The sequence below is a fragment of the Rheinheimera sp. 1928-s genome, assembly GCF_029269265.1.
Taxonomy (GTDB): Bacteria; Pseudomonadota; Gammaproteobacteria; order Enterobacterales; family Alteromonadaceae; genus Pararheinheimera.
This window is the reverse complement of the sequence record NZ_JARIXP010000005.1, coordinates 1-230,686: the sequence shown is the minus strand read 5'-3', so window position 1 is coordinate 230,686 and position 230,686 is coordinate 1. Positions and strand designations below refer to the sequence as shown.

Here is a 230,686-nt window from a genome sequence, read left to right as displayed (position 1 = left end):
GATATTTTCTCTGACCGTGGTTTCTAAAAACTCCAAAGCTTCACCTAAGCTGTAACCTGGTGCCAGATTGGCTGTGATAGTGATACTGCGCATCCTGTTATAACGGTTCAGGCTGGATGTCGTTGCCGCTTCTTTTAATGTCACTAAGTTATCCAGCGGAACCAACTGGCCAGACTGGGCAGAACGCACATACACATTGCTGATACTGCCTGGTTGCGCAAAATCTTTGTCTTCACCTTCCAGTATCACATCATATTCTTTGCCTCTGTCGAGGAAAGTTGTGACCCTGCGGCCGCCCAGCATAGCTTCCAGCGCCTGACCCACAGCACCCACAGAGATACCTAAATCGGCAGCCCGTTCGCTGTTAATTTCGACCAGCACCTGAGGCACTGTTTCTTTGTAGTCATGATCCAGCATTTGCAGATTTGGATTGTCTGCGGCTTTGGTCAGTACTATGTCACGCCACTCTACAAGTTCCTGATAGGTATTGCCCTGAATAACAAACTGCACAGGACGACCACCACCACGACCGCCACCTAAGCCGCTGCGCATAAAGGTAAAAGCTTTGACGTCTGGCAATTCATTCAGCTTACCGCTGACTTCCTGCATCAGCTCTGAGGTCCGTCTTTTGCCGTTGGTCCAGTTTTCGGTGCCGACAATAGCCACACCTCCAGAATTGCCCCAGCCAGGAACCCTGATCAACAAGCGGTTAAACTCACCTGTTTCGTAGTAGGGCATCAGCAAATCTTCTATCAGCCGCATATTCCGGCTGTTGTTGCCATAGCTTGCGCCTTCTGCACCACTCATATTGACAAAAAAGGTTCCTCTGTCTTCTTGTGGCGCCAGTTCAGACGGAATGAGTTTCAGCAGCAGCAGAGTCGCGACAAAGCTCAGCACTAACACAGCGAGCGTAGGCCAACGATAATTCATCACGCCATTCAGTTGATTACGATACCCGGTTTCCAGCTTCGCAAAGCCTTTGTGCATAGCAGCGCTGAAACGGGATTCGCGTTTTTTGTGGGTCAGTAATTTACTGGCCAGCATAGGGGACAGTGTCAGAGCTGTAATGCCTGAGAACACCACAGCCGCTGCTACAGCTAACGCAAACTCAGTAAAGAGTTTCCCGAGCTCACCTTGCATAAACACCAGAGGTACAAAGACTGAAATTAATACAAGAGTAGTGGCCACTACCGCAAAACCAACTTCACGGGCTCCACGATACGAGGCTAAAAGCGGATGTTCGCCTTCTTCAATACGGCGATAGATGTTTTCTAAAACAACAATGGAGTCATCTACGACTAAACCTATCGCCAGCACCATAGCCAGCAAGGTTAATAAGTTGATGGAAAAATCCAAAGCATACAGCACAGTCACTGCGGCAACTAAAGCCACAGGCACAGTCACTGCCGGAATAAAGGTGGCGCGCAAATTCCCCAGGAACAGGAAGATCACCAGCACCACCATACCCATGGCAATACCGAGCGTGTTGTATACCTCTTTGATAGACTCTGCGATAAACAAAGAGGAATCGTAGCCGGGCTCTATCGTAGTGCCTGCAGGTAAAGTGGCTTTTACTTTTTCCATTTCAGCACGGGCATTTTTCACTACATCCAGCGTATTGGCTTTGGACTGTTTGATAATGCCAATCCCCAGCAGATTTTTACCGTCGCCACGGAATTCGTTTTCTTCGTCTTCCGAACTTAAAATCACCTGAGCCACTTCGCCTAAACGCACCAGATAATTGTCTGCCCCCCGTTTAATGGCTAAACGGTTAAAGTCTTGTTGGGTTTTATAGGTACGTACCACCCGAACGGTAAAATTGCGGTCTTCAGATTTGATGTTACMGGCGGGCAGCTCAACGTTCTCTGCGCGCAGCACAGTTTCAATATCCTGCACTGTGACACCACGGGCGGCCATCGCATCTTTGTCCAGCCACAAACGCATGGCATAACGGCGTTCGCCGCCAATTTGAATACGGGCCACACCATCTACTACTGAAAAACGTTCGACGATGTAACGGTCGGCGTAGTCGGATAATTCCAGGTTGGTCATGGTTTCGCTGTTCAGTACAAACCAGGCAATAGTGTCATCGTCTCCGTCTGCTTTAAATACTTCAGGCGGGAAAGCCTGATCCGGCAGGTTATCCAGAATTCGGGATACGCGTTCGCGCACGTCGTTGGCTGCTGCGTCTATATCGCGGTTCACGTTAAATTCGATAGTGACGTTAGAACGGCCATCACGGCTGTTGGAACTGATGTTTTTGATGCCCTCAATACCCGAGATGCGATCTTCAATCGGCTGAGTGATTTTCGTCTCAACAATCTCTGCTGAAGCACCAGGGTAATCCGTGCTGACGGTCACTATAGGCGCATCAATATCCGGGAATTCGCGCAGTGGCAGCATAGTGAAACAGACAATACCGAAAATCAGTAAGATCAGATTCACTACTGTGGCAAAAACCGGCCTTTTGACCGAAACGTCTGAAAGCCACATGTTTATTGCCCCACTTTAGTGATCAATGAACCAGAACGGATTTTGGTGGTGCCTTCAATCACCACTTCATCACCTGAGCTCAGACCAGACACTATCTCCACCAGACCCGGCATACGCTGGCCTAACTGAACTTCGGTTTGTGTCACACTGTTGTCTTTGTTCACCACAAACACATAATGCTTATTCTGTAACGGCACAATAGCCTTTTCAGAAATTTGCAGCGCTTGCAGCTCATCCAATGTCACCCCCACATTCAGCAACATGCCTGGACGTAACTCCAGTTGCTCGTTAGGCACTAAAGCATGCACTTTCACAGAGCGGGTGACAGGGTCTAAACGGGTATCAATGGCCTTGATCTGACCAGTAAATACTTTGCCAGGGTAAGCAACACTGCTGGAGTTAACGGCCATGCCAGGTTTTAACTGAGCCAGATAATATTCAGCCACACTAAATTCCAGTCGAATGAGGTTTAAATCATCCAGCGTGGTCAGCACTGTGCCAGAAGTTAAATAAGCTCCTTCACTGACCTGACGTAAACCCAGCACACCACTAAAAGGGGCGCGAATGGTCATTTCATTCAAACGTGCTTTTACCGCGTCGAGCTGAGCCTGGGTGGTATTTACTCTGGTTTGTTGTTCGTCTAGTAAAGACTGAGCTGTGGCCTGAGTTTTCGCCAGATTTTTCACCCTGTCTAGCTGACGTTTTTGATCCAGCAAAGAGGCAGACAATTCAGCAACACGGGCACGTTCTTCCACATCATTTAACTGTGCAATTAATTGGCCTTTTTCAACACGCTGACCTTCATTGATATGCAAGGCGGTCAGGTAGTCACTGGTGTTCGTCACGATTTGCACTGACTCATTCGCAAGAGCAGTACCGAGGCTGGTTACCTGACGTACTAAGACAGAAGGGCTGACCACTTGAGTCGTCACTAAAGTGGCTGCGTTTGTCGCTTTTTGTTCTTCTGCAGGTGATTGATTTTGAAGAAAAAGGTAGACAACAAATGCGGACATGCCAATTAGTAAAACCCATATCAGGCGCGAATTTTTTTGCGTCACGGTAACTCCAGTCTGGTACTCTTTAAATAATGGGCTTTATTGTAGGGAATATTAGCCAACACAGTGCACTGGTTATCGCAATGACTCAGGTGTTGGTCGTATCGGAGGAGCGAATGTCGGAACAAAAGTGTGAGTTTTGCCACAATATGCGCTTTTACATTGTCTGGGTTGTGCTGATGGCGGCTTTTTATTTTTGGTATATGGATTAATGGAAAAACTCCAGTACAGAGCAGCTACAGCCAGAGGTGGCGTCAAAACCCTGTTGTTCAGCAGTGCAGCTTTGCTGTTATGGCTGTTGTTGTTGCTGCTGATCCCCGATCTGCTGCACAGCACGGCCTGGGTGTTATTGCTGATTTGTTGTCTGTTAGGCCTGTTCGCTGGCTATGCCAAACTGACAGAACCTTTGTATGTGATAGAGCTAGATCAACAAGGTTTTGCTTATGTGCATCATAAAGGCCGCTGGTTTGTGCCGTGGCAGGGCTTGTCTTTTATCGCCATTCCCGAGCTTGCGGGAGAAGAATTAGCTTATGTAGGTGTGAAACTGCGTGACTATGATGAGTTCTTGCTACAACTGCAGCCTCGTCTGGCTGTTAATCTGATGGTGGAACAGCGCCACCTGCTTATCGCTGCCTTAGGCCGCAATTGCCCGACCGGTACTTGCCCTTCAGATCTGTTAATTGAAGTCGGTGAATACAGGACTGCAGTACGCAGCTACAAAGGGGCTATTGCAATGTTTGCCCGACGCATGCAATTATTGCGGCAATTAACCGGCTTTGATCTGTTTATTCCAATAACTTCTATAGGCACTGAACCTGCTGATTTTTGCCGCAAAGTGAATCAAATCCGGTTACAATGTTTAAACAATACAGTCACCTAGACACTTGATGTGCGTCTGTATCATAATGGCGCTATAAAATAAAATTAAAAACGGTATTTCAGTTATGAATAATTACGAAAAAGCATTTTTAGTCAGTGGACGTAATACCTTGATCCACAAACAGAAAAAAGTGGATTTAGTTATTGTTAATGATACTGGTGATCCGGTTATTGTGGCGACTCGCCATGGTGTGAAAATATTTACCGAAGAAGTTCCTTCCAGCAAAGTGGACGCTAAAGCTCGTTATCTGGAGTTGGTAGATATTGCCAGTTCAGACGTATTCAGCGAAAACAAGACCTTGTTATTTATTCAGGCGCTGAATAATAAAGAGTACAAAGTAGATTACAGCAAAGCGGGAACAGATTTATTTATCCGTATCCACCAAGAGAACTATATTTAAATAGTTATTAGGCACAAATCCTGAATCCGGGCGTAGATAGTTCTCATGCCTGATGAATTTGTTGTAGTGGCGGCTTGCTCTATAAAGTGGTAATTGCTTGTGACAGTAAACGTGTTAGCGTGTCAATTCAGCCTCAAAGACGATTTAGTCTTTATTCACATGCCCGTCACTCAGACAAATCTGACTGCTGACTTATTAAAATCGCAATTGCAGCAAGCGGGCTATGGCCGTTGTTTGTTGCTGCAGGACCAGGTCAAAAATCTGTTGCTGGAATACCAGCAAATCCAGCAAAAAATCAAACAACAGCTGCAGGCCGAAGGCCATGTTTTAAAATACAAAGTTGCTGAACGTATACACGCCCAATTAAAAGTAGAGATCAGCAGCGATGCTATGCTCGCTACAGCGGAAATCACAGCTGCATACGGCGGTAATCCTGTTTCTGCCAACGAGGCCGTCAAGGCCGGACAAGAAGCCGGTATAGTTTTTGGTTTCCAGAAAGAACAAATTCTTCAGTTAGTGGCTCAGGCCAGCCGGGCAGAACCTGGTAGCAAAATCAGCGCCGAAATAGCGGCAGGCAAATTACCGACACCAGGCCGTGATTCTGTATTCGAGCTATTAATCCGCGACATGTCCAACCGCAGCAAACAACCTATAGCCCGTTCTGAGGGCAAGGTGGATTTACGCGACTTTGGCGCTATTGCTTCAGTGAAAACCGGTGAAGCGCTGATGCGTCGTCATCCGCCAACAAAAGGCAAAGAGGGGATGACTGTTACTGGCACTCGGTTGTCTGCGCTTGATGGTCAACAATTACCCTGGGGCACTGCAGAAGGTTCTGCTGTGTCTGCTGATAACCCTGATTTATTAGTAGCCAGTCGTGATGGCATGCCACGTTTACTGGATAACTGCGTTGCCGTGGACGAAGTTTTTGTCATTAGTAAAGTAGATGCGGGTTCGGGTCATATTATTTTTAAAGGCGCTGTGGTCATTAACGGCGACGTCGCAGAAGCGATGAAAGTGATTGCTGGCGGCAATGTGTTTGTCAAAGGTATCTTTGAAGGTGAACTGATTGAGTCTGGTGGTGATATCACCATAGGCGGTGCCATCATTGGCCATCAGGTCAGCGAAGTGGGTGCAGATACTGTGCTGAGTACGCAAGTACGAGCCAAAGGCAACGTGCACTGCACTTTGGCGCAATATGCCAGCATCAAATGCGAAGGTCGTCTGACGGTTGCCAAACAATTACTGCATTGTCAGGTTGAAGCGGATTCGGTATTGGCTGGTACTGAAGAAAAAGCCAATGGGAAAATTGTTGGTGGCCGCTATTATCTGGGAAATGGCTTGCGCTGTGGTAATCTTGGGGCTCCCTCCGGCAGTTTGTTACAGATAACACTGAACAAGCAAATGGACCCATTGATCGAAAAACAAAATGTGTTACGCACTAGTTTAGTGGGTTTAAAAGCTGAAATGGAACTGGTGAAGCAGCATGTAGACCAGCTCAAACAGATGGATAAATCGCCGGCAGTACAAGAACAAATGGCTGCTATGGTCGAAGAGTTTGAAGAACATCGCAGTATTGCTTCGGCTTTTATTGCGGACATTAAACAGCTGGAAGAGCAAAGACGGCAGTTATTGTTGTCTGTTTGTATCGAGGTGACACAGCAACTTTTTGCCGGTGTGGAAAGCAGTTTTGGCAATGAAGTGTTAAGAACTAAAAAAGAGTACGGAGCGTCCCGCATACGGTTGTCCGAACAAGGTGTGGTCGTCGAGTCCCTGTAACGGCCAGCTCCTGATACCAGTCCTGTCGCTTTTTCCTGCAAAACTGGCCTGCCTTTTGCTTTGTTTTCTCCGAATGACTTCTGACGTCAAATTTTTGTTGCGAAGGGCGCTGACTGGCAGCGTCATCGCTGCATGCGATGGAATAAACACAATGATCCGAACACAACGATGGTTTATTTTACTTTTGCTGAGCACTGCGTTGCTAGGATGTGGCGGTGGTGGCGGTGATGATTCAAACACAGGTGGTTCGGCTTCCAGCGTGAATGCCGGAGTTGATCAGACTGTTGATGAAACCAACAGCTTTACATTAAATGCGTTGGGAGACCCCGTAGGAGGGACTTTTGCCTGGCGTCAATTATCCGGAATTACCGTCACTGGTATACCTGCAACTACAGCCTCTGTGACCCTGACGGCACCTGCAGTAAAAGCTGACAGCATTTTAGTATTTCAGGTCACTTACACTACACCCGCGGGGCAAAATCTGACCGACGAAGTACAGGTTAGAGTCATGGCGAAAAATCAGGCGCCTGTTGCCGTACTGCAAATTACTCAACCCGCTATATTGCCCGTCGCTCAGGGCTTAACCGCAATCGTAAGTGCGGCATCATCTTATGATTTAGATGCGGATGGTCGTATTGCTACCTATTTGTGGACTCAGGCCGCAGGCCCTGCAGTAGCGCTTAGTGGAGTCAATACAGCCACAGTCAGTTTTGTCGCCCCTCTGGTTGCCAGCCAAACTGATGTAGAGCTTATGCTGACTATTACCGATGATGAAGGTGCAACAGGAGAGGGCAGTATCAAAGTGCCGGTCAGAGCCAGCACTCAGCAAATTGTTGCCGACGCCGGACCTGACCAACAGGTACGTGAATTTGCCGAAGTGCAACTGGATGGCAGTGGCACCCGCACAGTGACAGGCAGCTTCAGTTGCCGTTGGAGCCAGTTAAAAGGCCAGGCCTTGGTTTTGATCAATCCAACCTCCTGCCAGGCTTCTTTTATTGCGCCTGATATTTCGGGCACCAGTCAGCTTGAATTGCAATTAACGGTAACTGACAGTAACAACCAAACAGCCACTGACACTATGTTGGTGACTGTCAGCAATGCCGTATTGGGTGATTTACCTGATACTGGCGTGTTGAACTGCTATGACATTTCCGGCGTGATCCCCTGTGGTGATGAGACTTACCCACGCCAGGACGCTGATGGTGGTCGCGACAGCGTAGTGCAGTATTTACGCAAAATTGGTAAAGGTGAAAAGGCCTTTGATTTTACCAAGCTGGACCAGTTTGGCGACGAACTGGCAGATACGGCAAATGATTTTTCCTGTATTCGTGACAATGTCACAGGCTTGATTTGGGAATTAAAAGAACCTGTGATTGCAGTACCTCCGGCCAGTACCTTAAGAGCTGCCAATAACAGATACAGTTTTGTAAATAGCAATGCTGGCAATGGTGACGAAGCAGGAGTGCCTGCACCGGCTTTAAGTTCTTGCCCCAGTGCAGAAAATTGCGGCTTAGAGGTCTATGTTGAAGAGGTGAATGAAACCGCCTATTGCGGTGGTGCAAACTGGCGTTTACCTACCTTGGAAGAATTGATGTCTATCGCCGATTTCGGTCGTGTTGGCGAAAACCACTTATTAGACCCGGCGTTTTTCCGTTTTGAACCAGATTCTGCGGTGCAGAACAATATGTTCTACTGGACGACTCAAAGTAGCGCAGAAGGTGGTGGCGGGGTTTCAGCCTGGGTATTTGATATCCGTAATGGCAATGACAATACCTTGCCTAAACAGCAAAATCAGTTAGGTTATGTGCGCCTTGTGCGCTCGCCATAAGGGAATTTTATGTCAAAATATTTCTGCTTTATGCTGATGGTTGCTTTGCCTGTTCAGGCAGCGCAGGTGTGCTATAGCGACATCTCGACCACCAAACCTATCAGCAGCTTTCAGCTCAATACAGACGGTACTGTGTTGGATACTACGACTAAGTTGATGTGGTCCCGTTGTCTGGTTGGGCAAAGCTGGGACAGTTCCAGCCGCAGTTGCACTGGCACAGCCCAGCAACTCGACTGGTCTGAAGCGTTAACCGAGTCTAAACGCAGTGCTTTGGCCGGATTCAGCACCTGGCGTTTACCTAATGCCAAAGAGGTACTGACCTTAATTGAACGCAGCTGTGTAGACCCTGCAATTAATCTGACGGCATTTCCGGCCAGTAACAGTGAAAATATGTGGACCGGCACTACTGTGGTGAATGAGCCCGATCGAGCCTGGGCCATTGCCATGTATAGCGGCAAAAACAATACAAAAGAAAAAATTGTGCGTTTGTATGTACGTTTAGTGCGGTTTAGTGACGAGTAAAAAGGTTTTTTGGTCAAACTGGACCTGAGTTGCCGGACGGCAAAACAGCAGCGGCGTGGTTTATCCACGCCGTCTTGCTGTTTAAATCAGTACCGAAGCCAGCCTTGTTCTGCAAAAGTTGGCTGTTGACCATGCTTTGGTTTCAGAGCTTTTCGATGAAAGACCACCGCAATGCGTTACTTCCTGATGATCTGATTGTGTTTTTCACCTAAGCTAGCCTCAATTGCCTTGAGCATTGTCCCGAATGAGAGTTGATACTTTGCGTTTTATTCTGATCCTGTTACTTATGTGCTGCAGTTGGCCGGGCTTTACAAACCAGTGCAATATGGCATTTCGCCATGGTATTTTAATTTCTCCAGAGCAAATTCGTATTCAGACCACCAACCGCACTGTATTTCAGATTAATAATGATCAGGACTTATTTATTCGTGGTGAATGGATCACCTTAAACCCGGCAGAGCAGGAACTGGTACGCCAGTATGCTCAAGGCTTGCGCAAATTTGTGCCTGAGCTGGTCAGCATAGCCGWAGATAGTGTGGAACTTGGTTTAACAGCTATAGAAAATATGCTGGTGGGTATTGGCAATAGTTCTCAGCAGCAGGAATGGCAGGCACTGATCCGCGAAACCACCTATCAGCTGACTTCACGTTTTGTCCGAAGCGGCGAACATTTTTATCTTGCCCCTCAAAGCCTGAACGAGCTGGACGCCTTTTTACATGGTGAATTAAAGACGCAACTGAAGGATCTTGCCAAATACACTGTAGGCGCCGTATGGGACGCGCTGCGTGATGCTCTGCGCCAGAGCGAAGATAATTTTGAGCGTACTGAAAGCCAAAACTGGCAACCCGCTGATGAATTATTGGCAAAAATTAACACTGGCCTGGATTTAAAAGCCGACGAGCTTGAGCAAAAATCAGTGTTGTTTTGCCAGCGACTGACCGAGCTTGATCAAATCGAAACCCAGTTACAACAACGTGTGCCGCAACTGCTGGCGTACGATGTGGTCACTATGAAGTAAGCTGTTTTAACTCCCATCTAGTCTAAAAGTATCTCAATCAAAGGCTTGTCTATGAAACACTGGTTATTTTTAGCAACAGCCATAGTGGCTGAAACCATCGCCACTTCATCGCTTAAAGCCAGTGAAGGTTTTACCAGGTTCTGGCCTTCAGTGCTGGTAGTCGTGGGTTTTGTTGTAGCCTTTTATTTCCTTTCACTCACCTTAAAAGTGATACCTGTAGGCATAGCCTACGCTGTGTGGTCTGGTGTAGGTATCGTATTGATCACCACCATATCCTGGTTTTTATTCGACCAGAAACTCGACCTTCCCGCTTTAATAGGCATTGTACTGATCATTGCTGGAGTCGTAGTTATGCAAGTGTTTTCTAAAGCAGTGAGTCATTAACCGCTAGAGGTTGCTGACCTTCATTTGAGTGATGTCAGAAAAACCTGTTGAAATAGTGTTGCATCGACAGGAGTTTGGGCCAGGTAAACTGCATCAAAGAAAACAAACCCTTTCACTCATCTGCCAGCAAACAGCATTGGCCAGAACGCCAACCCCTATGGATCCTTGTGCTAAATTAGGATAAAAATAGTGCTCCGCTTCATGAGGATTAATTATGGCATTGATTACTTTAATCTATGTAAGCTCAGCAGTCAGGTCGGTCACCTATTCGGATATACAAGACATTTTAAGACAGAGTCGTGAAGCCAACGGGAAAAAAGGCATTACGGGGCTGCTGCTTTTTAAAGACGGAAACTTTATGCAGGTCCTGGAAGGTGATGCTGAGCTTGTGGATGAATTGCATCAAAAAATATCAAATGACCCAAGACACGGTGGAATCATTACCTTATTCAGGGAACCGATACTGCAACGCAGTTTTAGTGATTGGAAAATGGGGTTTAAGGATATCGGCCATCTTACGGAAGACGAAAAGGCCGGGCGCAGTGATTATCTGGATCGGCCGCTAAATGATGCTTTGTATATTTCCAACCCGAATGAGGCCTTTATTCTTCTACAAGCCTTCCGGAATACGGTTCGTTAGTAGTCACACTGTTTGTTCTAAGAGCATAAAAGAGCTGACAGTATTAATGCTGCTGAACGGATGATAAAGTGATTTGTCTTGTGCGCTACATCTGAAAAAGGGAGTTTATATGGATAGTCCTACAGTGATTGCTTTGTTGGGTTTTGTCTTATGGACACTGTTTTTACTTATCGTGATGGAAGTGATGCGTGTGTGGTGGGTTTTGGCGAAGAAGTTTCCTGCCAACGAATTTAAGCCTGATAACTCCAATCTATCGCCATTTTTGCAGCGACTGGCACGAGCTCATGCGAATTGTATTGAAGGTATTCCGGTTTTTGGTGGCTTGTTTATCGTCGCCTTGCTCACTGAGCAGACGGCGGTGACGGATCCGCTGGCTTATTTATTTTTGGCAGCCCGAATAGCTCAATCCTTAGCACATCTGCTCTCACTTCATGTGATGGCGGTTAATCTTCGATTTGTGTTTTTTAGCGTTCAATTGGTTCTTGGTTTTTATTGGGCAGTCAAACTTATCTCAGCACTGGTGCAATAAGGCCGGCTTATTTCAGGTTTGCTTAGATTTTTGGAACATCAACCACTGTCCGGCCATAACAGGGAGGTAAAAATTACCTGGATCTGTATTCATCTATGAAATTAATTCCGCTGACGCTAGTACAAAGCACCAGATTTTGTGATGGCGCTATACGAGTTTTATTTTTAATTATGTAAACTAATTCAATGCTTTAGTTCTTATCTTTTTGTATTTTCCTCCTTATTGTTCAGCCTGGCCTGTAACCTGCACCTGTTTAATTGTCCTGTTGCCCGGACGAGTTCATCCCCCGGTTGACCACAAGGTCACCGTTACTGTTTTTACTTATCAAGGAGAACCTTACTATGGCACAGTTAAATACACCTCAAGTGAATCATGCAGCCGATATTATTCAGGTACTAAACAGCGGCATTGAATTTTACACTGATGCGAAAGTGCACGTTCGTGATCCACGGCTGGTGCAGTTGTTTGACCGTATGCTCACGGCGCGTCGCATGGTAAAAGAGCGTTTACAACCCTTTGCCGTACTGGAAGATGGTAAACGCGAAGAGGGTTCGGCTTTTTCTGTTGAAGTCAGAAAAGTCTACACCAAAGTAATAGGCGCTCTATCTTCAGATACGGATCACGCTTATATCAGCCAATTGGAAGAGGTTGAAGATAAAACATTGGAAGAGTTACGTATAGCGCTGAAAGATAACCAACCACCGCAGTATGAAGCTGCACTGCTGCAATCACTGGCAACCATGCAGGACTGCCATGATGAAATGCGGGCACTAAAACGCAGCATCAGCCTGTAAGCTTCATTCTGACAACTATCTTCTGCCAGTCAGTTCACTCATAGGTGCATCAGTTGCTTTGCCGCTGATGCACCTGCTTTAATCAGCTGTCCATAACCTCTTGTCCCAACTATTCTACCTTTGATCCCAGCACTGCGCCGCACCTCGCTTTAATAGGGTGTAGTCATCTGAAACAAGGAGGACATATGACTAAATTATGCTTGGCTGGTTTCTGCTTTTTGTTCATTGCAAATGCTGGCGCTGCGCAGCTGAAAGTACTATCGGCCGAAGAGTTAAAAGCCAAGGTCGTTGAAATTACCACAGCACAAAATCAGGTGATGTTAAAAGGTTCTGCCCAAGCCGATGTGGATAAACTTTTTGCGCTTTATAGCGACGATTTTGTCTATCGCCACGATGCTTATGGCGGCAACTACAGCAAAGAGCAACTGTATGCCAACACGCTTAGACTGTTAGCTATGGGCAAGTACGATAAAACCGGACCACGTTATCGTATTCTCAGCCAAATTCCTGGCTATAACGCTGTCGCAGTAGAGCGGCAGGAAGTACATAAAGGTGTGGTGAAAAACCATCTGGCGGTATTTGAGTTTCGGCAAGACAAAGTGACAACAATCATTGAATACTGGAAGTAGGGCCGTTTGCCGTTAAATTTTGCCAGAAAATAGCAGTCTTGTGCTCATCCATGTAGAATGCGCGCTTATAAGCTTGACCAGTACATATCTGTAGGAATTTTGATGAGAAAGACAATAGCGTTAACCCACCCTAAACTGCAACCTGCTCGTTTGGTGGACTCCATTAAGTATGATATTAAAAAATACCTGAACAGAGAGCGTCGTAAGACCCTGCCTGCTGGTATGGATTATTGGACTTTCGATTGTCGCTTTGGTGCCTCAGTGGATGTCGCTGAAAAGATTTTTACTTCTGAAATTAATAAACATATTGATGCTGCTGTGGCGCAAGAGCTGGAGAGCTTCTATGTAGAAATTCTTGCTCGTGCCTGTAAACATAAGCCACGTGAACTTGGCTTTGACATCGACGAAGCTGACGAAGGTTAATACTATGGATGCTTGTCGCAGCAGATAAGCATTTCACTTTTTAATCCAAAGCGACCTGACTTAGTCGCCTAACATTACAGAAAAACTGCGTAAAATTCATTCAATCACAAAGAATTGTCTCTTCTACCGCTAAAATACTGTATATTCTGCCCTCATTTTTTACTGTAGCTATTCTACAGAGGAACTCTTATGCAATTTTCATCTTTAGATTTAGCCCCGGATTTACTCCGCGCCCTTGTAGAATGTGGCTACAGTGATATGACTCCGGTACAAGAACAGGCCATAGTGCCTGCGCGTCGTGGTAAGGATTTGCAGGTTACAGCGCAAACCGGCACAGGTAAAACTGCTGCTTTTGCTATTCCTGTATTGCAACGCATGCTGGATAAGCCAAAAGAGACAGCAGCGCAGCGACCACGCGCCTTGATCCTGACGCCAACCCGCGAATTAGCTGAACAAATAGCTGAAGCTATTACTGCTTATGCTAAGTTCGTCGCTATCAGCGTGACTGCATTGTACGGTGGCGTGAAAATGGGCGGTCAGGCCAATAAATTAAAAGCTGGTGTGGATATTCTGATCAGCACGCCAGGCCGTCTGATAGAACATATGGCCCTTGGCAATGTGATCTTAAGTGATGTTGAATTTGTGGTGTTGGATGAAGCTGACCGTATGCTGGATATGGGCTTTGTCACAGACGTAACGAAGCTGATGCAAATGACAGCGACTACACGCCAAACCATGCTGTTTTCGGCAACCACTTCACCCGCTGTGAATGAACTGTCGCATAAAATTCTGAAAAATCATCAGCAAATCCGTGTGGCGAAAACCAACAGTACAGCGGATACAGTCCACCATGTGGTTTATCCGGTCGAAGAAAATCGCAAAATCGAATTATTTGAGCAATTGCTGGCAGAGAAAAACTGGTTCCAGGTGTTGGTCTTTACCAGTACCAAAGAGCAGGCTGACCGCTTGTTAGCAGGATTGCAACAGCGCAAAATTGAAGCTGCAGTCTGTCATGGCGATAAAAGCCAGGGCGCTCGACGCCGTGCTATCGCTGATTTTAAATCCGCTAAATTACAGGTATTGATTGCGACCGAAGTGGCTGCCCGTGGTCTGGATATTCAAGGTCTGGATTATGTAGTGAATTTTAACTTGCCGTATTTGCCGGAAGATTATGTCCACCGTATAGGTCGTACCGGCCGTGCTGGTGCTGAAGGTCAGGCAATTTCATTTGTCAGTCGTGAAGAAGAACAAACTTTAGAGCGTATTCAAAAGTTGATTGGCAGCACTATCCAACGTGTGATCACCCCTGGATTTGAAGTCAGCAACCGCCAATCCCTGTTAAAAAGTATTTCGCGCAAAGTATTGTCAGGCCGTTCAAACAAGGCCAGTGCAACCCAAATTGATTTGGATAGCGCCAATAAAGTGAAACCAAAAGCCAAGCCTAAAGCTAAACCTCGCACCGCTAAATAATCTTGTGTTCTCAAACCAGTCAAAGCCGCTGTGCTTTGACTGGTTCTTTTTTACCTACAATTCCTTACCTGCTTTGTTTATCCAGTTTGCTTACATATAAGCCTTGGCAAAAGCCTCCTTCGACTGCTTGATGTAGCTACGTGCTTTTTGTGCGTGTTGCTCCCATGCCGCTTTATCTTTGGCGTCAGTAAAGGGGTTTTGATCCGGAGCTACAGAACGCTCAAACTTGTCGTAAAAGGTAATGGCCGACGAGGTGATCTGGTTAAAGCGTTCTTTAAATTCTTGCATACCTTCGAGTTGCTCTGAGGTTTTCAGCATGTACTGAATAAGCTGCGTATTGTTGTTGGCAGCCAGATAACCCTGGGCTTTATTGGTAACGTTTTCGCCCACCTCGCTAATCACCAGCGCACGAATAGATTCTTCTTTGCTCATCACCCGACTGTAATTTTCCTGAGTACGGGCAAGGCCAGCGTGCTGAAGATAGTCACGCAGGTGTTTGTCTAAATCTTTGCGGAATACTTCAACATTTTTCAGCATGTTCTGTAAGTCATTTTCCAGCGTAGACACCTGCACAAGTTCACGTTCCAGTTCTGTTAAAAATTTCTCGGCCTGCTCGTAAATTTTTAAACCATTTTCCTCGGCAAATTTACGGTCTTTGCGGTTTAAATCGGCATTTTCGTAATTGGATTTATCAAAAGCAGTGGCCAGAAAGGACTTAAATGGCTCAGCAAAAGCGGCATATAAACCACCGCTAACCACAGTTAAAGTGGCAGTGGTTAAATCACCAAAAGGTTTGACCATTGAATTGAGTCGGGCTTGTTGCAGAGGGGAGGCCACTCTTTTTGTGTCAGCTAAAATAGTGCGGAACGACGAATAGGCCATAGGGTTCGACATTTTATTGCGCTCAGAACTTGCCAGCGCAAAAGTGATGGTCGAATAAATAGCGTTGGCGTATTCCAGATACTGACGTTGGCTTTCCAGCTGCGCCGCATAGTTCTTACCTATGGTGCGGAACGACTCGCTTTGCAGCTCATAGTTTTTATTGGTCTGCAGCTTATCCAGAATACCTGTGATAATTTTTTGCTCGTTTTTTTGCAGCGCTGTATCCAGCAAAATGCGATCTAATACTACATCATCCAGCGCGACACCACCGTGCAGGCTTTCAATATCCAACCGCAGGTACTTGCGACCCGGATCATCAATGGATATACGGTGTGCCATATAGTTTTCAGTGCCTGGCGGTGCTTCTACCAGACCCACCTGTTGCCACTGCGCGTCTAAAGCCACAGAAGAAGAGGTTAAAATATTAATACGGTAACTGGTAAAGGCTGACTGAGGCTTCACCCAAAATTCCAGTAAGCCTAGTTCTGACACCGGATAACGGCTGACCAAAGAGCTGCTGCCATCCTGACAAAACAAGCTGCTGACGCCAGTTCTGGCCATTTCAGAACTGCGCTGGCAACCGGCCAGAATGTTCCATTGATGAGCGTCCTTTTCAAAGTCGCTGGAAAACACCAGTTCACCGGGTTTAGCCACAGCAAAACCACTGAATAAACAAAGCAAAGCAACAGAAAAGCGACGCATACAATCCTCAGGTTAAATTGGGTTGGCCCCATAGAGTCGAGGCTGACAGAACGAAGATTTATGGTAGCTGAATTTGCCAGCCAAAACATCGCAATTTTTTGTTTTCCAATCAAAGGCTTTTACGACAAATAGCTGTCGCCACAACACTTGCTCTAACAGCGGGTTGCCCAGTATGCTCTGCGCTTACAAAAAGTGCCTCACAAGGGGCCAATCACAGAGACACATTTGATGAAATCACAGGGATTGAATTTTTACCATCCAGTAGCCTTCTGGTTAGGCTGCATTGGCATCACCTTGGGTGTGCTGGCGCATGTGCCCATGTTTATGCACGCGTCCCATATGAATTATCAGATGGTGGGTATGCCAATGGACAGCAATATGCTGATTGGCATGGGGCTTATTCCACTTGGCTTAGTGCTCGCCATGTATGGCCTGATGCCACGGCTGGACCAGCTGCGTAGCAACGACAACAGCAGACTGCATTTTCATGTGGCCGATCAGTTACCGCTGAATAAAGAACACTGGACCTTAGTGATGGTGCTGATGGCCGCCGTGATAGTGGATGTGATGAAACCCGCCACTTTAGGTTTTGTGATGCCGGGTATGAAGGCTGAATATGGCATCAGCTCAAAAGAAGCCGGGGTACTGGCGCTGGTGGCGTTGACTGGTACCACTATAGGCTCAGTGATCTGGGGCATGATGGCTGATTTATTTGGCCGAAGGGCTGCAATTTTATTGTCGGCATTGATGTTTATCGGCACTGCAATTTGTGGCGCTATGCCATCTTTTGAGTGGAATCTGGTGATGTGCTTTTTAATGGGCATGTCGGCAGGGGGCTTATTGCCTATTACTTTTACGCTGATGGCAGAGACTATACCAGCAGCCCACCGCGGTTGGTTATTGGTCGCTTTAGGTGGTTTTGGCACTGCGGCAGGTTATCTGGCCGCCTCAGGGTCTGCAGCTATACTGGAGCCATTGTTTAGCTGGCGTATTTTATGGATGCTGGGTTTACCTACAGGTTTGTTGGTGATTTTTTTAAACCGTTATATTCCGGAGTCACCACGTTATCTGGCCAGCAAAGGCTTAACCAGCGAAGCACGTTTAGTGTTGCAGCGGTTTAGCGGTGTGCAGGCGCAGGATCAAAGCAGCATAGTGGTTGAAGAAGAGCCGGCTGTGCAGCACTCAGGATTTAAACAGTTGTTACAAGGGCATTACGCCGGTATTACCATAGGTTTAGTGGCAGCAGGTGTTGCATGGGGCCTGGTTAATTTTGGCTTTATGTTATGGCTGCCGACTAACTTAGGTGAAATGGGGTTAGCGGGGCAGGCCAGTGCCATTATCACTAAATCGGCCTTTTTTGCCTTGCCAGGTGTGGCTTTAGTGATCTGGCTTTATCATAGCTGGAACAGTATCAAAACCTTGCTGTTATTTATTCTGCTTACTGCTCTGTCTTTATTCAGTTTTTGTATTTTTGACTGGCTGGATAGCCGTTCTGTAACTTTGCTTTCAGTGTCTATCGCTTTGCTGCTGGTGAGCTCCAGCGGAGTTATTGCAATGTTGATCCCTTACGCTGCTGAAATATATCCAGTGCATTTACGTGGCACAGGGTCAGGCATAGTGGCTGCCAGTTCAAAATTTGGTGGTATTTTAGGTGCTTTGCTTGGCGTGATGGGCTTATTTGATCAAATGGCATTATCTGGACTGGTGATTATTGCCGCTTTAGTGACAGCTGCTTTTTTACTGCAGCGCCATGGTATTGATACCAGAGGAATAAGGCTGGAAGATATGCATGCGGCACTGCAACAGAAGTCTGAGCGTTAAAGAAAAGCCCACACTGAGGTGGGCTGAGCTATAGGTTATTTGAACGAGCTTAAAGCGCAGCTTTAAGCTCTGCTGCCAACTCATAGTTTTGTGCTACGGCTTTATCCAGCAGCAATTGTCCTTCAACTTTATCGCCCTGCAGAATTTTACGTACACCAGACCAGGTCTGTACTTGTGGGTCGTTATTCAGCAGCAGGTAATTTTCCCATTGTGGTGAGAATGCGGCCAGTTGACGTTGTGCGTCCAGGCTGCCGTTTTTAGCGGCCATGTTCCACCAGTAATGACCACTATGCAACTGGGACAGGGTGATCACCGGTTCTACAACAGCGACTTTACCCGGATCGGCCCATAGTTTGTAATGACCATGACTGGCGTCTTCATCCAGCTCTTTGCCAACTAACAATGCAGAGGCTTGTTGCAACTCCATTTTGTCGGACGAGACAACACGAGTGATGACACCTTTCTCATTGGTGTTCACTTCAGCACTGCCATAGAAACCTTCTATCCTTGTTTTAAACGATGAGTTACGGTTAAAAAATTGTTCAGGTAACTCTTTGCTCACTTCCACTGGCAGGTCTTTGTCTACATTCACGTGATAGTTGGCATTGGTCGCCAGAAGATCCATCATGGTACCCAGCATGTATTGATGCTGTGGAGAGCCTGCAAGTGCGTATTCAACCAATTGATGTTTCTGCATAAATTGGGTTACTTTGTGTTTTGAAAGCGGCCCTAAGCTATAGTGCAGTGCTACTTTACCCTGATGCTTTTGCCCCGTTGCTGCATATTTCCAGGATTGAATTGCTCTGATGGACGCTTTATCAAAGGTTTTGGCCGGAAAAGAGCCCAACACTTCCACTGCAGACACATTGCCTTGTTCATCAATGACAAATCTCAGCACGTTGTAGCCAAACAGTCCTTTGTGGGCAGCGTCTTTTGGATAAGCAGGTGCTTTGCGGCTTACCACCTCGGGAAAATTGACGCGGTTTGAATTATCTTCTTCCAGCGTTTTTACCAGCACCTGTTCAAGCAACAGGTACGACTGTTCATCTGCCTGTTGCAGTTCTGTGGCAGATAATTGTTTCGAGATGGAACTGATCACTCCGGCAGCTCTGGTATCGCCAAGTTCGGCTGCCAGTTGAAAATAAGCCAGAGCTTTGACCGGATCTGCGGCTGTACCTTCACCTTTATAAAACATCACCGCCAGATTAAAAGCTGCAACCTCGTTACCAAGTGGCAGTAACTGCGTAAATTCAGCAGTGGCTTTAGGATAGTCTTTTCGCTCGTAGTGCTGTAATGCATCCAGTAAGTCGGCTTGCGCCAAAGTGCTGAGCAGCAGGCTCGCTGCCAATAATGATTTGCGCATGGTTGCGTCCCTGTAATAGCGTTTAATGTCAGAGGCAGGTTAACATTGATGCAACAGTAGCAGCAAGCTGAAGATATCAGTGAACTAAAAAATAACGGGCTGAATTGAGTGAAAAAAATGGCCCACTAAAGGGCCATTCGCAAAACTTCAGAGTGGTATTAAGCAGCTTTTACGCTGTCTACCCAGTTCTGTACACGTTTTTCCAGTACTTGCAGAGGTAATGCACCGCCACCTAAGATGGTGTCGTGGAAACCACGGATATCGAACTTGTCGCCTAACTGTTCTTTGGCTTTAGCACGGATTTCCAGAATTTTTAACATACCAATTTTGTAGGCTGTTGCCTGGCCTGGCCATACTAAATAACGACGAACTTCAGAGGTAACTGCGCCTTCAGCAACAGGAGTTTTTTCTTTGAAGTACTCAATACCTTGTTGTTCAGTCCAGCCTTTGCTGTGCATACCTGTATCGACCACTAAACGAACGGCACGCCACATTTCTGTGATTAAGCGGCCGAAGTCTGAGTAGTCATTCTGGTAGGCACCCATTTCTTTGGCCAGTAATTCAGAGTACAAACCCCAACCTTCAATGTAAGCGGTAAAACCAGCCTGAGTGCGGAAGGTTGGAACTGAAGTCAGTTCCTGCGCAATAGAAATTTGCATATGGTGACCAGGGCTGCCCTCATGGTAGGCAATAGCTTCCATTTCATTTTTAGGCATTTGTTTCATATCAGACAAATGCGCGTAGTAAATACCCGGACGTTTGCCATCCGGCGTGCCAGGATAATAATGCTGAGCTGCACCTGGTTGTTCACGGAAAGCTTCTACCCGTTTTACCACTAAAGGCGCTTTTGGCAGAATACCGAAGTACTCAGGCAGTTTTTTCTCGATAAAGGCTAAGTAGGCTTCTGAGTCTGTGATGTAGCCCTGACGGCCTTCATCTGTATCCGGATAAAAGAACTGCGAGTCGGTTTTGATAAAAGTGAAGAACTCTTTTAATGAACCTTTAAAGCCTACCTTATCTTTGATCGCAGTCATTTCTTTGGTCAGGCGGTCTACTTCATTTAAACCAATCTGGTGAATTTCGTCTGCAGTTAAGGCTGTAGTGGTGGACTGAGCTAAGCGATGGTTGTAGTACGCCACGCCATTCGGCTGAGTAGACACACCCGTCACGTTGACCTGAGTTTTATCCAGCTCGCTGGTTAAAAATGCAGATAAGGCTTCGTAAGATGGCTGGAACTGAGTGGTTAAGGCAGATTTAGCGTCGGCCAGTAACTGTTCAGCTTTTTTGTCATCCAGTTTATCGGCTTTTTTCAGTGCTTCCACTTTGGTTTTAGCATCGGCCCATAAAGGCGCGTCTTTATCGCTTTCTTTAAATGGTGCGCCATCTAACAGATTATTGACCTGTTCCAGTACACCTTCGTAAGCAAAACGTGGTGGGCGTACACCTGCTTCGGCGTATTTGGCGGCTCGTTGCTGTAAATCAGCAATAGCTTTAGCTATGCCACCAATACGTTTGACGTAGGCTTCCATATCAACCACTTCGTCTACTTTATGGAAGTTCATCAGCAATTGTGGCAACAAGGCATGTATGCCCTGCATCTGGTTAAACACGTAGTTGTTTACACGAAATGCTGCGGCGTCACGGCTTTGTTCGTACTGGTAAATCCATAGGTCATAAGAGGTTTTGGCTTCAGTATCTAACTTGGTGTAATCAAACTGAGATTTTAACTCTTCAACAGAAGCAGCAGCCCAGGCCAATTGTTTGTCTTCGGCTTCTTCTGTGACGTCGTCAATTTGATCCTGCTTATCTTTGCGGCCTAAAAAGGTCATTTGCAGCGGGCTCATTTGCAGCTGCTCTTCGTATTTGGTTTCAAACCACTGGTTCAGACGCTCGGATTCAGATAAAGCCGCTTTGGTTTCTGCCGCCGTGGTCGTTTCAGCTGTGGTTGTGGTGGTGGTTGATGTGTCCTGGGCCGGACTGCAGCCTGCCAGTAATGCGGCAATGCTAAGAGCTAATAATGAATGGCGCACTGTGCGTTTTCCTTTTAGTTATTGATTATGGAGCATCATCAGGTTCAAACAACATAGCTGATAATGCAGATACCAGACTAACCTGATTTACCCTAAGAGTCGAAACTCAATTGTAAGTTTATCTTTCAAAAAGGCCTGTCAAAGACAAGCCTTGGCCAACACCAACCGCAGTCTGACTTATTGTTTAGGCATCAGGTCCAGCAACGCCACAACTGTGGCTTCTACACCCGCTTTGATTGCAGGTTCAGGTGCAATTTTAAAAAGCGGACTATGATGGCTTGGCACCGGAGCTCCGCCTTGTTTTTCCCGTTCAAAGTCTTCCTTAGGTGTGCCGCCTATCTGGAAATACACACTCTGAATGGTCGGGTTCATAATTAAAAACGGGTAGTCTTCAGCGCCCATGCCTAAACGTTTATAGTTCTGATCCAGAATATCTGCACCAAAGTGACTAACCCAGCGCTGCTTCAAACGTTGGGTCAGCGGAATATCGTTGACTGTGGGTGGCGTTGTTTGTGGATCCACTGTCACTTCAGGCAATTTATCTTCAGGCAAACCCGCTACCCGGCCCATATTGGTCGCCACTCTTTTAATAGCGCTAATCAGCTGTTCACGGGTTTCCAGAGTGTCGTTCCGTACTGTCAGCTGCAAATGCGCAGAGTCTGGAATGATGTTGTGTTTCGATCCCGCATGAAAAGACCCGACGGTAATCACGCTGGGCTCTTTCGGGGCGATTTCACGGCTGACAATGGTTTGCAGCGCCAAGACAATTTGTGAGCCTAACACTATAGGATCTTTCCCACGGTGGGGGCTGGCGCCATGTGCACCTACACCATGAATATGGATATCGACTGAATCCACACCAGAGTAGGGCGAGCCTTCAACGGCGACAATTTTACCCGCTTCAATTTCACTGGATACGTGTAAAGCCATGGCGTAATCCGGAGTGCCAAAGCGTTCCCAGATTTTGTCGTCACGCATGCTTTGAGCGCCGCCCACATATTCTTCAGCGGGTTGGCCTAACAGCATCAGCGTGCCTTGCCATTGATCTTTAATCTTCACCATTTGCCGTGCTGTACCCACTAAGCTGGTGATATGCATATCGTGACCACAGGCATGCATCACTGACACTTCGTTGCCGTTCCAGTCTTTGCTTTTTACTTTGGACGCATAAGGCAAACCACTTTTTTCTTCTACCGGCAAGGCATCCATATCAGCACGCATCATCACTAACGGGCCTTTACCATTTTTCAGAATGGCGACCACCCCTGTTTTCCCGACACCAGTAGTGACCTCAAAACCTGCAGCTTTAAGCTCTTTGGCTAAACGTTCGGCCGTTTTGAACTCCATAAAAGACAGTTCCGGGTTTTGATGGAAATGCTTAAACAGCGGCTCAAGGTGCTGTTGGTAATCGGTATGAATAGTGCCAGCTAAGTCTTTTGGTGCAGCCAGACTGCTGGTGCTGATAAAAGCTGAGCTGATTAAGCAGGCGAGGGGAAGCAGGCGCATTCTGAAATCCTTTTTGTTATGTTACGAGTCTGTGGTCAGCCAAAACATCACAGCATAAAAAAGCAACAAAGAACAAGGGCCTTACCTCATTATGCGCTCAAAACCAGTCAGCGAAAGATAACTGGCGCTTGCAATCAGGCATAGCCTGAGGTGTGGCAGCTCTAAACAAATACAGCCTATTTATTAGTCTAAGCTTATGTTTTTAAATTATTTTTCCTGTTTCGCTATTATGGGTTGAAATTCTGTTGCTGGAAAACCATAGATAGGGGTAATTTAGTCATTAGTTAATGCTTGTCCGATGTTATGATCGGCAGGCTTGTATCAGTACTTCATGCCCGCAGGCTTTTTGATTTGGATAAGTTCAGGGTATTCGGATGAAGCTCTTAGGTTTAATTGCATTGTTTTTTTATCTGGGGTCCTTGTTTGTGGCCTCAGACTCTTCTGCTGCCCGGAATTTGCTGGAAGCAGTGCAAGCAAATCAGCTGCATGGATTATCGCAACTGACCTCTGTTGCTCAACCCGTCAAACATGCTGATCTATCTGCTGACCCTGACAAGGCTGCAGTGTTATGGCAGCAGTTTGAGTATGTTGCCGCAACGTGTTCTGCAAACCAGAAGTTAACTTCCAACTATGCAGCGGCCAGCATCAGGCGTTTTTCCGCCAGGGCACCTCCTTTGTCTGCAGCTTAGTTCATACTTGCAGTGATGCAGACTGCGCCTTTTGAAAATGGAGGTGGGGCTGCAAAACGATCTTCTTTGTGGGCACAGCCCGCAGCTTTAGTGATGAGAGAACCAATCTATGTTTGTGATTGATCAAATTATTTTATTAGCCGCGATTTTAATTATCTTCGGTATTGTTTCCAGTAAATTGTCGGCCAGACTGGGTTTGCCTGTACTGGTGTTGTTTCTTATGGTGGGGATGCTGGCAGGGGAAGACGGCCCAGGCGGTGTTGTCTTTGATAATGCTGAAATTGCACATGCACTGGGGTCGCTGGCCTTAGCCATTATTTTGTTTGATGGTGGTTTGCAAACGCCAATGGCCTCTATTAAGCAGGTATGGAAACCTGCTTCTGTGCTGGCCACTTTTGGGGTGTTAGTCACAGCCGTTATTACTGGTATTGCCGCCGCTTATATTCTTGATGTGTCTCTGTTTTATGGCTTACTGATCGGCGCTATTGTTGGGTCTACTGACGCTGCAGCTGTATTTTCATTGTTACGTAACGCTGGTATTCATATTAACCCACGCCTGAAAGCAACCCTGGAAATTGAAAGTGCGACGAACGACCCTATGGCAATATTTTTAACTGTAGGCTTGTTGGAAGTACTGGTCAAAAGCTTAGAACCAGGCACGGGCTTGCTGATGTTGTTTGTGCAGCAAATGGGCATAGGTTCAGTGGTAGGTTTGGCTGCTGGCTGGTTGTCCGTGCGTATTATTAACCGTATTCATCTGACGACTTCGGGTTTATACCCTGTGATGGTGGCGGCTTTTGGTTTACTGGCCTTTGGCGTTGCGGCCAATTTGGGGGGCAGTGGCTTTTTAGCCATCTTTATTGCAGGGGTCGTGATAGGCAACAGCAGGTTTGTGTTTCAGCGCAGCACCTTCTTATTTCACGACGGTTTGGCCTGGTTGGGCCAAATTATTATGTTTGTGATCTTAGGCTTACTGATTAACCCTTCTACCTTGCTGGATGTCTGGTTTGAAGGTTTGCTGATTGCACTGGTGTTGACCCTATTGGCACGACCTTTGTCCGTGCTGCCGGTGCTGAAGTTATTTGGTTTTAGTATGAAAGAAATCACCTTAGTGTCCTGGGTTGGCTTAAGGGGATCAGTGCCTATTATTCTGGCTATTTATCCGCTGATGTATGGGTTGCCCGGCGCCGAACTGATTTTTAGTGTGGTGTTTTTCGTAGTGCTGATTTCGGCCACTGTGCAGGGGTCTACCTTGCCCTTCATGGCCCGGGCTTTAGGATTAACAGAACCAGCTCCTGTGACTCCAGCTGCGACGCTGGAAATTACCGCTTTAGGTGATGTGGATGCCGATATAGTGGAGTATCAGCTGGGCGACAGTTCGCGTGCTTCGGGCCGTCGTTTATCCCAAATGGCCTTGCCTGACGGCACTGTGGTGGCGATGATCACCAGAGGCAATGAGGTGATCCCGCCACGGGGTTCCACTTTCCTGCACGCAGGCGATCATTTATTTATTGTGATGAAACCCGATGTTCGTGATTTTGTTGATCTGGTCTGTTCTGGAATTGCCAAAAGCGATCATCTGGAATTACCAGCAGCAGAGCTGAAACTAAAGGGCTACACCAAAGTAGAAGACTTATCACATTCTTATGGCATCAAGCTTTCCGCGGATGGGCATTTGTCATTGGATGAGGTGTTACGTCAGGCTTTAGCAGAGGCTCCTGCTGWGGGGGATAGTCAACACTTTGGCGCAGTCACCCTTTATGTTCGTGAAATGGTAGGCCAACGTATTACCACAGTGGGTATAGCGCCTGCCGTAAACGTCAACTAAAGATAGCAACGCAGGTCAGACTGATAGTTCTGACCTGCACTATCAAACCACGCCCAGAACGGGCGGCATGGCGGCATCGACTTCGTCGCTGATGGCATCCAGGGTTTTTTCTGCTTCATCCAAAGAGCTGACTTCGGCGATGTGAAACAAGGCTTCGCCTTCGTTCACCAGAGGTAAGTTATTTCGTCCTATCACTATGCCGTTAAAACTGGCTTCTACGGCTACTTCAAAGTCGGAGTAGGGGCTGTAGATATGGGCCAGCACATCTCCTTGTTGTACGGTTTGGCCAAGTCCAACGTAATAGCGGGCTATGCCATCGTGCTCAGCTCTAATCCAGCTACTTTTTTTGCTGAATAAAGAGCCTGTTTTGACGGTTTTTTTGCTGGGGCTGAACATGCCTAAATCCTGCATCACGTTCATAATGCCGCGCACACCCACTTTGATCGATTGCTCATCAAAACGCAGTGCTTCACCTGCTTCGTACAAAATAATAGGAATGCCTAAACTGTTGGCTGTACCCCGCATTGTGCCTTCACGGCTGGCGGCCTTGATAATAATAGGGGCGTTAAAAATTTCGGCCATTTGCAACGCCACTTTGTCTTTCGCACTGGCCCGTACCTGAGGCAAGTTGCTGCGATGAATAGCGCCTGTATGTAAATCAATCACATGAGTGCATTGTTTTAAAATGCGTTCGGTAAACTGAAAGGCCATACGGCTGCCCAATGAGCCTTTTTCGCTGCCTGGAAAGCTGCGGTTTAAGTCGCGTCTGTCGGGTAGATAGCGGGATTGCTGCACAAAACCATAAGTGTTGACGATAGGAACCACTACTAAAGTACCTTTAAGCTGATTCAGCTTGGGCAACTTCAGCAAGCGGCGGCAAATTTCGACGCCGTTAATTTCATCGCCATGCAAAGCAGAGGTAATCAAAAGTACAGGCCCTGGTCTTTTGCCATGCACCACATGAGCGCCTATATTCAGCTCGGTGTGGGTGTACAGTTTGCCAAAAGGAATATCAACCACAGCCCGCTCACCGGGCTCGATCACAGTGCCACCTAAAGTAAAAGCCTGTCTTTTTTCCGTAAGCATGGAGTTGCCTTCTGTTGTCGAAACTTACTTTGTTGCCAGCTTTTTCTGCTGCGCTTTTTGCAACGCTTTTTGTTCCATACGAGCCTGATGCAAAGGCACCTGTTTTTCCAGATGCTGGATCATAAGCGCTGCTACATCAATGTCGGTTGCACCTTCTATGCCCTCCAAACCCGGAGAGCTGTTCACTTCCATCACCACAGGACCGTGGTTAGAGCGCAGAATATCTACACCTGCCACTTGCAAGCCCATAGTTTTAGCGGCAGCCAAAGCAGTGCGTTTTTCATCTGCGCTGAGTTTTACAATAGAGGCGGTGCCGCCTCTGTGTAAGTTGGAACGAAACTCACCGGCTTTGGCCTGACGTTTCATTGAGGCGACAATTTTAGTGCCAATAATAAAGCAGCGGATATCAGCGCCATTGGCTTCTTTAATGTATTCCTGCACCAGAATATTGGCGTTCAGGCCCATAAAAGCTTCAATCACACTTTCGGCTGCGGTGCGGGTTTCAGCTAATACTACGCCAATGCCCTGAGTACCTTCTAAAAGCTTAATGACCAGCGGAGCGCCGCCGACCATATCTATTAAATCGGGGATATCACCTGGTTTATCGGCAAAGCCGGTAATAGGCAAACCTATACCTTCACGGGCTAATAATTGCAGGGAACAGAGTTTATCGCGGGCGCGGCTGATGGCGCTGGATTCATTCAGCGCATAAACGCCCATCATTTCAAACTGACGTAGTACAGCAGTGCCATAAAAAGTAATGGAAGCACCTACACGGGGGATCACGGCATCAAAATGCTCCAGCACTTCACCTTTGTAGTGAATGCCGGATTTGGTTTTGTTGATGTTCATATAACACATCAGCGGGTCTATCACCTCGATTTGATGACCCCGCTCTTCCGCCGCCTCAACCAGGCGGCGGGTAGAATACAACTCACTATTGCGCGATAAGACCGCAATTTTCATAACAACACCATCATCAGGCTCTGAATTTATCTGTTGAGACTATTCTAGTGTGGTTTGAGTGCCAAGTATCTGTAAAAAATCAAAAAATTTACATCAAAGCCTTACCGCCTTAAAGTAAGAACAGTGAACCTAAACCGAGGAAGGCAAAAAAACCTATCACATCTGTCACTGTGGTTAAAATGACAGAACCAGACAGGGCAGGGTCTATTTTCATTTTTTCCAGCCAGACCGGGATCACCACACCACTAAAGGCCGCCACACAAATATTGATGACGATGGCAAAACTAATCACGCTGGCGATAATCCAGTCGCCAAACCAAAGGTAAGTGATACCTGCAATGACTAAAGCCCAGATCACACCGTTAATAGCTCCTATGCTCAGTTCTTTGCGCATTAGGGTCCAATAGGTTTGAGGGGTAATTTGGCCAAGTGCTAAACCCCGGATAATCAGGGTTAAGGTTTGGCTGCCTGCAATGCCGCCCATAGAGGCCACTATAGGCATCAATACCGCCAAAGCCACTACTTGCTGCAAAGTCGCTTCAAATAAACCAATGGTCCAGGCGGCTAAAAAGGCGGTCAATAAGTTAATACCCAACCATAAAGCACGGCGTTTGGCGCTGTTGATGATGGGGGCGAATAAGTCTTCCTCTTCGTCTAAACCCGCAGTGTGCATAAACTGGCCTTCAAGGCTGCGCCGCACGTTTTCCAGCGCTTCACCTATAGATAACCGGCCTAAGAGTTTGCCTTCGCTATCCACCACCGCCAAAGCGCTGTAGCCAGAACGTGCTACTAAATCTGAGCCTGTATCGAGCTCCATATCACCTTGTACTACAGGGGCTTCTGCGTCGATAAACTCCACCACTGGCATATGATTCGGCTGGCCTAATAAACGAATGCCCTGCAATAGCCCCACATAACGGCCTGTGCGGTCGACGACAAACAAAGCTTCCTGATATTCGGCATCTTCGGTCAGCTTTTTAAACAGCCGCACTGCGTCCCGCACTTTGGCGTTTTTACTAACAATTAATACATCGTGATCGGCATAACGGCCACATTGCTCGTCATCGTAAGTTAAGGCCTGATCTAACCAGCGCTTTTCGCTTTGATCCATGCGCGAACAAGCGTATTGATAAATAGCGTCCGGTAATTCGTCGAGCAGCTCAATTAAGTCGTCTACATCAATTTCTTCAACCAGCTCATGCAGCTGCGCTGTTTCCAGTTGTTTGAAAATATTGCTACGGGCATCAACCCTCATGTAAGTCAATGAAGCAATTTGCTGTTCTTTTTCCAGCGTCAGCCAGGTGCTGACCCGTTGTTCCAACGGCATGGCTTCAAGCGCAATAGCAATCTCTTCCGGCTCTAATTGGTCCAGTTTTTCTGCCAGTTGCTCAGTTTCGTTTTCATCAAAACTGTCCCGGACTATTTCTTCAATATCCAGTGGGGTATTTTCAACCATTAAACCGCTCCTGCTGTCTGCTCAATTGCTACAGCTTTACCACCAACGGCGGATTTTAAATAAGGCTAACAGGCCCAAAGCTAATCCAAGCATCAGGCCCCAGGTAATATAGTAGCCGAAAGGATTTTCCAGCTCCGGCATATACTTAAAATTCATGCCGTATACACCAACAATAAAGGTCAGTGGAATAAACACAGCACTGAGCATAGTCAGCACTTTCATTTTTTCATTAATCTGGTGCGACGAAGTTGACATATAGCCATCCACCAAATCACTTAACTGGTCATAATACATCTGCGTCATACTGTGCAGGCGCTCAAACTTCTCGTAAAAATCGCGCAATTCTATCGGCTCGAAATGACGTTTAAATGGATGACTGGCGTCTTCTTCGTACAATAGATCGGAAAACATTTCTTTTTGGTAGGCCAGATTACGGTCAATTTTCCGAAATACCGAACGGTACTTCATAATTTGCGCCATTTTCTGATCGTTGCCATTGCTTTGCATACTGTCTTCCAGCTCACCCAACTCATCTTCAAATTGCAGTAACTTTTCAAGATAAGTGCCTGATATAGCGTGGATATATTTTTTAATCCAGTCTTTAAATTTTTCAATGCCGACCAATGAGGAGAAGGGTAAGTCAATTTTGCTGTCATCCAGTGGACTATGGTACTTCACCAAAATCACCTGTTCGTTAAACAACACCGAAATCTGACTATGGCCCGGATAGTCACTGAAATCGGGTGCAGAAAAACCACGCAAAATCAGCAAGCTAAAACTGTCGCTGAATTCCATTTTAGGCGGATGGCGTTCACGCAGAAAATCTTCGGCAATCACAGGATGAATACGGAAAAACTCCAGCACCTGACGTTGTTCCTGTTGATCGGCAGCTGTTAAGTTGATCCAGATTTTAGTGTCTGATAACAAAGGGTAACGCAGTGCTTTAAAATCGCTGATCTGCCATTGTTGTTGCTCTGGACAATACTGGTGAAGTTCTATCATAACGTCGGCCTTTTGTGTGCTTTTGGCAGCATAAGCAAAAAGGCAACACGAATGCAAATGCTGTTGTGGATCTTGGACTTAGATTAAAGAGTTTGGTGGAAAACTGAGCAGGTTTGAGAGCTGCGATGTTTCGAATGTCTATGTGCCAACGCTTGCGTTGACCAGCTTTCGATATCCTGACGCGATTCCAAGCACACTGCTAGGATGCCAACAGACGGCTCCAGCCTACTCATGGGTTGTTTTCTTTAATATTACTTCTTTCATGTGATGAATTCTTTTTTGCAAGATAGGTTCTGGGATGCTTTCGCGCAGGCTTTGGAAGTGGGCATCAGTCGTGAACAATTTATCAGCATAGCTTACATAGATTGAGTGTAAGCAATCAAACCAAACTCCTCTTGGAAATTTTTTTGTTGTCGCTTGGGAAATCATCATTGTCGCCATGACTAAGAATGGCCCTCTGTGCACTAAAATTGGAAGCTCGTTGACCACATAAGTCAACCTACATAGAATATTTTCCAACCCCAATTTCTCCCAAAACTGCTTTATTGGTTCGTTCTCTAGAAAAATTTCCGAGCATAAAAACGTTAGGATAAAATACAGGGAAACCTTATGTGTCAATTCTTGACTTTTGTTTAACGTTCTACCCTCCTTAACAAATGGTAATTCCTTTAAGTAGTCACTAAGTATGCTGTCTAACTCTGCAACCGATTTCTCACTAGTTGTTGTGTCGGCGGAATGTTTGACCATAGCGTGTACCATTTTCGTTATATCTTGGATCCCTCTTGAAGAATCCAGTATATGTTTATGATCAAGTTGGAACTCTCTGCTGGTATCATCGACCAATTCTCGCCAGACCTCTGCAAAACGTGATCCTGATATCAGCTCACGATGGTTCTCTACACGCGGCATTCCTTGGCGAATATAGTCGATTATAATCTCCGGTGGTGAAGGTAGTAGCTCCCTTCCAAAAAGGTGTTGGCAAAAATATATTAGGTTTTCTCGTCTTTCCACATCTGCGGTCATCAGAATTTCTTGCAGTGTGACGGATGATATACGCCAGTCACGCCCCATTTTTAGCTGAAGGGCCTTCGTTGCTATCGCATCTTCGACCGTCATATGGTCCATAAGATAATTAGCTGCTGAGGTTTCGAAGTACCAGATTTCCATTTCCCCTCCAAACGTAGCTTTTTTCGTGATCATTCTACCTCTGGGCAGGTGTTGCGTTTTGCCATTTAAATCAAAAGGCAAGGCCTGACACCGAAGATTTTTCTGTATGAGGATTTTTTTCATGTAATCAATTGAAATTACTTACATTTTCATATCCAGTAGATTGAAGGAAACCGAACTGTGACTTCGGATCAACGCAGAATACGGACTTTGTCTTTATTCCATTTTAATAAGACGTGCTCACGAAACCAGGCTGGCTTTACCTGATTGTATTCTTTGTCTTTGATATCAAGAAATCCATTGGAATTTACTTCGGCAAATGGCAATAACAAGTCGGTATTATCAAAAAAATAGACTCTGTGGCATTGCATGGACATCTCATAGAGCTGTTTAAGGCTATTGATGTAACGGCTTCTGATTTTTTCTATGGGCACCGGATGCCCGCCCAATTGTACCCTTTCATCTACCCGGTCCACGTTAATGTCCGGATCTGCAATGCAGACGTAATACAAGTAACACTTGAAGCCAAGCAGGTTCGCTTTTTTGATGTATTCAAGATGGCTTGGATGGCTCATCACTGATTCGTAGCTATGAGATACCAGCATTTGCAGCCATTGTTCCCGTTGGCCGGTGGCTATAGTTTGCGCGAGTTGAGAGCGTTTTTTCGGGTCAGGCTCATGCTCGTGCAAAGTTAACTCAATTTCATCTGGGTTGACGTATTGCCCGAGCGGAACTTCATATTTGTGTCGCAACTCGTTGGTTAATGTTGTTTTACCTGAACCATTAGGTCCGGCAATCAGCCTTAGTCGCGGCATAAATCCTGTTCAAGCGTAGGAAAATCATTGTTGTTAGCCATAGGGCGAATAATTTCAGTACGACCATCCGGATGGCGGCGCTTGATCATCCCGTTCTGAGCAAAGGTAAAGCTCACTCCATTTTCTAACGCTCTTTCACGCGCAGCCTTTGATGCCTGTCTGCCAACTGTTGCAAGACTGGCAAAATCAATCAGGGGATCTTTACGTTTTGCTTGTGAGACTTTTTTAACAACCGCACTCATAGCGTTCTCCAGTTCCTGCGTTACTGGCATTGTAGTCAGTACTTTAGGCTCTAGCAACAAGCCAAATGCTCGTTAGATTTCAGCGGCCATTATCCATTCAATAAACGAGCGCCCGCAAGGGGCGCCCCTACAAAATATCCAGAACCACTGCGCCGTTTTTCATTACTATTTTTCACCGTCAGCCCCACCACAACCCAGCCTAAATCGTGTTGTAGTGTGACCAACTCGCCTTGTCGAATCTCTGTATCTCTGTGCTTTGCATGACATTAAGGTTGACCCTGTGGCAAACCCAAGCATTTAGTTCGCCATAAAAACATAAAACAAAAAAGTATCAACAGACAGGGGTTAGACAATGCATAAACGTAACGCACTTTCGCTTGCGATAGCGATGGCATGCGCTTTTTCTGCCGTCGCGCAGCAAGCGGATGTTAACAACGGCACCGAAACGACCACAGCACAAACCGCCACCAATGACACCGAGCTGGAAGTTATTTCCGTCACGGCTACCAAACGCAAAACCAAACTGATGGAAACACCAGTGGCTATTTCAGCCCTGAGTGAAACCCAGCTGCAGCAACATGGCGTCAACAGCGTAAAAGACATCGCTGATTTAGTGCCAGGCCTCGACATTGCCGTTGCTTCAGAGCAGGCAGCTCCTGTTATTACCATGCGTGGTATTCGTTCTACCAACATTACCGAATTAGGTGACCCAGCAGTTGGCGTGCACTTAGATGGTATTTACTCACCTCGTATGCAGGGCGCGCTGGCTTTAATGTATGACGTAGAGCGTGTAGAAGCTTTGCGTGGCCCGCAAGGTACCTTGTTTGGCCGTAACTCCACTGTGGGTAGCATTAACGTGCTGACGGCAAAACCAGAATTTGACAGTACATATGGCAACGTCAATACCGAGTTAGGCCGCTTTAACGCAATCAGCACTGGCGGTGTATTTAACCTGCCTATTTCAGATGAATTTGCCGTCCGTTTTTCTGGCAAAACCTTAAAACGTGATTCCTATGTCGAAGGCTATTGGGATCCAAACCAGTACGACACCCGTTATTTACCACAAGGCGTGTTGAACGCTGAAGTGATTTCAGAAGACTCTTATCAGGGCATTGGTCAGACGCTGACTCAGCGCGAAAACTGGTGGATAGATGCTGCTGGCACCGACCCTGAAGCGCAAAAAGTGCGTGCTTTAACACCGGCAGATAAAGGTGACTTTTACAACAACGCCAACGAGCATTCGTTCCGCGTAAGCACCTTGTGGGAGCCTTCTGCTGGCCGTTTTTCTAACCACACTGTGTTCCAGTACTACAAAAACGACAGCGCAGGTTCTGTCGAAATGGTGAACTGCGAAAAACTGCGTGGCAGACCCGCTGAGTTTGGTGGCGACTGTTCTACATTTTTACCAAGCGACAATACCTATCAGGCGGTAGTCAACGTACCAGGCAAGTTGGAGCTGGATATTACCTATCTGCGTAACACCTTGAACTACGAACTGACTGATGAGCTTGATCTGGTGTGGTTAACGGGTTTCGAAGATATGAAAAGGCAGTCGGCGCAGGATACAGAAATCGGCCTGGACGTGTGGGATGGCGCTATGTTCTTCCTCGATGGCACTGGTGCCCGTTCTTACTCGACTGAACTGCAGCTGCAGTCTGACGAGCTTGGTGATTTAGTCTGGATAGCAGGTGTCAATCTGTTCCATGAAAAAACCACTACTGTAGGCTATTACGACAACCCAATGGACGATAAGGCCTTTTGGGATCAACCCGACCGTTCTACTGACGCTTTTGCTGCTTTTGGTCAGGCCACTTATAACCTGAGTGAAGATTTGCACCTGACGTTGGGCTATCGCTTCAGTGATGAAACCAAAGAAGACGTGGGTGGGCGAACCTTGCGTTGCTCCAATGCCGACGGTTGTGCTCCAGGCTGGTTTAACCGCACTATTTTGTCTGAATTACCGACCAATGCCTTTGAAAACCCGGCCATTTATCAGTCTTCTTTTGCTAACGACAACAAAGGCAGCTGGCAAAACAGTGATTTCCGTCTTGGTTTAGACTACGACTTCAGCGAAAACACTATGGTATACGGCTATGTGGCATCGGGCTTTAAAGCAGGTGGCATAGGTGATGTGTTTGAAGTCGTCAATGACAGAACAGGCCAGGTGCAGCGTTTTGAAACCCAGTTTGACCCTGAGCAAGTGCTGACCTATGAGTTGGGTACAAAAACCAGCTTGTTAGACAACTCACTGAATTTACAAGCTGTATTCTTTTATACCGATTATCAGGATATGCAATATGCCTCAGTCGGCTCTATCGGCAATGTGGAGCGTCTGGCGGCGATAGAGAATCCGGATGGCAGCCCTGTACTGGATGAAAATGGTCAGCCTGTGCTGGATTACCGCAATATGCCGGTGATTGCTTATTACACGCAAAACGTGCCGGGTTCGACCATCAAAGGTATTGAGCTGGAATTTGACTGGAAACCTTATCCAAGTGGCCGTGTTACCGGTTATGTTACCTGGACTGATGCCCGCATTACGGATGACTGGATCACCAAATGGGACTACGACCCAGAGTACTTGTTTAACTTGTCGTATGAAGAGTCAATTGATCCGGAAAACACCTTACTGACCACCAATCTGAAAGGGAATCAGCTGGCCATGGTGCCTGAATACACGGCCAATTTAAGTTACACCCATAGCTTTGATTTAGCTGACTACGGCTACATTCACGGCTGGTTTAATGTCAATTGGAAGGATAAGTCTTACAACACCATTTGGAACCTGGACAAGCATCTGGACGATATGGAATTTGCAGTTCCTGATGAAGCTTTGGCTTATGTTGACGATAGCCGTGATTCATACACATCAGTCAATGCGTCACTTAAATATGAGCCTAAAGATCAAGTTTGGTTTGCGGAACTGTTTGTCAGCAATGCCACCAACGAAATAGTGCAGCAATGGAGTAACACAGGCAAAGGTTTCCCGAAAGGCAGCTTTGGTATGCCACGTTATTACGGTGTTCGTGCAGGCTTTAATTTTTAATCTAGACTGCCTTTATAGAAACCGCTCAGCTGTTGTGAGCGGTTTCTTTTTATCAGGTACTTAACACCTGGTTYGCCATGCCGCTGAGATGACTGCGAAGGAATATTTTTTATGATCAGAACCGGGTTCAACACAACCCCCACTAAAACCATCAACAAAAAGCAAAGCCTCGCGCTGAGCTTGCTGCTTGTGACTGTTGCGGCTCAAGCCGTAGCTGCTGATACCCAAAGCAACGCGAAGGCAGAAATACAACCTCAAAGCACAGCTGTAGAGTGGCCTTATGTCAATACGGGTTTAAAACGTGATCCACAGCTGGAAAAAGCACTGGACCAGATATTGGAGCGGATGACACTGGCGCAAAAAGTTGCGCAGATGATCCAGCCGGAAATCGGTTATTTGTCTTTAGCACAAATGCGCAAGTACGGCTTTGGCTCTTACCTCAATGGCGGTAATACAGCGCCTTATGGTCAAAAACAAGCTTCTGCAGAGGTTTGGTTAAAATACGCTGACGAAATGTATGAGGCCTCTGTCGATGCCAAAGAAGATGGCAGCCGTATTCCAACCATGTGGGGCACAGACGCTATGCACGGCCACAGCAATGTCTATGGCGCCACTTTGTTTCCACACAATATAGGTTTGGGTGCAGCCAATGATCCAGAGCTTATCCACCGTATTGGCGTGGCGACCGCTAAAGAAGTTGCGGTCACTGGTATTGAATGGAGCTTTGCACCTACAGTCGCAGTAGTACGTGACGACCGCTGGGGCCGCACTTATGAAAGTTACTCTGAAGATCCAGCCATAGTCAAAGCTTATGCCGGCCAAATGGTGTCGGGTTTGCAGGGCACTTTGGGCAAAGATTTTCTGCAGGGTTTTGGCCGTATTGCCACAGCCAAGCACTTTGTGGGTGATGGTGGCACTGAAAAAGGCATAGACCGCGGTGATACCCTGGTTGATGAGCAAGGCCTGCGTGATATTCACGCCGCAGGTTATATGACAGCTATTCAGGCTGGTGTGCAGTCGGTGATGGTGTCTTTTAACAGCTGGAATGGTGTGCGCTTGCATGGCCATAAATATCTGCTGACCGACGTACTGAAAAACCAAATGGGGTTTGATGGTTTTGTGGTCACTGACTGGAACGGCCATAAGTTTGTAGAGGGTTGCGATCTGGAACAGTGCGCCGGTGCTATTAATGCTGGTGTTGACGTGCTGATGGTACCTGAGCACTTTGAAGCTTTTTACCACAACACCATTCGTCAGGTGGAGCAGGGTATTATCCCGATGACGCGGATAGACGATGCAGTGCGGCGCTTTTTACGGGCGAAAATTCGCTGGGGCCTGCTGGAACGTGGCAAACCGTCCAGCCGGGTTGAATCTGCGCAAATGGCGGTATTTAACAGTCAGGAGCATAAAGAATTAGCGCGGGAAGCGGTGCGAAAATCTTTAGTGCTGTTAAAAAACAACCAAAAAGTACTGCCGTTATCAGCGAAAAGCCGGGTGCTGGTGGCTGGCGATGGTGCAGATAACATTGCCAAACAAGCAGGTGGCTGGAGCGTGTCCTGGCAGGGTACAGACAACACCAACGCTGATTTCCCCAATGCCACTTCTGTTTATCAGGGCATACGTCAACAAGTTGAAGCTGCCGGCGGCAAAGTAGAGCTGGCGGTAGATGGTAACTACAGTCAAAAACCTGATGTTGCGCTGGTGGTGATAGGTGAAAACCCTTATGCCGAATGGTTTGGCGATATTCAGCAGCTGGAATACCAGCACGGCGATAAGAGCGATTTAGCCTTAATTAAAAAGCTAAAACAGCAGGGTATTCCAGTGGTCACGGTATTTTTAACGGGCCGGCCGCTGTGGACCAATAAAGAACTGAACGCTTCCGACGCTTTTGTTGTGGCCTGGTTACCAGGTTCGGAAGGTCAGGGCGTAGCTGATGTGCTGCTGGCTGATAGTCAGGGCAAAGCGCGTTATGATTTCCAGGGTAAACTGAGTTTTTCCTGGCCACGTTACGATCATCAGTTTGTGCTAAACAAAGGCGATGCCAACTATGACCCGCTGTTTGCTTATGGTTATGGTTTAACTTATACCGGGCACACAGAACTTGGCCCTTTGTCTGAGCAGGTATCAGCAACAGCAGCAAGCAGTTCGGATCAAGGCATTCAGCCGTTGTTTTTACGCAACTTATCTGCAGATATGGCCTGGGTGTTATCGGACAGCAGCGTTGCGCAAAACAAAGAAGCTCTGATTACCACGCCTTATGGTGTCAGTGCTGACGGTAAAAGTTTGGCCATGCAGTCGGTGAACTTGTCCTATCAGGAAGATGGCCGACAGTTACGCTGGAATACAGCAGCCAAAGCATCAGCCAGCTTGCGTTATATCAAACCGGTTGCTGCATCCAAATACAAAACAGCCAAGGCATTGCGTTTTAGCTTGCGCTTTGACCAGCACCTACCAGCAGAACTAAGCCTGGCTGTGCTTTGTGATCAGCAAAGACTTTGTCAGCGTCAGTTGTCACTGACTGAGCCACTTGCGCACTTAAAGCCTGGTGTATGGCATACTGTAGAAGTAGCACTGGATTGTGCTGACGCCTCTGCCGTAAAACGCATTTCAGATGCGTTGGTGTTTAGCTCAAGCGGACAGCATAGTTTGGCGGTGGCAGATATGGTGCTTTCTGCACAAAAAAGTACAGAAGCGGCTCAAGGCACTGTACTGATAGGCTGCGCTAATTAGCCAAGCTGATCACTACTAAAGAACGAACAGTGGTGCTTTTCATAGCAACGCTGTTCGTTTTTTTTAATTGGAATTGAATGGTGTTGCAATCTTTAAGTCGTAATCAACTATTCTGGCTCTGTCAAAGCGGTGGCTGGGCTGTGTATGCTGTACTGACAGCGCTGATGATTAAAATTCCCAGTCAGGAACCCTGGCAGCTAGGGTTGCCTCATCTGCTGCTGGATACTAGCTTTGGCTTTATGCTTACCCTGTTATTGCGGGCCTGGTACCGTAATGTTAGCGCCCAACATACCCGCTCAAAAATTCTCTGGCATTTACTGATGATTTTGCTCAGTTGTCTGGTGTGGACTCAGTGGAAGTGGCAGACCTTGCAGTGGCTGTATGGCCAGATATGGCAATCTATGACCTGGTTCGACTTCGGCACCTGGAACTCTGCTTCTTTAACTATTTTACTCACCTGGACCGCTTTGTATTACGCCTCCAAAGCCACCTTCGAAACCATGGAGCAGCGGCAAAAGGCAGCCGAAGCTATTCATCTGGCCAAAGAGGCCCAGTTAAAAATGCTGCGCTATCAGCTCAATCCGCATTTTATGTTTAACAGCATTAACGCCATTTGCACCTTAATTTTAAAGCAGGAGAATCAGCATGCGGTGTCTATGCTGGAAAAACTCTGCGATTTGCTGCGTTACAGCCTGTACACAGACCCTTTAGCCAAAGTGACAGTGGCAGAGGAAATACTGATCTTACAAACTTACTTCGATGTGGAGCAGTGCCGTTTCAGAAATAAGCTGAATGTATCTATTGTGGCCGACGATGACGTCAAAGGTTTGCTGATGCCCTCTTTGTTATTGCAACCTCTGGCCGAAAACGCGCTGAAACATGGCATGCGTATGTCGCAACAAAGTTATGCCATTACCGTGAGCTTTAGTCAGCAAAATGGCCAGTTGCAGATCCGAATGCTGGACAATGGTAGTGGTTTTGCTGAGCAAGCTGAGACTGGATCTACCGGCCCATCTACTGGTATAGGCCTGCACAATTGTGAAGAGCGTATAGCGCTGATTTACCCTGGTCAAAGTTCTTTTAGTTTTGGCAACAGAGCGGAAGAGGGCGCCTGGATCCAAATTAACATACCTCAAGAACGACCAGGTCTGCCTCAGGGGTGAACAAGATGACGATAGTAAAGACTCTGATCGTAGACGACGAACCCGCAGCCATCGAAGGCCTGCGATTGCGACTGGAAGCCTTCCCGCACATTCAGGTAATAGGTGAAGCCAACAGCGTAGCTGAAGCTATAGCTTTGATTAATACTCAGACGCCCGATCTGATTTTTCTGGATATTGAAATGCCGGAGCAAAGCGGCTTTGAGCTGATCCGGCAACTTCAACCCGAGCATTGTCCGGCCATAGTCTTTGTCACCGCCTTTCATCAACACGCGGTAAAAGCCTTTGAAGTACGAGCCCTTGATTACTTACTAAAACCAGTGAAACTGGAACGTTTAGCTGAAGCTATAGCCAGAGTGAGTGAGTTGACGAGCAACAGAGCCGACAAAGCACAACTGCTTTCTGCTGTTGCCGAAATAACCAAAGATCAGCAGGGGGGCAACGCCGGGAGCAGTAAAGAGCGCAGTGCTGAGGAGAGTGCAGAAGCCGCCGAGCCACAATATTGTATAGAACGGCAAAAACTGGTGATCCAGGACGGACGCAACCCCATTCAGTTGATCTCCTATCAGGACATTATCTGGATTGACGCCGCCGGAGACTATATGTGTGTGCACACCCAGGCTGAGACTTATGTGATGCGGGCCAGGCTAAAAAGCCTGATTGATGAGCGTTTACCTGACGTCTTTGTCCGTATTCATAAATCAACAGTGGTGAATCTGACGTACATCGAAAAACTGCAACCGCTCTGTAACTCGGAATACAACGCCGTCTTGCTAAATCAAAAAGTGCTGAAGGTCAGCCGCACTTACGCCAAAGCCTTGAAGCAGAGGTTGCTGGGGTAGGGATGTCTTAGTTTTTCGAGGCTCAGCTCTAGTTAGCAATTGCTAACATCGAAAGCCGAAGCTGAACTAAGGTGATTGGCTGCAAAAAGAGATTTCCAGTCATTTAGCACTGGAATACGAGAAAACGAATGTCAGATTTGCGTTAGTTGCGAACGTTCGTTTTTTCGATAACTGATAAATACGATCATGCACGTTAATGGCTATTAACGTGCATGATTAATTCACTATGAGTGAATTACGGACATTAAGGTTCGAGCTAACCTGCCCGCGGAGGCAGGCGGCGTCAGGTTGAGCGAGATGTTAGGCCTCGCTTGCTTTTGCTTGAGCACGCTACTCATCTCTAGGTAGCTCTCGAATCTCGACGGTGCCGCCAGCGTCGTAGATCGGGTTTCCGAGCAGAAATGCCTTCGCTTTGACAATATTCTCGGCGCGGACGCGAATAAAGCCGTTGATATCAGTCGCGGATGGCGTCTCCGAATGTCCTTGCCTAAATCTCGTCCCCAATCCGACGGAACTGCCGCCTTCAAAGCCACTGGAGGCTCGAAGTTTTGAGAAGTAGGCTCCCCACTTTTCGTCGTCCTCTGCAATGGTCTTGTTAACGGCATCGTCGAACATCAGAATGATGAAGTCTTTCATGATTTTCTCCGCGAGCAATGGTTGATAGCAGCAGTGCCTGTTTATTTCCGAGTATTCGCGGGGCGCACGAATGGCGACTGTAGGCCTAACTATTAGCGCACGCGCGCGAACCTTGGTGAGCGTCGCTGCGGCCGAAGGCCGTAAAGTGCCGCGCTTTGTTATACATCATTGTTACCCTTATATGATGGCGGTGGTGCCGGCACTTTAGGCAATTTCCTTGGTGGTTTAACCTTCAATAACTCAGATAAACTATATTTTTGAAAGTTTCCGCAAAAGACAATCGCACTCCTGGCTTTGTCTGGTGAGTTGTGACTAATTATCACATTAATGTTGTTTTCGTAGCTTGGATTTATAGCAAAGTATGCGATGTAATAATCGCCCTCATATTCGAGTGATTTACGGAAATCTAAACTGATATTAAATGATGCGGCGAGCTGTATTTCTGCATCACTAAAAAACATATCTCCAGACTTTACAGGAATAAAAAGCTCATAGCGCCTGAGCTTATCCCCTTCATCTTGCATTTCACTGACGACTGCAAATGACGGTATATTTTTGGAGCCCAAATCACATGAATAAACATATGAACAGAAAAAATATATGCATAGAAACAATGTTAGCTTCATAGATTAGCTCACCGTATAACGCTTTGCTAATTGGCTGCCGCAGCGCAGCTTAGGCAGTCCAGTGGAGGCCATGTGGCCGGAACGAAATTAAGCAACTTGTTAGGTGCCATAGTCAACAATTTAAGGGGTGTAAAAATAACCCACTTGTTTTTTCAAAACGCATTTTCGGTAACGTTATCTCTTGGCCATTTACTATAACTCTTATACTTTCAACTTCTATTTGCTCTACTGAATCTGTCGGTAAATTAACCGACTGAAAATAGCTCTCAGCCTCCTTTTTTGTATCGTTTTTTAAAAGAGTGCCAAGTGGATAGCTTGCAGTCTTAAAGTCATCACCATAACTTACTATTTTCTCGAATGAGTCGAACGATAACTCAGTTTTTCCAAGCTCGGTTTTAACTGTAATTACTTGCGTCGGCCAAATTACGGACGAACCTGTCGAAATTTCGAATGTTGCACCAAAGCTCAGTGGCGCGCCGAATTTACGAACAGAGAAAATGGCTCTTACACCGTCCCAATCAAATGCTAGTTTGTTGTCTGCACCAACCTTCCCTCTGCATGAATCTTTTTGAACGCTTCCTCCATTAGCTGATGGGAAATAGTATTCTTCTTTCATTACGATGCACGACTGAAGCATCAGCGCCATGAAAATGTAAATTATATGTTTAATAGCGTACTCCTTGACACCTAACAATCCGTTTTCAAAGGCAGCTTGCCCGCAAGTCGAACATTTTTAAGCCTTCTTTCTTTCCTGAATTTAATTCATACTAAACTAATGCTGATGTACCTCTATTTCAACAGATTTTTCTGACATCAGTAAATTTGCGTCTGGCAAAATTTATACATCCAGTACGCTAGTTGTTCTTGAATTTACTCAAGGTGGACACTTGGGAATTTATCCAGCGGTTTGTTCTAGCAAAAGAAGTGATGATCATGCATTTACCACAACGCCCAATTTCCGCTTCTGGCACAAAACTAAGTATCTTAGGATGCATTCTAATAATTATTAACGTGCATTGTTGAATTCGGTCGCAAGATCCGCTCACACCGAAGGCTGTTAGCTCAGCTTTTAAGCGCCTAAGTTCAGCTGCAGTTATTCCCGAATAATTAGCGCATTACAGCGCTCTGCCATCGTCACCATGACAGACGGGCGACTATTCGTTTTTCATCAGCGAGCAGCGAAAAAGACCAGCCATTGCGCTCACATAGCCGTTGCACTATACCCAGCCCCAGGCCGTATCCGTGAGACGACTCGGTTGGTGTATATAGTCCTTCAGCGTGGCGGTGCAGTTGATTGGTAATCAGTAGCTCGTGCTCTTTGATGAGAATCGAGATCGGCCCTTGTCCGGTGTAGGTATGCTCGAACGCATTTCGCACCAGATTATTGACGGCTATAGAAAAAGCCTGTTGATGACCGCAGACGCAAGGGTTTTCGTGATGGTCGATTTCAACATCGACGAACTTGCAGCTCAGCAAGTGGCGCTGCAGATCCACCGCCTGCCTGACCAGCGGCGTCACGAAAAATTGCTCTTCGTATAAACCGTCATCCTTTTCGCGAGCGAGGCACAGGAACATTTCAATAGTGCTTTTCATGTCGAGTGTCGCTCGCCGTACTCGATCGAGTGCCTTCACATCGGCCTCTGCCAGATCACTCTGTTCCAGCAGCTCAAGCGCGCCGGTGATTACAGTAATTGGAGTGCGTAACTCATGGCTGGCTGAACTGGTAAAGTCTCGCTCCCTTGTCACAAAGGCGCTGATGCGCTCAAGCGTTTTCTCAATAGCTCCAGCGAGCACGCCAACCTCGTCATCACCAAAGCGGCCAGACTCTATACGTTTGTAATCTTCGGCCGATAGGTGCTCAAGGTCGATGTCCGCAACAGCTTTGGCCAGTTGCGCCACAGGGGCTACAGCTCTGCGCATTACCACAACGCCCAACCCAAAACCAAGAACACCCAATGTTCCCACCACACCAGTGATCACCAGCAGCAACCACCAATCTTCAGAGGATGCAGCCTCAATACCAGCAACGTCGAAAACCACAAAGGCATTTGGCTGTTCGTTGCTGGTAGGCTGCTTTTCATTGGTGATAGAGAGCACCGCAACATGTAACTCTTCGGCTTCGAATTCGTATATTCCTGGCGCGGGATTAGTCTGCGCCCATTCCCTCAATGGTTCCGGCAAGCTGGCCACTTTGTCGTAGCCGCGAAGGTTCATCGTCAGAGAGGGATAGCTTTTGGCGGCAACCTCCAGCTGTTGCGTCAGCACCCGGTCTTCGCTCAACCTGATCGCAGCCAAGAAAGCGAATCCCCAGGCCACACTGAGTACAGCAACACAGATAGCAAATGCAAAGGCAACACGCTGGCGTAAACTGCGACGGTACATTGCTAAGCATCCTCGGCAATTCGGTAGCCTACGCGATGTACAGTATGAATGAGCGGGCTATCAAAGGGCCTGTCGATAGCTTGCCGCAGCTTGTACATGTGCGATCGAAGCGCATCCCCATCGGGATGCTCGTCAGCCCACAACAAGGTTTCAAGAGCATCGCGATCTACAACAGCCGGCGCCTCTTCCATCAATCGTTGCAGCAGTTTCATACCTGTAGGATTGAGATCGACGCGCCTCCCGGCGCGATGAACTTGCAGTGTGGATCTGTTCAACGTTAGCTCACCCACAGTGAGCAGGTTGTCGGTTTTGCCGTGACTACGCTTGTAAAGCGCTTGCAGTCGCGCATGCAGCTCTTGTAATGCAAATGGCTTAACCAAATAGTCATCGGCTCCCGCCGCAAACCCCTTCAGTTTATCGTCAAGCGTGTCTCTCGCCGTGAGCATAATCACGGGTTTATCTATGTTGGCATCAGTGCGTAGCTTTTTGCAGAAACTCAGGCCATCCATTCCTGGCAGCATCAGGTCCAGTACAATCACGTCGAACGGGTTCGTCAACGCCAGGTGCATCGCGCTTATACCGTCATAGGCAAAATCCAGAATATAGCTATGGTTTTCGAGATAGGCGGCAATGTTTGCACAAATGTCGCGGTTATCTTCGACAATCAACACTCTAATCGGCGTTTCGCCAAGTTTGCGTATCATCTGCTTCCCCTTTACCAAGCGTAATCCAGTCGAAGGCCAATCAGTGGTTCGGCTTCGCTATCGTCTTTCACTTCGACGCCCCGGCGGTAGTCAAACTCGGTGTCGTCGCTTGACGACGCAGACGTGACGTTGATCACATCGAGAAAGGCGGTTACATCTATCGGGCCAAATGCGCGTCTATAGTCAACGCGAAGGTTTAGCAAGCCTGAACCACTTTTACGACCGACATTAGGCTCCGTGATCTCTTTCGAGTAGCGCAGAGGTTGTCCTGCTCCCAACACGTCTGAGTGAATAATAAAGTTTTGGTCCGGCCTGCCGGAAAGATATTTGTAGCGCCCGGCCACCTTCCAGCGGTCACTGATTTCCCAGGTCAGGCCGAGGGTTGCAACATGCTCGCGGCTGAAGTCGGCAGCTACCTTACCGCGGCCATCTTTGTTGTCGACTACTGCATCGTTATAAGAATAGGTTGCGGTAGTGTAAAGTCCTTCACGAATTGTACCCATGACGACAATATCGATGCCGTACGATGTGCCGTCACCCATGTTGGCAAAGGTACCACTTGTCCTATCCAGGTCTACCACCAGGTCATCGAGGTTTTGGTAATAGGCCTCAGTTAACACCGACCAATTGGTGTTCGGGAAGTACTTGAAACCTATACTAGTATGGGTGATTTTTTCGTTTTTAAGGTCGTTTGACCCGTTCGCGGCCAGTTCTAAATACCGTGGCGACTGATGAAAAAGTCCTGCGGTCGCAAAATATCTGACCTTACCCGCAGGCTGCCAGTTAAGGCTGAACCTGGGCGACACGAGGCTTTCGTCGGCAAAGCCGTCCCGCTCGAGCCGTAAGCCAGTGCCAAAATCCCAATCACCGAGTTCAAAAACCTGATCGACGTAGCCAGCATAGCTGGTTTCTTTCTGACGTAGTGAAGAATTGATGTTCTGAGGCGTCAGCACAATAAAACGCTGTTCGGGGTTTGGTCTGAAATCATCGCTATCGTAAATAAATCGGTTCCAGTCACCATCTAACACCGTGTTGTAGTTCAGTTCAATTTGCGTTACCTGGCTACCTGCACTAAACCGCCCCCACTGATTTATGGTCTCAAAATCACTTCGCCAGCCAGTCTCTGTTTCAGCTTCACCTATGGTAATAATGTTCTCCCGCACCGGAAAATCAGAGGCGGGCGATCCTGCTGGTACGAGATCAGGAAAGGCTTCGCCCTCTGAGCTTATCTTGTCGCTTTTGCGGTAGTAAAGCTTATTGGTCCAAACAGCTTCTTCACCGATCAATGATCGCAACGTCAGACCATACAAATCGCTATCTTGCTTGAAGTCCAGCAGCGCAGCATCTTCGAAATTGGGTGACGCAAAAACATGAGTCACATCGCGAATATAATCTTCGTGGGTATCCATCAGTAGAATTTCAAAGCTGTGATTCTGATTGATGGGGATGACCGACTTGAGGATGATATCTCTTAATACAGGCTCGCCAATATCCAGTTCTTCAATAGTTTCAAACAAAGCGCCGAAATCAAGTCGCCGGGCAGAAAACAGCATAGTAGAGTCATCCGTGATACCGGTCGGGCCGTCATAACCCACTTCATAGCCCGCAAGGTCGTAGCGAAAACTTGCTGACGGGCTTGGATTGCCATCGGCGACGTCTAATTTGAGCAGCGATGCTGCACGGCCACCATAAGCCGGACCCCAGCCACCGGGCGAGAACTCTGCGCCACTGATCACGTTCGGTGCAAAAATCGAGAAACGGCCACCGCCGCCTACATCTTCCTCTTCCCCCAGTGTTGCATCAAAATGAACTGCTTTATCAAAGGGAAAGTCATCAACGAATATCAAGTTATCTCTTGGACCTCGGCCACGTACGCTAAAGCTGGCGAATTCACTGGCGGATGCCAGACCTGGTAATCCGTCCAACGACAGCAGCGGATCTGCGCCACCACCCACTGAGCTCAGCAAGGCTTCTCTGTCGAGAAAGGTGCTGGAGCTTGAGGCAAATGCATCAGATCGTCGTGCCCGAACCTCCACTACCTCAATCTCCTCTTCTCTAAGTAGTTTGAATTCAATCTGTATATTTTTGCGCGTCACCACCCGCACGCTTGGCTCATACAATAAAGCGAAGCCACTTTTGGCCAGGTTCACCGAGTAAAGACCTGGGTCGAGCTGCTCAACGACAATGCGACCTTGTTCGTCGGTTTCTAAAGTTTGTGTGGAAGAGGTTTCCCGTTTCTTGATGGTGATTTGCACGCTTGAGAGTGGTCGTTCAGTATTTTGATCTTTGACTATCACAGTCAGCGCTCCGGGCGCCTCTGCTGCATGGCTAAAAAGTGGCAAGCCAAGCAGCAGCACCCACAGAGTCAACCATGATACTTGTCTGTATTGCCTGCTCATAATGTCATCCCTCTAAGAGTTAACCAGGTTACCTTTTTAAAGTGCGTACTCATCTTACTAACCTCCAAAAATCGACCGTATTTATTTGAAGAAAGGCTTGGAGACTAGCAGAGCTAATGTGACTAAAAAGTCGTCGAACTATGAAAGTTACGTCAGACTCAAGTTGCCTGCAGCCTTATCAACTCGCGGAAAATACCGGTAACAGCTTGTTTAACGCGGAGGAAAGATGACTAGGACTTCATATCTGCACAACATATGAAGTTGCCTATGGGTAGGCAAAAATTGCATAGATGGTAAATGACAGGATGTGCGGAACTTAAGGAAAAAAGTAAGCGGAAATCCAGTCTGTTGCTCTGTTTATAAAAAGGTTTCAACAGCGCAGTAGCGAGCACGCCATGCTGAAGATGGCTATGCCGCTTATGGTTTAGACAAAGAGCGACAGCCTGTAGGGATATAAAATGCGGTGCACTGTGATCGCTTTATTAGGATCTCACTTATAACTCAGTGCGATCAGTGTACAGGGGCTGCCAGCCGTCTCACTTAAGTCGGAAATAGGATTTATATGAAAAAACTTAACTACTTATTGTTCATCATTTTCATCCATAGCTTTCTCTTTCCAGCAGCACTGGCGCAGGAAACTGCAAAAGCGCTGGTCCCTTTGCCGTCGGTTGACGACTTCTCAAGAGGCGAGGATGGCTGGAGCTTAGGACTTGGCTTAGGTGTTGAATATGAAACAGCCTACGAAGGGTCAGACGAATTTGGGTTAGAGATCCAACCCGCTGGAGCATTGCAATGGCGTAGTGGTGACGATGTTTTCTTTTTTGCCGGTGAAGCTCTCGGCTGGCGTGGTGTTCGTGCTAACACTTGGTTGCTCGAGGCACTCGTAGGCTTCGATGAGGGACGTAAAGAAAGTGATTCCGACGACGGTAGGTTGTTTGGGCTCGGTGAGCAAGATGAGGGCGCTGAACTGGTGCTGCAAGCGCGTCGCGCTTTCGATTCCGATTGGCGCTATTGGCTGGTTGGCCGTGTCGTGACAGGTGGTGATGGAAACCTTGGTTTATTTGGAGTAGGGCGCCGCTTCGGCGACCAAATCGACGGCACAGGTTCTGAACTTAACTTTGTTGTGGTTGTTCACGACAGCGAATACGCCAACAAAGGTTTCGGCATAGACTCAGCCCAAGCGACTCTATCCGGTTTAAATGAAACCAGGCTGAGTGGTGGATTACGCTCAATAGGAATAGATTACAACTTACGCCATTACGTCCATCAGAATTGGCAGATTTATGGCGAAGCACTTTTTGAGTACTTTAGTAGTGAGGTTCGGGATAGCCCAATAGCTCGCAGTAACTATGAGGCTGAAATAGGCATCGGCTTTATTTACCTCTTTTAGGATCTGTGCGTTTGAAGCCAGCTCGAGCCACAACTTGGTTCTGCCAATTATGATGTGGTCGGTAAAGATATCGGCAGCTCCCGTATAGGTAAAAGCCGTAAAACGATCGTCAGTATCCATGGCGACATTGAGATTGAAACTCTGAGTGAGCCATAGGCTTACTCAGAGCCACTGCCGATAAAACGCACGCCCAGCAGCGGCGCCTTTAAGCGCTGGCTGGTGCTGTGCATCCGTTTAACGCGTGATTTTTGCTGCCCAATCGCGGCTGGCGATTTGTTCATTGTACGGAAAGTTCGGCATGGCTAAGGTGCCTTCACTATCCGCAGTCATCGAAACCGATTTTTGCCATTGACCATTGATTGGATCAAACCATTTCAGGGTATAGGTTTTACCTGGAGTGAAGCCTTTTAACTTTGGCAGGACAGCTTTATTTTCAAAATAAAGCAGCGCGAAATCTTTTTCCGCTGTGCGCATCATATAAGACCAACCATCGAGCCCATCCTCTGGGCTGCCCGGCGCTTTGCGCACAGACATCTGATCTGACGCTAACAATAAATCCTGATAGCGGCGGCCTTCCGACAGCACAAAGGCCTGCAGATGCTGCATGTAGGTGGCGGATTGGTAATTCAATGCATCCCAGATATGCGGCCTCGCACCTGCGGGTTCTCCTGTCGAGGTCAGGTCATAGGCAGCTGTGCCGTGAACATGACCAGACAAGCCGCCCGAAAGCACAGAGCCATACATTTGTGCGCGTGCAAAATAATTATCCCGTGCAGAATTTGACGGCGGTTCTTCGCCTGCGGGTTTGTTGATCTCGTGCAGCCAGCCGGTGTAATAGGGCTCGAAATTAATAGTTGGATAGGCTGGCGTCAGTTTGAATTGGGTTTCTAATGCGGAACTTACGCGATGATCGCGCGGTTTGTTGCCCACGCTGTGCATGTTAAGCCAGGGCACTTGCTCAGCATGACCAAAGGCTTCATAGGTAGAGCGATCAATAAGCACAGTCACAGGTTGGCTAAAGGGCGGTGGGCCATATTTTTTTAAGTGATAGGTCAGGGCTTCATTAAATTGTGCAGCACTCAGGCTGAAATCTTGTGGGATCCAATCTAAATGAATACCGCTAAAGACGATATTGGTGGCACCATAACGCGCAATTAAATACTGAGTGTAACGGGCAAAAGTTTCATTGAAATCAAAATAGGCATGCCATGAAGGTCCCACATCGCGCCGCACAGTTTCCAGCAGCGGCACAAAGCCCTGTTGCGACAAATAATCCATTTTGCGATCGAGGCTTTTGAAATAGGCCGGGTTGATGCGGGTAAAATCTGACACATCTTTATGCTCGGCAGACATGGCGAATGGCAAGTGGCCGTATTCATCGCGCATACTTTTTGCGGTGAATGAACCCCAATAACTGACGCCGCCCGATGCATCAGTACCTGTTCCGCTCGCAACGTCGTAACCAAATTTTTCCCACGCATTTCGCAAGTAAATGCCATTTTCATCTGCATGGGTACTGGGGTTTAAATCGGCATCCCAATTGGGAAAAGCGGCGATCATACTGACAGAGTTAAAGCCCTGCTTCTTGCGAAAAGCCACTGCATCTTCAAAACCAATGCCTGGGCCTGGTTGGTAATTATCTGAGGTGGGCGCATTACGAAACGGCAAGCGCCAGGTTGTGCCTGCCAGCCAAGTGTCACCTACCATAAAGAAGGGCGTGCCATCGGCATATTCAAGGGCGCGGCCATTTTGTGAGACACGGACAAAACCTTGCCGGTTAGGGTTCTGCTTTTTTTCAGCAGCAGACCATTCAATGGCCGTGAAGGAACCTGTGTGACCATTCAAACCAGGATCATCAGGATGGTTGGATGCACTTTGCCATGTCCATTCGCCCGACTTGGTGGCCACCACACGCACGACAAAGCGCTTGTCGCCATCCCAGAACCCATAGACGCGTTTATCAAAGCCTGGCCCTTTTAGTTGAACCCACATATCTACATCGGTGTAATAATTTTGGTACGACTTTTCTGCATGCAGCACAATCTCTTGCATCTGCCAGGTATAGATTTGATTTTGCTGCGCGTTTTGAGTTGATGGCGCGACACAACTGATAAGGCCCATTGCAGCGCCTAGCAGGAGCAACCAAAGTATGGAGAGCTGTTTAAAAGATGGATTCATTCTTCACCTCTTGATAAATAAGGTTTTGCAGTATGCTGGCAGATACAAGTGTGAGCTCGCATTGACGGGTTACTGAGCAGCAGTGCTGAAATGTAATCTGGGGGCTTGGCTGCCATCGCCGTGCTCAGAGTCGTAGAACGACACTTCAAGCGCACCTAGAGGTTGCAGCAAAATTCCACGCGTGGTGCCATCGAGTAGGCGTTGCAATACCGGGCGGGGAATAGTCACCAGGGTTTTACCTTGAGCTTGAGCAACCTCTGTATCAAAAATCATTTGGCCGTTGATGGTCGATTGCAGATCTTTTCCCTGGGTAAAGTTTGCGAAGGTGACGGTCTGTTGTTGCCAGTTTGCATCGCCGCCGAAAATTTCAAACAGCCGCACCTTATCGAACTCGATACCAAAATCTTCACCCAAAGCGCCTACGTAGTCGCCACCTTTTGCACCGACTGCGTGGTTAGCTCCAATACACCCGCAGCATTGGCTTTTTGGCCACGAAAGCTTTGTAAGTCCCAGCGCAGCAAAGGGTATTGCCCCGCGCTCACAGTGAAAACCCGGGCATTGTCGGATGTCCAGTTATTGAAATTCACTAAAGGGAATGCCGAGTTAATGCTTGCATCCTGTTTTACCTTCAGATGCTGTGTGAAGCTTTCAAGTGCAGGGATAGGAGGATGATAAACAAGAGGTTCGCCTAGATCGGGTTTTGCATTTTTCACTTGAACCACTTCAGCGCGAAAATAATCCACATCTAAGTAGTATTGGTCTGGGCCCCAATCGGTCACTCCAAGTTGGATATTCACTTGATCACCAGGAGCAGCATCCAGGTTGCGCGTCGTCATACTGATCACTTGCCACTCAGACGTTTGCCCCAGATCATACTCACGTAAGTGCTCGTGATAATCCGTGGTGCGCTGTGTATTGATCATAAAATTAACCCGGCGCGGCGAATGGCTGGGGCGTACGCGAGCTTCTACGCGTAATTCGTAATCTGGGCTTTTCAGCTTTTCCATATCCAGGGACTTGGCAATATCGCGTTTGATAATGGTCCAATAAATATTGTGTTGATCTTTCGTTGCATCGATGTGCATACGAGCAAAACCATCCATGGGTAAAAGTTTCAACTGCGCATTGCCATCACCGGTCAAGGTTTGCCAGCCCGCTACTGATTTAGTCGTAAAGTCGTCAATAAAATCGGCGTGAGAAAGAGGGGTGAAAATGAATAGCCCGCCTAAAACTGTGGTTTTTATAGTTCCCATGATGAATGTCTCTTGATTGGTTGATTTACAGCGGCCCCATATGACGCGGATTTATTGAGGAGCCTGGCAGAGCATCTGAAAACGGGCGCCCAAAAGGGACGCCCTTAGAGTAACGACTTCGTGAATCCACAAGAGGCGGCCAGATTAGTCGTCTGGCTTTTAGGCTTTAGGCTTCATCATGCCGTGCATCTTTAGCCAGCTACTAAAAGCATTGAACCAGCCTGTGCTTGTAGTGTCTTTGGGGTACATGCCAAAGCCGTGACCGCCTTGCTCATAAAAGTGAAACTCAACCGGCTTCTTGGCGAGATGCCAGCTTTTGATCAAACCAAAGTCACCATTGGCGAAAAAAGGATCGTCTGCGGCGAGTGCAACAAATAGCGGCGGCGCATCGGCTGGCACTGTGACTTCAGCCAAGGGACCGTAGATATTGGCAATAAAGGCTGGCTTAGCGTCTTTACCTGACTCTTTACCTACCAGCGTTGTTGCCATAGTCAGCATGGCACCGGCTGAAAAACCTATCATGCCAATACGGTCCGGATCGATTTTCCATTCGGTGGCGCGTTTGCGAATAAGTGCAAAGGCTGCGCTTGAGTCTTCAAGCTGCGGTGCCAGGCGAGTCGCCATTTCGGCCGGATCAGGGCGGGGCGGGCGACGGGCAGTACCAGAAAACATCTGCGCCATTTCTTGTTGAAAGGCCGCCATATCGGCTGGTGTTTGGTTTAATCTGTATTTCAGCACAAAGGCGGCAATGCCTTGCTTCGCCAAAGCGCGTGCTACATCCCAGCCTTCGTTGTCCATCGACAAGGTGCGAAAACCGCCACCAGGCGCAACTATTACAGCAGCACCGCTGGCTATATTTGCATCGGGCAGAAAAGGTGTCAGGGTAGCGACAGTGACGTTACGCGCAAATCTGCTGCCATACTGCGAATGCCATGATTCTTGCGCTTTAGCATCCGGCAGTGGGCCTGTGCCAAGTTCTATCGCATTGCTTTGATCGGGTGCTGCTATTGGCGTCATCACATCGTTGGCCTGCGCCACCGTTTGTGCCGTCCATAAACATGCGGCCAGCAACAGGCTCTGCCTGAACAGGTTAAAGTGTGAGGAGCTGCGATTTATAAAGTTGGTTTTCATCTCATTCCTTTCCTTGTTGTGTCTTTTGAATAAACAGATGGTTCTGGCTATTTCTTTGAAGTCCGGGCGATCTCTTAGACGTCCGGGCTATCTCTTAGACGTTCGCACTATTTTTTGGACGTTCTCACTATGGGTTTAATAGTGCCGTCTTTATTGAAATAGACTCTGTCGAGGCTAACTGAACGGCGGTAATTACCTCCTCCCGGCAGGTCAGCGCTGTGATAGGCGAGATAGGTGTTGCCTTTAAAATCAAACATCGCCGGGTGGATGGTGGTGGTGTTAGGCAGAGGTTCCATAATGATGCCCTGGTACTTCCAGGGGCCTGTGGCGGATGAGCTGGTGGCATAAGCCAGGCTCTCCGGAAAACCCGCCGCATAGACCAAATAATAGATGCCGTTGTGCTTGGACAGGTAAGGGCCTTCCTCGAAATTAGGCAAAGTATCGACAGCATGGATTTTCACCTTGCTGGTATCGCGGTTTTGCATCTTGCCTTGGGCATCCAGGCTGTAGCTTTCGCCTTTCAAATGCACTAAATCGGCTTCAAGCTCAACCCACCACAACTGCTGATTGCCCCAATACAGGTAGGCTTTGCCATCGTCATCAATAAAGACGGCTGGGTCTATATTGCGCCAGGTGTGATCTTTGTCCTTTGCGGTATCTTCCAGCAAAATCATTGGCATACCGCGTGCGTCTTTAAATGGGCCTTCAGGGCTATCTGATACGGCCACGCCAATAGAAAAACCAAATTTTCCTTCGGTTTGGCCACCTTCCACTGCGGCATAAAAATAATATTTGGACTTGCCTGACTGATCTTTACGGTGGATCACGTGGTGGGCGTAAGCGTTGCCAGTTTTTTGGTCTCCTCTGGCCCAGATAAAGTCAGAGTAACGAAAGACTGCGCCTTTGTTTTGCCAGGTCACTAAGTCTTTACTGGTCCAAAGCCGGTAGTCGTACATCCGATAATCTTTGCCATCCGGCAACGCCTCATCGTGCGTGCTGTACAAATATAAAGTGTCATCAAGTACCAAAGCGGCCGGATCTGCAGTGTAGATCAGTTCGCCCACTTTATTGGTTGGGTCTTTGGTATCGTATTTAATAATAGGGTTGTCGAAGCGGGAGGGCGCTGTCTCTGCCCGTGCCGTGCCGCAGGCCAGGATCCCTGAAAAAGATAAAGCCAGGCACAGCTGCGCTAAGGGTTTTCTATTTGTAATGAAGGTTTTAACGGTAAACATTGAAGCGTATCCTTAAGCCACAATAATGGGATAAGGCACAGTGTGTATAAATTTTCGACATAACGGAACGTCAAAGCTGTTACGAATCCGTTTAATAGCTTTACCTTATTTGATCAATAGCTGGGTTTGAAAAATAGTCGCGTTGGGCGTTTCTGGGGGATTTCTGCAGCTGACTTGCAGCGTAAAAACGGGCGCCCATATGGGACGCCTCTGAACTACATAACTGCAGCAAAATACAACTTTAAGCTTTGGCTTTTTTCGCAGTTCCAGCATTTTGCTCATCACTACTTCATCGTAACCGTCTGAAATACATCTGTGTCTCTTCGTTCTGCACTGTGATAATAAATACCTTGTGCAGACAGATCAAAATGCGGACTATCGGAGCGCACCACAGGGGCAGGCTGTTTGTGTTCTGGTCCCATTTTATATAGCTGATACCTGTCGTTGTCCCACTGTTGCCAATACCAATACTTCCCCAGTTTTCTGACATTAAAATTCCGACCTGTCATGATCTCTGGCTTGTGAAGCTGAAACGTTTCCGCTGGCTCAGCAGCGGCACCTGTGTACAAATTGTTTTGCTGATCGACCCACAAGGTATTAGCTGCATCGGCATCAAATCGGACATACTGCCATTTGTGATCCATACCTGAGACTTGATCAGTGAGTGTGTTGTATTGTTTTACTAACCACTGGCCGTCTTGTTTAACACTGTAATAAATAGTGTGCTCATCTTTAAAAGATAGAGCGCGTATCTCCGTCTGAGGTATTGTCAGCACACGGCTCTGGTTTGTGTTCATATCAATCAAATGGATTTCGTTTAAAGTTAATCCAGCAAGGGTTGCTCCATTTGTCGACCACTTTAAATCCAGATAGTGTCGTTGATCATTAAATCTGGTCAACTGGCGTTGATTTGATCCATAGCTATCTGCTATCCATATTTCTTCTGTGCCAGTTGCTAGCCCTATGTAGGCTACTTTATCTTGTTGGGGGCTAACGACTGCCAACCTGTCATCCACAGATGTAGTGGTGATCTGCGTTATATCGCGTGAGGTAAAGCTGTAAAAATTGATATCAAGATTGTTTCTGCCTGCCGGAAACAAATAATCTCTTCCGTTGGCGTGTCGTTCCGGCGCATATAATTGCTGAGACCCAGCATAAAGTACCTGCCTGTCTTTCCCTTGCAAATCGTAGCTAATAAGTTGCACCGCTGGGTGTTCGCCCATCAATACCACACGTTTGCCTGAGTGATCCCAAATACCGCAACAGATATAGCTATCGAGCTTAAACAATAGTTTCAGTTCATCTGTATCAAGGTTAATGGCATAAAACCCCTCCCACATTTGTTCGTCTACAGAGGATACAAGCAACTTGTTTTGGGTCGGATGCAAATCAAAAGAGGCATTGCCGCCCAGTATCAAAGCAGGCTGGTTAAGTCTGCGCTTCTGGCCTGTGGTCAGGTCAAATCCAAATAACACATAGGGCGAATCAGTTGCGGTGCGTTCGGTAAAAATTAAAAAATCATCTGAATGTGAAAACGCGATTTTTCCGTAGCTACCTGCAGGACAATTGTGGATCAGCTGCGGTTCGCCAATCTTCATCGCTGCAAAGGACCTGATGTAATAGCGGCAGTAATCCTTGGTTGCGACCAGGTAAACCAACTTATTACCGCTTGAGTTCCAACTGGCAGGCCCAACCCAGGCTTGTGGGTCGTCTGAGTACATCACTTCTACCGTGCTTCCATCAGATAGCTGTTTGATAAACAGTTGCATTTTGTTGGCAACAATTGCTGTATAGGTCAGGTACTGCTGATCAGGAGAAATTCGTGGCTGCCATTCTTGACCACCGGAGCGGGTGAGGGGTTTTGCCATAGTTAATAGCGTTGAGGTATCGCTGTTTGGTTTAAACCAGAACAACACAATAAAAACACTGATGATGGCAAGGACGATATAAAAAGCCTGTCTGGGATGCCCTTTGGAATTGGGGGTGGTTGTTTGCTCAGAGCTTTGCTTTTGCAGCAGGCTATTTGGTTGATCCGACATAGATTTATCGGCTGATGCAATAAACTTGTAACCTTTTTTAGGAAAAGTTGCGATAAAGCGGGGGACTTTTGGATCATCACCAAGACATCGCCTCAACTTGGTGATGGCTCTGTTCACTGCACTATCGGTTACTGTGCGACCTAGCCATACTACTTCCACCAGTTCATCCCTGCTGATGATTCTATCTGGGTGGTTGCAAAAATAGGACAGTAATTCAACAAGGATCGGTTCTAACTGCTGCACTTTGGCATTATGGGTTAACGACTGTTGCTGATCACAAAAAATAAAACCTTCAATTTGCCAACGCATAACTTCTTGCTTCCTTCCCTTTGGAGGCCGAAAACTATCATATTCACCCAGTCAGGTCATTAAAGGTCATAAAAAGTCATAGAAATATCATGCCCATAATTCGTCTTTCAGAAATCCTAACAGCTCTTATATTTGAGCTTCGCTATAGAGGAAAGTATGAAAAAGTTTGGATTAGTGGTACTCGCTGCAAGCGCCTGTTTTGTGCAGGCTAAATCTGGTGTTGAACAGGAACAGAGCACCACTGAACTGCAAGCCTCAGTTGAAAAAGCTTTGCTTCTGCCAGTTCAATTCAGCAAGGAAAAACTGAAAACCTTTACGGTAAATGAACGACTTTCACATCATAAAGTGCCGGCTATCAGTTTTGCCCTGATCCACAAAGGGGAACTGTCATGGGCCAGCGGCTATGGTGCTATCTCGGCATCATCAGATCAGGCTATAACGGCAAGCACTGTATTTCAGGCCGCCTCTATTGCAAAACCTGTAACAGCTTTTGCTGTGATGAGAATGCAGGATCAAGGTATTTTAGATATTGATGTCAGTATTGAGAACTATCTAAAGTCATTGACCTTAGCCCAAGGTAAACAGACGGCTGAGGCTCCAGTTACCTTTAAAAACATCCTGGATCACAGTTCAGGACTGACTGCAGGAGGCTATCTGGGTTATGAAAAAGGCACCGAAATACCGTCGGATCGTCAAGTTTTTAACGGTGTAAAACCTGCAACTTCCAAAGCTGCTAGCGTTGAAGCCACGCCCGGAACTATGGTGCGCTATTCAGGCGCGGGATATACCCTGGCTGAAATAACCTTGAGTGACATGTTCGGACAACCTTTTGAGCGAGTTATGGATGATTGGGTTTTGTCGAAACTTGGCATGAACCATAGCTCATTTGCCATGGATTATCCGCAAAAACAGGGCGTTCAAATTGCCTTGGGCCATGATAGTTCAGGTAAGACCCTTACAGGCGGATGGCGGGTGCATCCTGAACAAGCTGCTGCAGGATTGTGGTCTACGCCAACAGACTTAGCAAAGCTTACAATCGAACTGAGCAGGGCATACAAGGGAAAAAGTAAGCTTCTATCACAAGCCTCTGCCAAAAAAATGTTAGCGCCTGTTATGCCAGATAAAGATCTGTCAGCCGAGTTTGGTGGGCAACCCGCTATGACATTGATAGTAGCTGGTGCAGCTGAGCAGTTTTTATTTCAGCACGGTGGTGGCAACATAGGATACAGATGCTTACTGGTGATGTATCCGGAGACTGGGGATGGCGCAGTCTTTATGACAAACTCCGATGCAGGATATAGTGTGGGGCTTGAAATGATCAGGGCCGCTTCATTTGTTTACAACTGGCCTGGTTTTAAGCCAAAAGCTGTCGATAAGCGCAAAGTTAATCTGAAAGAGCAGACGCTCTTTGTTGGTGAATATCATTTTGACTCTGGTTGGCAGGCCGACATTGTTCAAACAGCGCAAGCCGACGGTATTGCTGTCAAATTTCCAAATGGTGATATTTATCCACTGACTGCAGTTCAGGGGGAAAATACCTACCTGCATGAAGATACTGGTGTTGGCGTCAGTTTTAGCATCACCGCAGGTCAACCGAAAATTCTTTTGTACAATCAGACTGCATACAAAAAGCACTAGGTTTCAATTGCAAAGGATACTTTCTTTTGGCGAAGTAAAAGAAAGTCTCGGAAGTTAAACAAGAACAGCCAGATTAGAAAGACTTCATCATAAAAAAGGGCGCCCACAAGGGGCGCCCCTACAGTATCAATAGGGTCAACACCAGTTAAGCTGCAGCTTTAGCCGCCTGAATATACTGATCCACTAACTGCTCCAGCACGTCCAGTGGCACTGCGCCGTTTTTCAGCACTACGTCGTGGAATTGGCGGATGTCGAATTTATCGCCCAGCGCTGTTTTGGCTTTTTCACGCAGTTCCAGCATTTTCAGCATGCCGACAGTGTAAGCCGTGGCCTGGCCAGGCATAACGATGTAACGCTCTATAGCATTTACCGCTTCACCTTTTGAGTTTGGTGTCGTGTCTACCAAATATTGAATGGCCTGTTCGCGGGTCCATTTTTTATTGTGTAAACCAGTGTCGACCACCAAACGGCAGGCGCGCCATAGTTCCATGGCTAAACGGCCGAAGTCGGAGTAGGGATCCTGATACATGCCAATCTCTTTGGGCAGGAACTCAGTGTATAAACCCCAGCCTTCGATATAAGCGGTATAACCACCAAACTTACGGAACTTAGGCACATTGTCCAGCTCTTGCGCTATAGCAATTTGCATATGATGGCCCGGAATACCTTCATGATAAGCCAAAGCTTCCATTTGATACTTTGGCATACCACTCATGCGGTACAGGTTGGCGTAATAAATACCAGGACGGCTGCCATCCATAGAAGGTTGCTCGTAAAAGGCTTTACCCGCTGATTGCTCACGGAAAGGCTCAACCGCTTTTACCACCATATCGGCTTTAGGTTTAACGATAAAGAGCTCATCCAAGCGCGATTTCATGGTATCGATCAGACGAGTGGCTTCGGCTAAATACTCTGCTTTGCCTTCGGCTGTATCTGGGTAATAAAACTGTGGATCGTCGCGCATAAAGGCAAAAAACTGCTGTAAGTCGCCTTTAAAGCCGACTTTTTTCATAATGCCTTTCATTTCTTCGTGAATACGGGCAACTTCAGACAAACCCAACTGATGGATTTTGTCTGCGCTGTAATCTGTGGTGGTGATGCGGGCTAAACGGGTAGCGTAATAGGAGTCGCCATCTTTAAAGCGCCATACGCCATCTTCAGTACCGGCTTTTTCTTCTAAGGTGGTCAGCAATTTGATCAGGTTTTCATAGGCAGGTTTTACACTGCCCACCAAAGCCAGTTCAGCTTCTTTGATCAGCAAGTCTTTTTCAGCCTGTTCCAGCTTCAGTTCTTGTACCTTGCCGCGGAAATCGGCCAATAAAGTGCTGTCGTTGCCACCGTCAAAAGGTGCACCGCTGATGATATTACGGCTGGCACCTATCACGTGGCCAAATACAAATTTAGGCGGCAATATGCCTATATCGGCGCGGGCCTGCAGTTGTTGTTCCAGTTGCTTGAAATAGGTGGTCACGCCTTTTAAGCGGCCAATGTAAGCTTTGGCATCTGATTCATCGCTGATGCTGTGCTGGTTAATCAGTAAAGAAGGCACATTGGAGTGGGTGCCAAACATTTGATTCACTGGGTAGCTGTACAAGTCCCACTTGGCATCATCTAAACGGGCCTGCAAACGCGCTGTTAACAGCTTTACACTCAATTGGCGGCCAGTGTCGAGGCTTTGCATATTCAAGGCTTGCACCTGCGCCAGTTGTTCTTTGGCTTGTTCCAGCTCTTTTTGCGTTTGAGCTTCAGATAAATCATCCCACTGATCGTAATTGGTTTTTAAACCTAAAGCGGTTTGTGTTTCCGGACTGTTATCGACAGACTGCTGGAAAACTTTCTCGAACAGCGCGTCGGCTTTTTGGTTTTCCGTCAGAACCACAGTAGCTTCAATGATTTTGCTTTGATCGATCGGAGTTGGGGCTGGTTTACAACCTGCAACTGTCGCCAGGCTTACTGCAAGCGCCAGTGCTGAATAACGTAAATACATATATGGACCTTTGTTTTATGAATGGTTAGTCAATGAATAAGGACAGCAAATCATTCAGGTAACGTGCGCCTTTTGGACTGATTTGCCAGTGTAATTCTGTGCTGTTAATTAACCCCAGTTGCTCTGCTTTGGCAAGTGCATCTTCCACAGATGTGACGGGCAAGCCGGTATAAGCGCTGAAATCCTGTTTAGGGCACGCTTCGAGTAAACGAAAGCGGTTCATAAAAAACTCAAAAGCTCTATCTTCAGGCGCCACTTCAGTGCTCTCATCCAGATAGCCTTTGCTGATATCCATATAGCCTTTGGGGTGCTTAATTTTTACCGGCCGGATAATTTTGCCAGTACCTGGCACTGTGATTTTGCCATGAGCGCCACAGCCAATACCTAAGTAGTCGCCATAACGCCAATAGTTCAGGTTGTGTCTGCACTGCAAGCCGCTTTGGCTATAGGCTGAGATTTCGTACTGAGTGTAGCCATGTTGTTGTAATAGCTGATGGCCTTGCTCCTGAATATCCCACAAGGCTTCGTCTTCCGGCAGCACAGGAGGGCGCGACGCAAAGGCGGTATTAGGTTCTATCGTTAGCTGATACCAGGATAAATGCGGTGGTTTTAAATCTATAGCTTGTTGTAAATCGGCCAAAGCACCTGCAACATCCTGATTGGGCAAACCATGCATTAAATCCAGGTTAAAACTTTGCAGTGGTAAGGTGGCGGCCAGTTGTGCTGCTTTAATGGCTTCATCGCAATCATGAATACGGCCTAAGGCTTTCAGTTGTTCGGTTTGAAAACTTTGTACGCCAATAGAAAAACGGGTCACGCCAGCGGCCACATAAGCGGCAAAACGCGCTGCTTCCACTGTACCTGGATTGGCTTCCATAGTGATTTCGCAGTCGTCTGTTAACTGCAACTCTTTGCGCACGCCATCTAAAATAGCCTGAATGCCTTCGCCACTAAAAGTACTGGGTGTGCCACCACCAATAAATATCGAGCTGATTTTACGGCCTTGCACATAGCTTAAATCCTGGCGTAAATCGGCCAACAAATGGCTGATATATTCCTGCTCTGGAATACCTTGTTTCACCGCATGCGAGTTAAAGTCGCAGTAAGGGCACTTTTGAATACACCAGGGAATATGGATATAAAGCGCCAGCGGCGGCAGTTGCAGCTGTGTGGTTGATGCCAGGCTCATCAGGCGTGTTCGCCTTTTAATAAAGACACCAATAAGCGCAGAGCTTTGCCTCTGTGGCTGATAGCTTTTTTCTGCTCTGAGCTTAATTCAGCAGCAGTACACTGTGTTGATGCTGCGCTTTGGACATCGTCAGGCTTGCAGTCATCAGGAATAAATATAGGGTCGTAACCAAAACCACCTGAACCTGCCGCTTCAAAGGCAATCTGGCCATGCCAAATACCATGAGCTATCACAGGTACAGGATCGTCGGCATGACGCACAAAAGCCAACACACAGTGAAACTGGGCGGCACGCTCGCCTTGTGGTACATCTTTTAAATCCAGCAGCAATTGCTGCAGATTTTTTAAATCATTGCCATGTTCACCGGCATAACGGGCTGAATAAATACCAGGTGCGCCACCTAAAGCATCCACAGCCAAGCCTGAGTCGTCGGCAATAGCGGGCAAACCAGTTAAACGGCTGGCATGACGGGCTTTAATCAGCGCGTTTTCAATAAAACTTAAGCCATCTTCAATAGCGTCCGGCACCTGAAAATCGGACTGCGGCACGACCTGCCAGTCAAAAGGTGCAAGCAGGGCAGATAATTCGGCTAATTTGCCTTTATTACCGGTGGCTAAAACAAGTTTATTCATGAGGGAAACCTTTGAAACAAAAAGGCTCAGTGGATACTGAGCCAGATAAACAGGGGATTATTCGGTATAAAACATCTGGGAGAACTCAAGCTTCTGGTTTTCTGTGCCTTGCCAGATATCCAGTTTAAAGTTCAGATGTTTTTGGTCGTGCACCGGCACTTGTGCCAGATAATAAATGGCATCGCCTTCTTTTACTTCACGAAAGCTGAGTTCGATCTGCTTTTGCGTTAGATCTGTCGCAGTGCCGGAAATGCGTACTTGTTGTGCTTTTTGGTCTGCACTGTTCAGTACTGAAATATTCAGCACAGCCTGATATTTACTGCGCTGCAGCTGATAACTTTGTGCTATTTTGGCATCAATAATAGTGCTGTCAAAAGCGATGTAATGCACATCCCATGGCCCCAGTACTTTCTTTTGTTCAGCCTGAAGTGGATTCATAAAAAAGGCCAGAACCAGGCTTGCTGCCAGCAAATAGTTTTTCATCAGGACTCCAGATAAGGTTGTAAGGCGTCGGGAACAGAGCAGGGCGCCAGAATTCGCCATTTTTTCTGCCGGCTTAGTTCGCCCTTTTCCAGCAGCACCTGACGTTTGGCGACGTCAAAACTTTGTGCCAGAAACTGTTGTAAATGAGCATTGGCTTTGCCATCAACAGGTGGGGCTTTAATCGCCACTTTGATGGCATCACCATGCAAACCTAAAAACTGATCACGGCTGGCTCCAGGCTGCACATGCAGTTGCAATAAGATATCGCCATTGGCCAGTCGGGTTAACATTTAGAAACCGCGTAACATATTGGTCAATAAAATCTGGATAAACTGAATGCCCAAAAGCACCACCAGTAAAGATAAATCCAGACCACCCATTACAGGAATGACTCTGCGTACCGGGCGTAATAAGGGTTCGGTTAACTGATGCATCACCAGCTCAACCGGGTTACGGCCTTGGCTGAACCAGCTCAGTAAAGCGCGGATCACTAATATCCAGAATGCCAGTTGCAAGGCTTCGGTGATCAGCAACACCAAGGCACTTAATGGCAAATACATGTAAAGCACCTGACCTAATTGCAGCAGTTGTACTATCACCACATGCAGCACACAAATGGCAAAAGCAAAGATCCAACTGGCGGTGTCGACCGGGCCCATGCTTGGCAGAAAACGACGCAGCGGAATAATAGCCGGATTGGTGGCTTTAACGACAAACTGGCTGAATGGATTGTAAAAATCGGCTTTGGCGCTTTGCAGCCAGATACGCAGCAGCACCACCATCAAATAAAGTTTGATCAGGCTGCTTAACAGAAAAAAGAATGCTTCGGTCATTATGAGTCCTTAAAGAGTTTTTGCCATTTCTTCAGCACGGCGTATAGCTGCATACATGGCGTCTTTGACCATGCTTTCAAGCTTATGTTGTTTAAAAGTTTCAATGGCTTCGTGTGTGGTGCCGCCTTTGGAGGTCACCTGAGCACGCAGCGCTTCAAAAGATAAGTCTGACTGACTGGCCATAGTAGCTGCACCTAGAGCCGTTTGGGCCACCATAGCTTTGGCCTGAGTTTCATCAAACCCCAGTTCCTGTGCCACTTGCTGCATGGCCTGCATAAAGTAGAAAAAATAGGCCGGTGCGCTGCCAGTGACCGCAATAATAGCGTTAATGTCCTGCTCTTTTTCCAGCCAGACCGTTTTGCCTGTGCCAGCAAAAAGTTTTTCGGTAAAAGACTGCTCGTAGACAGAGCAGCGGCTTGGGAATAAACCTGTGACGCCTAAACCCACCAAAGCCGGAGTGTTTGGCATAGCGCGAATAATACGCACCTGGCCTAACATTTGCTCAAAACGCTCGACAGAAATACCTGCTGCGACAGAAATAAACAGTTTTTCCTGACATTCAGGGGCCTGTTCTATCAGTTGCTGACAGACTTCAGCCATCATCTGAGGTTTCACCGCCAGTACTATGACATCAGCTTTAGTCACTGCGTCGATATTGTCTGTAGTGGTTGCAATCTTGTACTGGCTTTTCAAGGCCTTTAACTTTTCCGCATTACGGTTGGCAGCAATGATATTTTCAGCCGGATAACCCTGCTTAATCATGCCGCCGATAATGCACTGTGCCATATTGCCGGCACCGATAAATGCCACTGTATTGTCAATCATGCGAATTTGTTTCCATGGCTGCGGACATGATCATGCCCCATCGTATTAATGCACTGTGCCATATTGCCGGCACCGATAAATGCCACTGTATTGTCAATCATGCGAATTTGTTTCCCTGGCTCCGAAAATGGCCGTGCCTAATCTTATCATAGTAGAACCAAAGCGCAGAGCGTCTTGCCAGTCATCTGACATGCCCATCGAAAGTTCTTTTGCATCAGGATGTTGCTGTTGCAATTGCAGTGACAGCTTTTGCATTTGCTCAAAAGCTTCAGCGCCTTTACCCGGTTCTGGAATGGCCATCAACCCTTTGAGTGTAAGCTGCGGTAATTTGGCGACAGTGTCGGCCAGCTGCAACAGCTCGTCGGGTTTGATCCCTGATTTAGACTCCTCGCCACTGATATTGACCTGCAGCAGCACCTGCAGTGGAGCTTTATCCAAAGGGCGTTGTGCTGATAAACGTTCAGCAATTTTTAATCGCTCTATGCTGTGCACCCAGTCGGCGTATTGCGCTATGTCTTTGGTTTTATTCGACTGAATAGGGCCAATAAAATGCCATTCAATACCATTAAGGTGACTTAGTTCTGTCGCTTTACTGACCAGTTCCTGCACATAGTTTTCACCAAAAGCGCGTTGACCTGCCTGATAAGCGGTAGTGACAGAGGAGGCTGGTTTGGTTTTACTGACAGCAATCAGACGGCTTTGCGGCGTTAATTGCTGTTTTATCTGAAATTCTGTGATGGCGTTGTAGGCTGATTTCAACGCTTCTGCTATGTTGTTTGTCATATCAACTCTGTTTCTGGCCCTTGCTTTGGAGTGCTTTTCACCATGGATATTACCGAATTACTCGCCTTTAGTGTGCAACATAAAGCCTCGGATCTACATTTATCAGCCGGTGTGCCGCCACTTATCCGGGTGGATGGCGATGTACGACGTTTAAATATTCCGGCTTTAGACCACAAAGCGGTGCACTCTTTGGTGTACGACATTATGAATGACCGTCAGCGTAAAGAATACGAAGAAAAGCTCGAATCCGACTTTTCTTTTGAAGTGCCGGGTTTAGCGCGTTTTCGTGTCAATGCTTTTGTGCAAAACCGCGGCGCTGCTGCTGTATTTCGTACCATCCCAAGTGACGTGTTAAGCCTGGAAGACTTAAATGCCCCTGATGTGTTTCGTAGTATTTCTGACAATCCTCGTGGGCTGGTGCTGGTGACTGGTCCTACAGGTTCGGGGAAATCCACTACCCTAGCGGCTATGATTGACTATATCAACAGCACCAAAAATCACCATATTCTGACGATAGAAGACCCTATTGAATTTGTGCACCAGAACAAACTGAGTTTAATTAACCAGCGTGAAGTGCACCGTGATACCCATAGTTTTAGCAATGCCTTGCGCTCCGCCCTGCGTGAAGACCCTGATGTGATACTGGTCGGTGAACTGCGTGATTTGGAAACCATTCGTCTGGCGATGACCGCAGCTGAAACAGGCCATTTAGTGTTTGGTACCTTGCACACCACCTCAGCGCCAAAAACCATAGACAGGATTATTGACGTATTCCCAGGTGAAGAAAAAGCCATGGTGCGCTCTATGTTGTCTGAATCGCTACGGGCTGTTATTTCACAAACGCTACTGAAGAAAAACGGCGGTGGCCGGGTTGCAGCCCACGAAATTATGTTGGGGGTTCCGGCTATTCGTAACCTTATTCGCGAAGATAAAATTGCCCAGATGTACTCAGTGATCCAAACAGGTGCCGCTCATGGTATGCAGACCATGGATCAATGTCTGATTAATCTGGTCAGCCGTGGTGTGATCAATCAAAAAGATGCGTTGGCAAAAGCTCAGGATAAAAACTCCTTTAACAGCATGGGCTCTATGGGCCGGATGGGGTAACAGCAATGGGCTTAATCGACTATTTACACAAAATGGTAGCTGCTGGTGCTTCGGATTTATTTATCACTGCGGGGTTAGCAGCTTCGGCGAAAATTAACGGTGAAATGCAGCCTATAGCAGAACAAGTGCTGAACCCTGAGCAATCGCTGGCGTTGGTGTTATCGGCCATGACAGCAAAGCAACAAGCCCAGTTTCAGCAGGACAAAGAATGTAACTTCGCTATTGCCAATGAGGCAGGGCGCTTTCGGGTGTCAGCATTTTGGCAACGGGACCAGGCCGGTATGGTGGTACGTCGTATTGTCACCACTATCCCTAAAGCCGATGACTTAGGTCTGCCCGCTGTACTCAAAGACATTATTATGTCCAAACGTGGTTTGGTGCTCTTTGTTGGTGGTACGGGCGCTGGTAAATCCACCTCGCTGGCGGCATTACTGGGCTATCGCAATCAAAATGCCCGTGGCCATATTTTAACTATCGAAGATCCTATTGAATTTGTGCACGATCACCAAAAAAGCCTGGTGACGCAACGTGAAGTGGGGATTGATACCGAGTCGTTTGAAGCGGCGCTGAAAAGCTCATTGCGTCAGGCTCCGGATGTCATTCTGATCGGTGAAATCCGTAGTCAGGACACCATGGAATACGCCTTGTCTTTTGCCGAAACTGGTCACTTATGTATTGCAACTTTGCACGCCAACAACGCCAATCAGGGCATAGACCGCATTATGCATTTGGTGCCCAAAGAAAAACACGGCAAGCTGCTGTTTGATTTATCACTGAATTTACGCGCCATAGTGGCCCAGCAACTGGTGCCTACTGTGGATGGTAAAAAACGGGTGGCCGCTATTGAAGTGTTGCTCAATTCACCGCTTATAGCTGATTTAATTAAACGCGGCGAGATAGGTGAAATCAAAGCGGTGATGAGTAAATCCCGTGAACTGGGCATGCAAACCTTTGACCAGGCGCTGTACGATTTATACAAAGCAGGCCAAATCAGCCACGCTGACGCGCTGCACTATGCTGATTCACCAAACGATTTACGTTTGATGATGAAACTAAAAGAAGGCACAACGGGCTCAGGTTTATTGTCTGGCGTGACTGTGGCGGGTTTAACGGATAATGATTAAGTCGTAACTCGTCGCAGTTGTTTTTAGGTTGTAGGGACGGGGTTTATCCCTGTCCGCTAGCCTGCTTAAATTATCTTATAAAAACGCTTTCGCCGTTGGCGAGATACTTTCTTTTGCGTCGCCAAAAGAAAGTATCCAAAGAAAAGGCGACCCTGGCCGCTGCGAAAGCCCGCTCAAAAAAGTGCGTCCAAGGCGACTCGGCAACTCGTTCGTCGCTACCGCTCCTCGCTCAAACACTCCTCGTCTTAAAACCTTGGCCACCCATTTTTGAACGGCTTGCGGCTAAGGGGATGGATGCCAAATCAAATGATGACTTAGCTTAATAGTTATCTACAATCTCGTTTTTGGATGTAATTCGTAAAATGAGCCGCTCCTGTCAGATCAGGAAACAGGGTTAACGAGCTAATGTTCATTTTGTCTAATGAGTCCAAGGCGAAAATGCGTTCTGATTTTGGAATTAGTATTTTAGCCAGCACGACATAAGGCTTGTCAGCGATACTATTTGCGTAGGTTTCTACACATTCCATATTAGGTGTGCGTACAAATAATCCTTTTTGGTTTATCAGTCTGGCATTTTCATCAATATTTAGATCAAGAAATTGCAATTTATCTAAATTTTCATCGTTGTTAATTTCTTTATCGACAGATTTTGATAGCGCCCAAACGACAACATTTTCAGTATCGGAATTGTCAGAGTGAAATGCAAAAAACGCGGCTACATAAGGCGAATCAGTCCAATCGAGTAGAGGGGTATTAAGTCCATAATGTTGGCCTAGAGCCCAATACTCGTTATCTTCCAGTTGCCTTGGATTAAGCCCTCTGCGGCCTATGCAATATTTTTTAAAACGCGTCAGAACATCTGTTTCAATTTGAGTTAGTTGTGACACATCATCCGATTGGATCTGACGCTTTAAGGTCGATTTCAAGTCCCATGTTTCAGAAGATTGTCCTCTGAAACAGTACCCTTGGTTGTTTCGTAGTGTTTTTTCATCATGAAGAAATTCAATAAAACCAAGCCAATTCTGGCATTCAACAAGAGAAACGCCTTCAACTTTTGGACTTTCACGCCACCCATTTCCACTACGTATAAAGTTTGAATTTATTTCCATTCTGATACCAACCGCAGTTGTTCATCCTGATTTAATGTCATAACAAAATTCCCTGTTCGGCAATCTGATGAATGGGCTGGATTGCAATATTTGGAGCTTTTAGCAGTACATCTATTTTTTGGTCGCCCAGAGTCATAATGATCTCCGCTTCAATTCGTGCTGCTGTCATGGCGGGATTATCAATAGCTACTGGACTTTGTACCAAAAGGTCAATATCGCCTCCTGATTTGGTATCGTCGGTTCGGGAGCCAAATAAACTGACTGTTGCATCAGCCCCAAGGACTTTTTTTACGCAAGCCTTGATGCTTTTTATTTCATATGGAGTCAGTCGCACACTAAAAGTCCGATTAATTCATTGATTAATAGAGAGTATAGCGCTCTGTGGATAGCAGGACCAGACTTGCCTTGGATTGTTGCTGAGTGTTGTGTTTCTACAGCTGGTAAAATTTACCCCAGCGGCCCTGGTCTGCCAAATAAATAGCCCTGAGCTTTATCACAGCCAATGTCTTTTAAAGTTTGGTATTGAGCCTGGGTTTCGACTCCTTCGGCAATAATGACTAATTCCAAAGCTTTACCTAAAGCACAGATGGCCCGGACTATCTCAGCACTGCTGCGATCCTTGCCAAGACTAATCACAAAGGCTTTGTCTATTTTTAAGCAATCTATAGGCAACTCACGCAAGCGGCTTAAGGATGAATAGCCAGTACCAAAATCATCGACGGAAATTCGGGCACCCAGGCGACGTAATTGGTCAAGTGTGTTCAACAAGCTGTGGCTTTGGCTTAGGGCTGTTTCGGTAATTTCAAAATAAATCAAAGATAAGGTGACGTTGAACCTTGCAGCTAACAACCTGATTTTATCTGCCAACTGCTGATCCTCTAACTGCCGCACCGACAGATTGATGGATAGAGTAATGTCCTTACCATAGCGTCGGATCAATTCCGCTATATCTTTGAATACCTGCTGCAGTACCCAGTCACCTACTTCGTTAATCAGATTGCTTTGTTCTGCTATTTTTATAAAACGGTCTGGTGGAATAAAACCCATAGTGGGGTGATCCCAGCGGATCAGTGCTTCAAAACCTCTTAATTCCTGATCGCTGATCCTTACTATGGGTTGGTAGTACATGATGAGTTCACCGGTTTTACACAAAGCGGTTTTGAGGTCTTTTTCGATTTGTACCCTTTGTCTGGTTTTCTCTGCCATTAACGGATTAAAAAAAGAAAATCTGTTTCTGCCATCATCTTTGGCGGCAAACATCGCCAAATCAGCGCATTTAAGCAGCTCCTCATAACTGGTCGCATCGTCCGGGTAGCAGGCAATACCTATGCTGGCTGATACATTCACAATATTGTCTTGCAGTGAAATATCCTGGCCAATAATGAGTAATATTTTTTCGGCAATACGCAGGCAGTCAGTAGGATGATGGATATCAGGCACCACCAGTACAAACTCATCTCCTCCTACCCGGGTGGCTACGTCTCCGGCTCTTGTAAGCTGGCTGATCCGTTTCGCTACCTCCTGCAACAATAAATCGCCTGCATGATGGCCTAATGTGTCATTCACCAGCTTAAAGCCATCCAAATCCAGATACAAAATACCTAACATACTTTGATTTCTGTTCGCCCTGATCAGCTCAGTTCGCAACATTTTCTCAAGTTTTACCCTATTCCCAAGCCCGGTCAGGTGGTCGCTGAAGGCCAGGGTTGCCAAATGCTCTTCGGCGCGTCGTAATGCTGAGATATCTGAGAACATCACTACATAATGGCTGATAGCTCCCTGAGTCATAGGCGCACGCACTTTACACAAGTGCTGCCAGGCAGGGAAAAAAGAGCCGTCTTTGCGTTTACATTCGACTTCTCCACTCCAGTGGCTGGAACTAAGCTCTTGTAATCGCGCAGAGACAGGAAAGCTTTGTTGTTGGTACAAAAAGTTGTCCGGTTTCATACCTCTGACTTCTGCTTCGCTGTAGCCAGTGACCAGACTAAAAGCCGGGTTCACTGAGATCACTTCACCAGCGTCATCCAAGACTAAAATAGCTTCGGAGGTGGTTTTAAATACCGTATTGGCCTGACGTAGTTGGAGTTCTTCTTTTTGTTTACTGGTCACATCACGCAGTATGCCGCTGATCAGATGCTGATTTTGTGACGTCTGAAAATGGCCAAATAGTTCAAGGTATTGCAGCGGCTTTTTTCGGGCGGCGGTAAAGACGGTATTAAAATCCCTTTTGCGGGCGAAAAGTTGCGACAAGCGTTGATGCTCATCGCCAGCCAGTATAGCTTTTAACTGTGAGAGTCCGCCTTCTGTGTTGTCAGGGCGTTGCAAATTGTCGTAAAAACTATCATCAGTGGTCAGTTGATCTGTGGTTAAGTTCAACTGCCAATGACTCATTTTTGCTGCGTTTAATGTCTGTTGCAGTCGCTGCTCCGAGTTGCGTACTTTCAGCTCAGCCTGGTGCCGGATCACCGCCATACGAATACTGGCTTCCAGTTCTCTGCGGTCAAAAGGTTTAATCAGATAACCATGTGGGAAGGATTTTTCTGCTTGCTCCAAAACATTTTCATCGCAGTACGCGGTCAGAAAAATGACAGGAACGTCCATTTGTTTTTTTAACTGCTCAGCTGCTTCAGTACCACGCATTTTATCTGACAGCTGAATATCCATCAGCACCAAATCCGGCGGGAACTCCAGCGCTTTAGCCACCACATCTTCGCCTCTGGCTATAGTGCCTGTGACTCTGTGGCCCAAGTCTTCCAGTGTATTTTTTAAGTCCAGAGAGACGATATACTCGTCTTCAACAATCAGAATATTAGTCTGCATAACCTTATTCCCTGGTTGATGAAAAATGAATGGAATAGAGGGTGCCCTGATGGCGGTTGAGCTCTATTTGCGCACCTAGTTGTGCAATAAAAGCCGGGATCAATTGCATACCCAAAGAGTTTCCCTGACCCAATTCAACACTCTCAGGCAAGCCAATACCATCGTCGCCAATTTCTAATGTTATTCTGTTTCCTGTCTGAGCCAGTGCCAGTTTTACCTGACCTTGCTGCTGTCCGGGAAAAGCGTGTTTGATGCTGTTCGTCAGAATTTCGGTGGCTAACAAACCACATGGAATAGCCTGTTCCAGCGCCAGAACAATGTCATCGTCTATTTGAGCAAAGTCAAAGCTGATAAAGTCAGTATTGGTAAGGGTTTGCCTGACCAACTGGCAGAGTTGTCTTAAATAATTAGCCAGAGGTACCGAGGAAAAATCCCGTTTTTCATACAGTAACTGGTGAGTCAGTGCCATGGTGCGAACCCGCAACTGACTCTCCAGCAGTACTTGCTTTAATTCTGGTGTGGCGCCCCGAGAGCGTAAACTCAGCAGACTGGAGACAATCTGCAGGTTGTTTTTCACTCTGTGGTGAACTTCGTTTAACAATAAAGTACGCTCCGCCAGCAAGGTTGTTTTTTCATCAATAATACCTTGCAGGTGTTGTTGTGCGGCTTTAGCCGCCGACACATCGGTGATCGTCGCTAGCACTGCTGCCTTTTTGTCGCCTTCGAGGTAAGTTAAACCTATTTCAACCGGAAACTCGGTGTTGTCTTTACGTTTTGCATATAACTCGCGGTGTTGTCCCATGGGCCTGGTGGTGGGCGCTAACATAAAGCCCTGACGCAATGCAGGATGATGCTTCTGATAACGCTCTGGCAGCAGAATTTCTATAGGCTTACCCGTCAACTGGCCCGCTTCATAACCAAACATCTGTAAGGCTCTGGTATTAGCTAAGGTGATAAGGCCCTGGCCATCAATAGAAACAAGACCATCAGCCGTGCTGTCGAACACACGGCGAAATCGGGTTTCGCTGTCCTGTAATTCTTGCTCGCTACGTTTTCTGCTGGTGATTTCGATGCCGGAAGGTACCAAAAAGCTCAGTTGTTGATGATCGTCGTACACCGGAGCCAGCATAAAATCGATGATCACAATGTCATCTTTCATTTGGGCAGTGATATCAAAGCGGCTGATGATCCCGGCTCTGGCATCCGACACGGCTTTTTCTATGCGTTTGGCTGACGCCGCATCATGTTGCMACCAGAAGCAGTCCCAGAATTTTTTATGACGGACTTGCTCCAGTGTGATGCCTGCCAGTTCCAGTGGCGGTTTGTTTGCGTCTAATAAAGTGCCATCCGGTGTAWGAATTCCGACAAAGCTGAACATATTGTCGAGAATTTTCCGCAAGCGTTCTAAATCGTCTTTACGCGTTTGTTGTACAAACCAATCCATGGTGCTGTTCAGCGCAACCACAGCTATACCGCAAAACTGTTGTTCTGAATTAAACAGTGGAATGTACGAGCCAGACCATTGTGACTGCTCTGAGTGATTGCTGTGATCCCCGAGCACGCTGAAGTTTAACAAGGCTTTGCCTGTATCCCGCACTTGCTCCAACAGAGGCATAATGGTATCGGCCATCGCAGGCAATACCTCCGCTACTGTCCGACCTAAATGCTGATCTATAGCAACGCCGTTAAATTCGGCCAAAATAGAGTTGATGCTGATATAACGAAAAGACCTGTCCAACACAGCAATGCCGGTCGGCAGGGAATGACTGAGCGCATCCAGCGCCAGAGCTTTTAGTTCAGAACTTGATTCCATGTCAGTACGCCTTGAATTCCATGTTTTCAACTTAGACACAAGTGGTTGTTTTATCAAGGCGGTAATGAAAAACAAAAAAGCCCCGGGGTCGGAGCTAAGCTGCTATAGACGGCTTAGGTGATCCAAACCCAGACAGATCAGAGGAGAGGGGGCAATGCAGGTAAAACGCCCAATTCAGCAGGAGCTTGTTCAGAGACAAAACTAAAACGTGGTACCAGTTCGCCAGCCACTTCGACATTGCTGGTAAACATTTCCAGTGGCCTTACCCATAAGCCAAAGTCGCCATATAAAGCACGGTACAGCACCAGTTCTTCATCCGTTTCACTGTGATGTACCAGCGCAAGCACCTGATATAGAGGGCCTTTGTAGTGGCGGTAGAAGCCGGTTTTAATCGCCATAAGCGCCACCATTTTCAAACCAGCTTTCTAAAATCAGTTTGGCTGACAGGCTATCGACCAACTCTTTACTAAGTTTTTTAAAACCACCTTCAGCAAACAGCTGCGAACGGGCGTCTACTGTGGTTAAACGCTCATCCTGAGTTTTTACCTGCAGACCATAACGGCCGTGTAGGCGATTAACAAACTTGTGCACACGGGCGGTGAAAGGTTGCTCTGTACCATCCATGTTTAACGGCAAACCCACCACCAGCAGTTTAGGTTGCCATTCTTTGATTAAGGCTTCAATTAAGTCCCAGTTCGGAATGCCGTCCTGAGCTTTTAAGGCTTTGAGCATAGTGGCTGTGCCTGTCATGCTTTGACCTACAGCTACGCCGATACTTTTTAAACCATAGTCAAACGCTAATACGGTGACGCTACTACTCATCAGGCATGACCTGCTTCTGGGCTTAATTGCCAGACTTCGATGCCCATAGCGTGAGCTGCACCTTGCCATTTTTCAGCATGGCTCATTTCAAAAATAATGCTGTTGTCGGCTGGTATCATCAGCCAGCTGTTTTCTGCCATTTCTTTTTCCAGTTGGCCAGCACTCCAGCCTGCATAACCTAAAGCCAGAATAAATTTGTCCGGCGCCTCTTCTGTGGTGAGCTTTTCTAAAATATCTCGTGATGTGGTCACCATCAGATCCTTATTCAGCCGCATACTGCTGGTGTAACCTTCTTTTGGCGTGTGCAGTACAAAACCTCTGTCACTTTGCACAGGGCCACCAGCACAAACCTGGGCTTTTGCTGCGTGGCTTTCCTCATCATGTTCAATCTGCAGTTGGCTTAACAGCTCTGTCACTTTGACTGGCATAGGGTGATTAATCACAATCCCCATAGCACCTTCAGCATTATGCTCACAGATGTAAGTCACGCTGCGTTTAAACATCGGGTCATCAAGACCCGGCATGGCAATCAATAAATGATTCTGAAAATTGTCCATATAACCGCCTTAGGACCCAGTCTGATTTTGTTTAACTAATTGGTTCTGCTTTAACAGTAGTTCAATCTGGTCAAATAACATGCCGGTAATATTCACTGGAAACGCGGCTTCAATTTCACGGATGCAGGTTGGGCTTGTGACGTTTATTTCAGTCAGTCGGTCACCGATAATATCCAGGCCTACAAAAATCAAGCCTTTTGCTTTCAGAGTAGGGCCAACGGCACGGGCAATGGCCCAGTCGCTTTCAGTTAAAGGACGAGCCTCACCACGACCACCAGCCGCTAAATTACCACGGGTTTCACCACTGGCCGGAATACGGGCTAAGCAATAAGGCACAGGTTCGCCATTCACCACCAAAATACGTTTATCACCGTCTTTAATTTCAGGAATAAAGCGTTGTGCCATGGCATAGCGACTGCCATGTTCTGTCAGGGTTTCAATAATGACGCTGACGTTGGCATCGTCCGGTTTTAAACGGAAAATCGAAGCACCACCCATACCATCCAGAGGTTTTAAGATCACATCCTGCTCTTGCTGGTAAAAGGCCTTTAAACGCGCTGCGTCGCGGGTCACCAAAGTTTTTGGTGTATGTTCAGCAAACCAGGCGGTATAGAGCTTTTCGTTGGCATCCCGCAGGCTCTGTGGTTTATTTACAATCAAGGTGCCTTGGTCTTCAGCTCGTTCCAGAATGTAGGTGGCGTAAATAAATTCAGTATCAAAAGGCGGATCTTTACGCATCAAAATCACATCTAAATCGGATAAAGGGATGTCTTGTGCGCCACCAAAGTCATACCAATGTTCACCGTTTTGCTGCACAGATAACAAACGGGTACGGGCACGGGCCTGACCTTCAATTAAATACAGGTCATTCATTTCCATGTAATGCAGCTGATAACCACGGGATTGTGCCTGCAACAACATGGCAAAACTGGAGTCTTTTTTGATATTGATGTCCGCAATAGGGTCCATCACTATGCCTAATTTAATCATCTTCACTCCTGTTTGGATCTGCTTTAGGCCAGATCACCAAATTGTAACTGTAATGCGCTGATGGCGGTTAACGCCGCCGTTTCGGTACGTAATACGCGTGGGCCTAAACGAACGGCCATAAAACCAGCGTCTTTGGTTTGTGTCACTTCAGTGTCGGTAAAACCACCTTCAGGGCCTATGACTAAACGAATAGTATGACTACCTGTTATGGTCTTAATGGAGTCGCTGGTCCATGGATCCAAGGTTAGCTTTAAATCTTTTGTCTCTTGAGCCAGCCATTTATGCAGCTGCAGGGCTGTATGTACCAGCGGTACCACACTACGACCCGACTGTTCACAGGCGGCTATTGCAATTTTTTGCCATTGTTCGGTACGTTTAGCCAGACGTTCTGCATCCAGCTTTACGCCACAACGTTCTGTAAACAATGGAGTGATTTCAGTGACACCCAGCTCGACTGCTTTTTGAATGACAAAATCCATGCGGTCACCACGGGAAATGCCCTGACCTAAATGCAGTTTGAGAGGGGACTCCACCGGGTTTTCGCTTGAACTGATGGCTTTAACCAGCAGTTGTTTTTTTTCAACTGCGGTAATTACCGTCTGATAATTCAAACCGTCGCCATTAAATAAACAGAGCTCGTCGCCAGCCTGCATCCGCAACACTCTGCCTATATGATTGGCGCCATCTTCGGCTAAGGCAAAGTCCTGCTGCAGTGCAATAGCACCAGGCTGATAAATTCTGGGAATACGCATAAACATAATTTCTTAAGCACTTGAGAGAGTGCCTATGGTAGCAGGCAAAAGCGGGGCTGGGTATGGCTTGTGACGCAACTTCTGCGTCACAAGCCTGATGTCATCTGCAGAAAAGCAATTAAGGGGCAGGGTAGACGTAACTTGCGCCAATACCTAAAGGAATACCCAGCATCCAGAACAGAATTAAAAAGCTGGTCCAGCATACCAACAAGGTAATGGAATAAGGCAACATCAGAGCCACCAAAGTACCTATACCTGTCGATTTCACATACTTCTGGCAAAACACCACGATCAGCGGGAAGTAAGGCATTAAAGGTGTGATGATATTGGTGGAGGAGTCACCAACACGATAAGCGGCTTGTGTTAGATCAGGAGATACACCCAGCTGCATTAACATGGGAACCAAAATGGCTCCAATCAGTGCCCATTTTGCTGAGGCCGAACCTATCACCAGGTTTACTACTGCGGTCAGTAACACCAGACCAACCAGGTTTACAGCCATAGGAAAGGCCATAGCCTGCAGATAGTTCGCTCCTTTTATCGCAAGCAAAGCACCTAAATTTGACTGACCAAAAGCAAAAATAAACTGAGCACAGAAAAATGCCATCACAATGTAATAGCCCATACCGCTCATGGCTTTACTCATGCCTTGCACTACATCTCTGTGGGTTTTGACTTTGCCTGAGACATAACCATAAACGATGCCTGGGATCAGGAAGAATACAAAAATCAGCCCAACAATAGACTGCATCAAAGGAGCCGAAGCTGCTGTCAATTCACCAGTGCCAGAGCGCCACGCTGAATTTTCCGGCCATACTGCTGCCACTAATACTGCGGCCGCGACCAGCATAGACAGCAGAGCAAAACGCAAACCTTTGCGCTCGCTATCATCTAATGGCTCCATTGAGGGCAACTGCTCCGGGTCTCCATCGACTTTGGTTTGTTGCAAACGTGGTTCAACAAATTTATCTGTCAGTACCCAGCCGACAATGACAATCAACACCACAGAAGCAGTCGTGAAGTAGTAGTTATTCAGTGGATTAATCACCAGACTGGCGGCTGCAGGGTCGGCAGATAAACGGGCGGAGGCCTGAGTTAAACCTGCCAGTAAAGGATCTAAGCTGGAGGGCACAAATAAAGTGGCAGCAAAACCACCGGACACACCAGCAAAAGCTGCGGCTATACCAGCTAAAGGATGACGGCCTGCGGCATAAAAAATCACCGCGCCTAATGGAATAACCAAGACATAACCGGCATCTACTGCGACATGGCTTAACACACCAACTGCAATCAGTACAGGGGTCAGTAAATGCTTTGACGTCACAGCTAAGATGCTACGCAAACCAGCGTTGATAAAGCCGGTGTACTCAGCCACACCTAAACCTAACATGGCGACCAGTACTACACCCAAAGGCGGGAAGTTGACAAAGGTACTGACCATTTTTGACATGAAATCAGCAAAAGCTGCACCTTCCAACAAGTTTTTTACCTGAAAAGGCTGACCTGTGCGTGGGTCTATATCTGTGAACGTAACGCCTGATAAAGCCCAGGACAAGCCCCAGACAACAAACATCAATAAAGCAAATAAGATAGCAGGGTCTGGTAGTTTGTTACCAATACGTTCTATGGCATTGAGGCTGCGATTCAGCCAGGAGGTTTTTACGGCACTGGACGTCATGGATACTCCGTGTTGTTTTAGCGTCATCTGCTGTGACTGTTTTTATTGGTTTTACCTTATCTTGCTTTGATAAAACCGTAAATTAAAAAAATCGTCAGGAACGATTTTTAACAATGCGAAGCATTGGCCCAAAGGGTAAGCGCCATGGACGGCGGCGCATAAAAAATCGTCAGGAACGATTTTTAACGATGCGAAGCATTGGCCCAACGGGTAAGCGCCATGGATGGCGGCGAATAAAAAGGAGAGCAATGCTCTCCTTTTTGATTTTCGGCCCTAAACCACCTACTGAAGTAGGTGGTTATCATCCAAAAGGCTTTGCCTGAAACTCTGTTTGTATTTTTCTTATGAGCTATACCAAGCTGGGATTAGGCATCAAGTTCTTTGGCACAGACTAAATAAAAAAGTAACGGACGCTGCAGTTGCTCAGTTACTCGACAAAGGGCCCCTTTTAGGGGCTTAACACAAAGCCACCTTCTTCAGAAGGTGGATTCTTTACTAGGTTCTGTCCGTTAAAACAAAAACTTAGATCTTTGCTTCAGAGCGCAGGATTTCTGCTTTGTCGGTATTTTCCCACGGGAATTCGTTACGACCGAAGTGACCGTAAGCCGCAGTAGCGCGGTAAATCGGACGCTCTAACTGCAACATTTGGATCAGACCGTAAGGGCGTAAATCGAAGTGACGGCGGATTAGAGCGATCAGTTGATCTTCGCTTAATTTACTGGTGCCAAAAGTCTCAACGCTGATTGATGTAGGTTCTGCCACGCCTATAGCGTAAGACACCTGAATTTCACAACGTTCTGCTAAACCTGCTGCGACTATGTTTTTTGCCACATAACGAGCGGCGTAAGCAGCTGAGCGGTCAACTTTAGATGGATCTTTACCAGAGAAAGCACCACCACCGTGACGCGCCATACCACCGTAACTGTCTACGATAATTTTACGGCCAGTTAAACCACAGTCACCCATAGGACCACCGATCACAAAACGACCCGTTGGATTAATAAAGAACTTGGTTTTGTTGCTCAACCATTCTGTTGGTAACACTGGTTTGATGATATGTTCCATCACTGCTTCACGCAGGTCAGCCGTAGAAATAGTGTCACAGTGTTGAGTGGACAACACCACTGCATCTATACCAACCGGCTTGCCGTTTTCGTAGACAAAGCTCAGCTGAGATTTTGCATCAGGACGTAACCAGCTCAAGGTGCCATCTTTACGCACTTTGGCTTGTTGTTGCACCAAGCGGTGGGAGTAAGTAATAGGAGCCGGCATTAACACGTCAGTTTCATTGCTGGCATAACCAAACATTAACCCCTGATCGCCTGCACCTTGTTCACTAGGATCTTCATCTTTCTTATCCACACCCTGGTTGATATCAGGAGATTGTTTACCAATGGCGCTTAACACAGCACAGGAATTGGCGTCAAAACCCATATCTGAATGCACGTAACCAATGTCACGAATAGTGCTGCGAGTGAGTTCTTCGATGTCGACCCAGGCTGAGGTAGTGATTTCGCCACCTACTAACACCATGCCTGTTTTTACGAAGGTTTCGCAAGCAACACGGGCTTTTGGATCTTGTTCTAAAATGGCATCCAATACCGCGTCAGAGATCTGGTCAGCGATTTTATCCGGATGTCCTTCAGAGACAGATTCAGAGGTAAAAATGTGTTGTGCCATTTACGTATTCCACATGTTGGTTGTTATCGCGCCTGGGCGCTGTAATTTGGGGCGGCTATTTTAGTGAAAGCAGCAGGTCATTGCCAGAACTTTCTGCCGCCCGGACGTCTTTAATGCTAAAGCTTGAAAATGTATCGGCTCAAGCCAGTAAAACTTTGCTTTGGTGTGGATTAAAATTTGCGATTTGGTCGATGCTCTGTGAAAATGAGCCCAACTTTGCCGTATCCATGTAAAAACAGCGTTCACCCGCTTAGCCGCCAATCCAATAAAGACAGAAAAGAGCAGTGCATACGGGTAACCCCACCCCTTGGATCAAAGTCATTTATAAAGTCAATAAAGCAGGAGAGAAGATGCCATCTCGTAAACAACTCGCTAACGCCATTCGTGCTTTGAGCATGGATGCAGTGCAAAAAGCGAAATCAGGTCACCCGGGCGCCCCTATGGGCATGGCAGATATTGCTGAAGTATTGTGGCGCGATTATTTAATTCACAACCCACAAGACCCAAGCTGGGCCAACCGCGACCGCTTTGTGTTGTCTAATGGCCACGGCTCTATGCTGTTGTATTCTCTGTTACATCTCTCTGGCTATGATTTAGGCATTGAAGATTTAAAACAATTCCGTCAGTTGCATTCCAGAACTCCAGGCCACCCTGAATATGGTTATGCACCTGGGGTTGAAACCACCACTGGACCTTTAGGTCAGGGCATTACCAATGCTGTGGGTATGGCTATCGCTGAAAAGGCATTAGCTGCCCAGTTTAACCAGCCTGGCCATGATGTAGTTGATCATTACACTTACACCTTTTTAGGTGACGGTTGTTTAATGGAAGGTGTATCACACGAAGCCTGTTCATTAGCCGGTACTTTAGGTTTAGGTAAATTAATTGCCTTCTGGGATGACAACGGTATTTCTATCGATGGTCATGTTGAGGGCTGGTTCACCGACAATACGCCTGCACGTTTTGAAGCTTATGGCTGGCATGTGATTGCCGGTGTAGACGGACACGACTCCGCAGCTATTAAAGCGGCTATTGAACAAGCACGTGCTGTGTCAGACAAACCAACCTTAATCTGCTGCAAAACTATTATTGGTTACGGCTCGCCAAATAAATCCGGTTCACACGACTGCCACGGCGCGCCCTTGGGTGATGCTGAAATCGCAGCAGCCCGCGAGTATTTAGACTGGCAGCATGCGCCTTTTGTCATTCCTCAGGATATCTATCAAGAGTGGGATGGCAAAGCCAAAGGTTTATCCGCTCAGCAAAGCTGGAATGATAAATTTGCCGCTTATGCCAAGGTCTATCCTGAACTGGCCGCTGAATTTACACGTCGTATGGCAGGTGATTTGCCAGCAGATTGGGCAGAAAAATCAGCTGCTTACATTCAGCATTTGCAAGACAACCCACAGTCGATTGCCACCCGTAAAGCTTCTCAGAACAGCTTAAATGCCTTTGGTCCTTTATTGCCTGAGTTGTTAGGTGGTTCAGCCGATTTAGCAGGTTCTAACCTGACGATTTGGTCTGGCTCGAAAGGGGTCACGGCAGAAGATGCCAGCGGTAACTACCTGTATTACGGCGTACGTGAGTTTGGTATGTCCGCCATGATGAACGGTATAGCTCTGCACGGCGGTTTTATCCCGTACGGTGCTACTTTCCTGATGTTTATGGAATATGCCCGTAACGCCGTGCGTATGGCCGCTCTGATGAAGCAGCGTGTTATTTTTGTCTACACTCACGATTCTATTGGTTTAGGCGAAGATGGCCCAACGCACCAACCTGTTGAACAGTTAGCATCACTGCGCGTGACGCCAAACCTGATGAACTGGCGTCCTTGTGATGCAGTGGAATCAGCAGTCGCATGGCAGGCTGCTATTGAGCGCACCGAAGGCCCAAGCACTTTAATTTTCACCCGTCAGAATTTAGTACAGCAACCTCGTACAGCGCAGCAACTGGCTGATGTACGTAAAGGTGGTTATGTATTGTTAGATTCTGTTGGCACACCTGAATTGATTCTGATTGCCACAGGCTCTGAAGTAGAGCTGGCAGTGCAGGCTTACCATCAATTAACTGCTGCTGGTCGTAAAGTTCGGGTTGTCTCTGTACCTTCAACCGATGTGTTTGAAGCTCAAAGCGCGCAGTACCGTGAATCTGTATTGCCTGCGGCAGTGACTAAACGTGTCGCGGTCGAAGCAGGCATTAAAGACAGCTGGTACAAATATGTGGGTCTGACAGGTAAAATCATTGGTATGGACAGCTTTGGTGAATCGGCTCCGGCTGAACAGCTGTTTGAACATTTTGGCATTACTACGGCCGCAGTGGTTGCAGCGGCCAACGAGTTGTTCGCGTAATAATGAAAAGGGGCCTTGTGGCCCCTCTTTTTGATCCGTAAATGTGTGAAGATTGAGTAGCAATGACCATTAAAGTGGCAATTAACGGCTTTGGCCGTATAGGTCGGAATATTCTGCGTGCCGTATACGAGTGCGGTTTAACAGAACAAGTCAAGGTGGTCGCTATTAATGAGTTGGCCGATGCCAAAGGTATAGCTCACTTATTAAAATACGATACCTCACATGGTCGTTTTGGTTTTCCTGTTGAGTTAACTGCACAGGGCTTGCTGGTCAATGGCGATGCTATCGCATTATTTGGTCAGGCCGATCCCGCCCAGTTACCCTGGAACGAATTAGACGTCGATGTAGTACTTGAATGCACAGGCGTGTTTCATAGTCGCGCCGATGCACAACTGCATTTAGATGCAGGGGCAAAAAAAGTATTGTTTTCCCATCCGGCCGACGCTGATATTGATGCCACTGTGATTTACGGCATTAATCAGCATTTGCTGACTGATGAGATGACCGTAGTGTCGGCAGGTTCCTGCACCACCAACTGCATAGTGCCGGTGATCCAGGTGTTGGATCAGCATTTTGGTGTCGAAAGTGGCACTATTACCACTATTCACGCCTCGATGAATGATCAGCAGGTGATAGATGCTTATCATACTGACTTACGCCGCACCAGGGCTGCCAGTCAATCTATTATTCCGGTTGATACCAAATTAGCCCGTGGTATAGAGCGTATTTTGCCGCACTTGGCTGGTCGTTTTGAAGCTATTGCAGTGCGTGTGCCGACCGTAAACGTCACTGCTATGGATTTAAGCGTGACTTTGCATCAGGACGTCGATTTAAAGCAGATCAATCAGGTCTTGCAACGTGCAAGGGCAGGGGAGCTGGCTGGTATTCTGGATTACACCGAAGAGCCGCTGGTTTCAGTAGATTTTAATCATGATGCGCATTCATGCATTGTTGACGGTTCACAAACCCGGGTCAGCCATAAACGTTTAGTCAAATGTTTAGTCTGGTGTGACAACGAATGGGGCTTTGCGAACAGAATGATCGACACAACCCGCGCTATGATGCGTTTTGTTTGAAGCTTCATTTAAATTAGTACTAAAAAATTAATCAAATCACAGGAGTCTGGTATGTCAGTTATTAAGATGGCGGATGTAGATTTAACAGGGAAGCGGGTACTGATCCGTGAAGATTTAAACGTACCGGTGAAAAATGGCAAAGTGAGCTCCGATGCGCGTTTAAAAGCTGCTATCCCTACTATTGAGCTGGCGCTGAAAAAAGGCGGAAAAGTGATGGTGTGTTCTCACTTAGGCCGTCCAGAGGAAGGTGTGTACACTGACGAATTCTCTATGGCTCCAGTGGTCGACTACTTAAACACGACTTTATCTGTACCTGTACGTTTAGTGAAAGACTATCTGGACGGCGTTGAAGTGAACGCTGGCGAAGTGGTTGTGTTTGAAAACGTACGCTTTAACAAAGGCGAAGGTAAAAACGACGAAACCTTGTCGAAAAAGCTGGCTGCTTTATGCGACGTGTTTGTGATGGATGCTTTTGGCACCGCACACCGTGCTCAGGCTACCACTCATGGTGTGGCAAAGTTTGCACCTGTTGCCTGTGCTGGTCCTTTACTGGCTGCTGAGTTAGATGCATTAGCAGCAGCGCTGAAAAATCCTAAACGTCCTTTGGTCGCCATTGTTGGCGGGTCTAAAGTGTCCACTAAACTGACTGTACTGGAATCTTTATCCGGTATTGTTGACCAATTGATCGTCGGCGGCGGCATTGCTAATACCTTTATTGCCGCTCAGGGCTATCAGGTAGGGAAGTCTCTGGTCGAAACCGACCTTATTCCTGAAGCCAAGCGTTTAATGGCACAAGCCAAAGCCAATGGCGGCTCTATCCCTGTGCCTACAGACGTAGTGACAGGCAAAGCTTTTGCTGAAGACACGCCTGCTACTACTAAATCTGTTGCCGATATCAGCAGCGACGACATGGTATTTGATATTGGACCTGACAGCAGTGCTGCGCTGGTCGATATTCTGAAAAATGCCGGCACCATCGTCTGGAATGGCCCTGTAGGTGTATTTGAATTCGCCTCTTTTGAACAAGGCACTAAAGCCTTAGCTCTGGCCATTGCCGACAGCAAGGCGTTTTCTATAGCAGGTGGTGGTGATACCTTAGCTGCTATTGATAAATATGAATTAGCAGACAAAATTTCTTATATCTCGACCGGTGGTGGTGCTTTTCTGGAATTTCTCGAAGGTAAAACCTTACCAGCAGTGGAAATATTAGAACAACGCGCGAACACCACAGCCTAAAGCTGCTAAATTACCAATAATTACAAAAATCTAAAAGAAAGTGACCGCTGGCTCCGTACTACTAAAGATCACCTCAGGTGACGGCAGAGCCAGCAGTTTTAAAACACAACCCTTACCCTACAAAAGAGAGAGGATCTCATGGCTCTGATTTCAATGCGTCAAATGCTGGACCACGCCGCCGAGTTTGGTTATGCAGTACCAGCTTTTAACGTCAATAACTTAGAACAAATGCGTGCCATTATGCTAGCGGCAGATGCCACAGACAGCCCTGTAATAGTGCAGGCTTCTGCCGGTGCGCGTAAATATGCCGGCGCCCCTTTTTTGCGTCATCTTATTCTGGCTGCTGTTGAGGAATTTCCACATATTCCGGTGGTGATGCATCAGGATCACGGCACCTCAGCCGCTATCTGCCAGCAAGCTATTCAGCTTGGTTTTTCGTCTGTGATGATGGATGGTTCTTTAGGTACTGATGGTAAAACACCAATGGATTATGACTACAATGCCGATATAACGCGTCGAGTTGTAGATATGGCGCATGCTTGTGGTGTTTCAGTCGAGGGCGAATTAGGTTGTTTAGGCTCGCTTGAAACTGGCGCGGCAGGCGAAGAAGATGGCATAGGTGCAGATTGCATCTTAAGTCATGACCAAATGTTGACGGATCCTGAAGAAGCTGCTCAGTTTGTCAAAGCGACAGGTGTAGACGCTTTAGCTATAGCTTGCGGTACCTCACACGGCGCTTATAAGTTCAGTCGTCCGCCTACAGGCGATATACTGGCGATTGATCGCATTAAAGATATTCATGCCCGCATCCCGGATACCCATCTGGTTATGCATGGTTCGTCGTCAGTACCTCAGGAATGGCTTGCTATTATTAATGAATACGGTGGCGCTATCCCTGAAACTTATGGCGTGCCGGTTGAACAAATTCAGGAAGGGATCAAGTTTGGCGTACGTAAAATCAATATAGATACTGACTTACGTTTAGCCTCGACAGGTGCTATTCGCCGCTATATGGCGAAAAACCCTGCGGAATTTGATCCGCGTAAGTATTTGCAGGAATCAGTCAAAGCTATGACTGAAATTTGTAAAGATCGTTATCAGGCATTTGGCACTGCTGGTAATGCATCGAAGATAAAAGCCATTTCTCTCGAGCAAATGGTGAAGTTGTATGAGTCGGGAAAACTAACACCGAACATTAAATAAGCAAAAAATTTAATGAATTATTAATACAGGAAAGCTCCTGATTTTGCTTAAGTTTAAAAGGGTATAAGCCGTCTTTAAATTGCAACAAAACTGTCATCGTTGACAGGCGTTGTTATATTGACAATCCGCGAGTTTGCTGCAATGATGCGGGCGGTTTACCCTTTAACCGGGTTATTTTTTGTTACAAAAAATAGCCTTTCAAAAACAGGTTACGTTAATCAGCAATTATTGGTTGGGAACTATGTCTAACAATAACATTCGTAAGAGTCTGGTTGCTTCTGCTCTGTTTGGAGCATTCGCATTGGCCAGCACTTCAGTAGCAGCAAATCAACTGTCTGAAATTCAAAAAGTGGGTCAGCAAAATATCCGCGCCTCAGTACAGTCTCAGGAAAAGATCAACAATATTTTTGACCAAAGCCAGGAATTATTGGCCGAGTACCGTCAATTAGTTGAGCAAACTGAAAACTTAAAAGTTTACAACGATCACGTTGCTAAGTTGGTTGCCGATCAAAACTCGCAGTTAGCCTCTTTTGATAAGCAAATTGGTACTATCGAAGGTACCAAGCAAGGTATCGTTCCTCTGATGTATCGTATGGTTGATACTTTAGAAGCCTTTATCAAAGCCGATATGCCAATCGATCTGACGAACCGTTTAGCTCGTGTTGACCGTTTACGTGCTGTATTAGGTAACTCAGCAGTTAACACTTCTGAAATGTACCGTTTAGTGATCGAAGCCTACCAAATCGAAAAAGATTTAGGTACAGCTTTAGTGACTTACACTGACAAACTGGCAGTGGGTGGCGGCGAAATTACCGTGAACTACGTATACGTAGGTCGGGTTGCTTTACTGGCTCAATCTCTGGATGAAAAACAAGCCTGGATGTTTAACAAAACTACAGGTCAGTGGGAAGAACTGGGTCAGGAATATATCGAATCAACCAGATTCGCTATTCGTGTTGCGGGTAAACAAGCTGCCCCAGAATTGTTAAAACTTCCAGTGTTAGCAGCGGAGTAAGCATAAATGAAGAAAGTTTTTAAAGGTTTAGTAATTGCAGCTACTGTCACTTTGTCTGCAGGCGTGTGTTTAAACGCAGCAGCTGATACTGCCAAGCTGGATCAATTATTAGAGCAGGTTAAACAAGCTCGCACTGCTGAAGGTCGTATCAACCAACAGCGTGAAAAAGAATTCTTAGCTGACCGTGCTGACAAGCAAGCCCTGTTAAACAGAGCAAAAGCTGAATTTACTGCTGAAGAAGCACGTGGCCGTTCTTTAACTCAGCAGTTTGCTGATAATGAAGGCAAGTTAGCTGCTAAAGAAGCTGAATTAATCGCAGCTCAAGGTACTTTAGGTGAGATGTTTGGTATTGTTCGTGGTGCTGCAACCGAGACTATCGGTGGTATCGCTATGTCTAATATCAGTGCTCAGTACAAAGGCCGTGAACAACTGCTGCAAAAGCTGGCTGAAGCCAAAGAAATTCCAGAGATTAAAGAACTGGAAGAGCTGTGGATTGCTTTGCAAACTGAAATGACTGAGTCTGCCAAAGTTTCTAAGTTTGAAGGTAATGTTGTAGGCTTAGACGGTAATGCTGCTACTGCAAGCGTCACTCGTGTTGGTGCTTTCAACCTTATTTCTGACGGTGGCTACTTAGTATTCAACGCTGATACTCAGGAAATGCAACCTTTGGTTAAACAACCAGAGTCTTACATTGTTTCTGATGCTGAAGCGTTTAAAAATGCTGCTGCCGGTGAAGTAAAACCAGTTTATATTGACCCTACTGGCGGTAACTTACTGCGTCTGAAAACTCAGGAAGCTACATTAACAGAACAGTATCACCAAGGTGGTACACCAGGTTACGTAATTACGGCTTTATTGCTGATCGGTTTACTGATTGGTGCTATCCGTTTCGTATCTCTGACTGCAGCCTCTGCTGGCGTAAAAGCTCAGCTGAAAAACCTGAATAATCCTTCAGAGAAAAACGCTTTAGGCCGTATTCTGAAAGTTTATCACGACAACAAATCTGTTGACGTTGAAACTTTAGAACTGAAACTGGACGAAGCCATTATGCGTGAAACGCCAGATATCGAAAAAGGTATCGGTATTATCAAGCTGATCGCTGCTGTTGGTCCTTTATTAGGTCTGTTAGGTACAGTTATCGGTATGATCGGTGCGTTCCAGGTTATTACCCTACACGGTACTGGCGACCCGAAAATCATGGCTGGTCAGATTTCAATGGCGTTAGTAACAACTGTTCAAGGTCTGTTATGTGCTCTGCCATTATTGTTTATCCACTCTTTGTTACAAAGTAAATCAAACTCAGTCCTGCATGTTCTGGATGAGCAAAGCGCTGGTATCATCGCTGCTCATGCGGAGAAGGAGAAAGCGTAATGCATAGCCTGATAGAGCTTTGGGAATCTGTCAGGGATTTTATCGCGACCGGCGGTGATGTGTTGTATATCGTCGCCCTAGTGCTCTTCATCATGTGGGTATTGATCATAGAGCGCTTCTGGTTTATCAACCGAGAGTATCCAGTACTGCGTGATAAAATCATTGCAGACTGGAATGCCCGGGTTGATACAACCTCATGGTATGCGCATAAAATTCGTGATGCGTGGGTGTCTGAGGCATCTACCAAACTGCGTGAGCGGATCGGAGTAATCAAAACCTTGGTTGCTATCTGTCCTATGGTTGGTTTGTTAGGTACTGTCACCGGTATGATCGCTGTATTTGAAATTATGGCGGTGCAAGGTACCGGTAACCCAAGACTGATGGCAGCTGGTATATCTATGGCAACAATCCCAACTATGGCTGGTATGGTTGCTTGTTTATCAGGTGTATTTGTAACGTCTAAACTGGAAGGTAAGGTGAAATCAGCAGTTCATGAATTAGCTGATAACATGCCTCATCATTGATAGAGAGTAATTTATGGCACGTAAAATTAGACGTGAAGCCGAAGAGGCAGCAGTAGATTTAACGCCGATGTTGGACGTTGTATTCATCATGCTGATCTTCTTTATCGTAACGACTTCATTCGTTAAAGAAGCTGGTATAGATGTACTTCGCCCTAAAGCGACAAAAGCGATACAGAAGCCGTCAGCCACTATCTTTATCGCTATCCGTGCAAACGGTGAAATCTGGATGGATAAACGTGCTGTAGACGTTGAGCGTGTTGGTGCAACAGTTGAAAAACTGTTAGCTGAATCGCCAACTGATACAGTCATTATTCAGGCAGATAAAGAAGCTAAGCATGGTGTTGTGGTTTCAGTAATGGATCAGATCAAGCTGGCTGGTATCGATAAGATTTCGATCGCTGCGGAGAACAAGTAATATGGTAAGGTTATTACTATCACTGGTTGTTGGTGCGGTAATAACGTTTTTCCTGTATGTGTTGATGGCATTCCTTATAGGTGGGGATGATACGTTCACCAATGCTAAAAAGGAACAAATCGTTATTGAAATAAACTCGACACCGCCTGAGTCAAAAGCTCAGACTCGTGTTCGGGTACCGCCACCACCACCACCGCCGCCACCAGAGCCGCCAAAAGCTCCGGTTGCTGAACCCGCTTCGACAGACACAGGTGGAACCATTGGGTTTAACATGCCGTCTGTTGACGTAGGTGGTGCAAGTTCAGGATTGGGCGATCCATCTTCAGCAATGATGCGTGATGGCGATGCTACTCCGATAGTTCGTATCGAACCAAAATACCCGGTACAGGCAGCTCGTGATGGCCTGCAGGGTTGGGTGAAAATGCGTTTTACTATTCTGGAAGATGGCAGCGTTGGCGAAGTTACTGTTGTAGAAGCTGAACCTAAACGTGTATTTGACCGTGAAGCAATTCGTGCTCTGAAACGTTGGAAATATTCACCAAAAGTGGTCGATGGTAAGGCAGTACAGCAACCAGGTATTATGGTTCAGCTGGACTTCTCTTTAGACCAGGGGGGTTAACACTATGAAGAAAATGACTACTCTAACTTCTGCGTTGATCGTACTAGCCAGTTTTGGTGCAACGACTCTGAGTTCCTATGCTGTAGCGGCTCCGGATCCGAAAAAGATTGAAGAACGGAAAAACCGCAAATCAAGCGCTGTAGGTGAGAAAGTAGGTAAAGCTATAGCTAAAGCCTACGAACTTTATAGTGCTGAACAGTTAAACGAAGCTATTGCTACATTGCAGGGTGTTGAGTCCAGCAATGAGTTTGACATGGCGTATTTGAATCGTTTTTTAGGCAACATGTGGGCCGCTAAAGACGAGAAGAAAGCCATTGACTACTTACGCAAAGCAATGAAGCCAGATGTGTTAAGTTTTGCAGATCAGGCTGCAGGTACTCGTTTACTTGCTGACTTATTGTTAAGTGATAAGCAATATAATGAAGCGATCAAAACTTATTACCAGTGGATGGATTTCACTGGTGAGAAAGATGCGAACGTTTATCTGCGTATTGCCAGTGCTTACATGGAAACAAAGCAGTATCAAAAGGTCATTGAACCTGCTGATATGGCTATTGCTATGCAAGACAAAGCTAAGCCAAACGCTGGTCCTTATACGTTGAAGTTTTCAGCTTATTACGAGATGAAAAACAACAAAAAAGTGATCGAAGTGTTAGAGACCACAGTGCAAATTTTCCCTTCGGATAAACGCTGGTGGACTTATCTGGCTCAGTTTTACAGTATTGACGAGCAATATGAAAAAGCTTTAGTTACCTTAGAAGTTGCTGCTAGGCAAGGTATGTTGGAAACAGCGAACGAGTATAAATTATTGTCTCAGCTGTATTCAAACTCCAATGTCCCATACAAAGCGGGCGCGACTCTGGAAAAACATATTAAGTCTGGTTTAATCACTAAAGATAAAACTATGCTGAACAGTATGGCCGGTTCGTTCCAGGCAGCGCGTGAAATGGAGAAAGCCGCTCAGTATTACGGTGAGTCAGCTCAGTTAGACAATGATGCCGATGCCTATCGTCGTCAGGGTTCTTCACTGATCCTTGCTGAAAAATACTCTGCTGCTGTAGTGGCTCTGAATAAATCATTGGATGCTGGCGTAAAAGTCAAAGGTCCTGTGTATTTGGCTCTGGTTGAAGCTTACTTCTATCAGAACAAATTCAGAGACGCTTACCAGGCAGTGCAAAAAGCTAAGGCCGATCCCAAGTATGCCCGTCAGGCTGCAAGTTGGGAAAGCTACATTAAAGAACGCGCCAGTAAGAAAAACATAACGCTTTAATTGTTTAAAAAACCCTGCTCCGGCAGGGTTTTTTCTTTTATACCCTTTCCGTATTTAATTCGTAGTTTTCCTGTTTGTATCTGTTGTATTCCAAGCTGACGCTTTATTGACTGCGTTATCTCGCTTCAGTCACATGATCCTGACGACTCACCGGCTTGCCGCTTCCCCGCAACTCCATGTTACCCGGGGAGAGCATCAGTTGGTCTGTATTTTTGTGGTATCAGTGACAGAGTAGACTAGGGGGCTATGTTATTTATTTTCCTGCAATTTGCTGCTTGAATCGTCACTTAGTTTAAAAAATATGCGAACAGTTAAGGCTTTCTAAAAAACTGTTGACACCTTTGGCCTCGGCCCCTAGAATTCGCCTCGTCTTGTAGGGGATTGCTTAGCAACCTCTGCAATTGGTGTGGGGCTATAGCTCAGCTGGGAGAGCGCTTGCATGGCATGCAAGAGGTCAGCGGTTCGATCCCGCTTAGCTCCACCAAAGATTTTGTTCCAGTGTCCCTTTCGTCTAGAGGCCTAGGACACCGCCCTTTCACGGCGGTAACAGGGGTTCGAATCCCCTAAGGGACGCCAACAAAATCTGACAAACTGACTGTAGTGTCCCTTTCGTCTAGAGGCCTAGGACACCGCCCTTTCACGGCGGTAACAGGGGTTCGAATCCCCTAAGGGACGCCAATTAGTCAGTACAATTAGTGATGTTTATGCGCCTGTCCCTTTCGTCTAGAGGCCTAGGACACCGCCCTTTCACGGCGGTAACAGGGGTTCGAATCCCCTAAGGGACGCCAACATCATATGAAGATCTATCCAGTGTCCCTTTCGTCTAGAGGCCTAGGACACCGCCCTTTCACGGCGGTAACAGGGGTTCGAATCCCCTAAGGGACGCCACTTCAGCGTTATATCTGCAAGTGGGGCTATAGCTCAGCTGGGAGAGCGCTTGCATGGCATGCAAGAGGTCAGCGGTTCGATCCCGCTTAGCTCCACCAATTTCTACAGCTCCACTCAATCCTTAGCTCCATCCAACTCACTAGTTATGCCTATTTATTGTTGCAGTCTGACTACACTCCAGAATTCTTCACATTTTATCTTTAGCCTTTAAAGCAAAAAAAGCGACTTTACAGCCGCTTCCTGACATTCCTCAAATTTCGTTACATTTTCACTCTAGACCTAAAACCAAAGGTAGCATTAAATCTGCGATAACAGGTTGTGCTTCCAGGTTCGGATGCAGTCCATCCGCTTGCATCCAATGCTGTTTTAACGCTATGGTCTCCATAAAGAAAGGCCAAAGTGGTATTTGCTGCTCTTCTGCGACTTTTGGATATAAATTGGTAAATTGTGTGGTGTAACGTGGGCCATAGTTCGGCGGAATACGTATTTGCATTAATACAGCTTCGCTTTCCTGTTGCCTGATATGCTGCACCATCGCATTGAGATTAGTCTCAAGCTGTGGCACAGGAAAACCACGCAGGCCATCATTGGCTCCTAGCTCAATCAACACATAATCGGGTTTGTGTTGTTCGAGTAAGGCGGGCAAGCGTGCCAGGCCACCAGCAGAAGTCTCGCCGCTGATGCTGGCATTGACCAGGGTCCAGCCGCTGTCTTGTTGCTTCAGCTTTTGCTGTAGCAGATAGACCCAACTTTGTTGTTGGCTTAAACCATAACCGGCGCTCAGACTATCGCCCAGAATTAACAGCGTTTTGGCCTGCACTGCAGCTGCAGTGAACGACAGGACCAAAAGCATAACGTAGATCAATCGAATCATGAAAACACCTATACCTCATATTGTTGCAAAAGATGTTGTAAAAACAGTTCAGCTCACCGGATCTGAGCTTACCATACTGCAAGATATCCACCTCACGATCAATCAGGGCGCGACAGTTGCCATTGTTGGTGCTTCAGGTTCAGGCAAATCCACTCTGTTGGGTATACTGGCAGGTTTGGATTTGGCTTCATCCGGTGAAGTGTATCTGGCTGGCCAGCCGCTGCATAAATTGTCTGAAGATGAACGCGCTGAATTAAGAGCCCGTTCTGTTGGTTTTGTGTTTCAGTCTTTTTTACTCTTACCCAGCCTGACTGCGCTGGAAAATGTCACGTTGCCTGCTGAACTGGCAGGCATGCCAGATGCACGAGCTCGTGGTCTTGAGTTACTGGCACAGGTTGGGTTAAGTCACAGAGCCGATTTTTTCCCTAATCAAATGAGCGGTGGTGAGCAGCAGCGAGTTGCGATAGCCCGGGCTTTTATTACCAAACCTGCGGTACTTTTTGCAGATGAACCTTCGGCGAACCTGGACAGCGCGACAGGTGAAAAAATCGAAGATCTGTTATTTGAACTGAACGAGCAACAAGGCACAACCTTAGTGCTGGTGACCCACAACCATGAACTGGCGCAACGTTGCCAATACAGATTCCAGATGCATGCTGGCCATTTAGCTGCTGATTTAACTCAGACTACAGAGGACAAACGCCATGTGGGGTAAAATCGCCTGGCGACTGTTCTGGCGCGAATTAAGCCGAGGCGAGTTATGGGTGATCGCCTTTTCACTATTTCTGGCGGTATTAACAGTAGTGAGTTTGTCTGGTATCACTGAATCTGTGCGTTCTGCTTTGTATCAGCGCAGCGCCAACTTTGTAGCCGCAGATAAAATTTTGCGTTCCAGCATAGGTTTTAATGAACAGGTTCAACAACAAGCAGATCAGCTGCAACTGAAATCATCTCGTCAGGTGCAGTTTAATTCCATGTTGTTTGCCAAAGATCAGATGCAGCTGGTGTCTGTTAAAGCAGTATCAGCAGCTTATCCATTAAGAGGCGAGTTAAAATTAAGTCCCTCCCTGAGCGATACCACTGCGCTTGCATCGTTGCAGCCGAATCAGTTGTATCTGGAAAGTCGGCTTTATAGTTTGCTGAATATCAAGGTAGGCGACAGCCTTGAGCTGGGTGAAAAAGTATTTACCGCAGCAGGCGTGATAGTGGCTGAACCAGATGCGCCACTGTCAGTATTTGGCAGTTCACCTCGCATTTTGATGCATCTGGATGATGTGGCCGCTACGGCTATTATTCAGCCTGGCAGCAGAATTAATTATCGCTTAATGTTTGCCGGTTCTCAGCAAGACCTTGAATTGCTGGAGACTCAAAGTAAAGAATTGCTGGGTCCACAGGACAGATGGCAACAAATGGACAGAGAATCCGCCATAGGAGGCGCTCTGGACAGATCTGAGCGGTTCTTATTGTTATCAGGTCTGTTGGGTATAGTGCTGGCCGCTTGTGCCGCTGCTGTGGCCGCTAACAGGTATAGTCAGCGTCATGCCCGTTCAGTGGCTGTGATGAAAGCTCTGGGGGCCACTACGACCTTAAGCCGGAAAATTTATGGTAGTCATCTGTTGTTTGTGGTGATTTTCAGTGTTGGTTTTGGTTTGCTGGCCGGTCAGCTGTTAGTGCAGTTAAGCCAATGGGGCGTTGCTTTCTGGATGCCTGAGTATCTGGCTGAATTCAGTTTCAGGCCTTTAGGTCTTGGTGTACTGACGGCCGCAATTTGTGCCGTACTGTTTTCAGCCCGGCCTTTATGGCGTCTGGCTGCAGTACCTGCACTTAATGTGCTGCGCGAGAAGCCGGATCAAATGAAATTTGACCCGGTGCATTTAATCAGTGGCTCTGTGGCTATCTGGTTATTGATGTGGCTATTTAGCGGCGATTTATGGATCAGCAGCTGGTTATTTGTGTTGTGTCTGGTATTCGCTTCTCTGCTGATGGGTTTTGCCGCCGTTATGGTCCGGGTGGCTAAACCTATGGCCGCTGGACAAAGCAGCGCTTTACGGCTGGCACTGGCGAATTTACGCCGCAGATTATGGCCAAATGCCTTTCAGTTGATCACTTTTAGTCTGGCGTTGTTTTTAACTCTGCTGTTGTATTTTTTACGCTCTGAGTTACTGGATCAATGGCAACAACAAGTGCCAGAAGGGGCACCGAATCAGTTTCTGGTGAATTTAACGGAGCAGGACAAAACTTCACTGCAACAACTGGCAGTTCAGCACAACTTAGAGCTGACCGAATTTTATCCTATGGTGAATGGTCGGGTACTGGCGGTGAACGGTGAAAACTTTGCCGATGAAGCAACCAAAGAGAAACCTGAACAACGTCAGGGGGTTGGGCGCGAGCTGAACTTAACCTGGTTAAATGAAATGCCTGACAACAATGAACTGGAAAGCGGCCAATGGTTTAGCGCCCAATCCAAAGCTGAAGTGTCGGTCGAGTCGCAAATGGCAGAGCGATTGGCATTAAAACTGGGTGACAAGCTGCAATTTTCAGTCGGAGGGCAACTGTTTGAAGCGACGATCAGCAGTATTCGTAAAGTCGACTGGAACAGTTTACAGCCGAACTTCTATATGGTGTTGTCACCTGATCTGATGCAGGGCTTTCCGGCTACTTACATTACCGCCTTTTACTTACCTATGTCAGAGCAGGAGTTGTTGAATCAAATAGTGCGGCAATTCCCAACAGTCAGCCTGATTTCTGTCGATACCATTTTAAAGCAGGTCAACGACATTATCAGTCAGGTCTCAGTGGCTTTAACCTTTATTCTGATTTTAGTGTTTGCATCCGCTGTTTTGGTACTGGTCGCGCAGGTGCAGGCCACGCTGGAACAGAGGGAGCAGGAGCTGGCTATTTTACGGACCTTAGGCGCTAAATCGGCTTTTCTAAAAGCAGCGCTTTTGTATGAGTTTGCCGCTTTGGGGGCTTTAGCCGGGCTTTTTGCCACTATTCTGGCAGAGGTTCTGCTGGCCGTAGTGCAACAGCAATTCTTTGATTTGCCTTACCAGCCGCACTGGAATTTGTGGTGGCTTGGCCCTGTATTGGGTGTCGCTTTAGTCACAGTGCTCGGTGCATGGCAGGTCAGGCAGTTACTTAAGATGTCAGGCAGTACCTTATTACGGCGCGCCCTTCAAAATTGAAGGGCGTTTAAGGCGTCTTTTAAATGGCTGTGGTTAAACTGAAAACCATTGTCCAGTAAACGTTTTGGTTGCACGTTCTGACCAAACAAAAGTAAATCAGCCATTTCACCAAAAGCTAAACGTAATACAAAACCAGGCACTGTAAAAGGTGCCTTTTTGCCAAAACGTTCAGCCAGCAGCTGGCTGAATTGTTTGTTGCTGACAGGGCGGGGGGCTGTTGCATTAAAAGGCCCGCTTAAATCATCCCGTTGCAGTAAAAAATAAATGATCCGCAGCATATCTTCCAGATGGATCCAGGACATAAACTGTTTACCATCCCCTATAGGGCCGCCTAAACCCAATTTAAACAACGGCAGCATTTTTGCTAAAGCTCCGCCTTGACTACTCAGTACTATGCCTGTGCGTAGCAAGCAGACTCTTGTCTGTGGACTTGCAGCACGTTGAGCCAGGTTTTCCCAGCGGGCACAAATATCATGGCTGAATTCAGGGTAAAAGGAACTCTGTTCTTCCGTCACTATTTCACTGCCCTGACGACCATAAAAACCTATAGCTGAGCCGCTAATCAATACCTTAGGTGGGGTGGTAGAGTGCTGGATTTTTTCTGCCAGTGCTTCTGTTAATTGCCAGCGGCTTTGGCAGATTTTTTGTTTTTGCGATTCACTCCAGCGTTTATCTGCTATGGGCTCACCGGCCAGATTGATCACTGCATCTATCTGGTTGAAGTCGATATCGTCAAGAGAGTGTTGATAATCAGCCTCAACACCAAGGATTTGCCTGGCGTTGACTGATGATCGGCTAAGGATTATAAGTTGATGCTGGCCTTGCCATCCTGCAATGAGCGCACGGCCTATCAGTCCGGTTGCACCGGTGATCAGGATCTTCATTGTTAAAAGCCTCCACAACTAAAGTATTGAATACAGCCAAGTATAAGCGTATTAATACGGTTGTGAGGCTTATTGTGGTTTAGTATGAACTTGCTTTAATAATTCGATACGTTGCTTGATATGGTACAACTGGCATTGTTTGTAGTATGCACTGGCAGTTTTGCTATCGGGTAATTGGCCAATAAACTGCCAGCGGCAGTCCTGTTCAGCGTACAGAGCAAAGGTTTGACGGGATTTATTAAAGAGTTTTAAGCCATCCTGACGGCCCGTACTGTTTGCTTGCTCTTCCAGTTTGAATAAATGGTTGTTTTCCCAAGTGGTTAATTCCCGTCTGCTCTGTTCAAGCTGCTGATCCAGACATTGCATATACTCTACTTTAGATAATGTTTTTTGATCACAGGCTTCTGTGGCAGCAAGCGAAAATGCACTGAAAGTGGTTGCGAGCAGCATTAGTTTGATCATTTTAGTCCTGACTCCGGAAAACGAATGACAAAACGGGCCCCACCCAAAGGGCTTTGGGACACCTGCAGTTCACCTGAGTAGGATTTCACCAGCTCAGAGACAATAGAAAGACCCACGCCATGCCCTTCTTTGTAAGTATCGAGTCGGGTACCACGCTGAAATAATTCTTCCCTTTTATCCTGCGGAATACCTGGACCATCATCTTCAATATCCAGTTGCAACGGTTTGCCAAAGGCGCTGATTTTGACACGTCCATTACAAGCTTTGCAGGCATTGTCGAGCAGGTTGCCTAATATTTCCATCAGATCGGTTTCATCACCGCGAAACACGACCTGATCGGTACACTGAATTTCGATCATACAGCCTTTGTCGTGATAAATTTTGCTTAAAGCTTGTTCCAGTTTATCAATCAGTGGTTTCACTTTAATTTGTTTATGCCACAAATCCTGGCCTGAACTTGAAGCCCTTTTTAACTGATGCTCTATCATGCCAGTAATACGGTCAAGCTGTTCGCGCAGTTCGGGTTGTTCGGACAGCTTCGAGGTGCGTAATACAGCTATAGGCGTTTTTAATGCATGAGCCAAATCACTTAAATGATGACGGTAGCGTTGCTTTTGCCTGTTCTGATTTGCCAGCAACAAGTTTAGGTCTTCTTTGATTTTGTTCAGTTCAGAAGGGTAGTCGTGCAACAGTTGTTCCTGTTGACCACTTTCGAGCTTATGAATTTCTTTATCTAAAGAGGTTAAAGGCTTAGTGATCCAATAATAGGCTAACAAAGTTAACCCTATCAGCACCAAAGCTATGCCAATAAACCACTGACTCAGGGTTTTTCTGAAGGTGTCGAGTGGCTCCTGCAACAGTTGATCATTTTGCACTACATGAATGGTCAAAGGCAGGGTGTTATCACCTAAGTCAAACAGCACTGAAAAAGACAGTACCCAGTATTTCTGCTGGTACTGTTCCATCAATACAAACTCATGCGAGGCTGGCAAAATCTGATGGGTAGGGGGATCAAATTGCTGATTAATAGAAGAATCGGACTGCCATAACAGTTCGTTTTCACTGGTAATAAAAGCGGCTAAACCTGAATCTGGCCGGTAGAAATCCGGCGGCAGCAGGTTGTTACTCAGCTCCACTTTGCCGTCATTAGGATGTACTTCCGCCAAAATGGAGTACATATGTACTTCAAGTTTCTGCTCAGTACTGGTCAGCAGTTGGGTGTAAAAAGCCTGTTCTATCGCAAAAAATGAACTCGGTAATAAAAAGAACAGCAAAAACAGGCTGATAATACCCTGACGAACCTTGAGCGATAACTGCATTTAGCTGACAACCATGGTAAAACGGTAACCGCGGCCACGCAGAGTTTCTATAGGTTTTAGCTCGCCGTCCGGGTCCAGTTTTTTCCGCAGACGCAGCACAAAGACTTCAATGACATTACTGTCCAAATCGAAATCCTGATCGTAAATATGTTCTGTCAGCTCAGTTTTGGAAATCACTTTATTTGGGTTGTGCATAAAGTACTCCAGTACTTTGTACTCATATGCCGTCAGACTGACTTCGTCCTCGCCAAGCCAGACTTGCTGGGTTCTGCTGTTGAGCTTCACAGGGCCTGAATGCAACATTGGATCCGGCTGACCAGCAGCACGGCGTATCAAAGCATTAATACGGGCCAACAGCTCTTCAGTATGAAAAGGTTTAGTCAGGTAGTCATCTGCTCCGGCATCCAAACCTTCAACCTTTTCCTGCCAGCTGCCACGGGCTGTTAATACAATAACAGGAGTTTTAATATCATTTTGGCGGGCTTTACGAATAAGACTCAGACCATCCATTTTAGGCAGGCCTATATCGATAATGGCCAAATCATAAGGGTATTCGCTTAACTTAAACCAGCCGTCCGCTCCATCATGGGCTACGTCTACGCTAAATTGCTGTTGCACTAAATGCTCGCGGATTTGTTCCGCCAATAAAGTCTCGTCTTCAACAACTAATAAACGCATGTGGCTTCCTTTTTAAACTGGCATAAACAAAGTGGGGTTATGCTAAAACACTCTGTCAGTGTCGGCAATCCTTAACATCAGACAAATCGTTGAAAGTATAAGAACTAAGGTCTGAATTGCTGCTGAACACCTTTACCCGTCGTACTTGAAACCGCAGCTTTGTTGGCTGCGCGCTCTCACCCCAGTCACATAAGACAACTATGCTCCAGGGGCCTCGCTTGCCGCCTCGCTGCAACTCCAATTACTTAGTTTTGTTTTGTTTTAAATATGTAAAAATATTGATGCAAAAAGTTGTATTTTGGCTATCTTTATTGACGAGGTTGCAACTCAAAGTGGTTCTTTTGTCTCTGCTTACCGGATTGTAGTTGCTGGCAACAACCTTCAGTAACACAGTGAAGAGGCAAGGAACTGTTAAAAGGAGAGAACTGTGATGAAAATCGCACTCGTTGCAGCAGTCATGGCCAGTCTGGCCTGTGCAGTTAACTTAACCGTAGCACAAGAAATGGCGAAAGCCCCTTTGTCTGTGCCGGCGGCAGCAAAAGTCGCTGATAAAGCCAAGCTGAATATTAATCAGGCTTCTGTAGAGCAATTAGACGCATTACCTGGTATTGGTGAGAAAAAAGCTCAGGCCATTAAAGACTACATCAGTGCCAATGGCCCTATTAAAGATCAAAAGCAACTGACAGAAGTCAAAGGCATTGGTGAGAAACTGGCGGCGCAGGTCGCGGAGCACGTCAGCTTTTAAACTGTCAGCAGCCCTTAACTAGGCGCTCGTCAGCTGTCGCCGAGCGCTTTCATTTGTTCATTCGCCCACTGAACTGCAGTGTGATACGCATCAGGCACAGCTTTAGTGTCGAGTTTCAGGGATTGGATCAATGCGTTCGCATCGTCCCAGGCCGCTTGTTCATAAAATTTAATTAATTGCAGAAATTGCGCCATAGGGCCAACACCATCGATCAGTGCATCTTTAATATCTTTGGACAGTGGTAGCTTGCTCATCACTGAACTCATGGGTTCATCCAGTATTGCGTCCATCAGCGACATCATGCCAGTTAAAAATGCTTTAGACAGCTCGGCAAAACCTGCAAGACGCGCGATGTCTTCAGCAAAACGGGCTCTGGTCATTGCCAGGCGCATTAACTCAGCAGGCTTGTCGCTGCTGATTTGGGCGGTAAAAAGCACGGATAAAAAGCGTTTGAGTTCAGCCTGCCCCAACACCACTATAGCTTGTTTAATAGTGGCTATTTCAGCGCGGCGTTTAAACACGGCAGAGTTGGTGTAACGCAGTAGCTTGTAAGACAAATGCACATCCCGCTCAAACACGCAGGTGATGGTATTTAAATCCATTTCAGTTTTGGCTGTTTCATACAACAACTCTGCCAAAGTCATTTGCGCGGGCGACAAAGCCCGGCTTTGCATCATCTCGGGGCGGGAGAAAAAATAGCCCTGAAAATAATCAAAGCCTAAATCTAACGCCTGCAGAAACTCTTCATTGGTTTCTACCTTTTCCGCCAAGAGTTTGATATGAGGAAACTCCTTAATGGCGTCTTTAATTTGTAGCATGGTATCGAGGCTGGTCGCGCGAAAATCAATTTTAATAATGTCGATAAGCGGGTAGAAATGCCGCCAGACCGGTTGATGAATATAATCATCCAGCGCCAGTATATAGCCCTGAGCTTTTAGAGACTCACATTCAGCTAATAAACGTTTGCCTGGCTGCACTGTTTCCAGTATCTCGATCACCACTTGCTCACAAGGCAACATGGACGGGTATTTTTTTAATAAAGAATCAAGCGTAAAGTTGATAAAGCCAGGCTTGTCGCCCAAAAACTCATCCAGACCTAAATTCAGTTGACTGCCTTCAATCATGCGTGAGGTGGCTTCGTTGCTGTCCACTTCAGGAAATACGTTTTCCACACCATCCCTGAATAACAATTCATAGGCAAACAGGTTTTTGTCTTTATCCAGAATAGGTTGGCGTGCTGTGTAAAAGTACATAGGTTCCTGAACAGCTAAACAGAAGTCATGCTTCAATGTAGCAAAGATCTACGGGAAAAGACTATGGTCTTACAGATATTTTCAAAGATCATGGAAGGAAACAGCAGGCAGACTCAGAATCCTGGTCCGCCTGCTTTGTATGAGTTAGTTATTCTCTAACTTATCAGATACTTGCTGAAACAATCGGCTTACATCGGCAGTTGGAGCAGAGGTGACCAGACTAACCAGCCAGGTCAGCAGTGCTGACACTAAAACGCCAGGTATGATGGCATAGAGGAAATCATTGAGCTGTTTACCATCAATTTGGTAAGGGCTGTACGCCCAGAACAGCACAGTCAGAGCACCAGCTGTGATACCCGCCAAAGCACCCCAGTGATTCATTCGCTTCCAGTACAGACTGATCAGCACCACAGGACCAAAAGCTGCGCCAAAACCTGCCCAGGCATTGGCGACTAAACCTAAAATGGAGCTGTTACTGTCCAGAGCCAGCAGAATGGCGACAAGAGCTACGGCAAAAACCGAAGCCCGGCCTACCAATACCTGCAGTTTGTCACTGGCGTTTTTATGCAAAAAGGTTTTGAAAAAATCCTGAGTTAAAGCGCTGGATGTCACCAGCAACTGAGAAGAGATGGTACTCATAATAGCGGCCAAAATAGCGGCTAATAATAAACCACCGACAAATGGATGGAACAATACCTGGGAGAGCAGAATAAAAATCGTCTCAGGGTCTTCCACCGGCATTTGGGTTTGCTGAACATAAGCAATGCCGACAAAACCTACCGCCATGGAGCCTAAAATGGAGATGATCATCCAGGACATACCAATACGACGTGCAGCTTTAAAATCTGCTACCGAACGTATTGCCATAAAACGCACAATAATATGCGGCTGACCAAAATAACCTAAACCCCAGGCCAATAAAGAAATAATGCCAAGTGCGCTGGTGCCGGTGAATAGGTCCAGATGTTTTGGATTCAGTTGCTCTATAGTGGTGAACATCTGGGTGGGCTGATCCAAAGCGCCAAAAGCGACCAGTGGCACCGTAACCAGAGCGACAAACATAATAATGCCCTGTACAAAGTCCGTCATACTGACCGCCAGAAAGCCGCCTAATAAAGTGTAGGTAATGACGACACCTGCGGTCAGAAACAGGCCAAATTCATAATCCAGCCCAAAAACTTCGTCAAATAATTTGCCGCCTGCAACCATACCTGATGAGGTATACAAGGTGAAGAAAACCACTATGACGACGGCAGATACCAGACGTAATAACCGGGTCGGGTCGGCAAAGCGATTTTCCAGGTAGTCGGGCAGGGTGATAGAATCTTTTGCCAATTCAGTGTACACCCGAAACCGTGGTGCCAGCAGTATGTAGTTCAGGTAAGCACCTATGACTAAACCAACACCAATCCAGATTTGTGATATACCTGCGACATACATAGCGCCTGGTACACCCATAAGTAACCAGCCACTCATGTCAGAGGCACCAGCGGATAAGGCGGTCACACCGGGGCCAAGTTTACGGCCACCTAACATGTAGTCGGATAAGTTGCTGCTGGATTGGCGGTAGGCGTACAAGCCTATTGCCAGCATAGATAAAAAATAAATGGATAACGCTAAAATGGTTGCCGTGGCCACTGTGATTCTCCCGCATTGTTATTGTTGTAGTTATAAAGTGGTCGCATGCTATCAATAGCTTTGGGTAACAGCCAGTTTTTTAAGTCAGACAAACAAAGCTTCGCTGCCAATTACGGCCGACTTTTACTCAGGGTACAATTCTGGCAGTGCAGATTTATCACTTGTCTTTTCCAGTGATAACTTAGACCAGCAAATCCATAACATTTTGCCTTGCCAGCTTTGCTGATTTTTTTGATACAGCTGCTGATTCAGCAATTGTAATTGCTCGGTAAAGTTTTGATCTTTGCACCAGAGTGCTAATTCGGTCAGTGAAGCCGGTGTTCTGCCAAACTGTTGCTGAGCCCATAACATCAGCCACTGTCTTGTTGCGCCCGCGTCGTTGTTATGACAAGTCAGCTGCAGTTTTTTCGGATTGGCTCTGGCAGAACCTGAATTGTGCACCATAGCTTTTGTTACACCGGCTCTTTTTGGTCTGAACCAAACTAATGCAAGCACGGAGCAAAGCCAGAGTACTGCCAGTACTGAGCTGGTGTAATTCCATTGCCATGGATTGTGTTCTGCAGCTGCCGTAGTCAGTCCTTGTGTCGCTGGCACCACCACAGCTGCGCTGCCTTGTTGCGGCAGTTCAGGATTCACCTCTACCGTTAAACGTTTTTCCGGCAAGGTAGCGTAATGCACTGAATTGGTTTTTTTGTTCCACCAGGGCAGCTTTACTTCTGGCAAAACCAGTTCCCCGGTTTTGTTGGCAACTACTGCCATGCTAAATACTTTTTGTGACACCAGGGTGCCATTACGCTCCGCTTGTTTGGCTTGTGGCTGTTCTTTGTAAAGTTTTACGCCATCAGGTGCATTCAGTGGCAGGTCGGGCAACTGGTGTTCAGCCACATCCAATGCAGTTAATGTAATAGTGCGGGTGACTGGTTCGCCTTGAGTTAACTGTTCTGTGGCTGGACTCCATTCTTCATTTAAGCTGACTAAATCTGCGATCAGCCAGTCGCCTGGAAAGTTATCCGGCTTGGCCGCAACTTCAATAGTTAAATCATTGGCTGTGGCGCTGACCGCTTTGGTTTGAGCGAAATAGTCATAACGACCTGAGTTTCTGTCGAGCATTTCGCCGCTGAGTGTCGAGCCTGGCAGCACAAAAGTACCGCTGCGTTCTGGGATGATCCGGTATTTACGGCTAAAAGTGCGGTAGCGTTCGCCGTTAACTAATTCGCTGCCTTCTTTGTCTTTACCCAGTTGTTCTATGCTCAGGCCATCTACTTTAGGTTCGCTGAGTGAACCCCGTTGTAAATCGCCCTGAAAAAAGATTTTTACGTCCAGGTAGGCCAGCTGCTGCACATAAAGTTGTGTGCTATCCAGACTGCTTTGTAAAAACAGCTGTGGATCGTTAGTCGTTTGTGTCTGTGCCGAGCCTTTTATGACTTCGACTTCGATAGAGGAGGAGCTAACGCCTTCAATCTCAAAGGATGGAATAGTAAAAGTACCACTTTGTTTTGCTTTAAGCAGCAGACGCCAACTGGTGGTGCGGCTGGCCTGACCGTTGATGATTTGCATTTGCTGGCCCATAGAAGGGCCTTGCACAATAAAATGTTGGTCCAGTACGGAGAAATCAGGTTGCTGTGCCACCTGATCGTCAGCGACCAGTTCCAGTACAGCCGTTTCACCCAATAACAACGGGTTTTTATCCAGGGAAACTTTTAGCTCAGTCAAAGCCCAGACTGGACTACTTAGTATTAAAAACAAGCCTAACCACTGCTTWACCATTCTTCGACAACTCCGGCTGGTGGTTGATCATAACGACGTTTTTGATATTCGAGCGCCATTTTACGGCGTAATAACAAAGAAGGATCGTCCTGTACTTTGCGTAATAAATTATCCAGTTGCTGACTCTGTTCGGCGTTGGCATTAGGCCAGGCTTCAGAAATCGCTTTGTGTTGCTGTTCCTGCTCTTCCTGCTGTGCAGCAGCCTGTTGTTCTGCTTGTTCAGCAGCTTGTTGCTGCTGCTCTTGCTTTTGCTGCTCGGTTTGACCTGGCGGCTGATCTTTTTGCGAAGCCGCATCATCGGCTTGCTGAGCAGACTGTTGCTCGGAAGATTGCTGTTCAGATGCTTGTTCGTCAGATTGTTGTTTTGACGATTCTGCACCTTCGCCCTGATCGTTGGATGATTCGCCTTGCTGCTGATCCTGGTCTTCGCCTTCACCTTGCTGCTGGTTTTGTTGCTGCTGTTGTTGCTCCAGTGCTTTTTGAACCACATCTATGTTTTGTTGGGCTTTATCAAGCGCCGGGTTTTTAGCCAGAGCCTGCTGATAGGCCTCAATGGCCTCTTCATATTTTTGCTGTTGCGCCAGACTATTACCAAGGTTATACAACGCATCAGCATTGTCCTGTTGACGATAAGACTGCTCAGCCGCGGGGTAATCTCCGGCTTTATAGGCGGCGTTGCCTTTCCACAGCGGGTCGTCAAAGTTTTGCCAGGCATCGCTGTAATCCCCTTGCTGATAAGACTGCTGTGCTTTTTGGCTTTTGGTCTGCCACAGATCATTCCATTCAAAGGCTTCTGCTTTGGGCAAAAACAGTACCAGTACAAAGACAGTCAAAGCGCCGCGTTTATGCAGCCACAACGCCAGAGGTAGCAGTAACCAGACCAGATAAACAGCGTTGTCTTGCCATTGATCACCAAAAAGCTTTTGTTGCTCTTCGCTATCAGCTTTTTTATCCAGAGGTTTTAGTGCCAATAAAGCGTCAATATCACTGTCTTCAGAACCCGCCACAGCAAAAACACCTGAACGTAGTTCAGCCAGCTGTTGTAACTGTGTCAAAGGAACCCGGGGTAGCACTATAGCGCCCTGACGGTCTTTTAATAACTCACCGTTACTTAACCGCACCGGCGCACCTTGGGTGGTGCCAAAGGCCAGTACAGATAAACGATGCGGCCAGTTGTCCATCAAATCACGTAACCGAGGGTAATCAGCGGAAGCAAAGCCGTCGGTAAAAAGCACCACGTCTCCTTGCAGATAACCGCCTTGTTTGAGTAGTTGATCGGCCAGTAGCAGGGCGGCTTCAAGGTTGGAACCTTGTACCGGCATAATGTCGGGGCTGAGTTCAGGCAACAGCAACCGGACGTTATTGTGATCCTGAGTTAAAGGCGAAATGACAAAAGCATCGCCGGCAAAACTGACCAAAGCCAGCTCCCCTTCTTTGACGCCATCGATATAGTCCAGGGCTTTAAAGCGGGCCAGGGTTAATCGGTCAGGCGATAAGTCGGTTGCACGCATCGACATCGACATATCCATCAGAATCACGGTGGCTTTTTTTAGCTGAAACACCGGTTGTGGTAAACGCTGCCAGCTCGGGCCAGCCAGAGCAATTACGCTAATCAGCCAGATGATCAGGACCAGCCACAGCACAGGTTTTTGCTGTTGTGTGGCTGGCACTGTCAGTAATTCTTTTTGCAGATGCGGTGCTATCCAATGTTGCCATGCACTTTGTGGCTGACGTAGTTTGGCAAACAAAACCCAAATCAACACAGTGGGCAGCACTAACCAAAAGTACTCCGGCCTTAACCAATGAAAATCAGCCCACATTTTTTATTCTCCCTGCAAAGCGCACCTGACTTAAGGCAAGTAACACAGAACAAAACAACGCCGCTAATAAAGGCCAGTGCAACAGGCTTTGCTGCGGGCGATAGCTGATTTGGTCGCGCTCAATAGGTTCTAACTGATCCAACAGTTTGTATATTTGTGCCAGTTCAGCCAAATCGCGGGCGCGGAAATACTTGCCACCGGTTTCTTCTGCAATACGGGTCAGCAGCACTTCATCTAAATCTTGCGACGGGTTGATTAACTGACGGCCAAAAATGCTTTGTTGCACCATTTGTTCGGCTCCAACACCTACGGTGTACACCTTGACTCCGGCAGCTTTGGCCAGTTGCAAGGCTTCCATAGGTTGAATAACACCTGCGGTGTTGGCGCCATCACTTAACAAAATCAGTACTTTGTTTGAGGTTTCATAAGTATTCAGCCGTTTCACTGCTAAGCCTATGGCTTCACCTATGGCGGTACGTTCGCCGACCAGACCCCGCACAGCTTCATCCAGCATGGTTTGAATGGTAGTTAAGTCATAGGTTAAAGGGGTTTGTTGATAAGCGGCATCGCCAAATAAAATCAGACCAATGCGGTCGCCTTTGCGTTTTTGAATAAAGTCGCTGACGACCAGCTTCACGGCCTGCAGTCTGTCTATGCTCTGGCCCTGATGCTGCATATCACTGATTGCCATAGAGCCGGATAAATCCAGCGCCAACATCAGATCCCGACCTTGTTGTGGCAAGGTGACGGTTTGTCCCAGCCATCTGGGTTGAGTGGCCGCCAACACTAAAAAACACCAACAGAGTAAAGCCAGTAAGGTTTTAACAGAGCGGGGTGCTTTACTTGTCAGGCCATGAGTCTGGCTACTGGCTTTGATCAGTGCTTTGTGTGTTAAAGGGCTGCCTTGCTGCTGTGTTTTACGTCGCAGCAACAAAGGCAAAGGTAATAGCAAAAACAACCAGGGGTAGCTGAATTCAAACATCAAAGCCGCTCCAGCTGTTTGACAGAAACTATATGCAGCCACTTTTCAGCAAATTGCCGATAAATGGTGAAATCAGCCTGATCCGATGCCGATTGATACAGCACTTTCTGTAAATCAGGCAAAGGCTGTTGGGGCAATTGTTGCTGTAAAAACTCCTGCCAGTGTTTCACAGGTGCAGACAACACAGTATGGCCAGGGCTGTAACAGCGGACCAGACGTTTCAGTAATTCGTTGAGCTCAGCGCTCTGATCTGGCTCTTTAATCAGCCGTAATTCTGCTTTGGCTTGACGCAGGGGCAAGGCTTTTTGCCATTTTTTCCAGAAAAAACGAAAGCCATAGGCCAGCAGTACAATAAGCAGCACTGCAAGCAACCACCAGCCCGGAGCCGGCGGCCAGAAGGTGTTCAGCATCGGCTCCTGAATATCAGCCAACGCCAGTTTGGGTTCAGTGTTCGCCATCAGGCCAACTCCTGTTTAATTGTTCAATCAAAGGCAAGGCTGCACTTATTTCTAAATAGCGACAGTTGAGCTTTTTTAAGTTCAATTGCAAAGCCTGTTGCCACTGGTTTTGCTGTTGCTTGTAACTGTCTTTTAAAGCGGATGAACCTAAATCCAGAGTTTTCAACTCCACACCATCTGTCACTGCCGCTAAACCAGAAGCAGACAAGGGCAGTTGCAAATCCAAAGGATCGGTAATATGCACACAACGAATTTCATTATGCTGGCGCATGGCCTGCAAATGGCGCAAGCCTTGTGCGTCAAGTGCGCTGAAATCTGAGATCACAAAAATAAGGGCACCTGGACGGGCTAAACGTCGCATTAAACCCAAAGCATGGTTAATGTTGGACTCTGCCGCCATGCCCTGATGTTGCTGCACTTTAATCAGTGCATTTAAGTAACGTAATACGGCCTGGCTACGCGCTGCAGGCTTAAGCTCCAGCAATTGCTGCTCACTGAAGACCAAGCCACCCAATTTATCGCCGGTTTCACGCACATGCCAGGCCAATAAGGCGGCTAAATGCGCTGCCTGTACCGACTTGAGCAGCAGTTTTGTGCCAAAACGCATCGACTCAGATAAATCGGTCAGGATAAAAACTGGCCGCTCTTTTTCTTCGCGAAATAATTTGGTGTGTACTTTGCCGGTGCGGGCTGTAACACGCCAGTCGATGGTTCGCACATCATCACCAGGTTGGTAATGCCGTACTTCATCAAACTCCATACCCCGGCCTTTACTGCGGGCCAAATAGGAACCAGCCAGCTTACTTTGAATCGCCATTTTGGGGGCTAAATCCAGCAAGGCATGATGACGCTGGTAGGCCAACAACTGCGGCAGATCCAGATGGATACCGTCTGTGGCCAGTTGTTGTAATTGAAGTTGGGTATTCATCAATGGCGCATCAGGCAACAGGAACCAATTTTAAAATCTCTCTGAGCACATCATCTGTGCTTAAACCCTGAGCTTCGGCATCGTAAGTTAAAATTAAGCGATGACGTAACACATTAAAAAATACAGCCTGAATATCATCCGGCGTAACAAAGTCACGGCCTTCTAACCAGGCTTTCGCACGGGCACAACGTTCCAGTGCAATACTGGCGCGTGGGCTGGCACCATAAGCTATCCATTTCGCCAGTTGCTCGCTGTAGGCGGCGGCATTACGGGTTGCCATCACCAACTGCACTATATAGTTTTCCAGGCTCTCGGCCATATGCAGTTTTAAAATGTCCTGGCGGGCGGCAAAAATATCAGCCTGGCTGATAGGGCTGAGTTTGGCTTTTTCATGAGCTAAAGCCTCACCCCGGGTTAAACGTAAAATAGCCAGTTCAGTGGCTGCATCCGGATAATCCACTTTGAGGTGCAATAAAAAACGGTCCAGCTGTGCTTCAGGCAAAGGATAAGTACCTTCCTGCTCCAGCGGGTTTTGAGTTGCCATGACTAAAAACAGCTCGGGCAGGGCATAAGTTTTGCGGCCTACGGTAATTTGTTTTTCCGCCATAGCTTCTAACAAGGCCGACTGCACTTTAGCCGGTGCACGGTTAATTTCGTCCGCCAGAATAATATGGTGAAACAAAGGGCCAGCCTGAAATTCAAATTGCCCGGTTTCAGGACGGTAAATATCTGTGCCTGTTAAATCGGCGGGTAATAAATCCGGCGTAAACTGAATGCGGTGAAAACGACCTTCTACGCCGTGTGCCAAAGCGTTGACCGCTCTGGTTTTGGCTAGGCCTGGTGGGCCCTCCACCAGCAAATGACCATTGGCCAATAAAGCCAACAAAATACCTTCCGTCAGCGCATGCTGACCTAAGACCTGGCTGTCCAGATAGTCTTTTAAAGCGGAGAATGCCTTTACCATAATACTCACTACTGTTTTTAAGTTATTGTCGTCAGCTATTGTTGTTTATTTTCCAAGCAGTTAGCTCAAAAAAAAGCTAGGCTAAGACCACTTGCTTTTATATAAGGTTCAAGACGTTTTAAAACAAGTGTTTTAATTTGCCTAATCTCTGGTTACAATCGAAATTATCTACAGGTCAGACCTGTCACGAGTCACACTAAGAGGATTGTCCATGGCTGCGCCACTACAACTTACCACACGTCAAGGAGACCGTATCGCCATAGTGCGTGGTCTGCGTACTCCATTTGCTAAACAAGCCACCGAATTCCATGGCGTCTCAGCGCTGGAACTGGGCAAGCTGGTCGTCAACGAACTGCTGATCCGTAGCGAATTGTCGCCCAAGTTAATAGATCAATTGGTTTTTGGTCAAGTTGTACAAATGCCGGAAGCACCAAACATTGCCCGTGAAATCGTATTAGGCACTGGCATGAATGTGCATACAGATGCCTTCAGCGTAACCCGTGCTTGTGCTACCAGCTTCCAGTCTGTGGTGAGTGTGACCGAAAGCATGATGGCCGGAGTGACCGAAATCGCTATTGCTGGTGGTGCAGACTCAAGCTCTGTTTTACCTATTGGTGTCAGCAAAAAATTAGGCCGTGCTTTAGTCGATTTAAACAAAGCCAAAACTTTTGGTCAGAAGCTGGCRATTTTCCGCCGCTTAGGTTTAAAAGATTTATTACCAGTACCGCCAGCAGTGGCTGAATACACTACAGGTTTGTCGATGGGCGACACCGCTGAACAAATGGCCAAAACCCATGGCATCAGCCGTGCTGATCAGGATGCGATGGCGCACCGTTCACACAGCTTAGCGGCGCAAGCCTGGAAAGATGGTTTGTTAAAAGATGAAGTAATGGCCGCTCATATTGAGCCGTACAAAACCTTCCTTGAAATTGACAACAATATTCGTATGGATTCCAAACTGGAATCATACAGCAAGTTAAAGCCTGTATTTGACCGTCAGTTTGGTACTGTCACAGCGGCCACCAGCACCCCTTTAACAGACGGTGCTTCAGCTGTATTGATGATGACCGAAAGCCGTGCTAAAGCCATGGGTTATGAAGTGCTGGGTTATATCCGCAGCTATGCTTTTGCCGCTATTGATGTATGGGAAGATATGCTGATGGGCCCGTCTTATGCGACACCTATTGCTTTGGATCGTGCTGGTCTGAAACTGTCTGACTTAACCCTGATTGAAATGCATGAAGCTTTTGCCGCTCAGGCGCTGGCCAATATGAAAATGTTTGGCAGTAAGAAATTTGCTGAAGAAAAACTGGGCCGCGCTGAAGCCATAGGTGACATTGATATGGCGAAATTTAACGTCATAGGTGGCTCTTTAGCCTACGGCCATCCTTTTGCTGCTACTGGCACCCGTTTAATTACTCAAACCTTAAATGAATTAAAACGTCGTGGTGGTGGTATTGGTTTAACCACAGCCTGTGCAGCCGGTGGTTTAGGCGCTGCCATGATAGTGGAGACTGAATAATGAGCCAGCCGACTCTTGATCCAAAGCCGACTTTTAGTTTAAGTATTCGCCCTGATCAAATAGGGGTGATTAGCATGGATGTGGCAGGCGAGAGCATGAATGTGCTCAAAGCTGCTTTTGCTGATGAAATTAAATCTTTGCTCAGCGAAATCAAAAACAATAAAGACATCAAAGGGTTAGTCATTATTAGTGGCAAGCCGGATTCCTTTATCGCTGGTGCTGATATTTCTATGCTGGATGGTTGCACTACAGCACAGCAAGCCGAAGACATTGGCCGTATGGGCCAACTGGTATTTAACCAGCTTGAAGCTTTATCTATTCCTTTAGTGGCTGCTATTCATGGTCCTTGTTTAGGTGGTGGTTTAGAGCTGGCCTTAGCCTGTCATGCCCGTGTTGCGACAACAGACAACAAAACTGTATTGGGTTTACCTGAAGTGCAATTGGGCTTATTGCCCGGCAGTGGCGGTACTCAGCGTTTACCTCGTCTGGTTGGTATTCAAAAAGCTTTGGATATGATTTTAACCGGCAAGCAGCTGCGTGCTGCTCAGGCGAAAAAAATCGGTTTAGTGGATGCAGTAGTGCCTAAAAGTATTCTGCTCGAAGCCGCAGTGCAACTGGCGCTTAAAGGCAAACCGGCAGCGCGTGAAGTCAAACTGAACTTCGTCGGTAAAGTGTTGGAAAAAACACCTTTTGGCCGCGCCATAGTGTTTAGTCAGGCAGAAAAACAAACTTTAGCCAAAACCCATGGCAATTACCCGGCACCGCTGAAAATCCTTAAGGCGATTAAAGCCGGTGTAGACGGTGGTTTTAATAAAGGTCTGGATGTGGAAGCTAAAGCTTTTGGTGAGCTCTGCATGACCAACGAGTCGAAAGCCTTACGTTCATTATTTTTTGCCACCACTCAGATGAAAAAGGAGACTGGGGCAGGGGATGTGGTGCCACGTAAAGTGCGTAAAGCAGCTATTTTAGGCGGTGGTTTGATGGGCGGTGGTATCGCCAATGTCACTGCTACTAAAGCAGGTGTGCCGGTGCGGATTAAAGACATCAGCCAGCAAGGTATTTCCAATGCAATGAAATACAGCTACAGCCTGCTGGAGAAAAAGCTGCGTAAACGTTTTGTCACTAAGACTGAAGTGCAAAAACAAATGTCTTTGCTGACAGGCACCACAGATTACAGCGGTTTCCATGATGTGGATTTAGTAGTTGAAGCTGTGTTTGAAGATTTAAATTTGAAGCAGCAGATGGTGGCTGATATCGAAGCTAATTGCTCAGAACACACTGTGTTTGCCAGCAACACCAGTTCATTGCCTATAGGTCAGATCGCAGCCAAAGCGGCTCGCCCTGAAAATGTCATTGGTCTGCATTACTTCTCTCCTGTGGACAAAATGCCACTGGTGGAGGTCATAGCCCATGACAAAACCTCGGCTGAAACCATTGCCACTACTGTGGCTTTAGCCCGCAAGCAAGGTAAAACACCAATAGTTGTCAAAGATGGCGCAGGTTTTTACGTCAACCGCATTCTGGCGCTGTATATGAATGAAGCGGCCAATCTATTGCTTGAAGGTGAACCAGTAGAAGCCTTGGATAAAGCGCTGGTGAAATTTGGTTTCCCTGTTGGTCCTATTACTTTGCTTGATGAAGTGGGTATAGACGTAGGCGCTAAAATATCCCCAATACTGCTGAATGAATTAGGTGAACGTTTTACTGCGCCTGCTGCCTTTGACCGTTTATTGGCGGATGGTCGAAAGGGGCGTAAAACCGAAAAAGGTTTTTATCTATACGGCGCCAAAGCCAAAGGTAAAAAGCAGGTCGATGCTTCGGTTTATACCGTACTGGGTTTAAATCCTGCTCCTAAACTCAATGGCGATCAAATAGCGCTGCGCTGCGTGGTGCAAATGCTAAACGAGGCAGTACGCTGCTTAGAAGAAGGCATTATCAGCAGTGCCCGTGACGGTGATATAGGCGCCATCTTTGGTATCGGCTTCCCGCCGTTCCTGGGCGGCCCGTTCCGTTATATCGATCAGATGGGTGCTGCCACTTTAGTAGCGCATCTGCGTAGCTTTGAAAGCCGTTTTGGTACACGTTTTGCCCCAAGCAAGCTGTTACTGGAAAAAGCAGAACAAAATACCACTTTCTATTAAGCCATCCTTTGCCCCTGAAAAGGCTGCTATCTGTCCGATAGCAGCCTTTTTTATTTCTCTTTGCTGCTGTTTTAACACGGTTTTGTTTTGTTACATCTTATTCGTCGCATAAGTTGCTGCTGTGGTGGTGGTAAAACAGCTGCTGTGTTAACGTTTTGTTGTTTTTAATCACTGAATCCACACAAAGAAAGAGAGAAAAACATGCCTAATCCGATCCGTATCCTTGGTTATGGAGTTGCCATGCTTACCAGCATCCAATTGATGGCGGCTATGCCATCAACCGCGCCTGTCGCGCCAACCAAACCCTATGTGGTTCAATCAGAAAACGGGGACAGACAAGATCCCTATTATTGGCTGCGGGATGATAAAAGACAGGCACCAGAAGTACTGGCATACCTGAATGCTGAAAACCAGTATTACCAGCAGTATGCCGATCAGTACAAAACACTGAACAAAACGCTTGCTGATGAAATTATTGGCCGGGTGAAGCAGGATGACAGCACTGTCCCTGCCATCAAAGGGGACTATTCCTATTACACCCGCTTTGAGCAGGGCAAAGAGTATCCTATTTATGCCCGTAAACCTAAAGCTGGTGGCGCTGAGCAAGTGATGCTGGATGTAAACAGCATGGCAGAAGGTAAAGACTTCTACCAGATAGGCAACTTTCAGGTCAGCCCTAATCAGCAGTTATTGGCGTATGCAGAAGACACCACAGGCCGTCGTAATTACAACCTCAAGGTACGGGATTTACGCACAGGCAAAGACTTACCCACTGTGATTACCGGTGCTGAAGCCTCTTTGGCCTGGTCAGCTGATAACAGTCAGCTGTTTTATATTGAAAAAGATCCACAAACTTTATTAGGCACCAAAGTGCGCCGCCATACACTAGGTCAGGATCTGGCTAAAGATGAGGTGTTGTACGAAGAAAAAGACAGCAGCTTTTATATGGGCGTGGGCAACAGTGCTGATGATCAGTTTGTGGTGATTTGGCTTGGTAGTACAGTGTCCAATGAGATGCTGGTGCTGAAAAGTGATGATAAGTCTGGCAAATTTACCTCCATAGCACCACGTCAGCGCGATTTTAAATACGAAGTTGAGCATATCGATAATCGTTGGGTGATCATGACTGACTGGGATGCGCCTAACTATAAGTTGATGACAGTGAATGATGACCAAATAGGTGATCGCAGCCGCTGGCAGCCGTTATTGGCTCATAACCCGGATGTATTTATTGACTCATTCCAGTTATTTACCGACTACCTGGTGATTAATGAGCGCAGCAATGGGTTGGACAGGGTGCGTTTGATGCCATGGTCTGATTTAAGTAAAGCTGTGTATGTCGAATCAGATGAAGCCGCTTATGTGGCAAAAACAGATAACAATCCAGAACAAAACAGTCTTTGGTTACGTTACCGTTATACCTCGTTAACCACTCCGCCTTCTGTGTACGAAATGCATATGAAAACAGGCGAAAAACGTTTGTTGAAAGAACAGGAAGTCTTAGGCGGCTTTGATAAAAACAATTATCAGACCGAACGTGTCTGGGCCAAAGCAAAAGATGGCACCAAAATTCCGGTTAGCCTGCTGTATAAAAAAGGCCTGAAAAAAGATGGTACAGCACCTTTGTATCAATATGCTTATGGCTCTTACGGTATTTCCAGTGCACCGTCTTTTCGCAGCACTGTGATCTCTTTAGTTGACCGTGGTTTTGTGTACGCCATCGCTCATATTCGCGGTGGTCAGGAAATGGGGCGTGCCTGGTATGAAAACGGCAAGTTATTGAAAAAAATCAATACCTTTACTGACTTTATCGACGTCACTGATTATCTGGTCGCTGAAAAATATGCAGCTAAAGATAAAGTCTTTGCCWTGGGCGGCAGTGCCGGCGGTCTGTTAATGGGTGCTATAGCCAATATGGCTCCGGAGAGATACCGTGGTCTGGTGGCCCATGTACCTTTTGTTGACGTGGTCACTACTATGCTGGATGAATCTATTCCGCTGACGACCAATGAGTTTGACGAGTGGGGCAATCCAAAACAAAAAGTTTATTACGACTACATGCTGTCGTATTCACCTTATGACCAGGTAAAAAAACAGGCTTATCCGGCCATACTGGTGACTACAGGTTTACATGACTCCCAAGTGCAGTATTTTGAACCGGCGAAATGGGTTGCGAAGCTGCGTACCGTCAAAACCGATCAGCAGCCTTTACTCTTCCGCACCACTATGGAAGCAGGCCATGGTGGTAAATCCGGGCGCTTTTCACGTTTAATTGAAGTCGCGGATGAGTATGCTTTTATTTTGTCTTTGTTACCTGCCACACCTAAGTCTTAATTCAACACTAAAAAAAGCGGCGCAGGCTCGGTGAACTGCGCCGCTTTTTTTTTCTGCTGGCCTGACTCAGGCTTTCGTCGCATTTGTAGTCATTTTCTGCAGTCAGTGCTAGCGCTGTCTGGTATAGTGCCGCGGTTTTTTTAAGCAGAAGTACCAAGCAGGAGTTCGGTGTGGTTTTTATCCTGAGTCTTTTTTGTCTGAGCAGTGTCAGTGTCTATATTGCGGCGTTACGGGCTGGTATGGCCGCTAAACGCTGGGCTTTGGCTGCTTTGTGTTTGGGGCCTCTGGTGCTTCCCTTGTTTCATAATCATAAAAGACTGACGCTACGCCGCGCCTTTGGCCGCTTTTCAAATTTCTTTTAGCATTGATCCTGCCTGGTATTCATTACGTATCAAAATTTGCAATTTGGACGGATTAAAAGGGTTATTCGTCAAATAGTTGCGATTATTTTCTGAGCAAAATGCGTCTTCCGAGGCATTACAAAATCATTTCTTTTGACAAAGCAAAATTTTTGTTTGACGAGTCTGATTTTGTTTACCATACTGCGCACAGTTTGATTCGGATAGCTGTAGATACAACAAAATTAGAGGAAAAAAGTGATGCAGCAAAGTTTTGTCGCTAATCGTCGCTTTTTCGATGACCAGAATTTCCCTAAGGGATTCACCAGGTCCGGGCGCTTTACTCTGGCAGAGGGTAATCTGCTGGAAAAACATGGCAACGCCATGCAGGAACTGGAAGCAGGCTCACGCCAGCCAGTCAATGAAGAAGAACAACGTTTTATCGCTGTTTGCAAAGGCGAACAGGAAGCAGCCAGTCAGTATGAAAAAGTCTGGTTGAAGTACAAGCAACGTTTGCAGGAAAAACGCAAATTTCATACCGTATTTGGTAAGAAGCGTATTGCAGATGGTGGGGAAGACTTCTCGTTTGTAGATAACGACGCAGATTAAAAAGTAATACTCTGAAGAGAGGGTTAGCTCAGATCCAGTACTTGGTATTGGATCTGGACTAACCCTTTTTTGTTTTGTGTTATGGATACTTTCTTGCTAAAGGACCAAGACCTTTTTAACCCGGCACTGCAGTCAGTTTTGGTTTTTGCTGTTTCTGTTGTTTTAAGAACAAACCAAAATCATGAGCCGACAAAGGCTTGCTGTAGAAATAGCCCTGAATAATCTCACAGCGCAGCTGCTTGAGCTGTTGTAACTGCTCAGCTTGCTCTACCCCTTCCGCTACTACCGTCAGGTTCAGGTTGTGCGCTATGGTGACTATAGTGTCCACCATATTGCGGCCACGAGCCGTATTCATATCGTCGATAAAGGCTTTATCGATTTTTAAGGTGTTCAGCGGAAACTGTTTTAAATAAGCCAAAGAGGAGTAGCCGGTACCAAAGTCATCCATCGCCAGATGAATACCACGGGCGCGCAGCTTTTTCATGGTATCGATCGCCAGTGTTGGTGACTGCATAACAGTACCTTCAGTGATTTCCAGTTCCAGATGATAAGAGGGCAGTTCAGAGCGCTGCAGAATGTCATCTATCTGCTCACATAAAAACGGCAACATAAACTGCTTGGCAGATAAATTAACGGCGACACGGCCATGAAACAAACCCATATCTATCCAGCGTTTGACGTCTTCGCAGGTTTTTTGCAAAACCACTTCACCAATTTCAAGAATTTGGCCTGTTTCTTCTGCCACCGGAATAAAAGAAGCCGGGCTGATTAAGCCTTTTTTGGGAGTGATAAAACGCACCAAAGCTTCCATACCCACCAGTTGACCTGTGACTATGTCCATTTTCGGCTGATAAAACACCGTGAAGTAATCTTCTTTTAAGCCGTGGCGGATCAGGTTTTCCACTTGCAGTCGTTTGACTGCAAGTTTGTTCATCGAGTCATTAAAAAACAGGTAACGGTTGGCGCCTTCGTGTTTGGCATGGTACATAGCCGTATCCGCGTTTCTCAGCAGCGCCTGAGGGTCGTGGCCATCTTCCGGATACAAAACGATGCCAATACTGCTGGTGATCGCCAGTTCGTGCTGCTCGATAAAAAAGGGCAGGTTAATTTGTTTCAGTAAGTCTTTAGCCAGACTGGTAATACTGTGAATATCGTTGGTGTTCTCCAGCAGCACTGCGAATTCGTCACCCCCTAAGCGGTATAACTTTGCTTTAAAGCGGGTGAACAGGCTTAAACGCTCGGATAATTTGCACAATAAGGTATCGCCGAGCTCATGGCCAAGTGAGTCGTTAATTTTTTTGAAGTTGTCTAAATCGAATACCAGAAGTGCATGCTCTACCTGTTCCCGCACCAGTTGAGTCAAATGACTGGAAAAACGTGCTCTGTTGGGTAAGCCTGTTAAGGTGTCTGTGTCTGCCAAACGATTTAGTTCGGCTTCGCGTTTTTTCCGCTCGCTGATATCTGAAACCACACCAACAAACTGCTGCACCTGACCCAGTTCGTCTTTAATCACATCAAAACTCAGCTCAGCCTGAAACAAGTCGCCGTTATGGCGTTTATCTTCAATTTCACCAGCCCAATAGCCTTGCTCCAACAACGCCTGACGGATTTCATGTAAAAACCGGGCTGGGTAGAGACAAAGTTCAAATACGCTATGCAACACCGATTCACGGCTTTTGCCTGTCATGCTGACAAAAGCAGGGTTGACTTCCAATAACGCAAAATTAGTGTCACATACCATTACAGCATCAGAGATATTATCCAGACAGCGGGCAAATAAGCTTAAACGCTCTTCGGTTTCTTTTAACTGCTGAATATTTTTTAAGGTGCCGGTCATCCGTATTGCCTGACCTTGTTCGTTTAATTGCACCACTTTGCCTCTGTCCAGTACCCAAAGCCATTGGCCATTGGCGGCTTTAATTCGGTAACTGGATTCAAAAATAGGCGTCATGCCATGCATATGTTGCTGCAAAGAACTGGTGACTCTTTCTACATCCTGTGGATGGATCTCAGAACGATTCGGTGGAAACTGCTGGCTGTCACCTGGTTTCTCCAGAGGTTGATGCCAGGAACTGGATCGGTACAGCTGGCCTGCCTGCATATCCCAGTCCCATAATTCATCGCCGCTGCCCCATAACGACAAACGTAAACGCTCTTCACTTTGTTCCAGTTTGGATTGATAACGTCGCATCCGCACTATACTCAGATGAGCCAGCGTCAGGGCGACTATAGAAAGGGCGGAGATCACTGTCAGCACATAAGGTTGCAACTGCTCCCAGCCTGCAGCAAATACAGGCAAGGGCGCAGCCATAACAAGGCTCAATGGCAGCAATAAAACAGGAGTAAGGCGCACAGTCAGACTTTTTTAATGGATGTCAATTCACGTTAACCAATGTTGTACGCACTGTCAAAGCCATTCCGACAATAAAGGTAATTTCTCTAATAAATTGAACGGGTTTTGTTCAGTTAAATGACTGTGGTCCGGTTTATCTCCTGTAGCCAGAAAAATAGCATCGTAGTCCGGCGCCAATAACTGGTAAAAAAATGCGATAAAATCGTTCAGACTGAGTTGTTCCAGTGCCCGCTCTATCTGTTCATTTAAATCAAACTGATGGTCGCCCTGGCCTATGGCAAGCCAAAGCCGTTTTGCTCTGGCACCTAAGCTGCTGTCGCGCTCTTTAATTTGTGTGGCCAGGCCTTGTTTCATCTGTACGAACTCTTCTTCATCCAGCTCTTCAAGCTCTGACAGAAAGTTTTTGTAGAAGGCCAAAGTGGCTTTGTATAAATCAGCGCATGAGGCCGCAGGGCTTTGGATATAAAAGGCGATGCCGGGCAACAGATTCATTGGCACATAGCCTGTCCCCACCAGATAACCCAATTGCTGTTCTGTGCGCAGCACATGGAAGTATTCCGGAGAGAGTAAATGATTGGCCAACATAAAAAGCGCCATATCCACTGGCCGCTTTTGCCGTGATGGTAAATAAATCACCAGCGCCTGATCACTGTGTTCAACAGGCACTTTCACCCACACAGGACCTATCCCCTGAGTGTTGTAGCGCTGACGAGGCAAAGCTTCACCTTGTTGCTGTTCTGCAAGCCAGGATTTTAAAGCCTGACTTAACTGCTCTGGGTCTTCTTTACGCCAATTGCCCAGCATAAAAGCTTCCAGATGAACGTGTTTCAGCAGTTGCTGGTGAAACTGTTTAAAAGTGCTGAAACTTTGTTGCTGTAAGGCTGCTGCCAGTTGATCAATATCCGGGTTCAAAGGCTGTAACAAAGACGACAGCTGGCTGAATAATTTGGACACAGGTTTATTTTTACTGTGATTTTGCCAGTGCCGAATTAACTGGCGTTTGATTTCATCAAAACGTTGTTCATCAAACTGGCAAAAGGCCATCTGAGCCAGTAAGTCAGCGACTAATTTAATTTGATTTCCTGCTAAACCGCTGCTGTGCAAACTGATGCCGTTATGCTGCACATGTAAATGATAAGTCAGGCCAGCTGTAGTTGCGGCATAAAAGCTTTCGTTGATCTGATCCTGAAACAACTCCAGCCACAAACGGCTGCAGGCCATCTGACTCACAGAACCAATGCAGTTTGGTAAATTCAGTTGAACAAAAATATGGCCTTTTGGGGTTTTAAAGTCAGTGTCGGCTTTAAACCATAATTTAAAGCCGGTTTCTTTCGCCACTAACACAGGTTTGGCCATATGATCGGTATCGGCCAGCAAGTTGAGCTCTGTGACCAGATAGGGATTACTTTGCGGCAGATGACTGCCTTCTGGCACTTTGGCGTGCAGGTAACTGTTCATCCTGCTTTGTTGTAGTGGTTGCACACTATATGGCGTCTGATACCAGCGTGCTTCCCGGTTGGCTATAATTTCAGGGGCAATAAACATCACCCTCATATTGTCTGGTCTGAAATGTCCCAGCAGTTCGCGGTATAAAGCTTCAGGCGGCAAGTCCATACGATAGTCACCATAGACATAATCATCCACCGGATAATGCTGCATATTGACTGACAAATCGCAGGCTCCCTGCAAAGCTGTGCTTGGCTCCTGATACAAATAGCTCCACTGCACTAAGCGCTGACGTTCCAGAAACAAATGCTCCGGGAATGGCGACTGACGCAGCAATTGCAACTGACCAAACAAAGCTTCAATAATGTGCTCTTTGGCAGATACGCCTTGTTCTGTCAGCTCAAACGACAAAGTGAAATCTTTGTAGTTGCTGCCATCTATACCTCCGCCTGCACTGAGCTGATTCACCCAACCGTTGTCTTTTATAAAAGCCAGTAAAGAGCCAGGACCTTCGTCACCTAATAAATGCGCCAAAAAAGAAATCAGTTTGTATTTGTACCAGGGCTGGATATCGGGCAATGCAAAGCTGGCAACCAGCCGTTGGCTGAATTTGTGAGGTTCTATATCCAGTTGCAGGGCTTGATGTTCAGCCAGATACAAAGGCTGCGACAACGGGGCTTTGGCACAAACCTCATTGGGTAAGGCATCAAAATACTGATGAACCAGCTGTTCCAGTTGTTGCAAGGGGAATGGAGAGACCAGACATAAGCTCATACGGCGGGTGCCATATTGGCTTTTAAAAAACTGCTGCACCGCCTGTTGCAGGCTTTGATCTGGGGTATCACACAAGGTCAGTAAATTACCGACTGAAAACTTGGCAAAAGGGTGGGCAGGATTCACAGTTTCTTTGTGAACCTGATAAATCCTTCTGCTGTCGTCTTTGAGTTTGAGTGAAAACTCGGCTTCAATGGCCTGTCGCTCTTTTTCAATGTAGTCGGCGTGAAACAACGGCGCGCGAAACATATCGGCAAACCTGTCCAGAGCCTGCTCAAAGTAGTCTGTGTCTATATCAAAGAAAAAGCTGCTGTGCTCAGTACCTGTCCAGGCATTGTGGCTGCCGCCATGATGATTAATAAAATGCTGATATTCACCGGCGTCCGGATATTTTTCAGTGCCCAAAAACAGCATATGCTCCAAAAAGTGCGCTAAACCCTGTCGTTCGGCAGGATCGTCAAAATGTCCGACGTTAATTGTCAGGGCTGCAGCACTTTTTTCTGCGTCTTGTTGATGCACTAAGAGTACAGGCAGATCGTTGGCTAAAGTGAGCGCCAGGTACTGACGCTTATCGTTAGGGCTTTGCATTAACTGGCTTTTTTTCAATTTATGCCTCGTGACGGGAACCCTGAAAATACGGAATGCGAGGGTTCATCATAGCGATTAGGAATATAGTAACGCAATTTTATGCTTTATTAGCAGTTACTGTCGGCATTAACTTTCATTATCATAGCGCACTCTTTTCGCGAGCGTCGCGAAGTTGTAACTGGTAGCAACAATGGTTAATTTGGTTATTATGCGGCACGGTGAAGCTGAACCGCAGTACTTGAGCGACAGTGAACGACAGTTAACAGCAGCAGGTCAGGCCGAAGTCAGTGAAATGGCAGAATGGCTGCATCACCACTATAGTGCATTTGACCGGATTTTCTCCAGCCCTTATCGCAGGACTGTGCAAACCGCCGCAGTTTTAGTGCAAAAAGGGCTATCGAGCCATGTTGTTGAACTAAATACAGATCTGGTGCCTGAAGGTAATGCTCAGTTAGTGGTCGATTTTCTTGACATGCTGTATGCCGAAAATCCGCAGGCGAAAATCCTGTTGGTGTCCCATATGCCACTGGTCAGTTTTTTGGTGGAAGCTTTTACCCGCAGTGGCCAGGCGCCAATTTTTGATACTGCAGGTGTGGCTTGTATTGATTACCATCAGCACAGAGGAATGTTATTGGAGTATGCCTGCCCCAGCATGATCCATCTGGTTAAGTCGGTGTCCTGAGCAATACCAGCAAAGCACCATCCCGGCCCCATTCTGTTGGGGCCGTATGAAAAGCCCGCACATTGGGGTGCTGTACCAGCCAATTCGGTACTCTTTTTGCCAGAATGCCCAAACCTTTGCCGTGCACTATGCAAGCGCAGTTTAAATGTTGTTGTTCACAATAAGCCAATAAGCCAGCCAGTTCAGTTTTGGCCTGTTGTTGGGTTAAACCATGTAAATCCAGCACCACGGCCGGGCGGAATTCTCCGCGCTTCAATTGCCGGGCTAAGGTTGGGTCGTCGCCCGTCTGAACAAAAGCCAGGGTAGAGCCGTCGCTTAAAAAACCTTCGTACTGGTCGGAAAAGTAAAACAAATGGCTATCTGGACTGCTATTTGTTAAAGTGGCGGCCATTCTGACCTTGCCGGGTTGGCGGGCAAAAGGTATCTTGTCCTGCTGCAAGGGGCGTGCGCCTGTTACCGAGTCACGGAACAGCTGTTTTTCATCATCTGGAAGATCTGGAGCTGGTGTTTTTTTTCGCATGCCCGAAGTCTAACCAATCAGTAGAGTAAAACACAATGACAGAGCATCAAAGTAGCCATCTGACTGCGGAAATTATCGACGAAGCCATCCGCCAGCTGCATTCCATCCACGACTGGTTACGCTGGTCTGTCAGCCAGTTTAATAAAGCCCATATTTATTTTGGCCACGGTACCGACAATCCATGGGATGAAGCAGCCTTATTGCTGGCTCATAGTCTGGATATGGCGCGTATTACTGAAAACCTGTTGCCTCTGCGTATGACCAGCACTGAAGCCAAAGTTTTTTGTGATCTGTTGCTGCAACGCATTGAACAACGAATTCCGGCCGCTTATTTAACTCAGCAAGCTTTTTTCTGTGGTTTGAGTTTTTATGTCGACGAGCGGGTGTTAGTGCCACGTTCTCCTATAGGCGAGCTGATTAACCGAGGCTTCGAGCCCTGGTTTAAAGAACATGAACCGGCACGTATTTTAGATTTGTGCACGGGTTCCGGTTGTATTGCTATTGCTTGTGCTAAACAGTTCCCGAATGCCGAAGTGGATGCTCTGGATATCAGTGAAGAAGCGCTGGATGTCGCAATATTTAATATTGAACAGCATGAGCTGGAACATCAGGTGTTTCCTATGTTGTCTGATGGCTACAATGCCATCAAAGGCCAAACTTACGATTTGATTGTGACTAATCCGCCTTACGTCGATGCTGACGATATGGCCGACTTACCGGATGAATACCATCACGAGCCTGAATTAGGTTTAGCTTCTGGCCACGATGGTCTGGAATTGACTCGCCGTATTTTGGCTGAAGCTGCAGAGCATCTAAACGACGGTGGCTGGCTGATTTGTGAAGTGGGTAATAGCATGGTGGCGCTGCAAGAGCTGTATCCGGATTTGCCCTTACAATGGCTGGAATTTGAACGTGGTGGTTTAGGTGTGTTTGCCATCAGCAAAGCTGATTTGGTGAAACATCAGGATAGTTTTGAAGTACAGTCTTGAAACACAGTTTAAAAGCTTAATTTTCAAAAAATACAAAGATACGCAGGGGTGAATGATGTCGGGTAATTCTATAGGCCAACTATTTAAAGTGACCACCTTTGGTGAAAGCCATGGCCCGGCCATTGGTGGCATAGTGGATGGTTTGCCGCCTGGCTTAAAGCTCGATTTGGAGCAAATTCAGCTTGAGCTGGACAGACGCAAACCCGGCACTTCACGTTACACCACAGCACGTCGCGAAGACGATATCGTCAAAATTTTATCTGGCGTGTTTGAAGGCTATAGCACAGGCGCATCCATAGGCTTGTTGATTGAAAATACTGATCAGCGTTCACAGGATTATTCAGCCATTAAAGACTTGTTCCGTCCAGGTCATGCGGATTACACCTACTGGCATAAATTCGGTATTCGCGATTACCGTGGTGGTGGCCGTTCATCCGCCCGTGAAACTGCGGTTCGAGTGGCGGCAGGTGCTATCGCCAAGCAGTACTTAAAGGCTAAGTTTGGTATCGAAATTCGTGGTTATCTGGCGCAGCTTGGCCCTGTGAAGGCACAAAAGCTGGATTGGGATCAGGTCGAGCAAAACGCTTTTTTCTGTCCTGATGTCGATGTGCTGGAGCAGTTAGATGAGTATATGCGTCAACTGAAAAAAGACGGTGATTCAGTTGGTGCCCGTATTAATGTAGTGGCGTCCGGTGTGCCTGTAGGTTGGGGTGAACCTGTATTCGACCGGATTGATGCAGATATCGCCCATGCCATGATGAGCATCAATGCCGTCAAAGCCGTTGAAATTGGCGATGGTTTTGCTGTGGTAGAACAGCGTGGCTCGACCCATCGCGATGAACTGCGCTTAGAAGGCTTTAGCGCTAATCATGCTGGTGGCACTTTAGGTGGTATTACGTCGGGTCAGGATATTAATGTCAGTATTGCGTTAAAACCTACCTCCAGTATCAGCATTCCCGGTAAAACTATTACCACCAGCGGTGAAGAAACAGAAATGATCACCAAAGGCCGCCACGACCCTTGTGTCGGCATTCGTGCAGTGCCTATTGCTGAGGCGATGCTGGCGATAGTGCTGATGGATCATTTCCTGCGCCACAGAGCACAAAATGCTGATGTGGTCGTCACAACACCAGATATAGCAAGGCAGCCGTAGTATAGGGTCAGAGCTTAAGCTCTGACCCTTTTATCTAAGAACCAAACAGATTTGTGTTTTCAAATGTAATTTTGCTCTGTCCTTTATAACTAAGGGGTCAGAGCCAAGGCTCTGACCCCATGAAACTTGCCACCACCCCAGCCCTGGGACTTGCTTACTTTGCCTATTTTGCTGTGTTGGGCATTTTTGTACCTTACCTGCCGATGTTTCTCGATGGCCGCGGTTTTAATTCTCACGATATAGGTTTGCTGCTGGCGATAGTCACCACCACTCGTATTATTGGCCCGAGCTTGTGGGCTATGGTAGTGGAGCGTAAAGGCGATCCAATCAGCGTTATGCGCTTTGGCGCTGTGCTGGCGTCCATTGGCTGGCTCAGCAGCTATGTTGATCTGGGTTATTGGCCTTTGGTATTTGGTCTTGGTTTATTCAGCTTATTCTGGACTGCGATTTTGCCTCAGTTGGAAGTCAGTGCTTTTCACTATCTGAATAATGACAGTAGCGTTTATGGCCGGGTGCGCAGTTTTGGCAGTGTGGGTTACATAGTGGTCGTCATGCTGGGTGGGTTGTTGTTGCAATATTTTGGCTCCGAATTCTTACCCTGGGGCGCGACGGTTTTTCTGGCTTTGCTGCTTGGCACTTTGTTTTTACTTCCGTCTTTTACGATGAAAAACACCGAAGGGCAGCAGTCTATCCGCTTCAGAACTCTGTTTAAGCATCCGGTGTTTTTACGTTTTATGGCTGCGACTTTTTTAATGCAAATCAGTTTTGCGCCTTTTTACGGTTTCTTTATTTTGTATTGCCGCGATTTAGGCTACAGCGGTGTCACCTCTGGTTTGATGATAGCCCTGGCTGTACTGGCGGAAATTATCGCGTTTTTTTATGCAGGCAAAGTGCTGAACCGCTTTAGCTACCGTGTTTTGTTGACCTTTTGTTACGGCCTGACCATAGTACGCTGGTTGATTGTGGCTTATCTGGCAGAGCACTGGTATTGGCTGGCGTTTAGTATGTTGTTTCATGCAGCCAGTTTTGCCTTGGCGCACAGCTGCGCTATGCAGTTTATTCAGAGCTTTTTTGCACCAGCGCAGCGCAGCCGGGGCCAGGCTTTGTATGCTGGTGTAGTGTATGGCGGCGGTGGTGCTATAGGAGCTTATTGTGCCGGGGTACTATGGGCTGACGGACCAGGCGCTACTTTAACTTTTGTCAGTGCTGCAGTGGCGGCTTTAGGCGCCACCTTAATGGCCTTTTCTTTGCCAAAAACCTTGCGACAACAGCAAAACCTTTAGCGCAGTATTGAGTTCCTGCTGGGCATTGCAGGCGTAAAAGGCTACAATGCGGCGTTTTTTTTACGCTGTAGAGGGTGTTGTGGCCAGTCTGTTTCGTTTAGGTTTAATTATCAATCCTGTAGCCGGAGTAGGTGGTGCTGTCGCGCTTAAAGGTAGCGATGGCGTAGTGGAGCAAGCTCTGGCATTAGGGGCTGTGCCTCAGGCACAAAATAAAACCGCTTTGGCCTTAGAGCAGTTGTTACCTCTGAAAGAGCAGCTACAAATACTGACGGTTGCTGGCGCTATGGGCGCTGATTTATTGGCATCTTTAGGATTTCATTATCAGATCTGTTATACGCCAGAATCCAGCAAGACCTCTGCAGAAGATACCGAACAAGCTGCTACTGCCATAGCAGAGCAGGGCGTGGATTTGTTGTTATTTGCCGGTGGCGATGGCACAGCCCGCAATATCTGTGCTGCGGTCGGCGAGCGAGCTACTGTGCTCGGTGTGCCAGCAGGTTGTAAAATTCACTCCGGTGTTTATGCCATCAGCCCTTCGGCAGCTGGTAAAGTCATAGCCCAGCTAGTCAAAGGCGAATTAGTCACCTTAACTGAAGCCGCGGTGATGGATATAGACGAAACCGCCTTTCGCCAAGGCATAGTGCGCGCTAAACGTTTTGGTGAAATGCGTATTCCAGCCGAGCTGCGTTATATCCAAAGTGTGAAAAACGGCGGCAAAGAAGCAGAAGAGCTAGTGCTGGATGATTTAGCGGCCTACATAGCAAGCACCATGGACGATGACGTGCGTTATGTGATGGGCTCAGGCTCTACTGTTGCCGCTGTGATGAAAGAACTGGATTTGCCTAATACCTTATTAGGCGTAGACGTGGTTGAAAATGGCAGGCTGATTGCGTCCGATGTCACAGCCACAGAGCTGCTGGCACTGGTGCAGGATTACCCAAGCAAACTGGTGATCACCTTAATAGGCGGGCAGGGTCATGTGTTTGGCCGGGGGAATCAGCAGTTAAGCCCTGCTGTTATTCGCGCCGTGGGCCGCGCTAATATTTGTTTAGTCGCCACGAAGACGAAATTACAGCAGCTTGAAGGCCGGCCTTTATTGGCTGACACTGGGGACGCAAGCCTTGATCAGCAATTACAGGGACTGATCCCTGTGCTGGTCGGTTACAACGATTATGTGATGTACAGACTAGGTCTGGAGGAGTAAAAATGCAGGACGTTCAGGCCTATATTCAGCAGGTTGCCCATTTTTTAGATGCAATGGTGCAACAAGCCAGTGATGATGAATTATTTGCCGGTGGTTATTTACGTGGCCATTTTGATTTAGCTGTGGGCCGTTTAGAGCTGACAGAGCAGCAATTTGAGCGCGCTGAACTTGCGGGCACTGTACAGCAAAGTCTGGATTTGGCCATTGCCGGTGGTGAGCTGACAGAGCAGGATCAACACTTAGTGTTAGGTCTATGGCAGCAGCTACAACAACTTTCGTGATCTGATGATGTATCAGGTTGAAACTGAAGCCGAATTTGATTTGCGCTTCTACAACGCGCTTTGTGCGCCAAACTACAAGTGAACTTTATGTCTACTAAATTTACCAGCTTAGAGCAACACGCCAGTTATGGCATAGGTCTGCAAATGGGTCAGCAACTGGCTGATAACCCGTTTGACGGTTTGGACATTCTGGCTGTAGCCGCAGGTTTAGCTGCTGCTTTCCAGGGAGACGAACCAGAAGTATCTGAACAGCAAATTGGTGCTGCTTTCCAGGTGATCAGCCAGCGTATGCAGGAACAACAAGAAGAACAAGCCAAAGCTTTAGCCGGCGCTGGTGAAGCTTTCCTTGCTGAAAATGCGAAAAAGCCAGGTGTGACAGTCACTGCCTCCGGTTTACAGTACGAAGTATTAGTACAAGGTGAAGGCGAGAAGCCAACTAAAGCTTCTACAGTACGTACGCATTACCACGGCACTTTAATTGACGGTACTGTGTTTGACAGTTCGTACGACCGTGGTCAGCCGGCTGAATTCCCGGTATCTGGCGTGATCGCCGGCTGGACTGAAGCGCTGCAACTGATGCCAGTTGGCACCAAGTTACGTTTAACTATTCCACACAACCTGGCTTACGGTGAGCGTGGCGCTGGTGGCAAAATTGCTCCATTCAGCACTTTAGTCTTTGACGTAGAACTGTTAGCTATCATTAGCTAATTGAATTAAAAATGGGGTCAGATCACATTATTTGCCAGGCAAATAATGTGATCTGACCCCATTTTTATTAGTCGTATGGATTGTATTTTTTCTTCTTAAACTGGCTGAAAATTAACATCAGTGACAGCAGGGTATACACCACAAAAATAACCCGAGTCCAGACAGGCATGGAAAGATCCATAAAACGCCAGGCTATATCACCACACATACCTGTTGGATTAAAAACTTCCGGAAACCATTTATCTAAAGGCAAACCCAGCGGGAATTCAGGAAACAAACTGCAGGTATATAAACCACCGGATTGCACCAGCTCTTCTACGCCTATGTGTTCCTGGGTGATCATAAAACCCCAAACCGAACTCGCACTAAAAGTGAATAAAGCTATCCAGCGCAACAAACCATTAGTCGGTGAGATCAACGCGATCAGGGCTGCTAAAATCACACCTGTTAACGCCGCTCTGGCATAAACACATAACATGCAAGGCTGTAAATTCATCTGATATTGAAAGTACAACGCCAGACCTAACAACACCGTGGCTGACAGAGCTAAAACGAGCCATGCCGATCGTTGTTTTGACCATTTTGCCAGACTGGATAACATTCGGATCCCTTTGTTTGATAAAACAAAACTATAAGTCGGTCAATCTAAGGCAAAAACAGCCGAAAGACAACCCACAGCACGTCGAACAGCTATTTTTAATCCATAGCTTGTTAACTGCTTTGTCTCTGGTACAATCAGTGCCATTTATCTGACATTATAATAATGACAACGGGCCCCTCCGCATGACTATGAATTTAATTAAAGCGCAAAGCCCAGCTGGTTTTGCTGAAGAATATATTGTTGAGTCCATCTGGAATGGCAAATTTGCTCCAGGTTCCATTCTGCCGGCTGAGCGTGAACTGTCAGAGCTGATTGGGGTGACCCGTACTACCTTGCGTGAAGTATTACAACGTTTAGCCCGTGATGGCTGGCTGACTATTCAGCACGGCAAACCAACCAAAGTAAATAATTTCTGGGAAACCTCAGGGTTAAATATTCTGGAAACTCTGGCTCGTTTAGATGAAGAGCGCATGCCTGAGCTGGTAGACGAGTTGTTGTCTGCCCGCACCAATATCAGCGCCATTTACATTCGTGGTGCCATTAAAACTCATAAAGAACAGGTGATTGCATCTTTTGCAGGTGCTGAAGATTTGGCAGACACAGCTGAAGCTTTTGCAGCTTTTGACTACAACCTGAACCATGAAATGGCGCTGCATTCCTCGAATCGCATTTATGTGCTGATTTTAAATGGCTTCCGTGGTCTGTATAACAAAATCGCACGTTTTTACTTCTCATCGGCTGAAGCCCGTGAACTGGCTCGTCAGTATTACAACCAGTTGAAGCAATATGCTGAAGCCGGTAAACATGACGAAGTGGTGTTTGCGGTACGTAAGTACGGTAAAGAAAGTGGAAAAATCTGGGCTGGCTTACGCTCACAAATTCCAAAAGATTTAATCGAGTAATCTGAAACCGCCGAAAGGCGGTTTCCTGTTTTAGCGCTGAAGATACTTATCCCCTGCAGCCTTGCCACAACAGGTGGGGCTGGTTATTATATTGCCATATATAATATAACCTTTAGTTATATGGGGCGAACCATGCAAAAGCCTGCTACCCGGCCACAAGAAATTTATCTGGATAATAATGCCACGACTCCCGTACTGGCTTGCGCCGCTGCGGCGGTGCAACATACGATGCAGCAATGTTTTGGCAATCCAAGCAGTAGCCACAGTACTGGTATTAAAGCCAAAGTTGAGCTGGAAAGCACCAGACAACTCGCTCGTCAGCTGATTGGTGCTGGTTCCGGCGATATCGTCTTTACCTCTGGAGCTACCGAAGGTATTCAAAGTTCTATTTTCTCCGCCTTGTTGCATGCACGCATGTCAGGAAAAACAGGGCCTGCTTATAGCTTGCTGTATGGTGCCACAGAGCACAAAGCCGTACCTCAAAGCCTTGAACACTGGAATCACGTATTGCAGCTGGGCGCCACTATTAAAGCTATTCCTGTGGATCAGCATGGCTTGCTGGATTTTGATTTTATCCAACAAGAATTGCCCAACACCCTATTGATATGCACTATGGCTGCGAATAATGAAACAGGTGTAAAGCAGGATTTGACCGCGTTGCAGCAGCTTATTCGCAGCGTCGCGCCGCAGGTACTGTGGATGGTGGACTGTGTGCAGGCGCTTGGAAAAATGCCATTGCAGCTTGAGCACATGACCATAGACTATGCACCCTTTAGTGGCCATAAACTCTATGCACCCAAAGGTATAGGCTTTTTGTATCTGCGTAAAGGCACACCTTACCAGCCGTTGCTGGCTGGTGGCGGGCAAGAGAGTGGCTTGCGTTCAGGTACTGAAAACCTGCCAGGTATTGCAGCTTTGCAGGCTATTTTCCAACAACTGAAATTAAAAGAAGGGTCGGTATTTCAGTCTGAGCAACAACTTTGGACTTACCGTGATCAACTGCTTTTCGCATTACGCCAGGTTTTTCCTGATTTAGTACTCAATAGCGACCAACCTTATATAGTGCCCACCACCATCAACTTTTCTGTGCCGGGTTTTGCCAGCAAAGATATTATGGATTTGTTTGATGCTGCTGGTATTCGTGTCAGCTCGGGTTCGGCTTGCAGCTCTAAAATTCCGACCAGCTTTGTGCTGAATGCGATGGGTTTGCCGCTGTGGCGCAGCCAGGGCGCTATCCGTTTATCCTTTGGCCCGGCTATGACTGCAGAAGAGTGTCAGCAGGCCTGCAAAGCTATTCTGGCATTAAAGGCGGTGGTCAATTCCTGTTGTTTGGTATTAAGTGATGCCAGTAGCACAGAGCTTCAGCCTTTAGCAGGCTTAGTGCAGTTAAAACACGAAGATTTATGCAGCTATTTGCTGGTGTCGGCTGAGACCTCAGAAGTCATTATTATTGATGCTGCATTAGCCCTGGCCAGCCGTATTGCGCTTTTAGTGCAGGGCCATCAGTTAAAAGTACGGGCTATTCTGGATACTCATTTGCACAAAGACCATCCCTCGGCCCGGCCTGAGTTGGTTACTTTGTTAACTGATTTACTGAACCCGGTAAATACCAACAGCCTTGGCTGGCCTTTAGACGAAACCAGCCTGAAGATGGGGTCTTATCAGTTGGATACTGTGGCAACTCCAGGCCATAGTCCTGAAGCTGTGACTATTTTGGTACGGCAGCATCAGCAACAAAAGTTTGCTTTTGTTGGCGATTTTATTCTGCCAGGAGGCACTGGACGACTGGATTTACCTGGTGGAGACAGTCAGGCGTTTCGCCAGAGTTTACGAGCTTTGGGGCAGCAATTAGAAGCTCAAACCTTATTAGTCTCCAGTCATGACTATGCTCAGCGGTTTTTCACCCGTTGGGACCTGATGCTGCAGGAGCAGCCAGTGTTGCAACAGGTGCTGAATACTGAAGATACAGCAGAGCTGTGGTTAAGCGAGTTACAACGTCAAACCGACTGGCTACAGCAGCAATCAGGGCATTTTTGTGGCGTGGTGGAAGTCTGTGTATCTGATGCAACTGCTGTAATTGATAAACATCAGATTGTGGCGTTAATACAGCAATATCCGGGTTTGCAAATTTGGGATGTGCGTGAAGCTCACGAGCAGGCCGCTGGCGCTTTGTCAGTGTATTTACCTGACTTGGCTGCTAAAGAAGTTCCTTTGTCCGCCTTGGTACAGCAAGTCGCTGATCAACACACAAAAACACCACAACCTGTCCTACTGGTTTGCCGTTCAGGTAATCGTAGTTTGTTGGCCGCCAAAGTGCTGAACAGAGCAGGGTTTGAACTGGTGTTTAACTTAAAAGGTGGGGTAGCGCTTTTAGCTTGAAGCAATACTCTTCGTATTAGCTGTGACAGATAGACGGGCGACCATAAAGGTCGCCCCTACTTTAGTAAAACAGATGCTGCAGAGGGTTTAACAAACGGGTTAAGCCTTTTTTAAACTTCAGTGGTGCTGTTAATACCGACAAACATAAACAATCTTCACTCATAGTGCGCGGCGTATGGGTATGGTCTGGTGTATTAATTAATAAATCGCCTTCACCATAACAACCTGATTCGTCGTAGATTTTACCCTTAAGCACCAGAGTAATTTCCAGCCCTAAATGGGTATGTTGTGGCACTTCGCTGTCTTTGCGAATATAAAGTAAAGACACATTATGTTGATCTTCACCCGCCAGTTTAGCAGTGCTGATCCCGCCCAAATTTAACCATTTGAGCTTGTTTTTCAGCAGTGGTTTTAACGAAGCCGGCAATAAAATTTCACTATTCTGAATTTGCACAGCAAAAGGCTGTCGCTCTGTCAGCTGAACTGCAATTTCAGGTTGAGCGGTAATAAAATCCAGCATCTGTTGCCAGTCAGTCTCTGCGCTTTGTTCCTGGGGTAAGGCGGCTAAATGTGCCCCGGCTTCAGCTTCCAAATCCATTTTAATGCGTTGACAATGTGGGCACAGATCCAGATGTGCTGCAATAGCCAGGCTTAATTCAGGGGCCAGACTGGCTTCAATATACTGTTCCAGCAGCTCAAGCGCCGGGTGATATTTAACTGCGTGGATCATCGATAGCCTCTCTTAATCTGTCGAGCGCAAGACGAATACGGGATTTCACTGTGCCTAAAGGGATTGCCAGTTCTTCCGATACTTCCTGATGCGATTTTTCTTCTAAATACACCTTTTCCATCACGTCACGCTGCGCTGGCGGCAACTTGGCAAAATGGGGAGCCACTTTTTCTGCCAGTAACCATAAATCCCACTCGTTACTGTCCGTGCCTTCCTGCTCAGGATAATCACCATCAAAAAACAAGTCGTCGGCAGACAGCTCATCTTTGCGACTTTGTTTTTTGCGTAACATATCAAACCGCACATTACGGGCAATGGTAAAAATCCAGGTAGAAGCACAGCCACGGCTTGCATCAAACAATCTGGCTTTTTGCCAGACATTGAGCATGGTGTCCTGCACCATCTCCATGGCTTGTTGTTCGTTACCAAACATTTTTAAACCAAAAGCTTTTAAGCGTGGTGCAAAATAACTAAATAGCTGTGAATAGGCTTGTTTATCACGATCCACTGCAATAAAAGTTAAAGCTTGTTCCCACTGCGCATTGTCTTGTGGTTGAACTGACATAGATCCTTGAATACCGGGCCTTTGATAATTCCTGTCATCATGCCTTTGAACTGATGTTGGATCCAACATTATTCCAATCCTGTCTGTATCAATTTTGCTTGTGCTTTATTTACGCTGCGGATTTAACTTTAGATTGATTCTAAAAATAGAAAGGTTTGTCTGATTTATTCTGATTTATTATCTAAAAAGTTAAAGTTATTCTGTCATTACTAACTCGACAGGAGAAACCACCATGGCACATGTATTAGTAATTAATAGTTCTATAAGCGGCGACAAAGGTCAATCGACTCAGTTAAGCCAGCAATTCTTAGCTTCTTTACCTGCAGGCTTCAGTACTGAAACTGTTGATCTGGTTCAGGACAGCTACCCACATTTAACCATGACAGAAATGGCGGCCTGGATGACCCCAGAGTCAGACCGTACTGAAGATCAGAAAGCTTTAGCTGCCTTGTCAGACGACGCAGTTGCCCAAATTAAAAAGGCTGATGCTATTGTGATTGGCGTTCCTATGTACAACTTCGGTGTCCCAAGCCAGCTGAAAGCCTATTTTGACCGTCTGGCTCGTGCTGGTATTACCTTTAAGTACACTGAAACAGGTCCTGTAGGCTTGTTACAAGACAAACCAGTGTTTATTTTCGCAACTCGTGGTGGTTTGTATCAGGGCACTCCAATGGACTCGCAAACTCCGTTTGTCACTGCTTTGCTGAATTTCATTGGTTTAAAAGATTTAAACTTTATTTACGCTGAAGGTTTAAATATGGGACCTGAAAGTGCAGAAAAAGCCTTATCTGCGGCGAAAGCCCGTATTGCTGAATTAGCACCAGCTGTGGCCGCTTAACAACGGCCTTGGTTTTCTTTTGACCTGTTCCATTTCCCGCAAGCTTTGGCCACTTTGATTAAGTGGCCTTTTTTGAAAAAACTCTGCTTTTCCGTTGTTATTAAACCACTTTCTTCACTTAGGGTTTGGTAAGTATGCTGGCTCTGAATTATGCTAGGTAAAACTTATGCCTCAGGGAGAGCAAGCTTTGGCAACTATTCAATCTCAATATAAATGGCGTTTTTTCAGATCAGGTGGTTTTGATCAGGTGGCGCTGGATTCAGCCGCAGATCTGCAGCATTTAACTGAACTCGACCCTAAACTCTGGACAGTATTGAACTGTCCTACCACAGGCCTTGAATTTGACAGCCGCACCTTGGCCTTGTTGGATCTGGATGGTGATGGTCAAATCCGGGTGCCGGAAATTCTTGCTGCGGTGCGCTGGTGTTGTGAGCGGTTGCCGGATGCTGAAATCATGTTTAAAGCACCGGGCTTACCGCTTAACGCTATTGATGATCAAGACGCAGAAGGAGCGAACCTCAAAGCTGCAGCGCTTCGTGTGCTTGAAATTACAGGTAAAACACAAGCCGATCTATTGCAGGTTGCGGACCTGGCCGATATGACGCTGCTTTTTTCTCCACACCATTTTAATGGGGATGGCGTGGTGATGGCAGAGCTGACGTCGGATACCGGGCTGGTTCAACTGATCACTGAAATTATTCAGACTCAGGGCGGACAGCCGGATCGTAGTGGTGGTTTGGGGATCCATAGTGAGAGCCTGAATGCGTTTTACCAACAAGCTACCGCTGTGGTGGAATGGCATGCGGCCGGAGGTTCTGACGACCCTCTGTTTTGCCCGCTGGGTGATAAAACCGCAGAAGCTGTTGCAGCATTTGAAGCGGTAAAAGCCAAAGTCGATGACTTTTTTGTTCGCTGTCAGTTGGCCGCTTTTGATAGTCGCGCTGCAGAAGCGTTAAATCCTGCTGTTGCTGCCTATGACTTACTGAGTAATAAAGCCATTAGTGCTGTAGATACTGATGTTGCGGCCTTACCTTTAGCAGCTATTGCCGCAGGGCAATCCTTACCGCTGGGCGAGGGGGTTAACCCGGCCTGGGCCAGTGCTGTGACCCACTTCAAACTCCTGGTCGTTGATCCTTTGGTTGGCAGCAAAAGCAAAAGTAAAGCCGGGCATTTAACGGCTGATCAGTGGCAACAGATATGTGAGCTATTAGAGCCCTGGCGCGCATGGCAGGCGGCTAAACCAGACACTACTTTGCATCAACTGGAGCTTGAACGTCTGCAGGCTATAGTGGCCGGAGATGGCAAAGAACGTCTGGAAGCTTTAATTGCTCAGGATCTCGCAGCATCCACTTTTGCCGATAATGTCGATGCAGTAGAGCGTCTGGTGCGATATCAGCGTGATTTAGTGACTTTATTACGCAATTTTGTGTCGTTAAGTGATTTTTACCAACGCAAACATAAAGCGATTTTCCAGATCGGAACCTTGTATCTGGATCAGCGCAGCTGTGAGCTGGTGCTGAAAGTATCAGACATGGCCCGTCATGCCACTATGGCCCCTTTTAGTGGTTGTTATCTGGTGTACTGTACTTGTGAGCGTCAGGGCGAAGTTCCGTTGCAGATAGTGGCAGCCTTGACTGCCGGAGACGTTGACGAGTTAATGGTACCAGGCCGAAACGGTGTGTTTTATGACAGGCAAGACCGTGACTGGCGCGCTATGGTGACTAAAGTGGTGGCTCAGCCTGTCAGTATTGGTCAGGCGTTCTGGTCTCCTTACAAAAGAGTTGCGGCTTTTATTGAAGCTCAGTTGCAGAAGTTTGCTGCTTCGCGTGATAAAGACATCGAAGCGAAAACCACGACAGGTGTGACTACAGCGGCTACGCCAGCACCAACTCCGGCAGCCACTGCTGCTGCGGCCGGTTTTGATATCGCTAAATTTGCTGGTATTTTTGCTGCTTTAGGTTTAGCTGTTGGCGCTATTGGTACAGCGTTGGCCGCTGTGATGGCAGGACTTTTTTCGCTGGTCTGGTGGCAAATTCCATTAGTCATTATCGGTGTCTTGCTGTTGATTTCAGGACCTTCCATGTTGATGGCGTTTTTAACCTTGCGGCGACGTAATCTTGGACCTCTGCTGGATGCCAATGGCTGGGCAGTGAACACCAGAGCCAAAATTAATGTGCCTTTTGGTGCGGCTTTAACAGGTTTAGCTCGTTTACCTGCAGGAGCAAAACGCAGTTTAGCCGACCCTTTTGCTGAGAAAAAACGGCCTTGGGGCAGTGTGTTGATCCTGTTGCTGGTTTTAGCTGGTGCAGGGTTGTTCTGGTGGTTCAGACTCAATTAAAGCCTGTCGATGAAAACAGCCTGCGAAATCTTTTTGCAGGCTGTTTTCAGCTCTTCCCATTCCACTTATCGCCTGCCAACAGCCATTAAACCTATGCTATTCATACAGCTCTTGGTCTTTGGCTGATTTCTTTGTATAAAGAGCTTACAACCACCACTAAAAAAGAATATTAATGAAAACAAAACCATGGTTAGTAGCGGCTTTTGTCGCGGCAAGTTTTATTGGTTCTGCTGTTGCGGCTGAACCTCAAACCTATAAACTCACTCCTGTCAGCGTCAAAGCGCCGGAAAATGCAGCCCATGCCCCTTTTACTATGGAGCAGATTATGGCGCATCCGGACTGGTTGGGTCGCCCGGCAGAAGGAGCTTATTGGGCTGATAACAACAGTCAGTTGTACTTTCAGCAAAAACGTCAGGGTTCAGAAATTCGTGACTGGTACAGCTTAAAAGCAGAGCAGGGTGCTTTGGCAACAGTGGTGCCTATGGCCGACTGGCATTTAATGGGATCGGCGCGCACTGTCTATAGTCAGGATGGTAAATCACTGGCCTATTTGTTTGAAGGCAATGTCTTTGTTAAACATCAGGGCAAGTTAACGCAAGTGACACGAAGCTCAACGCGTTATGACGAAGTGCAGTTTTTAGCGGATGGCCGTTTGGTATTCCGTGCTGGCTGGACTTATCAGGTGCTGGATTTAAACAGCGGTGCTGTCACTGAACTGGTTAGCCTTAAAAATGCGGATAAACCAGCGGCCCCTAAAGTAGACACTTCCTATCTCGCGCAAGAACAGCACAAACTCATCGACTTTGTTGCTTTGACGCATAAAAACAAAGCAGAACAGTTTGAACAGCGGCAGTTACTGGCGGCGCAAAACCATGCGCTGGCGATTCAGGCGGTTTATTTGAATAAAGATAAGCGCATTGCATCGGCCAGTCTCTCTCCAAAAGGCGATATGTTGCTGGTCGCGTTAGCGGATAAAGGCGAATGGCGTGATAAAACTGACATTATGCCCAACTACATCACTGCTTCTGGTGATATAGCCTCTGAACAAGTACGTCGCCGTGTGGCAGATCAAAAACCTCAATCGCACCAGTTGTTTTTGGTTGATGTGAAAACTCAGCAGGCAACAGAGCTGAAATTTAATGATTTGCCTGGTTTTGATGAAGATGTGCTGGCGGCTGTGAAAGCAGAAAATGCCAAAGCACAGGGCAAAACTTACCAGTCGAAAAAAGCGCCTCGTGCTATTGAATTAATTAACGACTGGAGCTGGAGTCAGTCTGCTATCCAGTGGCATGATTCAGGCTCACAAGTGGCAGTGATGCTCAAAGCCTGGGACAACAAAGACCGCTGGTTGGCAACAGTAGATTTCGCGAAAAAGCGCTTGGTCAATCAGCACAGATTGCATGACGATGCCTGGATTAACTACAGTTTCAACGACTTTGGCTGGTTAAGCCAAAAAGAAACCTTGTATTACCTGTCAGAAGAATCAGGTTATGCTCATTTGTATGTTAAACCCGTGAATGGCGCTGCAAAGAAACTGACCGCCGGTACTTTTGAAGTCAGCAATCCGCGTTTAACTAAAAACGATCAGTACCTGTATTTCAAAGGCAATATGAGCCATCCTGGCATTTATGAAGTGTATCGTGTCAGTTTAGCTTCAGGTCAGTTGGAGCAAATGACAGCGCTTAAAGGTTCGGCGGATTACCAGTTATCACCTGATGAAAATAAACTACTGTTGACCTGGTCCAACTCTGTCACTCCACCAGAGTTGTATCTGATGGACAACAAACCTAAAGCCAAAGTCAGCCGTTTGACCCACACAGTGTCAGCAGAGCTGATGGCGTTAAATCTGACCGCACCACAAGTAGTTGCAGTGCCATCCAGCCATGGTAAACAGCCTGTGTTCTCTAAGCTTTATTTACCAAAAGATTATCAGCAGGGTGAAAAACGCCGCGCTGTGATCTTTAACCACGGCGCTGGTTATCTGCAAAACAGTGATTTGGGCTGGTCCGGTTATTTCCGTGAATACCTGTTTCATAACTTGCTGATCCAACAAGGTTATGTCGTATTGGATATGGATTACCGTGCATCAAAAGGTTACGGCCGTGATTGGCGTACAGCCATTTACCGTCAGATGGGTACTCCTGAAACTCAGGATTTAGTCGATGGTGTGAAATACCTGGTGGCCAATGCTCATGTCGATGAAAAACGTGTGGGTACTTATGGTGGCTCTTACGGTGGTTTTATGACCTTTATGGCACTCTTCACTGAACCAGATCTGTTTAAAGCTGGTGCTGCTTTACGTCCTGTCAGTGACTGGGCTTATTACAACCATGGGTATACCTCCAATATTCTGAATACACCTGATGTTGACCCCATAGCCTACCGTCGCAGTTCACCGATTTATTTCACTGAAGGTTTAAAAGGTAAGCTGCTAATTAATGCGCCTATGGTGGATGACAACGTGTTTTTCCAGGACGTAGTGCGTTTGGTGCAGCGTTTGATCGAACATGAAAATGCCAACTTTGAGACGGCAATTTATCCGGTCGAACCTCATGGTTTCCGTCAGCCAAGCAGCTGGCTGGATGAATACAAACGTATCTTCCGTTTATTTGAACAAGAGCTATAACAGGATCAGGGTCAGAGCTTTTGCTCTGACCCTACTCAAAATCAGGTTCCAACTCAAAACGTAACAACTGCGAAGAATAAGGCTGATACACTTCTAAACATAAAGCCTGTAATAACAAACGTGGTGCTGCGGCATAAGCTTCATCATGAGCATAAAAGGCATCGCCTAAAATGGGATGCCCCAGACTTTGCATATGCACCCGCAATTGATGTGAACGCCCCGTCACAGGTCGCAGTTCCACTAAGCTACTTTGACCATCAAAACTTAAACGCTGAAAATGAGTCAGAGCTGCTTTGCCGGTTTTTTCACAGATTTTTTGTAAGGGGGGCTGGGTTGCATCTGCGATCAGTGGGGCATTCACCATGCCTTGTTCGGCAATTTCACCCCAGACTCTGGCGCGGTAAATTTTTTTCACGGAACGTGAGGCAAACTGTTGTTTCAGCGCCGCTTCTGCTTTACGGCGTAGCGCAAACACCACTAAACCAGAGGTGCTCATATCGAGGCGGTGCACCAATTGAGCGAGTGGAAACTGTTGCTGCACTCTGTGCAATAAGCAGTCCTGCATATCTTCAGCACGGCCCGGATTGGTGAATAAACCACTGGGTTTATTCACCACCAGAATGTCTTTATCCAGATACAAAATATCCAGCCAGGGTTCGGCTGGTGGGTTATATACAAAAGGCCTTTGCATCCACTCACTCTTATTTATACAGATGGTTAGTACAGATATAGCTACTGCAGTTATGACGCCAATTCTGGCATACTAGCGCCAACTTTGTATCTAGTTTTTTAAAATGACAATAACGATTAATGATTTAGCAATTTTGCCTGCGACCAGCGAAAACTGGGATTTGTTGTATCAGGATGAGCATCTGCTGGTGGTGAATAAACCTGCGCATTTATTAACAGTGCCAGGCCGGCATCCGAAAAATCAGGATTGCCTGATAAGCCGGGTGCAACTGGAATTCCCTTCTGCCTCTGTTGTGCATCGGCTGGATTACGACACCTCGGGTTTATTGGTACTGCCTCTGACGAAAAAAGCGCTGTCGACTATCAGCAAAGAGTTTCAAAGCAGGGGCACAAAAAAGATGTATCAGGCTGTGGTGTCTGGTGTGCCACATCCATCAGAGGGCACAGTGGATAAGCCCATCGCCGCCGACCCCGACAACAGGCCTTTGTATAAAATCAGCGCAGATGGCAAAGCTTCTGTAACGCACTACAAGGTGCTGAAACTATTACCACAGCAGCAGGCTACTTTAGTGCAATTAGAGCCGGTGACAGGGCGCTCACACCAGTTGCGGTTGCATATGCAAAGCATAGGGCATGCAATTTTAGGTGACCCGTTTTATGCTACCCAAGCCCAGCAACAGCAAAGCAGCCGTTTAATGCTGCATGCAGCGATGTTGGAATTTACCCATCCACAAAGCGGGCTTTTGATGAGTTTTACTGCTGAACCTGACTTTTTGCAGGCTTTACGCTGACAACAAACACCAGTCCAAGCAACACACCAGATATCACCCCATACAAATGAGCGTCTATGGCCACATTAGCATCTATTAATGCGGCCAGTTCCGGATCTGGCCCTTGCCACTGTTCGTAGCTTACTTTTGCTATCACACCCAACAGAATAAGCCAGCCGGACTGGATCTTGTGTTTAATATCCAGCAAAGCGCCGACGGTAATAAAGCAATGTAACCAACCAGATAAACCGACATAAATTTGAATGTCAGGACTGAACAGATACAAAAGTACACTGATGCCTATACAGCCTGACAGCAGCAAGAGCGTAAAAGAGCTCAGTTGGTAATAGAGCTGATGCAGCATCAGCATAAGCAGTAAAGCACCCAAATTCATAAGCAAATGCCAGTGATTGCTGTGCAGTAAATGCCCGGTTAAAGCGCGCCAGATTTGTTCTGGTTGGGATCTGTGGTATTCGAGCACAGATCGGATACTGTCCGGCAACAGATGCAGCAGTACCAACAACAGAGCAAAAGCCAGCATGGCGTATTGAAAGGTAGAAAAAGCGCGAAAATTCATCAACATCTTCGTTCACTGAATAGAATAGCTGCTATGCAAAAGCATTCGTCGCTTCAGGTCAAGGCTTTTAACGTGAAAAGGCGTTTCAGTCATTGATCCAACTGGCCCGACTAGGTAAGGTGAAGGTCTATTGAATGCAGGAAAAATAATGATAACAACTCAATTTAAGCTTCGGATCCTGACAGCGGCATTGCTGTTCAGTAGCAGCACTTTATTTGCCGCAATAACAGACCCTGAAGCCACCACTGGTATAGAACAAAAACAACTTGCCACAGCCAAACACTATATGGCTTCCGCTGCTAATCCGTTGGCGGTCAAAGCGGGCGAACAAATTCTTGCCAAAGGCGGTAGTGCAGTGGATGCAGCTATTGCTATGCAACTGATGTTGGGGCTGGTGGAGCCACAAAGTTCAGGTATTGGCGGTGGTTTGTTTTTACTGCATTGGGACAAACAGCAGACCAAATTAACCTCCATTGATGGCCGCGAAACAGCGCCATCCTCAGCCGGACCAGATTTGTTTATGGAACAGGGCCAGTTGATGCGCTGGCGTGATGCTTTTGTAGGCGGTAAGTCTGTTGGCGTCCCTGGTGTGATTAAAGCGCTGGAACAGGCTCATCAGCAGCATGGTGTGTTGCCTTGGGCTGAGCTTTTTGCGCCTGCTATTCAAACTGCAGAGCAGGGTTTTGTGGTATCGCCCCGTTTAGCTGGTTTGTTAAAGGCCAACTGGAACCCGGGTTTAGATAAATTTACTCAAACAGCGGCTTATTTTAAAACGGATGGTCAGTGGCTACAGGCTGGATTTGTCCGGAAAAACCCGGATTATGCGGCTTTACTGAAACAGATAGCGAAAGACGGCAGTAAGGCGTTTTATCAGGGCGACAATGCCAAAGCTCTGGTGGCCGCTGTGCAACAGGCTCCTGTTAATGCAGGCAAGATTAGCCTGAAAGATTTAAGTTCTTACCAGACTAAACAGCGTGAGCCTATCTGCATCCCTTATCGGCAGTTTAAAATTTGCAGCATGGCGCCACCAAGTTCTGGAGGTTTAGCTGTATTGCAAATGATGGGCATGCTGGCGCATCAGCCTTTGGCAAAACTAAAACCCAATTCAGTGGAGGCGATTCATCTGATCAGCCAGGCCGGTAAGCTGGCCTTTGCCGATCGTGAACGTTTTGCTGCCGACCCGGACTTTGTCAAAGTGCCAGTGCAAGGTTTACTGGCTGCTGATTATTTAAAACAACGCGCCAGCTTATTGACTGCGCTTGAAGGCGAGCCTGCTGTAGCGGGAGAGCCACAAGGTGCTGAACCCTTGGCGTCAGGTAACGCCATTGAATTTGCCAATACCAGTCATTTATCTGTGGTCGACAGCAAAGGTAATGCGGTCAGTATGACCACCAGTATCGAAAATGCCTTTGGTTCAGGTTTATTTGTTAATGGTTATCTGCTGAACAATCAACTGACCGACTTTTCGTTGCAGGCAAAAGTAGATGGCTATTGGGTGGCCAATAGAGTGGAAGCTAATAAAAGACCAAGGTCCTCTATGGCTCCTGTGATGGTGTTCGATCAGAAAGGCACACTGATTTATATCACCGGCTCACCAGGCGGCAGCCGCATTATCAATTATGTAGCGCAAAACTTAGTGGCTGTGCTGGATTGGAAAATGGATGCACAACAAGCGGCGAACCTGCCACGATTCACTCATCGTAATGACGCTTTGGTGCTGGAACAAAATACCAATTTAAGTCAGTTGGTTCCTGCATTACTGGAACTGGGATATCAACCAAAACTAGCAGATTTAAACAGCGGTATTCATGCCATTGAGATTAAAAACACCCATTTAGAAGGTGCGGCCGACCCACGTCGCGAAGGCATAGCAGCCGGCCAGTAGCCTAACAAGGATCAGAACAAAAATGAGTATTGATGTATCCACAGCGCAAGGCGTTTTAACCCTTAGCCTGAACAGACCTGATAAAAAAAATGCACTGAACAAGCTGATGTATCAGCAATTGGTGCAGCAGTTACAGCAGGCAGCACAAAACGATGAAATCAAGGTCGTGTTGCTGCAAGGCTCAGCAGAGTGCTTTTCTTCAGGCAATGATTTAGCCGACTTTCTACAAAGTGGTGAGCTCAACGACGCCCATCCTACAGTGATGTTTTTGTATGAAATGGCAAAGTTTCCTAAGCCTGTAGTGGCTGCAGTGGCGGGTCTGGCTATTGGTATAGGAACTACAGTGCTGTTGCATTGTGATTTGGTCTACAGCACGGCCGATTGCCGTTTTCAGCTGCCTTTTACCCAGCTGGGGTTATGCCCGGAAGCAGGTTCTAGTCTGTTGTTGCCTTTGTTGATTGGACAGCAGCGTGCCAGCAGCATGTTATTACTGTCTGAAGCCATAGATGGCAACGAAGCGTACCGTTTGGGTCTGGTCAATCAACTGGTCGACAAAGAAAATCTGTTGGAGTTTGCGCTCAGCAAAGCGAAAAAGCTGTCTGCTTTACCTGCTGATGCAGTGCAAAGCAGTAAAAAGCTGATGAAAAGCGGCAGTGCTGTGAAGCAGGCGATAGAGCTGGAGCTGGCTGATTTTAGTCGTTTACTCAAAGGACCGGACTGTCAGCAGGTGATAGCGCAGTTTTTTAAACGCTAAGACTCAGCCCAAAAACAAGGGGCGACCTTGATGCTCGCCCGTCTTTTGTCCAATGTGATGGCGCAGCTTACTAAACAGCTGTTCTGGCATAAGGGTCCGATTTCACCCCTTCAACCAGCCACTGGCCATCTTCTTTTACCATTTTGACCACACGCAGTTCTATCTTCTTATTACCATTACTTTTGCCTTCAAACAACATGGTAATTTCAGCTGTATTGCCGTATTGCTCCCGCAGGTTTTTGCCGGTACGGTCAATGCTGATATTTACTTCATCAAAACTCATGTTATACAAAGTTCGCACCACACCTCGGGTATTACCATAAGCATCCAAAATACGGGCATAGGATTTTGTGCTCAGAGCTTTGGCTCTCTCTAAATCTTTGGTGGTGTACAAAGAATGAAAAAATTCGCCAGCAGCGAACTCAGGGGAACCTAAGTCAGCATTCACTTTAGGTGCTTCTTCAGAGCAAGCTAATAACAGCAAGGAAAATAACAGCACTAAAATTTTTTGCATTCGTGTTACCCAAAGTAGATGTTCGGCTTACAGTCTGGGGAAATATACGGGAAAAGTAAAGAAAAAGGCCACAAAAGTGGCCTTTCAATAAATCTAAGGTATTGATTAAGCTTGTAATTCGCTTTCGGTAAAGAAGTCTGCAAACAGCGCGCTGGATAAATAACGTTCTGTTGAACTTGGAATAATCACTACAATATTTTTACCAGCGTTTTCTGGCAGCTCAGCCAGGCGCTTGGCGGCAACTACGGCTGCACCTGAAGAAATACCAGCCAGAATACCTTCTTCTTTCATCAGACGGTGTGCCATAGCGATGGCGTCGTCGTTGCTGACTGTTTCTACCGCATCAATAATGGATAAATCCAGGTTGCCCGGGATAAAACCTGCACCTATGCCCTGAATTTTATGTGGACCAGGTTTAATTTCCTGACCGGCACGGGCCTGACTTATCACAGGTGAATCAACAGGTTCTACCGCTACGCTGAATAGCGGGTGTTTTTTTTGTTGCTTAATATAACGGCTGACACCGGTAATAGTGCCGCCTGTGCCTACACCAGCTACGAAGATATCGATGTTGCCATCTGTGTCATTCCAAATCTCAGGACCTGTGGTGTCAAAGTGGATTTGTGGATTGGCCGGGTTTTCAAACTGCTGTAGCAACACATATTTATCCGGTTCTGACGCCAGAATTTCTTTGGCTTTTTCGATAGCGCCTTTCATGCCTTTTGCGCCTTCGGTCAGCACTAAATTAGCACCTAAAGCTTTCAGCAGTTTACGGCGCTCTAAACTCATAGTGGCTGGCATGGTCAGAGTTAACGCATAGCCGCGGCTGGCGGCAACAAAAGCCAAAGCAATACCTGTGTTACCAGAAGTAGGCTCGATAATTTCTTTACCTGGGCCTAACAGACCTTTTTTTTCTGCATCCCAAATCAAGGCTGCACCTAAGCGGCATTTCACAGAGAAGCTTGGGTTACGGGATTCGATTTTGGCAAATACATTGGCACCAGATGTGACGCGCTTTAAGCGCACCAGAGGAGTGTTACCAATAGACAGTGAGTTATCTTCGTAGATCTTTGACATAATAAAAAACCTTCAGGGTCTGATGAATGGTTATAAGAATACTCGCGCCTTGTTAAAACGAAAGAAAAGATTTGATATAAGATATTCCCATCTTAAGCCTGCACCGTAAAAAAGAAGTAACCACAGATGATTTTTCAAAGCACAGAACACTATATTTTATCGCCGGAGCTGGCGCTGGCCGTCAATGCCGCAGTCACCTTAGAAAAACCTTTATTGATCAAAGGCGAACCTGGCACTGGCAAAACCCGTTTAGCTGAGGAGCTGGCAGCAAGTTTAGGCACTGATTTGATTAACTGGCAAATCAAATCCACCAGTAAAGCTCAGCAGGGGTTGTATGAGTATGATGCAGTTTCACGTTTGCGTGATGGCCAGTTGGGTAGTGAGCGCGTAGCGAACATCAGCAACTACATCAAGCCAGGTAAACTCTGGACCGCCTTTACAGCAGCAAAGCGCCCTGTGCTGTTGATTGATGAAATCGACAAAGCCGACATCGAGTTTCCAAACGATTTATTGCACGAACTGGATCGGATGTCATTTGATGTCTACGAAACAGGTGAGCGTATTAGTGCAAAGCAAAGGCCTATAGTGGTGATCACGTCCAACAATGAGAAGGAATTGCCGGACGCTTTTCTTCGCAGATGTTTTTTCCATTACATCCGTTTTCCCGACAAAGACACTTTAACTCAAATAGTGCTGGCGCATTTTCCGACCTTGCAGGCCGATTTACTGACAGCCGCACTCGAGGTATTTTTTGACTTGCGTGCAGTGGATGCGTTAAAGAAAAAGCCCTCGACCTCAGAGCTGTTGGATTGGTTAAAACTTTTGCTAGCCGAACAGATAGCGCCATCGGTGTTACAGGATAAACAGCATCAAGGCGGTTTAATGCCTTTGTACGGCGCCTTACTGAAAAACGAGCAGGATGTGGCCTTACTGGAAAAATTGGCCTTTATGGCTCGTCGTGCTGGCCGTTGATATGCTGATTTCGTTTTTTTTAACTTTACGCAAATATGGCCTGAAATCCAGCATCACTGAGCTGCTGGATTTACTTAAGGCTCTGCAGCAGCAACTGATTTTTGCAAGCACAGATGATTTTTATCTGCTGGCCCGTTTGTGTCTGGTCAAAGATGAAAGCCAGTACGACAAATTCGACAGGGCTTTTGCGGAGTATTTTGAAGGCGTTGAAAGTTTGGATTTAGCTGCGCTTATTCCGGATCACTGGCTACTGCCTGGGCTTATTCGTCAGTTGTCGGAGGAAGATAAAGCCAAACTGGCCTCTTTAGGTGGGTTGGAGCAGTTGCTGGAGCAATTTAAGCAGCGTTTAAAAGAGCAGCAGGAAAAACACGCAGGCGGCAATAAATGGATAGGCACGGGTGGCTCATCACCTTTTGGTGCTTATGGCTTTCACCCGGAAGGTATCAGAGTCGGCCAGCAGGGCAGTGGTCAGCGCCGTGCGGTCAAAGTATGGGATAAGCGTGATTTTAAAGACTTTGATCAAAACGCGGAGCTCAATCACAGAGCTATGCAGCTTGCTCTGCGGCAACTGCGGCGTTTTGCCCGCACCGGACAAGCCACAGAGCTGGATTTAAACGGCACTATAAAAGCCACAGCTCAGCAAGCGGGCTGGCTGGATTTAAAGTTTCAGAGTGAGCGGCACAATGCGGTCAAAGTGCTGATGTTTTTTGATATAGGTGGCTCGATGGATGATTATATTCATGAATGCGAGCAGCTATTTGCCGCGGCCCGCACCGAATTTAAGCATCTGGAGTTTTTCTATTTTCATAACTGCCCTTACGAGCAGGTATGGCGCACTCATCAAAGGCGTGCCGCGGATGCAGTCTCCGTTGCTCAGCTTTTGCAGACGTATCATAGTGACTACAAAGTGATTTTTGTTGGTGATGCCACTATGGGGCCTTATGAAATTACTTATCCGGGCGGCAGTGTGGAGCACTTTAACCCCGAATCTGGTGAAGTCTGGTTAAAACGCCTGCTGGATCATTTTCCCAATGCAGTTTGGCTCAACCCACAACCACAAGCCTGGTGGAGCCATTATCACTCTATTGAAATACTGCAGAAACTGATGCAGAACCAAATGTATGGCATGACGCTGGACGGTTTAAGTGGCGCCATCCGGCATTTATCAAAGCGGCATTGAAAAGGTCAGACGAACTGATTAAAGTGGTTTATTCATCAGGCATTTACGGGATATTTAATGCAGCACGAACAGCCAGAACATCAGGATATAAGGGAAGTAGCGCCTGACACTTTTGTCGACGAAACCGGCCACCAGTTAACGAAAAAAGAAGTACGGGAAATAGTCACACCTCATGCTTTTGTGGTAGCAGATGAATTGATAGGGCAGCCTTTGGCTAAACCTCTGCGCCGTGGTCTGGCTATCGGCATAGATGGGGTTATTATCAGTGGCCTCGCCTCTGCCAGCCTGATTTTTGTGCTACCCACTATGCTCTATCTTTGTTGGAACAGATACAAAGCCCAGAAGACAAATCATCTGTGGCTGATAGTGCTGGCTACTTTATGTACGCTGCTGACGCTGAACTGGGCACCTCACTGGGTGCAGGAGAAAGAGACAACCTCAGCCTCTGATTTGAATTTAACTCCACACGCTGGTGCTGAACTGGCCAAAGTGTCGATAGAGTTGTCCACCAAGGCTTGTGATGATCGTTGTGTTGAAGACAAAATAAAATCGCTGGCGCTTGAGTTACAGAAGTCTGGTGTCAGCACTGAACATCAGCGCGATTTGCTCGATGGTATGTTGGAGATCACTCCACTTAAAGGTGCTGAAAAACGTGCTTTACTGGATAAGTATGTGGCTGAACCACAAATGGTTGCGGAGCCAGTGACGACTGCGCCTGTTACGAAGCAAGAGAAGGAGGAGTCGTATTCAGTACTGGATAAACTAAAAAGCTCTGATTACAGCCTAATCAAATGGGTGAAGGGTATATTGGCAGACTTTGGTTTAGGTTTTGGCTGGGCTATGGCTTATTTTACCTTTTACACCAGTTGGAATAATGGCCAGACCATAGGCAAGCGGCTGACCCGTATTCGGGTGGTGCAACTGGATAACCAGCCATTAAGCTTATGGACCTCTTTTAGTCGTCAGGGCGGTTATGGCGCAGGTTTTGCGACGGGCCTGGTTGGTTTTGCTCAAATTTTATGGGATCCAAACCGGCAGGCAATTCAGGACAAAGTGGCCAGCACAGTGGTGATTTATACCCTTCCTACTTGAAGCCGCAGCGTTGTTGACTGCGCGCTGCAGCCCCAGTCACATAGGACAACTATGCTCCTGGGGTCTTTATCGCTTGTCGCCTAGCTGCAACTCCAATTAGTTTGGGTATATTCGTAGTGGCTGATTTCAGCGAAATTAAGCTAGAATAGCGACCAATTCAGCAACTCATTACAAGAAGTTGCGCTATGACAAGGGTATTCTGAATGAAAAATGTGCTGATCAGCGGCTCAGGCCTGTTTACTCCAACCGAAACTGTCACCAACGAAGAGTTAGTCGCCAGTTTTAATCAGTATGTCGATTTGTTTAATGAGCAATATGCGGCTGATATTGAAGCCGGTGAGCTGGCCGCTTTGGAGTATTCCAGCTGCGAGTTTATTGAAAAAGCCTCAGGCATTAAATCTCGCCATGTATTGCACAAAGAAGGTATTTTAGACCCAGCCGTAATGATGCCGGTTTTTCCAAAACGTGGCGAAGACGAACACCCTGAAATGGTGGAGATGGCCATAGTTGCGGCCCAGGAAGCCATGGCGCAAGCGGGCAAAACTGCGGCTGATATCGATCTGATTATTTGCGCAGCTTCTAATATTCAACGGCCTTATCCAGCCTTATCTATTGAACTGCAACAGGCTTTAGGGGCGGCAGGTTATGCCTTTGATATGAACGTGGCTTGTTCATCTGCCACTTTTGCTATCAGCAATGCGGTCAACGCTATTCGTGGCGGTATGGCCAAAGTGGTGCTGGTGGTCAATCCTGAATTTGCCTCCCCTCAGGTCAATTACACTAACAGAGACAGCCATTTTATTTTTGGTGATGTCTGTACCGCCACTATTATCGAAGCGGAAGAGACTGTCACTTCTAACAACGCCTACCGAATTCTCGGTATGAGTTTAAAAACTGAATTCTCTAATAATATTCGCTGTGACATTGGTTACACCGAACATTGCCATCCGGAAACAGACCCAGACGCGCCATTTTTTAAACAGCAGGGTCGCAAGGTATTTAAAGAGTTATTGCCTATAGTGGCCGACGTCATTTTAAACGAGATGCAGCGTTTAGCTGTGGCGCCAGATGATTTAAAACGCTTGTGGTTACACCAGGCCAATATCAATATGAACCTGTTTGCGGCGAAAAAGATCTTAGGTCGTGACCCTTTACCAGAAGAAGCTCCGTTGGTATTAGATACCTACGCCAATACAGCATCGGCGGGTTCTGTGATTGCCTTTCATAAAAACAAAGAAGGCATTCAATCCGGCGAAAAAGCCATTTTGTGCTCTTTCGGTGCAGGCTACTCAGTAGGTTGTCTGGTATTGGAAAAACGTTAATTAAAAATGGGGTCAGATCACATTATTGGCCAGGCCAATAATGTGATCTGACCCCATTTTTATAGTTACAACTGAACCACTGAATTCTGGTCGTAGCTGACCTGAGTGGGCACATAGCCATCGGCTTCATCATCATTCAGCCAGGTTTGACCATCCACTACATATCGGAATTGGTACTGTTTTTCTTTATCCAGAGTCAGGCTGGCGGTAAAGTCGCCTGTCTTGGTTTTTTTCATTAAAACTGCCTGCGGATCCCAGTTATTAAATTCTCCCGCTAAAGCCACACTTTGGGCTTGAGGGTAGTGATGACCTGCAAAGGTAAAAGTGACTTTGCATACTGGTTTGGTTTTTAAATACTGCTTACTGATACTCATAGATGCTTCCTTCCTGAATTAGCCTGACAGTCACATAAAAGTACAGTGTATCCTTATGTGATGACAATGAAGTGTCTAAAAAACAACCTGTTTCTGGTCTTCTCCACCATAACTAAGCTCTAGCAGTCACCAAAATAACTTTCTGGAATGTAGATAGATGAATTCGCTATTTACCTGTTGAATAATCAGAGCCGAAGTTGTAACTAAATATGTCGTAACTTCACAGTAATGCTGCAGAGCAGTAGATGGTTGGGCTGTCTTAATCTGCTGTAAGCCCTGTGCCTTAAGGCTTCTGCACCTGACTATAAAAAAAGTGGCCAAAGTGTGTTGTTGCGTTCGACACAATTTAGATAAAAAAGCTAACAACTGCTGATACTGTTACAGCGTAACGAACTGTAAGATAGAGTCAGATAAATTTGTGACCAAAGGACTAAAAATGGCAGGCAAGTGGGTAAAAGCAGGAGTTCCTGTATTGATTGTGGTGGGCGCAGTCATTCTCGCATCGGCTTTTGTGGCAGGAAAAAAGCCACCTGAGCAGAAAAAAGAAACACGCAAAGACTTATTCGTCGAAGTAAAACCTGTTAGCCGACAAAACCTGACGTATCAGGTGTGGTCGCAAGGTTCAGTGCAGCCGAAAGTGATCACCAGCCTGACGTCTGAAGTCAATGGCGTGATTGTGAAGGTAGCGGACAACTTTATTGAAGGTGGTTTTTTCCGCGCCGGTGATTTGCTTATTCAGGTTGAGCAGTACGATTATTTAACAGCGGTCAAACTTTCGGAAGCCAATTTGGCTCGTGCTCAGGCTTTATTAGAAGAAGAAAAAGCCCGTGGTAAGGTTGCAGCTAAAGAATGGAGTGAATTTAGTGCAGGTAAAGCACCGGAATTAGGTTTACGCCGTCCACAGCTGGCTCAGGAATTAGCCAATGTGCGTTCTGCTGAAGCTGAACTGGAAAACGCCCGTCGTAACCTTATTCGTACTGAAATCCGTGCGCCTTACGATGGCATAGTCAAAGCCAAAAATGCCAACATAGGGCAGTTTATCAGCCGCGGTTTTGACTTAGGTACTATTTATGGCACTGAAGTGGCAGAGGTACGCTTGCCGCTGTCGGATAACGACGTGGGTTATTTAAATATGCCTGGTTTAACACCCTCTGAGCAGCAGCAACCTGAAGTTTTATTGTCGGCAGAAGTGGCGGGTCAGCAACTGAACTGGAACGCCAGACTGGTGCGCACTGAAGGCATGCTGGATGATCAAAACCGGGTGATCTACGCTGTGGCTGAAATTAAAGACCCGTACCGCTTAAAAACGGGTGGTCAGGATCCACTGCGCTTTGGCCGTTTTGTCAAAGCCCGTATTGATGGCAAAAACGGTGAAAATCTGGTGTTGGTGGAGCGGCATTTGTTAAAACCTGATGAAAAAGTACTGACCATCAGCAAGGACAATAAGCTGCATATCCGTAGCGTTACAGTGCAGCGTATGGATGAAGAGTATGCCTATGTTAGTGCAGGTTTAGATCCGGCTGAGCAACTGGTATTAACGGCTATTGCCAATCCACTGGAAGGCATGGCGCTGCGCACAACTACAGATCCTGTCGTGGAAGACTCCGAAAAGGAAAAAACAGCGATAGCCGCGACTGAGTCAGGAGAAAAACCCTGATGCAGCAGCTGGATCAAACCCATAAAGGCTGGTTAGCCTGGTTTGCCCGCAATAGCGTGGCATCAAATTTATTGATGGTTATTTTATTGCTGGCTGGTATCGCCAGTGTGCTGACCATCAAAAAACAAACTTTTCCTGAAATTCAGCTGGAACAAGTCACTATCCGGGTGGCTTATTTAGGTGCAGCACCGCAGGAAGTGGAAGAGGGCATAGTCGACAAAATTGAAGAATCGCTGCGAAGCCTGAATGGTATTAAAAAAATCCGTTCTAATGCTGTGGAAGGTTTAGCCACGGTGAACTTAGAAATTCAGTCTGGTTATGACATTCAAACCCTGATGAATGAAATTAAGATGCAGGTGGATTCTATCTCGTCCTTTCCTGAACAAACCGAACGTCCTGTGGTGTACAACACTAAATTTCAAAGCAACGTGCTGTGGTTATCTGTTTACGGTGATACCGATCAGCGTGGTTTAAAAGAGTTTGCTAAAGACGTGCGGGACGAGCTGAAAAAGCTACCTGGTGTCAGTAAAGTGGAAGTGGTCGGGGCTTTGGATTACGAAGTCTCTATCGAAGTCTCAGAGCACAAACTGCGTGAATTTGGCCTGACTTTTGATCAAATGGTGGCGGCTGTACGCGGCAGCTCTGTGGATGTGCCAGGTGGTTCTATTAAAGCTGACAACGGCAATATTTTATTGCGGGCTAAAGGTCAGGCCTACCGTCAACAGGATTTTGCCGACATCGTCTTGATCAACAGAGCAGACGGCACCCGTTTGTTGTTGGGCGACATTGCTCAGGTCAAAGATGGTTTTGTCGAAATGGAGTCTTATTCTACTTTTAACGGCAAACCTTCAGTGTCAATTAAAGTGGATGCAGTAGGCGAAGACAACACCTTAAAAATTGCTGCTGTAGTGAAAAACTATGTAGAGAAGAAAAAAGCCGATTTACCCGACAGTATGGAAATCGACTATTGGGGCGACTCCAGTTATTACCTGCAAGGCCGCCTCGATCTGATGACCGACAATATGCTGATTGGTGCCTTATTGGTGTTGATCAGCTTAACTTTATTCCTCGAGTTCCGTGTCGCCTTTTGGGTCATGGTGGGTATTCCTGTTTGTTTCCTCGGCACCATAGCCCTGATGCCATTGGAGATGTTTAACGTCTCTATCAATATGATCAGTTTGTTTGGTTTTATTTTGGTGCTGGGGATTCTGGTCGATGACGCCATTATCATAGGGGAGAGTGCTTACACCGAAATTGAGAAATACGGCAAGTCGGCTGAAACCGTGATCCGTGGCGCCCAGCGGGTGGCTATGCCTGCTACTTTTGGTGTGATGACCACTATCGCTGCTTTCATTCCAATGTTAATGGTGGGTGGACCACAAGGGCCGATCTGGGAATCTATCGCCTGGGTGGTGATCTTATGTTTAGTTTTTTCTATGGTGGAATCCAAGCTTATTTTACCAGCGCATTTAATTGCGATGGACGATAAGCCTTGGGATCAGCAGCGCAAAGGCCTGTTTTATGGCATGGGGCGAGCTTGTAGTAACGGTTTAAAATTTGTCCGGTTAAAAGTGTCTGGTGCGACCGACCGTTTTGTCTATGGCCGCTATAAACGTGCGCTCGCCTGGTGTATTGAATACCGTTATATCACGGCCACCAGTTTCTTTGCGATGATGGTGCTGATGATCGGCTTAATGGCGGGTGGCCATGTGCGCTGGGTGTTTTTCCCTAATATACCAAGCGACTTTATCAACGCAAATTTAACCATGATGGAAGGCTCATCAGGTAAAGCCACAGTGCAGGCTATGCAGCAACTGGAAGCTGCTCTGGTCAAGACCAATGAACAGATTGTTGCCAAAGGTGAAGAAGGGTTAATGAAGCACCGTCTGACTTTTACTCAGTCAGATACCAGTGGCCAGTTTGTGATTGAGCTTGAGAAAAGTGAAGGCCGAAACATAGACGCTAATGAATTTGTGCGCTTGTGGCGTGAGCAAATACCAGAAATTGCCGGAGTCAAAACACTACAGATTTTCTCTTCGACCAGTGGTGGCGGTGGTGGCGATATTTCATTTCAACTGAAAAGCAAAGAGCTTGAGCAGTTACGTTTAGCCACGGAAGAGCTCAAAGCTGCCATGCTGGAATATCAGGGCGTTTTTGATATCGAAGACAGCATCAGTGGCGGTAACGATGAGATTGTATTGAAAATCAAACCTCAGGCTGAAGCTTTGGGCATTAATTTATCCGATTTAGCCACACAAGTGCGTCAGGGCTTTTATGGTGCTGAAGCGCAGCGTATTCAGCGCGACGGCGAAGAAGTCAAAGTGATGGTGCGTTATCCAAAAGAAGAACGCCGCTCTGTAGGCAATCTGGAGAATATGAAAATACGCACTGCGTCCGGTGCCGAAGTTCCATTTTCCCAGGTGGCTGAATACAAAGCACAACCCAGCTATTCGGCTATTAACAGGGTCGATGGCGAACGTTCTGTCACCATCAGCGCATCAGTCGATAAAGCTTTGGCTGAGCCGATGAAAATTACCAAAGAGTTGCAGGAAAAAGTGCTGCCTTTGCTTGCGCAAAAATATGGCATAGAAACCGCGCTGGAAGGTGCAAGTTTGGAAGAAGCCGATGCAATGGTTGATCTTGCGATGGGTTTCCTGCTGGCGTTATTTGTGATTTATGCGCTGCTGGCGATACCGCTAAAATCTTATACTCAGCCGCTGATCATTATGTCGGTGATCCCTTTTGGTTTAATTGGCGCCATCTTAGGCCATATGCTGCTGGGATTAAGTGTCAGCATTATGTCCTTATTTGGTTTGATTGCGTTGGCTGGTGTAGTGGTGAACGACTCACTGGTGATGGTAGATTTTGTCAATCAATCACGCCGTGACGGTATGCCATTAAAAGAAGCGGTCGTAGGGGCTGGTACCAGACGTTTCCGGCCTATAATGCTGACCTCTGTGACGACCTTCTTAGGTTTGGCCCCTATAGTGCTGGAAAAAAGCTTACAGGCGCAAATTGTGGTGCCTATGGCTGTATCTTTGGCCTACGGTATTTTGTTTGCGACAGTGATCACCTTACTGCTGATCCCCGCGCTCTATGTGATATTGGATGATTTTTTGGGGGTGTTCAGAAGTAAAAGCTCTGAAGAGACTACGTATCCAACCGATGAGTTACCACTGCAAAAGTGATAGCGAAAAGGAAAAAAACCGCCGAAAGGCGGTTTTTTTATGGGCATGTAATCCCAAAAGTAATTGAAGCTACAGCTTCAGGAACGAAGGGTAGTCCTATGTGACTGGGGCTAGTAGCGCAGTCAACAACGCTGCGGCTTCAAGAACGCAGGGGATTTAACATTCGATGATGTTGACTGCCAAGCCACCGCGTGATGTTTCTTTGTATTTGCTTTGCATATCACGGCCTGTGTCCCACATGGTTTTAATCACTTTATCCAGCGATACCTTATGCTCACCTGTGCCACGCAGCGCTAAACGTGAAGCGTTGATGGCTTTAATAGAACCCATAGCATTACGTTCAATACAAGGCACCTGAACTAAACCACCTACAGGGTCGCAGGTTAAACCTAAGTTGTGCTCCATGCCAATTTCAGCGGCGTTTTCCACATGATCAACAGAGCCGCCTAAGATTTCAGTTAAAGCACCTGCCGCCATAGAGCACGCCACACCCACTTCACCCTGACAACCTACTTCAGCACCTGAGATAGAGGCATTCTTTTTATACAAAATACCAATAGCAGCTGCAGTTAACAGATAACGACAGTAGATATCCGGCGTGACAGGCTGAATGTATTTGTCGTAATACATCAGGACCGCCGGAATAATACCAGCGGCGCCGTTGGTCGGGGCTGTCACTACGCGACCACCGGCAGCGTTTTCTTCATTGACGGCTAAGGCGAATAAATTTACCCAGTCCATCACTTGTAATGGGTCTGAGCTTTTTTCTGCCATTAAACGTTTATGCAGAGCAGGGGCGCGGCGCTTTACTTTTAAACCACCAGGTAAAATGCCTTCAGTACGAATACCACGTTGCACACAGTCGTACATAGTCGACCAGATTTTACCCAGCTCGTCCTGAATCTGTTGTTCGCTGCGTAATACTTTTTCGTTTTCCATCATCAGGCCAGCAATGGATAAACCGTTTTCTTTACACAGCTTCATCAGCTCTGCGCCACTTTCAAAAGGGAAAGGCGGCGGATTGTTGGCAGCAAACTGACTGGCGGCTTCTTTTTCTTTGGCAAAGTCTTCAGCTTTGACAATAAAGCCACCGCCAATAGAGAAATAAATTTCGCTGAATAACACGTCATGACCGGCGTAAGCGATCAGTTCCATGCCGTTGGAGTGCTCTTTTAAGGTTTTGCGACGATGAAATACAATGGCGCCTTCCCTTGGGAAAGCCACAGAGCGTTGTTGATCCAGCTGTATAGTCTGGCTTTCATCCACTTTCTTTAATAAACCAGGAATAGCATCAGGTTCTATGTTTTCTGGTAAATAGCCGGATAAACCTAAAATCACCGCTTTGCCCGTGCCGTGGCCAATACCGGTTTGGCCTAAAGAGCCAAAGAGTTCAGCTTTGACACTGGTGACCTGCTCAAATAAACCCTGCGCTTGCAGGTTTTCACAGAATTTTTTGGCAGCACGCATTGGGCCTACGGTGTGAGAACTGGATGGGCCAATACCAATGCTGAACATATCAAAAGCGCTAATAATCATTCGGATCCTGCTTTTAGTTATAGGAATTGGGCGCCATTCTAACGGAAGCTGATTGATTTCGTAACTCACCTGGTAACTGGTCGGTGCTTGTTACAGCAAAGTTTCTTACGGTGCTGTGTTGATTTGATTACAGCCACTGTAGGTGCGGGTCTTGTCCCCGCCCGTCTAATGACACCGCTGTGGGGCTTGTCCCAGCCGCTGCCATTATTAAAAATGCAGCTGTTGTTTTAAAGAATAAAGAATTGCGGCTGTTGCCCCCCAAATCAGGTGCGGTCCGTAGGGCATAAAATGCACTAAATGAGACTGACCATGCATCGCAAAGTGTTCGCTGTGCGTATTTTGTGGCTCGAATACAAAAGGCAAAGGTAACCAAAAGGCAGAATCTACTTCAGAGGCCTGTAGTTTGAGTTCAACGTCCTGAGTTAAAAAGGCAATCCAAGGCTGAATTAAAAAGCCAGTGCCAGTGGCATAACTGGGCAGTTGCCCTATGAGTTGCAGTTGCTCTGGTGCTATACCGGTTTCTTCATGGGTTTCACGTAAAGCGGCTTGCCGACTGTTTTCATTCGCTTCAATTTTGCCGCCAGGAAAGCTGATTTGGCCCGGATGATGCCTCAAGTCTGAACTGCGTTTCGTCAGCAGCAGTTGCAGTTCACCTTGTTGTTCCCGCAGGACCAACAACACAGCAGCAGCTCTGCTTTTTTCAACCTGCAGCAACACAGACTGCTTGCTGGGTTGCAAGAAAAAACGCTGTAAAAACTGCTGCCGGTTCATCTGGTTAGGTTTCCATTGCCTTTGCTGCCAAAGGCGGGCATTCGATAGTGCCAAGCAAAGGCAAAATTTTATTCACCTTATGAAAGGTTTCTTCGTATTCTGCATCCACTTGTGAATCGGCTACTATGCCACCTCCGGCCCAGCAAAAAGCCTGGCCTTGTGCCATCACTAAAGTGCGGATGGCAATATTGGTATCCATATCGCCGCTGCTATTGATATAACCCACAGCGCCACAATACACAGAGCGGCTGTGAGGTTCTAATTCGGCAATGATTTGCATGGCCCGTACTTTAGGGGCTCCGGTAATAGAGCCGCCTGGGAATGCGCCCCTTAATAAATCGCAGGCATCAGCACTCGGATTTAAGGTGCCGGTGATAGTACTGACCAGATGATGCACAGCAGGGAAAGACTCAATGGCAAACAAAGCCGGTACTTTCACTGTGCCTGGCACACAATGTTTGCCCAAATCGTTTCGGAGTAAATCGACAATCATCACATTTTCAGCTCTGTCTTTTGGTGCCGCCTGCAGCTCTTCTGCACTTTGTTTGTCAAGCGCCGGGTCTGCAAAACGAGGTCTGGTGCCTTTAATAGGTTTGGTTTCAACCTGACCTGCTTTGAGTTGTAAAAAGCGCTCAGGAGACAAACTTAAAACAGCGCCTTGTGGTAAACGCAAAAAGGCTGAAAAAGGCGCGGCATTTTTACTGCGCAAAGTTAAATAAGCCTGCCATTCATCACCGCTGTAACTGGCTGCAAAACGCTGGGCCAAATTAATCTGATAACAGTCGCCGCTTTGCAGATAGTTTTGCACTTGGTCAAACTTTTGGCTGTAACTGGCTTTGTCCATATTGGCTTGCCAGTTGGATGTCAGCCTAAAAGCTGAGGTTTCAGTGGTCGGGGTAAAGAGCACTGAAGTGTCAACCCAGTGTTTTTGTGCGTCACCGCGATAATCCACATACCAAAGTTGCTGTTGTTGCTTATCCAGAATTAAGGCCCACAGATAAATACCCACCGCCATATCCGGCAGCAAAGCACCCGCATCTGCGGCTTGTGGCACGGGTTCAATTACAGTGCCTAAATCATAAGAAAAGTAACCTAAAGCACCACCAACAAAAGGCAATTCAGTATTGTCTGAACACTCTGGTTTATCCGGGAAATAGCTGCTGATCAGGTGCTGCAAAGCGCCAAAAGGGTCCATTTGCAGCAATTGGCTTTGGCCTTGTTCGGTTTGGGTTAATTCACCTTGTTGAAAGACTAAAGTCGCAACAGGACGAGCCACCAGAATATCAAAACGGCTGTTGACGTGGCTGCTGGCTGCTGAGTCTAATAACATGGCCCAGGGCTCTGCCGCTATCGCAGAAAAATACTCCAGCAGATGCGGCGCTTTGGCATCTAACTTTAAAAACTGTGACATAAGTCGTCTCATAAAACGGGCTAATTCCGGCAAAAATACGCTTGTTGACTAGCCGCTTGATCTGTTGCGCTGTATCATATCAGCCCAACTGACATTAGTTAACCTGAACATAGAAAATGCCGCCAGAGCAGACTGGGGCTACATATAAGGGCACAATATGACCGTCATTCGCCAGCAAGACTTTATCGACAGCATCGAAGATGCGTTGCAGTACATCTCTTTTTATCATCCGCTGGATTTTGTCCAGGCTCTGGAAAAGGCCTATCACAAAGAACAAAACCAGGCTGCTAAAGACGCCATAGCCCAAATTCTGATCAACTCCCGTATGTCGGCTGAAGGCAATAGACCTATCTGTCAGGATACAGGTATTGTCACTTGTTTTGTTAAAATCGGTATGGATGTCAAATGGGATAAAACCGATATGACAGTACAGCAAATGGTGGATGAAGGCACACGCCGTGCTTATCTGAATCCGCATAACCCGCTGCGCGCCTCTATAGTGGCAGACCCTGCAGGTGCTCGTAAAAATACCCAGGACAACACACCGTCTGTGGTGCATATCGATATGATTGCAGGCCACCATGTCGAAGTGGCTATTGCCGCTAAAGGTGGTGGCTCAGAAAACAAAACCAAAATGGTGATGCTCAACCCATCAGACTCTGTGGTGGAATGGGTGCTGGAAACTCTGCCTAAAATGGGTGCTGGCTGGTGTCCGCCAGGCATGTTGGGCATAGGTATTGGCGGTACAGCAGAAAAAGCTGCAGTGCTTGCCAAAGAAGCTTTGATGGAGCCTGTGGATATTCAGGATCTGCTGGAAAAAGGCGCTGAAACTGCCGATGAAAAACTGCGTGTTGAGCTGTACGACAAAGTGAACAAACTGGGCATTGGTGCTCAGGGTTTAGGTGGTTTAACTACTGTTGTTGATGTAAAAATCAAATCTGTCGCCACTCATGCTGCATCTAAGCCAGTGGTGATGATCCCAAACTGTGCGGCCACACGTCACGTGCATTTCCACCTGGATGGTTCAGGCCCTGCGGTATTAACACCTCCTAAGCTGGAAGACTGGCCTGAAGTCACCTGGGAGCTGGGCAACAATGTGCGCCGTGTCAATTTGGATACTGTCACTCCTGCCGATGTGCTGGAATGGAAAGCAGGTGAAACTGTATTGTTATCCGGCAAGATGCTGACAGGCCGTGACGCTGCGCATAAACGTATTGCCGATATGATGGCCAAAGGCGAAGCGCTGCCAGAAGGCGTTGACTTTAAAAACCGCTTTATTTATTACGTTGGCCCTGTCGATGCCGTAGGTTCTGAAGTGGTTGGCCCTGCAGGCCCAACCACAGCTACCCGTATGGATAAATTTACCGACCTGATGTTGGGCCAGATGGGTCTGCTTGGCATGATTGGTAAGTCTGAGCGTGGTGACAAAACTGTTGAAAGTATTAAAGAGCATAAAGCTGTGTACTTAATGGCGGTGGGTGGCGCTGCTTATTTAGTCTCCAAAGCCATTAAAAAATCCCGCGTTGTCGCCTTTGCCGACTTAGGTATGGAAGCTATTTACGAGTTTGACGTAGAAGACATGCCTGTGACAGTGGCGGTTGACAGTCAGGGAAATAACGTGCATAAACAAGGGCCTGCTATTTGGAAAGTGAAGATAGCTGAGCTTGACCAAAGCGCCTGAAACTAAAATTATAATGAAAACGACGCCCTGACCCTCAGGGCGTTTTTCCACTGGGAGAAATTATGAAAGCCTGGATCTTTCTCGCCACTGCGTTACTCAGCAGTGCCGCTGTCGCTAAAACCCCTCTGACCATTGAACACCTGAACAAATTAAACAAAATCTATGATGTCGTGGTCTCCCCCGATGGCCGTTATCTGGTGTATGGCCAGAAAAATGGTGGCCTGGCTCCTGCGGACAGTAGCGCAGATTTGTATTTAATCGACTTACAGCAAAACAATAAGCTCAGTCGCTTAACTTACAATGAAGACAAAGAACACTCAGTGGCCTGGAGCAAAGATGGCAGCGCTTTGTATTTTCTGACGGGCCGCTCAGGTTCTTCACAGGTCTGGCGTTTACCTATGTCTGGCGGTGAAGCGCAACAAATCACAGATTTACCGCTGGATGTCGATGGCTTTTTAGTTTCAGCCGACAACAGCAAAATTGTGTTGCAAATGGCCGCCAAACCGGGCTGCGAAACTTTATCCTGCACAGTGGAAGCCAAGCAGGTAAAAGCGGGTCAGCAAGACAGCGCCATGGTCTACGATCAATTAATGGTGCGCCACTGGGATACCTGGGCTGATGAATTCAGAAGTCATTTGTATATTAGTGACCTAAATGGCAAAAAAGTCACAGAGGCGAAAGATTTATTGCCAGAATGGAATACCGATATCGCCGGTATTAAAGAAGTCGCTTTTACCCCTGACGGTAAAAATCTGGTGTTCAGCGCCAAAATCCCCGGAGTGGACCAAGCCTGGCATACCAACTTTGATATTTTTCAGGTGTCGGTCAATGGCGGCGAAAAAATCAACTTAACCCGCGACAATGCAGCCTGGGATGCCAAACCTTCTTTTTCCAGCGATGGTCGTTTTATGGCCTACTTAGCCATGAAAAAACCAGTGTACGAAGCGGATCGTTTTGGCCTGATCTTATTGGATATGGTGACAGGTCAACGTAAAGAGCTGGCGCCTGAATGGGACAGATCGATCAGTGATTATAAATTTGGTGCGGACAACAGAACCATTTACGTCACAGCACAGGACACGGGCCAGCATGGTATTTTTGCCATCAACACCAGTTTTGGCGATATCAGTAAAATCTATGCAGACGGCACAGCCAATGACTTAAATGTGGCGGGCAACAAGTTGATTTTTACCAATCACAGCCTGGATAAGCCGAGCGATATCTACCAGATCACTGCTGAAACCGGCGCACCAACGGCCTTAACCCAGGTTAATAAAGAAGCTCTGGCCGGTATTCAGTTCGCTCAGTTTGCGCAGTTTAATTTCCCAGGAGCCAATGACGAAACAGTGCATGGTTACTGGATGAAACCTGTCAATTTCAAAGAGGGTCAGAAATACCCAATTGCTTTTATTGTGCATGGTGGCCCACAAGGTAGCTTTGGCAATATGTTTAACTACCGCTGGAATGCGCAGTTATGGGCCGCTCAGGGTTATGGCGTAGTGATGATCGACTTCCACGGCTCTACAGGCTACGGTCAGGCTTTTACTGATTCTATTGCCCGGGATTGGGCGGGTAAGCCATTGGTTGATTTACAAAAAGGCCTGGCTTTTATCACTGAAAAGGAACAATGGCTGGATGGCAACAACGCCTGTGCTTTAGGTGCGTCCTACGGTGGCTATATGATGAACTGGATTGCTGGCAACTGGCCTGAAAGTTTTAAATGTTTAGTCAATCATGCAGGTTTATTTGATATGCCAAGCTTTTATGGCAGCACTGAAGAGTTGTGGTTCCCTGAACATGATTTAGGTGGCCCGGTCTGGAATAAAGACAGTGATTATCAGAAATTTAATCCGGCAGCTTTTGTCGATAACTGGAAAACACCTATGCTGGTGATCCACGGTTTAAAAGACTATCGTGTGCCTTATGCGCAAGGCTTGGGTGCTTTTACGACTTTGCAACGTAAAGGCATTGAGTCCAAGTTAGTCATATTCCCGGATGAAAACCACTGGATCTTAAAACCCCGCAATGCAGAACGCTGGTACAACGAAGTCTTTGACTGGATGAAACTGCATACCCGCAAATAATGCATCCAAATAACAGAGCAAAGAAGGCTGCGCTGGCAGCCTTCTTTCTTAGTGTCAGACAAAAACAGGAGGCTATCAGATATGAACTTTGCGCAAGTTCGAGATTACTGCCTTGAATTGATGAGCACTGAAGAAGACTTCCCTTTTGGCCCTGATATCTATGTCTATAAAGTAAAAGGTAAAATCTTTGCTATCCTTGGCACAGACCATGGAGAAGGGCGGCTGAATTTAAAATGTGATCCGGACCAAGCTTTGGCTTTACGGGATATTTTTCCGGCCATTACTCCTGGTTACCATATGAATAAAAAACACTGGAATACGCTGCGCTTAAACGAGACAGTGCCAGAGCAGGAAATTAAACGACAAATCGATCAGTCCAGACAGCTGGTGATCCAGGCTTTACCAAAAGCCCAGCGACAGACGTTACTGATGAAACAAGACTAAGATCAATTCACACGGATACTCATGGCCAAACCTCCTTACCCATTAACTGCTATACGTATTGTACTGCTGTATTGCTGTTTTGCTTTGCTGTGGATTTTTGGCTCAGATCACTTATTGCATTTAACCGTTACTGATCCTGAAGCGAACTCGTTATTAGGCACAGTCAAAGGTGTCGCCTTTGTTTGTATCAGCGGAAGTTTAATTTACTTACTGCTTGCGACCTGGCGTAAACAACAGTTTTTTGACTCCGAAGTGACAGTCCGGCACAAACAGTTGCGGGTAGTGGCGCTTATTCTGGCCTTTTTGCTGGCGATCCCGGCTATGGCGGTTATTACTAAATGGGTGCATGGTAATCAGCTAAAAACTGAAGCGCTGAAGGATTTACGCACAGTCACTGATATTAAAAAGCAGCAATTGGAACTTTGGCTGGCTGAACGACAATACGATATCAATGCGTTATCCCGCGACAGCTCATTCCGACAGAATTTACAGCAGTACCTCGAACAGGAAGACGCAAGCCAGCACGCCGATATTCGTAACCGACTTGCCTCTATGATTGCCGAACATTCGTTCAGCTCAGTCTTACTTTACGATGCTGCAGGAAAGCAACTTCTTGCCTTAGGGGCAGCGCTAAAATTTGATGCACTGGGAGCTGGTCAGAATTTACCTCAGCCTTCTACCCAATGTAACAGCAAAGGTATCGACAGATATTGCCAGTTGAATTGGTATCTGCAACTGGCGATAGGTCAACAGATGTATCAACTGGTGTTTAGTGTTGATACCAGCATTTATTTATTTCCTGCTATTCAGAACTGGCCCGTGTCCAGTCCCACTGCCGAAGTTTTGCTGGTGCAACGTCAGGACCGTGCTGTGGTATTTCTGAATCCGTTGCGTCATCCTCAACATGCTGTACTCAATGAGATAGACACTGATATAGATGGCCCCTTATTGGCCGCCAAAGCCTTAAGGCAACGGCAATTTAATACAGCCGAAGAGCTGGATTACCGCAAGCAGCCCGTGCTTGGGGCTTACACTCCGATACGACAAACCAACTGGATGCTGGTCAGTAAAATTGATGTGGCAGAAGTGCTGCAACCTTTAGATACTTTGTTGTTATGGTTGTCCGTGATCTCTGGCACTTTATTGATGTTACTGGTGCTGGGGGCTTTGTTTTACTGGCGGGAGCTTATTCAGTCACACCAGTTGGCTTTGGCTGCCAAGCAAACAGAGCAAGACAAAACTGTTCAGGCTTTTTTTGATTTGCCATTTTCAGGTATGGCTATTTTATCCCGTATTCACTTGCCCTTTGTCCGGGTGAATAAAAAGCTGCAATCTCTGTTGGGCTATTCTGAAGCTGAATTGCTGGCGTTATCACTGCGGGATCTGGCGCAAAGTCCAGAGCAATTTATGGCAAGCCGTTTTGCCTCCAGAGAGCAGATTTCAACAGAGTCTGATATTCGCTTATGTCATAGTTCTGGCCGAATACTGACCGTCAAACTGATGATGCAACGATTTACTCAGCAAGGGCAGCCAGACTTGCTGCTGGCCACTTTTGAGGATGTCACTGAAAAACGTCAGTTGTATGCTGATTTAAGCCACAGCCATCAACAGCAGCTACAAAACTCCCAGCAGCTGGACGCCATTTTAACTGCAAGCTCAACAGTACTGCACCGTATTGAACTGGATGGCATCAGTTGCAAAACCAGCTGGGTCAGCAGCAACATTGAACGCTTATTTGGCTACAGTGTTGAACAATCATTGCAGGAGCAGTGGTGGGAAAATGGAGTGCATTCTGATGATAAAGCTTTCGCCAGCAATGCCATAGAACAAACGTTATTGCATGGACATTATCGTCATGAATATCGTTTTCTTGATGCATCAGGCAACATTCGTTATATCCGTGATGACTTGAGATTATTGGCTGGTTTGATCGATAACAAGCAACAGATTATCGGGGCTATGGTGGATATTACCGAGCTAAAACAAGCCAGGTTTGAGCAGGAAGCCAGTAACCATAAGTTGATAACCCTGTTTAATACTATGTCCGAAGGCTTAGTTCTGCATGATAAAACCGGCGCTATTATTGACGCTAACCCTTCGGCTGAGGTGATGCTGCACTGTTCTTTAAATGAAATGAGAGGCTTGGTCCCCAAAGTAGAAGACTGGAAAACCATTTACGAAGACGGTTCCGAATTTCCTGCAGAGCTCTACCCAAGTAACGAAGTCTTGCGCACATATTTACCCGTTCGGGATGTGGTGATGGGCATTGAGCGTGGCAGGGTACAACGTTGGCTAAAGCTCAATGCAGAGCCATTATTTGAGCAAGGGCAACTGTCAGGTGCTTTGGTCACCATAGATGATATCAGCTCAGAAGTTGCTTTTCGCCGTGAACTAAAACAACGGGCCTTGGTGATGTCAAACCTGGCCGATATGGCCGCTCGTTTTTTACAGCACAGCGATTGGCTGCAGTTGTTGCGTAGCATGATGCCGTCGGTCAGCCGCGCTTTAGCCGTAGATGCCATGTATTTCTACCAGAACGATGTACAGCAGGAGCTGGTAACTGGCGTGTTGTTAACCCAGTGGCGTCGCGATCAAAAAGAGCATGTTCGTACTTTTAAGCAACTGAATAACAAAATATCCCGTTGGTATCCCGCTATTCAGCACCTGGCAAAAGGCTCTATTGTGGCCGGGCTGGCGCAGGATATGGATCAGCTGCTGCAGCCTATGCTGACACGTTTTCGTATTCAAGCCATTGCGCTGGTGCCTGTGATGGTGGATGGAGTATGGTGGGGGTTGCTTGGTGTTGAACAGCATCACTCCTGCCGTGAATGGAATCAGGTCGAGCTGGATGCGCTGAAAATGCTGGCTACCGCTTTGGGCAACGCCGTAAAACGTCAGCAGTTTGAATCTTCATTGCAACAAGCTGCTGCCGTATTTGAAAGCACACGCGAAGGTATTATGGTTACCGACGCGTCCAACCGCATCATTCAGGTGAATCAGTCTTTATTACAGATGTTGGGCTATGAAGAGGCCGAAGTGCTGGGGAATACGCCAGCCATGTTCGCCTCAGGACGACATGATCAGAGCTTTTACACGAAGATGTGGCAGGAACTGAGTAAGCATGGACACTGGCAGGGTGAGGTTTGGAACAGACGCAAAAACGGTGAAATTTACCCTGAATTGCTCAGCATCAGTACCATTGTCGATGCAAGCCAACACATCAGTCATTATGTGGCTGTATTTGCAGATATTACGCAGCTCAAAGCCTCGGAGCAGGAACTGGCTTATTTGGCACACCATGATGTGTTGACCGATTTACCTAACCGCTTATTAATGAGTTCACGTTTGCAGAACGCAGTGGATCTGGCCAAACGTGATCAGCATCAGTTTGCGGTGCTGATGATGGACCTGGACCGCTTTAAATACATCAATGACAGTTTTGGTCATCCGGCAGGTGACGAGTTATTAAAACTGGTGGCAGCTTCACTGAAAAAACGGTTAAGAGATATTGATACGGTAGCGCGTTTTGGTGGCGATGAATTTATTATTTTGCTGGAGCAACTGCATCAAAGCGAAGACGCCGCCCGTTTTGCCACTGAACTGATTAACGATATGAGTCAGCCCTGGGTGTTGAGCAATAACGTTGAAGTACGTATTGGTGCCAGCATAGGTATTTCTATTTATCCTGATCATGGCTCTGAAGGTGAGATCCTGCTTAGCAATGCTGATGCGGCTTTATACAGAGCAAAAGAGCAGGGGCGTGGCCGTTTCGCCTATTATTCGGATGATTTAACGCTTTATGCCCGTCAGCGAATTGATTTAGAAGCCCGRTTACGCGGTGCTTTGGTGCAAGGGCAGTTTTTAGTCTATTACCAGCCGCAAACGGATATCAACACCGGCCGTATTGTCGGTGCTGAAGCTTTAGTGCGCTGGAATGACCCGACAGAGGGCTTGATACCACCAGGACGTTTTATTCCGATAGCCGAAGATACAGGCCTGATTGGTGCTATTGGCGATTGGGTGCTGGCTGAAACTTGTCGTCAGGGCGCGCAGTGGCGTGCAGCCGGGTTACCCGACTTAAAACTGGCGGTGAATTTATCCTCTCATCAGTTCAGTCACGGCGATATAGGCGCACAAACTGCGCAGATCTTAAAGGACACAGGTTTTCCGGCAGAACTGCTGGAGTTGGAACTGACTGAAAGCGCCATTATGTCACGGGAGCAACAAGCCGAGCTGGTGTTGTCCGACTTGCACCAGATGGGCGTAAAGCTGGCGATTGACGATTTTGGCACTGGCTATTCATCTTTTGCTTATTTGCAGCGCTATCAGTTAGATGTACTGAAAATAGATAAAAGCTTTATTGATGACGTAGCCGATAACAGTGAAAGTCAGGCCATAGTCACAGCTATTATTTCGATGGCGCATATTCTTGGCCTAAAAGCTTTGGCTGAAGGGGTAGAGCAGCAGGACCAACTGGATTACTTACGCCAACAAGGTTGTGATTATTACCAGGGCTACTTATGCAGCAAACCTTTAGCAGCGGCACATTTTGAGCAGTTGATCCGCAGTCAGAATTCCTGACTGCGGCACTTTAACTGCGATACTCAGCTGGAACTGCACTACTTATCTGGAACGGGAATAGTCATCAGGGCTGACAGGAATTTCCAGCAGCAACACCAGAGCATGTAATAACAACTCTTCCTGCTCATTGACCAGTTCGTCGGCCTGAACGGCCATTTTCAGCATTTGCCACAACTGTTGTTTCAGCCGGGGTGAACTGTGAATAAGGGCCGGTAATTGTTCACTCAACTGCGGAAAACTAACGGGCGGGCGAGCTGTCGCCGAGGGTAAACCAAGCACTTCTAAACCCACTTTCCAGGATTGATCCTGCAAGTCCTCATGATTAGCTTGTTGTGCACACAAGGACAGCAGCGCCAGCACAGGCTGCTGAACCTGATCCAGACTGCTGCTTTGATCACGGCGATGCAGCAAAGAGGAATCAAACTGACTGCCGACACAGTGTTGCAACCAGTTTAACAGGGCCCATTCCAATAAGTCTTCTTCACCATCACAGCGGCTCAGGTTCTGGCAAAGTTGCTGAAATTCGACAAACTGCTGGTGCGACAGCTGCTTTAAACCCGGCACTGCAATTTGCAGTAACTGCAGCTTTTGTTTACCTGATAAGCGACTGACATCGTCATACAACTTATCGACGTTTTGCATCAGTTGATGGTCGCCAAGGGCTTTCACCATAGCCCATTGTTTCGCCAGATATTGGGTTTGAATAAGGCAAGCACAACATAAGGCCGGGGCTGAAGGCGCATGGCGGCTGCTGTGCAGCAAAAAAGCCGGTAATGCGGCCAGTACAGCCGCAGTTTTTTGCTCTGTTGTTTTAGTTGCCGTAGTTGGCTCTGCGCTGCTTTGTTGCTTTAATTGCGCTTCTGCCGGAAACACACCGTCCCAGTTGGGGTCCAGGCGTTTGATCCGCTGCGGCAGTGGCGGGTGGGTGGCAAATAAACTGGTCCAGCGGCTGATGGCTTCACCAAAAAATAAGTGGCTCATTTCATCTGCATTGGGGTGTTTTATCTTACTGCCGTAACTGGCGCCGCCAATAGCTTTTAATGCTCCGGCTATGCCTGCCGGGTTACGGGTAAATTGCACAGCGCTGGCATCAGCCAGAAACTCGCGTTGACGACTAACTGCAGCTTTGATCAGGCTGCCAAAAAAAGTGCCTAAATAACCCAGTACCATCAGGCCCAGTGCCAGACCAAGAATACCGCCACCGTTGTCTTTAGATTTAGCGCTGCTGGCGATCACAGCCTGTCTGCGGCCACCGCTGCGCAGCAGGAAGTAACCGGCATGACCAATACATTCGATGCCATGCAATAAGGCGATCAGACGAATATTAAGCCGCATATCGCCATTTAAAATATGGCTGAATTCATGGGCTATCACGCCTTGCAGTTGATCGCGGTCCAGCAGGTTCAGGCAGCCTTGAGTTACACCTATCACCGCATCTGCCGGTGAATAACCAGCAGCAAAAGCGTTGATGGAGGATTCTGGCGTTAAATAAACCGGCGGTACAGGTACACCTGCTGCTATTGCCATTTCTTCAACAATATTGAGCAAACGCTGTTGTTTATCGTCCGCCAGATGATGCTCAACCAGACGGCCGCCCAGCGCTTTGGCAACCACCTGCCCACCCTGACTCAATTCAGCCTGTTTGATACTGATGACTGCAGCTATGATCACAAAAACAAACAAGCTGACCCAACCCATCATTTTCCAGGGTAACTGTTCAAACCAAAGTGGGTCTTGAGGTCTTAACAGCAACTGATATTGTTCAGGATCCATGACACCTAAAGTGATCATCACCAACAGATTGGTCAGTACCAACAGGGTGATCACCGCCAAGGCGAACAACAGCACCAGCAGCTTGGTATTGCCGCGTGCCTGATCCTGTGCCGCAAAGAAGTTAGTAGCCACAGGACTCAGAAACTCACTTTAGGTGCAGCCTGAATTTCTGCACTGTCAGCGAATTCCAGTAATTTAGCATCGTTCTGATGACCAAAAAAACCAGCAAAAATAACCGGAGGGAAACTTTGTTTGTAGCTGTTGTATTCAGTCACTGCGTCATTAAAAGCCTGGCGGGCAAAAGCCACTTTATTTTCAGTGCTGGTCAGCTCTTCGGTCAGTTGCATCATATTCTGATTGGCTTTTAAATCCGGGTAAGCTTCCATCACCATACTGAATTTGGTCATGGCACCTTGCAGGGCTGATTCAGCGCCGGCCAGCTGGCTGATCGCTGTTGCGTCTCCAGGTTGAGCAGCTGCTGCTGTTRACTGACTCATGGCACTATTGCGCGCCGCAATCACAGCCTCCAGTGTTTCACGCTCATGCGACATATAAGCTTTGGCGGTTTCCACCAGATTAGGGATCAAGTCATAACGGCGTTTTAGCTGCACTTCAATCTGAGCAAAAGCGTTTTGAAAACGATTTTTCAGCTTCACCAACTGGTTGTAAATGCTGGCAATAAAAAACAGGATAACAGCGGCAATAACAAGGGTAATAATGGTGGTCATGGGATTTCCTTTACCAATGAAAGAATTGAATAGATACCACTGTAGCATTGTAAAAATTAGTTGAATAGCATCAACAGGCTGTCGCCTTATTGTGGCCTTAGTACTGGGCTTAATAGCTGGCTGAAATCCGCTACTTCATCCTTTATTGCCTTTGGCGTTAACAAATTAATTCTTGGTAAAAATGCAGGGTTCAGCGATAGTTGTGGCGACAAGGCAGACGAACCGAAACGCAAAGCACAATTAATTACAAAACATCACTGTGCATTGCCTCATGATCTCAGTCGTTGCAGTCGCTTTAGTTAAAAAGCGTCTGTGCGGATCGGATAAAATTCTGTTTAGTATCATTTAGGAGTGAAGGGTATGAAGCCTTGTTCTGTTATTCAGTTTGCTACACACAGGTTCAGGCTTAAAAGCTGGCTGATTATCCCTGCGCTGGCTTTGTCTGTTGTGGCTTGTGGCGGTGGCGACAGCAGTACTGTACCTGATGATTCAGGCTCAGGGGCTCCGCCTGTCGTTATTCCTCCAGTGGTGACACCACCTCCTGTCGTCATACCGCCTCCGGTGGATAATCCGCCTGTAGTTGTACCTCCGATAGAAGAGTTACCTGAACCTGAATTTGAAGCTGCGCCAGATGCGAAAACAGCGCCATTGCCCAAAGTAGATGGTCCTTCCTTGCCAGCACCACCTGCTGAATTAAGAATTTCAACCACTTACGATAAAACTGCGCCCGGCTCGAATGTGGCTGCTGTGGCAGCCAGCTCCTCTGGCGATGAAAATGCCACTAATACAGCAGCGAAAGCCATAGATGGTGACATGACGACGCGCTGGGAAAGTGCGTGGGGGGATGATGTTGCAAATGCAGACAACGCCTGGCTACAGTTTGATTTTGGTGCCAAAACCGCTATTGGCGCTATGAAACTGTACTGGGAAAATGCCCATGCCAAAGAATATGCTATTTATGTGTCAGACGATGCGCAAAACTGGTATCAGCTGCGTTATGTGGCTGGATCTCAAGGCGATACAGAAGAGTTTCTGAATCTGGACGTTCATGCCCGCTATCTGCGTTTACAAGGCATCACCCGTCAAACTCAATATGGCTATTCTTTATTTGAAGTGGAGTTTAAAACGCCCGGCATGGACAGCTCTATGCCGGTGCTGGACACTTCGGCTTTGGCTTATCCATTGAGCGGCAGTGGCCGCACACCGCTACCAGCACCGGCTGAACCTATTGAAACTGTCAGTTTTACCTTAGCCGACGGCACCTTGGTCACACGCTTTGGAATGGTGGGGCGCTCCCGTCATGCCCGTGAACGTGGGGAAGACTGGAATGAAATTGGTTTTGGTGTGAACGATACGGTCGACGCAGCTGGCAAGCCGCAGGATAAAGGCCCCGGCGCTCATTTGAACTTTATTGCCAACTATTTTAAAAACCGCACCTGGGGTGTGGAGTTTATCGACAACAGCAATGTAGCTGGGGTGACTGAACCCAAAATCATCGTCAACCAGTACTTTCAGCAAGCACAAAAAGGCGGGGGCCATGCTTTTGTCCGCCGTTTTGATGATCCGGGCGTGACAGGTTTTGGCTGGATGAGCCCAGGCGATCTGCTGGATGATTCCACTTATCATGATGAAGGCGCCGCTTGTCCTGTAGTCGCCAAACCTGCCAATGGCGTGTTACTACGACCAGACAGTGGCTACAACGGCGTGATTGGTGCCAATGATGGCTGTAGTGTGGTGTTTGACCGCTACCCGGGTCACAGAGCGATTTCCGCCAATGCCGATGGAGTTCTGGTGCCAAACGGCGGTAGCGTGAACTCCCGTGTGCTGAAAAAAGGCGATGTGATTGAGTTCACCAGTTCGTTTTTCTCCACCCGTGCTGCCATGGATGCCATAGGTGACAGCGGCGCTTTTCGGTATTACACCAACGAACTGACCTATGTGATGGGACAAGGACTGCGGCCCTGGTACGGTGTTCAGCCCCGCCTGATGAATGAACCTTTGCCGGACAGTACACTGCAAGGCGGCCTGGGTTCTGTGTCTTATGATTATGCTGACAATCCAACTTTTATGTTTCAGCAGCCGCACAACACTATTGGCATGCAGAATATGCAGCGTTTTATGGAAGGGCGTCGCTGGTTACATACCAACTTATGGACAGGGGTTCATAACGAAGAGGGCAATGACCGCAATGACGCAGCTCGTCAGCTGCAAGGCCCACGCTTTAATCAGTCCTCCTGTTTTAATTGCCACGTAAATAATGGCCGCAGTGTGGCACCTACAGTGCGTAATCAACGACTGGACACTATGGCGGTGCGGGTTGGTGCTACCGGCACAGACGCGAATGGCCTCTACCTGCCTCACCCCATTTATGGTCAGGCGCTGCAAATGAATGGACGCTCAGTCAGCACTGGCGAGATGCAAAACTGGGGCAATGGTGCCTGGGTTTCAGGTTTTACCAGCAGCACTGTCACTCTTGCAGATGGCACAGTGGTTGAACTGCGTAAGCCCACTATTGCCTTTGAAGGGCCAGAACCTGAAGTGTATTCGGTACGCCAGGCTCAGCCTTTGATTGGTATGGGCTTGCTGGAAGCCATTTCAGACGAGACCATTTTATCCCGAGTTCGCACCACACCAGATGCCGACGGCGTGCTGGGAACGGCCAATTATGCTTATGATCCTGAAACCGGAGAAGTTCGTTTAGGCCGTTACGGCTGGAAAGCAGGCAAAGTCAGCTTACGCCATCAGGTGACGAATGCCGCTTTGCTGGATATGGCCGTGACCTCCTCTGTATACCCCAAACTGGACTGTTTAGCGGGGCCGAAAAATTGTGATCCAGCGACTGCGGAGCCAGGTTTGCCGGATGATGCTGTCACTTTAATGACTCAATACCTGCATTTGTTAGCAGTGCCAGCTCAGCGCAGTGTAGTCAGTGGTTTTCCGAAAGGTGTGTCGCCTTTGGCTTATCTGGATATAGACCCTGCAAAAATAGCAGCAGGCGAAAAAGTATTTAAAGACATTCGCTGTGTGGCATGTCACACCAGCGACGTCAAAACCAGTGCCCGTTCAGAGTTTGACGAAGTGCGACTGCAAAACATTAAGCCATACACCGACCTGCTGCTGCACGATATGGGCGAAGGGCTTGCCGACAACTTTAGCGAAGGACTGGCCACAGGCAGCATGWGGAGAACTCCGGCTCTTTGGGGTTTAGGTTATACCCAGTTTGTTGCGGGAGGCACTCCGGCTGGTTATTTACACGACGGCCGCGCCCGCACTTTAACCGAAGCTATTTTATGGCATGGCGGTGAAGCTGAAGTGATCAAAAACCGCTTTGTGAACCTGCCAACTGCAGAACGTGAAGCGCTGCTGGCTTTCCTGAAATCTTTGTAATTCATACAAAAAAGCCCGGCACAGATGCACTATGCCGGGCTTTTTTATTTAGTTACTTAATACTGCCTTGGGTTTCTTCCTTCAGACTCAACCACTCGCGGATATTTTACACGGGGTTGTTTTTCAGCTTTTTTGCGTAATTTTTTAAACTGAAATAGCCAGCAATCACCGAAATCAAACAGATAAAACACCTTACTGCCCACCAGCGGATACACCTCGTTCAGCATTTTGTCGTCATCAATGCGCAGCGTGTTCCGACCTGGGGTTTTGGCGATATGAAACTCGTACAAGTGATCATTATCAAACTTCACCATAGTTTGGATAAAATAGTGCAATTCAAAAAAGGGTGTGTCTTCTTCCACTTCAATCACTCGCCGCCACGGCTTTTGGGCTTTAAAGGGAAGGGTAATTTCAATAGTGTATAGTTCCAAACTGGTGGTCCTTTGTGCGTCTGCCTTTATGTAGGCTTTATTTTAAATTACTGCTTAACATGGGCTTACGTAAATCTCTTTCCTGTTGTATCAGATAAAGGATAAACATCCGCCGACATAATCAGCAATGACAGTATTTTTAATAAAATTGCCACATTTCGACCGACGCTTTGCACGCTATTGCGGCTTTACGACCCCAGTCTAATGCTTTATTTACATCTGCAGCTTCCTGCACCCAAAATCCTCCGAAATGCTCTGTGGTATTCAAATAAGGACAGTCCCTAAGAATGACTGCATCATCAGGCTGCACTTGCAATGATGTCGTCGTTTAACTGGTCGATACCCTTGGACATCGCTTTGTCTTCTGACAGAAAGGCGTTCTCGTTGTTTGGGCGGTGAATACTGACCAAATACCTTGCCATAGGATGTCCTTTTTCATGCATCTTAGCTTCAAAGTATCGCTTGCCCTGTCTGTGTACGCCATACCTTAACTATTTCTTCTGTTCAAAATTTAGGCTAAGTCACTCTATTGATTGCACAAGTTTAAGACTGACCAAGTGGCGCAAAATAATGATCAAAAAATAAGCAATGATGCGTATCTTTCTAAACTACACTCGACTCAGAGTCAGATAAAAAAATTGACCAAGTAGTCTGAACCCAAGCCAAACAATACGGCTTAAGTCAGACAAGATGTGAATAAGGTCTTGCCTGGGGCCTTATGCTTGAGTAGTAACCGGGCAGAGGTTGGATTACATGAAGTCTATTTTATCTTTTACTACAGCAGTAGTACTTTCAAGCTATTGCCTAACTAGTGTCGCAGCAGAAAAACCGGGAAAAAACGACGTCTTTGTTGAGAACTTTGATGTTAAATTGTCCCAGTTTGGAAGAACACTTGCATCAAAACAACGCTATGCCACATTTGCCAGAAAACAAGGTATAAAAGGCACGAATGCTATTCTGGTTAAGTATCAGGGCTTCGAGCAAGGCAGTCACAGAGTCTATGCTGCCGCGAAATTACCCGTCGCAGCACTTCAATACCAATTAAGTTTTTCAGTGAAATTTTGTGACAATTTTGATTTTGTCTGGGGCGGAAAGCTGCATGGAATGGGGCCAGAAAACCCAATCACCGGAGGAGACAAAGTGACAGCAGAAGGGTGGAGTGCCCGACTGATGTTTGGCCGTGAGGGCAGTTTAAGCACTTACATCTATCATCAGGACATGAAGGGTAAATTTGGTGATACCAAGCTTGCACAGAATTTCCGTTTTATGCCTGGCATCTACCAAAAGGTGCAAATGGTGGTCAGTTTAAATACTGAGGTTCATTTAGCTGATGGAAAAGTCGTTGTATCGGTTGACGGTGTTGAAGTGATCCATCATGACAATATCAGATTCCGGGCCAAAGACACCCCTGCGTCTTTAATCAACAAAATGTTATTCATTACCTTTCATGGGGGAGCCTCACCTGACTGGGCTCCTAAATCCGAAGATGGCAAATACAAAACGGAATGTGCTTATTTCGACAACTTTGTTGTCAGCAAAGTGATCTAGCGATGTCCTGAGCTGGTGACTTTATAGTCACCGGCGCAGTCAGACAAAGAGTTATGGATGTGCCTAAGTCTGGACTTGCCGACAACTTTAGCGAAGGACTGGCGACAGACAGTATGTGGAGAACTTCGGCACTTGGTGTGTCTTCTTCCACTTCAATCACCCGCCGCCACGGCTTTTTGGCTTTAAAGGGCAGGGTAATTTCCAGAGTGTATATCAACAAATCAGCAGTCCTCTTTGCTATATGAGTTTGTCTTGATTCTCGCCTTCACTCATTTGATATACCAGATATTAAAGTCTCAGCCCTGTCATTGGAAAATAGGCTGATGTGAAGTCAAATGGCTCATCCAGATGCGTTGGAAAATAAAAACTCCAGCCATCAGCTATCAAGGATTCTATCGTCAGCCTTAAGGTTTCAACCGCCAGACATAAGGCCTGAAGCGAGTCGACGCCATAGGCATACTTCTCGAATGAAATTCCCTGAATTTCGACCTTACAGCGATAATCACCCTGCTCAGACTTTGGATCTGGTTCAGGTGTATACAGGCTCAGCATTAGAGAGACTGAGTCGCCAGCCGTATTTTTCGCTATGTATTCACTTGTGGCTAAACGCATCACATATTCCTTCTGTCTGGTGGATAAACTCAGTGTGCCACTGCAAAGTTGCATCTTTGCGGCTAAGGGCAAGAGGCAAACTTAACCCTATCATCCTTTCTTTTGGCTGAAGCAGTTTTGGAAGCAAAACCTTGAACCGCAAAAGATTTTAAATGGGTTATATCAAAAAAATGAGAAAGATTGCGGCTTTTTAAACTAAAGCGAGCATCCGGGGTCAGACAAGCCTGTTGGTCACGAGATCTGATTTTATAGCCGCATGGCTACACAGTGCGGCAATACTGTCAGATTCAAAATGAGTAGGGAACTGTCTGGTACCTTATGCTTGAGATTAAACCAGGCGGAGACCGGATCAAATGAAAATAATTTTTGCTCTGACAACAGCGCTTTTTCTTGTGGGCTGTGGTGCAGATGATGATGAAGTAGAAAACGTTGAGAGCGTTGGAAATCCAGAAACCCCAGAAGTCTTTGTAGAAACCTTCGATGGAAAACTGTCTCAGTTTGGACAAATTCTGTCGAAGAAACGCTATGCAGCCCTGGTTGAGCACCAGGGGCTGCAGGGTTCTAAAGCAATGAAGGTGACCTATCAAGGCTTTGAACAAGGTAGCTACAGGGTTTATGCTGCCGCTGATCTGGCTGAGCCAGCGCTGCAATACAAAATGAGTTTTGCCGTGAAGTTTTGTGACAATTTTGATTTCGTCCTTGGTGGCAAGCTGCATGGATTGGGGCCAGAAAACCCCATAACCGGAGGAGACAAGATAACAGCTGAAGGCTGGAGTGCCCGACTCATGTTTGGGCCAGGGGGAACTTTGCGAACTTATGTGTATCATCAGGATATGAAAGGTAAGTTTGGAGATATTAAAGTTGCAGAGGATTTCCGTTTTATCCCTGGTATATACCATCAGATTGAAATGCTGGTCAGTTTAAATAGTGCCCCTCAGCAGGCAGACGGAAAAGTAGTGGTATCAGTGGACGGCGCTGAATTGATCTACCATGACAAGCTCCGATTCCGTGCCAAAGATACGGCTGCATCCTTAATCAACAAAATGATATTTATCACTTTTCATGGTGGAGCTACACCAGATTGGGCTCCCCGAACCGAAGATGGCAGCTACAACGCGGAATGTGCCTATTTTGATAACTTTGTGGTGAGCAAAGTGCTGTAGTCGTTTGTCTGGTTTACCTCGGCCGGTGAGTTCGTTACTGCGAAGTCTCCGGCGCTTTCAGACCATAGGCATCACCTACTTCGGTCATAAAAAGGCCAGCCTTGCGGTTAGCCTTTTTGATATAACTTCAGTTTGACAAACAACTCTTCAACCTGAGTTCTGGCCCATGGTGTTTTGCGTAAAAACGTCAGGCTGGATTTGATGCTGGGGTTAGAGCTGAAGCACTTCAGTGGCATTTGCTTTGCTAAAGGTGCAAAGCCACCATAATGCTCAACTAACAACTCCAGAATTTGCTGCAGGGTAAAGCCGTGCAGCGGGTTATTTTGTTGTGACTGGTTTGGGGCTTGGGTTGCCATAAGGGCTTTGCTCTGTAGTCGCTAAGGGCCTGAACTGGCCGTGATAGTTTTCATCGTCTGTTACCATCATCAGGGCTGAACCTGGAACTAATGGGCTGGGGCTGGCTAAACCTTCAACTTTAAAGCCGTCAATCTGCCACAACACGGGCCGTTCAGCCATTAAGCTGATGGGCTGTTTTGCAGTGGGGTTCACTAAAGCTAAAGGATAGACAGCGCTGGCAAAAGGGCCATTGTCTGAACTGTCCAGCACGGCGCCGGCCCAGAGCACGTCACCTTCCAGATGCAGGTCGGATATCACTCTGTTGTAGTGACGGTTTTTCAGCTTTGTTGGGCCTGTGACCTGAATTTTCTGGCTGTTCCACTGAATGTTTGCTGCAGCTAAATCCAGCTCCCCCCATTGTAAAAAACCAGCAGCGGTGGCTGTGCCCCGTTCACCTAAAATCACCAGATAACGGTTCACATCTTTTTTAGCGCAGGCTAAACCTTCAAAGTTATCGCCGTCTTGTTCCGGGCTATTGTCACGATCAACAGGTAATTCAAAAGTGTTCAGCACTTGAGCGTAGGTCGGGAATACTTTGATATGAAACAAACGGCCAAAAGAGCCTTGCCAGGTGCCGCTTTCTGCTATTAAAAATTCACTGTTTTTACCGGGCAGAGCACAGACTGCTTCTAAGTCGTTGGCTGCCTGACCTGCAGGCCAGTTGGTAACAAACAAGCTTTGTGCCGTCAGTTGTTGATCCGGATTCAGCTGAATTAAGGTTAAACGATCGCCCTGACGTTGAATTTTTTTATCCTGCACCGCCAGATAACTGGACTGATCTAAAGCGGCCAGGCCACTAAGTGCAGGCAAGGCGGTTTGGGTTTTTGCTCTAAAAGGAGTAAACCAGCGTGGGTCTACCTGCATTTTAAACAGCAAAGGCGACATACGTTTAAACTTGTCGGCATGGGTACCACACTGAATATTATCGGGGTAGTGCTGTTTCCATGGGTCATTAATTAAATACACAGTGCCGTCGTGAATAGTGATGGCTTCCAATGCAGTTTGCACCAGCTTTTCATAAGCAGGGCAAAGGCCGCTGTCATCTGTGCTGACATAAAAACTCAGCTTTTGCACAAAAGGCGGAATACGGTTGGTTAAATCAAACACCCATAACTCGTCGTCATTCCGTGCTACTGCCATTAAATAACCCGGATGGCCTTTGATAGGACTGGGTAAAAACTCTATCCCGTTAATAGGGTGGTCTTTATCGTTGAGTACAGGGAAAGTCAGGTTCGCATCTATGACTTTAACAAAGTTATCGCGCAGCCAAAAATCCTGAGTTAAGCGGGTTTTAAATAACTGTGGTTTATTGGCAATGTCCTGTTCCAGCGCCAGATACAAATTCTGATGATCATCGACGGCTAAGCCTTCAATACCATCGTTTGGAAAATTACCTACTTTGGCTTCCATCGGAAATTGCACAGGCCGCACAGCTACTATTTCAGCACGGGTTAACGCACTGTCGACCTGAATTTTCAGCAACAGGCTGGGGTAGCTGGTGGAGTTGGTCTGACTGAATCTTTTTTTACACTCAGGGCTTAATTCATAAGCTGACGCATCTTCAGTCACAGTAATTAAACTGGTGTCGTCGATGCGATCCCAGGTCAGGGCTTCAAAGTCTGGTTTATCACTCAGATACCCATAAAAGCAGCTGCTTTTCAGGCTTTCGGCTACGGTAATTTGAATAGGCTGAGTAATAGACTTTGCAGTTGCCGGGTCTATTCTGAATAACTTCATTCTGGTGCTTTCATTAGCACTTTGATCGCCAATAACCACTAACTCACCTTTACGGTAAGTAACGCCCGATGTTTGTGGGTCCAATAAAGTTTGACGTTCTAAATCGGTCAGCCATTGACCTTTCAGTGCCGTTTCTGCATTCAGATCCCCACTTAAGCTGGCAATAGCCAACAAGGTGAACAAGGATTTGGATAAATTGATCACAGTCTTCGATCCATAATTCAGGGCATATTCAGATGGCGCCTAACATACGATCTACCGGACTATTTCGCCAGCGAAACCCGATAAAAACCTATTATTCGACGAAAAAAAACACAATAACCTGAAGATTGGCAAAGGATAAAAACAAAAGCCACAGAAGGGGAGTACCAATCTGTGGCTTTTTGATATGTATCAAGCATTAACCTGAATAATTAAATCAGGTGAGAGCTCTTATCAATAGGCTTGTTCGTGAACATCCCGCACAGCACGACCTGACGGGTCTGTCATTTGCGCCATTTTTGCATCCCAAGCCAAAGCTTCAGGAGTAGAACAGGCCACTGACTTACCACCAGGTACACAGGAAATAGCACCTGTATGTGGGAAATGCTCTTCAAAGATCACCCGATAGAAATAAGCTTCTTTGCTGTCTGGCGTATTGACCGGGAAGCGGAAAGCTGCAGTTGCCATTTGCTGATCCGTTACTTCTTTTTCCGCATGAGCTTTTAAACTGTCAATCCAGCTGTAGCCTACGCCGTCAGAGAACTGCTCTTTCTGGCGCCATAATATGTCGTGCGGTAATAAACCATCAAAGGCCTGACGCAAAATGTGTTTTTCCATTTTGCCTTTGCCACACATTTTCGCTTCAGGATTTAAGCGCATGGCCACATCCATAAACTCTTTGTCGAGGAAAGGCACGCGCGCTTCAATACCCCAGGCTGACATGGCTTTGTTGGCGCGGTTGCAGTCGAACATATGCAACCTGTCCAGTTTGCGTAAGGTTTCTTCGTGGAACTCTTTGGCGTTAGGCGCTTTGTGGAAATACAAATAACCACCAAAAATTTCATCAGAACCTTCACCCGACAACACCATTTTAATGCCCATGGCTTTGATTTTACGGGCCATTAAGTACATTGGTGTTGAAGCGCGAATCGTTGTCACGTCATAAGTTTCGAGGAAATAAATCACATCACGCAGTGAATCTAAACCTTCCTGCACAGTAAACAGCACTTCGTGGTGCACAGTGCCTATGCTGTCTGCTACTTTACGCGCCGCTACTAAGTCAGGTGAGCCTTGTAAACCCACAGCAAAAGAGTGCAGGCGAGGCCACCAGGCTTCGGATTGACCATCATCTTCTACGCGATTACGCGCAAATTGCTGCGTAATAGCAGAAATTAATGATGAGTCCAGACCACCGGAGAGCAACACACCGTAAGGCACGTCGGACATTAAATGGCTTTTTACGCTGTGCTCTAAAGCGGCGCGCAATTCGCCTAAATCAGCCGGGTTGTCTTTGACTGCATCAAAACTCTGCCAGTCGCGCTGGTAGTACTGCACCAGCTTGCCTACTTTGCTATCAAAGTAATGGCCTGGTGGGAATTCCTGCATTTGTTTACACACAGGCACTAAAGCTTTTAATTCAGACGCCACATACAGCTGACCATGTTCATCGTAACCGTAATACAGCGGAATAATGCCAATATGGTCACGGGCAATCAGGTAACGGTTTTGCTCTGCGTCATACAGAATAAAAGCAAACATACCTTGCAACTGATCGATGAAATCAACGCCGTGTTGTAAATACAAAGGCAATATCACTTCGCAGTCCGATTTGGTCTGGAACTGATAGTCGACTGTTAAGTTTTTCTCTAAATTTTTATGATTATAAATCTCACCATTCACTGCCAGAATGTGATTTCGATTTGGATTAATCAGGGGCTGGGCGCCATTTTCAGTATCTACGATCGCCAGACGTTCATGCACTAAAATGGCATGGTCGTTGTTCCATACGCCTGACCAATCTGGTCCACGGTGGCGTAATAATTTAGATAACTGTAGCGCCTGCTGGCGCAAGGCTTTAACATCAGTCTTGATGTCAAGCACCCCAAATATCGAACACATGATGAGTAACCTCTAATTAATTAATATCATTGCCCTAAATAATTGGCGTTGCAGAGAGGCGACCAGCGAACGAGTCCCCATGAACATAGTTGTCCTATGTGATTGGGGCGAGCGAACGCAGGCAACAAAGCTGCGGCGTCAAGAATGACGGGCAAATAAATTTTGGCAGTATGTACGTCTATACGTACCCCTTGAATTTGCCAGCTTACAGGAAAATTGCAAGAGGTTTTTTGCGCTTTTCACAGGTAATGCAGGTCGTAAGTTTTCATAGCAACAACGAGCTTTTTCTTATTCATGCAAAAAAACAGCATAACGTCCAGATTCACAGCACCCTTAGAATGGCAACCAGAGCTGTTTTTGCAGCCGGGCATATTCAGTGCTTTAGCCGCTGTTTTTCCTCTTGCGCAGCAAAGTCATTTCCCATCGCCAGCGCTACTGACGCTATGGTTACATCAGCACACTGCATTGCAGGACTGGTGTTTTGTCGACAGTTCTATACTGGATGCAGATGGCCGTTATTACGAGGACTTTATTTACCAAAGCCGGCAAATTCCTATGCGTCTCAACAATTGGCATGACTTATTTGGCGCTTTGATCTGGTGTTTGTTTCCTAAAAGCAAGCAGTTGATGAATCAGCTGCATATGGAGCAAATTAAGCAGTTTGGTAGCAAGGAGCGTAGCAAGGTGCGGCATAAACTCACCTTGCTGGATGAATGTGGTGTGATTATTTGTATCAAACCTTCGCAGCGATTTTTGCTGGATTTATTACGTAATCATCAATGGACCGAAGCTTTTTATCAGCATAAAGACCTCTGGGCAGAGCTGAACCCGATTATTTTTGGTCATGCTAACTACGAAATGGCAACTAAGCCTTTTATTGGTTTAACCGCAAAATTATGGTGTATTGAATGGCCCGAACAGGGCTTGACCGAAACCGACACAGAAGGTTACGATTTTGTTGATAACTTATTAGCGGCGCAGCTTGTGAATGCCGACTTGCTGTTTGATAATCAGCAGCTTAGTCCGTTGCCATTATTGGGAGTGCCGGGCTGGCATCAACAGGTTCAGGACCTGGCTTTTTATGCAGATACCAGTTATTTCAGACCGAAACGGCACACCACTTAACGCAGAACAACAAAGGGAACTCTCAATGATAAAAATCGACGCGCTGGCTAAATCTTTTGCCATCAGTCGCGGCCAGAAACTGTCAGACAGTGAAAAACAGGATGTGCGCTACAGCAAAGAAGCTTTTCATTCGGTACGCAACGTCAGCTTTGATTGTGGCTCCGGCGAAGTCTTAGGTTTATTAGGCCCTAATGGCGCCGGCAAAACCACCACCTTACGTATTTTATCTACCGCCTTGCAGCCGGATTCTGGTTCTGTGCTGATTGAAGGTGTGGATGTATTAAAACACCCTGTACAGGCCCGTAAAAAAATCGGCTTTTTATCCAGCAGCACAGGTTTGTATGGCCGCTTAACTGCTTATGAAAACATTGCTTATTTTGCTCGTTTGCATGGCATGAGCGAAGCTGCGTTAAAACAGCGCATCGACGAGCTGTTCACATTGCTCAATATGCACGACTTTGCCAATCGTAAAGCCGATGCCATGTCGACCGGTATGAAACAAAAAACCGCTATAGCCCGGGCTGTGGTGCACTCGCCCAAGGTGGTGATTCTGGATGAACCTACCACTGGTCTGGATATTATGACCACTCAGACGGTACTGGATTTTATCCGCTCGTTAAAGCAGCAGGGGACACCAGTGATTTTCTCAACCCACCATTTGGACGAAGTCGCCTCTTTATGTGATCGGGTGGTGGTGATCGATAAAGGCATCAGCGCTTTTTCCGACAGCTTTGACGCCTTTAAGGCATTAAGTGCGGATGGGGATTTACGTCAGTCTTTTATGACGGTGATTAATGCGACAGCAAGTAACAGGGAGCAAAACTAAATGTGGCAAGTGTATTTTAAAGAACTGACTGAGTTGGTTCGTGATAAAAAAACCATGTTTTTCATCATTTTGCTGCCGATCCTCGTCTTCCCTGTGCTGTTCGGCATTATGGGATTGGTAGTGGCGAATGTGGCCAAACAAGCCGAAGCTGAAGAGCACCGCTATGTGATTATCAATGCAGACAAAGCGCCTGAACTGACAGACGCTTTGTTTTATCACAAGAATTTTAAAAAGGTAGAGTCTGATCTGACCGATCCTGAAGCGCTGAAACAAGCCATACGCGACAACCAATTTGATCTGGCTATTATCATTGCCGACGACTTTAGTGCCGACGCCGTCAACCTGACGCAAAGCAAATGGACTGTGATTTATAACATGTCATCTCAGCTTGATATGATTGATAAGTATTTCAATGAGTTACTGCGTGATTACAGCAAAAAACTGCAACTGGCCAAACTGGATTCTTTAGGGGTAACAGCTGAAAAAGTAGATGCTCTATTACAGCCCGTGAAGCTGGAAAAAGTAAATACAGCTGAAAGTCGTGAAGATTTAGGCGAAAAAATAGGCGGCTTAATTGCTTATATCCTGATCCCTTTATGTTTAGCGGGCTGTTCATACCCTGCTATTGATATTGGTGCGGGTGAAAAAGAACGTGGTACTTTAGAAACCTTATTGATATRCCCGATCAGCAGAACCTCTATTGTGTTAGGTAAGTTTCTGAYTGTACTGACCACAGGCCTTGCCACTGCACTCATTACCGTCACCAGCTTTGGTGGCTGGGGTTATGTGATTGGCTCTTTAATGGGCGTGGATATAGTGGCTAAAACTATGTCGACTTTAGGCGTGGCTGATTTGTTGCTGATACTGATGATGCTTATCCCGTTGTCGGCTATTTTTGCGTCCTTGCTGCTGTCGTTATCTATTTATGCCCGCAGCTTTAAAGAAGCACAAAACTATATTGGCCCTTTAAGCATGATTGTATTTATGCCGTTAATTGTCGCTTTAATGCCTGGTGTTGAACTGACCTGGAGCATGGCGATGTTGCCTGTGGCTAACGTAGCGCTGGCGATTAAAGAACTGATCAAAGGCACTATAGATGTGGGCATGTTGCTGGCTATTTTTGGTTCTACAGTAGTTATTGCTGGAGCACTGCTGGCTTTTTGTGTCAGTTGGTTCCAGAAAGAAAAAGTACTGTTCAGATAAAATATTCGGGCATGTTCGCTGCCTGATCAATGAAACTGCGGTACAGATGGACGGGCAGGGGCAAGCTCAGCCCCTACACACCCGCTGATTTAATGAAGGGGCGTCGTTAATCGGCGCCCGTCTCGTTTCTAATCCTATTTAGTGTGTTTTTCCAAATGAAACTATTTGATGCATTAGTGAATCCCTATAACGGCTGCTACATAGGGCCGGAGCAACTGCCAGATACTGTAGCCGAATTTGCCGGTCGTTTAGCCGCATCGGTCGATGCCTGGCATAACCACTATGCGCTGATCTGGCTGGAGATACCGGCTTACCGTGCCGAATTGATTTCTGTAGCACTGGAGCTGGGGTTTGCTTTTCATCACTGCACACCAGAAAAATTAATGTTAAGTAAAAAGCTACAGGCAGACAGTTACTTACCTTCAGCCGCTACTCACAGCATAGGAGTGGGCGCTGTGGTGTTATCCGCTTCAGGTAAAGTACTGCTGGTGCAGGAAAAACCTTTGGAGGGCCGAAGCCCGTCTTATTTCAAGTTACCAGGCGGAATGGTGGATGCCAAAGAACATCTGGTGGATGCAGTCATTCGTGAAGTACTGGAGGAAACAGGTGTTGCCGCTAACTTTGATAGCTTCTTAGGCTTACGCCATCATCATCAGGGCCAGTTTGGCGCTTCTAATTTGTATATGGTGTGCCGTTTAAGTGCCGAAGAAACAGAACCCACACCAGACCCCCGCGAAATTCTGCAGGCCCGCTGGTTCGACTGTGCCGGTTATCTGGCCGACCCAAACGCCAGCCATTACAACAAGTTGCTGGTACAAACAGCGATATCGGGTGCGCGCTTATACAGCCACAAAGTACCGGGTTATATGAAAGGGCCTGGTGACTATGAAATTTTTATGGGGTAGGTGTAAGTTGAAAGCCGTTTGGTTCAAAGGGCATATTAAACAATAGTTGAGCTATAGTGATCTAAGCATTTGGCTATAAGAGGAAAGACAGTGGAGCAGGAAGATGTTAAGTATCCAAATCGACAATCCAGAGCTGGAAGCCGAATTAAAACAGGCATATGGCAGTAATCCGCAGTCTGTAGTCAAAGCTTTTGCTGAGTTTGTGCAGGCCAGAAGGTTAGCCGATGATATTCAAACTTCAGTGACAGAGTTGGAACAGGGCCAGGCAGTCAAATCCTCTGACGTGTTTAAATCCATTCGTGCAAGGTATGAGTAAACTACAACTCGTTTTTTCACCTCGCGCAAAATAGCCTTTGTCACAAATTGCTGAATATCTCTCAGGGCAGGGATTGCAAGATTCCTTCGTAGTTGAGTACCTGAATCAGTTTGAACTGTGGTTGAATAAAGTACTGCTTGAGTTTCCTGAATCAGGGATTGAGCTCGCAGAGTATGGCTATGGAATACGAAAGGTCTGTTACAAGAAGTACAGCTTTGTTTATCGTGTCACTGGGGCTCAAATAGAAATTCTCACCGTTTTTCGCGAGAATTTGCCATAAGCCGACGATTGCATCATTTATGCAATACCTTCGGTGATTGCATCCTACGCATCTTTTATAACGCTTCGCTGCTACCATCTTCGGATAAGCGAAAATACTGACCGTCTTTGATCAATAAGCCTTCACTGTTGCGAAACGGAAAACTGCTTAGATAATCTTTGGGGTGTCTGACGTCTATGGCAAACACCTTACGGTTATACAGAGCTTTCACTTCGCCTTGTAAGGTATGACCGACCACTACAGCGTTGGCATTGACGGCTTTTAAGCCTTGTTCAACCTCAGCCTGTGATAAATCATCTTTAAAATACCCCCTGTACCAAGCCGGCCCTGTGGTGCTCGATTGCAGGAAAGATTCCTTAGTGACTGTGGCTGGGGTGTAATAAAGCGTTCTGTAACCGCTGCGTACAATCTGATTGATTTCATCCACCGACGGCTGATATTTAGCGATATCTGGGTGAAGTCCACCATGCACAAAAGCTACACCATTAATTATTTCCAGCACATTCTTTGATGCCAGCCAGCGGCCCAGAAGCGCATTATCATCAAATAACTGGAACTGCTGTTTGCCAAGAATACCGGCGATATAGAAGTATTTTTCATTGGCTGACTGAAAGTTACCTTGCAGGTTTTTGATTTCGTGGTTGCCAATCACAAAATGCACTTGTCCGCCCGATTGTCTCGCGGATTGCTCCAGTTTATAGATACCCCATAACACTTGTGTAGTAGAGGCACCTCTATCAACAAAATCGCCAACCAATACCAGATGGCCTTTGCCAAAGGTCCAGTTTAGTTGATTATCTGCAATGCCGTGGCTGACTAAAAACTGTCGGAATGCGCCGAAACCACTTTCGATATCAGAGAGTGCAACTATAGGTTCGCCATCGGTATAGATGGCATCAGGTGTTTGGATCTCTTCACTAATTTTTGCAGTAAAACTGCTTTTGTCCTCTGGGAACCTCACCTCAATCCTGTGGTCGCCCATAGTAGAAAGGGCTTGCCGTTCAATAGTAAAGCCACTGTCATTGTCACCTTTAATACGAAGCGCAACAGTCTGATTATCCTGATAAAACACATGAACTTCCCCATCAAGCTGATAGGCTAGTTTGTCTTCAAACAAATGTGCATCAGCGCCTATAAATAATCCAAAGCAGACCAGTGTCACGAGCAGCAACAAAAAGGTGACTGTAAAGTGTTTTAAATTGGTCAGAATAAGAGACATCACTAGCTCCTTGTGGTTGATGTTTCACAGATGCATTTTTAAGATGCGGGCGGTTTGGCGGGTCAGATACAGCAGCCCGGCACCGCAGAGAGATGCCATAGGGATAAGCCATAATGCCGGGATCTCGTTCGCCTGAGGTTCAAGCTGACTAAAAGCTATCACCAGACTATTGCCATGCTCTGCAACCCAAACTCCGAAACTTGATGGCAGCAATAACTTAAGTAGAGCCACCAGCAATAGGGCTGAACCACTGCCGTAGCCTAAGACGCAGATCAGATAATAAAGGCTTTTACTGATGCCTTTTCTTACCCGGGACAGTGGTTTTAATCCTTTGGGCGGTGCAACGCCTATAGTGATGTGGTCTATGTAACCAGCCGCCAGTTCTCGTGCTGTGCCAAGTCGAGCCAGAATAGCTTCTACGGTGGAGTCTTCTGCTCCTTGTTGCATTGCCAAGGTATCGTAAATATGGCTTTCTATTTCCTGAACCACTTCCTGTGCTTGCACTTCACTGACTCGTGACAGGTAAATTTGAAGTTCAGCCAGATAGTCATGTATTAATTCACTTCGTGCCATTGCGTGTTCCTTTCAGTGTTGTCAGTGCGTTTTTCTGATCAGCGTGTTTTTGTCGCCAAGCCACTTTGTTCAAACAAGGCATAAATATCGTCGACCGATTGTTGCCAGCGGGCTTTTAAGGCAGTGAGTTTGTCTATGCCAAAAGCCGACAATTTGTAGTATTTACGTGGCCTGTCTTCGCCTTCCTGCAGCCAAAAACTATCAATCACGCCTTCGCGTTTTAACCTGTCAAGTAAGGGGTATAAGGTGCCATCGGTGATTTGCAGACTTTCAAACTCATGCAACTTGTGCAGAATTTGCAGCCCATACTGTGGCTCCTGATGTAACAGCGCCAGAATCGCCATTTCCAGCGAGCCTTTGCGAAACTGCACATCCCATTTCTGTTCTGAAGATTCCACTCTGTACTCCTATTTTAAAATGCGATGTGCACAGCAATTTTTTATGCAGTACAAGTCAATCTTGTACTGCAAGGTTAACTTGTACTGCAATACTTAAGAATAAGCAAGTAGTGTAAGAAATTAAGGTTTCAATAAGCTTTGGTAATGGATATTGCGAAATGCATGTGAAGATTTACTGCAGCTTCTACGACATCCCCCAGCTAGTGAGACACAGCAGGGGGATTAGGTGATTAACGCACTACAGCCTGGCCGTAGAAGGTGCCTGTAGCACAGAGACTGACATTTTCCCACGTATTGTCTGAGTAGAGAACCCGTGTGACGCAGGCGGTCGCCTGAGAAAAGCCAAAATATTCAGGACCTCTGGGATAAGTCACGCTACATTGGTTCTGGCTGCCACAATTCCAGTTACCTTCAGGTTCTGCCCCGTAACTCCATTGCACTTCGGCCACTGGTTTATCAGCGACCAGACGGAAGAAGACGCCTGGTGGAGAATTGATCTGGCTGGTACAAAAATCTGCAGTGTAGCTTTGTTGGGTTGGTGTACCACTGATCACACATTCAACGTGAGCAGCATAAAGGTTGTTGCTAATACTTAATGCCAGCAGCGCAAGTACTGCGAAGATAGTTTTCATCTCAATTTTCCTTATTTGAATTGAACTGTCCTGTTTGGACCTTAATAAGGTAACTTGATGTTTATTTTTTGTAAATAGTTAATGTTGTGGGAACAAGATCGGGTTGGCTGTAGTCACTCCATAAAAAAATATGCCCAAGCCTTGGATTCAACTTGCCACATCCGCTGCACTCATAAACACTGTAGTCACTGCTTTTAAAGGACAATCAGCCAGTTATGATCAGTTTGTTATATGCTCATCCTTATGCTCACCATGCCCGACTGGAACAAATGATGCTGAATGCTGTGCAGCATTGGCCCGGCCTGGAGCTGCGCGAGCTGTATCAGTTGTATCCGGACTTTTACATTGACGTCGCTTTGGAAAGAAAAATGCTGCAAAGCAGTGCTGCTATTGTTTTGCATTACCCTATGCAGAGCGGCCTACCGCCCGCTTTGCTAGTGCAGTATCTGCATAAAGTATTTCAGCATGGCTGGGCTTATGGCAAAAATGATGCCGGTGAAGCCGTGATGTCACTGCAGGGGAAAAGCTTTTGGCTGGTTACTCATGCCGTGGCCAGTCATCATGAACTGGACCCTTGTTATCAGCAAAGCATGTTTACGCCTTTGCGCCAATTGGCCTTGTCTTGTGGCATGAGGTGGCAACAGCCGTTAATGTTGCCTGAATTAACAGATACAACAGTTGCAACTCAAGCCGCTGAGTTATTTCGCCAGGGCCTGGAACAACTTACGTTAGCTAACGACGACAGGGCTCCTCATGCATCTTAATGTGCTTACTTATCTGATGATTTATCTGGCCGCCATGGTGCTGGTAGTGCCTTTAGCCAAACGTTTTGGTTTAGGTGTGGTCCTTGGCTATTTGTTGGCAGGTATTGCTTTAGGCCCTTCTGGTTTGGCTGTAGCCAGTAGTACCGATGACATTAAACTGCTGGCAGAGCTGGGCGTAGTGTTGATGTTATTTAGCATAGGGCTGGAATTGGATGCGAAAAAGCTCTGGGCTATGCGGCACAGAGTATTTTTGTTCGGCACCTTGCAGTTTGTGGTCTGCGCTTTAGGTATCGCCGTCGCTACTTTTTTACTGGGTTTGTCCTATGCGTTGTCGGTTTTTATTGGTTTAGCTCTGGCTTTATCTTCTACCGCTGTGGCGGTGCAATTGATGAAAGATCGCAATTTGATGGGCACGCACACAGGGCAGTCGGTATTTGGTGCTTTGTTGTTGCAGGATATGGTAGCTATTCCACTATTGATTGGGGTGAGTTTAATAGCGCCTTCAGAAGGCACMGCAGAATTTAAAGCCTTGCCTGCATTGGCTGCTTTAGTGGCTGTTGTTTTAACGGGTCGTTATCTGATTGGTTACTTGCTGCACTGGGTGGCACATTATGGTTCCCGTGAGTTGTTTGTAGGCCTGGCTTTATTGCTGGTAATTGGTGTGATGGAGCTGATGACGGCTGTTGGTGTATCGGCTGGTTTAGGCGCATTTATTGCCGGCGTGCTGTTGGCAAGCTCAGAGTTTCGTCATCAGTTAGAGGCCGACTTAGAACCATTTAAAGGCCTGTTTTTAGGATTATTTTTTATCACTATTGGCGCCAGCATCAATATGCAATTGTTAAGCTCACAATGGCAACTGATCAGTCTGTTATTGCTGCTGTTTGTCGGTTTAAAGTTGTTGCTATTGTATGGCGTGGCTACTGTGTTAAAAATTGCCGGGCCTGAGCGTTTCAGTTACGCGGTATTGTTGGGGCAAGGCAGCGAATTTGCTTTTGTGTTGGCGGCTTTGGCCACAGCAGGAGCACTGTTAACGGACACTGAAGGTGCCACGCTGAATTTAGTGATTGCCTTGTCTATTGCGGTATCGCCGTTGCTGAWGAAACTACAGGATGCCTGGGCTGCCCGTCAGCAAAACCAGGTACAGCAGCAGGACAGCAATGTGGAGAACAGCGAAAGCCCGGTGATTATTGCTGGCTTTGGCCGTTATGGTCAGATTTTAGGTCGTTTGTTGTTATCCAATGGCGTAGTGCCTACAGTACTGGATCACGACTCAGACACTATTCAAACCATGACTAAATTTGGTTTTAAGGTGTACTACGGCGACGCCAGTCGCATGGACGTGCTGGAAGCGGCTGGCGCTGCCGGGGCCAAAGTGTTAGTGATAGCAGTAGACGATGCGCAGGCTATCAATGCCATAGTCACTAATGCTAAGCAGCATTTCCCTCATTTAACGTTGATGGCCAGAGCCAAAGATGTGGCGCATATGTATCAGCTGCGCCAGATGGGAGTACAACATATAGAACGTGAACTGTTTGAAGCCTCTTTGCGGCAGGGCAGAGATGTATTGTCTGTACTGGGTATGGGGCAGTATGAAGCCAAAGAACTGGCCGACCGGTTCAGAGCTGCCAACTATCAGCTGCTAGATAAAATGCAGTTGGTTCGTGAACAGCAGGATGAAAAGAACTACATTCAACTGCTCAGACAAAGCAGGGAAGAGCTGCAACGTCAGTTGGAACGGGAAAGCCGCGATGCGCCACAGCGTTATCAGGGCTTGTCCGCCAGCATGGGTTCAAGGGAAAACACCAAGGAGTAGCACGTGAGCTATACCAATAAATTGCGGTTAATGGAAATTCTGGCCAGAATCCCATTGTTTAAAGATTTACAGCCTGCCGACAGAGAACTTATTTTGCTTATGCCCAAAGCTTTTGAGGTATGCAGTCAGGGGGAGGCGCTGATCAAAGAAGGGGGTTACGAGCCATTTTTTTATATTATTTTGTCCGGACAAGCTCTGGTTTATCATCGGCAGCACCAGATAGGACAACTCTTGCCCAGCCAGTTTGTTGGTGAAGTAGGTTTTATTTGTAATGAACCGCGCAGCGCAACAGTGGTTGCTGAAACTGATATGGTGCTGATGAAAATAGATACTGACAGTTTTCAGCGTTTGCCGGACAGAGTACGCTCAGCCATTAAAGACAAAATTATTTTTGGTTTAACCCAAAGAGTGGCGCAATTGAGTGAAAGACTGATTGAGTTGGATGGGGTATTGCCGGCACCCAGGCTGCTGTCTATTGATGAAGAGATACAACTTAATCCAGGCAGTTAAACTTTGTTACCGGCAGTGTAAGTTGTTTGTATAACTGAAACATCAAAGGCTATACTGCCGAAATAATGGGACAACGGAGTAATTAGTCATTAATTTTCATGGATTTGAACTGCATTTACCCACGCTGATGCTGTTAACCTTAGTGGTCAATCTGATGATTGGCTTCTATTTGGCTATGGTGTACGTACTACGCCGCCATGATCAAAGTTTTTTGGTATGGTCCATTGCTTGTTTTGTCTTTGTTGCCGGGGGGTGTGCCGCTGGTGCCAGAGCTTATATCGACCAGCCGCTGCTGACTTATCTGCTGGCAGATTTGTTATTGTTATTGTCACCGGCTTTAGTGGTAACAGGTTTGGTGTTGTTTTTACGGGGTCAGTTGAGCGCACGTTCCAGACAACAAGCCGCTTTATTGTTTGCTCTGTACCTGTTGCCTTTAAGTATGTTGTATCAGGTGAATAATGCCTCAACTGCGTTAACTTCCTTAAGCATTGCAGTGGTATTTATTTATGCCATTGTGCTGTTGAGAAAAGCCCGTTTAACGCCGGTTTTTCCTGTCTATGTGCTGCAATTGTTTTTTGCTTTGCATGCAGCTTTGATGGTGCTGCAGTTCTTTTTGGTGATACCTCTGATTGGTGAAGACGCTAGATCTTTAGCTTTACCCAGCCTGCAATGGGTATTGCTGGGTCATGTATTGTTAACCACCAGCACAGGTTTTATGTTGCCACTGTTGTCGTTTTCTCACACTGAGAATGAGTTGCTGCGCCTGACAGAGCTGGATGACTTAACTCAATTACTGAACCGCCGTGAATTTTTAAAAAGAGCCAATCAAACCTTGTTAAACAGCAGACGCCAACAGCATAGTGTGGTGGTGTTGATGATTGATCTGGACCACTTTAAATTGATCAACGATAAATGGGGCCATGCAATTGGCGATATGGCACTGAAAAAAGTAGCCGACTTACTGAAAATAGGGCTGCGAACCTCTGATTTAATAGGTCGGCTGGGCGGTGAAGAATTTGCGGTACTGATGCCGAATACCAGCGCTGAGCAAGCGGCTTTAATAGGCCAGCGTTTATGTGAGCGTATTGCTCATCATGCCTGGGAGATAGAAGCCAGACCGGTCAAATTGACGGTTAGCGTGGGGGGCTCCACTTGTGTTGATGCACTGCGTGATTTGACTGAGCTGCTAAAAGATGCCGACGATGCTTTGTATCAGGCCAAGGCGGATGGACGAAACCGTATCGTCTTTGGTGCTGATGTTACTTAACCGCTTTAGCCACTCTAAGCAAATCCAAAGCATTAAAAAACGGCCATCCGGCCGTTTTTTAATGCGGTATGAGGCAATAGCTGCTAATTACTCAGCCCTCTTGTTCGATCAAGCTGCCCCATAAATCGTATTCGTCTGCTTCTTCAATCACTACATCCACCAGATCGCCTGGTTTTAATGAAGTTTCGCCGTTTAAATACACAGCACCGTCAATTTCAGGAGCATCAGCGAAGCTGCGGCCAATAGCACCTTCATCGTCCACTTCATCTATTAATACTTTGATAGTACGGCCAATTTTGCTCTGTAAACGGGCGGCGCTGATGCGCTGCTGAGTTTCCATAAAGCGGTGATAACGCTCATCTTTAACATCTTCAGCAATTTGATCCGGTAAGTCGTTGGCTTTTGCGCCTTCGACCGGGCTGTATTTAAAGCAGCCTACGCGGTCTAACTGAGCTTCTTCTAACCAGTTTAATAATTCCTGGAATTCTTCTTCTGTCTCGCCTGGGAAGCCGACGATAAAGGTAGAACGAATAGTCAGTTCAGGGCAGATTTCACGCCATTTTTTGATGCGCTCTAAGACGCGGTCAGACTGACCTGGGCGTTTCATCAGTTTTAAAATACGCGGGCTGGCATGCTGGAATGGAATATCCAGGTATGGCAATAATTTACCTTGCGCCATTAATGGGATCACATCATCCACATGCGGGTATGGGTAGACATAATGCAGGCGAACCCAAATGCCTAAATCGGCTAAGGCTTCGCATAAAGACTGCATTGAAGTTTTTACCGGCTGGCCATTCCAGAAGCCTGTGCGATGTTTCACATCCACACCATAAGCGCTGGTGTCCTGAGAAATAATCAGCAGCTCTTTGACGCCGGCTTTTTGTAAACGTGCCGCTTCATCCAGCACTTCGCCAATAGGGCGGCTGACTAAGTCGCCACGCATCGAAGGAATAATGCAGAAGGTACAACGGTGGTTACAGCCTTCAGATATTTTTAAGTAAGCGTAATGCTTAGGCGTTAATTTAATACCGTGATCCGGCACTAATTGCATAAAAGGGTCGTATTTTGGCTTAGGCACAAATTCATGCACCTGCTTTAATACATTTTCATAAGCATGAGGGCCAGTGATACCTAAAACATTTGGATGCACTTCACGGATTTCGTCTTCACGGGCACCTAAACAGCCGGTCACTATCACTTTGCCGTTTTCAGCCAAAGCTTCGCCTATGGTATCTAAAGATTCCTGCACTGCGCTGTCGATAAAACCACAGGTGTTGACTATCACCAAAGCTGCATCGTCATAGCTTGGAACTATTTGATAACCTTCAGTTTTTAACTGAGTCAGAATGCGCTCTGAGTCCACCAGGTTTTTTGGGCAACCTAAACTTACAAACCCGATTTTTGCGCCTGAGCCATTGGCTTGCGCCTGAGCCGTCAGGCTTTTCACTGGCGTTTCCAGTGTGGTGGTTTGTGATGGGTCAAAGGTTTCGACTGTCATGTAAATCCTGCAAAGTAAAAGGGCCGGAAAAAAAGTGCGCGGATTATACCTGAATCGACTGGAAGATACAGTGCTTGCTGTATAAAAAACACTCAACAAGAGGGCGTTATCTTCGGCTAAAGCAACAGGATCAGCAGAAAGTGATTAAACAGATGCGTTATGCGACCAACTGCACTGTCACTTTATTGATCCTGACCAATACTCTTGGCGTAGCTGTTTCACTTCACCTTTCTTTTTACAGGAATTCCTATGATCAAAGCTTATGCAGCATTAAAACCTCAGTCTCCTTTAGCTGTGATTGAGTTCGACCCTGGCCCTTTAGGGCGTCAGGATGTTGAAATTGATGTGGATTATTGTGGTATTTGCCACTCCGACTTATCGATGATCAATAACGAGTGGGGCATGTCGTCTTATCCCTTAGTGGCTGGCCATGAAGTTGTAGGCCGTATTGCTGCTGTAGGTGCCGATGTCAGTCATTTCAACGTTGGGCAGGTGGTCGGGCTTGGCTGGCATTCGGGGTATTGTCAGGTGTGCAGTAGTTGTGGCAGCGGCGATCATAATTTATGCGCAACAGCCCAAGGCACTATTGTCGGTCGCCACGGTGGTTTTGCCGATAAAGTACGGGCTAATGCAGCCAGCGTAGTGGCTTTGCCTGAAGGCATGGATGCAAAAACCGCAGGCCCTTTATTTTGTGGTGGCATTACAGTGTTTAATCCAATGGTGCAGTTTGATGTTAAAGCGACCGATAAAGTGGCAGTGATAGGCATTGGTGGTTTAGGCCATATAGCGCTGCAATTTTTACGTGCTTTTGGCTGTGAAGTGACAGCTTTTACCTCCAGCGAAAGTAAAACTGCCGAAGCTAAAGAGTTAGGTGCTCATCATTGTATTAATTCCAGAAATGCCGATGAAATAGCTGCCGCTGCAGGGCGTTTTGATTTTATTTTAACGACGGTGAATGTGAAATTAGACTGGAACCTGTACCTGTCCACTCTTAAGCCTAAAGGCCGTTTGCATTTTGTTGGAGCCACCCTGGAACCGCTTGATCTGAACGTATTTAGCCTAATTATGGCGCAGCGTTCCGTGTCTGGTTCACCTGTTGGCAGCCCGGCGACCATCAAAAAAATGCTGGATTTTGCGGTACAACACAATATTCAGCCAGTGGTGGAGATGTTCAAGTTTGACCAGATTAATGAGGCGATAGCTCATCTGGAAAGTGGCAAAGCCCGTTATCGGATTGTGCTGGAGCGGTAAGCTGTTTTTTCAGTTTTTCGGAGCAAAGCAGCAAAAGCCTGGCCTTATCAGGACCAGGCTTTTTTGAACAGGGGTTAGGGGCTGGTTGGCGCTACAGCCCTATCTGGAATGATCCATAAATAATCAGACAAGGTCAGCGGTGCCAGGCATTGGCTTTTGGGCGTTAAATAGGCCAATAACTCAGGGCAGTCAGGGTTTTGATAGCTGGCGGTACCTTTGGTGTTGCCTTCAGGCCAGCCCGCTCTGACATGGCAGTTACGGCAACTGGTGGCTATAGGGTGGATCACACCTTCGATATAAGGATTGACTGCTATATCCAGTTCACCTTTGGCATTGGGTGGCACAGCGTAAGAGTCAGTCATCAAGTAATGGTGCCATGGCCCTTGCGCCGCCGGGATGGCAGGTCTGTTGGCGGCATAGATGCCTTTATCCGGTTCATCCGACCACCAGACACTTTGTAAGGTCCAGCTAGGCAGCTCTTTGGTATTGATATGCATAGCCACAGTGACCAGATAATCACCTACTTCAAAAGCTTTATTGCTCAACCAATAGCTGGCTGCGCTTAAGATAGCTTTGTCGGCATCGTTAAAGTTATCCCAGTCTTGTTGCGTGACTTTATGGAAATAAAATCGGTCGAGGCCGTACACCAAGGCCATAGCTTTGCGGGTGGGCCAGTCTGTTACTTTGTCATGCTCTTTAATGCCATAAAAAGCCGTCACCGGTTTGTATTGCCCCACTGACTTGCCTGATGGATCTATGCCTACGACCGTATCCCACATCTCGTAGCCTGCATAGTCGGTGAAACTGGGTGGATAATTGTTTTTCCAGACGGGTAAAGCCGTGATGCCCTGGGCTTTGACAGGCCAGTACATATGCTTCGTGACAATAAAGTCTTTTGGCATCCCCAGCATTTTTACGCCTTGCTGGTGCTTTTTATCTAAAGTGGCAGCCAGATACAGTTGCTCTTTGCGGATGGTGGCCATAGCCGATGCACTTAACGACTCGGTGGCGATCATGATGTCGCCGTTGCTCTGAAAGTTTTTGCCATCTTTCACCACAGGGCCGTCTTTTGTTTGGGCTATCGCGCTTGGGTAAGCTTTGATGACTTCGTTGCGCACCGGGTAAAAAGGGCCATTGGTATTGACGTTCACCACATGGCGTTTATTTTTTTGTGTAATAGAAACTGCAGCAGCGGCTGTGGTTTGAGTTTGAGGCACTGCACCAGCAGCCGCCAGTTGTTGGGCTGTGGTTGCAAAAGCTGCACTGGTGTTTGGCCAGCTGTACCAAAGCGGCCAGCCCGTTTGTGTATCGGGCTGCATGATGCCGGCCCATAATTTCCAGCCATGAGCGCGGATCACGGCTTTATCACCTTTATCCGTTGCATCTTGCAGTGCTGGCAAGTTTTCCATATAACCATAACTGGCTGGAAAAGGTTGGTAGCTGTCGTTAGGTTTTTCGGCTTCGTGCTTGGAGTGGCCGCAGCCAGCAAGAATCACCATACAGCTCAAAAGCAAATATTTCATACAAGACTCCCTGAAGTGTTCTGACCTGATTTCCTTTTGTGGAAACGAATGCAGTATGGTGCAGTTTCAGGAAAAATCCAGCCAGCTTTGCAGGAGATTTTGTTACAAATACCAGCACAGTACTACTTCATGCAAAGTGACTGGATAGCGTAGTATTAAAATGAATAAATAGGGAATGGACAAAGAAGCTTATGTCAGACACAGAGCAACGTATTAGCCAGCTACAACAGGAATTTAAACGCACAGATTCGATAGCGCCAGGTCTTGATCCTGTGCTGATGAAGCATCAGAAAATGGCGATGAACCCGTTCCGGTTTTTACGGGGCAGCTCAGGTTTGTTTTATGCCGATATCAAAAATTCAGTGCTGAAATTACCTGCGCTGCTCACGACAAAAATCCCGCTAACCTGCGTGATCGGGGATTGTCATTTATCCAACTTTGGCTTTTTTACCGAAGAAGGTTCGTCTGGTGACAGAGTGATATTTGCTCCCAATGATTTTGACGATGCCTGTGTTGGCCAGGCTGTGTGGGACTGGAGCCGTCTTGCCGTCAGCATTCTATTGGCCGCAGATTATTGTCAGGGCATTAAACTGGGGCGTTATGTCATTGCTGACGAACTGGAGCTGAATTCACTTGAGGTTGTTACAAGCAAAGATGCCGTTGCCGCAGTGCGCAGCTTTTTAAGCTCTTATGTGGATCAATGTCAGGCTATTTTGGAAGAACCAGAGTTGCGATACTCGGTATTGGATGATTTTCCGAAAAACCATGTATTAAAGCCCGTGCTGAAAAAAGCCATTAAACGCTCTGCCAAAGGCGAAGACTTTCTGCGGAAAAGCACTCTTGCCAAAGTAGCGGATTTATCAGCGCGCCCTCTGACCTTTAAGCAAGACCCGGTGAAATTTAGCCGTTTAAGCCCAGAGCTATATCAGGAAGTGGAATTTACATTCCGGCCTTATGTCAGTGACGATATTTTAGATATTGTCACCCGTCAGGGCGCTGGCACCGGTTCGTTAAATATGCAGCGGTATTATTTGTTGGTAGGTCCAAAAGACATCCATTCAGAAGAAGATTTGGCCTTGTGTCACTTGATCGAAGCCAAACAACAGCGGGACGCAGCGCCTTTGTATTTTTTCCCTGACTTAAGCCCTGTGAACCGTTTAAATGCTGCTCATTTAACTGTGGACTGTCAGCGCTTAATGCAGCGTCGCCCTGATTTGGTATTGGATGAACATTATTGGAATGGCGCCCATTATCTGGTGCGGTCACTGCATCACGCTAACGTGGATGTGGATCCGGAAGATGTGTGTTTTGCCGAAAAAGCGCCGGGCGAAGAATTGGCAGAATATGCAGAAGCCTGTGGCCGTGCTTTGGCTTTATCCCACAGCAGAGGCGACAGACGATCATTGCGCTTTGAACACGCCGTAGTGAAGTATTTACCTAAAGCGACAGATGCATTAGTGCAGGCTTGTGTGGACTACGCAGAACAGCAAAAAACAGACTGTGAGTTGTTGGGACAATTGTTAAAAACAGAGTAGAAAAAAAGCCGCTAGATGATGCGGCTTTTTACGTTCGGCTAGTTGGCTTAACCTTTGCGGCTGCGCACCAGATACACCAAAGCAATCAGTACTAAAACCGACTGTAAAATCACACCCTGAGTATTAGGATAAAAGCCTAACCAGCTGATAGTCGGCAGGTTCAACTGACTAACCGACAAAGTACCAGCTTCTTGCAGTGCCGCTATGCCTTTACCTGCCATAACAATGGCCAACACCAGCATCAGCAGTGCAGTGCTGCCAAAGAAGGTTTTCAGTGGTAGTTTCAGTGCAAACTTAAAGACAGCTACAGCTAAAATGGCCAGCAGTACCAAAGCTGCAGCTATACCTGCAATAAAGCTTTGCTGCGCCTGTTCGCCGCCCTGTAACCACAAGGCCTGATAAAACAGAATAGTTTCAAAAGCTTCACGGTATACCGCTAAAAACACCACCAGACCTAAACCAAAATACGCGCCACCTGATACGGCGTTTTGTACTTTGCTCTGAATAAAGTGGCTCCACTCTTTGGCGCTGATTTTGCTGTGCATCCAGAATCCCATATAGAACAAAATAGCGGCGGCAATCAGTGCTGTGTAACCTTCAGTCAGCTCACGAGAAGCGCCTGAAATATCAATGACATAACTTGAAACAAACCAAGTGACAACACCTAAGGCCAAAGCGCCAATCCAGCCAATATGCACTGTGTGACGTAAGGCTGGTTTGTCGGTTTTTACCGCCACGCTATAAATAGCTGCTACCACCAATAAAGCCTCTAAACCTTCACGTAATAAAATCAGCAGCGCCGCTAAAAACACATTGATGCCACTGAGTTGGGTTTCCGACAGTTCAGTCTGAGCTTGCTTTAACAGGCTTTGGATTTCGGCGATACGAGGTGCAACCGCATCTTTTTGATCTGGATCTTTAAGTAACTGACGCAGGCCCATCATGCTGTGTTCGATTTGGTCGCGAAGCGGGGCATTGACTGTGCCTAAGGGGTTTTCTACCAGTTCAAAACCATCCAGATAAGCCGACACCGCCTGATCGTAAGCTGCTTGTGGGTTTTGTGCGTATATGTCAGCAGAAAGTTGTAATTTCTGCTGAGCTATCACTAACGGATCTTTACTTTTTGCCTGAAAAAACCGTTCTGGATTGCTTCGGAACAGACTCATCAGCTCTGCTCCAAAGTCAGGGTAAAGCTGACTCACATCTTTAGGAGTGGCAGTTAATAAGTCTTTTACTGCACCGTTTTCAACCATGGCATCTGGCACTTTGCTGGTGTCCATACTTTTACTGGCGATATGACCGACATAAAAGGCCAGATCCCAACGGCTTTGTTCATCTAAATGCGCAAAAGACGCCATGCCTGTGTCTGCCACACCTAAGGTAATGGTATTAAATAAACCATAAGCGCTGCGGGCCTGATAACGTTCCATTTCATGGAAGTTGGTTGGGGCAGGGTCCAGCTGTGCTCCGGCAGGGCCATCTCCCATAGCTGTAGCACCATGACAAGCCGCGCAATTGGTCGTAAATAAAGCAGCCCCTCGTTTTAGATCCGGGCTTTGTTTTGGCAGCGGAATAGAGGGCATAGCGGCAATAACGGCCTGACGCATAGTTGCGGTTAAGGCCTGAATATCTTTTTCTGCTGCTTTAGCTGCGATCAGTTGTCTTAATTGGGCTGATTGCTGCTGCAAAGCAGCAGGCGCTGTGGAGACTTCTTCGGCTATTAACGACGAAAACTCCTGCATTTCGCCATATTCAGCTTCACTGACAATGTTGCCATCCACCACAGCAGCACTGTAATCAGCACCTATGTATTCAATGTATTGGATTAATTTATCTGAAGCGACAGCAGGTAAGGCCAGCAGGCTGACCAAGGCAATAACACTACGAAAAGCCATCATGTATTCACTTAATTGATGTAATAAGAATAGTTCTCATTATATTGAATGCCGATAGTGAAACCTAGCGCCTTTAGTCTTTTCCACCAAAGTTTGCGATAGAAAAACAGCAAGCCGGGGCTTGCTGTCAGAAAAGACCGGAAAAAAACAGGGCACCGCACAATCGCAGGCCCTTAACTTCATCCAGGTAGAAGAAAACTTAAAACTTCACTGAGTAACGCAAAGTCCAGTGACGTCCTAACCAGTCGTGGACTGAGCTGGCGTAGCCATTGGTAGGTGAAGAGGCATAAGGTGGCTCTTTGTCTGTCAGGTTACGGATACTCAGTAACAGGCTCTGGTTGTCGCTGATGTCATAACCCAGGCTGGCGTTGTACGTCAGCCATGAGTCGACGGTTTCATTGTCAAACTTAAAGTCACCGTCCCCTAATGAACTGATGTAATGTGCGCCAAGGCTGGCATTCCAATTTTCTAAACGCCATTCAGTGCCGGCATCTGCGACAAATTCAGGGCGGGCTATTTCAGCTGCACCACTGAGTTTGCCTAACAAATCTTCAGCCGGACTATCGGCAGTGATCTGACGCTCATAAGATAAAGTGCGGGTACCCGCGATAGTGAACTTAAAATCACCTGCATTGCTGGTGGCCAGTTTGTAGTTCAGTTTAAAGTCGACCCCGTCTGTTTCCTGGCTGCCTACGTTAAAGAAACCTGTGCGTAAAAAGGTTAAATCGTTACCGGCATCAACAACACAACCAAACTCACCGTTCAGATCGGCTTCGTCATCAACCACAGGCGCAGATCCTGCGATACAGGCGCGTAACGTAGTATTAGCGTCTACATCCACAATATCTTCATGGGTGTAATGCCAGTAATCGATAGTAAGCTGCAAATCATCAGTCAGGTTCCAGGACGCGCCAATATTGATGGCTTCAGAACTTTCTGCATCCAGATTTTTATTACCTAAGGTTTCCTGATCAAATTCCAGTTCACCTGCAGTAGCACCAAAGTCGCCGCACAGCGCATCAAATGGTTGACCAGAACCGCAGTCGATATAGTTAGCTGTTAACGAAGTACCAGCACCTAACTGTGACAACGAAGGGGCACGGAACCCTGTACTCCAGGAACTGCGTAAGATTAAATCTTCAGTAGCACGGTAACGTAATGACAGTTTCGGATTAACGGCACCACCAAAATCGCTGTAGTGGTCGTAACGTAAAGCTGCAATAGCATCCAGTTTTTCAGTCAACGGGATATTAAACTCACTATAAAGTGCATACTGAGTGCGATCTGCTGCTGCATCACTGGCGCCTAACGCAAAAATTCCGCCGCTTTGTGCCACTTCAGCCGGGTTGTCGGAAATTTCTTCACCACGGAATTCACCACCAAATACCGCACTGATGTCCTCAAATAAAGTACCTGAGAAGTTGAAATCGACTGAGTAGACATCAGATTCACCGATGCGAGGCGCAATTTCACGTAATCCGGCAATCACAGAAGCTGAGTTGTCACGGCCGAGGTTAAAAGGATTAAAGCTACCATTGGCCAGGGCGTCAGCAACTTTGTCTCTGCCCATATAACCCTGGACATGCGTAATTTCATTATCTGTTTTACCGTAGCTTGCTGCCGTTTCCCATGACCAGTCGCCCATTTCGCCACGTAAGCCTGCCAATAATCTGTAGCTTTGGCTGTCATAGTCCTGAATACGGCGCTCTGGAAAACGAGAGCGGATCCGGATTTGATTGATTTCGCCATCTTCTGCATCAAGATCTGCGGCCCATTGCGGCACAGACGCTGAGTTTCCTGCTACCCGCACATCAAAAGCTGCGGCTGAGTCGTAGGCTGAACCTGTGTTTTGTTGCAGCATAGCTTCAGCAAAAAACTCGCGGTCATTGCCTAAACGGTAAATGTGATTCAACGTTGCGCCTACAGATTTACTGTCCGGCTGAATTGCCCTTTCGTTGACATAATCGTACTGACAGCGTGTACCGCCATTGCTGGTGGCAGTGCCACACCATGGCTCGGCGTAATCGCTGCCGTCTATGGTGACGCGGGTACTGGACTTAAAAGTCACGTCGATAGGACGGTCTGCATTAAACAACGCGTCCTTATCAAAGTAGTCGACCACCACTGTGGTATTGCTGTTGTCAGTGCTGAAACCACCTGTATAGGTCAGGTTGTATTTACGGAAATCGCTGCTTGCTGTGTCATCGCCGTAAGAGGCTGTGAGTTCCTGGCCTTCGTAGTCTTTACGCAGAATAAAGTTAATCACACCAGCGATAGCGTCTGAGCCATACACCGATGAAGCACCGTCGGTCAGAATTTCAACCCGTTCCAGTGCTGACATTGGAATGGCATTGACGTTCACAAAAGAGTCAAAGCCATTGGTGAATGAGTCCACTGCGACACGGCGGCCGTTGACCAGCACCAAAGTAGAGCTTGAGCCTAAACCGCGTAAACTGACACCTGCAGCACCTGCTGGTGTGCCGTCATTGCCTGCAACACCACCATTTTCAGTGAAGGTACCAGCGCTTGATGCCTGAGGTAAATCCCGTAAAAAGGCGCTTACACTGTCGTAGCCTTTTTTTGCTAAGTCATCCCGGCTGAATATTTGCAGCGGGTTGGCGCCTTCCATATCCACACCTTTAAGACGTGAACCTGTAACTTCAATTTTTTCTATGTTTGCTTCGTTATTTTGCTCTGTTGCTTCAGCCTGTTGCGCATGCGCCTGTGATGCGCCAAACAGCGCACACAAGGTTGCTAATCCAATTTTACTGAGCTTCATTTTTTTATGTTGTGACATGTTGCTTCCTCTGGTGTTGATGTTGCCTGATGGCAATCTGTTTTTTTCGGACAAAAAAAGGGCGTGCCAGAGCAAGAAGCGCAGCAAATCAGACAGCGGCAGCAGAAAACAGACGGATCAAGGCCTGAAAAATGCTGTCAGCATGCAAATAAGTAGGGTGTTAGTGATGGCTGTAAAACAGGGGCCAAACGAACACACTTCTGGCTATGGCAGAAGTTGTTCTAATTATTGAACCACTCGGAAAGGTAATAGGTAGAGCAGTAGTAGCTGTTTGGGTTTGCAGCACAACGTTGCATTTTACTCTCCTATTGATTGAGTGGTTTTTGGATGCTTCAAAATTGTCTGATCCTGTCATTGATGTCAAGCGCTTTTTTTAACCAATCTGTAAGCAACAGTTTTTGCACCTATAAAGGGCTAAATTTGTAGTGAATATGTTGGTCTCTTGTAATTTTCAGGTGATTTCTGTTGCTCATCTGACCAGATTCGGCTTTTTATCTGTTGCTGGCTTGACAGTGTTTTTTTTCAAACGTACATTTCAAACAAGTGTTTTAATTTAGTCAGGGCTATGGTTAATAAAACAACAACTCAGGACAAAATTCTGGACGCCGCGGAGCAACTTTTTGCCTCTACCGGTTTTGCTGATACCTCACTTCGGCAAATTACTGGTATGGCGCAAGTGAATCTGGCAGCGGTGAATTATCATTTTGGTTCAAAAAAAGAGCTGATCCAGTCGGTATTGCAGCGGTATTTGTCAGTACTGATGCCGCGACTGGACCAGGAGTTCAGCCAGTTATTGGCATGTCAGAAACAAAATGATTTAACAGCAGTGCTTTCGGTCTTTATCAAACCTTTGCTGGAGTTAAATAAAGTTCAGCATCACGGTACCCGGATGTTTTTGCAACTGCTTGGCCGGGGTTATACCGACGTGCAAGGGCATTTGCGTTGGTTTTTTAATCATCACTATGGCCGTACTCTGGATAAATTTGTGTTGCTGGTGCAGCAGGCTTGCCCTGATTTACCAGCCAGTGAAATCTTCTGGCGTTTGCATTTTTCCCTCGGCACTGTGGTATTTACCATGGCATCGAACCAAGCTTTGCAGGAAATTGCAGCGGCAGATTTTAATGAAAATGTAGAAATAGAAGGCGTGATCCACAGGCTTATTCCTTATTTAGCCGCTGGTATTGCGTCACCTTTAACTTTATCCGGTCAAACTCACTAATCTTTTTGGAAAGGACCTTTATATGTCAATTTTGATCCTGCTGCTGGTGGTGTTGATTGTTGTGCTGGGTGTAGCCGACATTCGACGTAACCTTATTACCAAACCAGTCTTTGGTATTTTTAAGAAAATTTTACCACCACTGTCTGATACTGAACGTGAAGCGATGGAAGCAGGGGATGTGTGGTGGGATGGTGACTTGTTTCAAGGTAAGCCGGACTGGAAAAAGCTGCATGCTATTCCAAAAGCACAATTGTCTGCACAAGAGCAGGCCTTTATGGACAATGAAGTAGAAACCCTGCTGAAGATGCTGGACGACTACAAAATTGTGCAAGAACAACGTGATTTACCGCCTGAGGTTTGGCAATACATCAAGGACAACGGCTTTTTTGCGATGATTATCCCAAAAAGCTACGGTGGCCGTGAATTCTCTGCTATTGCTAACTCAACTATTGTCTCCCGCATTGCCACTCGCAGCTTAACTGCTGCTGTGACTGTGATGGTGCCTAACTCTTTAGGCCCGGGCGAGCTTTTAATGCACTACGGTACTCAAGAACAAAAAGACCGTTGGTTACCAGGCTTAGCTGCAGGTAAAGAAGTGCCTTGTTTTGCCTTAACAGGCCCGGAAGCTGGCTCTGACGCTGGTGGTATTCCTGATACGGGTGTGATTTGCAAAGGCCAGTTTGAAGGCAAAGAAGTATTGGGTATTCGTCTGAATTGGGATAAGCGGTATATCACGCTGGCCCCAGTGGCGACTGTATTAGGTCTGGCGTTTAAGCTGTATGACCCGGAAAACCTGTTAGGCGCAAAAACTGAATTGGGTATCACTTGTGCTTTGATCCCAACCAGTCATGAAGGCGTTGAAATTGGGGATCGCCATTTCCCAATGAATATGGCCTTTATGAACGGTACCACTTACGGTAAAGACGTATTTATTCCTATTGACTGGATCATCGGTGGTCCGGATTACGCGGGCCGCGGCTGGCGTATGCTGGTGGAATGTTTGTCAGCAGGTCGTGGTATTTCCTTACCTGCTCTGGCGACAGCCACAGGCCATTTAGCCACCCGCATGACGGGCGCATACTCTTATGTGCGTCAGCAGTTTGGTATGGCTATCGGTAAGTTTGAAGGGGTGCAGGAAAGCTTAGGCCGTATTGGTGCTTACACTTACAGCTTAGAAGCGATGCGTGTCATGACAGCCGGCGCCATTGATTTAAACCTGAGCCCATCTGTAGTGACTGCTATCGCCAAGTACCATATGACTGAGATGTCCCGTACTTTGTTAAACGATGCCTTTGATATTCACTCAGGCCGCGCTATTCAGGTCGGTCCTAAAAACTATCTGGCTCATGGTTATATGGGCATGCCTGTATCTATTACGGTAGAAGGTGCCAATATTTTAACCCGCAACCTGATGATTTTTGGACAAGGTGCGACCCGTTGCCATCCATACGTACTGCAGGAATTAGAAGCGGCAGCCAATCCAAATGCGGAAGAGGGCTTACAACAGTTCGATAGTTTGCTGATCAAACACATTGGTTTTGCCTTGGGTAATACTTTTGGCGCGCTGTGGCAGGGTTTAACCCTGGGTCGCTTTAACTCAAGCCCTGTGTCTGGTGAAACCGCTAAATACTACAAGCAGTTAAGTCGTATGAGCCGTGCTTTGGCCTTAAGTGCTGACTTCTCCATGCTGATGTTAGGTGGTGATTTAAAACGCAAAGAAATGCTGTCTGCCCGTTTAGGCGACGTATTAAGTCACTTGTATATCGCTTCTGCCGTGCTGAAGTTTTATGAAGACAATGGCCGTCAGGTGGCAGACTTACCTTTTGTACGTTACTCCATCGAACGTAACCTGTTTGAAATTGGTAAAGCTTTTTCTGGTTTCTTCCAAAACTTCCCAAGCGCTGTGGTCGCCCGTTTATTAAAAACTCTGGTATTCCCATTTGGTATTGGCTACAAAATGCCTGCCGATGCAGTGACTCAGGAAATTTCTGATGCGCTATTAAAACCAGGTGTGATCCGTGACCGCTTAACTCACTTATGCTTTATTGGTGAAGGTGATGAAGACCCAACAGGTTTAATGGAATCTGCTTTTATTGCAGTGCACGAAGCCCAGCCTATCATGAAGAAGATTTACGCTGCACAAAAGCAAGGCACTGTGCCACGTAAAATTCCAATGGAGCAGCTGATCGCCAAGGCTCTGGAACTGAATGTCATTAACGCAGATGAAGCCAAGCAACTGGTGCGCATGAACGAATTACGTTTCAGCTCGATCAGTGTGGATAGCTTCAAGCCGGGCGTGTTGTCTAAACATTCTTTATAAGCCGTTGCTTTAGTTAAAGAAGCCAGTCGTAAGTGACTGGCTTTTTTATTTTTGGCAGTCTTAAAAATATGTATCTACTTCTTGCAGCAAATTATAGTTTTCGTCCACCACCCATAAAGTGCGCCATTTATCAAAAGTTAAGCAGGGGTGTGAGGTGCTCAGAAGCACAATATCGCCAATCTGTGGTTGAACCCTTTCGTCATAAGACCAAAACGCATGTTGGTCCATCACTTTGATGGTTTCGCAATTTTGCAGCTGATTGGTCAATAACAAACCATACCGGTATAAGGCCGTGGCTTGAGGTAAACCTGCATCAAAAGCAGCGTCTCTTTTACCAAAACCTAAAACGGCAAGGCCAGGCTCCGGCAAAGATTGCACATAAACCGCAAGCTCGAGCGCATTTTGTAAATCCTCTCCAAGTGAGCAAGCGAGAGCGCTGCGTGCCAGCACCTGCTTTTGCGCTTGCTGATAAATACCCTCGTCGTGACTGATATAACAACCTGGCCGAAGCACTAGTTTGACCTGCTCCGGCAAAGCCGCCGCGCTTAACTCTTCTGCTACCACGTCATACCAGACTGAGCCTGCACCGCTGATGAGTTGAGTTGGGTACCGCAGCAACTGCAGATCTGCGAAATTGTGCATCAGGCTAGCGGCTTGCCTGACCAAATGCCGGACACCCTGTTCTGGTTCAGGCCCTTTGACTACACCTTCATAAAACTCAATTCCTGCCAGTTGAACTGCAGGCAGGCTGTTGATTTGGTAGGCTAACGTAATGACGTCAGCTTCAGTACGGCAACCACAACGTCCGCCGTTCACTCCAAGCTCAATCAGCACAGCGATATTCAGCTGCAATGGCCGGAAAAAATCTGACAGCGCCTGAACCTGAGCCTGGTGATCAACACAAACATAGACTTCAGTACCGTCTTGCAGCAGCTTTGCTATCAGCGCCATATTGGCCTTCCCCACCAATTGATTGGCCAGAATAATATGGCGGGCTCCTGCATCGGCGGCTGTTTGCGCCTGATATGCCGTCGCTACTGTTAAGCCCCACGCACCTGCTGCGAGTTGCTGCTGGAACAGCCAGGGCGTCATGCTGGTTTTACCATGAGGGGCCAGTAGTACTTTGCTTTGGTTGGCAAAGCTTTGCATCCAGTTCAGATTATGCACAATGGCTTGCTGTTTTAGCACGGCAGCTGGCAGGCAAATGTCCTGTTGCAGCAGATTAAGAACCCTTGATAGCGGCAACGGACTGGCCGATTTATGCTTTATACTTTGGTACTTCATAACATTTACCTGTGAGTTATGTTCGTTTTTTACTATACCATTAGGTGTAAATTACTGTAATAGCGCCACATTGATATTTACTTTCGATTTTATTTGGTACAAAGTAACTTTAGTTGATGGCTTGGTGTTACTTTTTAATTTGTTACATAGTAACCTGTCTCCAGTATGAGTTTTTAGGATATGCGTATGAGTTACGAAATAGATGTGTTGTCTCGGATCTCCGAGCGTTTTGTTGAAATGAGTGAGTCGGAACAGCGGGTAGCACAGCTGATCCTTGATAACGTAAAAGCCGCTACTGAAATGAGTATTGCAAAGTTATCTGAGCAGGCGGGGGTCAGTCAGGCCACAGTAACCCGTTTTGCCCGCACTGTAGATTGCAAAGATGTGCGCCAGCTCAAAGTGAAATTAGCGCAGTCCTTGGCCGTAGGGCAACGATTTGTTGAGGAAACCCCGGATCTGGATGGTATTCAGGGGGTGTATGAGGCCATTAAAAACACTCTGGATTTAAGCCGTAAGTTGCTGGTAGAGGCTGACATTAAACTGGCGGTCAGTTACTTACAAAATGCCCGGATGATTTTTTGTATCGGCATGGGCGGTGGTTCGTCCATTGGTTCACAAGAGCTGCAATACCGTTTATTCCGTTTTGGCATGCCGGTTTGCAGTTATCAGGATGGTTTACTAACCCGCATGGTGGCTGCTGCTGTCGAGCCACAAGACGTGATGGTGGCGATTTCACTGACAGGCAACACTGGTGAAATTATTGATTCAGCTGCTATTGCCCGCCAGTACGGTGCCAAGGTGATAGCTATTACCAAACCCGGTTCTGCTTTGGCTAATAACGCCGACATTGTGCTTGGATTACAAGCGCCGGAAACCGATTTTATCTATAAACCATCAGCCTCACGCTACGCCATGCTGGCCATTATTGATGTACTGGCTACCGAAGTAGCCAAGCTGAACAAACGTAAATCCCGGGATAAATTACGCCGGGTGAAATTGTCACTCGACAGCAGCCGTGGTGGTGACGAACGTCAGCCTTTAGGTGATTAACTGCAGGATAAAAGATGAGTATTAAGCGATACGGTATTGATGAAAGCACGGGCACAGGAGGCCAGCGCTTACCTTTTGCCAAAGCGGTCGAAGCAGGCGGCTGGTTGTATGTTTCTGGCCAGACTCCTATGCGTGATGGTGAAGTGGTGGAAGGCGGCATAGTGGAGCAATCAAAACTTGCTATCCAAAACTGCATCGACATTATGCACAGTGCAGGTTATGAGCTTGCTGATGTGGTGCATGTCAAAGTCTATTTGACTGACGCCCGTTATTTCAGCAGTTTTAATAAAGTGTTCCGCGAGGTCTTTGCTGATGCTCCACCAGCCCGGGTTTGCGCTGTGACTGATTTAGTGGTCGATTGCAAAGTGGAAGTGGATTTAACCTGTTATCGCAAAGACAGGAGCTAAGATGGACAGCAGATATTTTTTAGCTGGATTTGCTTTGTATCTGCTGATCATGATTGGCATTAGTTATCTGGTGTCGCGTCGCCAACAGAGCAGCGAAGACTTTTTACTGGCTGGGCGCAAAGTTTCGGGTGGCCTGACCTTCGGTACCACTGTCGCCACTATGATTGGAACTGGTACCAGTATGGGCGCTGTGGGTTTTGCTTATACCCATGGTTGGAGTGGCATGTTGTATGGCATAGGCGGTGCTATTGGTATTTTATTGGCCGCCTGGTGGTTTGCGCCGCTGCGACAAATGCGTTTTATGACCATGAGCGAAGAGTTGAGTTACTACGTAGGCGCCAATCTGTGGGTAAAAAATGGCAGTGCAGTGCTTATTTTTCTGGCCTCTTTAGGCTGGTTAGGCGCTCATATTATTGGTGGCGCTTTGTATTTATCCTGGGCCACCGGTATCGAGATGGTATATGCCAAGTTATTAATAGCTTTGGCTTTCACTCTTTATGTGATGATAGGTGGCTACAAGGCGGTGATCTGGACCGACAGTCTGATGGCGATAGTGCTGTTCAGCGGCTTTTTGCTGATGAGTTATTTTGCAGTAGAGGCTGTTGGTAGCCTGGACTCGGTTTGGCAAAGTGTTATTGCTGCTCAGCAAACAGGGCAGATGAAACAAATGGAGTTGTTACCTGCCATTTCGTTAGCTGCTGTGGTGGCTGTTGGTGTACTGGCAACGCCTTCATTCCGGCAACGTATTTATTCAGGACGCAGTGTGCAAAGTGTGCGGCGCTCTTTTGTCTTTGCTGGTTTGTTATATCTGCTTTTTGCTGCGTTGCCCGCTTTGATTGGTATTTCTGCCCGAATTCTGGCGCCTGATTTATCCAATCATCAGTTTGCTTTTACCACAGTCGCTGTGATGACCTTGCCCGCTGTGTTTGCCATGCTGGTGCTGCTGGCTGGTTTATCTGCCACTTTATCTTCCGCCAGTTCTGATTCTATTGCCGCTGTTTCTGTATTGATCCGTGATTTATATCAGACGGTCACAGGGCGTATGCCACACCCAGAGTCAGCGATTCTGTATTCCCGTATCGCTGTGATGCTGGTGTCTGTGCTGGCCTTGCTGCTGGCACTGATGTCGAATGATTTAATTCGTTATATCACAGGCATGATTGCGACTTTAATGTCTGGCATCTTTGTGATTGCCTTGCTTGGACGTTTCTGGTTGCGACTGAGCTGGCAAGGTGCTTTAGCCGCTTTACTTGGTGCTGTGCTTACTTCGGTGGTGATCTTAAACCACCCATCCTGGCTGGCGTTTTGGGGCAATCCCTGTTTACCTGCTTTGGCCGTGTCTTTGAGTCTGGCCTTTGTTGTCAGTCTGCTGAGTAAGCCATCAGAAATCAGCAGGCAACAAGCTTTGGATAAGATCACCAGACAGCGGGAAGACCTGTCAGACGTTTCAGGCTCTGAAAGGTCGGAAAAAAGCAGCTCCATTCAATTTTCGCGGCAATCTTAAGTCACCTTAAGTAACAGAGGCTTTATGCGTATTTTTACGGCGTCGCTGGCGACAGAAACCAATACTTTCTCACCTATGTATACCGACTTAGTGAGCTTTTACCAAAGTTTTTATGCACCGCCCGGCCAGCATCCTGTGACACCCACCTTATGCAGCGCCCCGCTGGTTGCGTGCCGCGAATATGCGCAGCAGCATTCTGCTGTGGAGGTGATTGAAGGTACTTGTGCCTGGGCTGAACCCGGGGGCTTATTAAACCGCTTGTCGTATGAGCATTTACGCGATGAAATTTTGATGCAACTCGAAGCTGCTATGCCTGTGCAGTTGGTTGTATTGGGTCTGCATGGTGCCATGGTGGCGCAGGGCTATGWCGACTGCGAGGGCGATTTCCTCAGTAGAGTCAGGGCCATAGTAGGGCCGCAGGCTGTGATTGGTGCAACGCTGGACCCTCATAGTCATCTCACTGATTTACGTTTAGCGTCGGCCGATTTGCTGATCGCCTTTAAGGAGTTTCCTCATCTGGATTTTATGGCCAGAGCCCGCGAACTGGTTTACCTGGCCGTAGCCGCAGCGCGTGGCGACATTAAACCTGTGATGAGCTGTTTTGATTGCCGCATGATTGATGTTCTGCCGACCAATCATGAACCAATGAAATCTTTTATTGAAAAAATTTGCCAGCTTGAACAAGACCACTATGCCTTATCTATTTCGGTGATCCATGGGTTTATGGCCGGAGATGTGCCGGATATGGGATCTAAACTGCTGGTGATCACAAATAACGACGCCACACAGGGCGAGGCTTTGGCCCGGCAGTTAGGTTTAGAGCTGTTTTCCTATCGCGGTCAGACCTTACCGCAATTTTATGATATAGCCACAGCTTTGGATCAAGCAGAACAACTGCAGGGTACTTTGGTGCTGGCTGATGTCTGGGATAACCCGGGCGGCGGAGTGGCGGGGGACGGCACTTTAATTTTGCACCAAATGATCAAACGCCAGTTGCAGCAAGTCGCAGTAGGGACTATTTGGGATCCGATGGCGGTCAAACTCTGCTTTGCAGCTGGAGAAGGGGCCGAAATTGAACTGCGCTTTGGCGGTAAAAGTTGTGCCACTGCGGGAGCGCCTATAGACAAAACTGTCAGAGTACTGCGCTTAAAGGCCGATGCACAGCAGGAGTTTGCCGACAGCCTGGTGCCTATGGGCGATTGTGCTCTGATCAGCTTTGATGGCATTGAGGTGATCCTCAACAGCAACAGATGTCAGTCCTTTGACCCGAGTTTATTCCGGGCTTTAGGCATTGAACCGAGTCATTACAAACTGCTGCTGATCAAATCCACCAACCATTTTTATCAGGGGTTTGCACCTTTGGCGTCGCATATTATTTATGTCGACGCAGGGGCGCCTTATCCCAGCGACCCGAAACGTAATGCCTATAAAAAGTTAAGCCGACCTGTCTGGCCTATTGTTGCTTCACCTTTTGATTAGTTGTGCACTGGAGCTGTGGCCTGCAGCAGAGTCGTGATGGCTCTGTGCAGCGCAATAATCATCTCTTGCTGTATAGCGGCTGCAGCCTCTGTTTGTTGCGTTATTTGCTGACGCTCAGCCACAGATAGCGGCTGATGGGCCGCAATGCTGTTTGAGATAGCTAAGCCAGCCTGGCACAACTCTGCGATCTGATGAAACAAAGGGGTAGCTGCTATCTCTGGTGTTTTTACAAGACGTTGTGCGGCCAGTTGCCAGTGGCGAAGCTTATCTTGCAACTGGCTGAGTTGTTGTGGCTTTTTCTGCACAAGCCACAACGCCACATCCTGTTCAAACTGGCGCATGGCTTGGTGCTCTGCGGGCAAAAAATCCACCAGTTGATTAAGCGGAGCCTGCTGGTGGTAGAGCCCGGCTACTGATTTTTCATGCAGTCGGTGGTAATAATGCGCAGGTTCCAGCGTTTCGGCCAGAGTCAGCAGATCGGCTATATGGGATGCAGCGACCAGTTGCTTAAAACCCTGAATTTGTTGTTGCTTGCTTTGTAAACCGATAAAGTCCTGCGCCCATAACTGCACCAGTTCCATGCGCTGATAAAAATCCAGCTCATCGTCGCGGCTTTTTGGCGACCAAAGCCGTTCAGCAACTGCGAAGCCGTTAGGCCATAAACGAATATCTATAAGTTCAGGCGTGATCAATTCGCCCCATAAAGCGATTTCGCCACCTAAAACCTGTTGTTGTGCTTCTGTACTTAGTTGTCGATGGGCGTCGAGCGGTAAAGGGTTTTGTTGTGTTGAGGCGATAGCCTGACCCGTCAATTGATAAGGCGCATTCCCTACAACAAACTTACCCTGGATTGTGTCATTCAGCTGCAAACTGGCCTTGACTGGCCCCATCCAGCTATCAAACTGAAAGCTGGCCTGACTGGCGTTCAGTTGCACCGCTTTGGCTTTTATCAGCATTTTGCCCGGAAACTGAATAAAAGCCTGTTGTTGGCCTGACTTTAACTGCAGTACATACAAAGAACCACTGATTGGCGAACCTCTTTTGCGTTCAAACTGAAAATTCCAGCCGGACCAGCTTGTGATCTGATCAGGCTCTGGCGTTGAAACGGCGTCAGGCAAAGGATCATTGCGATAATGGTAGGCTGCAGTTTGTGGCTGATCCAGATAAAAGCCTGTCGATAAAATAGCTGGATGGCCGTTCTCGGCGGCCTGAAACAAGGACTCAGTGCCACGCCAGGATTGCACCACCACAGAAGAGGGCAACTGATCATCCAATACTTCGTCCCAACCAATCATAGTCTTGCCCAGGCTTTTTAGGATCTGTTCAACGCGGCGGTTAAAATAGGCCTGCAAAGCACCTGCATCCGCCAACTGATGTTGCTGCATAAAAACTTGTACATCGTTGTTTTGGTCCCAGCGATCAGAAAGCACTTCATCACCCCCTATATGCAGGTAAGGGTCTGGAAAAACCTCTGCAACCTCAGCCAATAACTGCTGTAAAAAAGCATACACTTGCTCATTGGATGGGTCTAACACCGCCGGATGTACGCCCCAGTGAATTTCAGCATCTGTGGGTGCTGGTGCTGTCATCAAGTGTGGATAAGCCAGACCCAATGCCGTGGTATGGCCCGGTACATCTATCTCAGGGACCACTCGAATGCCTCGTTCTTTGGCATACAACACCAGTGCCCTTAATTCATCCTGAGTGTAGTAACCATCTTTGCCGCCCACTTGCTGCAGCTTGGGAAATACTTTTGATTCAAAGCGCCAACCTTGATCGTCCGTTAAGTGCAAATGCAGTACATTGAGTTTTACCGCCGCCATCAGATCCAACTGACGTTTGATATCAGCCAAAGGTAAAAAACGTCTGGCAGGGTCGAGCAATAGTCCCCGCCAGCTAAACCGCGGTTCGTCGTCAATGCGAAGAGCTGGAACAACAGTCCTGCTGGCTTGTTGCTTAATAAGCTGTTGCAGAGTTTGCAGGCCTCGCTTTATACCTGTGGCATGCAGAGCGCTGAGCCGAATTTGATTGTTGCTGACCTCTAATTGATAGGCTTCCATCTGCCTTGCTGTGGCTGTTGCTGCTACATTGAGTTGGATCAGCAGTTGCGCCTTGTCGCTTTTGGTGAAATCTAAGCGCGTTTTAACATTGCTTTGCTGGATAAATCGCTTCACTGCAGTTTTTAGCTCCGGCAGCCCGGTGGGGACTTGTACCTTGAGTTGATCGGTGAACACAAACTCACCCTGTTGTAGTTCCAGTTGTTTTGGATAAGGCAATAAAGGCAGTGGTTGAGCCCAGACAGGGCTTAGCCATAAAAACGCAAGGCAGAGGCAATACAAAATACGCATAAATACAGACTTTCTTTGTTACTTGGTAACATATTAATAAGCAATTAATAGATGCTTGTCTAGGATTTGATTCTATATCAAGCTGTTTTTTCGCCAAATAATGTTTACTTTTTGTTTTGCATGGTACAAAGTAACATTGTGCTTGGTTGTTTTGTTGTGGTTCTTATGTGTTCTGAGCAAAATGGAGCTTTGCTCTGCGGCCAGTTGTCAGAAAATCCACAGCTTTAAGAGTAACAAGTGCAACCGGGTGATTAGTTTTTAATCCCACCAGAGCAGAGTGCAGCCTGATCTGGATCCTGAAATTCTAATCACCCGTCCTTTTCCTACCTTTTGCTGCTTCTGTACGAGTTAGCGACTTTGCTGAAAAAGCTCCGCCAGGGTACAGGAAGCGCCTCTGGTTTTTAGCTGCGCCAGTAATAACTGCGCACAGCCAAAGGCATCGGATAAGGCATGATGTTCCGTCACTTCAGGCAGCTGGTAACGAGCCAGACAGGCCGGCAAACTCAATGAATTTTGTGCGACAGGCCCACCTTTGAGCTGCATTTTATACAGCTCCAGCTTTAAGGTATCGACTGCTTTAAACGCAGGGGCACGACCAAAGCTGTTCTGACAGCTATGCTTTAGAAAATTCAGCTCTAAAGCGCTGTGATGCGACACCAGTACAGAACCTTTGAGTTCCTGCAACAGCAAGCTTAATAACTCCTCCAGCTCTATTCCTTGTTGTACCTGACTGTTATGAAGACCATGGATGACAGCACTTTGCCCGACAGAAGCCGGGCTTTTCACCAGTTGATACACAGCCGAATTTAACTGAATTCTGCAGTCTGAAATCCTGACCCAGCCAGCGCTGACGATATGATGTTTTTTCGCATCCAGGCCAGTGGTTTCAAAATCCAATACCAAATAACTGGCTTTACTGGCCAGGCATTGTTTATCGATACTGTGCTCGTTTTCATAATCCAGTACCAGCTGATGCACAGCGACTGGTTTTCTCAGCCAGTTCCACATTTACAGTTCCCGGCAAAAGCGTTGTCTGAGCACTTGCTGCTCGTCAATGATCACAGCAAAAGCGTCTTTTAATTGATGGCGCTGCAGCAAATTTAATTGAGATGGGTCCAGTAAATTAGATAAATGCCGGCCGCGTTTCAGATCCTCCGCCTGCAACTGCCAGCGTAAATGCGCCAATACATCAAAAGCACCCTGTAAATTTTGGTGCTGGCGCTGAGTCAGTACCGCCTGTTGCTGCAATAAAGCTAAGCGTTCTCTGGTATTGACTGCATGGATGCCTGCAGACAAGGCATAGACCCGAACCAAATCGGTGATCAGGCTGATACCGCGTTTTTTTAAATCCAGACCTTTACGTTGTCTGCCATCCTGCTCTAATAAAAAGTGTTTAAAAAAGCCCAGAGGAGGCTGGCGCTCCGTCGCATTTTTCGCCAGATGATATAAAAACAGTTCGTTATTTTTACAACGGGCTAATACGTCTTGCTGCAGCACATTAAACAAGGCTTTACTGCCGTAAATAAGCCGCATATCAAAAAAGATACTGCTGCTTAACAGCGCTTGGGGGGCCGGGGTATTGAGCCATTTGGCAAAACGATTCGACCAGCCTTTGAGACTTAATCGTAATTCTGGATTGGACGCCATAATATGGCCATCACAAAGCGCCTGACCTGAAGAGGCCAGGCCGTTGCAGACTATATCTGCAAGAGCTGAAAAGTAGTCGGCTACAGCGCCGCTGGGCTCTTTTTCCAGCAGCAGCGCATTGTCCTGATCGGCGCTGGGCAACATATCCCGTCTGGCCTGAGAGCCAAAGCCTAACCAACTATAAACACAAGGGGCTGGGCCAAGTTGTTGTTCTGCAATCTGCAACCAGCTTTGTGCTAAGGCATCCATAATGCTGGTTAGCACACTGCTGACTTCATAGGAAGGGATCTGCTGCTCTGCCAGTTGCATGGCCAGTTGGTGCACCTGAGGAGTAATGGCATTCAGACCTTCAGCCTGATGCTGACGATGAATATGGCTGATCAGATAAACAGGGTGTTCCTGCTGACTGCGAATTAAATCTGTGGTGGTTAACACCCCTATGGCTTTGCCATCCTGCTCTACAGGTAAATGGTGAATGTTGTATTGACTCATTTGCTGAATAGCTTCAAAGGCAAAACGGTCTGTGTCGATACTTTGGGGCGTTTTGGTCATCACCTCGCTGACAGTCGTTGAGGCGGGTAAACTTTTCGCCAGCACTCTGCTGCGTAAATCCCGGTCGGTCAGAATGCCGACCAGCTTTTCGTCCTGTTCAATCAACAGGCAGGAAACCCGCTGTTCTGTCATCAGAAGTGCGGCTTGCTGTACTGTATTGCTGCTGGCAATAGACACTTTGCGTCGGGTTACCAAGTCTGCGACTTTTAAAGTAGAGGTATTTTGCTGTTTATTGCTTTGGTACAAATGCAAGCGACGACTAAATAAGCGCTGGAAAAATAAATCAAAATTTTTGTACTGATGGCGTAACTTATCAAAACTTTCCTGGGGTAAAAAATACACCAGTCCATCTTCTTCGCAAAGGATAGTATCGGGGTCAGCGAGGCCTGTCAGCAGTAACTGGTAGCCATAGAAATCGCCACTTTGTAAATGAGTAAGACGTTGTTGTTCTGTATTTAATGCAAATAAACCGGAACGGATCAGAAGCAATTGAGGTTCTGGCAACAGTTGCTCGCCAGAGGCAAGATAGACCACGCTAAGATCCCTGCTGACTGCCTCCAGTACATGAAGGGCTAAATCGTCAAAAGGGGGAGTCTGTTTTAGAAAAGACACTACTTCCTGAACCTGCATACAACCTTCCTGCTTTGTCAAAAAGACAAGGCGTGTTGCCACGCCTTGTCAGGGTCTTTGTTTTCTAGGTTAACTTAGTGAGACTGAGCTTCACCTGCACCTTTTGGAAAACGGATTTGTTCAACAATATCCTGTACATCCTGCGGTACTTCTTTGGTGAATTTGCTGACGGCGTAGGCCACCACAAAGTTCACTGCCATACCTACGGTACCTATGCCCTCTGGAGAGATACCAAACAGCCAGTTTTCAGGTTTGTTTTCAGCAAATGGGGTGATGAAAATACCCTTGAAGTACAGGATATAACCCACAGTGAAAAGGATACCTGCCAACATACCGGCGATAGCACCTTCCTTATTCATTTTCTTGTAGAAAATACCAAGAATAATGGCAGGGAAGAAACTCGCCGCAGCTAAGCCGAAGGCAAAAGCCACCACCTCCGCAACAAAGCCTGGCGGGTTAATACCCAGGTAACCTGCAATCACTATAGCGACAGCTGCGGCACCGCGGGCTGCTAATAGTTCTTGCTTGTCGGTGATATTTGGCATCAGATTTCGTTTCAGTAAATCGTGCGAAATCGAGGTCGAGATCACCAGTAATAAACCTGCTGCTGTAGATAATGCTGCTGCAATACCACCAGCGGCGACCAATGCAATCACCCAATCAGGTAACTGAGCAATTTCCGGGTTTGCCAACACCATGATGTCACGGTCAATAGTCATTTCGTTGCGCTCATCACCTGAGTAGAACATACGACCATCGCCATTTTTATCTTCGTGTTTAATCAGACCGGTTTTTTCCCAGTTTTTGATCCAGGTTGGAGCTTCTGTTATCAAAGTACCCTGAGCATCAGGACCATTGATGGTATCAATCATGTTGTAGCGGGCAAAGGCACCAATAGCTGGAGCAGTTGTGTACAAAATGCTGATGAAAATCAATGCCCAACCTGCAGAAATACGAGCATCTTTTACCCGTGGTACTGTGAAGAAACGCACAATAACGTGAGGTAAACCTGCAGTACCTACCATTAAAGCTGCGGTAATAGCGAAAATGTCTGCAGTGGATTTTGTCCCTTCAGTGTAGGCTGCAAAACCTAGCTCAGCTGAAAGCCCGTCCAGTCGTTCAAGCAAGTGCAGCCCTGAACCATCCAGTAAGGTGGCACCTAAACCTGTTTGTGGTAATACATGGCCTGTGATCATGATGGAGATGAAGACTGCTGGCACCATGTATGCAAATATCAGTACACAATACTGAGCAACCTGAGTGTAGGTAATACCTTTCATACCGCCTAATACAGCGTAGAAAAATACCACGGCCATACCGATGATAACGCCTGTCGTGATATCTACTTCCAGGAAGCGGGAGAACACCACACCTACACCACGCATCTGACCCGCCACATAAGTGAAGGAGATTAAAATGGCGCAAATAACAGCGACTGTGCGTGCCGTTTGAGAGTAATAACGATCACCTATAAAGTCAGGTACAGTAAATTTACCGAACTTACGCAGGTAGGGAGCTAAACATAAAGCCAACAGTACATAACCACCAGTCCAGCCCATCAGGTAGACAGAACCGTCATACCCCATAAAAGAAATTAAACCGGCCATAGAGATAAATGACGCGGCAGACATCCAGTCAGCAGCAGTTGCCATACCGTTCGCTAAAGGCGATACACCACCGCCAGCGACATAGAACTCCTGAGTTGAACCTGCACGAGCCCAAATGGCGATGCCGATGTACAACGCAAAGGTTGCCCCGACCACTATATAAGTTAAAGTCTGTAAGTCCATCATCTACCCCTTAGTCTTCGTGGACATCGTATTTACGATCAAGTGCATTCATCTTGATGACGTAAATAAAAATCAGTAGAACGAAGGTGTAGATAGAGCCTTGCTGCGCGAACCAGAATCCGAGCTTAAAGCCAAAAAACTGCACCATATTCAATTGGTCTACAAATAAAATCCCTGCAGCGAAGGATACTGTAAACCAGACCGCCAGCAGTTTGAGCATCAGCGAGACGTTCTCCCGCCAATAGGCTTTGGCTAATTCATTGCTTTGAAATGCCATCGTTGTCTTCCTCTTGTTGTTTTTTGTGGTTGTTATAGAAATTCTGTTGACTAGCATGCTTAATCTAGCAGCAGGTGTGGGAAGTGATAGCCCGACTTTAGTCGAACCTCAAACGCCAGATCATTGACTTTCTGCAGCTTTATGCCAAAAGTAACCTCAGAAATCTGAGGGGAGTATGCTTTGTCAGCCTGGATAGTCGCTTTATTGGCCTTGATGTATGTAGGTTTGCTGTTTTTCATTGCAAACTGGGGCGAACGCCATGCTGGCGATCAACTACTACGAAAGTATGGTGGGCTGCTGTATAGCCTTGCATTGGCGGTGTATTGTACTTCCTGGACCTACTATGGCGCAGTAGGTACTGCTGTGACTCAGGGCTGGGACTATATTCCAATTTATCTGGGACCCATTCTGGTGTTTCTGCTCGCTCAACCATTTTTGTTTAAGCTGTTGTATGTAGCAAAAAAACAAAACGTGGCCTCAATTACTGACTTCATCAGTGCCCGTTATGGCAAACGTAAGAATATTGCTTTAGTGACGGCTTTATTATGCCTGGTGGTAGTGATCCCCTATATTGCCTTGCAATTAAAAGCAGTTGCCAGTTCCTACCAGGTACTGCTGGGGCATGATTTATCTGATCAGTCTCTGCCCTGGTGGCAGGACACGGCCTGGTTTAGCGCTATGGCAATGACTGTCTTTGCGATTTTGTTTGGCACCCGCAAAGTACAACTGACGGAGCAAAACCGTGGTGTGATGGTGGCTATTGCCTTTGAATCTGTGGTGAAGTTATTTGCTCTGCTCTGTCTGGCACTGATGGCGTATTGGCTGTTGTTACCCGACGACGTTGGAGTTAGCCAGTTTGTCGATCATGCCAGTCACCTGCAAAATAGTGCTGAACATAATAGTTGGTTCTCTTTTGCGATTAAAACACTACTGGCGATGACAGCTATCTTTTTACTTCCGCGCCAGTTTCATGTCGCTTTTGTTGAAAATGTTGATCACCGGCATTTACGCCATGCCAAACGTTGGTACAGCAGCTATTTGTTGTTAGTCACACTGGTCGTGATCCCTATTGCTCTGGCAGGTATGCATTTATTTCCCGGGCAGGAGCATCTGGCTGATAGTTTTGTGTTGTTGATCCCGGAAAAATCTGGTTGGCACACCTTAAGTGTGTTGGTGTTTATCGGTGGTTTTTCTGCTGCAACTTCGATGATTATTATCTCTACTCTGGCTTTGAGCACCATGATTAGTAATGACGTGGTGATGCCTACTATTTTACGTCGTCCTGGTCATGGTCAGCGTATTAAAGATTACAGCGGCCTGATTTTGCTGGTGCGTCGCACCATGATTATTGCTGTGATGTTGCTGTCTTATGGCTATTACGCTTTGTTTGCCCGTAATTATGAATTGGCAGAGACAGGATTATTAGCCTTTGCTTTGGCGATTCAACTGGCTCCAGCCGTCGTTGGTGGTTTGTATTGGCGTCACGGCAATGCGTTTGGTGTTTATGCCGGTGTGGCTGTTGGCTTTGCCTTGTGGTTTTTCTGCCTGATGGTGCCGCAGTTGGCGACAGTCGGCGTGCTTGAGCCGACACTGTTGCAACAGGGGTTGTTTGGTGTAGAAGCACTCAAGCCTACGTCACTCTTTGGTTTGCAGCTGGATACCTTAAGCCATGGTGTGATCTGGTCGTTGGGATTAAATCTGATTTGTTATCTGCTGTTTTCCTTACTGGTTAAAGTGAATTTAAAAGACCGTCTGCAAGCGGCCGCTTTTGTAAAACCTACTTTGCCATTAGAGCACAAGGAATTACCGGTCAGACGAGCTCGGGTTCGCAGGGCCGATATCACTATGCTGTTGGAACGTTTTATCGGTGCCCAACGCTGCAGTGAGGCTATGGCGGAATTTCAGCGCCGTTTTCCTGATCTTGATTTAACAGACAGTATTGCAGGGCCGGAACTTATTGCTTTTGTTGAGCGCGAGCTTGCGGGCGTGATAGGCGCAGCTTCAGCTTTGGCTGTTGTGAGTGCTGCAACTGAAGGCAGGCAGCTGGAACTGGAAGATGTAGTCACCTTGTTTGACGATACCACTCAGGCGATTCAGTTCTCCCGCAAAATTTTGTTTTCAACCCTGGAGCATTTAAGTCAGGGCGTGAGCGTAGTGGACAGAGATTTAAAACTGGTGGCCTGGAACAAAGCCTATTTGCAAATGTTTGACTACCCTGATGGCATGATCCGTATTGGCCGTCCTGTCGCAGATATAGTGCGTTTTAATGCAGAACGGGGGCTTTTTGGCGAAGGTGCACCTGAAGAACATGTGACTAAACGTATAGCCCATATGCAAAACGGCACTTCTCACGTTTTTCAGCGGGTCAGGCCTGATGGCACTGTGATAGAGATGCGGGGTAACCCCATACCTGGTGGTGGTTTTGTCACCAGTTTTACTGACATTACTGAGCATGTAAGGGCTGTACAGCAGCTGGCTGAAGCCAAACAACATTTGGAACAGCGGGTACAGGAGCGGACACAGCGTATCAGTGAAATGAATCAGGAACTGGTGGAAGAGGTGACTCGACGCAGTGCGACTGAGTTGCAGTTATTGCAGGCCAAAGCTGAGGCGGAAGCTGCCAATGTTTCAAAAACGCGCTTTCTGGCTTTAGCCAGTCACGATATTTTGCAACCACTCAATGCTGCCAGGCTTTTTACTGCAGCTTTGCAGGATCAGACGGCAGAAACAACTCAGCAAAAAATTATTCATCAGTTAGATAATTCGCTCAAAGCGACTGAAGAGTTGATCGCAACCTTGTTGGATATTGCCCGACTGGATGATGGTCGTTTACAACCGAAAACTCAGGTTGTGGCGCTGAACAGTATCTTACAACCGCTGACGGATGAGTTCAGTTGGGTGGCTGATCAGAAACAATTAAAACTTCGTACTCATTTTGGTGAGTGGCAGGTGCAAAGCGATGGCACTTATCTGCGCCGTATTCTGCAGAATATTTTAAGTAATGCGATTAAATACACACCATCTGGCGAGGTTCTGGTGTCTTGTCGGAAAAGAGCAGACTCTCTGCTGTTGCAAATCTGGGATACGGGGCCTGGTGTGGCAGAACATGAACTCAAGCGTATTTTTGATGATTTTTACCGGGTAGACAGCACGGCCAGAGGGCAGCAGGGTGTAGGGCTTGGTCTTGCCGTTGTGCAGCGAATGACTAAATTATTAGGACACAAACTTGAGGTTCGCTCAGTGGTGGGGAAAGGCACTGTCTTTAGTCTGTATTTACCTTTGGCATCAGAGCAGGCAATAACAGAAGACAAAGCTGTAGCTGAATCCCCAAACTCTGTATTACCTCAATGGCAGGTACTTTGTGTTGATGATGACAGTTCTAATCTTGCGGCTCTAAGGGTGCTGTTGGAGCAATGGCAATTAGGAGAGGTTAAGAGTTATGTACATGCAGAACAATTGTTAGACGAAGCCCCGGCTTTAGCTAAACCTGACTTGCTGATTATGGACTTTCAGTTAGGCCAGGGGCTGAATGGTTTAGAGTTATATCAGCAGTTACAGCAGTACTGGGGTAAGGTGCCTGGCATCTTGGTATCAGCTGCGCCTGAGCCTGATTTAGCATCACGTGCAAAAGCAGCGGGTTTACTGTTTTTAGCTAAACCTATTAAACCTGCGGCATTGCGGGCTGGTATTAATCATTTAAAAAATCAACGTTCGTAATACAGTCTCTAGGTGCTTTGCCGTCTTTGTGATTAAATGAGCCAAAGAGAATAAAAACAGCAATGGAGCGCTTTATGCTGGCTAAGTTAGAAGAACGGGTTTTTTTAGTGATGTTGGTCATCGTGACCCTGATTTTTGGTTTGGTGCTGGAACCTTTTTGGGGAAGTATTTTTTGGGCCTGTGCTATGACCGTCATTTTTTATCCGGTCCATACTAAGATTTTACGGTTGATGGGAGATAAACCCAACAGGGCCGCTCTGTTGACTTTGCTGCTTTGCATGCTGGTTGTGATCCTGCCTGTACTGGCTATTGGTGCTGCCTTTATTCAGGAAGGGGTGGCTTTTTACGGCAAAATTGAAAAAGGAGAAATTAATCCGGACGGTTTCATTGAAGCCATACGGCAAGCTTTTCCGGTAGTCACTGAATTTTTGAGCCGCTTTGGTATTCAAACCGATGGTTTGCGTGAAAAATTGTCATCCGGTGCAGTGGAGGCCAGTCGCTTGTTAGCTAAAGAGGCATTGGCTATTGGGCAAAACACCTTTGGTTTTATCCTTAGTTTATGTCTGATGTTGTACCTGAGCTTTTTCTTACTGCGTGAAGGCCCGCGCTTAGTTGAGTTACTGGTCAAGGCTTTGCCTTTAGGTGATGAACGCGAGCGGGTACTTTTCGCTAAATTTGCTGAAGTAACCCGCGCCACAGTTAAAGGTAACCTGGTCGTTGCCATAGTGCAGGGCGCCTTGGGTGGCTTTATTTTCTGGTTATTAGGTTTGCCTGCACCTATTTTGTGGGGCGTGGTGATGGCATTTTTGTCGTTATTGCCAGCGGTAGGGGCTGCTTTGGTCTGGTTGCCTGTCTCTTTGTATTGGTATGCCACAGGCGACTGGGTGATTGCTACTATTCTGGTGGCCTATGGAGCTTTAGTCATTGGTTTGGCTGACAATATATTGCGACCTATTCTGGTTGGGCGTGATACTAAACTGCCTGACTATTTAGTGCTGTTTTCCACTTTAGGTGGTATTACCCTGATGGGGATTAATGGCTTTGTATTGGGGCCTATGGTGGCTGCGCTGTTTTTAGTCTTCTGGCAGATTTTCATCGATGAGTTCCAACTACCGAATCAAAGCAACGAGCCTGAATAATCAGGCCTGTTGCGTTTGGTATTTATGCTTATGAAACTGGTGTTGTTCTGAGGTTACAGAGCGACCAGCGTCTTGTCAGCAGGTGCTTCCAGTTGCAGACGCTGGGCTTGGATCACCACTTGTGTTCTGTTGGTGACACCAAGCTTACGGAATATGGCGGTGATATGGGCTTTCACTGTCGCTTCTGAAATGTGTAAATCATAAGCAATCTGTTTATTCAGCCAGCCTTCGGTTAAATAAAACAATACTTTATATTGTTGAGGGGTTAGTTCTGCAACCTTAGCGGCCAGATCCAAATCGGGCTGATGTTGCTGCTGATTCATCACCTGACTACGAATAGCAGGTGGCACCCAGAGTTCACCGTCAATCACCGCGTTTAATGCTTTGCCAATTTCTGCAGGATGGGACGATTTTGGAATAAAAGCGGAAGCACCAAAAGCCATCACGCGCTTGATCACATCCACATCGTCACTGGCTGAAATCACCACTATAGGCAGAGTAGGATACTGCTTACGCAGTTGTATCAAGCCTAAAAAACCGCAGTTGCCAGGCATATGTAAATCCAGCAGTAGCAAGTCCGCGTCAGGATGCTCCAGCAGCGCTTCGCAGGTGGCTTCAAAACTATCGGTTTCTATGGTGGCTTTGGTCACAAAGGTATTGCTGATCGCATGGATCAGCGCGTTACGAAACAACGGGTGGTCATCTGCGACAATTAACTTTGCCATATAAAACTCCTAACCCAGCCTGTGCTAAAAAACACAGGCTGGGTTCAGCTAAAGTGTTGTTGCTATTAATTGAACATTAGCAACTTATTGTCAACAGATTAGCGGTTTAATCTGTTTTGGATCAAGTGTTCCACTACAGACGGATCGGCTAAAGTAGAGATGTCGCCTAACTGATCGTATTCATTGGCAGCAATTTTACGCAGGATCCGGCGCATAATTTTACCAGAGCGGGTTTTCGGCAGGCTCGGCGTCCACTGGATAATATCCGGTGCAGCTATAGGGGAGATCTCACGACGTACCCAATCACGCACTGCTTTGGTCAGCTCGTCACTGGGTTCTACACCAACACGAGGGGCGACAAATACATAAATACCCTGACCTTTAATGTCATGTGGGTAGCCAACTACTGCAGCTTCAGCTATCGCATCATGAGCAACCAGGCAACTTTCAATCTCCGCTGTACCTAAACGGTGACCGGAGATGTTTAACACGTCATCGACACGGCCTGTCAGCCAGTAATAACCATCTTCATCACGTTTAGCGCCATCGCCGGTAAAGTACATGCCTTTATAAGTGCTGAAGTAAGTCTGTTCAAAACGTTCATGATCGCCAAACACTGTACGCATTTGCCCTGGCCAGCTATCCAGGATCACCAGGTTACCTTCTGCAACGCCCTCAACTAATTCACCTTCGTTAGTCACAATGGCAGGTTTGACTCCAAAAAATGGTCGTGTGGCAGAACCTGGTTTTAAATCTGTAGCCCCTGGCAGAGGCGTAATTAAAATACCGCCCGTTTCGGTTTGCCACCAGGTGTCGACAATAGGGCAGTTGCCTTTGCCGTAACTGGCGTGGTACCAGCTCCACGCTTCCGGATTAATCGGCTCACCCACACTGCCTAATATAGATAATGAAGATAAATCGGCGCCGTCCACAGCCACAGTGCCGTGTGCCATTAAAGCTCGAATAGCGGTAGGTGCAGTATAAAGGATATTCACTTTGTATTTATCAACCACCTGCGCAATTCGTTTCACGCTTGGGTAAGTGGGGACGCCTTCAAATAAAACACTGGTCGCGCCATTGGCCAATGGCCCATAGACGATATAAGTGTGTCCCGTTACCCAGCCAATATCGGCGGCACACCAGTAAACATCACCTTCTTTATAGTCGAACACATACTGATGTGTCATCGAAGCCCAAACCATATAACCGCCAGTGGTATGCAACACCCCTTTAGGTTTGCCGGTTGAACCTGAGGTATAAAGAATAAACAGTGGGTCTTCAGCATTCATGACTTCAGGTTCACACTGCTTCGGCTCTTTTGCCAGAATTTCGTGATACCACAAGTCGCGGCCCTGATGGAAGTCGACATTTTCACCCACATGCTTGACGACTATCACATGCTTAGCCGGGTTAGCGTCACCTAAGTGTGCTAAAGCCTGATCGGTGTTGTCTTTTAAATAAGTTAAACGGCTGCCACGAGCAGCCTGATCGGAAGTGATAACCAGTTTGGAATCACAGTCTTGAATACGGCTACCTAAAGCGTCTGGTGAAAAACCAGCAAAAACTACGGAGTGAACAGCACCAATGCGGGCACAAGCGAGCAATGACGCAACTGCAGCAGGGATCATCGGCAGATAAATAGTAACGCGATCGCCTTTGCCCACACCTAAAGTTCGCATGGCATTAGCAAGCTGGCAGACTTCGTCGTACAGCTCCTGATAAGTAACTGCTTTTTGTACTCCAGGCTCATCACCTTCCCAATAGTAAGCCACATGATTGGCTTTTTCTGGCAGATGACGGTCCAGGCAGTTGTAGCTTGCGTTCAAAGTACCATCACTAAACCAGTTGACATGCACATTGCCTAAATCAAAGCTGGTGTCTTTTACCTTGGTAAAAGGAGTAAACCAACTGATACGTTTGCCATGTGTTGCCCAAAATTGGTCCGGTTGATTCACCGACTCGTCGTACATCGCCAGATACTGCTCGTTCGTCACCAAAGTCTTTGCTTTGGTGTGCTCTGGTACCGGATAAAGCTGGGCGTGACTCATTTTAATATTCCCCTGTCTTGTAGGCTCGGTGGCTTAGTTCAATAGCAACAACCACCTGTTATGGCTGTACTTGTTCTACCTTTTTTGAGGTGCTAACGACATTAGACCTTAGTCTAGACAACTCTGCTGTTGCCGTCAGCGACATCACTGAATAAAAAACAATCTGCGACTAAAGGCTAATTGTCGCTTTGACAAAAGCAAACCAAAGTTGAATCGTGGTACAGACAATAACAACATTTTAACTTGGACCAGGAGAAAACAATGCTGACGAAAAAACCTCTAGCCAGCTTAATCGCTTTAGCCTTCGCAGGATTATGCAGCCAGGCTCAGGCAGCAGTCACTTTCGGTGATACTGAACTGACTTATGGTGGTTACATCAAACTTGATACTATGTGGACTGATACCTCAGATGGTCAGATCCCTACAGGTATCGGTCGTGATTTTTATGTGCCAAGCCTCACCCCTGTTGGTGGTGAAGGTGAATCTGCGACTTTTGACGCTCATGCTCGTCAATCTCGCTTCTTCCTTAAAACAGCGACAACACTAGACAACGGTAAAAAAATAAACGGAACTCTAGAGTTTGACATGATGGCAACACCTGACGGTGATGAACGTGTTACCAATGGTTACAGTCCTGAAATCCGCCATGCGTTTTTAACCTATGACAATTGGTTGATGGGGCAAACCTGGTCCACCTTTATGGATATAGCATCCTTACCTGACAGCCTCGATTTTATCGGTAATACAGACGGTGCTATTTTCGTTCGACAAGCGCAGGTGCGTTATACCAATGGTGGCTGGCAAGTCGCATTAGAGAATCCGGAAACTACCGTGACTCCTAATGCCGGTGGAGCGCGCATTGTTACTGACGACAACTCAGTGCCTGATGTAGTGGTTAAATACAACCACACGGCCTCCTGGGGCTCTTTGGCCTTTGCAGTGATGGCGCGTCAGCTTTCTATTGAATCCGCGACACTGGATGACAGTACTAACGGTTATGCTGCGTCTTTCTCCGGTAAATACAATATCTCTGCTACAGACGATATACGTTTTACCGTAAACACAGGTGAAGGTATTGGGCGCTACATCGGCCTGAATGCGAGTAATGATGCTGTACTTGATGCCACTGGTCAGCTTGAGGCCATCCAGGCCACTGGTTATGCGCTGGCTTACAAACACAGCTGGGATGATAAATGGCGTTCGAGCTTCATCTATTCCGCTTTGGATATAGATAATGATGCCGAACTTACAGGCCTTGCTGTCACTGACAGTACCAGCAGTTATGCAGTGAACCTGATTTATCAAGCTGCAAGCAAACTAATGTTTGGTGTAGAAGTACGTCATGCGACACGGGAAATAGTGTCTGGTGCTGAAGGCGATTTAAATCGCGTTCAATTTAGTGCTAAATACGACTTCTGATTCATACCTTGTTTATCTAGCTGGCGACTACGGTCGCCAGTTGTATTTTAAAAACTGTACATCCAAATAGTGTCGTACTTCGTAAAGTATCAAAGTTACTCATACGGAGCGATTCTATGCACAGACTCGAACATTTAAACCGCCAGGATGTAGTGATTCATGAGCTGGTGATCTATTCAGTGGAAATGGGCATCTACCTGGCTCAGGTTAACTACGATGACAGAGTTAGTTTTCTGGTGGACGCAGATAACAGACCACAGCGTTTTTTAAGCGTAGAACAGGTAAAGCAATCTTTGGCCGAAGCAACAGTCAAAAAGGCCTGGTTACAGCATCAATCTGCGTACGATGAAATGATTGGCGGTCCTGAAAAGGTCGATAACAGTCTACGTATCCCTGTTTAAGGTAGAAAAAGACTCTTTTTTGCCCGTTTTGCTTCATTTCTGAGCGAACGATCACGGATATCATCAAATTGTCATTTTAGGGGTTGTGCGGGATTAAAAACTCCCTATAATGCGCGCCATGCCAACGGGGTGATGCGAAAGCAGCTCTGGGGTGGTTTTAAACTGAAGTGAAAAATGATGCAAAACATCGCTTGACACACAGTTGAAAATCACTAAAATGGCCGCCTCGCAGCGCGGTGGAGTCGAAAGGCTCAAAAGTGAAGCGAAGCTGCTAAGGCAGTAAGTCGAAGGTGAGTTTGATAAATAAATTCAAATCGCTGGCTTGACACAAATTCTGGGAAGTGTAAGATACGCCTCCCGCTGAACAAGGTAATAACCGGTTCAGCACTGCTCTTTAACAATAAGCAATCAATCATCTGTGTGGGCACTCACGGTTTAGATTCTGCAGCGAGCAATCGCACAAAGAATATATATCAGTGAAGTGACTAACAGATACTCTGTCCGAAAGGATGGATGTTTTAAGTCAGTGATACTGAGCAGCCACTTTGGTGGCAAATTAAACTTTAATTGAAGAGTTTGATCATGGCTCAGATTGAACGCTGGCGGCAGGCCTAACACATGCAAGTCGAGCGGGGTTTTCGGACCTAGCGGCGGACGGGTGAGTAATGCGTAGGAAGCTGCCCGATAGAGGGGGATACCAGTTGGAAACGACTGTTAATACCGCATAATGTCTACGGACCAAAGTGTGGGACCTTCGGGCCACATGCTATCGGATGCGCCTACGTGGGATTAGCTAGTTGGTGAGGTAATGGCTCACCAAGGCGACGATCTCTAGCTGGTTTGAGAGGATGATCAGCCACA

185 protein-coding genes, 6 tRNA genes and 1 rRNA gene (1 of these 192 cut by a window edge) are annotated in these 230,686 nt (G+C 46.9%); 98 read left to right on the top strand and 94 right to left on the bottom strand.

What is annotated here, in order from left to right; translation table 11 throughout:
• On the bottom strand, positions 1-2,493 hold the 5' portion of the coding sequence (locus P3C17_RS14000; RefSeq protein WP_300930019.1) for an efflux RND transporter permease subunit. Its footprint begins 621 nt before the window's first position; 2,493 of the gene's 3,114 nt are visible here — the first part of the coding sequence; the start codon lies at positions 2,491-2,493; its stop codon lies off the left edge, out of view.
• 2 nt (positions 2,494-2,495) lie between these two features.
• Positions 2,496-3,551 (bottom strand): efflux RND transporter periplasmic adaptor subunit, encoded by a 1,056-nt coding sequence (locus P3C17_RS13995; RefSeq protein ID WP_300930018.1) that lies wholly within the window; start codon positions 3,549-3,551, stop codon positions 2,496-2,498.
• 208 nt (positions 3,552-3,759) lie between these two features.
• On the opposite strand from P3C17_RS13995, the gene P3C17_RS13990 reads away from it, so the two are divergent.
• The 13 genes from P3C17_RS13990 to P3C17_RS13930 all read left to right on the top strand — a co-directional run bounded on the left by P3C17_RS13990 (position 3,760) and on the right by P3C17_RS13930 (position 14,841).
• Positions 3,760-4,428 (top strand): DUF2982 domain-containing protein, encoded by a 669-nt coding sequence (locus tag P3C17_RS13990; protein ID WP_233078329.1) that lies wholly within the window; start codon positions 3,760-3,762, stop codon positions 4,426-4,428.
• Between the two features lie 64 nt (positions 4,429-4,492).
• The gene (locus P3C17_RS13985) at positions 4,493-4,828 is read left to right on the top strand and encodes a hypothetical protein (RefSeq protein ID WP_300930017.1); all 336 of its coding nucleotides are present in this window, start codon (positions 4,493-4,495) and stop codon (positions 4,826-4,828) included.
• 99 nt (positions 4,829-4,927) lie between these two features.
• On the top strand, positions 4,928-6,604 hold the full coding sequence (locus P3C17_RS13980; protein WP_300930016.1) for a FapA family protein: 1,677 nt from the start codon (positions 4,928-4,930) through the stop codon (positions 6,602-6,604).
• A 151-nt stretch (positions 6,605-6,755) separates the two neighbouring features.
• Positions 6,756-8,432, top strand: a complete 1,677-nt coding sequence (locus tag P3C17_RS13975) for a DUF1566 domain-containing protein (protein WP_300930015.1) — start codon at positions 6,756-6,758, stop codon at positions 8,430-8,432.
• Positions 8,433-8,441: 9 nt separating this feature from the next.
• Positions 8,442-8,954, top strand: coding sequence for a DUF1566 domain-containing protein (locus tag P3C17_RS13970; RefSeq protein WP_300930014.1), 513 nt, complete (start codon positions 8,442-8,444; stop codon positions 8,952-8,954).
• A gap of 244 nt (positions 8,955-9,198) precedes the next feature.
• Positions 9,199-9,972, top strand: a complete 774-nt coding sequence (locus P3C17_RS13965; protein WP_300930013.1) for a DUF2884 family protein — start codon at positions 9,199-9,201, stop codon at positions 9,970-9,972.
• Between the two features lie 51 nt (positions 9,973-10,023).
• A complete protein-coding gene (locus P3C17_RS13960; RefSeq protein ID WP_300930012.1) occupies positions 10,024-10,356 on the top strand; it encodes an SMR family transporter in 333 nt (110 codons plus the stop codon).
• A 214-nt stretch (positions 10,357-10,570) separates the two neighbouring features.
• Positions 10,571-10,996, top strand: a complete 426-nt coding sequence (locus tag P3C17_RS13955; RefSeq protein ID WP_300930011.1) for a BLUF domain-containing protein — start codon at positions 10,571-10,573, stop codon at positions 10,994-10,996.
• Between the two features lie 109 nt (positions 10,997-11,105).
• Positions 11,106-11,525 (top strand): MAPEG family protein, encoded by a 420-nt coding sequence (locus tag P3C17_RS13950; RefSeq protein ID WP_300930010.1) that lies wholly within the window; start codon positions 11,106-11,108, stop codon positions 11,523-11,525.
• A gap of 341 nt (positions 11,526-11,866) precedes the next feature.
• Complete coding sequence (locus P3C17_RS13945; RefSeq protein ID WP_300930009.1) at positions 11,867-12,319, top strand: PA2169 family four-helix-bundle protein; 453 nt, start codon at positions 11,867-11,869, stop codon at positions 12,317-12,319.
• A gap of 185 nt (positions 12,320-12,504) precedes the next feature.
• Complete coding sequence (locus tag P3C17_RS13940; RefSeq protein WP_300930008.1) at positions 12,505-12,948, top strand: hypothetical protein; 444 nt, start codon at positions 12,505-12,507, stop codon at positions 12,946-12,948.
• Positions 12,949-13,050: 102 nt separating this feature from the next.
• Positions 13,051-13,371 (top strand): DUF6172 family protein, encoded by a 321-nt coding sequence (locus P3C17_RS13935; protein WP_127686631.1) that lies wholly within the window; start codon positions 13,051-13,053, stop codon positions 13,369-13,371.
• 189 nt (positions 13,372-13,560) lie between these two features.
• Positions 13,561-14,841, top strand: a complete 1,281-nt coding sequence (locus P3C17_RS13930) for a DEAD/DEAH box helicase (protein ID WP_300930007.1) — start codon at positions 13,561-13,563, stop codon at positions 14,839-14,841.
• A 90-nt stretch (positions 14,842-14,931) separates the two neighbouring features.
• Here P3C17_RS13930 and P3C17_RS13925 read toward each other — a convergent pair whose 3' ends face one another.
• A complete protein-coding gene (locus tag P3C17_RS13925; RefSeq protein ID WP_233078316.1) occupies positions 14,932-16,425 on the bottom strand; it encodes a hypothetical protein in 1,494 nt (497 codons plus the stop codon).
• Positions 16,426-16,653: 228 nt separating this feature from the next.
• On the opposite strand from P3C17_RS13925, the gene P3C17_RS13920 reads away from it, so the two are divergent.
• Entirely contained in the window at positions 16,654-18,246 is a 1,593-nt protein-coding gene (locus tag P3C17_RS13920) for an MFS transporter (RefSeq protein ID WP_300930006.1), read from the top strand.
• A 49-nt stretch (positions 18,247-18,295) separates the two neighbouring features.
• Here P3C17_RS13920 and P3C17_RS13915 read toward each other — a convergent pair whose 3' ends face one another.
• The 3 genes from P3C17_RS13915 to P3C17_RS13905 form a co-directional block, all read right to left on the bottom strand.
• A complete protein-coding gene (locus P3C17_RS13915; RefSeq protein WP_300930005.1) occupies positions 18,296-19,609 on the bottom strand; it encodes a TonB family protein in 1,314 nt (437 codons plus the stop codon).
• Positions 19,610-19,767: 158 nt separating this feature from the next.
• Positions 19,768-21,639, bottom strand: a complete 1,872-nt coding sequence (locus P3C17_RS13910; RefSeq protein WP_300930004.1) for a DUF885 domain-containing protein — start codon at positions 21,637-21,639, stop codon at positions 19,768-19,770.
• Between the two features lie 177 nt (positions 21,640-21,816).
• The gene (locus P3C17_RS13905; RefSeq protein ID WP_300930003.1) at positions 21,817-23,145 is read right to left on the bottom strand and encodes an amidohydrolase; all 1,329 of its coding nucleotides are present in this window, start codon (positions 23,143-23,145) and stop codon (positions 21,817-21,819) included.
• A gap of 374 nt (positions 23,146-23,519) precedes the next feature.
• Here P3C17_RS13905 and P3C17_RS13900 point away from each other — a divergent pair, with 374 nt between their 5' ends.
• Both P3C17_RS13900 and P3C17_RS13895 read left to right on the top strand, forming a co-directional pair.
• The gene (locus P3C17_RS13900) at positions 23,520-23,834 is read left to right on the top strand and encodes a hypothetical protein (protein WP_300930002.1); all 315 of its coding nucleotides are present in this window, start codon (positions 23,520-23,522) and stop codon (positions 23,832-23,834) included.
• A gap of 109 nt (positions 23,835-23,943) precedes the next feature.
• The gene (locus P3C17_RS13895) at positions 23,944-25,662 is read left to right on the top strand and encodes a potassium/proton antiporter (RefSeq protein ID WP_300930001.1); all 1,719 of its coding nucleotides are present in this window, start codon (positions 23,944-23,946) and stop codon (positions 25,660-25,662) included.
• 42 nt (positions 25,663-25,704) lie between these two features.
• Here the strand turns inward: P3C17_RS13895 and P3C17_RS13890 are convergent, their stop codons facing one another.
• From P3C17_RS13890 to P3C17_RS13860, 7 genes are all read right to left on the bottom strand, one after another.
• Positions 25,705-26,748: a succinylglutamate desuccinylase/aspartoacylase family protein gene (locus P3C17_RS13890; RefSeq protein WP_300930000.1), complete on the bottom strand. Its 1,044-nt coding sequence runs from the start codon at positions 26,746-26,748 to the stop codon at positions 25,705-25,707.
• Between the two features lie 24 nt (positions 26,749-26,772).
• Positions 26,773-27,714, bottom strand: coding sequence for a 30S ribosomal protein S6--L-glutamate ligase (gene rimK, locus P3C17_RS13885; protein WP_300929999.1), 942 nt, complete (start codon positions 27,712-27,714; stop codon positions 26,773-26,775).
• A 109-nt stretch (positions 27,715-27,823) separates the two neighbouring features.
• Positions 27,824-29,170: a magnesium transporter gene (gene mgtE, locus P3C17_RS13880; RefSeq protein WP_300929998.1), complete on the bottom strand. Its 1,347-nt coding sequence runs from the start codon at positions 29,168-29,170 to the stop codon at positions 27,824-27,826.
• Positions 29,171-29,206: 36 nt separating this feature from the next.
• On the bottom strand, positions 29,207-30,172 hold the full coding sequence (locus P3C17_RS13875; protein WP_300929997.1) for a magnesium transporter CorA family protein: 966 nt from the start codon (positions 30,170-30,172) through the stop codon (positions 29,207-29,209).
• Between the two features lie 225 nt (positions 30,173-30,397).
• On the bottom strand, positions 30,398-31,462 hold the full coding sequence (locus P3C17_RS13870) for a hypothetical protein (protein ID WP_300929996.1): 1,065 nt from the start codon (positions 31,460-31,462) through the stop codon (positions 30,398-30,400).
• 68 nt (positions 31,463-31,530) lie between these two features.
• Positions 31,531-32,154 (bottom strand): zeta toxin family protein, encoded by a 624-nt coding sequence (locus P3C17_RS13865; protein WP_300929995.1) that lies wholly within the window; start codon positions 32,152-32,154, stop codon positions 31,531-31,533.
• Positions 32,142-32,396 (bottom strand): hypothetical protein, encoded by a 255-nt coding sequence (locus P3C17_RS13860; protein WP_300929994.1) that lies wholly within the window; start codon positions 32,394-32,396, stop codon positions 32,142-32,144. The genes P3C17_RS13865 and P3C17_RS13860 overlap by 13 nt, the downstream gene beginning before the upstream one ends.
• A gap of 352 nt (positions 32,397-32,748) precedes the next feature.
• Between P3C17_RS13860 and P3C17_RS13855 the strand changes: the two genes are divergently transcribed.
• From P3C17_RS13855 to P3C17_RS13840, 4 genes are all read left to right on the top strand, one after another.
• Complete coding sequence (locus P3C17_RS13855) at positions 32,749-35,442, top strand: TonB-dependent receptor (RefSeq protein WP_300929993.1); 2,694 nt, start codon at positions 32,749-32,751, stop codon at positions 35,440-35,442.
• Positions 35,443-35,553: 111 nt separating this feature from the next.
• A complete protein-coding gene (locus tag P3C17_RS13850; RefSeq protein ID WP_300929992.1) occupies positions 35,554-38,172 on the top strand; it encodes a glycoside hydrolase family 3 N-terminal domain-containing protein in 2,619 nt (872 codons plus the stop codon).
• 77 nt (positions 38,173-38,249) lie between these two features.
• On the top strand, positions 38,250-39,335 hold the full coding sequence (locus P3C17_RS13845) for a histidine kinase (protein WP_300929991.1): 1,086 nt from the start codon (positions 38,250-38,252) through the stop codon (positions 39,333-39,335).
• Positions 39,336-39,340: 5 nt separating this feature from the next.
• A complete protein-coding gene (locus P3C17_RS13840) occupies positions 39,341-40,174 on the top strand; it encodes a response regulator (RefSeq protein WP_300929990.1) in 834 nt (277 codons plus the stop codon).
• 330 nt (positions 40,175-40,504) lie between these two features.
• On the opposite strand, the gene P3C17_RS13835 is transcribed toward P3C17_RS13840, so the two are convergent.
• The 6 genes from P3C17_RS13835 to P3C17_RS13810 form a co-directional block, all read right to left on the bottom strand.
• Positions 40,505-40,810: a hypothetical protein gene (locus P3C17_RS13835; RefSeq protein ID WP_300929989.1), complete on the bottom strand. Its 306-nt coding sequence runs from the start codon at positions 40,808-40,810 to the stop codon at positions 40,505-40,507.
• 158 nt (positions 40,811-40,968) lie between these two features.
• Positions 40,969-41,436 (bottom strand): hypothetical protein, encoded by a 468-nt coding sequence (locus tag P3C17_RS13830; protein ID WP_300929988.1) that lies wholly within the window; start codon positions 41,434-41,436, stop codon positions 40,969-40,971.
• Between the two features lie 112 nt (positions 41,437-41,548).
• Positions 41,549-42,052: a hypothetical protein gene (locus tag P3C17_RS13825; protein WP_300929987.1), complete on the bottom strand. Its 504-nt coding sequence runs from the start codon at positions 42,050-42,052 to the stop codon at positions 41,549-41,551.
• A 518-nt stretch (positions 42,053-42,570) separates the two neighbouring features.
• Positions 42,571-43,818 carry a HAMP domain-containing sensor histidine kinase gene (locus tag P3C17_RS13820; RefSeq protein ID WP_300929986.1) on the bottom strand — a complete coding sequence of 416 codons (1,248 nt, stop codon included), beginning with the start codon at positions 43,816-43,818 and terminating at the stop codon, positions 42,571-42,573.
• 2 nt (positions 43,819-43,820) lie between these two features.
• On the bottom strand, positions 43,821-44,495 hold the full coding sequence (locus P3C17_RS13815; protein ID WP_300930328.1) for a response regulator transcription factor: 675 nt from the start codon (positions 44,493-44,495) through the stop codon (positions 43,821-43,823).
• A 38-nt stretch (positions 44,496-44,533) separates the two neighbouring features.
• Positions 44,534-46,921: a TonB-dependent receptor gene (locus P3C17_RS13810; RefSeq protein ID WP_300929985.1), complete on the bottom strand. Its 2,388-nt coding sequence runs from the start codon at positions 46,919-46,921 to the stop codon at positions 44,534-44,536.
• 562 nt (positions 46,922-47,483) lie between these two features.
• Between P3C17_RS13810 and P3C17_RS13805 the strand changes: the two genes are divergently transcribed.
• Positions 47,484-48,311: a MipA/OmpV family protein gene (locus P3C17_RS13805; protein WP_300929984.1), complete on the top strand. Its 828-nt coding sequence runs from the start codon at positions 47,484-47,486 to the stop codon at positions 48,309-48,311.
• Between the two features lie 234 nt (positions 48,312-48,545).
• Here the strand turns inward: P3C17_RS13805 and P3C17_RS13800 are convergent, their stop codons facing one another.
• The 6 genes from P3C17_RS13800 to P3C17_RS13775 all read right to left on the bottom strand — a co-directional run bounded on the left by P3C17_RS13800 (position 48,546) and on the right by P3C17_RS13775 (position 56,453).
• On the bottom strand, positions 48,546-50,489 hold the full coding sequence (locus P3C17_RS13800; protein ID WP_300929983.1) for a DUF5060 domain-containing protein: 1,944 nt from the start codon (positions 50,487-50,489) through the stop codon (positions 48,546-48,548).
• A 69-nt stretch (positions 50,490-50,558) separates the two neighbouring features.
• Positions 50,559-50,903: a hypothetical protein gene (locus P3C17_RS13795; RefSeq protein WP_300929982.1), complete on the bottom strand. Its 345-nt coding sequence runs from the start codon at positions 50,901-50,903 to the stop codon at positions 50,559-50,561.
• A gap of 5 nt (positions 50,904-50,908) precedes the next feature.
• Positions 50,909-51,742, bottom strand: coding sequence for a hypothetical protein (locus P3C17_RS13790; protein ID WP_300929981.1), 834 nt, complete (start codon positions 51,740-51,742; stop codon positions 50,909-50,911).
• Between the two features lie 159 nt (positions 51,743-51,901).
• Entirely contained in the window at positions 51,902-52,873 is a 972-nt protein-coding gene (locus tag P3C17_RS13785; protein ID WP_300929980.1) for an alpha/beta hydrolase, read from the bottom strand.
• Between the two features lie 107 nt (positions 52,874-52,980).
• Positions 52,981-54,105 (bottom strand): glycoside hydrolase family 43 protein, encoded by a 1,125-nt coding sequence (locus tag P3C17_RS13780; RefSeq protein ID WP_300929979.1) that lies wholly within the window; start codon positions 54,103-54,105, stop codon positions 52,981-52,983.
• Positions 54,106-54,389: 284 nt separating this feature from the next.
• Positions 54,390-56,453, bottom strand: coding sequence for a transcriptional regulator (locus tag P3C17_RS13775; RefSeq protein ID WP_300929978.1), 2,064 nt, complete (start codon positions 56,451-56,453; stop codon positions 54,390-54,392).
• Positions 56,454-56,609: 156 nt separating this feature from the next.
• Between P3C17_RS13775 and P3C17_RS13770 the strand changes: the two genes are divergently transcribed.
• Positions 56,610-58,091: a serine hydrolase domain-containing protein gene (locus P3C17_RS13770; protein WP_300929977.1), complete on the top strand. Its 1,482-nt coding sequence runs from the start codon at positions 56,610-56,612 to the stop codon at positions 58,089-58,091.
• A gap of 145 nt (positions 58,092-58,236) precedes the next feature.
• Here the strand turns inward: P3C17_RS13770 and P3C17_RS13765 are convergent, their stop codons facing one another.
• The 8 genes from P3C17_RS13765 to P3C17_RS13730 form a co-directional block, all read right to left on the bottom strand.
• Complete coding sequence (locus P3C17_RS13765) at positions 58,237-60,078, bottom strand: DUF885 domain-containing protein (protein ID WP_300929976.1); 1,842 nt, start codon at positions 60,076-60,078, stop codon at positions 58,237-58,239.
• A gap of 25 nt (positions 60,079-60,103) precedes the next feature.
• A complete protein-coding gene (gene hemW / locus P3C17_RS13760) occupies positions 60,104-61,267 on the bottom strand; it encodes a radical SAM family heme chaperone HemW (protein WP_300929975.1) in 1,164 nt (387 codons plus the stop codon).
• Positions 61,267-61,899, bottom strand: coding sequence for an RdgB/HAM1 family non-canonical purine NTP pyrophosphatase (gene rdgB / locus P3C17_RS13755; RefSeq protein WP_300929974.1), 633 nt, complete (start codon positions 61,897-61,899; stop codon positions 61,267-61,269). Before rdgB ends, hemW begins: the two co-directional genes overlap by 1 nt.
• A gap of 57 nt (positions 61,900-61,956) precedes the next feature.
• Complete coding sequence (locus P3C17_RS13750; protein ID WP_300929973.1) at positions 61,957-62,382, bottom strand: DUF4426 domain-containing protein; 426 nt, start codon at positions 62,380-62,382, stop codon at positions 61,957-61,959.
• Positions 62,382-62,672, bottom strand: coding sequence for a DUF167 family protein (locus P3C17_RS13745; protein ID WP_300929972.1), 291 nt, complete (start codon positions 62,670-62,672; stop codon positions 62,382-62,384). The genes P3C17_RS13750 and P3C17_RS13745 overlap by 1 nt, the downstream gene beginning before the upstream one ends.
• Positions 62,673-63,215: a YggT family protein gene (locus P3C17_RS13740; protein ID WP_233078289.1), complete on the bottom strand. Its 543-nt coding sequence runs from the start codon at positions 63,213-63,215 to the stop codon at positions 62,673-62,675.
• A 9-nt stretch (positions 63,216-63,224) separates the two neighbouring features.
• The gene (gene proC / locus P3C17_RS13735) at positions 63,225-64,040 is read right to left on the bottom strand and encodes a pyrroline-5-carboxylate reductase (RefSeq protein WP_300929971.1); all 816 of its coding nucleotides are present in this window, start codon (positions 64,038-64,040) and stop codon (positions 63,225-63,227) included.
• 93 nt (positions 64,041-64,133) lie between these two features.
• Complete coding sequence (locus tag P3C17_RS13730; RefSeq protein WP_300929970.1) at positions 64,134-64,823, bottom strand: YggS family pyridoxal phosphate-dependent enzyme; 690 nt, start codon at positions 64,821-64,823, stop codon at positions 64,134-64,136.
• A gap of 42 nt (positions 64,824-64,865) precedes the next feature.
• On the opposite strand from P3C17_RS13730, the gene P3C17_RS13725 reads away from it, so the two are divergent.
• Positions 64,866-65,930, top strand: a complete 1,065-nt coding sequence (locus P3C17_RS13725) for a type IV pilus twitching motility protein PilT (RefSeq protein ID WP_233078286.1) — start codon at positions 64,866-64,868, stop codon at positions 65,928-65,930.
• Positions 65,931-65,935: 5 nt separating this feature from the next.
• On the top strand, positions 65,936-67,054 hold the full coding sequence (locus P3C17_RS13720; RefSeq protein ID WP_300929969.1) for a PilT/PilU family type 4a pilus ATPase: 1,119 nt from the start codon (positions 65,936-65,938) through the stop codon (positions 67,052-67,054).
• A gap of 326 nt (positions 67,055-67,380) precedes the next feature.
• Here P3C17_RS13720 and P3C17_RS13715 read toward each other — a convergent pair whose 3' ends face one another.
• The 11 genes from P3C17_RS13715 to metK all read right to left on the bottom strand — a co-directional run bounded on the left by P3C17_RS13715 (position 67,381) and on the right by metK (position 79,275).
• The gene (locus P3C17_RS13715; RefSeq protein WP_300929968.1) at positions 67,381-68,163 is read right to left on the bottom strand and encodes an FRG domain-containing protein; all 783 of its coding nucleotides are present in this window, start codon (positions 68,161-68,163) and stop codon (positions 67,381-67,383) included.
• Between the two features lie 37 nt (positions 68,164-68,200).
• On the bottom strand, positions 68,201-68,497 hold the full coding sequence (locus tag P3C17_RS13710; RefSeq protein WP_300929967.1) for a nucleotidyltransferase domain-containing protein: 297 nt from the start codon (positions 68,495-68,497) through the stop codon (positions 68,201-68,203).
• A 113-nt stretch (positions 68,498-68,610) separates the two neighbouring features.
• Complete coding sequence (locus tag P3C17_RS13705; protein ID WP_300929966.1) at positions 68,611-70,983, bottom strand: EAL domain-containing protein; 2,373 nt, start codon at positions 70,981-70,983, stop codon at positions 68,611-68,613.
• A gap of 4 nt (positions 70,984-70,987) precedes the next feature.
• Positions 70,988-72,796, bottom strand: a complete 1,809-nt coding sequence (locus P3C17_RS13700) for a PAS domain S-box protein (protein WP_300929965.1) — start codon at positions 72,794-72,796, stop codon at positions 70,988-70,990.
• Between the two features lie 137 nt (positions 72,797-72,933).
• Positions 72,934-73,194, bottom strand: coding sequence for a DUF1653 domain-containing protein (locus P3C17_RS13695; protein WP_300929964.1), 261 nt, complete (start codon positions 73,192-73,194; stop codon positions 72,934-72,936).
• Positions 73,184-73,618 (bottom strand): Holliday junction resolvase RuvX, encoded by a 435-nt coding sequence (gene ruvX / locus P3C17_RS13690; RefSeq protein ID WP_233078279.1) that lies wholly within the window; start codon positions 73,616-73,618, stop codon positions 73,184-73,186. Before ruvX ends, P3C17_RS13695 begins: the two co-directional genes overlap by 11 nt.
• A complete protein-coding gene (locus tag P3C17_RS13685; protein WP_300929963.1) occupies positions 73,618-74,175 on the bottom strand; it encodes a YqgE/AlgH family protein in 558 nt (185 codons plus the stop codon). Before P3C17_RS13685 ends, ruvX begins: the two co-directional genes overlap by 1 nt.
• Before the next feature lie 9 nt (positions 74,176-74,184).
• Positions 74,185-75,165, bottom strand: coding sequence for a glutathione synthase (gene gshB, locus P3C17_RS13680; RefSeq protein ID WP_300929962.1), 981 nt, complete (start codon positions 75,163-75,165; stop codon positions 74,185-74,187).
• A 23-nt stretch (positions 75,166-75,188) separates the two neighbouring features.
• The gene (rsmE, locus tag P3C17_RS13675) at positions 75,189-75,917 is read right to left on the bottom strand and encodes a 16S rRNA (uracil(1498)-N(3))-methyltransferase (protein ID WP_300929961.1); all 729 of its coding nucleotides are present in this window, start codon (positions 75,915-75,917) and stop codon (positions 75,189-75,191) included.
• 118 nt (positions 75,918-76,035) lie between these two features.
• Entirely contained in the window at positions 76,036-77,595 is a 1,560-nt protein-coding gene (locus P3C17_RS13670) for an AbgT family transporter (protein ID WP_300929960.1), read from the bottom strand.
• Positions 77,596-78,117: 522 nt separating this feature from the next.
• On the bottom strand, positions 78,118-79,275 hold the full coding sequence (gene metK, locus P3C17_RS13665; RefSeq protein WP_300929959.1) for a methionine adenosyltransferase: 1,158 nt from the start codon (positions 79,273-79,275) through the stop codon (positions 78,118-78,120).
• 350 nt (positions 79,276-79,625) lie between these two features.
• Here metK and tkt point away from each other — a divergent pair, with 350 nt between their 5' ends.
• The 16 genes from tkt (at position 79,626) to P3C17_RS13585 (ending at position 91,338) form a co-directional block, all read left to right on the top strand.
• Positions 79,626-81,623, top strand: a complete 1,998-nt coding sequence (gene tkt / locus P3C17_RS13660) for a transketolase (RefSeq protein ID WP_300929958.1) — start codon at positions 79,626-79,628, stop codon at positions 81,621-81,623.
• Positions 81,624-81,685: 62 nt separating this feature from the next.
• Complete coding sequence (gene epd / locus P3C17_RS13655; protein WP_300929957.1) at positions 81,686-82,699, top strand: erythrose-4-phosphate dehydrogenase; 1,014 nt, start codon at positions 81,686-81,688, stop codon at positions 82,697-82,699.
• A 51-nt stretch (positions 82,700-82,750) separates the two neighbouring features.
• Positions 82,751-83,935: a phosphoglycerate kinase gene (locus P3C17_RS13650; RefSeq protein ID WP_300929956.1), complete on the top strand. Its 1,185-nt coding sequence runs from the start codon at positions 82,751-82,753 to the stop codon at positions 83,933-83,935.
• 138 nt (positions 83,936-84,073) lie between these two features.
• Entirely contained in the window at positions 84,074-85,138 is a 1,065-nt protein-coding gene (gene fba / locus P3C17_RS13645) for a class II fructose-bisphosphate aldolase (protein WP_233078270.1), read from the top strand.
• Positions 85,139-85,379: 241 nt separating this feature from the next.
• Entirely contained in the window at positions 85,380-86,153 is a 774-nt protein-coding gene (locus P3C17_RS13640) for a DUF3450 domain-containing protein (protein ID WP_300929955.1), read from the top strand.
• A gap of 6 nt (positions 86,154-86,159) precedes the next feature.
• Entirely contained in the window at positions 86,160-87,524 is a 1,365-nt protein-coding gene (locus tag P3C17_RS13635; RefSeq protein WP_300929954.1) for a MotA/TolQ/ExbB proton channel family protein, read from the top strand.
• Complete coding sequence (locus tag P3C17_RS13630) at positions 87,524-88,048, top strand: MotA/TolQ/ExbB proton channel family protein (protein ID WP_300929953.1); 525 nt, start codon at positions 87,524-87,526, stop codon at positions 88,046-88,048. The genes P3C17_RS13635 and P3C17_RS13630 overlap by 1 nt, the downstream gene beginning before the upstream one ends.
• A gap of 13 nt (positions 88,049-88,061) precedes the next feature.
• Complete coding sequence (locus tag P3C17_RS13625; RefSeq protein WP_127687280.1) at positions 88,062-88,463, top strand: biopolymer transporter ExbD; 402 nt, start codon at positions 88,062-88,064, stop codon at positions 88,461-88,463.
• A gap of 1 nt (position 88,464) precedes the next feature.
• The gene (locus P3C17_RS13620) at positions 88,465-89,082 is read left to right on the top strand and encodes an energy transducer TonB (protein WP_300929952.1); all 618 of its coding nucleotides are present in this window, start codon (positions 88,465-88,467) and stop codon (positions 89,080-89,082) included.
• Positions 89,083-89,086: 4 nt separating this feature from the next.
• Positions 89,087-90,352: a hypothetical protein gene (locus P3C17_RS13615; protein WP_300929951.1), complete on the top strand. Its 1,266-nt coding sequence runs from the start codon at positions 89,087-89,089 to the stop codon at positions 90,350-90,352.
• 408 nt (positions 90,353-90,760) lie between these two features.
• Positions 90,761-90,836, top strand: a tRNA-Ala gene (locus P3C17_RS13610).
• A gap of 16 nt (positions 90,837-90,852) precedes the next feature.
• A tRNA-Glu gene (locus P3C17_RS13605) sits at positions 90,853-90,928 on the top strand.
• A 26-nt stretch (positions 90,929-90,954) separates the two neighbouring features.
• Positions 90,955-91,030, top strand: a tRNA-Glu gene (locus P3C17_RS13600).
• A gap of 34 nt (positions 91,031-91,064) precedes the next feature.
• Positions 91,065-91,140 (top strand) — tRNA-Glu (locus P3C17_RS13595).
• A gap of 24 nt (positions 91,141-91,164) precedes the next feature.
• Positions 91,165-91,240 (top strand) — tRNA-Glu (locus P3C17_RS13590).
• Between the two features lie 22 nt (positions 91,241-91,262).
• Positions 91,263-91,338 (top strand) — tRNA-Ala (locus tag P3C17_RS13585).
• Positions 91,339-91,508: 170 nt separating this feature from the next.
• Here the strand turns inward: P3C17_RS13585 and P3C17_RS13580 are convergent.
• Positions 91,509-92,114 carry an arylesterase gene (locus P3C17_RS13580; RefSeq protein ID WP_300929950.1) on the bottom strand — a complete coding sequence of 202 codons (606 nt, stop codon included), beginning with the start codon at positions 92,112-92,114 and terminating at the stop codon, positions 91,509-91,511.
• Here P3C17_RS13580 and P3C17_RS13575 point away from each other — a divergent pair.
• Positions 92,113-92,829, top strand: a complete 717-nt coding sequence (locus P3C17_RS13575; protein ID WP_233078262.1) for an ABC transporter ATP-binding protein — start codon at positions 92,113-92,115, stop codon at positions 92,827-92,829. The two genes, P3C17_RS13580 and P3C17_RS13575, sit on opposite strands and share 2 nt — an antisense overlap.
• Positions 92,819-95,299: an FtsX-like permease family protein gene (locus P3C17_RS13570; RefSeq protein WP_300929949.1), complete on the top strand. Its 2,481-nt coding sequence runs from the start codon at positions 92,819-92,821 to the stop codon at positions 95,297-95,299. Before P3C17_RS13575 ends, P3C17_RS13570 begins: the two co-directional genes overlap by 11 nt.
• Here P3C17_RS13570 and P3C17_RS13565 read toward each other — a convergent pair.
• The 4 genes from P3C17_RS13565 to P3C17_RS13550 form a co-directional block, all read right to left on the bottom strand.
• Positions 95,290-96,183, bottom strand: a complete 894-nt coding sequence (locus tag P3C17_RS13565) for a TIGR01777 family oxidoreductase (protein ID WP_300929948.1) — start codon at positions 96,181-96,183, stop codon at positions 95,290-95,292. The genes P3C17_RS13570 and P3C17_RS13565 overlap by 10 nt on opposite strands.
• Before the next feature lie 69 nt (positions 96,184-96,252).
• Complete coding sequence (locus P3C17_RS13560; protein ID WP_300929947.1) at positions 96,253-96,645, bottom strand: hypothetical protein; 393 nt, start codon at positions 96,643-96,645, stop codon at positions 96,253-96,255.
• Entirely contained in the window at positions 96,642-97,964 is a 1,323-nt protein-coding gene (locus P3C17_RS13555) for an ATP-binding protein (RefSeq protein ID WP_300929946.1), read from the bottom strand. The genes P3C17_RS13560 and P3C17_RS13555 overlap by 4 nt, the downstream gene beginning before the upstream one ends.
• Positions 97,965-98,642 (bottom strand): response regulator transcription factor, encoded by a 678-nt coding sequence (locus P3C17_RS13550; RefSeq protein ID WP_233078257.1) that lies wholly within the window; start codon positions 98,640-98,642, stop codon positions 97,965-97,967. It abuts the gene before it with no gap.
• A 430-nt stretch (positions 98,643-99,072) separates the two neighbouring features.
• On the opposite strand from P3C17_RS13550, the gene P3C17_RS21250 reads away from it, so the two are divergent.
• The gene (locus tag P3C17_RS21250) at positions 99,073-99,387 is read left to right on the top strand and encodes a helix-hairpin-helix domain-containing protein (protein ID WP_346015668.1); all 315 of its coding nucleotides are present in this window, start codon (positions 99,073-99,075) and stop codon (positions 99,385-99,387) included.
• Between the two features lie 29 nt (positions 99,388-99,416).
• Here the strand turns inward: P3C17_RS21250 and P3C17_RS13540 are convergent, their stop codons facing one another.
• The 8 genes from P3C17_RS13540 to P3C17_RS13505 form a co-directional block, all read right to left on the bottom strand.
• Positions 99,417-100,640 carry an HDOD domain-containing protein gene (locus tag P3C17_RS13540; RefSeq protein WP_300929945.1) on the bottom strand — a complete coding sequence of 408 codons (1,224 nt, stop codon included), beginning with the start codon at positions 100,638-100,640 and terminating at the stop codon, positions 99,417-99,419.
• Between the two features lie 144 nt (positions 100,641-100,784).
• On the bottom strand, positions 100,785-102,278 hold the full coding sequence (putP, locus tag P3C17_RS13535; protein WP_300929944.1) for a sodium/proline symporter PutP: 1,494 nt from the start codon (positions 102,276-102,278) through the stop codon (positions 100,785-100,787).
• Positions 102,279-102,401: 123 nt separating this feature from the next.
• On the bottom strand, positions 102,402-104,045 hold the full coding sequence (locus P3C17_RS13530; protein ID WP_300929943.1) for a BatD family protein: 1,644 nt from the start codon (positions 104,043-104,045) through the stop codon (positions 102,402-102,404).
• The gene (locus P3C17_RS13525; protein ID WP_300929942.1) at positions 104,027-105,865 is read right to left on the bottom strand and encodes a VWA domain-containing protein; all 1,839 of its coding nucleotides are present in this window, start codon (positions 105,863-105,865) and stop codon (positions 104,027-104,029) included. The genes P3C17_RS13530 and P3C17_RS13525 overlap by 19 nt, the downstream gene beginning before the upstream one ends.
• On the bottom strand, positions 105,855-106,847 hold the full coding sequence (locus tag P3C17_RS13520) for a VWA domain-containing protein (protein ID WP_300929941.1): 993 nt from the start codon (positions 106,845-106,847) through the stop codon (positions 105,855-105,857). The genes P3C17_RS13525 and P3C17_RS13520 overlap by 11 nt, the downstream gene beginning before the upstream one ends.
• Entirely contained in the window at positions 106,847-107,305 is a 459-nt protein-coding gene (locus P3C17_RS13515) for a DUF4381 domain-containing protein (RefSeq protein WP_300929940.1), read from the bottom strand. The genes P3C17_RS13520 and P3C17_RS13515 overlap by 1 nt, the downstream gene beginning before the upstream one ends.
• Positions 107,292-108,233 carry a DUF58 domain-containing protein gene (locus tag P3C17_RS13510; RefSeq protein WP_300929939.1) on the bottom strand — a complete coding sequence of 314 codons (942 nt, stop codon included), beginning with the start codon at positions 108,231-108,233 and terminating at the stop codon, positions 107,292-107,294. Before P3C17_RS13510 ends, P3C17_RS13515 begins: the two co-directional genes overlap by 14 nt.
• Positions 108,234-108,243: 10 nt before the next feature.
• On the bottom strand, positions 108,244-109,197 hold the full coding sequence (locus tag P3C17_RS13505; protein ID WP_233078250.1) for a MoxR family ATPase: 954 nt from the start codon (positions 109,195-109,197) through the stop codon (positions 108,244-108,246).
• 211 nt (positions 109,198-109,408) lie between these two features.
• Here P3C17_RS13505 and fadI point away from each other — a divergent pair, with 211 nt between their 5' ends.
• The 5 genes from fadI to P3C17_RS13480 all read left to right on the top strand — a co-directional run bounded on the left by fadI (position 109,409) and on the right by P3C17_RS13480 (position 116,141).
• The gene (gene fadI / locus P3C17_RS13500) at positions 109,409-110,719 is read left to right on the top strand and encodes an acetyl-CoA C-acyltransferase FadI (RefSeq protein ID WP_300929938.1); all 1,311 of its coding nucleotides are present in this window, start codon (positions 109,409-109,411) and stop codon (positions 110,717-110,719) included.
• The gene (fadJ, locus tag P3C17_RS13495) at positions 110,719-112,860 is read left to right on the top strand and encodes a fatty acid oxidation complex subunit alpha FadJ (RefSeq protein WP_300929937.1); all 2,142 of its coding nucleotides are present in this window, start codon (positions 110,719-110,721) and stop codon (positions 112,858-112,860) included. Before fadI ends, fadJ begins: the two co-directional genes overlap by 1 nt.
• Before the next feature lie 240 nt (positions 112,861-113,100).
• The gene (locus P3C17_RS13490; RefSeq protein ID WP_300929936.1) at positions 113,101-115,194 is read left to right on the top strand and encodes a S9 family peptidase; all 2,094 of its coding nucleotides are present in this window, start codon (positions 113,101-113,103) and stop codon (positions 115,192-115,194) included.
• Positions 115,195-115,364: 170 nt separating this feature from the next.
• Complete coding sequence (locus P3C17_RS13485; protein ID WP_233078246.1) at positions 115,365-115,556, top strand: hypothetical protein; 192 nt, start codon at positions 115,365-115,367, stop codon at positions 115,554-115,556.
• 237 nt (positions 115,557-115,793) lie between these two features.
• On the top strand, positions 115,794-116,141 hold the full coding sequence (locus tag P3C17_RS13480; RefSeq protein WP_127023839.1) for a DUF413 domain-containing protein: 348 nt from the start codon (positions 115,794-115,796) through the stop codon (positions 116,139-116,141).
• A gap of 115 nt (positions 116,142-116,256) precedes the next feature.
• Here P3C17_RS13480 and P3C17_RS13475 read toward each other — a convergent pair whose 3' ends face one another.
• Together P3C17_RS13475 and P3C17_RS13470 are read right to left on the bottom strand one after the other, a co-directional pair.
• Entirely contained in the window at positions 116,257-118,452 is a 2,196-nt protein-coding gene (locus P3C17_RS13475) for a GGDEF and EAL domain-containing protein (protein ID WP_300929935.1), read from the bottom strand.
• A 96-nt stretch (positions 118,453-118,548) separates the two neighbouring features.
• A complete protein-coding gene (locus tag P3C17_RS13470) occupies positions 118,549-121,320 on the bottom strand; it encodes an insulinase family protein (RefSeq protein ID WP_300929934.1) in 2,772 nt (923 codons plus the stop codon).
• Between the two features lie 172 nt (positions 121,321-121,492).
• Here P3C17_RS13470 and sixA point away from each other — a divergent pair, with 172 nt between their 5' ends.
• Entirely contained in the window at positions 121,493-121,984 is a 492-nt protein-coding gene (gene sixA, locus P3C17_RS13465; RefSeq protein ID WP_300929933.1) for a phosphohistidine phosphatase SixA, read from the top strand.
• Here the strand turns inward: sixA and smrB are convergent.
• Positions 121,968-122,504: an endonuclease SmrB gene (gene smrB, locus P3C17_RS13460; protein WP_300929932.1), complete on the bottom strand. Its 537-nt coding sequence runs from the start codon at positions 122,502-122,504 to the stop codon at positions 121,968-121,970. The genes sixA and smrB overlap by 17 nt on opposite strands.
• 35 nt (positions 122,505-122,539) lie before the next feature.
• Between smrB and prmB the strand changes: the two genes are divergently transcribed.
• The 6 genes from prmB to P3C17_RS13430 all read left to right on the top strand — a co-directional run bounded on the left by prmB (position 122,540) and on the right by P3C17_RS13430 (position 128,122).
• On the top strand, positions 122,540-123,493 hold the full coding sequence (prmB, locus tag P3C17_RS13455; protein ID WP_300929931.1) for a 50S ribosomal protein L3 N(5)-glutamine methyltransferase: 954 nt from the start codon (positions 122,540-122,542) through the stop codon (positions 123,491-123,493).
• 55 nt (positions 123,494-123,548) lie between these two features.
• Entirely contained in the window at positions 123,549-124,646 is a 1,098-nt protein-coding gene (gene aroC / locus P3C17_RS13450; RefSeq protein WP_300929930.1) for a chorismate synthase, read from the top strand.
• Positions 124,647-124,765: 119 nt separating this feature from the next.
• On the top strand, positions 124,766-125,929 hold the full coding sequence (locus tag P3C17_RS13445; RefSeq protein WP_233009772.1) for an MFS transporter: 1,164 nt from the start codon (positions 124,766-124,768) through the stop codon (positions 125,927-125,929).
• A gap of 46 nt (positions 125,930-125,975) precedes the next feature.
• Positions 125,976-127,133 (top strand): ATP-NAD kinase family protein, encoded by a 1,158-nt coding sequence (locus P3C17_RS13440; protein WP_300929929.1) that lies wholly within the window; start codon positions 125,976-125,978, stop codon positions 127,131-127,133.
• A gap of 2 nt (positions 127,134-127,135) precedes the next feature.
• Positions 127,136-127,414 (top strand): YfcL family protein, encoded by a 279-nt coding sequence (locus P3C17_RS13435; RefSeq protein ID WP_300929928.1) that lies wholly within the window; start codon positions 127,136-127,138, stop codon positions 127,412-127,414.
• Between the two features lie 87 nt (positions 127,415-127,501).
• Positions 127,502-128,122: an FKBP-type peptidyl-prolyl cis-trans isomerase gene (locus P3C17_RS13430; RefSeq protein WP_300929927.1), complete on the top strand. Its 621-nt coding sequence runs from the start codon at positions 127,502-127,504 to the stop codon at positions 128,120-128,122.
• A 67-nt stretch (positions 128,123-128,189) separates the two neighbouring features.
• On the opposite strand, the gene dsbB is transcribed toward P3C17_RS13430, so the two are convergent.
• Positions 128,190-128,723: a disulfide bond formation protein DsbB gene (dsbB, locus tag P3C17_RS13425; RefSeq protein WP_300929926.1), complete on the bottom strand. Its 534-nt coding sequence runs from the start codon at positions 128,721-128,723 to the stop codon at positions 128,190-128,192.
• A gap of 182 nt (positions 128,724-128,905) precedes the next feature.
• On the opposite strand from dsbB, the gene fadR reads away from it, so the two are divergent.
• Together fadR and P3C17_RS13415 are read left to right on the top strand one after the other, a co-directional pair.
• Complete coding sequence (gene fadR, locus P3C17_RS13420) at positions 128,906-129,625, top strand: fatty acid metabolism transcriptional regulator FadR (protein WP_008897841.1); 720 nt, start codon at positions 128,906-128,908, stop codon at positions 129,623-129,625.
• Between the two features lie 132 nt (positions 129,626-129,757).
• The gene (locus P3C17_RS13415) at positions 129,758-132,004 is read left to right on the top strand and encodes an aminotransferase class V-fold PLP-dependent enzyme (protein ID WP_300929925.1); all 2,247 of its coding nucleotides are present in this window, start codon (positions 129,758-129,760) and stop codon (positions 132,002-132,004) included.
• Between the two features lie 61 nt (positions 132,005-132,065).
• On the opposite strand, the gene P3C17_RS13410 is transcribed toward P3C17_RS13415, so the two are convergent.
• On the bottom strand, positions 132,066-132,734 hold the full coding sequence (locus P3C17_RS13410; RefSeq protein ID WP_300929924.1) for a ChrR family anti-sigma-E factor: 669 nt from the start codon (positions 132,732-132,734) through the stop codon (positions 132,066-132,068).
• Positions 132,718-133,299, bottom strand: coding sequence for a sigma-70 family RNA polymerase sigma factor (locus P3C17_RS13405; protein WP_147903700.1), 582 nt, complete (start codon positions 133,297-133,299; stop codon positions 132,718-132,720). The genes P3C17_RS13410 and P3C17_RS13405 overlap by 17 nt, the downstream gene beginning before the upstream one ends.
• A 232-nt stretch (positions 133,300-133,531) precedes the next feature.
• Between P3C17_RS13405 and P3C17_RS13400 the strand changes: the two genes are divergently transcribed.
• The 3 genes from P3C17_RS13400 to P3C17_RS13390 all read left to right on the top strand — a co-directional run bounded on the left by P3C17_RS13400 (position 133,532) and on the right by P3C17_RS13390 (position 139,101).
• Entirely contained in the window at positions 133,532-134,137 is a 606-nt protein-coding gene (locus P3C17_RS13400) for an NAD(P)H-dependent oxidoreductase (RefSeq protein WP_300929923.1), read from the top strand.
• 187 nt (positions 134,138-134,324) lie between these two features.
• On the top strand, positions 134,325-136,475 hold the full coding sequence (locus P3C17_RS13395) for a hypothetical protein (protein WP_300929922.1): 2,151 nt from the start codon (positions 134,325-134,327) through the stop codon (positions 136,473-136,475).
• Positions 136,476-136,647: 172 nt separating this feature from the next.
• A complete protein-coding gene (locus tag P3C17_RS13390) occupies positions 136,648-139,101 on the top strand; it encodes a prolyl oligopeptidase family serine peptidase (protein ID WP_300929921.1) in 2,454 nt (817 codons plus the stop codon).
• 31 nt (positions 139,102-139,132) lie between these two features.
• Here P3C17_RS13390 and P3C17_RS13385 read toward each other — a convergent pair whose 3' ends face one another.
• Positions 139,133-139,792: an RluA family pseudouridine synthase gene (locus P3C17_RS13385; RefSeq protein WP_300929920.1), complete on the bottom strand. Its 660-nt coding sequence runs from the start codon at positions 139,790-139,792 to the stop codon at positions 139,133-139,135.
• Between the two features lie 103 nt (positions 139,793-139,895).
• On the opposite strand from P3C17_RS13385, the gene P3C17_RS13380 reads away from it, so the two are divergent.
• On the top strand, positions 139,896-140,582 hold the full coding sequence (locus tag P3C17_RS13380) for an RluA family pseudouridine synthase (protein ID WP_300929919.1): 687 nt from the start codon (positions 139,896-139,898) through the stop codon (positions 140,580-140,582).
• Here P3C17_RS13380 and rrtA read toward each other — a convergent pair.
• Positions 140,545-141,144 carry a rhombosortase gene (gene rrtA / locus P3C17_RS13375; RefSeq protein WP_300929918.1) on the bottom strand — a complete coding sequence of 200 codons (600 nt, stop codon included), beginning with the start codon at positions 141,142-141,144 and terminating at the stop codon, positions 140,545-140,547. The genes P3C17_RS13380 and rrtA overlap by 38 nt on opposite strands.
• A gap of 142 nt (positions 141,145-141,286) precedes the next feature.
• Here rrtA and ggt point away from each other — a divergent pair, with 142 nt between their 5' ends.
• Entirely contained in the window at positions 141,287-143,023 is a 1,737-nt protein-coding gene (gene ggt, locus P3C17_RS13370; RefSeq protein WP_300929917.1) for a gamma-glutamyltransferase, read from the top strand.
• A gap of 22 nt (positions 143,024-143,045) precedes the next feature.
• Positions 143,046-143,777, top strand: coding sequence for an enoyl-CoA hydratase-related protein (locus tag P3C17_RS13365; RefSeq protein ID WP_300929916.1), 732 nt, complete (start codon positions 143,046-143,048; stop codon positions 143,775-143,777).
• Between the two features lie 70 nt (positions 143,778-143,847).
• Here P3C17_RS13365 and P3C17_RS13360 read toward each other — a convergent pair whose 3' ends face one another.
• A complete protein-coding gene (locus P3C17_RS13360) occupies positions 143,848-144,291 on the bottom strand; it encodes a hypothetical protein (protein ID WP_300929915.1) in 444 nt (147 codons plus the stop codon).
• 105 nt (positions 144,292-144,396) lie between these two features.
• On the bottom strand, positions 144,397-145,368 hold the full coding sequence (cysK, locus tag P3C17_RS13355; RefSeq protein WP_300929914.1) for a cysteine synthase A: 972 nt from the start codon (positions 145,366-145,368) through the stop codon (positions 144,397-144,399).
• A gap of 126 nt (positions 145,369-145,494) precedes the next feature.
• Between cysK and P3C17_RS13350 the strand changes: the two genes are divergently transcribed.
• From P3C17_RS13350 to P3C17_RS13335, 4 genes are all read left to right on the top strand, one after another.
• Positions 145,495-146,340, top strand: a complete 846-nt coding sequence (locus tag P3C17_RS13350; protein ID WP_300929913.1) for a MoxR family ATPase — start codon at positions 145,495-145,497, stop codon at positions 146,338-146,340.
• Between the two features lies 1 nt (position 146,341).
• Positions 146,342-147,520, top strand: coding sequence for a VWA domain-containing protein (locus P3C17_RS13345; RefSeq protein ID WP_300929912.1), 1,179 nt, complete (start codon positions 146,342-146,344; stop codon positions 147,518-147,520).
• Between the two features lie 57 nt (positions 147,521-147,577).
• Entirely contained in the window at positions 147,578-148,612 is a 1,035-nt protein-coding gene (locus tag P3C17_RS13340) for an RDD family protein (RefSeq protein ID WP_300929911.1), read from the top strand.
• A 203-nt stretch (positions 148,613-148,815) separates the two neighbouring features.
• Positions 148,816-149,934 (top strand): beta-ketoacyl-ACP synthase III, encoded by a 1,119-nt coding sequence (locus P3C17_RS13335; RefSeq protein WP_300929910.1) that lies wholly within the window; start codon positions 148,816-148,818, stop codon positions 149,932-149,934.
• 65 nt (positions 149,935-149,999) lie between these two features.
• On the opposite strand, the gene P3C17_RS13330 is transcribed toward P3C17_RS13335, so the two are convergent.
• Positions 150,000-150,308: an isoamylase early set domain-containing protein gene (locus tag P3C17_RS13330; protein ID WP_233081721.1), complete on the bottom strand. Its 309-nt coding sequence runs from the start codon at positions 150,306-150,308 to the stop codon at positions 150,000-150,002.
• Between the two features lie 436 nt (positions 150,309-150,744).
• Here P3C17_RS13330 and P3C17_RS13325 point away from each other — a divergent pair, with 436 nt between their 5' ends.
• Both P3C17_RS13325 and P3C17_RS13320 read left to right on the top strand, forming a co-directional pair.
• Positions 150,745-151,965, top strand: coding sequence for an efflux RND transporter periplasmic adaptor subunit (locus P3C17_RS13325; protein ID WP_300929909.1), 1,221 nt, complete (start codon positions 150,745-150,747; stop codon positions 151,963-151,965).
• On the top strand, positions 151,965-155,153 hold the full coding sequence (locus P3C17_RS13320; RefSeq protein WP_300929908.1) for an efflux RND transporter permease subunit: 3,189 nt from the start codon (positions 151,965-151,967) through the stop codon (positions 155,151-155,153). Before P3C17_RS13325 ends, P3C17_RS13320 begins: the two co-directional genes overlap by 1 nt.
• 156 nt (positions 155,154-155,309) lie before the next feature.
• Here P3C17_RS13320 and P3C17_RS13315 read toward each other — a convergent pair whose 3' ends face one another.
• The 3 genes from P3C17_RS13315 to pabB form a co-directional block, all read right to left on the bottom strand.
• Positions 155,310-156,689, bottom strand: a complete 1,380-nt coding sequence (locus tag P3C17_RS13315; protein WP_300929907.1) for an L-serine ammonia-lyase — start codon at positions 156,687-156,689, stop codon at positions 155,310-155,312.
• 207 nt (positions 156,690-156,896) lie between these two features.
• A complete protein-coding gene (locus P3C17_RS13310) occupies positions 156,897-157,460 on the bottom strand; it encodes a CoA pyrophosphatase (RefSeq protein WP_300929906.1) in 564 nt (187 codons plus the stop codon).
• Between the two features lie 4 nt (positions 157,461-157,464).
• Positions 157,465-158,871 (bottom strand): aminodeoxychorismate synthase component I, encoded by a 1,407-nt coding sequence (gene pabB / locus P3C17_RS13305; protein WP_300929905.1) that lies wholly within the window; start codon positions 158,869-158,871, stop codon positions 157,465-157,467.
• A 157-nt stretch (positions 158,872-159,028) separates the two neighbouring features.
• On the opposite strand from pabB, the gene P3C17_RS13300 reads away from it, so the two are divergent.
• The 4 genes from P3C17_RS13300 (at position 159,029) to P3C17_RS13285 (ending at position 167,661) form a co-directional block, all read left to right on the top strand.
• Positions 159,029-160,552, top strand: a complete 1,524-nt coding sequence (locus tag P3C17_RS13300; RefSeq protein ID WP_300929904.1) for a fumarate hydratase — start codon at positions 159,029-159,031, stop codon at positions 160,550-160,552.
• A 62-nt stretch (positions 160,553-160,614) separates the two neighbouring features.
• Positions 160,615-162,636, top strand: a complete 2,022-nt coding sequence (locus P3C17_RS13295; protein ID WP_300929903.1) for a S9 family peptidase — start codon at positions 160,615-160,617, stop codon at positions 162,634-162,636.
• 81 nt (positions 162,637-162,717) lie between these two features.
• On the top strand, positions 162,718-163,080 hold the full coding sequence (locus P3C17_RS13290) for an MmcQ/YjbR family DNA-binding protein (protein ID WP_300929902.1): 363 nt from the start codon (positions 162,718-162,720) through the stop codon (positions 163,078-163,080).
• Between the two features lie 21 nt (positions 163,081-163,101).
• Positions 163,102-167,661: an EAL domain-containing protein gene (locus P3C17_RS13285; protein WP_300929901.1), complete on the top strand. Its 4,560-nt coding sequence runs from the start codon at positions 163,102-163,104 to the stop codon at positions 167,659-167,661.
• 42 nt (positions 167,662-167,703) lie between these two features.
• Here P3C17_RS13285 and P3C17_RS13280 read toward each other — a convergent pair whose 3' ends face one another.
• Positions 167,704-169,566: a M48 family metallopeptidase gene (locus P3C17_RS13280; protein WP_300929900.1), complete on the bottom strand. Its 1,863-nt coding sequence runs from the start codon at positions 169,564-169,566 to the stop codon at positions 167,704-167,706.
• A 5-nt stretch (positions 169,567-169,571) separates the two neighbouring features.
• Complete coding sequence (locus tag P3C17_RS13275) at positions 169,572-170,162, bottom strand: LemA family protein (protein ID WP_300929899.1); 591 nt, start codon at positions 170,160-170,162, stop codon at positions 169,572-169,574.
• 360 nt (positions 170,163-170,522) lie between these two features.
• Between P3C17_RS13275 and P3C17_RS13270 the strand changes: the two genes are divergently transcribed.
• Entirely contained in the window at positions 170,523-173,549 is a 3,027-nt protein-coding gene (locus P3C17_RS13270) for a di-heme oxidoredictase family protein (RefSeq protein ID WP_300929898.1), read from the top strand.
• Positions 173,550-173,605: 56 nt separating this feature from the next.
• Here P3C17_RS13270 and P3C17_RS13265 read toward each other — a convergent pair whose 3' ends face one another.
• Positions 173,606-173,980 (bottom strand): hypothetical protein, encoded by a 375-nt coding sequence (locus P3C17_RS13265; RefSeq protein ID WP_300929897.1) that lies wholly within the window; start codon positions 173,978-173,980, stop codon positions 173,606-173,608.
• Between the two features lie 753 nt (positions 173,981-174,733).
• Here P3C17_RS13265 and P3C17_RS13260 point away from each other — a divergent pair.
• Complete coding sequence (locus tag P3C17_RS13260) at positions 174,734-175,528, top strand: polysaccharide lyase (protein WP_300929896.1); 795 nt, start codon at positions 174,734-174,736, stop codon at positions 175,526-175,528.
• Positions 175,529-175,816: 288 nt separating this feature from the next.
• On the opposite strand, the gene P3C17_RS13255 is transcribed toward P3C17_RS13260, so the two are convergent.
• Positions 175,817-176,140 carry a hypothetical protein gene (locus P3C17_RS13255; protein WP_300929895.1) on the bottom strand — a complete coding sequence of 108 codons (324 nt, stop codon included), beginning with the start codon at positions 176,138-176,140 and terminating at the stop codon, positions 175,817-175,819.
• Positions 176,141-176,493: 353 nt separating this feature from the next.
• Between P3C17_RS13255 and P3C17_RS13250 the strand changes: the two genes are divergently transcribed.
• Positions 176,494-177,303, top strand: coding sequence for a polysaccharide lyase (locus P3C17_RS13250; RefSeq protein WP_300929894.1), 810 nt, complete (start codon positions 176,494-176,496; stop codon positions 177,301-177,303).
• A 107-nt stretch (positions 177,304-177,410) separates the two neighbouring features.
• Here the strand turns inward: P3C17_RS13250 and P3C17_RS13245 are convergent, their stop codons facing one another.
• From P3C17_RS13245 to asnB, 3 genes are all read right to left on the bottom strand, one after another.
• Positions 177,411-177,659 (bottom strand): VF530 family protein, encoded by a 249-nt coding sequence (locus P3C17_RS13245; RefSeq protein ID WP_300929893.1) that lies wholly within the window; start codon positions 177,657-177,659, stop codon positions 177,411-177,413.
• Positions 177,622-179,640, bottom strand: coding sequence for a hypothetical protein (locus P3C17_RS13240; RefSeq protein ID WP_300929892.1), 2,019 nt, complete (start codon positions 179,638-179,640; stop codon positions 177,622-177,624). The genes P3C17_RS13245 and P3C17_RS13240 overlap by 38 nt, the downstream gene beginning before the upstream one ends.
• Positions 179,641-179,871: 231 nt before the next feature.
• Positions 179,872-181,536 (bottom strand): asparagine synthase B, encoded by a 1,665-nt coding sequence (asnB, locus tag P3C17_RS13235; RefSeq protein ID WP_300929891.1) that lies wholly within the window; start codon positions 181,534-181,536, stop codon positions 179,872-179,874.
• Between the two features lie 294 nt (positions 181,537-181,830).
• Here asnB and P3C17_RS13230 point away from each other — a divergent pair, with 294 nt between their 5' ends.
• From P3C17_RS13230 to P3C17_RS13210, 5 genes are all read left to right on the top strand, one after another.
• Positions 181,831-182,661, top strand: a complete 831-nt coding sequence (locus tag P3C17_RS13230) for a DUF3025 domain-containing protein (RefSeq protein ID WP_300929890.1) — start codon at positions 181,831-181,833, stop codon at positions 182,659-182,661.
• A 25-nt stretch (positions 182,662-182,686) separates the two neighbouring features.
• Positions 182,687-183,487 (top strand): ATP-binding cassette domain-containing protein, encoded by an 801-nt coding sequence (locus P3C17_RS13225; RefSeq protein ID WP_233080707.1) that lies wholly within the window; start codon positions 182,687-182,689, stop codon positions 183,485-183,487.
• Positions 183,488-184,690, top strand: a complete 1,203-nt coding sequence (locus P3C17_RS13220) for an ABC transporter permease (protein ID WP_300929889.1) — start codon at positions 183,488-183,490, stop codon at positions 184,688-184,690.
• Between the two features lie 155 nt (positions 184,691-184,845).
• Entirely contained in the window at positions 184,846-185,595 is a 750-nt protein-coding gene (locus P3C17_RS13215) for an NUDIX domain-containing protein (protein WP_300929888.1), read from the top strand.
• A gap of 103 nt (positions 185,596-185,698) precedes the next feature.
• Positions 185,699-185,911, top strand: coding sequence for a hypothetical protein (locus P3C17_RS13210; protein WP_300929887.1), 213 nt, complete (start codon positions 185,699-185,701; stop codon positions 185,909-185,911).
• A gap of 335 nt (positions 185,912-186,246) precedes the next feature.
• Here the strand turns inward: P3C17_RS13210 and P3C17_RS13205 are convergent, their stop codons facing one another.
• The 4 genes from P3C17_RS13205 to P3C17_RS13190 form a co-directional block, all read right to left on the bottom strand.
• Positions 186,247-187,410, bottom strand: coding sequence for a metallophosphoesterase (locus P3C17_RS13205; protein ID WP_300929886.1), 1,164 nt, complete (start codon positions 187,408-187,410; stop codon positions 186,247-186,249).
• A gap of 24 nt (positions 187,411-187,434) precedes the next feature.
• Positions 187,435-187,983 (bottom strand): hypothetical protein, encoded by a 549-nt coding sequence (locus tag P3C17_RS13200; protein ID WP_300929885.1) that lies wholly within the window; start codon positions 187,981-187,983, stop codon positions 187,435-187,437.
• A gap of 38 nt (positions 187,984-188,021) precedes the next feature.
• Positions 188,022-188,381: a PadR family transcriptional regulator gene (locus P3C17_RS13195; protein ID WP_300929884.1), complete on the bottom strand. Its 360-nt coding sequence runs from the start codon at positions 188,379-188,381 to the stop codon at positions 188,022-188,024.
• A 230-nt stretch (positions 188,382-188,611) separates the two neighbouring features.
• On the bottom strand, positions 188,612-189,013 hold the full coding sequence (locus tag P3C17_RS13190) for a hypothetical protein (RefSeq protein WP_300929883.1): 402 nt from the start codon (positions 189,011-189,013) through the stop codon (positions 188,612-188,614).
• A 215-nt stretch (positions 189,014-189,228) separates the two neighbouring features.
• Here P3C17_RS13190 and P3C17_RS13185 point away from each other — a divergent pair, with 215 nt between their 5' ends.
• The 4 genes from P3C17_RS13185 (at position 189,229) to P3C17_RS13170 (ending at position 193,367) form a co-directional block, all read left to right on the top strand.
• A complete protein-coding gene (locus tag P3C17_RS13185) occupies positions 189,229-189,777 on the top strand; it encodes an NAD(P)H-dependent oxidoreductase (RefSeq protein ID WP_300929882.1) in 549 nt (182 codons plus the stop codon).
• The gene (locus P3C17_RS13180) at positions 189,767-191,590 is read left to right on the top strand and encodes a cation:proton antiporter (protein WP_300929881.1); all 1,824 of its coding nucleotides are present in this window, start codon (positions 189,767-189,769) and stop codon (positions 191,588-191,590) included. The genes P3C17_RS13185 and P3C17_RS13180 overlap by 11 nt, the downstream gene beginning before the upstream one ends.
• 3 nt (positions 191,591-191,593) lie before the next feature.
• Positions 191,594-192,100 carry a cyclic nucleotide-binding domain-containing protein gene (locus tag P3C17_RS13175; RefSeq protein ID WP_300929880.1) on the top strand — a complete coding sequence of 169 codons (507 nt, stop codon included), beginning with the start codon at positions 191,594-191,596 and terminating at the stop codon, positions 192,098-192,100.
• Between the two features lie 127 nt (positions 192,101-192,227).
• Positions 192,228-193,367 carry a GGDEF domain-containing protein gene (locus P3C17_RS13170; RefSeq protein WP_300929879.1) on the top strand — a complete coding sequence of 380 codons (1,140 nt, stop codon included), beginning with the start codon at positions 192,228-192,230 and terminating at the stop codon, positions 193,365-193,367.
• Between the two features lie 91 nt (positions 193,368-193,458).
• Here the strand turns inward: P3C17_RS13170 and rimO are convergent, their stop codons facing one another.
• A complete protein-coding gene (gene rimO / locus P3C17_RS13165; protein WP_300929878.1) occupies positions 193,459-194,868 on the bottom strand; it encodes a 30S ribosomal protein S12 methylthiotransferase RimO in 1,410 nt (469 codons plus the stop codon).
• Positions 194,869-195,117: 249 nt separating this feature from the next.
• On the opposite strand from rimO, the gene P3C17_RS13160 reads away from it, so the two are divergent.
• Entirely contained in the window at positions 195,118-196,119 is a 1,002-nt protein-coding gene (locus tag P3C17_RS13160; RefSeq protein ID WP_300929877.1) for an NAD(P)-dependent alcohol dehydrogenase, read from the top strand.
• Between the two features lie 74 nt (positions 196,120-196,193).
• Here the strand turns inward: P3C17_RS13160 and P3C17_RS13155 are convergent, their stop codons facing one another.
• Positions 196,194-197,642 carry a hypothetical protein gene (locus P3C17_RS13155; RefSeq protein ID WP_300929876.1) on the bottom strand — a complete coding sequence of 483 codons (1,449 nt, stop codon included), beginning with the start codon at positions 197,640-197,642 and terminating at the stop codon, positions 196,194-196,196.
• A 191-nt stretch (positions 197,643-197,833) separates the two neighbouring features.
• Between P3C17_RS13155 and P3C17_RS13150 the strand changes: the two genes are divergently transcribed.
• Positions 197,834-199,177, top strand: a complete 1,344-nt coding sequence (locus P3C17_RS13150) for a DUF2252 family protein (protein ID WP_300929875.1) — start codon at positions 197,834-197,836, stop codon at positions 199,175-199,177.
• Positions 199,178-199,224: 47 nt separating this feature from the next.
• On the opposite strand, the gene P3C17_RS13145 is transcribed toward P3C17_RS13150, so the two are convergent.
• On the bottom strand, positions 199,225-201,075 hold the full coding sequence (locus P3C17_RS13145) for an FTR1 family protein (protein WP_300929874.1): 1,851 nt from the start codon (positions 201,073-201,075) through the stop codon (positions 199,225-199,227).
• Between the two features lie 196 nt (positions 201,076-201,271).
• Positions 201,272-203,869 (bottom strand): TonB-dependent receptor, encoded by a 2,598-nt coding sequence (locus tag P3C17_RS13140; RefSeq protein ID WP_300929873.1) that lies wholly within the window; start codon positions 203,867-203,869, stop codon positions 201,272-201,274.
• A 565-nt stretch (positions 203,870-204,434) separates the two neighbouring features.
• On the opposite strand from P3C17_RS13140, the gene P3C17_RS13135 reads away from it, so the two are divergent.
• Entirely contained in the window at positions 204,435-205,088 is a 654-nt protein-coding gene (locus P3C17_RS13135) for a TetR/AcrR family transcriptional regulator (RefSeq protein WP_008898770.1), read from the top strand.
• 22 nt (positions 205,089-205,110) lie between these two features.
• The gene (locus P3C17_RS13130; RefSeq protein WP_300929872.1) at positions 205,111-207,408 is read left to right on the top strand and encodes an acyl-CoA dehydrogenase; all 2,298 of its coding nucleotides are present in this window, start codon (positions 205,111-205,113) and stop codon (positions 207,406-207,408) included.
• A gap of 60 nt (positions 207,409-207,468) precedes the next feature.
• On the opposite strand, the gene P3C17_RS13125 is transcribed toward P3C17_RS13130, so the two are convergent.
• Positions 207,469-208,692, bottom strand: coding sequence for an amino acid deaminase (locus P3C17_RS13125; protein ID WP_300929871.1), 1,224 nt, complete (start codon positions 208,690-208,692; stop codon positions 207,469-207,471).
• A gap of 186 nt (positions 208,693-208,878) precedes the next feature.
• Here P3C17_RS13125 and P3C17_RS13120 point away from each other — a divergent pair, with 186 nt between their 5' ends.
• The 4 genes from P3C17_RS13120 to P3C17_RS13105 are packed head-to-tail and all read left to right on the top strand — an operon-like array spanning position 208,879 to position 213,132.
• Positions 208,879-209,742, top strand: coding sequence for a MurR/RpiR family transcriptional regulator (locus tag P3C17_RS13120; RefSeq protein ID WP_008898767.1), 864 nt, complete (start codon positions 208,879-208,881; stop codon positions 209,740-209,742).
• A 14-nt stretch (positions 209,743-209,756) separates the two neighbouring features.
• On the top strand, positions 209,757-210,149 hold the full coding sequence (locus P3C17_RS13115; RefSeq protein WP_300929870.1) for a RidA family protein: 393 nt from the start codon (positions 209,757-209,759) through the stop codon (positions 210,147-210,149).
• Between the two features lies 1 nt (position 210,150).
• On the top strand, positions 210,151-211,653 hold the full coding sequence (locus P3C17_RS13110) for a sodium:solute symporter family protein (RefSeq protein WP_300929869.1): 1,503 nt from the start codon (positions 210,151-210,153) through the stop codon (positions 211,651-211,653).
• Between the two features lie 24 nt (positions 211,654-211,677).
• Positions 211,678-213,132 (top strand): M81 family metallopeptidase, encoded by a 1,455-nt coding sequence (locus P3C17_RS13105; RefSeq protein ID WP_300929868.1) that lies wholly within the window; start codon positions 211,678-211,680, stop codon positions 213,130-213,132.
• Here the strand turns inward: P3C17_RS13105 and P3C17_RS13100 are convergent.
• From P3C17_RS13100 to P3C17_RS13080, 5 genes are all read right to left on the bottom strand, one after another.
• Positions 213,129-215,480, bottom strand: coding sequence for a family 20 glycosylhydrolase (locus tag P3C17_RS13100; RefSeq protein ID WP_300929867.1), 2,352 nt, complete (start codon positions 215,478-215,480; stop codon positions 213,129-213,131). The genes P3C17_RS13105 and P3C17_RS13100 overlap by 4 nt on opposite strands.
• 348 nt (positions 215,481-215,828) lie before the next feature.
• The gene (locus tag P3C17_RS13095) at positions 215,829-216,488 is read right to left on the bottom strand and encodes a 3'-5' exonuclease (RefSeq protein ID WP_300929866.1); all 660 of its coding nucleotides are present in this window, start codon (positions 216,486-216,488) and stop codon (positions 215,829-215,831) included.
• The gene (locus P3C17_RS13090) at positions 216,489-218,309 is read right to left on the bottom strand and encodes a putative nucleotidyltransferase substrate binding domain-containing protein (protein ID WP_300929865.1); all 1,821 of its coding nucleotides are present in this window, start codon (positions 218,307-218,309) and stop codon (positions 216,489-216,491) included.
• 74 nt (positions 218,310-218,383) lie between these two features.
• Positions 218,384-220,099 carry a sodium:solute symporter family protein gene (locus P3C17_RS13085; protein ID WP_300930327.1) on the bottom strand — a complete coding sequence of 572 codons (1,716 nt, stop codon included), beginning with the start codon at positions 220,097-220,099 and terminating at the stop codon, positions 218,384-218,386.
• 10 nt (positions 220,100-220,109) lie between these two features.
• Positions 220,110-220,376: a DUF4212 domain-containing protein gene (locus tag P3C17_RS13080; protein ID WP_008898758.1), complete on the bottom strand. Its 267-nt coding sequence runs from the start codon at positions 220,374-220,376 to the stop codon at positions 220,110-220,112.
• Between the two features lie 180 nt (positions 220,377-220,556).
• Here P3C17_RS13080 and P3C17_RS13075 point away from each other — a divergent pair, with 180 nt between their 5' ends.
• Positions 220,557-224,093, top strand: a complete 3,537-nt coding sequence (locus tag P3C17_RS13075) for a PAS-domain containing protein (protein ID WP_300929864.1) — start codon at positions 220,557-220,559, stop codon at positions 224,091-224,093.
• 74 nt (positions 224,094-224,167) lie between these two features.
• Positions 224,168-225,232 carry an AI-2E family transporter gene (locus P3C17_RS13070; protein ID WP_300929863.1) on the top strand — a complete coding sequence of 355 codons (1,065 nt, stop codon included), beginning with the start codon at positions 224,168-224,170 and terminating at the stop codon, positions 225,230-225,232.
• A 53-nt stretch (positions 225,233-225,285) separates the two neighbouring features.
• Here the strand turns inward: P3C17_RS13070 and P3C17_RS13065 are convergent, their stop codons facing one another.
• Positions 225,286-225,957: a response regulator transcription factor gene (locus P3C17_RS13065; RefSeq protein ID WP_300929862.1), complete on the bottom strand. Its 672-nt coding sequence runs from the start codon at positions 225,955-225,957 to the stop codon at positions 225,286-225,288.
• Between the two features lie 98 nt (positions 225,958-226,055).
• Positions 226,056-228,005, bottom strand: a complete 1,950-nt coding sequence (gene acs, locus P3C17_RS13060; RefSeq protein ID WP_300929861.1) for an acetate--CoA ligase — start codon at positions 228,003-228,005, stop codon at positions 226,056-226,058.
• 261 nt (positions 228,006-228,266) lie between these two features.
• Here acs and P3C17_RS13055 point away from each other — a divergent pair, with 261 nt between their 5' ends.
• The 3 genes from P3C17_RS13055 to P3C17_RS13045 all read left to right on the top strand — a co-directional run.
• A complete protein-coding gene (locus P3C17_RS13055; RefSeq protein WP_300929860.1) occupies positions 228,267-229,424 on the top strand; it encodes a DcaP family trimeric outer membrane transporter in 1,158 nt (385 codons plus the stop codon).
• Positions 229,425-229,540: 116 nt separating this feature from the next.
• Entirely contained in the window at positions 229,541-229,825 is a 285-nt protein-coding gene (locus P3C17_RS13050) for a DUF6482 family protein (RefSeq protein WP_300929859.1), read from the top strand.
• 564 nt (positions 229,826-230,389) lie between these two features.
• Positions 230,390-230,686: ribosomal RNA gene (locus P3C17_RS13045) — 16S ribosomal RNA — on the top strand; the annotation flags it as partial.

Excerpts from the sequence above, each read along its gene's own strand:
- hemW (WP_300929975.1), bottom strand. The coding sequence starts at position 61,267 with ATGAGCCTGGCATCAACCACACAGCTGCAACTGCCGCCGCTGGCGCTT.
- P3C17_RS13625 (WP_127687280.1), top strand. The coding sequence starts at position 88,062 with ATGGCACGTAAAATTAGACGTGAAGCCGAAGAGGCAGCAGTAGATTTA.
- P3C17_RS13150 (WP_300929875.1), top strand. The coding sequence starts at position 197,834 with ATGTCAGACACAGAGCAACGTATTAGCCAGCTACAACAGGAATTTAAA.
- P3C17_RS13480 (WP_127023839.1), top strand. The coding sequence starts at position 115,794 with ATGCAGCAAAGTTTTGTCGCTAATCGTCGCTTTTTCGATGACCAGAAT.
- rsmE (WP_300929961.1), bottom strand. The coding sequence starts at position 75,917 with ATGCGTATTCCCAGAATTTATCAGCCTGGTGCTATTGCACTGCAGCAG.
- aroC (WP_300929930.1), top strand. The coding sequence starts at position 123,549 with ATGTCGGGTAATTCTATAGGCCAACTATTTAAAGTGACCACCTTTGGT.
- P3C17_RS13390 (WP_300929921.1), top strand. The coding sequence starts at position 136,648 with ATGAAAACAAAACCATGGTTAGTAGCGGCTTTTGTCGCGGCAAGTTTT.
- P3C17_RS13810 (WP_300929985.1), bottom strand. The coding sequence starts at position 46,921 with ATGAGCAGGCAATACAGACAAGTATCATGGTTGACTCTGTGGGTGCTG.
- P3C17_RS13205 (WP_300929886.1), bottom strand. The coding sequence starts at position 187,410 with ATGTCTCTTATTCTGACCAATTTAAAACACTTTACAGTCACCTTTTTG.
- P3C17_RS13250 (WP_300929894.1), top strand. The coding sequence starts at position 176,494 with ATGAAAATAATTTTTGCTCTGACAACAGCGCTTTTTCTTGTGGGCTGT.
- P3C17_RS13770 (WP_300929977.1), top strand. The coding sequence starts at position 56,610 with ATGAAAAAGTTTGGATTAGTGGTACTCGCTGCAAGCGCCTGTTTTGTG.
- fadJ (WP_300929937.1), top strand. The coding sequence starts at position 110,719 with ATGAGCCAGCCGACTCTTGATCCAAAGCCGACTTTTAGTTTAAGTATT.
- ggt (WP_300929917.1), top strand. The coding sequence starts at position 141,287 with ATGATAACAACTCAATTTAAGCTTCGGATCCTGACAGCGGCATTGCTG.
- P3C17_RS13540 (WP_300929945.1), bottom strand. The coding sequence starts at position 100,640 with ATGTACTTTTACACAGCACGCCAACCTATTCTGGATAAAGACAAAAAC.
- P3C17_RS13215 (WP_300929888.1), top strand. The coding sequence starts at position 184,846 with ATGAAACTATTTGATGCATTAGTGAATCCCTATAACGGCTGCTACATA.
- P3C17_RS13955 (WP_300930011.1), top strand. The coding sequence starts at position 10,571 with ATGGCATTGATTACTTTAATCTATGTAAGCTCAGCAGTCAGGTCGGTC.
- P3C17_RS13360 (WP_300929915.1), bottom strand. The coding sequence starts at position 144,291 with ATGCAAAAAATTTTAGTGCTGTTATTTTCCTTGCTGTTATTAGCTTGC.
- P3C17_RS13840 (WP_300929990.1), top strand. The coding sequence starts at position 39,341 with ATGACGATAGTAAAGACTCTGATCGTAGACGACGAACCCGCAGCCATC.
- tkt (WP_300929958.1), top strand. The coding sequence starts at position 79,626 with ATGCCATCTCGTAAACAACTCGCTAACGCCATTCGTGCTTTGAGCATG.
- P3C17_RS13800 (WP_300929983.1), bottom strand. The coding sequence starts at position 50,489 with ATGAATCCATCTTTTAAACAGCTCTCCATACTTTGGTTGCTCCTGCTA.
- P3C17_RS13560 (WP_300929947.1), bottom strand. The coding sequence starts at position 96,645 with ATGATCAAACTAATGCTGCTCGCAACCACTTTCAGTGCATTTTCGCTT.
- P3C17_RS13315 (WP_300929907.1), bottom strand. The coding sequence starts at position 156,689 with ATGATTATTAGCGCTTTTGATATGTTCAGCATTGGTATTGGCCCATCC.
- P3C17_RS13630 (WP_300929953.1), top strand. The coding sequence starts at position 87,524 with ATGCATAGCCTGATAGAGCTTTGGGAATCTGTCAGGGATTTTATCGCG.
- metK (WP_300929959.1), bottom strand. The coding sequence starts at position 79,275 with ATGGCACAACACATTTTTACCTCTGAATCTGTCTCTGAAGGACATCCG.
- P3C17_RS13245 (WP_300929893.1), bottom strand. The coding sequence starts at position 177,659 with ATGGCAACCCAAGCCCCAAACCAGTCACAACAAAATAACCCGCTGCAC.
- P3C17_RS13170 (WP_300929879.1), top strand. The coding sequence starts at position 192,228 with ATGCTGTTAACCTTAGTGGTCAATCTGATGATTGGCTTCTATTTGGCT.
- P3C17_RS13575 (WP_233078262.1), top strand. The coding sequence starts at position 92,113 with ATGAAAACACCTATACCTCATATTGTTGCAAAAGATGTTGTAAAAACA.
- P3C17_RS13260 (WP_300929896.1), top strand. The coding sequence starts at position 174,734 with ATGAAGTCTATTTTATCTTTTACTACAGCAGTAGTACTTTCAAGCTAT.
- P3C17_RS13845 (WP_300929991.1), top strand. The coding sequence starts at position 38,250 with ATGGTGTTGCAATCTTTAAGTCGTAATCAACTATTCTGGCTCTGTCAA.
- P3C17_RS13330 (WP_233081721.1), bottom strand. The coding sequence starts at position 150,308 with ATGAGTATCAGTAAGCAGTATTTAAAAACCAAACCAGTATGCAAAGTC.
- sixA (WP_300929933.1), top strand. The coding sequence starts at position 121,493 with ATGGTTAATTTGGTTATTATGCGGCACGGTGAAGCTGAACCGCAGTAC.
- P3C17_RS13230 (WP_300929890.1), top strand. The coding sequence starts at position 181,831 with ATGCAAAAAAACAGCATAACGTCCAGATTCACAGCACCCTTAGAATGG.
- epd (WP_300929957.1), top strand. The coding sequence starts at position 81,686 with ATGACCATTAAAGTGGCAATTAACGGCTTTGGCCGTATAGGTCGGAAT.
- P3C17_RS13740 (WP_233078289.1), bottom strand. The coding sequence starts at position 63,215 with ATGACCGAAGCATTCTTTTTTCTGTTAAGCAGCCTGATCAAACTTTAT.
- P3C17_RS13090 (WP_300929865.1), bottom strand. The coding sequence starts at position 218,309 with ATGCAGGTTCAGGAAGTAGTGTCTTTTCTAAAACAGACTCCCCCTTTT.
- P3C17_RS13805 (WP_300929984.1), top strand. The coding sequence starts at position 47,484 with ATGAAAAAACTTAACTACTTATTGTTCATCATTTTCATCCATAGCTTT.
- P3C17_RS13185 (WP_300929882.1), top strand. The coding sequence starts at position 189,229 with ATGATCAGTTTGTTATATGCTCATCCTTATGCTCACCATGCCCGACTG.
- P3C17_RS13850 (WP_300929992.1), top strand. The coding sequence starts at position 35,554 with ATGATCAGAACCGGGTTCAACACAACCCCCACTAAAACCATCAACAAA.
- P3C17_RS13890 (WP_300930000.1), bottom strand. The coding sequence starts at position 26,748 with ATGCTTACGGAAAAAAGACAGGCTTTTACTTTAGGTGGCACTGTGATC.
- P3C17_RS13095 (WP_300929866.1), bottom strand. The coding sequence starts at position 216,488 with ATGTGGAACTGGCTGAGAAAACCAGTCGCTGTGCATCAGCTGGTACTG.
- P3C17_RS13825 (WP_300929987.1), bottom strand. The coding sequence starts at position 42,052 with ATGAAAGAAGAATACTATTTCCCATCAGCTAATGGAGGAAGCGTTCAA.
- P3C17_RS13400 (WP_300929923.1), top strand. The coding sequence starts at position 133,532 with ATGGCACATGTATTAGTAATTAATAGTTCTATAAGCGGCGACAAAGGT.
- P3C17_RS13115 (WP_300929870.1), top strand. The coding sequence starts at position 209,757 with ATGAGTATTAAGCGATACGGTATTGATGAAAGCACGGGCACAGGAGGC.
- P3C17_RS13345 (WP_300929912.1), top strand. The coding sequence starts at position 146,342 with ATGCTGATTTCGTTTTTTTTAACTTTACGCAAATATGGCCTGAAATCC.
- P3C17_RS13145 (WP_300929874.1), bottom strand. The coding sequence starts at position 201,075 with ATGATGGCTTTTCGTAGTGTTATTGCCTTGGTCAGCCTGCTGGCCTTA.
- P3C17_RS13790 (WP_300929981.1), bottom strand. The coding sequence starts at position 51,742 with ATGGGAACTATAAAAACCACAGTTTTAGGCGGGCTATTCATTTTCACC.
- P3C17_RS13785 (WP_300929980.1), bottom strand. The coding sequence starts at position 52,873 with ATGAAAACCAACTTTATAAATCGCAGCTCCTCACACTTTAACCTGTTC.
- P3C17_RS13865 (WP_300929995.1), bottom strand. The coding sequence starts at position 32,154 with ATGCCGCGACTAAGGCTGATTGCCGGACCTAATGGTTCAGGTAAAACA.
- P3C17_RS13685 (WP_300929963.1), bottom strand. The coding sequence starts at position 74,175 with ATGGACAATTTTCAGAATCATTTATTGATTGCCATGCCGGGTCTTGAT.
- P3C17_RS13335 (WP_300929910.1), top strand. The coding sequence starts at position 148,816 with ATGAAAAATGTGCTGATCAGCGGCTCAGGCCTGTTTACTCCAACCGAA.
- P3C17_RS13640 (WP_300929955.1), top strand. The coding sequence starts at position 85,380 with ATGTCTAACAATAACATTCGTAAGAGTCTGGTTGCTTCTGCTCTGTTT.
- P3C17_RS13780 (WP_300929979.1), bottom strand. The coding sequence starts at position 54,105 with ATGTTTACCGTTAAAACCTTCATTACAAATAGAAAACCCTTAGCGCAG.
- P3C17_RS13835 (WP_300929989.1), bottom strand. The coding sequence starts at position 40,810 with ATGAAAGACTTCATCATTCTGATGTTCGACGATGCCGTTAACAAGACC.
- P3C17_RS13975 (WP_300930015.1), top strand. The coding sequence starts at position 6,756 with ATGATCCGAACACAACGATGGTTTATTTTACTTTTGCTGAGCACTGCG.
- P3C17_RS13325 (WP_300929909.1), top strand. The coding sequence starts at position 150,745 with ATGGCAGGCAAGTGGGTAAAAGCAGGAGTTCCTGTATTGATTGTGGTG.
- P3C17_RS13725 (WP_233078286.1), top strand. The coding sequence starts at position 64,866 with ATGGATATTACCGAATTACTCGCCTTTAGTGTGCAACATAAAGCCTCG.
- P3C17_RS13070 (WP_300929863.1), top strand. The coding sequence starts at position 224,168 with ATGCTGGCTAAGTTAGAAGAACGGGTTTTTTTAGTGATGTTGGTCATC.
- P3C17_RS13670 (WP_300929960.1), bottom strand. The coding sequence starts at position 77,595 with ATGACGTCCAGTGCCGTAAAAACCTCCTGGCTGAATCGCAGCCTCAAT.
- P3C17_RS13475 (WP_300929935.1), bottom strand. The coding sequence starts at position 118,452 with ATGGCTGCGCCCTTGCCTGTATTTGCTGCAGGCTGGGAGCAGTTGCAA.
- P3C17_RS13775 (WP_300929978.1), bottom strand. The coding sequence starts at position 56,453 with ATGCGTTGGCAAATTGAAGGTTTTATTTTTTGTGATCAGCAACAGTCG.
- P3C17_RS13930 (WP_300930007.1), top strand. The coding sequence starts at position 13,561 with ATGCAATTTTCATCTTTAGATTTAGCCCCGGATTTACTCCGCGCCCTT.
- P3C17_RS13160 (WP_300929877.1), top strand. The coding sequence starts at position 195,118 with ATGATCAAAGCTTATGCAGCATTAAAACCTCAGTCTCCTTTAGCTGTG.
- P3C17_RS13110 (WP_300929869.1), top strand. The coding sequence starts at position 210,151 with ATGGACAGCAGATATTTTTTAGCTGGATTTGCTTTGTATCTGCTGATC.
- P3C17_RS13350 (WP_300929913.1), top strand. The coding sequence starts at position 145,495 with ATGATTTTTCAAAGCACAGAACACTATATTTTATCGCCGGAGCTGGCG.
- P3C17_RS13935 (WP_127686631.1), top strand. The coding sequence starts at position 13,051 with ATGAGAAAGACAATAGCGTTAACCCACCCTAAACTGCAACCTGCTCGT.
- P3C17_RS13310 (WP_300929906.1), bottom strand. The coding sequence starts at position 157,460 with ATGAACCGGCAGCAGTTTTTACAGCGTTTTTTCTTGCAACCCAGCAAG.
- P3C17_RS13100 (WP_300929867.1), bottom strand. The coding sequence starts at position 215,480 with ATGCGTATTTTGTATTGCCTCTGCCTTGCGTTTTTATGGCTAAGCCCT.
- P3C17_RS13140 (WP_300929873.1), bottom strand. The coding sequence starts at position 203,869 with ATGTCACAACATAAAAAAATGAAGCTCAGTAAAATTGGATTAGCAACC.
- P3C17_RS13855 (WP_300929993.1), top strand. The coding sequence starts at position 32,749 with ATGCATAAACGTAACGCACTTTCGCTTGCGATAGCGATGGCATGCGCT.
- P3C17_RS13875 (WP_300929997.1), bottom strand. The coding sequence starts at position 30,172 with ATGATAGAACTTCACCAGTATTGTCCAGAGCAACAACAATGGCAGATC.
- P3C17_RS13580 (WP_300929950.1), bottom strand. The coding sequence starts at position 92,114 with ATGATTCGATTGATCTACGTTATGCTTTTGGTCCTGTCGTTCACTGCA.
- P3C17_RS13430 (WP_300929927.1), top strand. The coding sequence starts at position 127,502 with ATGTCTACTAAATTTACCAGCTTAGAGCAACACGCCAGTTATGGCATA.
- P3C17_RS13705 (WP_300929966.1), bottom strand. The coding sequence starts at position 70,983 with ATGCAGACTAATATTCTGATTGTTGAAGACGAGTATATCGTCTCTCTG.
- P3C17_RS13505 (WP_233078250.1), bottom strand. The coding sequence starts at position 109,197 with ATGGTAAAGGCATTCTCCGCTTTAAAAGACTATCTGGACAGCCAGGTC.
- P3C17_RS13120 (WP_008898767.1), top strand. The coding sequence starts at position 208,879 with ATGAGTTACGAAATAGATGTGTTGTCTCGGATCTCCGAGCGTTTTGTT.
- P3C17_RS13135 (WP_008898770.1), top strand. The coding sequence starts at position 204,435 with ATGGTTAATAAAACAACAACTCAGGACAAAATTCTGGACGCCGCGGAG.
- gshB (WP_300929962.1), bottom strand. The coding sequence starts at position 75,165 with ATGATTAAATTAGGCATAGTGATGGACCCTATTGCGGACATCAATATC.
- P3C17_RS13715 (WP_300929968.1), bottom strand. The coding sequence starts at position 68,163 with ATGGAAATAAATTCAAACTTTATACGTAGTGGAAATGGGTGGCGTGAA.
- P3C17_RS13445 (WP_233009772.1), top strand. The coding sequence starts at position 124,766 with ATGAAACTTGCCACCACCCCAGCCCTGGGACTTGCTTACTTTGCCTAT.
- P3C17_RS13920 (WP_300930006.1), top strand. The coding sequence starts at position 16,654 with ATGAAATCACAGGGATTGAATTTTTACCATCCAGTAGCCTTCTGGTTA.
- P3C17_RS13960 (WP_300930012.1), top strand. The coding sequence starts at position 10,024 with ATGAAACACTGGTTATTTTTAGCAACAGCCATAGTGGCTGAAACCATC.
- mgtE (WP_300929998.1), bottom strand. The coding sequence starts at position 29,170 with ATGGTTGAAAATACCCCACTGGATATTGAAGAAATAGTCCGGGACAGT.
- P3C17_RS13190 (WP_300929883.1), bottom strand. The coding sequence starts at position 189,013 with ATGAAAACTATCTTCGCAGTACTTGCGCTGCTGGCATTAAGTATTAGC.
- P3C17_RS13510 (WP_300929939.1), bottom strand. The coding sequence starts at position 108,233 with ATGAATACCCAACTTCAATTACAACAACTGGCCACAGACGGTATCCAT.
- P3C17_RS13730 (WP_300929970.1), bottom strand. The coding sequence starts at position 64,823 with ATGACAAACAACATAGCAGAAGCGTTGAAATCAGCCTACAACGCCATC.
- P3C17_RS13380 (WP_300929919.1), top strand. The coding sequence starts at position 139,896 with ATGACAATAACGATTAATGATTTAGCAATTTTGCCTGCGACCAGCGAA.
- rimO (WP_300929878.1), bottom strand. The coding sequence starts at position 194,868 with ATGACAGTCGAAACCTTTGACCCATCACAAACCACCACACTGGAAACG.
- P3C17_RS13570 (WP_300929949.1), top strand. The coding sequence starts at position 92,819 with ATGTGGGGTAAAATCGCCTGGCGACTGTTCTGGCGCGAATTAAGCCGA.
- P3C17_RS13415 (WP_300929925.1), top strand. The coding sequence starts at position 129,758 with ATGCAAAAGCCTGCTACCCGGCCACAAGAAATTTATCTGGATAATAAT.
- rrtA (WP_300929918.1), bottom strand. The coding sequence starts at position 141,144 with ATGTTGATGAATTTTCGCGCTTTTTCTACCTTTCAATACGCCATGCTG.
- P3C17_RS13210 (WP_300929887.1), top strand. The coding sequence starts at position 185,699 with ATGTTAAGTATCCAAATCGACAATCCAGAGCTGGAAGCCGAATTAAAA.
- P3C17_RS13615 (WP_300929951.1), top strand. The coding sequence starts at position 89,087 with ATGAAGAAAATGACTACTCTAACTTCTGCGTTGATCGTACTAGCCAGT.
- P3C17_RS13255 (WP_300929895.1), bottom strand. The coding sequence starts at position 176,140 with ATGCGTTTAGCCACAAGTGAATACATAGCGAAAAATACGGCTGGCGAC.
- P3C17_RS13080 (WP_008898758.1), bottom strand. The coding sequence starts at position 220,376 with ATGGCATTTCAAAGCAATGAATTAGCCAAAGCCTATTGGCGGGAGAAC.
- P3C17_RS13520 (WP_300929941.1), bottom strand. The coding sequence starts at position 106,847 with ATGTTTGAATTCAGCTACCCCTGGTTGTTTTTGCTATTACCTTTGCCT.
- P3C17_RS13435 (WP_300929928.1), top strand. The coding sequence starts at position 127,136 with ATGCAGGACGTTCAGGCCTATATTCAGCAGGTTGCCCATTTTTTAGAT.
- P3C17_RS13950 (WP_300930010.1), top strand. The coding sequence starts at position 11,106 with ATGGATAGTCCTACAGTGATTGCTTTGTTGGGTTTTGTCTTATGGACA.
- P3C17_RS13550 (WP_233078257.1), bottom strand. The coding sequence starts at position 98,642 with ATGCGTTTATTAGTTGTTGAAGACGAGACTTTATTGGCGGAACAAATC.
- dsbB (WP_300929926.1), bottom strand. The coding sequence starts at position 128,723 with ATGTTATCCAGTCTGGCAAAATGGTCAAAACAACGATCGGCATGGCTC.
- P3C17_RS13695 (WP_300929964.1), bottom strand. The coding sequence starts at position 73,194 with ATGGCGATTAAAACCGGCTTCTACCGCCACTACAAAGGCCCTCTATAT.
- fba (WP_233078270.1), top strand. The coding sequence starts at position 84,074 with ATGGCTCTGATTTCAATGCGTCAAATGCTGGACCACGCCGCCGAGTTT.
- proC (WP_300929971.1), bottom strand. The coding sequence starts at position 64,040 with ATGATTGACAATACAGTGGCATTTATCGGTGCCGGCAATATGGCACAG.
- rdgB (WP_300929974.1), bottom strand. The coding sequence starts at position 61,899 with ATGAATAAACTTGTTTTAGCCACCGGTAATAAAGGCAAATTAGCCGAA.
- P3C17_RS13440 (WP_300929929.1), top strand. The coding sequence starts at position 125,976 with ATGCGGCGTTTTTTTTACGCTGTAGAGGGTGTTGTGGCCAGTCTGTTT.
- P3C17_RS13410 (WP_300929924.1), bottom strand. The coding sequence starts at position 132,734 with ATGATCCACGCAGTTAAATATCACCCGGCGCTTGAGCTGCTGGAACAG.
- P3C17_RS13870 (WP_300929996.1), bottom strand. The coding sequence starts at position 31,462 with ATGAAAAAAATCCTCATACAGAAAAATCTTCGGTGTCAGGCCTTGCCT.
- acs (WP_300929861.1), bottom strand. The coding sequence starts at position 228,005 with ATGAGTCACGCCCAGCTTTATCCGGTACCAGAGCACACCAAAGCAAAG.
- P3C17_RS13300 (WP_300929904.1), top strand. The coding sequence starts at position 159,029 with ATGACCGTCATTCGCCAGCAAGACTTTATCGACAGCATCGAAGATGCG.
- P3C17_RS13830 (WP_300929988.1), bottom strand. The coding sequence starts at position 41,436 with ATGAAGCTAACATTGTTTCTATGCATATATTTTTTCTGTTCATATGTT.
- P3C17_RS13765 (WP_300929976.1), bottom strand. The coding sequence starts at position 60,078 with ATGTATTTACGTTATTCAGCACTGGCGCTTGCAGTAAGCCTGGCGACA.
- smrB (WP_300929932.1), bottom strand. The coding sequence starts at position 122,504 with ATGCGAAAAAAAACACCAGCTCCAGATCTTCCAGATGATGAAAAACAG.
- P3C17_RS13050 (WP_300929859.1), top strand. The coding sequence starts at position 229,541 with ATGCACAGACTCGAACATTTAAACCGCCAGGATGTAGTGATTCATGAG.
- P3C17_RS13295 (WP_300929903.1), top strand. The coding sequence starts at position 160,615 with ATGAAAGCCTGGATCTTTCTCGCCACTGCGTTACTCAGCAGTGCCGCT.
- prmB (WP_300929931.1), top strand. The coding sequence starts at position 122,540 with ATGACAGAGCATCAAAGTAGCCATCTGACTGCGGAAATTATCGACGAA.
- asnB (WP_300929891.1), bottom strand. The coding sequence starts at position 181,536 with ATGTGTTCGATATTTGGGGTGCTTGACATCAAGACTGATGTTAAAGCC.
- P3C17_RS13365 (WP_300929916.1), top strand. The coding sequence starts at position 143,046 with ATGAGTATTGATGTATCCACAGCGCAAGGCGTTTTAACCCTTAGCCTG.
- P3C17_RS13565 (WP_300929948.1), bottom strand. The coding sequence starts at position 96,183 with ATGAAGATCCTGATCACCGGTGCAACCGGACTGATAGGCCGTGCGCTC.
- P3C17_RS13900 (WP_300930002.1), top strand. The coding sequence starts at position 23,520 with ATGAAGCTCTTAGGTTTAATTGCATTGTTTTTTTATCTGGGGTCCTTG.
- P3C17_RS13940 (WP_300930008.1), top strand. The coding sequence starts at position 12,505 with ATGACTAAATTATGCTTGGCTGGTTTCTGCTTTTTGTTCATTGCAAAT.
- P3C17_RS13945 (WP_300930009.1), top strand. The coding sequence starts at position 11,867 with ATGGCACAGTTAAATACACCTCAAGTGAATCATGCAGCCGATATTATT.
- P3C17_RS13515 (WP_300929940.1), bottom strand. The coding sequence starts at position 107,305 with ATGGCGAACACTGAACCCAAACTGGCGTTGGCTGATATTCAGGAGCCG.
- P3C17_RS13970 (WP_300930014.1), top strand. The coding sequence starts at position 8,442 with ATGTCAAAATATTTCTGCTTTATGCTGATGGTTGCTTTGCCTGTTCAG.
- P3C17_RS13905 (WP_300930003.1), bottom strand. The coding sequence starts at position 23,145 with ATGCGCCTGCTTCCCCTCGCCTGCTTAATCAGCTCAGCTTTTATCAGC.
- P3C17_RS13055 (WP_300929860.1), top strand. The coding sequence starts at position 228,267 with ATGCTGACGAAAAAACCTCTAGCCAGCTTAATCGCTTTAGCCTTCGCA.
- P3C17_RS13620 (WP_300929952.1), top strand. The coding sequence starts at position 88,465 with ATGGTAAGGTTATTACTATCACTGGTTGTTGGTGCGGTAATAACGTTT.
- P3C17_RS13555 (WP_300929946.1), bottom strand. The coding sequence starts at position 97,964 with ATGCAGTTATCGCTCAAGGTTCGTCAGGGTATTATCAGCCTGTTTTTG.
- fadR (WP_008897841.1), top strand. The coding sequence starts at position 128,906 with ATGACTATGAATTTAATTAAAGCGCAAAGCCCAGCTGGTTTTGCTGAA.
- P3C17_RS13290 (WP_300929902.1), top strand. The coding sequence starts at position 162,718 with ATGAACTTTGCGCAAGTTCGAGATTACTGCCTTGAATTGATGAGCACT.
- P3C17_RS13720 (WP_300929969.1), top strand. The coding sequence starts at position 65,936 with ATGGGCTTAATCGACTATTTACACAAAATGGTAGCTGCTGGTGCTTCG.
- P3C17_RS13405 (WP_147903700.1), bottom strand. The coding sequence starts at position 133,299 with ATGTCAGTTCAACCACAAGACAATGCGCAGTGGGAACAAGCTTTAACT.
- P3C17_RS13860 (WP_300929994.1), bottom strand. The coding sequence starts at position 32,396 with ATGAGTGCGGTTGTTAAAAAAGTCTCACAAGCAAAACGTAAAGATCCC.
- P3C17_RS13985 (WP_300930017.1), top strand. The coding sequence starts at position 4,493 with ATGAATAATTACGAAAAAGCATTTTTAGTCAGTGGACGTAATACCTTG.
- P3C17_RS13750 (WP_300929973.1), bottom strand. The coding sequence starts at position 62,382 with ATGAAAAACTATTTGCTGGCAGCAAGCCTGGTTCTGGCCTTTTTTATG.
- pabB (WP_300929905.1), bottom strand. The coding sequence starts at position 158,871 with ATGTCACAGTTTTTAAAGTTAGATGCCAAAGCGCCGCATCTGCTGGAG.
- P3C17_RS13225 (WP_233080707.1), top strand. The coding sequence starts at position 182,687 with ATGATAAAAATCGACGCGCTGGCTAAATCTTTTGCCATCAGTCGCGGC.
- P3C17_RS13745 (WP_300929972.1), bottom strand. The coding sequence starts at position 62,672 with ATGTTAACCCGACTGGCCAATGGCGATATCTTATTGCAACTGCATGTG.
- P3C17_RS21250 (WP_346015668.1), top strand. The coding sequence starts at position 99,073 with ATGAAAATCGCACTCGTTGCAGCAGTCATGGCCAGTCTGGCCTGTGCA.
- P3C17_RS13915 (WP_300930005.1), bottom strand. The coding sequence starts at position 19,609 with ATGCGCAAATCATTATTGGCAGCGAGCCTGCTGCTCAGCACTTTGGCG.
- P3C17_RS13125 (WP_300929871.1), bottom strand. The coding sequence starts at position 208,692 with ATGAAGTACCAAAGTATAAAGCATAAATCGGCCAGTCCGTTGCCGCTA.
- P3C17_RS13340 (WP_300929911.1), top strand. The coding sequence starts at position 147,578 with ATGCAGCACGAACAGCCAGAACATCAGGATATAAGGGAAGTAGCGCCT.
- P3C17_RS13820 (WP_300929986.1), bottom strand. The coding sequence starts at position 43,818 with ATGTACCGTCGCAGTTTACGCCAGCGTGTTGCCTTTGCATTTGCTATC.
- P3C17_RS13990 (WP_233078329.1), top strand. The coding sequence starts at position 3,760 with ATGGAAAAACTCCAGTACAGAGCAGCTACAGCCAGAGGTGGCGTCAAA.
- cysK (WP_300929914.1), bottom strand. The coding sequence starts at position 145,368 with ATGTCAAAGATCTACGAAGATAACTCACTGTCTATTGGTAACACTCCT.
- ruvX (WP_233078279.1), bottom strand. The coding sequence starts at position 73,618 with ATGAGTAGTAGCGTCACCGTATTAGCGTTTGACTATGGTTTAAAAAGT.
- P3C17_RS13635 (WP_300929954.1), top strand. The coding sequence starts at position 86,160 with ATGAAGAAAGTTTTTAAAGGTTTAGTAATTGCAGCTACTGTCACTTTG.
- P3C17_RS13065 (WP_300929862.1), bottom strand. The coding sequence starts at position 225,957 with ATGGCAAAGTTAATTGTCGCAGATGACCACCCGTTGTTTCGTAACGCG.
- P3C17_RS13155 (WP_300929876.1), bottom strand. The coding sequence starts at position 197,642 with ATGAAATATTTGCTTTTGAGCTGTATGGTGATTCTTGCTGGCTGCGGC.
- P3C17_RS13650 (WP_300929956.1), top strand. The coding sequence starts at position 82,751 with ATGTCAGTTATTAAGATGGCGGATGTAGATTTAACAGGGAAGCGGGTA.
- P3C17_RS13385 (WP_300929920.1), bottom strand. The coding sequence starts at position 139,792 with ATGCAAAGGCCTTTTGTATATAACCCACCAGCCGAACCCTGGCTGGAT.
- P3C17_RS13130 (WP_300929872.1), top strand. The coding sequence starts at position 205,111 with ATGTCAATTTTGATCCTGCTGCTGGTGGTGTTGATTGTTGTGCTGGGT.
- rimK (WP_300929999.1), bottom strand. The coding sequence starts at position 27,714 with ATGAAAATTGCGGTCTTATCGCGCAATAGTGAGTTGTATTCTACCCGC.
- P3C17_RS13200 (WP_300929885.1), bottom strand. The coding sequence starts at position 187,983 with ATGGCACGAAGTGAATTAATACATGACTATCTGGCTGAACTTCAAATT.
- P3C17_RS13320 (WP_300929908.1), top strand. The coding sequence starts at position 151,965 with ATGCAGCAGCTGGATCAAACCCATAAAGGCTGGTTAGCCTGGTTTGCC.
- P3C17_RS13925 (WP_233078316.1), bottom strand. The coding sequence starts at position 16,425 with ATGCGTCGCTTTTCTGTTGCTTTGCTTTGTTTATTCAGTGGTTTTGCT.
- P3C17_RS13085 (WP_300930327.1), bottom strand. The coding sequence starts at position 220,099 with ATGGACTTACAGACTTTAACTTATATAGTGGTCGGGGCAACCTTTGCG.